This window comes from Pyruvatibacter sp. HU-CL02332 (genome assembly GCF_040362765.1).
In the GTDB taxonomy this organism is placed as follows: Bacteria; Pseudomonadota; Alphaproteobacteria; order CGMCC-115125; family CGMCC-115125; genus Pyruvatibacter.
Window position 1 is genome coordinate 505558 of sequence record NZ_BAABWK010000002.1, and the last position, 230686, is coordinate 736243.

The window sequence follows — 230686 nt, forward strand, 5'->3', positions numbered from 1 at the left end:
CTTGTCACCGACACCTACGCCAAGCGCCTGAGCAAGGCGCGCACCCAGCAGCAACGGGCTTTGGCCATCTGCTTCCAGATTGCGGTAGGTGTCCAGTGAGCCCCCCTCAATGCCTTTGGCGATTATATCGAAGTTCGCCAAATTCTCCGTCGACATTCCACGCACCAAGGCACCGGATGCAGTCTGGCGGGCTGAGGCCATGACCTGCCCCTCAACAAGCGGTGTCACACGCACCACGCCATCCACTTCGCGGATGCGAGCCGCTGCGTCCTCATAGTTGATGAAAGTGCCGGTTGCCGATTGCACCATCATGTGGCCGTTCAGACCAAGAATGCGCCCGATAAGTTCCGTACGGAAACCATTCATGACCGCCATGACGATGATGAGGGTGGCAACACCCAGCATGATGCCAATGAAAGAGATCAGCGCGATAACGGAGATGAAGCCTTCCTTGCGGCGAGCACGCAAGTACCGTCCTGCAAGGAACCACTCAAATGCCGAGAACGGCATTGTCGACCGGCCGGACGCCCTGTCTGCTTTGGTCCAGTCGGTCTGTTCAGCCATCTCGGTCATAGACAAATTACCCGATCAATTTGTTAAGAGCCGCGTCGATCGTCAGTTCTTCTTTTTCACCGGTGGCGCGGCGCTTGAGTTCGACGGTACCATTCTTCAGGCCACGAGGTCCGATAACCAACTGCCAGGGCAGCCCGATCAAATCCATGGTTGCAAACTTGCCACCGGCGCGTTCATCACGGTCGTCATACAGCACATCCAACCCGGCATTGGTGAGTTTCGCGTAAACATCCTCACAGGCGGCATCGGTTGTATCGTCGCCGGTTTTCAGGTTGATCAGCCCTACATGGAACGGCGCCACGGCTTCCGGCCAGATGATGCCGTCATCGTCATGGCTGGCTTCGATGATTGCCCCCATCAAGCGGGACACACCGACACCGTAGGATCCTCCATGCAGCAGGACTTCCGAACCTTCAGGTCCCTGCACTGCTGCCTTCATGGGCTCAGAGTATTTGGTGCCGAAATAGAAAATGTGTCCGACCTCGATGCCTCGTGCGGTCAAACGCTTGTCTTCCGGCACTTCGGCTTCAAAACGTTCTGGCTCATGCATTTCGTCGGTTGCGGCATACAAGTTTGTTCGGCCGGCGACGATATCAGACAGATCGCTGTCGAAATCTGTGTCTTCGCCGGGAATGTCCATGTCCACCAGGTCGCGATGGCAGAAGACTTCACTTTCGCCCGTATCCGCCAGAATGATGAACTCGTGCGACAGGTCACCGCCGATGGGACCTGTATCCGCACGCATGGGCACAGCCTTGAGGCCCATGCGTCCGAAGGTACGCAGATACGCCACAAACTGCTTCTGATACGAAATACGTGCGGCCTCTTCTGTCAGGTCGAACGAGTAGGCATCTTTCATCAAGAACTCGCGACCGCGCATCACACCAAAGCGGGGACGGATCTCGTCGCGGAACTTCCACTGGATATGATAGAGCGTGAAGGGCAGATCCTTGTAGGATTTGATATCGCGCCGCACGATATCCGTAATCATTTCCTCATTCGTCGGACCGTAGAGCATATCGCGCTCATGGCGATCCTGAATGCGAAGCATCTCCTTGCCATAGCCCTCATATCTGCCGGACTCTCGCCACAGATCGGCTGACTGAAGCGTTGGCATCAGCAGTTCCACCGCCCCTGCCCGCGCCTGCTCCTCACGGACGATCTGCTCGATCTTGCGCAGCACCATGTGGCCAAGCGGCAGCCAGGCATACATCCCGGCGCTCATTTGGCGGACCAGCCCCGCCCGCAACATTAGGCGGTGGGATACAATTTCGGCTTCCTTCGGGGTTTCACGAAGGATAGGCAGGAAGAAACGACTGAGGCGCATGGGGGCTTAATTCGCTGTTTTTGGGCAGGACTCGATATGGCGTCCTGCCATGTCTGAATTGTGGCGGGACTATAAGCGATTGAACACAAAAGCGAGAGAGGGAATTGCGAGCCTGAAATAAGAGGTAATTGGGGTGTTCGGCCAGAATGGCCAAATTGGCCTCATGGAACAGATTCTCACCGCGCTTACGCTCATGGCCGAAATGGGCGACTACATACCGGAGCACGTCGCTCCATGGCTCACATGGATGCAGATCGTTCTGATCGCACTTCCCTTTGTATTCATCTATTACCGCGCGGCCCGGATGATGATCCTGGCGCAGCTCGTGAATTTCCTGATCGCGACAGTCGTCTTCATGGCGGAAGGAAATCAGGTCACCCGTCTTTTCGGATTGGGTCATGTCGCATGGGTCTATCCAATGATCCTGTACTACAAGGATATTCACTCCGAGTACTGGAAGCCGTACAGGGTCTATGCCGCCATTGCGGCAGCAACGATTGCCATTTCTCTGGTGATGGATGTTCGTGATGTGGCGTTGTGGGTGGGCGGCGATCGTGAATCCACACTTGTTGGCCTCCCGGAAGGATACCCCGCCCGATGAAGCGCGTTGCCCTATATGTAGCCGGCCTGATTGTCGGCCTACCGCTCACACTTTTGGTGCTTGGCGGTATCTATCAGTTGGCGGCGGCCGCCTTGGATCGCTCGGCCTACCCCATGGCTGGCGAGTTGGTGACTGTGGATGGAGTGGACCTTCATCTTCATTGTTATGGTGAAGCCAATGCCGGGCCGACAATCGTATTGCTGACTGGGATGGGCAGCCTTTCGTCTGCCTGGCAACCCGTTATGGACGGTCTGGCAGCGACGCATCACGTTTGCACATATGATCGCGATGGCACTGGCTGGAGTTCTGACAGCGGCAAACCACGTGATGCCTTGGTCGCGGTATCCCGCCTTCGGGACCTTGCCGCCAACAACGGTTTTCGCGGCCCTTATATTCTGGTCGGACATTCATATGGTGGCGTCGTTGCACGAATTTTTGCTGACACGTATCCGCAACTGACCGGCGGCATTGTGCTTGTTGACTCCGCCCATCAGGACATGGGTCAGCGTTTTCCGGAAGAGGCGCAGGTTGCCTTTGCCGACCTTCTCTCCAGTTTCGGTTTGGTGGAGAAACTCAACTACACGGGCATTCCACGCGCCTTCTCGCTCATGGCGCCCGCGGTTGATGGGCTGGAGGGCGAAGCCCTGGCGGCCAGCATGAGTAGACTCAATACCGTGGAGCACATGCGTGGCTCAGCGGCAGAAGCTGAAGGCTGGGAGCGCAGCGCATCTCGAGCGCGGCAGGTCACGACGTTTGGTGAGATGCCGATGTATGTCCTGGTTGCAAGCGACTGGCCCGAATTCATGGTCCCCAGTTGGCTTGAAATGCAAAGTGAGCTTGCCGCGCTCTCGTCGAACAACAGAATTGATGTTGTTGAAGGTGCCAACCATTCCCAGATTGCGATGGACAAAAGATATGCCCCTCGCGTCGTCGCGGCGATCCGCCATGTTGCAGATCAAGCTGCGAGGACAAACTAGGCCTTTGCACTCTCGCGAGCTGACATCATTTCATGCCATGTCTTGATGTTGGTGTGTTCCGCTTTGTAGGGAACTCCCACAAGAGTAGTGATGAAATCGAGGGTGGGGAGCGCCACGCTTTCGACGATGGAATAACGATCGGAGGCAAGAAATTCTTTGCCCTCCAACGCCTTGTTCAAGATGTCATAGAAATAATACGTCCGTGCACGACCGAACTCAGCGGTGCCAGGGTTCTGCTCGAGCAAATGGGCGGTCAACTCGTTGCCATGAATCCAGACAAGCCCGGCAGGAGACATCAGATACATCTCGATACGCCGTAGCCACATGTCCATTTCAGCAATCTCACTTGGTGTCGCACCAAACAGGTTGGGATGAGGATGGAGGGCTTCAAAATATCGGCAGATAGCTACCGACTCCGAAATGTGAGTTCCATCATCCAGCTCAAGCACCGGAATCCCGCCGAGGGGATTTTTTTCTAGGAATGCCTCTGTTCGACCTTCCCGCTTGCGGATGTCGATTTGCTCGTACTCAGCCTCGATGCCTTTTTCGTGCAGAAAAATGCGCACACGCCTCGGGTTCGGCGCCATGCCGTAATCATAGATTTTCATGGATGTACTTTTCTACAGAGAGGGCTGACTGGCGGGCATCTGAGACGGCGTCACATTGTAAGCTTCAACCTTGGTTTTGAGGTTGCTGGCCAGCAGTGCCGGAATATTCACTTCAGGAGGCGCCTCCACGCCACGGCCTGAGTAGAGCCCTTTGCCCGGCGCTTGCAGGCTTGCGAGATCATGGCCCATATCCACGTCATAGGTCCGATCAATCTGGAAGCGCAGATGTTGCTCCGCCTCATACCATGCTGTTTTCACAGCACCATCTTTGCATGAGGCAAGCTCCTGCGGGTCTGTCGCGCCCCAGCGGCGTTCCACACAGTGATAGGGGTCGAAGGACATATCCCACAGACGATTCATGACGTCCTCTAGGTTGAGGCGAACCTGCTGCGCGTTGCTCTTGCGGTATGTCACTTCACACGCATGGCTTTCTTCATAGAACGCAGCCATCAGGTCAGCAGCCAGATCGGTTCCCTCATAGCTCAGTTTTGGATCACCGGATGCGTGCATATCCAGAAGCTGTTGAACCAAGTCATAAGTCTCTTTGAAGGACGTTTTGAGGCGGGCATCTCTGGAAGGAGTTGAGTAGCTCTCCCAGGTCCCTTCCGTGCCGTATATGTTATCCGGCAACTGGCGCGGCTGGTTGTATCTATGGACGCCTGTCTTGATCGCGATGTCGACAGCATGTTTACGGGCTGAGATGTCCTGACATAGCGACGTCATCATCGCTCGCAATTCACGGACCGGACGATACTTAAGGTCACCGACCGAAAGCGAGGCACGCACCCACTCGTAGTAGTTCAGGTTCTGGCCTTTGACCACAAAGGACGGTTCATACCACTTGGTAAAATTGAGCACTTCGGTTCCGGCATATTGCTCAAGCGAAAAATCTGCCAACTCGATGTTGGCCGCACCCGTTACACGGCCGCCGTAAAGCACGCCATTGGCTGCACGCTTGTAGCCTTCCAGCCGGATTGGTCGCCAGTTCTTGAAGCCTGTGCCGAGTTTCGCCTGGGTGCGCAAAAAGTTGCGACCGAAGTAGCTACGAGAAAGGGACTGGTCAGGGTGCGCTGCAAGGGTGAGCACACGACCATCTTCTGTTACCTTGTAAACCATGGTGACGTGGCCGTTGACGTCATACACCACCGTACCTGGACGAATGGTGTCCCGATTAATGTCCGGTGAATAGTGGTCGGTAAAGTATGGAGCGGCTTCTGCTGCCGCGTGGTGCCGGTACATCCCTGTGGAGACCGCGCCGATGTAGCGAATAAAGTTCACCGCATTTATGCCGGTCTTGGCATTGCGACGTGCCACAACCTGATTGCCATCCAACGAATAGCGGATGTCGCTTCCCGGTCCATCGCCCGACCGCATTGCTGTCTGGTGCGAAAAGGGAAGCCCGTTCTTCCACGCATAATAGGCGCGCAACATGTAGGGCATGTCCGCGCAGTCTGCCCACCACTTCACATAGGGATCAGTCGCACGATAGGGATTGGCTGGGCTCTTCAGACAATCATTCATGGTGAAGCAGTCAGCTTCCCCCAGCGCGGTTATGAACTCACTGAAGCCGCGCTCATCTGATTCACTCCAGTGGTCTTTTGTAATGACCCATTGAGAGGAACGTGCTGCCTGAGCGGCACCCATAAATGATGCCGTCAAGGCAACAGCACCCGCAGCTACTAAGGCAGAGCGCGCCAGTGCCTTGAGCGTGGAGAACGGCGCTGTGTTCAGCGCATGAAAATCTGGCATACGGTTGCCCCCAACAAACACCCGTTAGATCCGTTTTTGGACCCGCGCTGCATCAAGCCTGTTCCCCCGCTTCCAATACCCGGAAACGCCATTCGTGCAGCAGCATGCAAGAACAACAGGCGTTGCTGCACAACAGCCTGTTTACGCTGCGTCGGCAAGTCAAGTGAGACCTCAGCCTTAACGGTCAACTGCGTGATTTCGCGGCACAGTGCGACAAAATTCATCACTGAGTTGCAAAAAGCACGTGACAGGGTGTCGCGCCTCTTGTAATAGTGCTGTCACAATAAAAAGGGGGCTGTCACGGGCGTTTTTCGCTCCAAGATGGCCCAAGTTTAGGGAGGAGAGCTTCCCCCTACCAAGGTCACTAAGGGCAAACCCAAGGCCATTTTCGCGCGGCGATCTAACCGCTTGCTCGCAGCGATAGGGGAAGGAAGCAAACTAGAAAGCAAGGTCCTTACGGGCCTTGCTTTTTTTCTTCCTGCTTCTGTTGTTTGCACCCCGTCGACGGAATTCAGCTGGCCCCTGCGTCAACTTCCAGCTACTTCGGTTCCTCGAAGCGGGGCAGGAACGGCACATCGTCCAAGGCAATCAGCCTGTACTCCAGTACGGCAAATGCAACCGACCAGATGGCTAACGAGATTCCGGTCGTTATGAGAACTTTGCGCAAGAGCTGCGGCTTGGCTGGCGCACTCTCTGCGGCACCTTCGACAAGCGTGTCACCTGCTTCGGCACTTGTGCGCACGCCGAATGGAAGCACTGCAAAAAGCACCAAAAACCAGATCAGCCCAAAAATGGCGATACCGCCTGCCAAAGACATTTGCTCGTCCTCCTGTTGTCTGCCTAGACCCGCGTTACTAGAACGCGCACCGGGGGCTTCTTGTCCCACAAAAAACGGAGGCGCCCGCGTACCGCACGCCGGGCCGCTTCAGCCACAGCATCGTCATCTCGCCTGGCAGACTTTCGCATGCGATTGACCGCGTCTTCAGCCGCCTCCGCACATGTGTCTTCGATACTCAGATCATCTTCAAGGTCTGGAATACCGGTTGCGGCAACATCAGCATCTGCAAGCAACTGACCATCATCATCCACCACAAGTGATATAACGACATTGCCAGCGAACGACATCTGACGACGCTCGCGTAGGGGCGCCTCTCCAGCGCGCACCAGTACGCGGCCATCAAGATGCAGCCGACCTGCCGGCACATCATCAATGACCTCTGCGGGGCCTGGCGCTATGCGGGCCATGAGACCATTACGAAGAACCAGTTGCTCGGGCACCTGAAGTTCTTCTGCGAGCTCCGCGTGCGCCAGCAAATGACGAGGCTCCCCATGCACAGGTATGGAAAGTTCAGGCCGTATCCACTGATACATCATGGTCAGTTCATCACGGCAGGGATGTCCGGAGACATGCACGTCATGATCTTTTTCTGTCAGCACATCTATGCCTCGCTCTGACAAGCGGTTGTGCAATTCGAAAATTGGCAACTCATTGCCGGGAATGATTTTCGAAGAGAAAATCACCGTGTCGCCTTCACTCAAAGAGATATGACGATGACTATCATCGGCAATGCGCGATAGAGCAGCGCGCGCCTCGCCCTGGCTGCCGGTGCATAGGTACAGAACGTTGTCAGGAGGCAGGTAACCGGCGTCATCTTCAGCAACCGGGAGCGGTATTCCCTTCAGGTATCCTGTTTCCCGAGCTGCAGCAGTGATTTTGTGCATGCTTCGGCCAACCAGAACCGTGCTGCGATCATTTGCAGCAGCGGCCTCCATGATAGTTGCAAGACGCGCAAGGTTTGATGCGAAAGTCGTCACAGCCACACGGCCACTCAGCGTTCCGATCAGAGCGGTCAGGTTCTTGCGTACGTCAGCTTCAGAGCCAGAACGCCCCGGAGACAGGACATTCGTACTGTCACACACGATTGCGCGAACACCCTCATCGCCAAATGCCTTGAGCGTCGCAATATCAGTGGTATCACCAATCAGCGGGTTGTCGTCGATCTTCCAGTCACCTGTGTGCATGACGTTGCCGAGCGGCGTTCGGATGGCGATTGCGTTGGGCTCTGGAATGGAATGGGTCAGTGTCACAAACTGCATCTCAAAGGGACCGAGTGTCAGGTCACCTCCGAGGGGAATCTCGTGAAGCGGCACCTCATTGAGCAGTCCATGCTCGGCCAACTTTCCGCGCAGCATGGCGGCGGTAAATGGCGTTGCGTACAGGGGGCACTTCAGCCGTTCCCAAAGATGCGGGACTGCACCGATATGGTCTTCATGGGCATGAGTGAGAACCAGACCCAGCAGGTTCTCCCGTTCGCCTTCTATGAACATCGGGTCTGGTGTGATGACGTCTATACCTGGCTCCGTAGCATCAGGAAACGTAATCCCCAGATCGATGGCCAGCCACTTACGGTCTTTTGCAGGCCCGTACCCATACAGATTGAAGTTCATGCCGATCTCGCCGGTCCCGCCTAGAGGCAGAAACACGAGTTCGTCATTGATACCGGCGGTCCTTTTGGATTTTGCCATCAGGAGTTGCGGCCATAAATCTCAAGCAGGCCAACGCTCGTGACGTCCGGGTCAAACACATCGATCTTGTCGGTAGCCCCATCAAAGAGAGAGGCGACCCCCCCAGTGGCCACAACCTTCATCGGCTTTCCAAATTCAGCCTTCACGCGATCAATCAGTCCTTCGATCAAACAGATGTAGCCCCAGAACACACCGGACTGCATGGCCTCAACCGTATTGCGCCCAATGGTCTGCTCTGGACGCTCAATAGCAACTCGGGGCAGTTTGGCGGCCGCATCATGCAATGCCTGCATTGATAGGTTGATGCCGGGTGAAATGATGCCACCTTGAAAGGCGCCCTTCTCATCAACAACATCAAATGTGGTCGCTGTGCCGCTGTCTACTATCAGAAGTGGGCCACCGTGGGATACGAACGCACCCACAGCGTTGACCAACCGATCAGCCCCGACCTCGCGGGGATTATCCATATCAACCGCGACCCCAAGCTCCACGTTTTCGCCGATGACTTTCGGCTCGATATTCAGATACCGACGGCTCAGGTTGCGCAGGTTGAAAAGCGATTGCGGTACAACGGTTGAAATGATGCAGCCCGTGACATCGCTTATTTCCAATTGCTGCATGCGCATCAACTCAGACAGCCACACAATGTACTCGTCGGCAGTGCGACCAGTCGCTGTGGATGTCCGCCATTGAGCGCGCCATTCCTTGCCATCATGGATGCCAAAGACCGTGTTGGTATTGCCGGTATCAATTGTCAGCAGCATGATCTACCTCAGGCTGAATTGCGGGATGTGGTGTCGGGAAAGAACACATCGCCCGCCGAAATTTTGCGTAGTGTATCACCAGCTCGTATCTCTAGTGCACCATCGGTATCAAGAGATACAAACTCGCCTTCAATCACTTCATCATGAAGGCGGATGGTGATTGGTCCGCCAACGCCGCGTGCACGCGCGAGCCAATCATTGCGAATAGAGTCAAAGCCGGCGCCCTTGTTCCACTGGGCTGCACGGTTCTGAAACGCCGCTGCAAGCTTGGCAAGCAGGTCCAGCGGCGTGATCTCTACGCCATGCCCTATCAGGCAAGTTGCAGGATAGGGCGTGTCATCCGGTGCTGCGGTTATGTTTATGCCAACCCCTATCGCAACGAGAGGGTCTGCACTTGGATGGCCGCTCGGTCCGGGCGCTGATTCAATCAGTATCCCGCTTACTTTTGCATCATTGATCAGAAGGTCATTTGGCCATTTGAGGGCGAGGCCCTGAATACCCAAACCTTCAACCGCATCATGCACTGACAGGGCTGTAACGAATGACAGTTCAGCTGCCCGTGGCAATGGGCATTCGGGGGCATAGAGGTGGGTGCAGAAAAGGTTTCCGGGCTCCGACATCCAGGCCCTACCCCGGCGTCCACGTCCAGCGGACTGTGTATCCGCACATATCCACGCGGGACCACGTGCGCCACTGCTGGCAAGCCGGCGGGCTTCTTCGTTCGTTGAGTCAATTTGAGCGTGATGATGCAGGCCTAAACCGGTTGGCCATCCATCTGGTCGTGATGTGTGCGTGCTCAGAACAGCGAGCCTGCAGCCGCTGCCGCGCTATCGAGTAGCGGCGACGGGTATATGAAGAAGAGCGTCACAAAAGCTGCGGCGATGGTGAGCACAAAACGAATGTCGCCTGGTATCGGCTTCTCAAATGGGACTGCCGGTTCATCGAAGTACATGACCTTGATGACGCGCAGATAATAGTAAGCCCCGACGACGCTTGCGAGGACACCAATGATCGCCAGGACATAAAGACCTGCCTCGATCGCCGCGAGGAACACGAAGTACTTTGCGAAGAAACCGATGAAGGGCGGAATGCCTGCAAGCGAGAACATCAAGATCGCCAGTACCGCCGCCAGGATAGGCTGGTGACGGGACAAACCAGCCAGATCGTCAATGCTCTCTACGGCACCTTCAGGGCGACGCATGGTGAGAATGCAGGCAAACGTGCCGATTGTCATCGCAACATAGGCAGCCAGATAAACCAGAACACCCGTAACGCCCTCCTGAGTGCCTGCAGATAGGCCAATCAGAATGAAACCCACATGACCAATCGAGGAATAGGCCATCAGTCGTTTGATATTGTTCTGACCGATTGCAGCGAAGGCACCTAGAAGCGTTGACGCAACCGCCATGAAGAAAATGATCTGTTGCCACTCTGCCATCAGACCGGGGAAGGCTTCGATCAGCGCGCGAACCAGCATTGCGACAGCAGCAACCTTGGGTGCTGCCGCTAGGAATGCCGTTGCAGGTGTCGGTGCGCCTTCATACACGTCCGGTGTCCACATATGGAATGGAACGGCGGAAATCTTGAATGCCATGCCGGCCATAAAGAAGACCAGCCCAACGACTACACCCATTGATGCGCCGTCTGATAGCGCAGTGCCAAGACCGACGTAGGAGACTGTTCCGGCGAAGCCATAAATCAAAGAAGCGCCATACAGGAGCATGCCGGAAGACAATGCGCCCAGGACAAAGTACTTCAACCCGGCCTCTGATGACCTCAGGCTGTCGCGCTTGAACGCCGCCACCACGTAGAGCGCCAGGCTCTGCAGTTCGATGCCGATGTAAAGAGCGATCAATCCGTTGGCCGAGACCATCATGAACATGCCAAGTGTCGCCAGAACCAGAAGCACCGGGTACTCGAAACGGTTGAGATTGTCGGCCCGCATGGACGAGATGCCCATCAACAGCGTCGCGCCAGCGCCGACGAGAATGAGGATCTTCACAAACCGCGCAAATGGATCTGCGATGAAGCTAAAGCCAAAGGTGGTGGCTGTTTCGCTCGGCGCCATCACAATCGCAGCGCCCGTGATGATAAGCAGCGCGATCGCCCCCATGGCGACGGGACCGGCATCATCGTCTTTGCGGAACACGCCAAACATCAACAACGCCATGGCGCCAATGGCGAGAATGATTTCCGGCAGGGCCGGTGCAAGATCAGGCATGACAGAAGCGGCTTCCATTTGCCCCCTCCCCTCTACTGCAGACCGGCGACGGACGATGCCGCACCGGTTGCGTTGTGGGCCTCAATGGCAGCATTCGCATTCGTCAGCAGATTTTCCACGGACACAGCGGTGACATCGAGAATGGGAGACGGATATACGCCGAAGAAGATCACCAGCAGTACCAGTGGCACCAGGGTGATCAACTCACGGCGATTGAGATCAAGAATATTCTTCAGGCTGTCTTTTTCGAGCTCGCCGAAAATCACGCGCCAATACAAGAACAGCGCGTAAGCGGCGGACAGAATGACACCTGTTGTCGCAAGAATGGCTACCCAACTATTGACCGCGAAGACACCGACAATTGTCAGGAATTCTCCGACGAAGCCACTCGTGCCGGGCAAGGCAACATTTGCCATCGTGAACAGCATGAAGATGGCTGCGTAGACGGGCATGCGGTGAACCAACCCGCCATAGGCTGAGATGTCGCGCGTATGCATGCGGTCGTAAATAACGCCGACACACAGGAACAATGCGCCGGAAATAAACCCATGGCTGATCATCTGGAAGATGCCACCCTGCACGCCCTGCATGTTGATGGCAAAGATACCCATCGTCACAAAGCCCATATGGGCCACCGATGAATAAGCTATGAGCTTCTTGATATCGGTCTGCGCCAGTGCCACCAGCGATGTGTAGATGATCGCAACAATCGAAAGACCAAACACCATTGGCGCAAACAGGTCCGATGCGATCGGGAACATGGGCAGCGAGAAACGCAGGAACCCATATCCACCCATCTTGAGCAGAATACCCGCAAGGATAACGGACCCAGCTGTTGGCGCCTCAACGTGCGCGTCGGGGAGCCAGGTGTGGACCGGCCACATGGGCATTTTAACTGCAAAGCTGGCAAAGAATGCGAGCCACAGCCATGTCTGGATGTCCGCTGCGAACTCATGATTCAGCAGGGTTGGAATGTCCGTGGTTCCAGCTGTCCAGTACATCGCCATCATGGCCAGCAACATGAGTACTGAGCCAAGGAGAGTGTAGAGGAAGAATTTGTAACTCGCGTAGACGCGGTTGGCACCGCCCCACACACCGATGATCAGGAACATCGGAATGAGCGCTGCTTCAAAGAACAGATAGAAAAGTACGAGATCCAGCGCACTGAACACGCCGATCATCAGCGTTTCCAAAACAAGAAACGCAATCATGTATTCCTTCACGCGTTTCTTGATGCTGGTCCAGCTTGCAAGGATACAGGCAGGCATCAGCAGCGTGGTCAGGACGATAAACAGCACCGAAATGCCATCAACACCCATGTGATAGGACGCAATACCGCCCAGCCATGCGTGCTTCTCAACAAACTGGAAATCAGCTGTTGTGTAGTCGAAATCGATCCAAAGGATAAGCGAAATGGCGAACGTGATGAGCGTTGTCCACAGCGCCACAAACCTTGCATTGCGAGCAGCTACATCCTCTTCCCCGTTGGGGATGAACATGATGAACAGCGCGCCCAGCAACGGCAGAAAAGTGACAAGAGACAGGATTGGCCAGTCAGACATGGCTTAGTTGGCCCCCATCAGCGAGTAGTAGGTAATAAACGCAGCGACGCCGTTCAGCATCGCGAAGGCGTAGTGATAGACGTAGCCGGTCTGAAGCTTCACGACGTTGCGCGTGATGTCCATCACGCGGGCGGCGATGCCGTTGGGTCCAAACCCGTCGATGACAAATCCATCGCCCCGCTTCCACAGGAAGTTGCCCAGCCACATGGCAGGTCGCACAAAGATCAGATTGTAGAGCTCGTCGAAGTACCACTTGTTGAGCAGGAACTGATACAGCGGCTGCTGCTCTCGGGCGAGGTTCTTTGGAATGTCAGGACGAGCTATGTAGAACAGCCATGCCGTAGCGAAGCCTAGGGACATCATCACAAATGGCGACCACACAACCCATGCAGGTGCGTTGTGGAAGGTTTCCATAATGTCAGTCTGATTGAGGACAACCCCATTCCAGAACTCGTCCTGGTGATGACCAATAAAGAATTCAGTGAACGGGAACCCAGCCAGCACCGTGCCGATTGAGAGTACGATCAATGGAATGAGCATCACCCACGGGCTTTCATGCACATGGCTGATGACATCATTCGACGCTCGGCTTTCCCCATGGAATGTCATGAAGATCAGGCGCCATGAGTAGAAGCTGGTCATGAGAGCAGCAATGACCGTCATGGCAAATGCGTACCCCGCCAATTCGGTGTTTGCCATGTAGGCTGCTTCAATGATCGCGTCCTTGGAGAAGTACCCAGCCAGATACGGGAACCCGGTCAGCCCCAGTGTGCCGATAATCATCATGATCCAAGTACCCGGGATCATTTTGTAGAGGCCACCCATTTTTCGCATGTCCTGTTCGTCAGACATGGCGTGAATGACGGAACCCGACCCAAGGAACAGAAGTGCCTTGAAGAACGCATGGGTGAACAGATGGAAGATGGCGATCTGGTAGGCACCTAGCCCAAGCGCAACGAACATGTAGCCAAGCTGTGAGCAGGTTGAGTATGCGATCACACGCTTGATGTCATTTTGAACAAGACCAACGGTCGCCGCAAAGAACGCAGTGGTCGCGCCAACAAGTGTCACAACCCAAAGCGCATCCGGGGCAAACTCGAACATCGGAGATGTACGTGCCACCAGGAAAACACCTGCTGTCACCATGGTAGCTGCATGAATGAGAGCAGAAACTGGCGTCGGCCCTTCCATCGCATCCGGCAGCCAGGTGTGCAACAGGAATTGCGCTGACTTACCCATGGCGCCCATGAACAACAGCAGGCAGATGGTCGTCATGATGTCCAGCTGCATACCGGCGAAATGGAAAGTCTGGCCGGCGACTGTCGGCACCAACTCAAACACTGTGTCGAAGTCGAGCGATCCGAAGACCATGAAGATGCCGGCCAGTCCAAGGATCAGGCCAAAGTCACCCACTCGGTTGACGACAAACGCCTTCATGGCGGCAGCATTGGCGGACGGCTTTTTGTACCAGAATCCAATGAGCAGGTATGACGCGAGGCCCACGCCTTCCCAGCCAAAGAACAGCTGTACGAAATTGTTGGCCGTCACCAGCATCAACATGGCGAAGGTAAAGAGTGACAGATAGGCAAAGAACCGCGCCCGGTGCGGGTCATGGCTCATGTAGCCAATCGAATACACATGCACCAGCGAAGAGACAGACGTCACAACAACAAGCATGACGGCAGTGAGAAAATCGACCCGGATCATCCAGTCGACTTCAAGTGCGCCGGAATCAATCCAGCGTAATACGTGCACCTGGTCAGTGTGACCACCGATGGCAACGTCAAAGAAAGCAATCCATGACAGAAGCGCAGTCAGGAGCAACAGCGCCGTGGTCACGATTTCAGCACCACGGTGGCCGATCACCCGGCCAAAAAGGCCGGCGACAAGGGCACCGATCAGGGGCAGAAAGAGAATGGCTGAATACATGGGGAGCGCGCCTCTAACCCTTCATGAGGTTGACGTCCTCAACCGCGATCGATCCGCGATTTCGGAAGTACACAACCAGGATGGCAAGGCCGATGGCTGCTTCAGCAGCGGCAACGGTCAAAACGATCATCGCAAATATCTGCCCGACGAGATCTCCAAGCTGTGTGGAAAACGCGACGAGGTTGATGTTTACGGCAAGCAGCATCAACTCGACGGACATCAAAATGATGATGATGTTCTTCCGGTTGAGAAAGATACCGAAGATGCCGAGCGTAAACAGCAGTGCTGCGACAGTAAGATAATGGCCAAGGCCGATAGCGATCATGTCCTTGTCCCCCTAAATGCCCTGGCCCGGTTTTACATCTTTGAGCTCGACGGCCTGCTCACGTGTGCGGGCAACCTGCTGCGCAATAGATTGACGTTTGACGCCTTCCTTGTGGCGCAAGGTCAGCACGATGGCACCGATCATTGCGACCAGCAGGATCATGCCTGATGCCTGGAAGTAGTAGACGTAGTCTGTGTACAGCACACGCCCAATGGCTTCGGTATTGGTGACATCGGTCAAAATGGGTGTTGGTGATGCAGCAAGTGCCGCTGCCTCAGGCGCAATAGTCCAAGCCCCAACAACCAGCAGCAATTCAAGCAGAAGAATGAAGCCGATGAGGGCGCCAAACGGCATGTACTGTAGGAAGCCTTCGCGCAATTCCGCAAAGTCCACATCCAGCATCATCACCACAAACAGGAACAGCACCGCGACCGCGCCCACATAGACGATGACCAAAATCATCGCCACAAACTCAGCGCCCATGAGCACAAAGAGGCCCGCAGCGTTGAAGAAGGTCAGGATCAGGAACAGAACCGAATGCACAGGGTTGCGTGCTGCGATCACCATCACAGCAGACGCCACCGCGATAAACGCGAAGACGTAGAACGCAATCGTTGCAACGATCATCTTATTTGAGCCCCCCGGCCCGGTTCAAAAATGGTGCAAGCAAACGGCCTGCATATCAGTCAAATCTCTAGACGTGCACACCGCGGTTAACGGTACGGCGCATCCAATTCCATGTTCTTCGAAATCTCACGTTCCCAGCGGTCACCGTTACTCAGCAAACGGGCCTTGTCATACATCAGCTCTTCACGTGTCTCGGTCGCAAACTCGAAGTTTGGCCCTTCCACGATTGCATCCACCGGACAGGCTTCCTGGCAGAAGCCGCAATAAATACACTTCACCATGTCAATGTCGTAGCGCGTGGTGCGACGAGTACCGTCATTCCCGCGCGGTGCGGCTTCAATGGTGATGGCCTGGGCCGGGCAAATGGCCTCACACAGTTTGCAGGCAATACATCGCTCTTCGCCGTTCGGGTAGCGACGCAACGCATGTTCTCCCCGAAAACGTGGAGAGATAGGCCCCTTCTCGAACGGGTAGTTCAGTGTCGGCTTCGGCTTGCCCATATAGCGCAGCGCCAGGAAGAAACTCGACACAAACTCGGTCAGGAAGAGTGACCGGGCGGACTGATCTAGCCATGCCATTTTCGTGTGTCTCCTTACGCCGGCAACAGGTCGAACGCGACAAGCACGCCGGCCGTGGCCACGAGATAAAACAGCGACAGGGGCAGAAATACTTTCCAGCCTAGACGCATCAACTGGTCATAGCGGTACCTTGGCACCATCGCCTTCACCATCGCGAAGATGAAGAAAATGAAGATGACCTTGAACCAGAACCAGAAGAATCCGGGAATCCAATTGAACGGCGCAATGTCGACCGGCGGCAGCCAGCCACCCAGGAAGAAGACGGTGATCATCGCGCACATCAGGAGGATCGCCACGTACTCCGCGAGGAACAGCAGCATGTAGGGCGTAGACGAGTACTCTGTCGCAAAGCCCGCAACGAGCTCTGCTTCTGCCTCCGGCAGATCAAACGGAGGCCGGTTGGTTTCAGCCAATGCCGAGATAAAGAAAATCACGAACATCGGGAAAAGCGGAATGAAGAACCAGTTCAACAGTCCGTAGTTACCATCCTGCGCGCGCACGATGTCTGAGAGGTTCAGTGACCCTGCGACAAGGAGCACCGTGACGATTACGAAACCCATCGACACTTCGTAGGACACCATCTGAGCTGCAGAACGAAGTGCACCCATGAACGGGTACTTAGAGTTGGATGCCCACCCGGCCATGATGATGCCGTACACACCAAGCGACGAGATCGCAAAGATGAAGAGCACGCCCACATTGATGTCTGCCAATGCCCAGCCATCTGCCATCGGAATAACCGACCATGCAGTCAGGGCCAGAACAGCGGCAACAATAGGTGCAAGAATGAACACACCCTTGTTCGCACCCGACGGAATAACAAATTCCTTGAAGACGAATTTCAGAAAGTCGGCGAAGGTCTGAAGCAGACCGAATGGACCCACAACATTGGGGCCCCGGCGCAGAGCGACAGCTGCCCAGACCTTGCGGTCCGCATAAAGAAGAAATGCGATCAGCAGGAGCAAACCAACGATGGTGAGCAGTGTCTGCCCAACAATGATGGCTCCGGTCAGACCGTATGTGCTCAGGAAATCAGCCATTGGTGCCGGTCGCCTCTTTTGAAGTCGTGTCCTGTGCAACGCGATGAGTTGCCGCCAATGACAGGTCAGCCATTGTCTTACTGGCTCTCGCAATCGGGTTGCTCAGGAAAAAGTCAGAAATCGCCAATTCAAATGCCGCAGAGTCCATGTCCCCTGTTGCCAGTGTCGGCATGTCACCGGCTTCAACCTGACCGATGCGCATCATGTGAGGCGCATCCTCATACATGGCTGCGCGCAACTGAGCGAGGTTGTCGTAGGGCAATGTCTTGCCAATGGCATCAGAGAGTGCCCGGATGATTGACCAGTCTTCACGCGCATCGCCGGGTGGGAACGTCGCGCGTCGCCCTTGTTGAGCGCGCCCTTCGGTGTTGACCCATGTGGCCGATTTTTCCGTGTAGGCAGCGCCGGGCAAAATCACATCCGCACGATGCGCGCCTCGATCGCCATGACTACCCTGATAGATGACAAAAGCATCGCCAAAATGGGTGCCATCGATTTCGTCGGCGCCAAGTAGATAGACAACTTCGACATCGCCCGAACGCGCTGCGTCCAGAATGGCTGCTGTGTCCTTGCCGCCTTCGCCGGGGACGAAGCCAAGATCAAGGCCCGCAACACGGGCTGCTGCAGTATGAAGTACGTTGAAGCCATTCCACTCGCCAGAGATCGCACCGACGCTGTGGGCCAGTGTCATGGCGCTTGCCAAAACAGCGGCACCGTCAGCCCGCGTCAGGGCGCCTTGGCCGATGATGATCATTGGCTTCTTGGCGTCTTTCAAAACCTGCGCAAAGGAATGCGTGCCCGCTGCGACTTCTTTCAACGTGTCGGGACCTGCTCCCAATTCCGTCACTGGGTAGGTCAGATCGCGTGCTGGACCAATGTTACCCACCTGCATGCCCGTTTCACGCCACCGGCGGCGCAGGCGCGCATTCAGTACCGGTGCTTCGACGCGCGGATTTGAGCCGATGAGCAGGACAGCGTCGGCTTCATCAATGCCCTCAATACCGGAATTGAAAAGATACCCACCTCGGGCTCCGGCTTCGAGTTTGGTGCCATCCTGACGGCAATCAATATTGCTACTACCGATTGCCGCCGAGAGATCTTTGAGTGCCTTCATGCTCTCGGAGCAGGCAATATCCCCGGCAAGGGCCGCAAACTTTGTGCCGTCCAATCCATCAAGCCGCTCGGCTATTGCCGCAAACGCTTCGTTCCATGAAGCCGGCTTCAGCTTGCCGTCCTTGCGCACATAGGGTTGGTCCAAGCGCTGGCGGCCCAGGCCATCCCACACAAAACGCGTCTTGTCAGAAATCCACTCTTCATTGATGTCGTCTGCATTGCGCGGAATGATCCGCATGACGGCTTTGCCCCGCGCATCAACACGGATGTTGCTGCCAAGGGCATCCATCACATCAATGGTTTCGGTCTTCTTCAGTTCCCAAGGTCGGGCCTGATAGGCGTAAGGACGAGAGGTCAATGCACCAACCGGGCAAAGATCAATGACGTTACCCTGAAGCTCGGACGACATAGCTTCTTCAAGGTAGGTGGTGATTTCCATGTCTTCGCCGCGGCCAATGGCGCCCAGCTCGGCCACACCTGCCACTTCCGTCGCAAACCGAATGCAGCGGGTGCAATGGATGCAACGGGTCATGATTGTCTTGACCAGCGGACCAATATGCTTGTCTTCGACCGCGCGCTTGTTTTCCGCATAGCGCGAGCCATCGGTGCCATAGGCCATGGCCTGATCCTGCAGGTCACACTCTCCGCCCTGATCGCAGATCGGGCAATCCAAAGGATGATTGATCAGCAGGAATTCCATCACGCCCTCGCGGGCGTCTTTCACCATCTTGGTATTGGTGAACAGCTCTGGTGGCTGACCTTCAGGGCCAGGACGCAGGTCTTTGACGTTTTGAGCACATGAGGCAACAGGCTTGGGCGGGCCGCCCTTTACCTCAATGAGGCACATGCGGCAGTTACCAGCGACCGACAAGCGCTCGTGATAGCAAAAGCGAGGAATTTCCTTGCCTGCTTCTTCACACGCCTGCAGCAGCGTGAGATCGCTATCGACCTCAACCTCTTCGCCGTCAACCTTGATGGTGCGCAGTTCGCCCATGCTCGTGATCCGTATCCTGACTATTCCGCTGCGACCGCTGAACCACCGCTGGATGCGGTAGCCTTGCGGGCAGCAATTCGTGCTTCAAATTCCGGCCGGAAGTGGCGAATAACGCCCTGCACTGGCCATGCGGCGGCATCGCCAAGCGCACAGATGGTGTGGCCTTCGACCTGCTTTGTGACTTTGAGGAGCGTATCGATCTCCTCTATCTCAGCTTCACCCTTTGCCATGCGTTCCATGACACGCCACATCCAACCTGTGCCTTCGCGGCATGGGGTGCACTGACCACAGCTTTCATGCTTGTAGAAATAGGACAGACGGGCGATCGCTTTGATGATGTCCGTCGACTTGTCCATGACGATCACAGCCGCTGTACCCAGCCCAGACTGCACGTCCTTGAGCGCGTCAAAGTCCATCAGAACCGTGTCGCAGATGTCTTTGGGAAGTAGCGGAACAGAAGACCCACCAGGAATGACCGCCAACAGATTGTCCCAGCCACCACGCACGCCGCCTGCGTGTCGCTCAATCAGCTCCTTGAGCGGGATCGACATTTCTTCTTCCACATTGCACGGATTGTTCACGTGCCCGGAGATCGAGAAAACCTTGGTGCCGGTGTTGCCGGGGCGACCAAAGCCGGCGAACCAATCACCACCACGACGCAGGATCGTGGGCGCCACAGCAATGCTCTCGACGTTGTTGACGGTCGTCGGGTTGCCATAGAGGCCCACATTGGCAGGAAATGGCGGTTTCAACCGCGGCATGCCCTTCTTGCCTTCCAGGCTCTCAAGCAACGCTGTTTCTTCACCGCAGATATATGCGCCTGCTCCATGGTGAACGATTACATCAAACGGATAACCAGAGCCGCATGCGTCTGGTCCGATGAGGCCTGCCTCATAGGCTTCGTCAACCGCGTCCTGTAACCGGTCGCGCTCGAAAATGTACTCACCGCGCAGATAGATATATGCGTGGTTCGCGCCCATGGCGAAGCCGGCTACCAGGCACCCTTCGATCAGCTTGTGCGGGTCATGCCGCATCATTTCCCGGTCTTTGCAGGTGCCGGGTTCGGACTCATCGGCATTGACCACAAGGTAGTGAGGACGACCGTCACTTTCCTTTGGCATGAAAGACCATTTCAGGCCGGTCGGAAAACCCGCACCGCCGCGTCCGCGCAGACCAGATTTCTTGACTTCCTCAATGATCCAATCGCGGCCCTTGGCCAGCAGTTCCTTGGTGCCGTCCCAATCGCCGCGCTTGCGAGCGGCTTCCAGGTTCCAGCTTTCAAAGCCATACAGGTTCGTGAAGATGCGGTCCTTATCTTCAAGCATGACTAAGCTCCCTCACCTTCTGCAGACATGTGCGGAACATCCTGAAGCGTCGTCGCGCCGCCTGCTGGTTCAGATGACTTGCGGCCGGTCTGGGAGCCAATGCTGACATCACGTCCAGCAGCGAGATCGTCCAGCAGTTTTTCAAAATTCTCTGCACTCAGATCTTCGTAGTAGTCATCGTTGATCTGAACCATTGGCGCGTTGGCGCAGGCGCCGAGGCATTCAACCTCAAGCCACGAGAAGTTCCCATCGGTGGAAACCGTGCTTTGCTCGCCGATCCGCTTGCGACAGACTTCTTTTAGATCGTCAGCCCCACGCAGCCAGCAGGGTGTCGTGCCGCAAAGCTGGATGAAGTGCTTACCCACGGGCGACAGATTAAACATCGTGTAGAAGGTCGCTACCTCAAGCACGCGGATGTAGGACATGTCCAACATCTCCGCGATAACTCGAATAGCTGGTTCTGGCAGCCAGTAGTCGTGCTGCTTTTGCGCCTGCCAAAGAAGTGGAATGACTGCGGACGCCTGACGGCCGTCAGGGTACTTCGCAATCGTCTTTTTCGCCCACTCCAGGTTTTCAGGAGTGAATGCAAAACTTTCAGGCTGGTTGGGATCCAGACGCCGGACGCTCATCGGTCCACCTCGCCAAACACAATATCAAGGGAGCCAAGAATGGCAGACACGTCCGCCAGCATGTGGCCTTTACACAAATGATCCATCGCATGCAGGTGCGAAAAGCCCGGTGCGCGCAACTTGCACCGGTAAGGCTTATTGGACCCATCAGAAACCAGGAACACGCCGAATTCACCCTTAGGCGCTTCCACCGCTGCATACACCTCACCGGCAGGCACGTGATAGCCCTCGGTATAGAGTTTGAAGTGATGGATCAGCGCTTCCATGGAGCGTTTCATCTCACCGCGTTTGGGCGGCACAATCTTGCCATCAGTAGAAGAGACCGGTCCCTCACCCTCAGGACTCCGCAACTTTTCGAGGCACTGCTTCATGATGCGGATGGACTGGTGGCACTCCTCAACGCGGCACAGATAACGGTCATAGCAATCACCATTCTTGCCAACCGGAATATCGAACTCCAGCTCTGAGTAGCACTCGTAGGGCTGCGACCTGCGCAGGTCCCACGCCATGCCGGACCCGCGAACCATCACGCCGGAGAACCCCCAGGCAAGTGCATCCTCTTTGGTAACAACCCCAATATCGACATTGCGCTGCTTGAAAATACGGTTGCCCGTCAGCAATGCCTCAATGTCATTCATGACCTGCGGAAACTCGTCGCAGAAGACCATGATGTCATCCAGCAACTCGTTGGGCAGGTCCTGATGCACGCCACCTGGACGGAAATAGGCTGCGTGCATGCGGCTGCCTGATGCACGCTCGTAAAACACCATCAAGCGCTCGCGCTCTTCGAAGCCCCAAACGATCGGTGTCATAGCACCCACGTCCAGCGCCTGCGCCGTGATGTTGAGGATGTGAGACAGCAAGCGGCCAATCTCGCTGTACAGTACCCGAATGAGCTGGCCACGCTTGGGAACGGTAATACCATGCAGACGTTCGACGGCCATCGCAAAGGCGTGTTCCTGGTTCATTGGGGCCACGTAATCGAGGCGGTCCAGGTACGGCACGGCTTGCAGGTAGGTCTTCTGCTCCATCAACTTTTCAGTGCCGCGATGGAGAAGGCCGATATGCGGATCGACACGCTCGACCACTTCGCCATCCATCTCGAGCACGAGGCGCAGCACGCCATGAGCAGCTGGATGCTGAGGACCGAAATTGATTGTTATGTTATCGGTCTTGTCGGTGTCGTCGCCGGGGGAGACATTTGTCGGGGCAATGTTCATTTGGGCTGCTCCGCCTTCTCATCCCCTGGAAGGACGTATTCAGCACCTTCCCACGGGCTCATGTAATCAAAGCTGCGGAATTCCTGCATGAGCTTTACAGGCTCATAGACCACTTTCTTCTGTTCGTCGTCATAGCGAACTTCGTAGTAGCCGGTGAGTGGGAAGTCCTTGCGCAACGGATGCCCCTCAAAACCGTAATCGGTGAGAAGACGACGAAGGTCCGGGTGGCCGGCAAACTGAACGCCGTACATGTCCCAGATTTCACGCTCTTGCCAGTTGGCTACTGGATAAACAGAAACGCAACTTGGAACCAGCGTATCCTCGTCAGCTTCAATCTTGATGCGGATACGTTGGTTCAGGGTCATTGAAAGCAGGTGATAAACCACGTCGAACCGACGCTGCCTCGCTGGATAGTCGACACCTGTGATGTCGATGAGAGTTGTAAACTCACAACCGCTTCCATCGCGCAGAAACTTCAAGACCCGGACGATCTCGCCAGCAGGTACGGTAATCGCCAACTCGCCAAAAGCGACCTCGTGGCTTTCCACAAGATCGCCAAGGCCCCCGGACACCTGCTCTGCAAGGTCCGTGAGTGTTTCTTCGCTGGGCGTCACGTCAACAACCGACATGGCTTGCTTTCGCTGTTCTCGTTACAGGCTGCGCATCAGCAACCTTTGGGCGGGATGCACTGTGCCTAACGGCACGTGCGGGTTAGGTCAGCGCACGATCGTGCTTGTGCGCCGGATTTTCTTTTGAAGCTGCAAAATGCCGTAGAGCAACGCTTCAGCCGAAGGCGGGCAGCCAGGAACATACACATCAACCGGGACGATCCGGTCACAGCCGCGCACGACAGAGTATGAATAGTGGTAGTAGCCGCCCCCGTTAGCGCAGGAGCCCATGGAAATCACATAGCGGGGCTCGGGCATCTGGTCGTACACCTTGCGCAATGCCGGAGCCATCTTGTTGGTCAGTGTGCCTGCCACGATCATCACGTCTGAGTGGCGGGGGCTACCGCGCGGCGCGAAACCAAATCGCTCAACATCATAACGCGGCATCGATGACTGCATCATTTCAACAGCGCAGCACGCTAGGCCGAAGGTCATCCACATCAATGAGCCGGTACGACCCCACGCGATAAGATCTTCCAGGCTGGTGACGACAAAACCCTTGTCGTCCATTTCTTCAGTGATCTGCCGGACCAGTGGGTCATTGTCCGCATCGGAAGGTTGCGGCGCTCGCATCAGATAGCCGGTCTTGGGATCAATCAGACCGCCAGTGCCTTCAGGAACCAGGACACCGTCTTTGGTTTCTATTCCCATTCCAGCGCACCTTTTTTCCACTCGTACACAAACCCAATGGTCAGGATGCCGAGGAACACCATCATCGACCAAAATCCGAACATGCCGATCTCGCCTAGGGAGATTGCCCAGGGAAAGAGGAATGCCACTTCAAGATCAAAGATGATGAAGAGGATGGCGACCAGATAAAACCTCACATCAAACTTCATGCGCGCATCGTCAAAGGCATTGAACCCGCACTCATAGGCTGAGAGTTTTTCCGGGTCAGGGTTTGACGGCGCAATAATCATCGGCGCGACCAAAAATGCGGTCACCAGCACGATGGAAATGCCGAGGAAGAAGATGATCGGCAGATAATTGGCAAGAAGCTCAGGCATGGGCCCTGTCTTAAACGTGTTTGCGGGGACATGAGAAGCCATATCCCGCGACCCGGCTGTTTCGCCGCGCCTTCCGCCCTTCCCTCCGTTTCACGTCCAAAAAGTATGGCGATTCACTTGTAGTCAGGATTGGGCGCCACTATATCCCCGCGCCGCAGCATTTCAACGTGCTGAACGAGTGGTTTTCGCTGCTTTTTCGCATGTCGAGACTGCGCTAGACGCATGTGAGGGCCAATGTTGCGAGGCGTTATTAAAAACCGGCCGTTTCAGCCGGCAGAGTCAGTTCGGGGCCTCGCGCAGGCGCAATGGCTGACCCTATTGGCTGGACAAAGTTTGGTCTGAAGTTGGGTTGCCCCATGTGGCCCAATCTGCCTCAAGCGGATGGATTAGAGTTTCTGATTTTGCAGGGCCAAATCCAGCTGATCCGAGGGAAGACAAATGAGTTTTAGAAATCTATCAGCACATCTTGGTGAGCTGCTTCCTGATACGCAAACCGCCATTCTCAGACTTGCTGAAAATGGCGGGAGTGACGGGACTCGAACCCGCGACCTCCGGCGTGACAGGCCGGCACTCTAACCAACTGAGCTACACCCCCGCGTAAGGGTTCCGCAGGCACAGTTTTGCGCTGCGGAGCGGCGTGTCTAGGGCACCCTATAGGTAGGTGTCAAGCACCTGCGGACCCTAAAGCTGTGGATTTCTCTTCCGCACCGTCTTTTGGCTTGCTGCCGCAGAGTTTGTGGAGGCTTACAGCCAGTGCCTTGACCGAAATAGGCTTGGGCACAAAGTCGGTCATTCCGGCAGCCAGGTAGTCCTGTTTGGTACCCCGCATTGCGTGCGCCGTAATCGCAATAATGGGTAGATAGCGATCGGTATCACGTTCTTCTTCACGGATCAGGCGGGTTGCCATAACACCATCGATATTTGGCATTTGGACATCCATCAGCACCGCGTCATATGCAGTGCCACGCACAGCTTCGATGGCCTGAGCTCCGTCTTCGACAAGGTCGTAGGTGTATCCAAGCCTGGAGACCATCGCCGTGATAACCCTTTGGTTTACAGCATTGTCTTCAGCAATCAGCAAATGAGGCTTTGAAGGATCGTTGACGGCATGTTGCGCAGAAAAGGCTTCGAGTTTAGACGGAGATCGGTTGACCGCCTCATCTAGTGTTGGCATCGGCTCCGTGGAAGCATCAACATTTGCGGCCCTGACCTTCATCGGCACTGCTGTGGGTGCAGGTTCAAGATGATCATCGCCAAAAGCATCGTTAGGTTCGGCAAAATCAATTGTGAACCAGAACGTGCTGCCCATCCCAGGCTGACTTTCCACGCCTATTTTACCGCCCATGCGTTCAGCAAGCTGCTTACATATCGCGAGCCCCAAACCGGTACCGCCAAATTCCTCGAAGGTTTTGCCGGAGGCCTGAACGTAGGGTTCAAACAGTCGCGCCTGCGCATCACCGTCGATTCCGATACCGGTGTCTTGAATTGAACATCTCAGCTTGGCCCGATTGTCCGTCCCTTCCGTCATTGACAGGTAGACATTGATCGTACCCGCGTCTGTAAACTTCAGCGCATTGCCTATGAGGTTGGACAGGATCTGACGCAATCGTACCTTGTCAGCAACAATCGCTTCGGGAACCTGGGGATCCACATCCAGGAAAATTCCCATATCACGCTGTGCGGCACCGGGGGCAAACAGGTGGATGACCCCCTGCACCAAGTCGTACGGTCGAAACTCTACCGGGTTCAGCTCAAGTCGATTGGCGCCAAGTTTCGACAGGTCAAGCAAGTCATCAAGGATGGCAAGCAAACCGCGCGCGCTGTCGACGGCGATATCGGCAAGAGGCTGCTGGTCTGAGTTCAAGTTGGCACTTGTCAGGAGATCAAGCATCCCGATGATGCCGTTTAGAGGCGTTCGAAGCTCATGGCTTACCGTTGCCACGAATTTGGATTTGGCTTCGCTTGCTTCCAGTGCATCCACACGCGCCTGGCGCAACTCCTCCTCGGCCTGGCGGCGCTCGGTGATGTCGCCAACGGCACATACCACGCGACCAGGTTTGCCATCACTGTTGAAAGACGCAACTGCTTTGACCTGCACCCACCCGTCCGTGCCATCAGCTCGCACGAAGCGCACTTCGCCGTCACAGCGATTACCTGTCTTAAATGAGCGGTCGATAAGGCTGTAGAAAGATTTGCGGTGTTCGGGGTGAATGAATGCTCTGACAACATCGGCGTCAAACGCATTTCCTGTTTCAGTTACGCCGAGGATTTCCTTCAGCCGCTCAGACATGAAAATGACATCGGAGCCGAAGTCCCAATCCCATAAACCGTCACGGGAAGCCTCCACCACCATGCGCAGGCGCTCTTGTGTCACCTGCTTTGCGAGGTCTTCTTCACGCTCCGATGTTACGTCGTGGAAGACGCCAAACAGTCTGGCAGCGCCGGGCACATCGGCGTTTTCGACCTCGCCTCGTGAGACAACATATCGAACGCTCCCATCGGGGCGCAAAATACGTAGGTCAAATTCGAACGCTTCACCGGTCTCCAAACTATGGCTGATGCAGTCGCGCACGCGCTGCCGATCATCAGGATGGTACGCCGCAATGGCTGTATCGATATTCACACCTGATGGATCTGGTTCAAGACCATGGATTTCAAATACGCGGTCGGACCACAGAACACTTCCGGTCGAGACGTCATACCGCCAGTAGCCTGTGTTGCTTATGGTCTGGATGCGATCCAGCAATGTCTTGTAGTGACCTGTTGCCCACAGAGCTTGGCGTTCCGACGTGGTTTCCGACACACAAACGAACAGGAGGCCTTTTGTGTTGAGTGCGGGTTTGAACTCAAGCTGGAATGACCGACCAAGTTGTGTGTTTGCGGCAAGATCCATCGACAATGAGCCGCCCTTGAGGCCTGCCATGGATGCAATCCAGCGGATGTTCTCATCGGCACCGCGGAACGTGTTGATCCAGCCGTCCCCAAGAAGTGCTTTGCAGTCTAAGGAAAGCAGTTCGCAGGCACTGTCTGACGCAGCAAGGCAATCTCCCTGCGCATCTATGAGAAGCGTTGGGCTTGGCAGCCAATCGATTGGTGGCACACTTTCAGCAGCATCAGTGCTGGGTGCCTCCGGACCTGTGTCCCTCATAAATCTCTGCCTTGAACTACGTCCCGGCTAGCAACCCGAGATTTTCGGCGCACGACTTCAAAATCGCTCCGATGTGCAACTCAACGCAATCTAGATAACAAAGGTAAATGCCCAGCTAAGCCTAAGGTGCCTGGTAGCCACGTCTGGGAGTCAAAGGCACATGGTGGGCGGTGACGGGCTCGAACCGCCGACCCTCTCGGTGTAAACGAGATGCTCTTCCAGCTGAGCTAACCGCCCATGTGATGCCATATGGCTGACGCGCTCATTTTGTGAGGCGCGGAGGCAGGTCATACGCCACCTCGCGTCATTCGCCAAGAGGGATTTGGCTGCTTCTGGACACTTTTGGCTCATTTAGAGGCCATACAACGCAAAACGGCCCGGCAGCCCCTGTTGGGGCGCTCAGGCCGTCCTGGTACCAATCAAAAGGGCTGTACTCAGTGGTGCCCAATAGACGTCGGCTGAAATCAGCTATTCACAGCGTCCTTCAGGCCCTTGCCAGCCTTAAACTTAGGCTGCTTCGACGCAGGTATCTGAATCTTCTCGCCAGTGCGTGGATTACGCCCTTCACTGGCAGCGCGTTGCGACACACTGAAAGTCCCAAATCCGACGATCCGGACTTCGTCACCACCCTGTAGGGTCTTGGTGACCTGGTCGAAGACGCTTTCAACTGCTGTTGTCGCATCGGTTTTAGACAGGCCGGTCTGTTCGGCCACTTCTGCAATCAGATCGTTCTTATTCACTTTGAATGCCCCATCGCTTGGAATGTGGTGCGGTTTAGGACTTTGAGGTTAGACCCGCGCAGAAGCGCCGACCAAGGCTTTTTCCGCAGAAATCCGGCAAAAAAGATGGTGCGGCGCACCATAGACGAAGCCGCGCACCATGTGGCTCAGAACCCTTAAACCCTTGAATTCAATCACTTTTTTGAATTGAGCATCGCAAAATACGCTAAGCCATTGATAGACAAGCAGCTTTTGCGGCGCGGCACCATAAATCCAAAAAAAAGCGGCGGGGCCAAGAAACCCCGCCGCTTAGATGGTTTTTCGAATCAGCCGCTACGGCTCGACAACGCCTTAATGGGCGCGAATTGCACCTTCTCCGGTGGCTCCTGCCCCCTGGGCCAGATTAGAAAGAGCCTGCTCTTCAAGCTCCGTCGTTTCTGGGTCAAGCGGTGTTACCGCCTCGACAAGGGCATGTTTTACAACTTCGTCCATGCTGGAGACAGGCACGATCTCGATTTCGTTTTTCACGTTGTCGGGAATCTCCGGCAAATCCTTGGCATTCTCTTCCGGGATCAGCACCTTTTTGATGCCGCCACGAAGAGCTGCCAAGAGCTTCTCCTTAAGGCCACCGATCGGTAGGACGCGACCTCGAAGCGTGACTTCGCCAGTCATGGCTATGTCTTTGCGCACGGGAATGCCAGTCATCAACGAGATGATGGTGGTTGCCATGCCAATGCCGGCCGAAGGGCCATCCTTGGGCGTTGCACCTTCCGGAACGTGGACGTGGATGTCCTTGCGCTGGAAGTATGTCGGGCGAATGCCGAGCTCAACGGATCGAGACTTCACATAGGAAGACGCTGCTCCGATTGACTCCTTCATCACATCGCCAAGCTTGCCGGTGGTCGTCATCTTACCATTGCCGGGCACCATGACGCCTTCAATGGTCAGCAGTTCACCGCCCACTTCTGTCCAAGCCAGACCGGTCACCGCACCAACCTGATCCTCTTCTTCACTGACCCCGAAACGGAACTTCGGAACGCCAGCGTACTCCTCGATGTTGTCATTGGTGACGAGCACCTTCTCAACATCACTGGTGAGGATCTGCTTCACGGCCTTGCGGGCCAAGCCTGCAAGCTCACGTTCAAGGTTTCGCACACCGGCTTCACGTGTGTAGCGACGGATCAAAGTGCGCAGGCCATCATCGTTGATTTCCCACTCGCCCTTCTTGAGACCATGAGCCTTGAACTGGCGGTCGATCAGATGACGTCGGGCAATTTCGACCTTCTCGTCTTCCGTGTAACCGGCAATGCGGATGATCTCCATGCGATCCATCAGTGGCTGCGGCATGTTGAGCGTGTTGGCCGTTGTAACAAACATCACATTGGAGAGGTCGTAGTCGACTTCCATGTAGTGATCAGCAAACGACGCATTCTGTTCAGGATCCAGGACCTCAAGCAGAGCAGAAGCCGGATCGCCCCGGAAGTCCTGCCCCATCTTGTCGATTTCATCGAGCAGGAAGAGCGGGTTCACCGACTTCGCCTTCTTCATCGACTGGATGATCTTGCCTGGCATGGAGCCGATATATGTCCGGCGATGGCCACGGATTTCAGCTTCGTCACGAACACCACCAAGCGACATGCGCACGAAGTCACGGCCCGTTGCCTTCGCAATCGATTTGCCAAGCGACGTCTTACCAACACCGGGAGGCCCGACGAGGCACAGGATTGGTCCGCGCAGCTTGTTTGTCCGCTGCTGGACTGCAAGATACTCAAGGATGCGCTCCTTGACCTTCTCAAGACCGAAGTGGTCGTCGTTGAGAACTTTTTCTGCGGCGTTCAGGTCCTTTTTGACACGACCCTTTTTGCCCCAGGGGATAGACAGCATCCAATCCAGATAGTTGCGCACTACCGTGGACTCAGCTGACATCGGGCTCATCTGCTTGAGCTTCTTGAGCTCCGCATTGGCCTTTTCCTTGGCTTCTTTGGAGAACTTGGTCTTCTCAATACGCTCTTCGAGTTCAGCAATATCGTCCTTGCCGTCTTCGCCTTCGCCCAGTTCCTTCTGGATCGCCTTCATCTGTTCGTTGAGATAGTACTCGCGCTGCGTCTTCTCCATCTGAGTTTTGACGCGCTTGCGGATCTCCTTCTCAACCTGAAGGACGCTGATCTCGCCTTCCATGAAGCCATAGATGCGCTCCAGCCGTTCGCGCACGGCGATCAGCTCAAGCAGCTCCTGCTTTTCAGAGATGCGGATATTGAGGTGTGACGATACCGTATCCGCCAGCTTGGAGGCTTCGGTGATCTGGCCAACTGAAACCACAACTTCAGGCGGAACCTTCTTGTTGAGCTTCACATATTCTTCGAAATGACCGGTCACAGAACGCTTGAGTGCGTTGATCTCAGCCTCTCCGCTTTCGTCGTCTTCCAAAACATCCATCTTGGCCTGGAAGAATTCATCATTGGCGACCCATTCGGTCACCTTGGCGCGGCGAACGCCTTCGACGAGAACTTTGACAGTCCCGTCAGGCAATTTGAGAAGCTGCAGAACGGTCGCGACCGCGCCGATGTCATACATATCATCAGTAGACGGATCATCGTCTGATGCGTCTTTCTGAGTGAGCAGCAAAATCTGCTTGTCTTCCGCCATCACGTCTTCAAGGGCGCGAACGGATTTCGGGCGGCCCACAAAAAGCGGCACCACCATGTGCGGGAACACAACAATGTCACGCAGCGGCAAGACCGGGAGGCCTTCTGGCCGCGGGGTCACAATGCCCGTGCTTCCACTGCTTTTGGGTGTATCGGTGCTCTCAGTCATACAAAGTCACCTTTTATCTGACGGACCCTAGCTTGAGGCGTCCTGGCGGGCTTTATGCAGACACACGACATGAGAGTGGTCGGTGCCAAAAACCCAGATTTCAACCATTTTGGGGAGCAGCGGCCGTACAGGACGCACCGCGCTTCACCTCAATATCTGGTGCGCAAGAGCCGTGCTTCAAGGCCATATGTTGTTGTCGACATATGGCCTCAGGGCTTTGCGCACTTATGCGCTGGCGTCAGCTTCTTCAGCTTTGCGCTCGGCATAGATGTAGAGCGGCTGGGCGCGGCCTTCGACCACATCGCCGGAAATCACCACTTCTTCCACACCATCAAGACCAGGCAGCTCAAACATGGTTTCCAGCAGGATTGATTCCAGAATGGAGCGCAATCCGCGGGCACCCGTCTTACGTTCGATCGCCTTGAGGGAAATAGCCTTCAGCGCTTCTTCGGTGAAGGTGAGCTGGGTGTCTTCCATCTCGAACAGACGCTGGTACTGCTTCACGAGAGCATTCTTAGGCTCGGTAAGGATTTTAATCAGCGCATCGGAATCAAGATCTTCCAGCGTTGCGAGAACCGGCACACGACCAACAAATTCCGGAATGAGACCGAACTTCAGCAGATCTTCCGGTTCGATGGATTTCAGAAGCTCGCCAGTCTTGCGATCATCTTCAGCTTCCACCTGTGCAGCGAAGCCGATTGACGTGGACTTGCCACGACTGCCGATGATCTTTTCCAGACCGGCAAATGCACCACCGCAAATGAAGAGGATATTGGTTGTATCTACCTGCAGGAATTCCTGCTGTGGATGCTTGCGGCCACCCTGGGGAGGCACACTTGCAACTGTGCCTTCCATGATTTTGAGCAGCGCCTGCTGAACGCCTTCACCAGACACATCGCGCGTGATGGACGGGTTGTCAGACTTACGGGAAATCTTGTCCACTTCGTCGATATAGACGATGCCGCGCTGGGCGCGTTCCACATTGTAGTCGGCGGACTGCAGCAGCTTGAGAATGATGTTCTCAACGTCTTCGCCCACATACCCCGCTTCGGTAAGTGTGGTGGCATCAGCCATCGTGAACGGCACATCAAGAATACGTGCCAGGGTCTGCGCGAGGAGCGTCTTACCGCAGCCGGTTGGACCGATCAGAAGAATGTTTGATTTTGCCAGTTCCACTTCAGAGTTCTTGGAAGCGTGGCCAAGGCGCTTGTAATGGTTGTGCACGGCAACCGCCAGGACGCGCTTGGCGTGGGCCTGGCCGATTACGTACTCATCGAGCACTTCATTGATGTCGAGTGGCGTAGGGACGCCATCGCGGGATTTCACCAATGAGGATTTGTTCTCTTCACGGATGATGTCCATGCACAGCTCAACGCATTCATCGCAGATGAATACCGTCGGACCAGCAATCAGCTTGCGCACCTCATGCTGGCTCTTGCCACAGAAAGAGCAGTAGAGAGTGTTTTTGGAATCGCCACTGCCGCCGCTGACTTTGCTCATAAAAACCTACCCAAAAGGGTTCCTCGATATCGGCCTGGCAGCGGAAAACTCCGCGCCATGCGCTTGTTGGTGCCTGAACCACCGTCCCTATCTGCCCCTCGAACTGCAAACGCTACGCCAGCCAAGATGAATGGAAGGCAACAAGGAGGGGGGATTCAGGCGAATCCCGTCTTTTTCATTCGACCACGATAGCCGAAGGGCAATCAACACCCGGTTAAGACCAACGTGGAGCCGCATTTACCTTAGTCAAGGTGCCCCAAAATCAGGCAACCTGACATTTCGGACAAAAATTGGCCGAAATTGGGGTTAGGCAGCCTGTGCTTCATCAGCGGGATCACCCGGACGGCTGTCCATGACAGCGTCTATGAGCCCGAAATCCTTAGCAGATTCAGGTGTCATGAAGTTATCGCGCTCCAAAGCTTCCTGAACCTTGTCAATTTCCTGGCCGGTGTGCTTCACGTAAATCTGATTGAGCCGCTCACGCAGAGCGAGCACTTCGCGGGCATGAATTTCAATATCAGACGCCTGACCCTGAAAGCCGCCAGATGGCTGGTGAACCATGATCCGTGCATTTGGAAGTGCGAATCGCATGTCCTTTTGGCCTGCGGCCAGCAGCAAAGAGCCCATGGATGCGGCCTGTCCGATGCACAGCGTGGAAATCTGAGGACGGATAAACTGCATGGTGTCGTAGATCGCCATGCCGGAGGTCACAATGCCGCCAGGAGAGTTGATGTACATGGCAATCTCCTTTTTGGGGTTCTCTGACTCCAAAAAGAGCAGCTGCGCTGTAATCAGGCTGGCCATGCCATCTTCGACAGGTCCAGTCACAAAAATGATCCGCTCCTTCAGGAGACGGGAAAAGATGTCGTAGGACCGTTCGCCCCGGCTGGTCTGTTCGACCACCATGGGCACGAGGTTCATGTAAGTCTCGACGGGATCATGCATCTTCAGTGTCGTCCTTGGTGCGAATTGGCGGGTTCAACAGACTGGGTTTCTTCGCATTCCCAGCATGCCAAACGAAAATGTGGGGTGCCGTGAATCACGGCTACCCCACATTAGATAGGTCTTGCTGGCCAAACCGTAAAGACGGACCAGACTTATCCACAGAAAGAGACGGATTGGCGAACCAATTGAGGCCTATTTGTCGTCCTTGCTCTTTTTGTCGTCTTTCTTCTTGGAAGTGGCCTTTTTCTTAGTGGCAGCCTTCTTTTTGGCAGCAGCCTTCTTCTTCGGCTTGTCTTCCTTCGCATCAACAGCTTCTTCAGCCGGCGCATCCGGATCTTCCAGAAGCGCTTCGCGGGTCACTGTTTCGTCGGTGACTTTGGCTAGCTCGAGGATGTAGTCGACCACCTTGTCTTCAAACAGAGGCGCCCGGATCTGTGCCTGAGCCTGCTGGTTCTGCGTGTAGAACTGGAACACCTGCTGTTCCTGTCCCGGGAAATTACGGGCCTGTTCAGCAATGGCGCGGTTCACTTCGTCCTGAGTGACCTGAACCTCATTGCGCGTTCCCACTTCGGACAGAAGCAGACCAAGGCGCACGCGGCGTGCGGCGATTGTCTTGAACTCTTCTTTTTCCTCATCGGAAATTTCGACGTCTGAATGGTCGTGGTCATGATCCTGCTCAGGATCATAATCTTCAGCGCTATGCGCTTTCTCAGACTGGGCCTGCTGGATGATCTGCTCGATCTCCTGCTCAAGCATGGTCGGTGGCAATTCGAAATCCAAAAGGCCATCAAGTTCATCAAGCAATGAACGTTTTACCCGGTTTCGAGAGATACGACCGTAGTCCTCACCGATGCGGCCTTTGAGAGCTTCCTTAAGGGCATCCAGGCTTTCAAGGCCCATCTGCGTGGCGAACTCATCATCAATCTTTGTTTCGGCGGGGCCAGCGACTTCCTGGACCTTCACGTCGAAAACAGCATCCTTGCCCGCGAGATGCTCAGCACCATACTCGGCTGGGAACGTCACATTGACGGTCACGTCGTCGCCAGCCTTGGCGCCAACGAGCTGTTCTTCAAAACCAGGAATGAACTGCCCAGACCCAATCACCAGCGACGCGCCTTCTGCAGTGCCGCCTTCAAAGGCCACATCATCGACCTTGCCGAGGAAGTCAATTGTGAGGCGGTCGCCGTCTTCTGCTTTTGCCTTCTCGTCCTTTGGCTCAAAGTTCTGCTGCTGTGCAGCCATCTGAGTGATGGACTCGTCTACTTCTTCATCGCTGACTTCCACCACAGGGCGGGAGAGCTTGAGAGCTGAGAAGTCAGGCAAATCGAAATCGGGCATGATTTCGAATGTGAGCTTGTAGGTGAGGTCAGACTTGCCCTCAATAACCGGCTCTACATCGCCTTCAAGCTCAATGTTGGGCTGCAGCGCCGGTTTCAGTTCGCGCTCTTCGATTGCCTTCTGGGACGTTTCACCAACGGTCTCCTGAATGACATCGCCCATTACGGACTTGCCGTAGGTCTTCATGAGGTGCGACTTGGGCACTTTGCCCGGGCGGAAGCCCTTGAGCTGAACCTGGCCTTTGATTTCATCTAGCTTGGCATCCAGGCGGCCAGCGAGGTCCGCAGCTTCGATGACAACCATAAATTCGCGTTTCAGCCCTTCAGAGAGGGTTTCGGTGACCTGCATCGCCGTCTCAATTCCGTTTCATGTTGCGCATCTCAGACTCATGGAGATCCATGGACTTGAAATGCCAATACACCGCACTTTTCAAGGGGCCGGCGCCTCATGCGCGCCCCCAAAAGGCAGCAAATCTGTTGTGTCAGGATGTGGTGCGGGCGAAGGGACTTGAACCCCCACGCCTTGCGGCACAAGAACCTAAATCTTGCGTGTCTACCAATTCCACCACGCCCGCATACCTGCCTGACAGGCGGAGCGCTTTCTACACCATGAATCACAAAGCGCAAACAGGCAGATACTCGGGATTTATGCCCGGTTGGCTCCGTTCATGCCGGATGGGCTCATCAGAGCGTCAAAACCTCATCTTTTCGCAAGGTCAATGCGGCCGGCGGTGCGTTGCTTGTGAAATCATATGTCTGCAATCGCCCGGTCCGTTTTGCCCACTGATAGGCTGATTTTCCGCAGGCATTCTGGTGGTGCCATATGAAATTCGTAAGGCGGCTCAACCGCTGAATCCAGAAGCGCTCAGGAATGGTCTCCCGTGGCGGAGTCCCACCGAGTTCAATGTCGGCAGTGATGACACCTGCGCCTTCTGAGTAGTGCATAGAAGCAACCAACTCGCCTTCCCCATTTATGATTTGCGTGTCACCCATCAATTGAGTGCGGGTCCCAACGTTAAAACGGGAGCCCGGCACCATGAGGTAGCCGCCCTCGAGGGTGCCTGTGTGACCTGCATGCAGGATCGGTGCCCCAATCATTGCCGCCAGTCGGCCCGGCGTGCGGTGCATCATGCGACCATTGCCTTCATGAAACGACTTTGCGATGGGCTTGAAGACCCACCAGCCCGGGTCTGACCACCAGTGTGATCCGGTCATCAGCAGGTCAACTTTACCGATGAGCCGCTTGGGCGTCTGTGTGCGGACCATTTCCCAACACACAGCTGCACCGATACGACCCTGGGATGTTTCGATGCAGCCGTCGTCGCTGCCTCCGACATAGAAAGCGTTCTCCACCATTGTGGGTAGATCTTTGTCGTGGCGGTGGACCGTCCCGTCAGGTTCAACGAGCACATAGGTGTTGTACACATCGCCGTCGCGCATCTCGAGGTAGGAGCCGCCAATCATCACCTGATTGCGGGTTGCCTTCGATACGAGCATGTCGAGCGCAGGGTTCTCCGGCGGCAAGGAACACGCAAACAACCGCTCGTCATAAACGATGCGTGTTGTGAAGAATTCAGGGATCGCGATGACCTTCGCGCCCCTTGCAATCGCTTGATCGATAAGCCGCGACGCCTGTTCGATGTTGTACGGGACATCAGCAACCCGCGCCTCCATCTGCACCGCCGCAACTCGTGTCGTTTCAAATGTCTCCTGAGACATGGGGCAGACCTCCTTTTGCGCTTATCGGGTAAGCCACGCACCAACGAGCCACAGATAGGCGGTCGTCATGATGATGAAGGATATGATCGAGAACACCCGCATACCGCGCTGCTCAGGCAGCGGCTTGGTGGAACAGGCCATGTAGAGGAAGGGCATCGGGTTGGTCCAGGAGCCCACAAGCAATAGCCACCCCGCAACCACGGGCATCTCAGGGAACACTGTTGCAATCACCATCTGCAAAATGCCCATGAACACATTGTCGAGGTGATATTGCAGCACCCTCTTTGTGTGACGAAGCGGTCCGACCTGCTTCCAGCCAGAGTGCATCAGGGCCAAAGGCCACCCCAGCAACACAGCTACTGTGACCTGTATCAGGCCAGATGTGATCAGAATTTCGCTCATGAGCCGTTTATTCCTGTCGAATTACTTGGACACTTTTTTGTGTCTGGATTACTTATTTTCAATATATTTGGAGATTATATCGGGTCGCAATGTCTAAATTTTCCGACAGTATTGAAGGCAGTCTGGCCTCTCTTGGCCTTAGCGGCAAGCTGGGGCGTTTCTATGTGGCCGCTCTGAAACTGGGCAGCGCGCCGGTGCAGCAAGTGGCTCGGGAGGCGGGGATCGGACGCACCACGGCCTACTCGCTCCTTGAAAAACTCAAGGACGAGAAGCTCGTCACCCTCGTCCAGAAGGGTGGCAAGACACACATGGTGGCCGAAAACCCGGACGTGCTGGCTCGCAACCTGGACGACAAGCAACGCGCGCTATCAGCGATGCTGCCAGATTTGCGATCCCTATATGACAAGGGCGAAAGCACGCCGCGTTTTCAGGTCTACGATGGCGTCGACGGCATCTCGACGGTGCTGAACACAGTGCTCACTTCGGATGCGGACACTGTCCGTGGAATCTTGTCCATGCAGGAACTGCTTGCTTCGCCGGGACGCGATGTCATTGATCGGTTTGTGGCCCAGCGTGTTGCGGCAGGAAAATGGCTCCATGTCCTGCGATCCAAGGCGGAAGAGACTGACGACATTTGGCAGGACAGTGATGAAGAGAAGCGTCGTGTCCGCTACACCTCTGCTACGGAACCATTTGTGATGACCCTGTTCCTGTTCGACAACAAGGTGGGCCTCATCTCATCCCGAAAGGAGAACTATGGCCTCATTATCGAAAGCAGCGAGTTCGCCAAGGTGCAGAAAGCGTTGTTTGATGTGATGTGGCAGGCGAGCGTGTAGCCCACTTGCGCTACAGCACGCGGTCGTACCATTGCACATCCCAGTACTTGTCGAATTTGAAACCGACCTCGTGAAACAGGCCACACGGCTCGAATCCATGTTTTGCATGCAACGCGTCTGATGCCTGATTGGGCACTGTCATACCTGCCAGCAATCGGTGGACCGGCGCACCTTCAAGGGCCGCAAATAGGGCCTCGTAGAGCTTACTTCCCAACCCCTGCCCGCCTGCATCGCCCCTCAGATATACCGTTGTCTCAACCGATTGGGCATATGCCGCTTTTGGCCGAAACGGCATTGTTCCGGCGTATCCCACTATGTCGCCGTCAGCCTCAGCTACCAGAAGCTGATGTGGCCCGGCATCACCAAACTGGTCAAACCAGCCGCGACGCGTTTCAACCGTATACGGATCTATGTCAAACGTGATCGCAGTGTTGATCACATAGTGGTTGTAGATCTCCACGATCTGCCCGAGGTCTGACAATCGAGCGCGGCGGATATCGGCAGCCATCAGACGCGCGCCTTTTCCAGCATGTCGTTGACGCAGCGCTGGAAAGCGACAGGGTCAACGAGTTCATCGGCATATTCCAGAAGAGTGGTCAGCACATAGTTGTTGGACAGGTTCGTATCACCTGCGAAGCGGCGCAAAGTGGCGTAGGCCTCGTCTGTCACAGCAACATTGAACCGCTTGGGAAGTGGTTTTCTGAACTTCGGTTTCTCAGCCAATGTAACCCTCCAGTTCTTCCAGAACATCAGGCAGCATCTCGGGCAAATCCTCGGCTATCAACCCCGGACCAAAATGCGTGGCGGCTTCACCGTGCAGCCAGACACCGATGCAGGCCGCCTGGAATGCCGGTACACCTTGCGCCAATTGGGCAAGTACAAACCCAGCCAGCACATCGCCGGAGCCGGCGGTAGCAAGTGTTGGCGGTGCGTTTGCATTGATAGCAATGTGACCCTGAGGATCAGCAATCACCGTATCTGGTCCCTTGAGCACCACAACGGCCCCGGATCTTTTCGCGGCTTCGCGCACACGACCGGGCTTTCCATCCGGATGGTCTTCAAGGTCAGGGAAAAGACGCTTGAACTCCCCTTCATGGGGAGTGAGGACGACCTGTCGGTCCGGCAAATTGAGGATCGCCGACCAACACACGTCAGGAAACTCCTGGAAGGACGTCAGAGCATCTGCATCCAACACCACGTCAGTGTTGCTCTTCAAAACCGCAAGCGTGCGGGCCCGTGTGAAGGAGCTGACGCCTGATCCCGGTCCAATCAACACAGCATTCTTGCGCTTGTCCGCCAGTATGGCCGTGATACCCGGTGCACCATCAAATTCTTCAAGCATAACTGCTGTCAGGTGCGCAGCATTTGCAGCAAGTGACTCTTCAGGACTTGCGACTGTCACCAACCCCGCACCTGCGCGCAACGCGCCTCGTGCAGCCAACCTCGCCGCACCGGTAGAAGTCGCGCCACCGCTCACAACCACCGCATGCCCGCGACTGTATTTATGTCCATCGTTGCGCAGGAACGGAAAATGAGGCGCCCAAAAGTCAGGACTGTTGTGAAATGCTGCGGGGCTTACGTGAGCAATTGAGGCGTCGGGAATACCAATTGGTGAAACCACAAGCTCACCGCATCTAACGCGTCCCGGCATCAACAGGTGGCCCGGTTTGGCACGATGGAATGTGACGGTCAGATCTGCCGCAAATGCCTGACCGCGGTCTGCACCGGTGTTGCCATCAATGCCGCTTGGTACATCCACAGACACATGGGGCACATCGCTTACATGACTTGCGGCTGCAAGTTTGGCTGGCACGCCTTCCAATGGTCGGGTCAGTCCTGCGCCGAAGAGCGCATCGACAACCAATGCAGCTCCTTCGGTACAGTTCTCCGTCAGGGGATGCGTCTGTCCCTTCCAGTCCGATGCGGCAAGTGCCGCATCGCCAGTCAACTTGTCCAGACCACCAAGCAGGTACAAAGTCACCGGCCAACCGCGCTCGCCGAGCAGGCGGGCAATGACGAACCCATCACCACCATTGTTTCCCGGACCGCACAGAACTGCAGTAGCGCGGACATCCCACCGATCACAAATGGCGTCGGCAACGGCAGCGCCTGCCGTTTCCATCAGGTCCCTGCCAGGAGTACCCGCAGCTATCGCAAATGCATCAGCACGATACATTTCGTCTGTCGTCAGGAGCTCGGGCCCGGGCAGGTCAGAATTCATGAGGTGCTCCGCAAACAGGGTTCAGCGGACGACAGTATCCGCCTCACGGCCCAGCGACACCACCTTCAATCCTGCATCGGTCACATCGAACTCCGTTACGGAGCAGTTGTCGGGCCGAAAGCAGACAACCCGGTCATCACCTGTGGCGCCGCCGACAGCCGCATTGATGGCAATGAAGTGGCTAAAGATCACCGTATCCTCAGAGATAGACTGCAACCGAGCAACCAAAGCGTCACGCCAGCCTGTGAAGTCGACATCACCGGAGACTTCATCTTTGGCGATGTCCGTCCACGTTCCTGGCATCACCCGACGCAGCCATGCGGCACGTTCGTCCAAGTCTTCGGTCGGTGAAGGTATCTCACTTACCGCCACCTCAACTTGAGGTACAGCCGACCATATACGTGCAAGTGGCATGCTTGTTTCACGGCATCGTTTTAGAGGGCTAGTCACCAGCGGTAGACGCGCGGCGTCCCCAACTTTTTCGATTATTTCTTTCGCGACAGCCTCAGACTGAGCTTGGCCTTCCGCATCAAGACCGGGATCTGCGTCAGCGCCCCACCCTGCTGCAGCCTTGCCATGGCGGATCATGTAAATGCGCGGCATTGGGATACTCCCGTTACTCTATTGTTGTGAGATCGCGGCGGATCGCTTCGCCGGCCCACTGCGTGGGCTCATGTCCAAAGACAAGGGCAACACCTGGCATTGCATCCGCCAAGGCGGTGAGCTTTGAAATACTGTCTGAGGCTACCTCAAGGTCTGCACCAAGACCGCCGGGAGCATTGTATCGATAGGTTGCTTCCAGGTGTGCTGCATCAAAGGTCATCAGGATTGGACCTGACGAAGCATTGAGGAAAACCGACATGTGCCCGGGCGTATGGCCAGGCGTTGCTAGCAACCAGACAGACCCATCTGCGAACAAGTCTGCAGCTTTGCCGATATAGGGCATTTCGAGGAAACCGTTGTCCGCTGCTTCAACCCGCATGTCAGCTGCGAACTGTTCATAGCGATAGCCTTGCGTTTCGCGCAGTGGACTCTTCAGAGCTTCGATCTCATTTGAGGAAGCTAGGACAACGGGATCATAGCGCTCAATGACCGGGCCTAGTCCACTGGCGTGATCGCCATGAAAATGAGTTGCGACCAGATAGTCGATCGTACCGATGCCATCACGGGACAACTGGGAGACGACATCCTGTCCCGGCTTATTGCGACAGGGGAAATCCAAGACGATCAAAATCTGATAGCCGCACTCGCCCGCCCGTACACCTGAATCCAGAAGTACGTTTTTGCCGGATGGGTGCTGCACCAGATAGGAAAGTGAGGGGACCCATCGATCCTCTCCCAGACCTTCAGGCACACCGTCGACACCAGGGTCAATCAGGACACCACCGCCGGCAAAAACTTCTCCGGTGACATATGCGGTCACCTTGATGTCGGTGGGGTTGGCAATAACTTCGGACCACCCTTCGGGCGCATCCGCCTCTGCCCGCCAACCTGCCTCTGTGACATCCGTAATTTCACCTATGTCACAGGCAGCAAGCGCAACCGATGCAGCAACTACAAAGGCTAGTCCTGCCACATGCCGAAAACCGCCGAGCTTCACCATGGTTAGACAGCCGGAGTGAAGGTGTTGGTCCCAAGCTTTCCATCCGCACCAGCTTGCGCAGGTTTTACGTTGCCGGACGCGCCGAGCATCTCTTGTGTCTTCATGGTCTCAAGCAGTGCCTTGTCGGCAGGTACATGTGCCACAAAGCGATGGCCTGTATCATTCATCCGACCCAGCACCATGCCAAACTGTGCGCCCTCGCGGCCATGAACGACCGTGTAGGTTTCAATCTTGGCATCACCGTTAGGCATCTCGTCCACAACAGGGTGATCCATCGCATCAAGCTCAGCCTGGTAAGTGGCCGGATTTTCGCGCTCCCACAGCCCTTCCTTTGGCGTTGTCGAATAGATACCGATCGAGTGTTTGGTGACAAACCACCCATTGGCGGTGCACAGGCCTTTTGATCCAGGCTTTGCACGTACCTTGTCGAGCATGGTGGCAATGGAATGCATGACGTAGTTGTTCCCTGCCCCACCAAAATACGGAAGGCCACCTGTCACGGTGAAGTCGCGCGGGTCATCGAGGCTTATGCCCAACTCCTGCGCCCCAATCTGGACGGCGGAGGGGAAGCATGAGTAGAGATCCAGATAGTCCATCTCATCAATGGACATCCCTGCCATGCCGAGGGCTTTCTGGCCCATGGTGCGGATGGCAGGTGACGAGTGATAGTTCACTCGCTCGGTCACATACCAAAGGTCGTTGGCATCCGCACAGCCGTGCAGATAGACCCAGCGGTCTTCCGGGATACCAAGCTCACGTGCTTTTTCCACGCTCATCATGACCACTGCCGCGGCCTGATCTACTCGGATGATGGAGTTGAGATACTTCGTGTACGGAAAACCCACATAGCGGTTGACCTCGGTCTCCGTCGCAATCTCTTCCGGCGACCGATATGTCGGGAACCATGCATGTGGGTTTTCGGACGCAACTTTTGTGAACTTCGAAAACAGCTTTCCAAGTTCCAGCTGATGATCTTTCACCGTGCGTCCCAGCTGACCTCGGATCGCATTTTCAAACATGGGGTAGGTGTTAACCGGGAAGAACATGGCATGGCGCCGTTCCATCTCATTCACACCGGGTTTTTCAACGCCAATATGGGTCGGCTCACCACCGGGCTCATCACCCCAATCAAGTTCCTGCCCCTGATTGAGTGCGGACAGGATCGAATGCAGCCCTTCTGAACCTGCAAGCAGAACGCAATCTGCTTCACCATTGGCGATTTCTTCAGCTGTTCTGTTCACAAGCCACTGGGGCGTATTGCCACCTGTTGCCGTGTACAGCTCGCGGTCCGGTCGAGCGCCCACCGCGTTAGCAAGCGTGCGTGGCGCGTTGGTGTATTGACCAAAGGAGAGACGACCCGCTTCGGGACTATCCGCTGTGAAACGCACGACAGCCACTGTATCGAGTTGCTGTGCCAAAGCGTCACCGCCCTTTGCATCCGCCAGCGCGCGCTTTGCGGCTTCTGCCATGAGGGCCATCGGTGACAACGCGTCTGCAACAGCAACTCCGCGCTGGGTGATCTGACCACCGCCAACAAGGATGGGTGTGTTTGCTTCGGGCATGGTTTCTCCTGAACAGACTTTTGTGTTTAGCGAATATCAGTCCAAGTCAGCGCAGATAATGCGAGAGGCGATTGCATGCTTCTTCCAGCACCGCAGGCTGCTTGCAAAAACAAAAACGAATGAAATGGTGTGACTTGTGATTTGAGTTGGGCGCATAAAACGCGCTGATGGGCACCGCTGCAACCTTTGCTTCAGTTGTGATGCGTTTGCAGAAGGCAATATCCTGTTCATTGCCCGCAACAGGCCGGATATCAGCCGTCAAAAAGTAAGTGCCTTGGCAAGGGCTGATTTCAAAGCCTATGGCTTCCAGTCCTGCACGCAGAACATCGCGTTTTGACGCAAGGTCAACGGACTGTTCTGTGAAGAACTCGTCGTCTTTTCCAAGCCCGTAAGCTACGCCAATCTGCAGCCCGGGTGGTGTCGTAAAAACAAGATTTTGATGCGCCTTGGAAATCAGACTTACCAGCTCTGGCGAGCCTGAAATAAATCCAACTTTCCAACCGGTGAGAGAGAAAATCTTGCCTGCAGATTGAATTCGAACCGTCCGATCAGACATGCCAGGGAGAGTCATAAGCGGTGCGTGCCGCATCCCATCGAACACCATGTGCTCATAAACCTCGTCGCACACGGCGACGACATCGTGCCGGATGCACGCGTCTGCGATTGCTGCCAGATCGTCCTGGCTGAAAACACGCCCGAGCGGATTGTGTGGTGTGTTCAATAGTATCAGTTTGGTCTTTGCGGAAAATGCTGCCTCCAGTTCATCGAGATCCAAACTCCAGGCCGGCGGATGGAGCGCCACACATTTGGCCGTTGCTCCGGCTGCTTCAATCACCGGCAGATAGGTATCGAAGAAAGGCTCTATCAGGATTGCCTCATCACCTGGCTTCAGCAATGCACCAAGACTTGCGGCCAACGCTTCCGTCGCGCCGGAGGTGATGAGCACCTGGCTTTGCCAATCAAGGCCCAAGCCGTAAAAGCGATCGGCATGCGACGCCACCGCCTGACGTAATTCCGGGACACCCATCATTGGCGGGTACTGATTGGGACCGTTTACAATGGCCTGAGCCGCGGCGGCCCTGATATCATCGGGTCCTTCGTCATCAGGAAACCCTTGTCCAAGGTTGATGGCCCCTGCGTCAGCGGCGAGTCCGGACATGACGGCAAAGATCGTTGTCCCTTGGGATCCGTATACGGGATTGGGGGCCTTCATCTGTATCGCGCACTCTCAGACAGAAGCAGTTTCGGTTCTCCCCTCACATGCCAGCAACTACGGAAGCTTGGCAAGCATCACACAAGATGTGGACCAGGCACTTGGGGCCGGACGAAGGTGATGAAGAAACAGGCGCTTTTTCTGCACATAATTTGGGCTTATTGATCTATTTTTGTGCAATAACAGGCATGTCGTGAGGTTCGGCGGCCATAGAGATTAACGAAATCTTTGATTCCATTGGGCTTTTGGACGCCCGCCTCTCTGGCATGAGGCGTGCTATGTGCCCCGTGTATTTCAGTGAAGACATATATCTGGTTCGGCGCTATCCCCACAGTATCAGCCGCCAGCCGGGTAAACAGTATGGGAGGCCTCGTGCACAGCACGGGCAAAAGGCATGAAAAAGATCGAGGCAATCATAAAGCCTTTCAAGCTCGACGAAGTGAAAGAGGCCCTCAACGACGTGGGTCTTCAGGGCATTACCGTGACTGAAGCCAAGGGCTTTGGCCGCCAGAAGGGCCACACTGAGCTCTATCGCGGCGCCGAGTACGTGGTGGACTTTCTCCCGAAGGTAAAAATCGAGATCGTGTTGGGTGAAGAACAGGTAGACCCCGCTCTTGAGGCCATCCAGAACGCCGCGCGGACGGGCCGCATCGGCGATGGCAAGATCTTCATTACCAATGTCGAAGAAGTCGTCCGCATCCGTACGGGTGAAACCGGCGAAGCCGCAGTTTAACGCGGCAAGACTTTAAATCGCGGCCGGACGCAGATGTCCGGCGGCAGACTGACCAGGCAACATGGCCCCGCAAATCACGGGTCCAAAGCGTTAAGACCACAAGGAAAGGAATGACGCCTATGTCCGATGCAGCTTCAATCTTGGCGATGATCAAGGAGAAAGACATCAAGTATGTCGATCTTCGCTTCACCGATCCGCGCGGCAAGATGCAGCACGTAACCTTCGACCCGGACCTCGTGGACGAAGATCTGTTCGCAGACGGAACCATGTTCGATGGTTCTTCTATTGCCGGCTGGAAAGCCATCAACGACTCCGACATGGTTCTGATGCCGGATCCGGACACAGCGGTTATTGATCCGTTCTATGCGCAGACCACGCTCGCAATCATGTGCGATATCGTGGATACGTCCGGTCAGGCTTATGAGCGTGATCCACGCACCACCGCCAAAAAGGCACTTGCCTATTTGCAGCAGTCAGGCGTTGGCGACACAGCTTACTTCGGCCCGGAAGCCGAATTCTTTGTATTCGACGACGTTCAGTTCTCATCGGACCCATACAACACCGGCTTCCGTGTAGACTCTGTCGAACTGCCCACCAACACCGGTACCGAATATGAAATCGGCAACCTTGGTCACCGTCCGCGCACCAAGGGTGGCTACTTCCCGGTAAATCCGATCGACAGTGCGCAGGACCTGCGCTCTGAAATGCTGACGGTCATGAAGGAAATGGGCGTCGATACTGAAAAGCATCACCACGAAGTGGCTGCTGCTCAGCACGAGCTTGGCATGAAATTCGACACGCTCGTTCGTGTTGCCGACAAGCTGCAGATCTACAAGTACGTTGTGCACAACGTGGCGCATGCATATGGCAAGTCCGCCACATTCATGCCCAAGCCTGTTTTCGGCGACAACGGCACCGGCATGCACTGTCACCAGTCAATCTGGAAAGATGGTCAGCCGCTCTTCGCGGGTTCAGCATACGCTGATCTGTCAGAAACCTGCCTTTACTACATCGGTGGTATTCTGAAGCACGCCAAAGCGATCAACGCTTTCACAAACCCATCAACCAACTCCTACAAGCGTCTGGTTCCTGGCTACGAAGCGCCAGTGCTGCTTGCTTACTCAGCCCGCAACCGTTCAGCTTCTTGCCGCATTCCGCACGGCTCTGGCCCCAAGGCGAAGCGCATTGAGATCCGCTTCCCGGATCCAACCGCAAACCCATATCTTGCATTCACTGCAATGCTGATGGCGGGTCTTGATGGTATCGAGAATAAGATCCATCCAGGCGAGCCAATGGACAAGGACCTTTACTCGCTGCCGCCGGAAGAACTGGCAGAGGTGCCAACGGTTGCTGGCTCACTGCGTGAAGCCCTTGATTCACTTGATGCGGACCGCGACTTCCTCAAGAAGGGTGGCGTGTTCACTGATGACCAGATCGACGGCTATATGGAACTCAAGTGGGAAGAAGTCATGAACTACGAAATGACTCCGCACCCAATTGAGTATGACATGTACTACTCGGTCTAAGATTCACTCTTAGAATCAATATTGTTGCCTTAAGGCCGGAGCGAAAGCTCCGGCCTTAATTTTTGGTAAATTTATTTGTATACGGACAATGGCGGAAAGACTCATGTTTTGGCCGAACGGTCAGCATGGCTGACTCGATATCCCTTGATGCTGCACTGCAAAGAGATTCAGACTTTAAGCACAACAACAAGGGAGGTTTGAACGATGACGCCACCCACGTATTGGGCACCTTTGTAGGACCAACAGGTTCTTCCGCAGACACTCTGGAATGGCGCGATACCACGCGCGCTCACGCGATTTTCGCTTAACCCATGCACAAGCCAGCGCTCATTTGTGGTTGGCACGCCGGGCCAGGCTGACTGCAAGACCCAGAAGGGGTCCTACTCACGAGCAGTATCTGTACCAAGCGTTTGGAGGTTCGACGTCTCATACATTGGCGCATCCACATGATGCGCACTGACTGAACTGTCCGGCAGCCAGGTGGATTTAAAGGCGCTTTTCATCGCGCAGTCCCTACCTCTGGCCCCCAAAGTTGCCCTCGCGGCAACAGGAGAGTTCAGCAGTTCCCGGCTTTCCTCGATCCGGGCGAGGTTTGACACGCGGCCTTGATTTTAGCCCGGCCCTAAGGTTGCGGGCGGGAGACATCTCCCAAAGAAAGACGGCCCCGCGAGATGCGCTGCATCCACCAAGGCGGGGCCGTCGCTTTTTTGCAATCATGTTAATCTGGGTACGGATCAAATGATCCGCCAACACAATCTACCAGCCTACGCAGCCCGTGCAGCGTTCATTGCCTTAGCAGCCTTCTGCTCATTTCCCATGTACCGCCTGAGTGCTTTGAACGTGCTCATGCCGGTATCAGGATCCTGACCGTCCCCCATGCGAATAAGCTGGAGGCAATACCAACCTTGCGCACCCCAGGCATTGAGACCACGAAAGAGATCAATCGGACTATTGGGACCAAGAATCCGGGTTGGTCCGAGGCGGAAGGTCTTTTCCCATTTTTTGGCCTCGGTCATCTTGCCATCCATCATTTGCTGCGGGAGATCAGCCTCCACACACAACGGGCGCGCGATGCCGATAACGTCTGCATCTTCTGATGCCAAGGCTTCATTCATGCCTTCAACGGTTCTGAACCCGCCGGTGACCATGAGTGGCGTATTCTTCACTGCCTTGGCCATGTCAGCGGCATATTCAAGAAAATAGGCTTCGCGCTTGCGCGTTGAAGATCGGACTTTTTCTTCATAGACAGGCTCAAAACCTTCCGTATCCATCATGACCGGCTGTTCGTAATTGCCGCCGGAGACTTCCAACAGATCGAGCCCGGCTTCATCCAACCAGCTTGCGACTGTGATCGAGTCAGCATGACTAAATCCGCCTTTCTGGAAATCAGACGAATTGAGTTTCACGGAAATCGGGAACTCGGCACCCACCCTGGCGCGAACCGCCTTGACGGTTTCCATCAAGAGGCGCGCCCGATTTTCAAGAGACCCGCCCCACTCGTCTGTTCGCTGATTTACAAGTGGGTTCAAAAATTCCGAAATCAGATAACCATGGGCTGCATGCACCTGAACACCTGTGAACCCCGTGTCTTTGGCTACGCCAGCTGCAAAAGCAAAGCGTTCAATGATGTCTTTGATTTCTTCAACTGTAAGCGCCCGTGGTTTGCCGAACTGGCCACCTGGCATCTTCACTTCGATGGCAGATGGCGCGACCGGTTCGCTCGTGACAGCAGCTGGTGTCTGACGACCAGCGTGGGAAAGCTGCATCCACAGATGAGTGTTGTTGCGTGTTCCCGCTTTTGCAAAAGCGGCTAACGCAGAAAGCTGTTCGTTGGACTGAGGGCCTTCGATCACTACATTTCCCGGGCGCTCAAGGTACCGACCGTCTACCTGCACATTGCCGGTCAGCAACATGCCGCTGCCCCCGTCTGCCCACCGACCATACAGCCGAGCATGCCGCTCCGTTGCTTGATTGCGCGCGTCAGCCAGACCTTCTGTCATCGCGCCTTTTGCAAATCTGTTTTTCAACACAGCGCCGCATGGCAGCGTCAGTGGTGACGAAATATTTGTCCCGGACATCAAAATTCCCCCAAATTGGTCTCATGGTTGTGTTCGCAAATGGCGATTTTGCCCGACATTACCAGAAAAAAAGCGGTCGTCGCAGGGATTGGGCAAACCCTCGCCTTGAAGGCGCGGTAAACTCGAAGCGAATCAAGTACCTCATGCCCAGCCCCACCCCACAACACTGCGGCCTAGCGCTCGTGAGCGCTTTGGCAGGCCGAGATTGAGACCACTGGAGCCCCATGGCCCGCGCGACCAAGAAAACCACCGACACTAACTCTCTCGACCTTTTCGGCGGGGATGCAACCAAACCTGCCCGCAAGACATCGGCCAAAAAGCCCGCTGCCCGAAGCAAAGGTGGATATTCTGCCAGTGATATTGAGGTGCTTGAGGGGCTCGAACCGGTTCGTCGTCGCCCTGGCATGTATATCGGCGGCACCGATGAACGAGCACTCCATCACCTGTTTGCCGAGGTGCTGGACAATTCAATGGACGAAGCGGTGGCCGGCCACGCCACGCGTATCGAGGTTGAGTTGCTGGCTGATGGCTCTTTGTCTGTTTCAGACAATGGCCGTGGCATCCCCGTGGATCCACACCCGAAGTTCAAAGACAAGTCGGCCCTTGAAGTCATTCTCACAACGCTTCACGCGGGCGGCAAATTCTCTGACAAAGTCTATGAGACATCCGGCGGGCTACATGGTGTAGGCGTGTCTGTCGTAAATGCGCTGTCTGATCGGCTGGATGTTGAGGTGGCTCGCGATAAAGAGATTTATCACCAGCGGTTTGAACGCGGGCATCCGGTTACCAAGCTGAAGAAGGTGGGCAAGACAACCAACAAACGCGGCACGACAATTTCGTTTCATGCCGACCCTGAGATATTCGGTGCGAGTGCGCACTTCAAACCGGCGCGGCTTTATCGCATGGCGCGGTCCAAGGCATATCTCTTCGGCGGCGTGCAAATCCGATGGAAATGTGCACCTGAACTCCTGGGTGACAATGCCACGGTCCCGGCCGAAGACACGCTGCATTTCCCGGGAGGCCTTGCCGACTATCTGGCGACGACCATCGAGGGTAAGGAAACCGTTGTTGCAGAGACGTTTTCCGGCAAGCTGAAAGCCAAAGGCAGCGCGGGCACGGTTGAGTGGGCCATTGCCTGGTTGGGCAATGATGATGGATTCTGCAATTCATACTGCAACACCATTCCGACCACCGAGGGCGGCACACACGAAGCAGGCCTGCGCGCGGCGCTATCGAAAGCACTCAAGGCGTACGGCGAGCTTACCAACCAAAAGAAGGCGTCATCGATTACTGCAGACGATGTGATGGGGACCGCCTGCATCATGCTGTCGGTCTTCATCAGAGAACCAGAGTTCGTCGGCCAAACGAAAGAGAAGCTGTCTTCTCCCTCGGCGCAGCGGCTGGTTGAGACGACCCTCCGTGATCATTTCGACACCTGGCTCGCCTCGAAACCTCAGCAGGCATCACGTCTACTGGACTGGGTCATCGACAGAGCCGATGAACGTCTTCGGCGGCGGCAAGAAAAAGAAATCAACCGCAAGACCGCCACACGTAAGCTTCGACTGCCGGGGAAACTGGCAGACTGCAGCAATTCGTCTTCGGCAGGTTCAGAGCTTTTCATCGTCGAAGGAGATTCAGCTGGCGGTTCTGCCAAGCAGGCACGTGACCGCAAGACGCAGGCAGTGCTGCCGTTGCGAGGCAAAATCCTCAATGTTGCCAGCGCCACGAGCGCCAAACAGGCGCAAAACCAGCAGATATCTGATCTGATCCTGGCGCTTGGGGTACAGACCCGATCGAGATATCGGGATGATGACCTTCGCTATGAAAAGATCATCATCATGACCGATGCTGATGTGGACGGCGCACATATCGCGACGCTCCTGATTACGTTTTTCTATCAGGAGATGCCCGAACTGATCCGCGATGGTCATTTATACCTCGCTGTGCCACCGCTCTATCGCATCGCTCAAGGTGGCAAGACCATGTATGCAGTCGATGACGCGCACAAAGACCAGCTCATGGAAAAGGAATTCAACTCGAACCGGAAGGTTGAGATCAGCCGGTTTAAGGGGCTGGGTGAAATGCTGCCGGCCCAGCTCAAGGAAACGACCATGCGCCCGGGCCACCGCACTTTGCTGCAGGTCATGGTTCCGGACGATGATCAGGATCTCACCCAGACTCGCGTCGGGGAGTTGATGGGTACCAAGCCGGAATTGCGGTTCCGGTTTATCCAGGACAATGCCGAGTTTGCCACGGATCTCGACATTTAGTTGGCCGTCAAAGATGTGACTTCCCAGCCATAGTTGCCGAAAACGTGCGGATCTTCACCTTGGATTGGCAGTTTCCCCTGCTGCTTAGTGGTTGAGTTCATTGACTTTCCAGACTTTTTTCTTATGTTGCACTGCAAATAGACGTACCTGACCCGTGCGGTCTCGTTGTTGCCCAACTACAACTAGGGTGTGCATCGGGGTACCGCCGGACACGGTTGGTGAGAGATTTCATCTTGCGTGCGACAGCGTCTGTTTTGTGGATACCGGACCGAACCGGCCCACTATTCGCGCGCCGCAATGACAAGCGCGGCGCTTTCTTTGACCGTCTGTCGATGCTCCCGGGAATACGCCCAAGCATCACCAAAACAGACTCTCGATTGACGCCAGCCGCTTCGCGTTAGCGAACCAGCCCCGTCCCTATTGAAACGAGACTACATGACATTTGACGAATTCGGCCTCAATGCCGACCTGCTAAAAGCCATCAACGAGTCTGGCTATACCGAGCCCACGCCCATTCAGGCACAGGCTATTCCAAAGGCGCTTGCTGACCGTGACGTTCTGGGCATTGCCCAAACGGGAACAGGCAAGACTGCTTCCTTCACGCTCCCCATGATCGAGCGTTTGTCGAAGGGACGCGCCAAGGCACGCATGCCTCGCTCCCTCATTCTTGAACCGACGCGCGAACTCGCAGCACAGGTCGCTGAGAATTTTGAAAAGTACGGCAAGTATCACAAGCTTTCCATGGCGCTGCTGATCGGCGGCGTATCCTTCGGTGATCAGGACAAGAAAATCGACCGTGGCGTCGATGTTCTCATTGCGACGCCCGGCCGCCTGCTTGACCATGTCGAGCGCGGCAAGCTGATGCTAACCGGCGTACAGACACTGGTTATTGACGAAGCCGACCGCATGCTGGACATGGGCTTCATCCCTGACATTGAGCGGATCTGCAAACTCATTCCGTTCACACGTCAGACCATGCTCTTCTCGGCAACCATGCCGCCTGAGATTGAGAACCTGGCAAACAACTTCATGCAGGCACCTGCCCGTATTGAAGTTGCCCGTGCTTCAACAACCAACAAGAACATTACCCAGCGTGTCATCGCGTGCGGGTCGCGTGACAAGCGCAAGACCCTGACCGATATGATCAACTCTGAAACGATTCAGAATGCGATCATCTTCTGCAACCGTAAGCGTGACGTGGATGTTGTTGCGCGCGCACTGAAAAAGGCCGGCCTGGACGCCTCGCCCATTCATGGTGACCTGGATCAATCGGTCCGCACACAGACACTTGGCAAATTTCGCGACGGACAGCTGAAGCTACTTGTGGCCAGCGATGTTGCAGCGCGCGGCCTGGACATTCCCGAAGTCAGCCACGTGTTCAACTACGACGTGCCCACACATCCAGAAGACTACGTCCACCGTATCGGTCGTACAGGCCGCGCGGGACGTGATGGTGCCGCCTTTACGCTTGTGACGCCCGAGGACAAGAAGTATCTGGATGCCGTTGAAAAGCTGACAGAACAGAAGATTGAGCACTGGACAGGCGAAGAGGCACCAGCCGCGTCGCCCGCCGAGGACACGGAACCTTCAACTGAAGCTGAAGTCGCTCCTGCGCAAGAGACTGCAACTACGGAGGCTGATCCAGCACCGGAGGCAGCGGACACCAATACTGCAGAAGCAGCAGACCTGCCGGAAACGACCGATGTGGTTGATGCAAAAGCGGACGAAGCGGAAACGCAATCATCTGAAGATGATGCCGCACGTGCCCCTCGCCGTGGTCGCCGTCGCGGTGGCAGAGGGCGTGGACGCAACCGTCGCAATAAGGACGCCGATGCATCCGAAACCGGTGAAACGGACCTGGAAACATCTGGTGAAAACACAGAAGCAACCGAGTCCGGCGCCGATACTCAACCGGATGCAGAAACTCCTTCACCGCGTGGGCGTGGTCGCCGTCGTAACAACAATGACGGCGGGAATGGTCGCGGCAATGGTGGTGGCCGTCAGGAACGCATCATCGGCATGGGTGATCACGTTCCGGCATTTATCCTCCGTCCAGTGCGCCCTGCAAAAGCAGCGGCTGAAGCTGCAGCAGCGGAGCAGGCGGTCGAACAGTCTGATCCATCGACAAGCTCTGATTCCGAAACACCGGAAAGCGACGCGGCCTAAAGCCTGCCTTGCGGTTTCCTAACCAAGAATTCACTGGATTTGCTGAGCAGACCCAGTGCATCTTGCTGTTCAAATTGTATTGGCATTCTTAGTGACATTTGTTGGTGCTCTTACCAATTGTTCACTGGACTAAAATAGTAAGTTGGCCTTACTATTTTCGTAATGTTGGCCTCTGAAAGATGGACTCATCGTAGGGAGACGCGTTCCATGGCTCTATTTTCATCGCGTATGCTGGCAGCAATCGCTGCATTACCGGCACTCGCACTATCAACAACTGCTTTTGCAGCGGTCCCAGCCGAGATGGCAAAGCGGCTTGATCAGGACCTCACGCCGCTTGGCTCTGAGCGCGCAGGCAATGCAGATGGAAGCATCCCGGCTTGGACGGGCGGGATCAAGGCTCCCCCCGCTGGCTTCCAGAAGGGTACCCATCACATCAACCCGTATGCGGGTGAGCAGCCTCTGTTCACAATCACACGGGAGAACATGGGCCAATACGCGGACCGGATTGCCGGACCGCAAAAGGCATTGCTGGAAAAGTACGGTGATACATTCAAGATGAATGTCTACAAGTCGTACCGTAGCTGTGCCCAACCTGAGTTTGTCTATGAGGCCAATCGCAAGAATGCTTTGACTGGCACAATCGCTGACGCTGGCAATGGCGTTGACAATGCATTCATGGGCAAGCCATTCCCAATTCCAAACTCAGGCTATGAAGTGCTTTGGAACCATTTCCTTGGTTTTGCGAACCACAAGATTCAACGCCAGTTTGCCGCCGTGATCCCGACAGCGTCAGGTTCATATACAAAATACTCGGCTCAGGACGACGCCATCGTCCGCTGGAACGATCCAAAGTTTAAAACGGCCTCTGATCTCGATAATATCTTTGCGCTCTACATTCTCCACACGCTGGAGCCAACGCGCGTTGCAGGCAATGTGATCCTTGTTCACGAGACCCTCAACCGGCTCTCCGATCCTCGTAAGGCGTGGCAGTACTCACCAGGCACGCGACGCGTGCGGCGCGCTCCGAATATTGCTTATGACAATCCGGGCACAAATTCTGATGGTGCCACAACTTCGGATTCATTTGGCGGATACAATGGCGCCCCTGACCGCTACACGTGGACCGTCAAAGGTCGGCAGGAAGCCTACATTCCCTACAACAACTATGACCTCTACTCGAACAATCTGAAATACGAAGAGATTATCAATCCGCGCCACATCAATACGGATCATGTACGCTACGAACAGCACCGGGTCTGGCAGCTTGAAGCTAATCTCAAGCCATCCACGCGCCACGTCTACTCACGTCGCGTCTTCTATCAGGATGAGGACACCTGGGGCATCGTGTCATCAGAACTGTATGATGCGCGCGGCGAACTCTGGCGCGTCCAGGAGCAGTATCCCATCGTCTTCTATGACGTCCCGGTGTGCGGCGCGAGCATGGGTGGTGCCTATGACTTCACCAATGGTCGTTACGTGCTGGTTGGCATGATCAATGAAGAAGAACCCATCAACTTCTACGCCAGCGAGTTGAACGAAGATCGCTACACACCTCAGACCATTCGGACGATCGGGCGCTAGAAGGCGCGACTCGGAGAAACAGGAGCCCCGCAGTTTGCTGCGGGGCTCTTTTTGTTGGGCCCTTTATGCTGGCACAAACTCGTCACGCGACATTGCATAGATCGGTAGATCATTGCCCTTGCTGAGGAACTTTCCATCAATCCTCTCTCCAAGCTTTTCAGCAACTCGAATAGATGCCGCATTTTGCGGATCAATCATGCTGATGATGCGGGGCATTCCCAGATCTTCAAACATCCACTGCGCACAGGCACGAGCTGCTTCAGGGGCATAGCCCTGTCCCCAACTTGGCCGGGCGATCTGCCAGCCGAGCTCCGCTTGTGGCCAATCGATTGGGTGGTAAGGGCCACATAGTCCCACAAATCGGCCCGTGAACTTTTCCTCGATTGCAAACTCACCATAGCCGCGCAATACCCACTGCCCTGCCCATTTGGCCATGCGCCGCCACGCATCCGCTTTGTCTCCCACACCACCAACGAAGCGCATGGCGTCGTCATCAGCAACCATCTCGGCATAGGCATCAATATCATCTGCCCGGAACTGCCTGAGCAGCAAACCCTCAGTTTCTATTTCCATCTTTGACTCTCCAAATGAAAAGGGCGGCCCCAAGCGGGCCGCCCTTTTATCTTGGAAGTATGGCAGTAGCTACTTTTTGATCATCGACAGAACGCGTTTACGCTTCTTGTCGTCGTATGGCGGACGGAACATTTCCGCGACCATTTTTGCCTTGGACTGGTGATAGACAGCCTTGGCGTGGCTGAAGGTGCGGAAGCCATCGACGCCGTGATAGGAGCCCATGCCTGAGGGGCCGACGCCGCCGAAGGGCAGGTCTTCCATGGACACATGCATAATCACGTCATTAACAGTCACGCCACCCGAAGTGGTGTTGTCCAGAACCCGGCGCTCTTCTTCGGAATCCTGACCGAAGTAGTAAAGACCAAGAGGCCGATCCTTGGAGTTCACGTATTCCAGAGTTTCCGATACGTCCTTGTAGGTCTTCATCGGCAGAACCGGGCCGAAGATCTCATCCTGAAGAACCTTCATGTCCTCTGTCGGGTTCTTGATGATGGTCGGCGGAATCTTGTTGTATGGCTGCTGAGAGAAATCCTCATTCGCAGGGTTGATCTCAATGACTTCCCCACCCTTGGCCTTTGCATCTTCGATATAGCCCGTGATGCGATCATAGTGGCGATCATTGATGATCGATGTGTAGTCAGGATTGTCCTTCATGGTTGGGAACATCTTTGTCACAACCTTCTGGGCGCCCGCCACAAACTCGTCCGCCTTCTCTTCAGGTACCATGACATAGTCAGGAGCCAGGCAGATCTGACCAGCGTTGAGGGTCTTGCCAGTCATCACACGTGCAGCCACGTCTTCCATGTCGCTGTCACGGGAAACAATGACGGGAGACTTGCCGCCCAGTTCCAAGGTTACCGGAACCAGGTTTTCCGACGCAGCACGCATCACGTGCTTGGCAATCGAGCCCGCACCTGTGAACAGCAGATGATCAAAGGGCTGTTTGGAGAATGCTTCGCCCACAGCAGGGCCACCGGTAATAACGGCGACTTCGGTCTCGTCATAGGCTTCGCGGAACATCTTTGCCATCAGTTCAGAACACGCAGGCGTGAACTCTGACGGCTTGATCATTGCCCGATTGCCCGCCGCAAACACACCAGCAAGCGGTGCAAACGTCAGATTAAACGGGAAGTTCCAGGGGCTGATGATGCCGATGGTGCCCAGCGCCTGATATTCCACATGCGCTTTTGCGCCGAGTAGGCCGAGCGGAAACTGCAGCTTACGCTTTTCAGGGCGCATCCACTTTTCCATGTGCTTCTTGGCATGGTCCAACGGCCCAACGGAGCCCATGACGTCAGTCATCAATGAAGCAACCGGTGCGCGGTTGCCAAAATCTGACGTCAGCGCATCTACGATTTCGTCCTTGTTATCCACCAAAAGCGCGATGGAACGATCGATCCAGTCCTTTCGGCGCTTTACGCTTGCGGGGCCCTCTTCGATATGGGCCTTTTTCTGGCGATCCAGAATGGCGCGAATGCCGTCTGAAATAGCGTCCGCGCTTGATGTATCGGGCGTCGATTCCATAACGCTCATGTTTGTTTCCTCACCTTGGTCCGGAGCGCCGATGCCTGGCACCCCAATAATTTACGCATTCAATCGAGACTGCCGATGCTCGCACTTTAATGCCCGGCAGGATTACAGGGTGGGCCAACCTGTACATCCGGCGAAAAACCCTTTCGCCACAAGCACATGCTAGCTTCATGACGCGGACTATAGCGCGACAAACAGCAACTGGCGAGAACCAGCCGTTTTCAAGCATTTCTGCAACCTTTATCTCTCAATACGGGATTTTAGAACAGTCGGGCATTTAACGCGGCTTTAAGCCGTCTTGCCGGACAATGCGCTCATTCAAGGGTGCGTGGACGAGCCGACAATAAGCTCAAGGTTTAGACCGCACCCGATTTCTAGGATTCGCCGTGCAACGTCGCGCGGCACAGAGTTTTTTCGGGGGTTTCCACGTGACCGACGCGAGCACCATGACAAATCCTAAAGCTCTGGCTGAAAAGGCCATTTCTGAGATGGATTCGCGCTCGATTGATCCCACACCGGAGAACTACGAGCTTTGGTACACCCACGCGACGGGTGCAAATCCGGGCCTCAATCGCGAGATTGAAAAACTCGAGGACGCCGGCAATAGCCTTGATGCTGAGCACCTGGAGAAAATCCGTACAAAGCACATGACGCCTGCAAACAATGACACTGCCATTCTGGAGATGGGTGGCAAGTTGGAAGACGAATTGTCCGGCGTTATGGCGATGTTGGAATCCGCCACCAAGGATACTGGTGCGTACGGAGACTCGCTTAGTGATGTGAGTGCGGCACTCGACACCGAGCGCTCTCCTGCAGAAGTCCGTGTACTGATGGAAACATTGGTGACAGCGACCCGTACGATGGAAACTCGCAGCAAGCAGCTGGAGGAACGTCTGCACGAGAGCAAGGCAGAAGTCTCGCAACTGCGCACGAACATGGAAGAAATCCGCACAGAGGCCCTAACCGACCAGCTGACCGGTCTTCCCAATCGTCGCAATTTCGACGACAGTGTTGCTGCTTCCATGGAGAAAGCTGCAGAAGAAGGCACGCCCTTCACACTTATTCTTGGCGATATCGATCACTTCAAGAAGTTTAATGACACCTATGGTCACCAAACCGGAGACCAGGTGCTCAAGCTGGTAGCGCAGTGCATGCGCCACCATGTCAAAGACCCTCTCAAGCCAGCCCGGTATGGTGGTGAGGAATTTGCGCTCATCTTGCCCGACATTGAACTGACCGCTGGCGTCAAGCTTGCTGATGAAGTTCGACGCACCATTGAGAGCAAAGAACTGGTCAAGAAGTCGACTGGTGAAAATCTGGGTGCTGTAACCATGTCATTTGGCGCAGCTTTGTTCGAACCTGGAGAGAGCATCTCAGACCTTATCAAGCGGGCTGATGCATGCCTTTATTCTGCAAAACATGCAGGTCGCAACCAGGTGAAGTGGGAAGTTGACGCTGACCTTGAAGCGATTGCCAGCTAGGCATCCGATCAACAGTCTTCAGAAAACCTAGCCAACCCCTACGTAACATCGTCCAGCGCACATGGCGTGATGCTTTCAGGCATTGTGTCTGTTGATATTGCCGTAATCCGCCGTTTGACGGCGAACGCTGGGCCGGTATTGTCGCTCGCAAATCAACACTGCGAGGCGGCCTGCGATGGACATGATTACCTTCGAGAAGCACGATACCGGTGTGGCGGTTGTCACACTAAATCGTCCTGACGTGCTCAACAGCATGAACCCACAATTGCTGGACGAAGTGCGCACTGCCATCCGACAGACGCGCGATGATGCAGATATTGGCGCATTGGTTATTACCGGTGCGGGTCGCGGGTTTTGTGCGGGTGCGGATCTGACGGCGGGTTTCAAACCTCCTGCGTCAGCCACCATCGGTGACGGTGTTGCGCATAGCATGGAAATCGGGTTCAACCCGATGATCCGCGAACTCGCGGAACTGCCAAAGCCAGTTGTCTGCGCCGTAAATGGCATGACAGCCGGCGGCGGCGTTGGTCTCGCGCTGGCTGGGGATATTGTATTCGCGGCTCGTTCTGCCAGCTTTGTGCAGGTGTTTGGCCCCAAGCTCGCCCTCGTCCCAGACTGCGGCGTGACATACTTCATGCCCCGCCTCATCGGTCAGGCGCGCACCCGAGCCCTTGCCATGAGCGGTGATAAACTTTCAGCCGAGCAAGCAGCAGACTGGGGCCTTATCTGGGCCTGCGTTGATGACGACAAACTGATGGATGAAGCAATGGCCTATGCTGAGAAGCTGGCGGCAGGTCCTACAGAAGCCTTTGGTGACATCAAGCAGGTACTGGACGTGACGTTTGACAATGATCTCAATGCCCAGCTCGACCTTGAAAAAGAAACCCAGCGCAAGCGCGGCAATCACCCAAACTTTACTGAGGGCGTGTCGGCTTTCATGGAGAAACGCGCTCCGAATTTCTCGCGCTAACAGCGCCAACAAAACTCGACAACCGGGAGAGACTTCATGGAATTCAATAAAGTCAAAGTTGATATGGATGGCGACGTTGCCATCCTCACCCTTAATGATCCAAAGGCCCTCAATGCCGTGTCACCCGACATGCTTGAAGGTCTCGCAGACGCACTAGAATGGATTGATACACCTGACAATGGTGTGCGCTGTGTGGTCATGACTGGCGAAGGTCGTGGATTTTGTGCAGGTGCCAACCTGGCGGGAGGCCGTCCTGGTGAACGCCCCGGCGAACAGCGGTCAAATGCACAGCCAGACGCCGGGCAGGCACTTGAGCAAAAGTACCACCCAATTCTCCGCAAAATTCGCAAGCTGAAGATGCCTTTTATCACGGCCGTAAATGGACCGGCTGCTGGTGTCGGCATGAGCTTTGCGCTTATGGGCGACATGGTTCTTGCAGCCAAGTCTTCATACTTCCTGCAAGCTTTTCGCCGCATTGGCCTGGTCCCGGATGGTGGGTCTACATATCTCCTGCCCCGACTGATTGGCGTTGCGCGCGCCAAGGAACTTTCACTCCTCGGTGAAAAACTACCTGCTGATACAGCTCTTAGCTGGGGCCTCATCAACCGGGTGTATGAAGACGATGCGCTGATAAGTGAAGCAAAGGCGATGGCAAAAGAGTTGGCTTCAGGTCCGACCCGCACCCTTGGCCTCATCCGAGAAGCCTATGCCGACAGCTTCGATAACACCTATGAAGAGCAGCTCGATAAGGAACGCTGGCTGCAGCGTGAAGCTGGCCGTACAGAAGACTTCAAGGAAGGCGTGAAAGCGTTTCTTGAAAAGCGCCCGGCTGCTTTCAAAGGCAATTGAGCTTTTTAAGCTCGGACGACAAAGGCGGCAGGTCCTAGGACTCTGCCGCCTTTTTCTTTGATGCTTTTTTCAAAGCTGATCTCTTCGTACGCGGTTTCTTTGGCTTTGGCGGTGCACCCGGGCCCTTGCGCTGGGACGGTGGCTTGGCTGCATCCGCACGTAGCGCTACGCTAACTGCATCGCGGGCCCATGAAACAAATTCGTCCGGCTCATCAAACAGCCTTTCCGGTGCCTGCCAGTACGACATCACGCCGCGTTTGCCGGCCTTCGTCTCATAGGTGAATGGTTCCATGCCTTCCGCCTCGAAGGCTGGTTGGTTCTGATCATCAACCTTCAGATACAAAACCTCATTCGCGATAAGCCCGAACATCAGCCCATCCGCAAAAAGACCCGACCCGCCAAACATCCGGCGTGACTTTACCGGTCCCAGCGGAACAAGCATCTCAATGAGAAATTGTGTGTATTCGTTGGATACGGCCATGGCAGTTAAACTGCCGCAATGTGCGCCTTAGGTCGAGGGGCGTTCTTCGGCAACGGGCGCTTTGGCCGGAGTTAGCGTTACGCTTTCACCGCAGCCACATGCATCCGTCTGGTTGGGATTGTTGAACACAAAACCTGACCGTAGCTTGGTTTCCTCATAGTCCATTTCCATGCCCAGCAGGAACAGGATGGACTTGGCATCAATCAAAATCTTGACGCCTTTGTCCTCCACCACTTCGTCCAGTGGTGCAGTTTCAGTGGCATAGTCCAGCTTGTAAGCCATACCTGCACAGCCGGCATTCTCGAGACCAAGACGCACGCCCACAATTGGCTCCTCGGATCGGTCGATAATCGCCTTAATCCGTTCAGCGGCTGTGTCGGTCAGCGTTATTACTTGTCCTGCCATCTCTCTACTCTCTTAGGTACACCCTAACATGTGCTTACGGAGGGGCATCACTTCAAGACGCCCTCCGACAAGGTCAAAACATGTTGAGCGCAACTCTTGCTTCATCGGACATCCGCTCAGGGGTCCAGGGTGGGTCGAAAACAAGGTTTACCTTCACATCGCCCACGCCATCGACAGAACTGATTGCGTCGCTCACCCACTGGGGCATTTCACCTGCGACGGGGCAGCCTGGGGCTGTAAGTGTCATGTCCACCTCGATATCCCGATCGTCTGAGACATCAATTTTGTAAATCAGTCCAAGCTCATAGATGTCTACCGGGATTTCCGGATCGTAAACCGTCTTGATTGCACCGATGAGATCGTCGGTCAGCATGTCCAGTTCACCCTGTGGGATGGCTGAACCATTGACCTGCGCTTCATTGCTGGCAGGTTCCGCAGCTTCTGTCTGTGTTTCAGTCATGAGTTTATCCATTACCCAAGAAACTCCCGCGCCTTTTCAAGCGCTACAACAAACGCGTCAACATCTGCGCGCGTATTGTACATCGCGAATGAGGCACGCGCAGTGCCAGGCACACCGAGGTGAGCCATCAATGGTTCAGCGCAGTGCTGACCAGCCCTAATGGCAATACCGGACCGGTCAATGATCGTTGCCACATCATGCGGATGGGCGCCTTCCATTGAGAACGACATGATTGCACCCTTGCCCGGCATAGTGCCGTGAATAGTAATCCAGTTAAGGTCCTGAACCTGCGCTGTTGCATAGGCAATCAAATCTGCTTCGTGAGCACGGGCCGCTGCACGGCCAACACTGTTCACATAGTCAATTGCTGCACCAAGTCCAATCGCCTGCACAATCGGAGGTGTTCCCGCCTCAAACTTGTGGGGCGCATCTCCATAGGTGATTTCGTCCATGTGGACTTCACGGATCATTTCTCCGCCGCCTTGATAGGGCTGCATCTCTGCCAGCAATTCTGCCTTGCCAAAAAGCGCACCAATGCCGGTCGGACCGTAGAGTTTGTGTCCGGTCATCACGTAAAAATCGCAGCCGATCTCCTGGACATCCACATCCATGTGAACGGCGCCTTGGCAACCGTCAATAAGAACGGCTGCCCCATGAGCGTGCGCCATGTCCGTGATCTTCTTGGCATCCACGACACTGCCCAACACATTTGACATGTGCGTCATAGACACGAACTTCGTTTTGGGACCAAGGGCTGCTTCAAAAGCAGCCATATCCAGCGACCCATCATCCAGCACAGGAACCCATTTCAGGACCGCGCCCTGACGCTCGCGCAGGAAATGCCAAGGCACGATGTTGGAGTGGTGCTCCATCATCGACACAATAATCTCATCACCGGGCTGAATGATCGGCTGCAGGTAGCCCTGCGCCACGAGGTTCATGGCCTCGGTTCCACCTTTAGTGAAAATAACTTCGTCAGTTGTCGGCGCATTCAGCAGTGCCCGCACTTTTTCTCGCGCGTCTTCAAAGGCCTGCGTAGACGCATTTGCCAGATAGTGCAGACCGCGATGTACGTTTGCGTAGTCATTCGCATACGCGTCGCGGATCGCGTCCAAGACCTGCACGGGTTTTTGCGCCGAGGCGGCATTGTCCAAATAGACGAGTGGTTTCCCGTAAATTTCCCGGGAGAGAATCGGGAAATCTGCGCGAACACGCTCTACGTCAAACTGCTGCTCATCGTTCGGTGCCGGACTGGATATGGTTGCGGCTTCGCTCATAGGGATGCCTCTTGTGCCGTATCCTTTGGCGCGCCAAGACGCTCTGCCAGAAGCGTCTTTAGAGCCACAGCGATCTCACCGTCGTCGAAGCCATCCACCACATCATCGAGGAACCCGGCAACAAGCAATGCACGGGCGGTGTTCTCGTCGATACCGCGGCTCATCAGGTAGAAAATGGCGTTTTGATCCGGTTCACCGATCGCAGAACCGTGGGCGCAAATCACATCATCGGCGTAAATTTCCAGCATCGGCTTTGCATCCATTTCAGCCTTGCGGGAAAGGAGCAACGCTCGAGCTTGCATCTGCGAGTCAATTTTCTGCGCATCCTTACGCACCAGGATAGATCCCTGGAAAACTCCGCGTGACGCGTCATCCAGCACTGAGCGGAAGGTCTCTTCGCTTTCGCAATTGGGAACCGCATGATCAACAAACAAGGTGTTGTCCATCACCGCTGCATCACGCAACAAGGATAGCCCGCTGATGCTGGCCTTTGTGTTTTCGCCAGCAAAGTGCAAGTGCTCATCGGTGCGGGCTTTACCCGCACCGACTGCGAGACCGAGTGTTTCGTAGTTTGACGCCTTGCCAAGGGTCACCGACTTTTTTCCAACGCGGACGACGTCTTCGCCATCCGCACATACGGTGGCGTGACGCAGCGATGCATCATCACCAACCACAAGTCGCAACGCTCCTGTTGAAAAGACCGGCGCCTGCTCATCGTCGCCCCGGGTTTCAAGCAAAGTGAGCTGCGCACCCTCCTCGAGGACGACAAGGCTGCGCGTGTGGAAGTGGGTACTGACGTCGCCAATTGCACGCCATTGGACTTCAATGGGCTTATCGACTTTCACGCCTGCTGACACACGAATTACAACGCCATCAATCGCGTATGCCGCATTCAGAGTGGCAACGGCATCCTGAGGTGCGATGGAAGACTCCAGCGCTTCCGATACCCAGGCAGCTTCACTGTTCAATGCCTCTGCATAGCTCAATAGCTCAACACCATCAGGCAGGCCATTCAGGGACGAGCCGGCCGTATCAAATCGCCCGTTGATGAAAACCGCGATGTGCCGGTCTATTTCAGCAAAGATGTCCGTGGCAGGGTCGGTTGTGTCAGCGCTGGACGCTGCGGGCGTGACGGCAAGTGGACCTGCCTTGGCCAACATCTGGCGCAGATCAAAGTAGCGATATTCTTCGAGCCGCCTGTTCGGCAACCCTTCGACCGCAAACGCCTCAATCGCTTTGGAGCGCGCACTTGATTGATACGCGGCACCGGGCAGCACTTTTGCTGCCGCTGCGTGGTCATCCACGAGGCCGGTTTCAATGTCTAGAGGTTGAACTGCTACTCTCGCCATGACTAAGCCGCGTCGCTCTTGATATCTGCGTAACCGGACTCTTCGACTTCACGGGCCAGTTCCTTAGGACCTGACTTCACAATCTTGCCGCCAGCCAGAATGTGCACATGGTCTGGGACGATGTGATCGAGCAACCGTTGATAATGGGTAATCACCAGCATGGAGCGCTCAGGTGAGCGCAGTGCATTCACACCTTCAGCAACAACACGCATTGCATCCACGTCGAGACCTGAGTCTGTTTCATCAAGCACCGCAAATGTCGGCTCCAGCAGGGCCATTTGGAGTGTTTCGGCGCGCTTCTTCTCGCCGCCGGAAAAGCCAACATTAAGCGGACGCTTCAGCATGTCATCGGTGATGTTCAAGGACTTGGCTTTTTCACGTACCAGCTTGAGGAACCTGACCGCATCCAACTCATCTTCACCGCGCGCAACCCGAACAGCATTGAGAGCTGTTTTCAGGAACGTCATTGTGGTGACGCCGGGCACTTCTGTTGGATACTGAAAGGCGAGGAACACACCCGCAGCGGCACGTTCATTGGGCTCGAGTTCAGTGAGGTCCTTCCCATTGAAGAGAATTGACCCGCCGGTCACGTCATATCCCGAACGCCCTGCAAGCGTGTAAGACAGCGTTGACTTGCCAGAGCCGTTGGGCCCCATGACTGCGTGCACCTCACCGGGGTTGAGGGTGAGATTGATCCCTTTCAGGATTTCCTTGCCGCCGACTTCTACGTGCAGGTCTTTGATTTCAAGCATTCTAATTGTCCGTATTCCGCGAGAATGTGGTGGCGCCGAGCGCAATGCCAAGACCAGCCCCTACAGCTATCCAGGTGCTGAGTTCATCGGCCGCAACGCCTATAGCGACGCCGATTCCAGTGCCGATCGCAATCCAGGTGCCCATGTTCATTAGCCGACGCTCCCTTCAAGGGAGATACCCACCAGCTTCTGGGCCTCAACCGCAAATTCCATCGGTAGCTGCTGAAGCACCTCGCGGCAGAAGCCATTTACCAGCAACGCCACCGCTTCTTCCTCCGGCAAACCACGGGCCTGACAATAGAAGAGCTGATCTTCCGACAGCTTCGACGTGGTTGCTTCGTGTTCCAGAACAGCCGTCGGGTTGCGGCTTTCGATATACGGCACTGTATGAGCCGAGCATCTGTCGCCAATCAGCAGGCTATCGCACTGGGTGAAATTGCGCGCGTCTTCGGCAGACGGATAAATGCTCACAAGGCCGCGATAGGCGTTGGAGGATTTACCCGCTGAGATACCTTTTGAAATGATCCGGCTCTTTGTGTTCTTGCCCAGATGGATCATCTTGGTGCCGGAGTCGACCTGCTGTGCCCCGTTTGAAATGGCGATGGAATAAAATTCACCCGACGAGTTGTCTCCTCGCAGCACGCAGCTGGGGTACTTCCAGGTTACTGCCGAGCCGGTTTCAACCTGCGTCCAGGAGATCTTTGAGTTGTCTCCGCGGCAGTCTCCGCGCTTGGTCACGAAGTTGAAGATACCGCCCTTGCCGTCTTCATCGCCCGGGTACCAATTCTGAACCGTCGAATATTTGATTTCAGCATCATGGTGGGTAACAAGTTCCACCACCGCAGCATGGAGCTGGTGCTCGTCCCGCATGGGGGCCGTGCAACCTTCCAGGTAGCTCACATATGACCCTTCATCTGCGATGATGAGGGTGCGCTCAAACTGTCCGGTGTCACGTTCGTTGATGCGGAAATATGTCGACAGCTCCATTGGGCAGCGAACACCCTTGGGGATGTACACAAACGATCCATCAGAGAAAACGGCAGCGTTCAAGGCTGCAAAATAGTTGTCTGTCGCAGGCACAACACTGCCGAGATACTCTTTTACCAGTTCGGGATGAGAGTGTACGGCTTCCGAGATCGGGCAGAAAACAACGCCGGCCTCGGAGAGCTTCTCCTTGAACGTTGTGACAACGGACACACTGTCGAACACGGCATCAACGGCAACGCCGGCGAGCATCTTTTGTTCGTTCAATGGAATCCCGAGCTTCTCATAGGTGCGCAGGAGTTCGGGATCGACTTCATCGAGGCTCTTTGGTCCATCACCCTGACTCTTGGGGGCTGAGTAATAGTAGTAGTCCTGATAGTCGATTTTTGGATAGTTGACCTTGGCCCAGTCGGGCTCTTCCATTTCCAGCCAACGGCGGAAGGCTTCAAGGCGGTACTCGAGCATCCACTCGGGCTCACCCTTTTTGGCCGAGATGAACCGGACGGTGTCCTCATTCAAACCCTTGGGAGCTTTGTCGCTCTCAATGTCCGTATAGAAACCATATTTGTACTTGTCGCCCTGGCCGAGGCCTTCGACGTCGCGCACTGTTTCTTGAACCGCTGCCATACTCTTACCTATTCACCTGCAGTTCGGGCCGCGTGGCCGTCACTGGAAACATGGCCCGCGTCAGCGGGGCGAATTCTCTTCAAAGCCTGCTCGAGGGCAGAGCAAAACCGTTCAACGTCCTGATCGGTCGTATTCCACCCCATGGACACGCGAATCGCGCCGCCCGCACGACTTTCGTTGATACCCATAGCTTCAAGCACATGGCTGCGCGCTACTTTACCGGACGAGCACGCAGAGCCCGAACTGACACAGACCCCACCAAGATCAAGCGCCATCAAAAGCGTCTCTGCCTTCACTCCATCAAATGCAATGCAGCTGGTGTTTGGCAACCGCTCTACCGCAGGGCAGATCACCGCACCAACATGACCCACGGCCTCAGCGATTTGGAGAGCGCGGACCTCCAGCTCATCCCGAAGTGGCGCCAGAGCCTGAAGCTGAGCCTGATTTTCTGCTGCTTTGTCTGCAGCAGCACCAAAGCCTGCAATTCCAACGACATTCTCAGTGCCAGCGCGGCGGCGCAACTCTTGCCCTCCGCCGCGAAGCATCGGCTCAACACGCCCTTTACCACGCACAACCAACGCACCAACGCCCTGCGGACCACCTATCTTGTGTGCGGAAAGGGCCATCGTATGAGCACCGCTCAAAGGAGACAGCGGCAATTTGCCCACGTGCTGAACGGCGTCCACATGCACGCGACCGCCGGCTTCTATAACGCATTGCATGATTTGCAGAACCGGTTGGATGGCGCCCGTTTCATTGTTGGATGCCATCACACATACAAGAGCTGGCCGCGCATCCGCCTGCAGATCGTCAACAAGTGCACCAATATTGGCCACACCATTTGAATCGACGCCAAGTTGCTTGACATCAACGCCGCTTGCCGCTGCCGTATCGATGACGCTTGCGTGTTCCGTTGCCACGACGATCAAACGCTCAATGGCTCCCGACGCCAAAGTCCCCATGATTGCAAGGCTGTTGGCTTCGGTCCCACCAGAGGTAAACACAATTTCATCCGGCACGGCCGACACCAAGGATGCAACACTTGCGCGCGCGTCTTCCACAAGGCGCCTGGCCACCCTGCCCGCCCGATGGACGGATGATGGGTTGCCACCACCGGCGAGCGCATCCATGGCAGCTACCATGGCTTCGCGCGCTTCGGGACGCAGTGGCGCCGTCGCATTGTGATCAAGATATGTGGTTGCTTGTGCCACGTTTGGTGGATGGTCCTGCTGGTTTGGGTTTGAAATACCGCTCGTTGGCGGCCTATTCGCCGGCCACGACTGCACCAGAATAGCTGGTCGCTTGTGCAGCCGATTGCGATGAGCCGGACGTTGGAGATGCTTGGGACCCGATCTGCGATCCTTCGCCACTTTCAGCATCCTCATAAATGCCGCTGCGTCCAAGCACCCGACGATTGATTACGTCGTCCAGCGAGACTTCGCTGAGGAACAGGTGTATCTGACGGCTCAATTCGTCCCAGAGGTCATGGGTAATGCAGCGTGCGCCATTGCCAAGGCACCCTTCACCGGAACTCTCCTTGCAGCGGGTAGCTTTGATTGGCTCATCGACGGACAGGATGATGTCGGACACCTGAATGTCTTCTGGATGACGCGCGAGATGGTAGCCGCCGCCTGGGCCGCGGACACTCTTCACGATGCCTGCCCTGCGAAGCTTTGCGAACAACTGCTCGAGATAGGACAGTGAAATTTCCTGACGGCCCGCAATCTCGCCGAGAGAAACCGGCTTCTTGCCGCCAAAACGGGCAAGATCCGCCATTGCCATGACCGCATACCGGCCTTTGGTACTAAGTTTCATAAGGTCTTCTCCGTCGGCATAGCCGCTGTATGGCTATCACCGTGATGAGGTATCCCAAACTGACCACATCTGTGCCCAACAGAATGCGGCAGCTAAGCTACCAATGACCCCCATTTTTAAGTGCCAAGTGATAACCCCACATGGCCCTATGCAAGTGCCGCTGCGCTGACCTCGCGCGGAATGCTTGCAATCGCCATATCCGCTTATGCTAAGAGAAGCATCAGCCTGGCGCTACAAGAGCCAGAAATAATAAACCCGAGTGTTTTAGTCAAGAAAAGGATGCGGGAAAAAGCCCACTAAAATGGGCCTTTTTTGTGTGTGGGTATTCTAAACCAACCTTCTAAGGTTGGTTTAATCAGCCACCCCGCGGTGTAAAACATCCATGCCCGACGTGATTTTCAACGGCCCTGCGGGCCGTATCGAAGGCCGCTACCACCATCAAGGCAAGCCAAACTCCCCAATTGCTCTGATTCTTCATCCGCATCCGCAGTTCGGCGGCACCATGAACAATCAGACGGTCTACGAACTTTTCTATATGTTCGCCAATCGGGGTTTCTCTGTGCTGCGCTTCAATTTCCGCGGTGTCGGGCGCAGCCAGGGAGGCTTCGACGGTGGGATTGGCGAGCTGTCCGATGCAGCCGCAGCCCTTGACTGGCTCCAGACCTACAATGTCGATAGCCGCACCTGCTGGGTAGCCGGTTTCTCATTCGGCGCTTGGATTGGCATGCAGCTGTTGATGCGTCGCCCAGAGATAGACGGCTTCATCTCTGTTGCACCGCCTGCCAACTCTTATGATTTCAGCTTCCTTGCCCCCTGCCCGTCATCAGGCATTTTTGTGTCTGGTGATCAGGACCAGGTGGCACCAGTCGACGATGTGGAAAAACTCGTTGAGCGACTGCGCGCACAAAAGGGCATCACCATCGATCAGGAAGTCATCAAAGGAGCAAACCACTTCTTTGAAACCGGCTCCAAACCGATGCTTGATACGGTTGCCGCCTATCTCGACCGACGCCTTATTGAAGATCAGCAGGCCAAGGATGCCAAGAAAGACGGCAAGTAGTATCCGCTGCCTGCACCCAAGATGACCCTAGGCGGCGCGCGTGCTGGTTTTGTGTAGCGTGCCGCCAGTCATCGGTTCTGACACACCTGTTGTTGTTGGCACTGATAACGGCAATCCCTTTAGATTGCGCACGGCCAGGTAGGCAAACGCCTCAGCCTCCAGCGTATCGCCACGCCAACCTGCTTCTTCAGCTGCGATCACCCGCACTCCAAGCCGCCGCGCAAGTTCACCCATCAAGACCGGGTTACGCCGCCCTCCACCGACCACAATCCACTGCTTTGGCGGCTCTGGAAGGTGCTCCAGTGCGCGGGCAACGCTTTCAACTGTGAAAGCCACCAATGTCGCAGCCCCGTCTGCATTTGATAGATCCGCTGCTGCCTCAGCTGAAAAATCCAGTCGATCAAGCGATTTGGGCGGCTTGCGGTCGAAATATGCGTTGGTCAGCATGGTGTTCAGCACTGACTCATTGACCGTGCCTGCCTTGGCGAGGGCGCCATTATGATCAAATGGCTCGCCTATTTTCTCTAGCGCCCACTCATCGATCAATGCATTGGCAGGGCCCGTATCAAAGGCAACCGGGTCTGGACCGTCAGCCGAGCCAATCCAGGTGACATTGCCAATCCCGCCAAGATTCAGCACCGCCAATGGATGGCCGCTCATTTCATTGGCAAGGGCAAGATGATACAGCGGCGCCAAGGGCGCACCCTCGCCTCCTGCGATCATGTCTGCGGACCGAAAGTCGTTCACCACGTCAATGCCGGTTTCAGCGGCCATCAGCGAACCATCGCCAAGTTGCAGCGTCCATCCTTGGTCCGGCCTGTGCGCCACGGTCTGACCATGAAAGCCAATCACATCAATCTCGGAGGCCGACATATTGGCCTCACTCAGCAGCTGGTTCACAACATTTGCCTGCATGAGGGTAATGTCACGTTCCAGCGCGAGTAGGTTTTGAGGTAGCGGGCGTGGGGCAGACAGTGCCATTGCGCCAGCCAACTCGCCGGCCACCCGGTCTCGCAATGCCCTTGGATAAGGTATTGCCAGAGACGGCCCGGCCTCTACATGAGTGTGTCCGTCGGTTGTCAGAATGGCAGCATCAACCGCATCCATAGACGTACCACTCATGAGCCCGATGGCTTTATAGACTTCCTTGGCATCAGACATTGTCGGGCTCCAATCATATGGCATGTCTGCCGCTCACTACGCGACGCTTTGCGTTGGCAGGCCGACATGCTAATCCCCCGCCTTCACGGAACCAACATCGATCACCTGCCGTTTCCTTTAGGCCTACACGCCTTCAGCACCCAATCAAAGCGACCAGATCATGCCGAGCTACAAATCAGACTTTCTGAACCACCTCGAAGAGCGGGGTTTCATTGCACAATGCTCTGATGCCGAAGCGCTTGAAGAAAACCTCTCAAAGGGTGTGGTGACGGGCTATATCGGCTTTGATTGCACGGCTCCAAGCCTACACGCAGGCTCGCTTGTCCAAATCATGATGCTGCGGGCGCTCCAAAAAGCAGGCCATCGCCCCATCGTGGTGATTGGCGGCGGAACCACGCGTATTGGCGATCCCTCTTTCCGGGACTCAGCGCGGCCCCTGCTGGACGATGAAGCGATCGCAAAAAACAAAGAAGGCATCCGGAAGGTTTTTTCCAAGTTTCTCAGCTTCGATGATGGACCCACCGGCGCCCTGATGGTGGACAATCGTGAATGGCTGGACGGACTTGATTACGTCGATTTCCTTCGAGATGTGGGCCGCCACTTCTCGGTCAATCGGATGTTGTCTTTTGAAAGCGTGAAGGCTCGGCTGGAGCGTGAACAGAACCTTTCGTTCCTGGAATTCAACTACATGATCATCCAGGCCTACGACTTCGCGGAGCTCTACCGCCGGTACGACTGCACCTTGCAAATGGGTGGGTCTGATCAATGGGGCAATATCGTCAATGGCATCGACCTTGGACGGCGCATGGACGACTCATCGCTCATCGGACTGACATCACCACTTCTCACAACATCGTCGGGCACAAAGATGGGCAAGACGGCCGATGGCGCGGTCTGGCTCAATGAAGACATGTTGCCTGCCTATGACTACTGGCAGTACTGGCGCAATTGTGAGGATGCAGACGTCGGCAAGCTTTTGCGGCTCTTCACGGATCTGTCTCTTGATGAAATAGGTCGGCTCGAGAAGCTCGAGGGAGCAGAGCTCAATGATGCCAAGAAGGTTCTGGCCACCGAAGCAACGGCTATGGCGCACGGGCGCGCTGCCGCTGAAGCAGCCGAGGAGACAGCGCGCAAAACCTTTGAAGAAGGTTCCGTCGCATCCGACCTGCCAACGGTCGAACTAGCTGCTGATATGTGGGCTGATGGACTTGGTATGCTGACAGCTCTTGTTGAAGCAAAGCTGAGCTCTTCTACCAGCGAGGCCCGTCGTCTCGTGCAGGGCGGCGGCGTGCGCATCAATGATGATCAGGTCAGCGACTGGCGCCGCTCTCTGGGTGAAGATGACATGCGCGATGGCGCCATCAAACTTTCTGCCGGCAAAAAGCGCCACGTATTGATCAAGAAGGCTTAGTCACCTAGCCGTCATCATCTGCACCCCGCGCACTGCTTTCCGGCGCGGCCTCTGCTGTGGCGTCTATGTTGGTCGGCGGACTGTTCTCAGGCGAGGCATTGGATTCATTTGGCGCGGTCGTTTGAGCCTCGTCACTGGCACTGCCGCCGATCTCAAAAATGCGGCGCAGGATGCCCGGCAAAAGCGCAGCTGCAGGATTTACGATCACTTCCGGATCGTCGGATTTACCCGAAATTCCGTAGGTGATGCCGAAAACGCCCTCGCCTTCGCGGCCAACGAAAAGTTCGCCGATGACCGGGATGTTCCCGAGAAAGCTATTGACGGTGTAGGCCGGAATGATCGTGCCACCCAGGTCAATCTCATCGGTCTCACGGTCAACATGTCCCTTGATGGTTGCACCGATCGCTGGTCCGGACAGGATCGCATCTTTCAGGTCAATGGCTCGCGCGTTGACCCGCACCGGTGCGTCCAACCGCGTGAACAAGATGCCTTCACCCTGAAGCGTGTCGCTGATGCCCGTCAGTGAGCCAAGTGTCAAAACATCTGCCACGATAGGTGCATTGCGTATGCGCAATGTGTTGCCGGTCAGGCGTCCCTCCAGGGGACTGCCGTCCAGTCGGTCATCAATCTCCGCTGAAAAGTCCACATTGCCGCCATCCATATTGTTGTAGAGATCCAGCCCCCGAAGCACGGCACCTGCATTGCGAGATGTTGCCTCGACCTTTCGGGTCCCATAGGTTGTCGGCTTCATCTCAATGTCGAGTTCGCCACCGGTCTCAAATACACCGTCCACGGATAATTCCTGCATACGCGAGCCAACCATCTTCAAGGATGCTGTCACGTCGGTAAGCACTTCCCCGACATGGGCTGTGACCCGATCGACGTTGGCATTTGCCAGAATAACCTCATCAGACACTTCGTCCCCTTCAGAGGGTGTTGCGTCTGCGAACAGGTCATCCAGAAAATCCCGGGCATCAAATGCGGGGCCATTCACGTCAATCCGAACTATTCCGTCTTCAGGGGACCGCACGGCAACGCCAGACAGGTCGGTGCCATTTGCCAAGAGCAAACGTGAGACGGACGCGTGCTGCATTGTTCCGTTTGGATCAAAAAACGCGCTGCCCTGCAGCTGAACGCCCTGACCTGACATGCTCATTCCCGACAGAGTTATGCTGCCATCATCAGCTTGCGTGTAATTGCCAGCGAGAGTTGCCGGAATGCCAGGGTCTTTGCGCCAAGCAATCAAAGGCTCCACAACTGTCACAGGGCCGAGGTCAGCTTCAAACTCTGCTGTCGCGATATCGGGGCCCCGTCCCTTCAAAACTGCCTGCACAGGCAATGAACCCTGAATGTTTCGGACTATGCCCACGCCAAGCTGAGTGCGGGTGGCATCATCAAAAACGCCTGTGACATCAAATGTGCTGCCTGGTCGTTTGCCTGCGTTGAAATCCTCCACCCATTTCAGTGCGATTGGCGTTCCAGCCAGCACCATAGTGCCGTTGGCTCTGAGATGCGTGTTCGACACGGTGAAAGCCATGTCACCGCCGTTGAGAGTTACACCCTCGCTGATATCCGGCATATCAAGCTGCGTTGCGCGGCCGGAAGCTCCAAACCCGACGTCCTCGAACAACAGCAAACTACGCATTGGGAGCGTTACTTTGATCTGAGTTGTTCCTGTCCCTGAGACCTCATTTGGGTCGAGGCCAAAGCGGCTTATGTAGCCGAGGGGTTCCTGATCAATTAGCGACAGAATAGCGGTCATGGATCCAGCCGCCTTCACATCAATGAATGCGTCATTGCCTCGAATGTGGAAGTCCTCTGTCTTGAAGCTTCCGTCAGTTACCTGAATGAGGCCACCTGACGGCGGGGCAATTTCACCTCCGACCATCTTGGCCTCAAACGCATTGCCTTTCAGATTCAAGGACCCGCGCGCATAGCGAATGGGAGAGAGATCGCCCAGGTAGCGCACCTGCATGTCTGCAAATTTCACATTGAGCGAAACGGCCTCGTCCGGCAGAGGCGTCGCATCGAGTGCGCCATCAGGGGCATCGATTTTGAGAACCCCTTGATCCAGGTATCCTCCTGTAATGTTTGAGACAACCCAATCGCGCGCACCGGTGCCTACTCTCGGTGGCCAAATCTGCATCAAGTCACTTACGAGGAGTTGCTCGATCTCACCATCAAGCACAACCGAGAGAGGGTCTTCACTCAAACCGGAGATCTGCCCAGCGACCGATACATATCCTTCGCCAAGTGCCATCGATGCATTCTCGATGTCCAGACGGCCATCATTGAGAGCATATTTCAATGTTGCTTCCAGCCCATCGACCCGCGCGATACCTACGGTCACATTGGGAACATTGATGGCAACCGGTTGCGTCTCGACGGACAAATACACTTCTTCAATGGCGCCGGTATCATTAACGGTGATCTCGCCGCGACCAGCTACAGACAGGTCTATGGCCTCACCTTTAACGGCAAACTCATCCAATTCGACAACACCGTCCGGCCAGGTCACTCGGCCTTTGATGTGCGCGCTATCAATCTCATAACTCCAGGGGCGAGGGGTGTATGGCGGCGGGATGTCCTCAGGTTGCGGCTTGCCATCATATCCGAGCGGTTTTGGCGGGTAGAAAGGCTCAGGCTCATTGATCGGCAGTACCAGTTCTCCAGCGCCCGCATTCAAATCAACTTCGAGGTCCGCAATGGAGAGGCCGTTTCGATTGAGCTTCGCTATTACCCGGCCTGAAACAGCGCTGTTGATCATTGCGAGTGGTTCAAGAGCAACCATTGTCCGGGCGAAATCCGGAAGCATGATGTTGTTGAGGTTCGCTACGATGACCACAGGTTCATCAGCACCAGACGCACGAACTGTTCCTATGAAATCCCACTCCCCACCAGGAGATAGGACATGAGCATTTATGACGCCGGCCATCCCGATTGGTGTGTTCCGAAACTCAAGCCCCACATCGGACGCCAGCCAAAGACCACCGGACCGTTGATCAAACACGGTAATTGCAGCGTTGCGGATGCTCAGCCCTTCAAGATGTCGACCTGCATCTGCATCGTCTCCAGGAGATGCCACAGCCTCAATCAACGTGGCCAACAGAGCATCGCCTTCCTCTGACACCGCTGGCTCTGGAGCGGGAAGAGCAGCGCCATTTCTGGTAAGGCCGAAGCTGATTGTGCCTTCTGCACTTCGCACCAGCGTTAATGATGCGCCTTCGAACACAAGCTTTTTTGGTACAAGTCGGCCCGCGAGTGCGGCACGCAGGTTGAAGTCGATTGCCAGTTTTGGCACCGACACAACCTCCTGATCTTCTTCACCCAGGATGACGACATTGACCGCCTGCAGCTCCAGGGCCCCTTGCCCGTCCGCCCAGGCAATGACCATGTCTTCGATATCGATGCGATTGTCAGGCAATTGATCGTTGGCGGCCTGTTCGACAAACGGCGTCAAAAAGCTGACCGGCAGTGGCCCCTGCGACAAACGCCATGCAGCGGCTGCGGCAAGCAGCAAGGCAACGGCGGAAAGCCCCGCAACAACTTCGAGCGCGATTTTGGTAGCCGGACGGATCAAAAGGTCTGTATCTCGTTTCCTGTGTGCTGCCCTGCACATATGCGCGACAACAGCTGGCTTTCAGCTAATTCGGTGAAAGCCCTATCGAATCAACGCCCATAATGGCAAAAACCGTCGCCAAAAGAGTGTACAGAGGTGCCCAAAACCTCTCCGCGCACCATATTGCTCAATTATGGCCTTTGCGCGTCATAGGCGTCGACACAAGCCGCCCGACCAGCAACTTTACAGGAGACTTTAAAATGGCGAGCGAACTGGCAGAAGGCACGAAAGCCCCGGCATTTTCCATGCCGACAGATGGCGACGGTAAGACTGCCCTCAAGGACTACAAAGGCCAGCCGCTGGTTTTGTACTTCTATCCAAAGGACGACACGTCAGGTTGCACAAAGCAGGCAATTGGTTTCACGGAGCACTTGAAGGCATTCGAGAAAGCCGGAGCGGCCATTCTCGGGGTATCACGCGACCCTGTGAAGAAGCATGACAAATTCAAAGATAAGCATGACCTCAAAATCACGCTTGGGTCCGATGAAGAGGGCAAGGTGACAGAAGCATATGGCGTCTGGGTAGAAAAGAGCATGTACGGCCGCAAATACATGGGCATTGAGCGCTCTACCTTTCTGATTGACGGCAAGGGAAAAATTGCCCGGGTCTGGCGCAAGGTTAAAGTTCCAGGGCACGTGGAAGAAGTCCTTGAAGCTGTCAAAGCGCTTTGAGCTCAACATCACCCACTCTTGGCCTCGCCGCCCAAGCAGTCGCTGTGCTGATGACTGCCAATGCGTCTCAAAAGGCGCTGGCGGTCCGCCAGATGGCTGCCGACTGGCGCAGCGGCAAATTGCAGTGGCCTGGCATAGAGGTCGATGTGCCAGACCGTCCGGCTCGCCCAAGCAAACCTGAGCTGCTCGCGCCCCGCGCCATGAAACGTCGTGGACCAGGCAGTTTGGCCGGGCGCACCGCCCTTCTTCATGCCCTTGCCCATATAGAACTCAATGCGATTGATCTGGCCTGCGATCTGCTTGCCCGGTTCACTAGTGATGGCGATACCCCCCTGCCGGCAGCGTTTGCAGATGACTGGGTGAAAGTGGCCGACGAAGAAGGCAAACATTTCTTGATGCTGGAAGCGCGGCTCCGCGAACTGGGTGCCGCCTATGGCGACCTTCCAGCTCACGACGGGCTTTGGCAGGCTGCCGAAGCCACATCTCATGACTTTGCGGCCCGTCTGGCTATTGTTCCGCTCGTTCACGAGGCTCGCGGGCTTGATGTCACCCCGCAAACGGTTTCTGCATTGGAACGCGCCGGCGACCAGATAAGCGCCAGGGTCCTGCAGACCATCTATGACGACGAGATTGGCCATGTGTCCGCCGGGGTTACCTGGTTCTCCGACGCAGCCAAGCGTCGCAACAAGGACCCAAGAGAGCTTTTTGACGCATCGGTTGATGCCTACCACACGGGTAAGCTTAAAGGCCCCTTCAATGAGGATGCGCGACGTGAAGCAGGGTTGGCCGCATTGCTTTGTGGCACATGACCTGCATCGCTTTTGACATCTCCTTGTTCGGGTTGGTGAAAGCTATTTTTCCTCCGAATTCTGCGGGAAAATTTCGTATGGCCAGGGCTGACCGCAGTTACCTGTCCGCTTTTGAAACGCTTCTGGGTTGATTTCGATTAACCAGGTTAGGGAATCTTAACCTCAACCGGTTGAAATCGCTCAAGCAATACGGTTCTATGCCTCTTCTTGGGGGCTCAGACGCTTAGAGGGGTAGAGTGTCAAATAACTCCGATTTTTCGGGTTCGGTGGTACGGGGGTTCCGCCGGATATTCACCGAACGCCAGTTCTATCTGCGCAGCCATGGACAGGTCCAGTTCATGGCCCTTTCCGCATGGACACAGGCCGTATTGGCGCTGGGCGCCGTCTTTTTCCTAGGTTGGGTCGGCTTCACATCGGTGAACGTGGTTTTCCAAGACCAGATCATCGCAGCCAAAGACCGCAAGTTCATTCGGATGCAGTCTGCCTATGAGCAGCGCATTGCAGAGATGCAGTCTTCATATGACGAAGTGTCCACTGAAATGGTTCTGGCCCAGTCGCGCTTCCTGTCGCAGACGAGCGATCTGGAAGCGAAGCATGGTCTTCTGGCGGACCTTTTGAACCATAGTCGTGAAGTGCGCAGTCAGCTTGATGACATGCGCAAGAAAGTTGCCGGCCTGCCTGGTACAAACAGGCGCAAGGCTGACGGTGAAACCCGCATCATGCTGCGTCCTGCACCCGTCGAAGGTGCGTTTCGCGAGAGCCGGGTTCAGGTTTCGCCACCACATCTCAACATGAACAGTGCCAGCGGCCAGGGTGGTGCATACACCGATCTTGCTCAGGCTGCCGACGGCCTTCGCCATGAAGAAAAAGTGGCGTTCATGGATCACCGTCTCGAAAATCTGGACCTTGTGCAGCAGCATCTGGTCAACCGGATCGAAGAAGAGACTGATCTTGAGATCAAAGAGATTGAATCGATCATCCGCATGACCGGTTTTGACCCGGATGCGATGGCCGAAGACATGACTCTTGAGGCCGTGGCTGAAGGCGGTCCGTTCATCAACTTCGCGGACACTGTCCTGCCAGATGGCGAGACCAGCGAAGGCTTTGATCGACAGATTTTCCGGGTTGCTACCAATCTGGACCGAATTTCCGTTCTCAATCAGGCACTTCGGCAGCTGCCGCTTGCAAAGCCTATTTATGGCATTGAGACGACAAGTAACTTCGGCGCGCGCGTTGACCCCTTCAACCGCAAGCTTGCTTTCCACTCCGGCATTGATTTTGCCGGACCCTATGGCACCAAAGTGCACGCTCCCATGGCCGGTAAGGTCGTATATGCGGGGTGGCGTGGGGCCTATGGGCGGTTCGTCGAAGTTGACCATGGAAATGGCATAAAGACGCGCTACGCTCACCTAGCCAGCATTAAAGTCAAAGTTGGCGACGTTGTTGAGTTTCGCGAAACTCTTGGCAAGGTAGGATCATCCGGTCGCTCCACAGGCCCGCACCTCCACTATGAGGTCTGGGTTGATGGAAAAGTCCAGAATCCAGCCAAATTTTTGAAGGCAGGTCAGTATGTTCTCGAAGAAGGATAGCGGTAGCGTGGCAAAAGCCGCCCCCGCACCCGCACCACGTCGCGGACGTTCCGCACCGTCGATTATCTCAGACGACCTTGTCGTCCACGGCAACCTCATTGCAACCGGTGACATTCAGATTGATGGCACGGTGGAAGGTGATGTCCGCAGCCAGTCATTGACTGTCGGCGAACACGCAACCATTACCGGCGCCGTGATGGCTGACGACATTGTTGTTCGTGGCCGTATTGTTGGCTCCATTCGCGCTCGCCGTGTACAGCTCGCAACCACTTGCCACGTTGAGGGCGACATCCTCCACGAAGCTCTGGCTGTTGAAACAGGCGCCTTCTTTGAAGGCAATTGCCGACATTCAGATGACCCCCTGGGTGATGAAATGCCATCATCAGCCCCGAACACTGAGGCACCTGCGTCTCTCAAGATTGCAGATGCACAACGCCCGACGTCTGAAAAACAGGCTCCGTCGGCGCCCGCTGCCAAGTCTGGCAACACAGCTTCTGGTTCAAAGTCAGATGACGGTAAGGGTGGCGTGGTCGTAAAGGACGGCGCGGTTGTGGTTCGCCGCCCAGCTGCCCAGTAGGCAATCCAGGTATTAGACGAAAAGGCCCGCGGAATGCTCCGCGGGCCTTTTTGTTTTCAGCATTCAGTGACAGGACTTCGACGTCAGCTATTCCGCGACCTCGGCTGTAGCCTGTTCTTTGTCTTCTACCTTGTTAGCGAGCGCTGCCGCCAGGAACGGGTCAATTCCACCATCAAGCACGGCGGAGGGATTACCGATCTCCACGCCAGTACGCAGATCCTTCACCAACTGATATGGCTGCAATACATAAGACCGGATCTGGTGCCCCCAACCGATGTCGGTTTTGCTGGCTGCCTGCTCCTGGGCCTCTTCTTCACGCCGCTGTAGCTCAGCTTCATAAATGCGCGCCCTTAGCATCGTCCAGGCTGTTGCCTTGTTCTTGTGTTGCGAGCGCTCATTTTGGCACTGAACCACAATTCCCGTCGGATTATGAGTGATGCGAACCGCACTGTCCGTCGTGTTGACATGCTGCCCACCGGCGCCAGATGCGCGGTAGGTATCGATACGAACGTCGGACTCAGGGATATCGATCTCAATCGAGTCATCGACAATGGGATAGACCCAAACGCTGGCAAAACTTGTATGACGGCGCGCCTGACTGTCGTAAGGCGAAATGCGTACCAGACGATGGACACCGGATTCCGTCCGCAGCCAACCATAGGCGTTATGGCCTTTTATCTGCAGCGTTGCGGATTTGATGCCGGCTTCTTCACCCTGGGTTTCTGCAACAAGATCTACCTTGTAGCCCTTGGCTTCGCCCCAGCGCATGTACATGCGCAGCAACATCTGAGCCCAATCATTGGACTCGGTGCCACCAGCACCGGCGTGGACTTCCAAGTAGGTATCATTGGAGTCTGCTTCTCCAGACAGCAATGTCTCAAGCTCACGTTCCGCAGCGAGGTCACGCGCAGCCCTCAAGCTGGCCTCTGCTTCAGCGACCACTTCTTCGTCGCCCTCTGCTTCGCCCATCTCAATGAGCTCCACGTTGTCAGACAGTGCGCTTTCAAGGTCGCGGTAGTTTTTCAGTGCGGTTTCGAGCCGAGTGCGATCACGCATTACAGCTTGTGCCTTTTCGGGATCGTCCCAGAGGCTTGAATCTTCTGCCCGCTCGTTGAGCTTCTCTAGTTCCCGTTCCGTCTCGACCGGGTCAAAGATGCCTCCTCAGCAGCGCAAGCGACTGCTGGAGTTCGTCAACGAGATCACGGATCTCGGCACGCATGGATACTCTCCTGAAATCCGTCTTCCGGCGGCGGCTTTCCCCGTTCTGCCTACACAGTGAGTAGGAAGATGCCGCCTGCTGGTCAGACGTAAATGTGAAGCGCGGAACCTAGGCCCGGAAGGCCGGTCAGTAAAGCCCGCCAGTGCCTGTTCCCAATGTAGGGACAGGTGGAGGTGGTGTGCTGTCGCCTGACACATATGTGTCCGTTGTAGTGCCCCGCAAAACTTGCGACGGCGCGCGAGGTTCTGTTCCAGCCTTGAAGGCTTCCAGAATGGCTCCATCACTACCGGGTCGCGCGATCAGGCCAGATTTCCCATTGACGCGCACAAGCGTGACGCCCGGTGGAATACGGAATGGAAGTGCCGGCTTGTCGGCAAGAGCTTCGCGCATCACATCGCGGAACACAGGTGCCGCAAGACCACCGCCCGTTTCGCCGCGCCCCATTGGTTTGGGCTCATCAAAACCAACGAATACACCAAGTGCCAGGTCTGGCGAGAACCCGACAAACCAAGCATCCTGCTCACGGTTTGTGGTTCCCGTCTTGCCTGCCAGGGGTTTGCCAATGGAGGCAATAGTACGCCCGGTGCCGCGTTGCACGACGCCGCGAAGCATCGACACGACCTGGTAGGCTGTACGCGGATCAATAACCCGTTCTCGTGTGTCCGAGATGTTAGGCGATGCCTGACCTGCCCATTCGTTGGCAGCACAGCCAAGACACTCACGGACATCGTGGCGATAAATGGTGCGACCGTAACGGTCCTGAATTCGGTCAATCAGAACGGGCTCGATTTTCTTACCGCCATTCACCAACATCCCGTAGGCGTTTGTCAGCTTGAGCAAAGTCGTTTCACCGGCGCCCAATGACATGGACAGGACGGGCATCATGTCATCCATGATGCCAAAGCGACGCGCGTACTCGCTGACCTTTTCCATGCCGACAGCCTGCGCCAGCCGCACCGTCATTACGTTGCGTGATTTTTCCAGTCCGAGGCGAAGTGTCGATGGTCCGTAGAATGTACGTGAGTAGTTTTCCGGTTTCCAAAGCGCAAGGCCTGGTCCCTGCTCGATAACGAAGGGCGCATCCAGAACAAGACTGGATGGCGTGTAGCCATTATCGAGGGCAGCTGCATACACAAATGGCTTGAACGATGACCCGGGCTGACGAATGGCCTGTGTCGCGCGATTGAATTCAGAAAGCTGGTAGCTGAAGCCACCGACCAGAGCGAGGACGCGACCAGTGTGCGGATCAATTGCGACGACTGCCCCGTTTACTTCTGGAATCTGTCGCAGCGCATAACGTGCCTGGCCAGAGGACCCATCTTCGGCAACGGCGGGAGCGACCCAAATGACGTCACCGCCACTAAGTACCTGTGTCGCGTCAGTGATCTCAGGTCCCGTTTTCCTGTTGTTGGTGGACGCCCGCGCCCATGTGACTTCAGATAGCGGGATGAACCCCGTCTCACCTGGATCAACCATACGGCCGGCTTCGTCTACGTCGGGGCGCAGACCAATCTCAGCGCCTTCCGCAGTGACGTCCAGGACAACGGCCAGACGCCATGGTGCAAGATCGCGCGCTGTGTCCATGCCGACAAGTGCTTTTGGCCAATCCGCAGTCCAGTCGGTCGCCTGATCCATGCTGGCAAATGCACCGCGCCACCCATGGCGCTGATCATAGGCCACCAGCGTTTCGCGAAGGGCTGATCGAATGATGGCCTGAAGGTTTGTGTCCAGGGTCGTGCGGACCGAAAGACCACCATCGTAGATCTTCTCCTCGTCATACATGCTGATGGCACGACGACGCACTTCCTCGACAAAGAACTGAGTTTCAACGATCTGTGCGCCTGATGGACGAGGTGTGATGTTGAATGGTTCAGCGCGGGCAACAGACGCCTCAAATGGGGTGATCCACTCATTCTCCGTCATCCGGGAAAGCACCCAGTTGCGCCGGGCAACAGCCCGCTCGCGCTGACGGAATGGATGATAGTTGTTAGGTGCCTTAGGCAAGGCTGCGAGATAAGCCATCTCGCCAAGGGTCAATTCATCAAGCGACTTTCCGAAGTAGTTGAGTGCTGCGGCAGCGACACCATAGGAGCCCAGACCGAGATAAATTTCATTGAGATAGAGCTCAAGGATACGCTCCTTGGAGTACGCAGTCTCAATCCGGCGGGCCAGAAGAGCTTCTTTGATTTTACGCTCGAACGACACTTCGTTGGTCAGAAGAAAATTCTTGGCGACCTGTTGAGTGATCGTGGAAGCACCTTCCAAACGGCGGTTGTTCACATAGTTGGCAACATTGGAGACAGTTGCACGCAGAACACCGAAAATGTCGACGCCCTCGTGGTCAAAGAAGTTTTTGTCTTCCGCGGACAGGAAGGCGTTGATCAGGTCTTTGGGAATGGCTGTGATCGGAACATACAAACGCCGCTCACGCGCAAATTCAGCAATCAGGGAGCCATCGCCTGCATGGGCACGCGTCATTACCGGCGGCTCATAGTGGGCCAGTTGGTCATGAGGAGGCAGATCCTGCGAGAAACTCCACAGCAAGAAAGCCACGCCCAATGCCACGCCCGCTACGAGCACAACACCTGCAACCCCGAGGTAAGCAAGAATTCTCATCATCTGGTCAGATACGTCCCCGGTCGTATGAAGTCGCTCGAAGCCTTAAGGCCCGCGCGCGCAAATGTGCTCTTGAAGCTGAACAAATGTGGAGCCTGCACATGTCTATCGCCGAGCGAGCGTGCATCTTCAAGAGTAATCCCATGTAGTGGTGAATTATGGCACGCCCGTGGCCTGCTTTTCCAATCACGACAGGCATTTAGCGGCAGGGTTGAACCACATATTTTTCGCAAATCGGCTATTGGCTGGCCTCCGCCAATCGCTCGGCAAAGTAGGCGTCAACGCCGCGTGCGATTGCCTGCGAGGTCTTCTTTCGCCAGCTTGAAGACGTGAGGCTTAGCTCGTCATCTGAATTGGTTAAGAAGCCCAGTTCGATCAGGACAGACGGAACATCCGGCGCCTTCAACACTCTGAAACCGGCAAACCGGTGCGTGTTGCGCAGGATTTTGGTGACTTCAGACATTTTGGGGATCACGGTCTGCGCAAAGCGGACCGACAGGTTCTTCGTTTCGCGCTGCGCGAGGTCAATGAGGATATCACGCACCTCGTCGCTATCCCCGCCAAGATTCACACCTGCAATAACGTCAGCGTCGTTTTCCTTGCGAGCCAGGCGCGCTGCTTCAGCATCAGACGCTTTTTCCGACAAGGTGTAGACTGAGGCGCCGCGGACATCCCGCCGTTCAATCGAGTCCGCATGAACGGAGATGAAGAGGTCGGCATTGTGGCGGCGAGCGATCGCTACCCGCTCTCTGAGCTCAATGAAGATATCGGTGTCGCGCGTCAGGTGGACCTCGTACCTGCCAGTAGACTTCAGGGCTTCGCCCAGGGACTTGGCAAACGCCAGTGTCACGTTTTTCTCGCGCGTTCCGCGGCCGCCCAGTGCGCCGGGGTCGACGCCCCCATGGCCGGCATCAATGACAACAATCTTTCGAGCATTGGTGACGGGTTTGGCACTTGGCACGTCTGGCGTGGGTTTGGTGGCCACAGGTGTTGCGGGCGCTGCATCCGGCCAGCCGGCAGCTGCTCTGAATGAGGCATCTGGTGTGCTGACAAGATCGAACACAATGCGCCAGTTCTTATTGTTGGTCGGATCTGGCGGCAGCACGAAAGAACGCGAGATTTTTGCTGGCCCGGAGAGATCAATCACGACACGAGCGTTGCCGGGACGGAAGAGACCGTAACGGAATGAGCTAACCAGTCCGCGGCCGGCAGGGACGAAGTCCGAGGCCAGTTCCCAATCGAGTGCCGGAAGGTCAATAATAAGGCGGTGAGGGTCGGCCAAAGTAAAAGCCTTGGCTTCCACTTTTCCGCTCAACTCCAGCACAAAACGGGTCGTCTCACCGCTCTTACCTAGTCGCACATCAATTACAGACGGAGCGACATCCTGCGCATATGCAGGGACCACCAGATTCGCACCGAGTGCGCCGCAAATGATTGCGGCGGCACCCAGCAAGCGCTTCAACACTTGAACAGGTTTCCTGGAAAAGAGATGTGAGATCGGCATTACGGCAGATTTCCGGGCATTTGAAACCGGTGCTGGACAATCCACCAACAACGGGAGCGAGTACTAAACGGCTAGAATCCGCCAAAATCAGGGCTCAGCCGCACATTGACCACGAATAATAAGTGGCAAAGGATTAACCGCTCATAAACCATCTCGCCCGCAGGCTCACTCTCGAGCCGTTTTTCGGCAGGATTGGCACATGTGTATCGTGCCGCTTGCATGTCACGGGACGGCCCGGCTACAACTTAAGCCGTGCAAATGACGGACACGCGCGCAATCAGGGGCAAGAAATCCCTGAAATCCGCGAAATCTCTCATAAAAGCACGTCTTTTTCAGGTGACTCGTTGGGGACCGGCTCGTTGGCCGGATAGACGATCATCAGAACGTATGAATTTTGACCGTATCAGGCACGCCACCCTCAAATCGTTGGCGACGTCTGAGATCGAGACAACCGCTTGGGCCCAATCGGCAAGACTGCCGGTCTACGCCCACCTTGAAAACTGAACCAATGACCGTTTCTCGACCCAGCACAGCACGCAAATTCGCCTTCAGGCGAACCGCGGCTTTGCGGGCGCTATTCGGACATGCGCCATCGAGCGCGTGGACGCGAAACGGCATTCCCTTATCCCTTATTGCGCGCCGCGCGGCAGAGATGCCCGCCCGGACACCTCACCGCTTGTTTGCAGGTGAAGTAAGCCCGGCCAGCGCCGGCGCGCCTGGAGAACATGCCCATGGGCAAGAAAATGCTGATAGACGCGGCCCACCGGGAAGAAACCCGCGTGGCCATCGTCTCGGGAAATCGTGTCGAGAACTTCGACTTTGAATCCGAGGCCAAACGTCCCTTAAGGGGCAATATCTATCTCGCGAAAGTCACACGCGTTGAACCGTCACTTCAGGCTGCCTTCATTGAGTATGGCGGCAACAGGCACGGCTTTCTTGCGTTCAGCGAAATTCATCCTGACTACTATCAAATTCCTGTCGCGGACCGCGAAAAGTTGTTGGCTGAAGAAGCCGCAGAGGAATTCGATGAGGATGACGACAATTACGATGAAGATGACGATGGCGACACAGACGCTGCCTCAGACGAGAGCGATGATGCCTATGACATAGGCGCTCATGCTTTTGAAGCAGACGATGAGAGCGAAAACGGTGAAGGCGAAACCTCCGTCGATGAGGCAGATGCACCTGCGATAGCAGCTGAGGCTGCGTCGACAGAGACCGTCAGCGAAGATGTCTCCGACGATGAAGATGCTGTCGACGATGATGGCGATCTGCCAGAGACCAACATCGAAGAGATCAACGACGAAGACAGTGCCGAAGAAGTTACATCCTCAGACGAGGATGACGACATCGACACAAGCGAGGATGATGACGAAAGCGACGACCAGAGTGACGAAAACTCTGAGGCGTCCAGCGATGAAGATGAGACAGTCGCAGCCACCGACGGTGAAGACGAAAAGAAGTCTGACAATCGCGGTCGTGGACGCGGGCGCGGCCGCAACGGAAACCGGAATGGTGGACGTGGTTCCTCGCGCGGTCGCAATGGCCGAAGCGGCGATCGTCGCCCGAGCCGCCGCAGCCGCTCGCGTCACTACAAGATTCAGGAAGTCATAAAGCGCCGCCAGATCATGCTGGTACAGGTCGTAAAAGAAGAGCGCGGCAACAAGGGCGCAGCACTCACGACCTATCTGTCACTTGCTGGCCGCTATTGCGTCCTGATGCCCAACACCGCACGCGGTGGCGGCATCTCACGGAAAATTACCAACACGTCTGACCGTCGCCGCCTCAAAGAAGCGATGAATGAGATGGACGTGGCAACCGGCATGGGCCTTATCGTCCGCACCGCCGGCGCAAATCGCACGAAGGTCGAAATCAAGCGTGATTTCGATTACCTGCTGCGACTTTGGGAGAACATTCGCGACCTGACGCTCAAGTCTTCTGCTCCGTGCCTGATTTACGAAGAAGGCGATCTGATCAAGCGGTCCATCCGTGACCAGTATTCCAAGGACATCGACGAGATCATTGTTGATGGTGACAAGGCGTACAAGGAAGCCAAGGACTTCATGCGCATGCTCATGCCGAGCCATGCGAAAAACGTGAAACGCTACAAGGATCGCGAGCCGCTGTTGCAGCGCCATGGTGTGCAAAGCGAGCTTGATGCTCTGCTTGAGCCAACTGTTACGCTTAAGTCAGGCGGTTACATCGTCATCAATCCGACGGAAGCGCTTGTTTCCATTGACGTTAACTCCGGCAAATCCACCAAAGAACACAATATCGAGGCGACTGCCGTTTCCACGAACCTGGAAGCTGCCGAAGAGATCGCGCGCCAGCTACGGCTTCGCGACATGGCCGGTCTTGTCGTCATCGACTTCATCGATATGGATGAGCCGCGCAACAATCGCGCCGTTGAACGCAAACTCAAAGATAGCCTGAAGCAGGATCGAGCCCGCATCCAGGTTGGGCGAATTTCTTCATTCGGCCTTCTTGAAATGTCACGTCAGCGCATGCGCTCCGGCGTACTGGAGGGGTCAACTGACACCTGCCCACACTGTCAGGGAACAGGCATGATCCGGTCGACGGAATCTGCTGCACTTCAGGTGTTGCGTGCCGTTGAGGCTGAAGCCCTCAAGGGTCGGGCAAAGGCGTTGGATGTTAACGTCCCAATGGACATTGCGGTGTTTATTCTCAATCAGAAACGCACCACTCTGCTGGATATAGAACGTCGTGGTCGTGTCTCGATCTACATGGTTGCTGATGCTTCACTGATCTCTCCTGACTATTCCATCAAGCGCACGGATGAACGCACACCAGATGTGTCTGTTGATACGGACGCGTTGAGCATGGAAAGCGCATTCGACGAAGAAGAAGATGCAGCACTCGACGCGCAGGCTGAAGCTGCGGCGCGTAGCGAAGAAGAAGCAGACGCGTCAGCTAATGCCGGAAGCAATGACGGTGTTGAGGCCGATGGTGACGCAGAGGACAAGCCCAAGCGTCGGCGTCGTAGGCGTCGCGGTCGCAAGTCAGACTCTGATTCTGCGGAAAATGGTGCAGCCGAGGATGGCGACGCCTCTGAGGCCTCAGCAACCGATGCATCTACCTCTGAAGATGGTGACGACGAGACGCCGGAGCTTGATGAAGATGGCAAGCCGCGCAAGCGCCGCCGCCGTGGCCGCCGAGGTGGCAGGCGTCATCGTAGGACGGCTGATGCGGATGATAACGGTACTTCAACAGACACAAATGGTGAGGTCGAAACGACAGCTGACGCATCTGGTCCCGGCGTAGAGATCGATCCATCCACGTCCCATGAGGAGGAAGAAGCGCCGGTATTGGTAGCCTATTCTTCAGGTGCATCAGAGCCGATGGTCGTGGACCAATCGCAGACACCCGCTGAGTCCACCACCATTACTCCTACCAGCGAAACTGAGGACGAAGCAGAGAATGCTGTGGCGGATACAGCGCCAGCATATGTTGCTCAGACTGAAGCTCCGGTGGAAGTGGAAAAGGCAGAAAAACCTGCTGAACCAACCAAGCGCGGATGGTGGCAGCGTCGACTGTCCAGCTAGTGCAAAGTTGCCAAGCGTTTAGTCTACTTGGCTCAGTTTCATGGCTTTCAGACGCTTTACAGCTTCAACCATATGGCTTGTCGGCCCTGCGAATGAAAAACGCAGGGTCGTCTTGCCGGCTTCTGGATCAAAGTCTGTACCCGGGGTGACGGCAATGTTCGCCTCCTCAAGAATGAGGCGACACAGTGCTTCGCTATCCCGTGTCAGATCACTCACATCAGCATAGATGTAAAATGCACCATCTGATGGCGCGAGTTTTGTAAATCCTACACTGGGCAAGCCATCCATTAGGACGTCCCGGTTGGCACGGTAGACGGCAAAATTGGATTCCAATTCAGGTGTTGCGTCAAACGCCTCGACAGCCGCGATCTGGCTAAGAGTTGGCACTGAAATGAAAAGGTTTTGAGCCAGTCTCTCTATTGGTCGCACCATCTCGTACGGCGCGATCATCCAGCCGATGCGCCACCCGGTCATGGAATAGTATTTTGAGAAACTGTTGATGACGATGGCATCAGGGTTGGACGCAAGTGCCGTTGCTTCAGGCACGGTCCCGTAGGTCAGCCGATGATAGATTTCATCACTGATAAGCGCGAGGCCATGCTGTTGCGCCACTTTTCCTATGTCTGCAAGTTCGCCTGGCTCGATCATCGCTCCCGTTGGGTTGGCGGGGCTCGCTATCAAGACACCGTCTAGCTTTGTTCTACGTGCAGCCTCATCGAGGGCCTCGGCTGTCATCTGGTAGCCAGAACTTGCGCCCGTTCGGACCGGAACCATTTCCAAATCCAGAGCCTTGATGATGTTGCGATAGGCAGGATAGGCAGGCATTGCCAGAGCAATTCTGGCACCGGCATCAAAGGCTGCGAGAAATGCCAGCTGGAACCCGCCAGAACTTCCAGAGGTAACGATCACCTGATCAGCAGAAACGGCTGTGCCGTAAGCTTCGTCATAGTGACGCGCAATGCGTGCGCGCAACTCCGGCAGGCCCAGCGCTTCTGCATAGCCCAACCTGTCAGCCTGCAGTGCCTGAGATGCAGCGCTCAACGCCAGCTGTGGCGCAGGCGTGCCGGGCTGCCCCACTTCCATATGGATCACATCATGGCCGTCGGCCTCACGCTGATTTGCAGCACGCATGACGTCCATCACAATGAACGGGTCGACCTGACCGCGATTGGAAAGCGTCATGTGATGCGACTAAAGCGGTGGGAAGCCAAGAACACCAAGGCCTGCACCCTTTGGGTCTGCGCCAAACACGCAACTTGCGCCTTCTCGGGGCGCGCCACCGGGACACGCAACCACGTTCAGCAGACTTTGCGCGTTGCTCACTGATGAGCGGTGCACAGCTTCCAATGTAGTCGACGTGCCGACCAGAGCATTTGCCGCCTCTAGAACAGATGCAGACGCCTGTGGACCCCCAGCTGCTGCGCCAGCAAAGAAGAAGGTGCCATTGAAGTCATTGGCAACAATTGCCGGTGCCAGAAAGGCTCCAGCAAGACCGAAGCCAGGGGCATCAGGCGCACGTGCCGGAACAATCCCCGTGCCGGGTACCATGCGTCCTGTTCCAAATGGTCCATTCATCGTCACGGCACATGCAGCTGCATCGCCACCAGCTGTCGCAACAACGAAACCGGTCGATCCAAATGAACCAGGCAGGTTGGTCTCAGCCCCTGCCCGCGCCAACTCAGCTTGAGCGGCACGCATCAGTTCGCCGCCATTCAAGCTCTGCGCGGCGGGCCAGATTGATGCCATGTAGGCGCCTGCGCCTGTGTCTGCAGGCGGAACGGAAAGGGTTTGGTCTCCGATTTTGAAGGTCTGCGCGGGCTGTGTTGATGGACGGTAGGCGCGCAATTCATCAAGCGTAATGGCACTGCCAAGGCGTGCTGCTTCCTGCGCAAAGGCCGTCGCAATTTCACCGCTGTAGATGCCGCTTGGGCCACCAGCGCGTGCGCGCCCCAGTGCTGCGGCAAGACCTTTTTGCACCAGCAAGTCGCCTTGCTGAAGTCCACGTCCATTAGGACCCAGATACACTTCGGCCAGTTGTGGAAGCGAACGAATGGCGGGTGCGAGCGGACCAATCTCACTGGCGAGCGCACGGGAGACTTCATGTCCTTTGGCTGCCAATACCTCTGCTGGGGCCACAAGACTGGACCAGGGTGATGTCCCATGAACAGCATGCATCAAGGCAAAGCCGCGGACATTGCCTGGAACCGCTACCGGACCGCCCGCGCGAGAGCGACGTGCGAGGAAATTGTAACTGGTGACTTCGCGCGCTTCAGGGTCATGAACAAGACAGATCCCACCGCCGCCAAGCCCTGCTTCATGAGGCATCGTAACTGCGAGATTGAAATAGAGCGCTGTAATGGCATCAACTGCTGTGCCGCCGTTTTCAAGCACGGTGCGGGCCGCAAGCGACGCGCGGGGCTCGTCGGAGGCAATTGCGCCGACAAAAACGGAGTTGTCGGGGCCATCAATGAGCTGCAATCCGGTGTTGTTCTGGGCACTCCCCTTGAACTCAGCCGTTGCCAGGCCGCCTTCTTCACCACTAGATGAACAGGCTGCCAGAATCCCACCAGCCATGATGACTTTGGTCAGAATGACTGCTGAACGCCTGAATTGGGCACCGACTGCCTTTTTACGGCCATGCCAACGGATTATTTCTGGAATCACGTTCAACTCCACGCGAGGTTCGCTTTCGTTAGATTGACGGGCAATTTCGCCCTGCCTACCGTGAGATGCAAGCAGGCAACCGGCCCTGCCGCGACTTAACCAAGGGCGAGTTTAAGCTTTGCTCTTGTTCACAGTGGTGTTCTCAACTGCGAATAAGAGCTTTGTAGCGGATTTGTTCACGCTGAACAGAGGGGCCAAGCGGAAATATATGTCAACAGCAACACGCTCACAGAACCTGACACCCAAGCGCGCACTGACAGGAAAGCTCTTCCTTCAGTCAATTTGCGTGATGTTGGCTCTTATCCTGCCGACTCAACAGGCATTTGCGATATCTCTGATTCGCGATGCTGAGACGGAGCGGTTCATCCGAGTCATTTCAGAACCCATTTTCATTTCAGCGGGCCTCAACCCGCGAGCCGTGAACACCTATCTGATCAACGCTTCATCGATCAACGCGTTTGTGACAGGCGGTCAAAACGTCTTCATGCACACAGGTACGCTTCAGCAGGCAGAAACGCCGAACGAAGTGCTGGGCGTTATGGCCCATGAAACGGGTCACATAACCGGCGGGCATCTCAGTGGTCGGCGCGAAGCTTTCGAGAATGCTGCGGCGCCGGCGATCGTCGGATATCTACTCGGCATCGGCGCAATTGTTGCCGGTGCCGGCGATGTAGGACTTGCGCTTATCACAGGTGGCCAGACTGTGGCCCAGCGTGGCCTTCTTGCCTACACACGAACTCAGGAGGCTTCTGCTGACCAGGCTGCCCTCGATTTTCTGGAACGGACCGGTCAAAGCGGCGAAGGGCTCGTGAGCTTCTTCGACAAGCTTGCAGATCAAGAAGCGCTTTCCGAGCGGTCGCAGGACCCCTATGTCCGCACACACCCCCTGTCGCGCGAACGTATTGCAGCGCTGCAAAACCGTGTCGACAAATCTCCATTCCGGGATGTCAAAGACCCCGAAGAATGGCAACGCATGCTGGATATGGTGAAGGCCAAACTGCACGGCTTCATTGACCGTCCACAGGTCACATTCCGTCGCTATCCTGAAAGTGACCAAAGTGCGCCCGCACGGTACGCCCGCGCCATTGCTCTTTACAAAATACCGAACACTGATCGCGCAATTGCCGAGATAGATGCGCTGATTGCCGACTATCCAGAGAACGCCTACTTCCAGGAGTTCAAAGGCCAGGCTCTTTTTGAGTCCGGGCGCTCGGCGGAAGCTGCCGAAGCATATGCGGCTGCAGATCGCCTGCTCCCCAATCAACCTCTCTTGATGGTTGGGCTGGGTCAGTCACTGGTGGGAACCGGAGACAAGGCAAACATCACGAAGGCGCGTGAAATACTCGAACGGGCTACGCAGATAGAACGGGACTACCCCACCGCTTTTCGCATTCTTGCTCAGGCATATGCTGATGAAGGTAATCAGCCGATGGCAGCTCTTGCCACAGCTGAGCAAAATGTAGCCTCGGGTAGACTGCCTGATGCAAAGCAATGGGCCTCGCGTGCAAAGCGGGGACTGCCTGTGGGAAGTCCCGCTTGGCAGCGAGCCGATGACATTTCCCGGATCGAAAACCCCGATATCTAGCAAGCTGCTCCAACCCAAAATTTTCCCGTTTCAGGAACTTTAGATGACCACGACATGGATGAAGACCTCTGGGCAACGCCTGCGCAAATTGTGTGCTGCCTTTGTGATGGTGTTTGCAGTGGGGACAACTTCAACATCTGCGCAAGAGGCTGCAAAAGACATCTTTAGTGATGTCCAGAAAGAAGCAATTGGCGAGGTCATTCGTGATTACCTGATTGCCAATCCGCAGTTGATGCTGGAGGTCATGGAAGCGCTTGATGCGTATGAGAGCCAAGCTGAAGCTGTTCAACAACGCGTTGCCATAGAAACCAATCGGGAAGCACTTGAGCGTGATGGTTATTCATTTGTCGCGGGCAATCCAGACGGCGCCATAACCGTCGTGGAGTTTTTCGACTACCGGTGCCCCTATTGCAAACAGACCGGCGACGACATGGCTGAACTTGTCAAACGCAATGATGATGTGCGCTTGGTTCTGAAAGAGTTTCCGATCCTGGGACCTAACTCCACGATTGCGTCTCGTGCAGCCATTGCTGCCATTCCACAAGGCAACTATCTCGACTTTCATTTTGCGCTTCTTGGGGTCGAAGGCACCCTTGACCGTGACAAGGTAATGGAAGTTGCAGAGGCTCAGGGGCTTGATGTGGACAAGCTCTCAAGTGCCATGGAGAGCGAACGGGTCGATACGATCATTGATGACAATCGGGCACTTGCGCGCGAGATCGGCGTTCGGGGTACACCCGCCATCGTCATCGGCGACGAATTGGTGCCGGGTGCTGCTCCACTCGATGTGATTGAGGCCCGCATACAGGCCATTCGTGATGCGGCGGCTGAAGCAGGCTAGATCAAACCCGCAAGCGGCGAGCTTGGATCTGCATACCGCTTTTTCGGCATTCTGCCAGCTAGGTATGCGTCGCGGCCTGCCTCGACGGCATGCTTCATCGCCCGGGCCATCCGGATGGGATCGCGCGCTTCGGCAATGGCGGTATTCATCAGCACCCCATCGCATCCCAATTCCATTGCAACTGCAGCATCCGATGCAGTTCCAACACCCGCATCAACAAGCACCGGCACGTTTGCCTGCTCCTTGATCAAGCGGATGTTAACCGGGTTTTGAATGCCAAGCCCCGACCCAATAGGTGCGCCCAAAGGCATGATGGCGCAGCACCCCATCTGTTCGAGCTCGCGAGCCATAATCGGGTCATCACTGCAATAGACCATCACATCAAAGCCCTCGGAAATCAGTAGCTCTGCTGACCGCAAGGTTTCGCGCATGTCCGGATAAAGCGTTTTCTGGTCGCCGAGCACTTCCAGCTTCACCAGTTTCCAGCCGCCTGCCTCACGTGCCAGACGCAATGTGCGCACTGCATCTTCGCCGGTAAAGCACCCGGCCGTATTGGGGAGATATGTGTAACGCGCTGGATCAACAAAATCCGCAAGCCGGGGCTGCGTGGGATCTGTCAGGTTCACGCGCCGAATAGCGACGGTGACAATTTCGGCACCCGAAGCTTCTGCTGCATCGGCATTTTGCTGATACGACGCGTACTTGCCCGTCCCGATAATCAGGCGCGACGAATATTCCTTGCCCGCGATCACCAGCGGGGTGTCCTGAACGGATGGCGTTTCTGTTTCCGCAGATTCTGGCGATGCCGTAGCGTTGGACATAATCGGCTGGGTCTCTCAGTTGACGTTGGTATCTGACAAAGGCTTAGCCGCCACCGACGAACTGCACAATCTCAATACGATCGCCGTCGGACAAAATAGTGACCTCGTATTGCGACTTCGGCACAATCTCGAGGTTTCTTTCCACCGCGATTTTTGTTGGTTCAAGACCAAGCAGCACCAGCAATCCCTGAACGTTTGTGCCTGGCGCAACATCCCGCACTTCTCCGTTCACGGTCACACTTTCGGTGTCCATTTTTCTGGAGACGGTATTGGCTGCTATGGACTGTGTAGAATCTGACGTCATGGCCGGATAATGGTGCGCGCACGGCTGCTTTTCAACGGCTTCGCAAGCTCTTGCAGACAAGATAGAGCCCCAATTCGATGCAATTGACTGCTTCAAAGGCAGAGCTTTGCGGTGGGCCGCCTCTCAAGTATAAGAAGTAACGTTCTAACTGCCTGAAATTGCCCGCATTTCGTAGGTTTTCTGGCCCACCAGTCGCTCACCCGCCCCTGCGGTCTGCTGCGATCCAACAAGTAAAGAGGTTGCCTGAGCGATGACGGCGACGATTTTTGTCCTCAATGGCCCCAATCTCAACATGTTGGGGCAGCGTGAGCCTGAGATTTACGGCGCTGACACGCTGGCGGACGTCAAAAAACGCTGCGTGACAAAGGCCGCTGCTCTTGGGCTTGAGATAGATTTTCGCCAGTCCAACCATGAGGGCGAACTTGTGAGCTGGCTGCAAGAGGCACGTGACGCTGCGTCAGGCATTGTTCTCAATGCTGCCGGGTATACCCATACCTCGGTTGCCATAAGAGACGCCGTGCTTGCGTGCGAAAAACCTGTTATCGAAGTCCATCTTTCGAATCCCTATTCCCGCGAAGAGTTCCGCCAGCATTCCTTTATCTCAGACGTCGCTGCAGGCGTAATCTGTGGCCTTGCTGGCAAAGGATATGAATTGGCACTCGACGCACTTGCCGACATCTGCGGCGTGTCCGACAACTAGGACACCTGCACCACACTTTTCAAAGCTGCGTGGCAACACGCACCTCGCCGATACGGAGATCTTGATGAGCGATTCAAATTCGGGCAGCGGCCCGGTCAACAAAGAAATGATCCGTGAACTCGCGGACCTTCTCAAAGAGACCGAGCTGAACGAAATCGAAGTTGAAACCGAAGAGTTCAAGATCCGAGTGGCCCGTGGTGCCGGAGGTGGGACGGTCTCTTATGCCCCTCCACCTGTTGCTGCAGCGCCGGCTCCAGCGCCCAGCGCGGCCGCGGCAGAAGCTGCTCCTGCTGCAGCTGACCTTTCCAATCATCCAGGTGCCGTTGCGTCCCCGATGGTAGGTACGGTGTACGTATCCCCGGAACCAGGTGCTGCTGCATTCGTCAAGGAAGGCGCAACGGTTTCGCAGGGCGACACGCTTCTTATTGTTGAAGCTATGAAGACCATGAACCCGATACCCGCCCCCAAGAGCGGCACGGTGAAACAGATTCTCGTTCAGGATGCCCAGCCGGTTGAATTCGGTGAAGTTCTGATTGTTATCGAATAAGAAGCCTGCAAAGGCACAGGCGGGAACGGGAACGCTGACATGTTTAAGAAAGTTCTGATTGCCAATCGCGGTGAGATTGCCCTGCGCATTCAACGCGCGTGCACCGAGTTGGGCATTGCAACAGTTGCGGTACATTCCACCGCTGACGCTGATGCCATGCATGTGCGCCTGGCAGACGAGAGTGTGTGCATTGGCCCAGCGCCCGCGTCGGAAAGCTATTTGAACATTCCAGCGATCATCTCAGCCGCTGAGATTACCGGCGCTGATGCAATCCATCCCGGCTATGGCTTTTTGTCTGAGAACGCCAACTTCGTATCGATCGTCGAAGAGCATGGCATCACCTTCATTGGACCGACGGCGGAGCACATCCGAGTGATGGGCGACAAGATTGCCGCCAAACAGACAGTGAAGAAGCTCGGCATTCCCGTTGTGCCTGGATCAGACGGTGCCCTTACAGATGCTGCGGCGGCAGCAAAAGTTGCTGAGGACATCGGCTACCCCGTCCTCATCAAGGCGGCAGCGGGTGGTGGCGGGCGCGGCATGAAGGTCGCCCTCAATCGCGGCGAGCTTGATAACGCTGTTTCCACAGCCAGAGCGGAATCCAAAGCAGCCTTTGGTGATGATGCGCTCTACATGGAGCGTTATCTGGGCAAACCGCGCCACATCGAAATTCAGGTCTTTGGCGACAAGCACGGAAATGCGGTTCACCTAGGTGAGCGCGACTGCTCATTGCAGCGCCGTCACCAAAAAGTACTTGAGGAGTCTCCTTCTCCAGCCATCACGCAGGAAGAGCGAGACAAGATCGGCAAAGTCGTTGCCGATGCAGTTCGCGGATTGGGATATATCGGTGCGGGAACTATTGAGTTCCTCTACGAGAATGGCGAGTTCTTTTTCATCGAAATGAACACGCGTCTTCAGGTCGAACATCCGGTTACTGAAATGGTCACAGGCTTTGACCTGCTGCGTGAACAAATTCGTGTTGCTGCCGGCATGCCGCTCAGCTTTACGCAGGAAGACGTGGTCATGAAAGGCCACGCCATAGAATGCCGTATCAATGCGGAGCATCCTGAAACCTTCACGCCATCGCCAGGCACCATTACGGATTTTCATCCGCCTGGAGGGCTCGGGGTACGCATCGATTCTGCGGTTTACTCTGGCTACAAAATTCCGCCGTACTACGACAGCATGATTGGTAAGCTGATTGTGTATGGATCTGATCGCGAGGAATGTCTGGCGCGCTTGCGGCGCTCCCTGCGTGAATTCGTGGTCGGTGGAGTCAACACCACCATTCCGCTTTTCGGTCGTCTTCTCGAAGAAGAAGACATCCAGACCGGCAATTATGACATCCATTGGCTGGAACGGTTCCTGGGCCTGAAATAGCGCTCTGAACACTTATGATCGACGACGATACGGATACTGACGGCGAGATAACCGCAGACATATTGCTGCGCGCCTACGCCTATGGGGTGTTTCCCATGGGTGAATCCCGCGATGACCCGTCGCTCTATTGGGTTGATCCGCAGGAGCGTGGGATCATTCCACTCGACGATTTCAAGCTGCCTCGCAAGCTGCGATCTACTGTTCGCAAATGCCCATTCAAAGTCACCATCGACACTGAATTCAGGGCAGTGATGGAGGCATGCGCGTTGCCGGCACCAGGCCGCTCCGGCACCTGGATAAATGACCGCATTGTCGATTTGTACTGTGAGCTACATGAACGCGGCTATGCCCATTCCGTGGAGTGCTGGAAGGACCAGCAACTCGTCGGCGGCCTCTACGGCGTATCACTCGGCGCGGCATACTTTGGTGAGAGCATGTTTTCGCGCGAAACCGATGCCAGCAAGATTGCACTCACCTACCTCGTCGCACGTCTGAGGCGAGGTGGTTTCAAGTTGCTGGATACTCAGTTTGTAACCGACCACCTGGCTCAGTTTGGTGCGGTGGAGATTCCCCGCGACGAATATCGCCGACGACTAGCGGAAGCGATTACTCTGCCGTCAGATTTCTATTCGCTTGATGCAGGTGCTGCCGCGGAAGAAATCGTGCAGTCCGTCAACCAAACATCATAAACAGGGTGCTCAAGGGCATTCAGTCCGGGAGATGATGCCAGCATCCAGCCACTAAAAATGGGCTCTGGCTCGGTCGTGATCTCTTCGTTGACCGGGTACTCACGCACTTCCAGAAAAGCGATCGTTTTAGGTGGGTCTTCTGGACGGGCCTTCTCGCATGCACGCACCACGATGCCCAATGTCCCAAACCGGAGTGGCGTATCCAGCTTCACACGCATTGGATGGGTGCGAGCTGTGATCTTGTTGAGACCCATCAAGTTCGCTGTGTCAGGTGCAAGTTCGACTTCAACCACAGCTTCTTCAGTGACAATCTCGCCTTCAGCCTCCTGAGCAACAGCGTGGGCCGCAAATCCGGCAATGAGTAGAGCAATACTCATGACACGAAAAACAGTCTTCATGCCCATATGCCCAACGCTTCCAAACAAACTCACTCGCTGTCGCCCCCACCAGCACTGAAGACCGCCTGGCTTACGAGACCAATCAGATCAACCGAGCCTTGGGCAAATTGGATTTCGTCACCAGCCTCGAGCATGTCCTCGCTGCCTCCCGGTGTAAGGGAAATGTAAGAGCCACCCAGCAAACCTTCTGACGTGATCTTTGCGCTTGTGTCTTCTGGAAGCGCCACTTTGGGATCAACTGTGATCGTCACCCTTGCCACATAGGTAGAGACATCCAACTCCTGTTCCGTCACGGACCCGACCTTGATGCCAGACAGACGAACATCAGCACCTCGCGCCAAGCCGTCCACCCGATCAAAATCTATGGTTAGGTCGTATCCGGACGTCGCGCCGGCATCTGTGGAGCTGTAGGCAAAAAACAGAAAAACTGCCGCTATGGCGATGACAGCAGCTCCGGTCAGGGTCTCAATAATTGAAGACTGCATCGTGGGATCCTTCGTTGCCTCTTTAAATCAGCCCTCTACCCGCTGGTGACGGCTGAACGCACGGAATGTCGGGTTACGCTTTATTCGGGTTTCCAGGCCTCATAGTCACCAGCTGTTTTTGCTCTTGGAGCGCCGGTAATGAGTGAACCTGCAGGGCGGTACGCCTGTTGGGAGCCCGTGAGATTGGGCTGGTGTGGTTTTTCCCATTCCCGCGGCGTGTAACCGGTATCAGCAGGCGCGACATCAACTGTTTGATGAAGCCATCCATGCCACTCCGGCGGCACCCGGGATGCCTCAGCAAGACCGTTGTAAATCACCCAGCGGCGCTTGGAGTTCTTACGATCGGAATAGTATTTATTGCCCTGGCTGTCTTCTCCGACCAACTGGCCACGCTTGAACGTCCAAAACCGGGTGCCGATCGTCTGACCGTTCCACCAGCTGAAAATTTGTCTGAACCACATCATGAATTTGCTGCTCGCACCAAGCCTAGGGATGTCTATTTCGACCCGCCAAGATTGCCCGCGAGTCCCAAAGGATTTTGCGCAATATGCCACTCTGGCCGGTATAGCGTCCACCCTTTGGAAAGGTGCTGTTTCGCCACACAGATAGATCCTGGTTTGGTCTAGATTTCCCAGACTTCCTCTGCATCTACATCTTCAACGACAGCTGCCGCGACTGGCGCAGGAGCAGGCCTTTTAGGTGCGGGTGTTGAGGGTATCTTGGCCGGGCGCCCCGTCGCGCCGCCGCTGGGCGTTATGTCGCCAGGGTCACGCAATACATAGTGATCACCATCGAGCAGGAAAATCCGCTTGTCGGCCCTCACCCACTGGATACGTTTGAGGAGATTTGCCGGCACAATCGGTTTTGCAACAAAGTGATTGGCGCCTGCATCCATTGACGCTTTCACAACTTCTGGCTTGGTGTGAGCTGTGAGCATGATCGCGGGCGTGCGAGCCGCAGCACCACTGTCTTTGTGGCGCAGGTGACGCAGGAAGGCGATCCCGTCCATGGGCTCCATATGCCAGTCGCACAGGATCAGGTCCGGCGTTTTGGCATTGATCATCTCCAATGCAGTCGCGCCGTCGCCGGCAAACCGCAGGTCACGCGTTCCAAAAGCAAGAAGCAGTTCCTTCAGCAGCCGTCGGGTGTTTGCATTGTCGTCAACCGCAACAATCCCCACGCCTGCCAGAACCCCAAGCCCTGGTTTTTGGTCTTTCCCCGGCATTCTTGCCTGCCTCGCCCCAACGATGTCTTGGACTGCTATGGCGAAAAACCGCCTACGCTCCAAAACAGACTTCACTCCACCCGGCCATTTCTTTCCGGGATGCTGTGCAGTGTGACCCGAATCGCCTTAAGACTGCTTAACGCCTCGGATTTTTCTCATCCTTTTGCGAATGGCTGAAATTCTTGTGTCGACATAGATGTCTTGACCCAGAGGCCAGATATGCACCATATTTTGTTAACCATGTATGCGTAACCACAAAATATTGTGGCTACATGGGATTTGAGATCACCTTGGTCGTTGGGGGCGAACCATGCAGATCGGACGCCACTACACCGATAAAGTAACTGGTCCCTATGCGGGTCAAAGCTTCAGGCGGGTTCGTGTCGAGGACGCGGATGGCAATATGACCTGGGTCTTTGCACCTACTACGTGGCCGGTCAGTGTAGCCACCGCGTTCAGCGGGCATGCCCTGTTGGCTGAAGCGGTGCCTAGCGCCCGCCGCCAGCTCCACGAGCCCAAAGTCCCGTCTGCCTTACGCCGGTATGTCGCGCTGGAAAGTGACAGCCAATCAGCCAATCCTGCTTTTGCATATGAAGTAGATGTCCGAAGTGCGCTTGATCGCGTAGCAGGAGCTCTGGCACGACAAGGTCTGATCGCCGGGTACTTTGATGGCGCAGTAGATGCCCTTGCCTTCCATGATGAGCTTCGTGCTGCGCTCGTTTCGCGAAAGATCACCCTGGCCTCTGAAACCTGGCAGCGGGTTGGTCGAGATTGGGCTTATGGATATGGTCAACGCACAACGACAAATCCGGACAACAAACCTTCGCCCGTTTCATTTGCCCTGAGCGAGAGCATCAGCAGCGACGGGTTCTTGACGCGCATTGCGTCAGATGCCCGGCGTGAGCAAGACGCTGCGGCGCTGGCTCTTGGTCGCAACTCTCTTTCAGACCTCACACAATTGATTAAGCGCGCATTGGCAGATGGCGGCCCAAATGTGGGAAAGAACCCGGCCCTGGAAACTGCACTAGCGGATGCCAGGAAACGAGGCTTGCCTGCCGCTGTTGCCCGCCGTTTGCTTGATGAATGGATTGTCGGCAACGACAGTTGGCCTGACGCTGACACACATCTGGATGACGACTCTGACATCTGGGACCTTCTTGGCACCCAGACGCCATATGCTGTCCGCAAATCGAACACCTGTGATGAAACATGGACCGAACCCCTGGCCCTCTCAGCGTTACGAGGTGGTGCTCCAGGTGTGTGCTTTGAAAAGTCATTGCAAGACAGCTGCCTTACTCCAGTTGAACAGCTTGTCCTGACACCCAGCGGCGTGGCCGCCCCAGCAGGATTTACGCCGTCAGGCGCTGTGGATTTGCTGGCTTTCACGATGCCAGACCTTGAAACAAATGGGGCTTCCGGACGCATAGACATCGACGGATTGGTGCATTCCGTCCGGCTGCTGACTATTGCACTGGACATTGCGCATGATGATGCTGGCGTGCCGTCTGAGCTGCGGCCGATTGCAGTTGCGCCCATGAATGTTGCAGCAATGCTCATGAGCCAAGGCGCGGCCTACGGTTCTGACGAGGGGCGGGCCCTTGCAGCATCAGTTTGCGGTCTGGTCACAGCAACTGCAGCGGCAACAAGCGCTGGGTTGGCAGCAGCACTCGAGCCAGCCTCAATAAAGAACTCGGGGAAAGACTCCGCCGCGCGTCTTCGCAAGATGCAAAACACTCTGCTTGGCAATGCAGGCGCATTCAGCGCACATCCATCGCCACCACTCTATCCGCACACCCCCCAGCAAGCTGGCATACTGCAGGCGGCACGCGATATTTTGGACCGTGCCATTGATAAAGCGGAAGAAACGGGGCTTCGCAATACCGCTCTAACGACTGTGTCGGATGACACTGTTTTAATGGATCTATTGGGCGCCGAGTCGGCAGCCCTTTCACCTGTCCGAACACTTGTTAAGTACCGACGGCTGACACCAGAGCTGGATGCTGAAGCGATTTACAAGGTCGTGTCGCCAGCAGTTCCCTCAGGTTTACGCGCGCTTCGTCATGACGACGCTTCGATCGATTCCATTCTGGGTCATTTGGTCGGGCGCGGTTCTCTGCATGGCGCACCGGGCGTCAATTATGACATTCTGCGCTCAAGGGGCTTCACTGACGAAGATATCGAAGTCACAGAAAGTGCCTTAGCGACCGCGAGTAACATTCGGGCGGTGTTTACGCCGTATGTGCTGGGCTGGGATGGAGATTTTTACGCACAGAATGATGAAGACATTTTGGCGGGACTGGGTTTCTCGACCTGGGATATCGAACACGCCAACTTCCATTGCTGCGGTGCCCTGACCCTTGAAGGATCAAGAGACTTACCAATCGAGCATCTGCCTGTGTTTGACTGTGATGAGCCGCTCGGCGAAATCGGAACACGCCACGTCGGCACGTCAGATCGTCTCTTGATGGCGCAGGCTGTTCAGCCGTTTGTGACGGATGGTTTGGCCCTTGACCTGCAGCTGCCCCGCGAGACAACTGTTGACGGTATCCGCGCGCTCTATCAACAAGCAGAAGACATGGGTCTAGCGTCGATCCGCCTCAACCGGAGGGGTGCGGCCCTCAGTGACGCTCTGGACTATGATGATCTGTTAGACGACTTTCCTCGCGACGAGCTGGATGAGGTACGTACGGATGTTACCGACAACATCTATGTACGCTCAGTTGAATCAGATGATCTACCGCAGCCCGCTCCACTGCCTGCTGACAACGCGGCGCTCAATGCCGCCATTTCTTTAGGCTTGAAGCATGGCGTGCCAGTAGAAGCATTTCTGGAGGCGTTTTCAGCTCTGCCGACATCTGATGGAAAAGACGTGCTGAGTGGCACCCTTTCAGCACTGGCCACATCATATTTGGACCAACCGGTCCTGCAAGACGCGGACTCAGATTGTTCGGATTTCTACGGAGATGAAGCGGATCTTGCGGCGACAGATCTTCGCGATCCATTCGTGCGCAGCACCCGCGCACGATCAGGCCAAGTTCAAAATTCAGAAGAAATTGGGACCAGCACCGACACATCGGTGCCGGACCCCTCACGAGCTTTCGGTGATCCGGCCCTTTCGCCCCCCAGCGTTTCAGGCCGCCCCCGAGAGGAATAGCCCACCTTAAGAAGGCGCGAGCAACCAAGCCCCCCAAGCGCGGTTTTTCGCATAAACAAAGATACCCCAAGACGACTAAAGGGCTCCTCGTTGCGAGGAGCCCTTTTCTCTGCCTGCCAATCATTATAGTGCAGGCGTTTATTCTTTAGGTGCCGTGGAACGAATGCTCAGCTCGCGCATCTGATGCGCGCTGGCTTCAGCTGGTGCTCCCATCATCAGGTCCTGGGCCTGCTGGTTCATGGGGAACATTGTCACTTCACGCAGATTTTCTTCACCTGCCAGCAACATGACGATGCGGTCGATCCCTGGTGCGATGCCACCATGCGGCGGCGCGCCATAGCGGAACGCATTCAGCATGCCGCCGAACTTTTCCTCCACAACTTCGGGACCGTATCCGGCGATCTCAAAGGCCTTCATCATGATTTCTGGCCGATGGTTACGAATGGCACCTGACGACAACTCAATGCCGTTGCACACGATGTCGTACTGGTAGCCGTTGATCTCCAAGGGGTCTTTCGTCTCAAGAGCTTCAAGGCCGCCCTGGGGCATGGAGAACGGGTTGTGAGAGAAATCGATCTTCTGTTCGGTTTCATCAAACTCGTACATCGGGAAATCGACGATCCAGCAGAACTCAAACTTGTTCTCGTCGATGAGCTCGAGTTCACGGCCAAGCTGCTGGCGCGCCTGCCCGGCGAAATCCACAAACTTGCCTGGAATACCACAGGTAAAGAACACCGCATCGCCCGCGTTGAGGCCAAGTTCTGTACGCAGAGCTTCTGTCCGCTCAGGCCCGATGTTCTTGGCAAGCGGACCGGCACCAACGACGCTGCCCTCTTCTTCGCGGAAGAAGATGTAGCCTAGACCCGGCTGACCTTCCTTCTGCGCCCAGGAATTCATCCGGTCACAGAATGCACGACTTCCGCCGCCCGGTGCGGGGATTGCCCAGACACGCACCTTGTCATCTGCAGCAATCTGTCCGGCAAACACCTTGAAGCCAGAATCGCGGAACGTTTCCGTTGCATCAGACATTTCAATCGGGTTGCGGAGGTCTGGTTTGTCAGACCCGTATTTACGCATTGATTCTGCGTATGGGATGCGCGCGAATTTTTCTGACACCGACTTGCCGTTGCCGAACTCGATGAACACGTCGCGCAGGATGGGTTCAACTTCCTGGAAGATGTCTTCCTGCTCTACGAAACTCATTTCGATGTCGAGCTGATAGAATTCACCCGGCGACCGGTCTGCTCGCGCATCCTCATCACGGAAGCACGGTGCGATCTGGAAATACTTGTCAAAGCCCGCAACCATGATGAGCTGTTTGAACTGCTGGGGTGCCTGGGGAAGTGCATAGAACTGGCCAGGGTGCATCCGGCTTGGCACCAGAAAGTCACGTGCGCCTTCCGGCGAAGATGCCGTGAGGATTGGCGTTTGGTATTCGCCAAATCCAGCCTCAGTCATACGGCGGCGCAAATCCGCAATGATGCGTGACCGCAGAACAATGTTCTGATGGATGCGTTCGCGGCGCAGATCAAGGAACCGATAGCGAAGACGGGTGTCTTCTGGATAGTCCGTGTCCCCGAATACGGGCAGCGGCAGCTCCTGCGCTTCCGACTGGACTTCCACCGACGTGATGCGGATTTCCACAGCACCGGTTGGCAGCTTGTCATTTACGGTCTCATCCGAACGGGCGACGACTTCACCCTCAATGGTTACAACCCATTCCGACCGCATTTCCTCAACGCTTGGAAAAGCCGGGCTATCTGGATCTGCCACGCACTGCGTCAGACCATAGTGGTCGCGCAGATCAACGAACAGCAGGCCTCCATGGTCGCGCACACGATTGACCCAGCCAGACAGTTTTACAGTCTTGCCAACGTCTTCGGCACGCAGCTGGCCGCAGGTATGAGAGCGGTAACGGGTCATGGCGGTAAAAGCCTTGTCAGTCATGGGTTCCGGAGGGCTCGCCAGCCTGAGCAAATCAGGTTTGAGCGGTTGCGGCGGAGAAGCGCATAGGGGCGCGGGTCTTGTCAAGATTCCAGCCGCCAATCAGCCTTATCAACAGGGACTAGCGACAATTTGCGCGGGTTCAGTTATAGCATTGAGATATGGACATTATTTCTACCACAGAGGCCCTCAACGCGGCCTGCGCCACCCTTTCAAGCGAAACCTATGTGACTGTCGATACGGAGTTCCTGCGGGATTCCACCTATTGGCCGGTCCTCTGCCTTATTCAGGTTGCCGCTCCAAAAGGTGAGGCATTGATCATTGATCCGCTGGCGGATGGCCTGGATATGGCCGCGTTTTACGCCCTTATGGCTAATAAATCGGTCATCAAGGTGTTTCATGCCGCCCGTCAGGACATCGAAATCTTCTGGCACGAAGCCAAAACACTGCCCGATCCGCTGTTTGATACGCAGGTTGCAGCCATGGTCTGTGGATTTGGCGACTCTGTCGGCTACGAGAACATCGTAAAGCGGGTTACCGGCGAGCAAGTGGACAAGTCTTCCCGGTTCACGGATTGGAGCAGACGTCCGCTGACCGACAAGCAATTGCGGTATGCAGCTGCCGACGTGACCCATCTACGCCAGGTGTATGAGCATCTTGGGCGGCGGATTACGAAATCGGGCCGCGCTGAGTGGGTCGCTGAAGAGATGGCAATTCTTCAGGATCCGGACACTTATGAAGTGAAACCCGAGAATGCCTGGAAGCGTCTCAAACTGCGCAATCGGAGCCGCAAGGCTGTGGCAGTGCTGATGGAAACTGCAGCATGGCGTGAACGGGAAGCCCAGGGGCGCAACGTTCCACGTGGCCGTATTCTCAAGGACGATGCGATTCAGGAGCTGGCAACACAGGCGCCGACCTCCACGGAGGCCTTGGCCAATCTACGGGCCGTGCCTCGTGGTTTTTCCCAGAGCCGCCACGCCAAAAGTCTATTGGATGCAGTTCAAGTTGGCCTCAACAAACCCTCGGGTGACGTTCTGATGCCAGAGGCGCCTGAACAACTTCCGCAGGGGTTGGGACCGACAGTCGAACTTCTGAAGGTATTGCTCAAATACAAATGCGAAGCGCATGACGTCGCACAAAAGCTCATCTGCAACGTTGCTGACCTCGAACGGATTGCAGCAGATGACAATGCCAATGTGTCCGCGTTACGGGGATGGCGGCGCGAAATATTCGGCAATGACGCTCTGGATCTGAAGCATGGGCGCCTGTGTCTGGCGATCGAAGATCAAGTAATCAAGCCGGTCCGCCTTGAGCAGAAGGCCGCAGAGTAGCTTTTGGATCGCTAAACGTCAGACACCTGTATGTCAGCTTCAACGCCCATTGCGCGTGCCAGTGCGGAGAGGCGTTTGGCCACCACCTCGCCTAACAGATCCCGCTTGGCGGATGGTACCAGCAGCGTGAGCATGCCCGGCTCCGGCTTGAGCCTGAAACCCGTTACAAGTTTTGGCGCCCCAGCTGAAATTGTATGCCCAAGCCTCAAGGCAAGCCCGACAGCAGAGGCACGACGCGTCCGGTCCTCGTTCAGTAACGCCAACACATGGTCATGATCGCCAGTGCCAAGACCGCTGCGGTATCGATTGGCGACCGCAAGGCTGAGGTAAACGCGACCCGGATGATCAATACCAGACATCGGTGCGCGCAAGATTTCTGTGAGAACGTGCTGAGAGCGATAGTCCGGGTGAATCCGCCAGGCCATGTCGCTCAGGTGGCAGGCGGCCTGATGGAGCCGTCGCTCATCCTTGTCAGCTGTCATCAAAGGCCCCGCCTTGAAGAGCGGCGCGGTAAAGCGCTCAAGCTCCTCCCCATGTTCCGGGAAGCGTCCAAGTCGGCGCCCGACGCCTCGCGACCAACTCAAAAGTGGATCGACCTTGCGTTCGTCTGCAGTAAGGCGGGCATAGAGCAAGCCTTCACGGACACCATAGGCCGAGATGACCATCTTGGAGGCGCCTATGGTCTCGAGCGTTTTTTCAAGCACCAGCGCCGCATAAGGAAGCGTCTCCAGACGTTTGCGAGAAATATCGGGCACACGCTCCAATGATTTGGCGCTCTGACCGGAAACAACTCGTGCGATCTCTATGGCTTCACTCTTGCGAACTGAATAGGCCTGCAGAATACGCAGCGGGTAGTCTTCGCCATGCATGTGCATCCGCGCCAAATTCCGCCAGTTGCCGCCCACTGCATAGAAGTTTTTGACTGATTTCTGGGGCTTCCAGTCCATTTTGCTGAAGGCTTCGGTCACCAGTTTGCGGGCCTTGCTGATGTCGTTGCCCGACAGGTCCATCAATCGCAGAGGCCCCACCGGCAGAGTTACACCTTCGCCATATCGGCCATTGGCAATATCCACCAGTTCGAGACTGCCACCACCCAGATCACCGACAATGCCATCTGCTTCGGGGAAGCCGGCCAGTACGCCTTCTGCTGCATATCGTGCTTCATCCTGACCGGAGAGGATGGAAATTCTCGCACCACATAAATGTTCGGCGCGTTCGATGAAGTAGTCCCCATTGGAGGCTTCACGCACCGCAGCGGTTGCTACCGCATCGACATTGGCAATACCCAGTGCGCGCGTCAGCCCGCGAAAACGCGCAAGAGCTGCCAGCGCACGGTCAATTCCCGCAGGGTCCAACTGGCCGGTCGTGCCGACTGTACGGCCAAGCCCGCACAATACTTTTTCGTTGAAGATGGGAATAGGTGTACGGCGATGGTCCGCATACACCACAAGGCGCACCGAATTTGACCCGATGTCGATGATGCCTACCCCTTCACTCAGGTCAGGCACCTCGCGCAATCTCAGCGCGGTTGGCATTTATGTCCCCCACACAGCACAGGCTGCTTGGTTATCTGTCGCCAGCAAAGGCCGGAACCAGACTCATACACCAATTCAGTCGGCAGATGTGCGGAAACGAAACTGCTTGGGCAGGCTTTCTTCAAGCGCTTTGCCACGCCCTGAAAGGCTGGGGTTTGTCATGAAGTATTCGTGGGCATTGAAGGGTTTTTTATCGTCACTCAATACTTCACGCACATAGGAGCCATCCGGCATCAAATCCCAGCTTTGGAGATTGTCCTCCAGATTAGCAACCATGATCTGGTCAAGAATCTGCTCATGCACCGTGGCGTTTTCCACTGGCACAAGGGTTTCAACGCGGCGGTAGAGATTGCGCGGCATCCAGTCAGCGGATGAGATGTAAATCTTCGCCTTGGCATTGGGTAGAGTGTCGCCGTTACCGAAACACACCACTCGAGAGTGCTCCAGAAAACGGCCAACGATACTTTTGACGGCAATGTTTTCTGAAAGGCCCGGCACCCCTGGACGCAGGCAGCAGATGCCCCGCACCACCAGTTCGACTTTCACACCGGCCTGACTTGCAAGATACAGCGCATCGATTACTGAGGAATCGACAAGAGAATTCATCTTGGCCCACACAGCGCCCGGGCGACCTGCTTTCACGTGCTCGATTTCTTTTTCGATGTGCTCGATGAGTAAATTGCGCAGTCGCAGCGGCGACAAAGCGAGTTTTTCCAGATCAACAGGCTCGGCATAGCCTGTGATGTAATTGAATGCGCGCGCGGCGTCCCGTGCCAATACAGGGTCTGACGTGAAGAGCGATAGATCGGTGTAAATCTTGGCTGTGATCGGGTGGTAGTTGCCGGTGCCAAAATGGCAGTAGGTGCGCAGCTCGCCACCTTCCCGACGAACAACCATGGACATCTTGGCGTGGGTTTTAAATTCAATGAAGCCATAGACAACCTGCACCCCGGATCGTTCCAGATCTCGGGCCAGCTTGATATTGGCGGCCTCATCAAATCGCGCCTTCAATTCCACAAGCGCCGTCACTGACTTGCCGGCCTCGGCGGCCTCGACCAGTGCGCGCACAATGGGGCTGTCAGCCGATGTCCGATACAGGGTCTGCTTGATGGCCACGACGTCCGGATCATTGGCTGCCTGCCGGACAAACTGAACCACCACATCAAAACTCTCATAAGGGTGATGAACCAGAATGTCTTTTTCGCGAATCGCAGCAAAGCAGTCGCCGCCGTGATCTCGAATGCGCTCAGGGAAGCGGGCGTTGTATGGAACGAATTTTAAGTCCGGTCGATCATCAACGATCAGTTGTGACGTTGACGCGAGCCCTACAAGACCATCCACGAGGATGACGTCTCGCGGGCTTACTTCCAGTTCGGAAATCACCAGCTTGCGCAAACGCGCGGGCATGTCGCTGGCGATCTTGAGGCGGACCACACTGCCGCGGCGGCGGCGTTTCAACGCACTTTCGAAGAGCCGCACCAGGTCTTCTGCTTCTTCTTCAATTTCAAGGTCGCTATCGCGGATGATGCGAAAGACACCGGATCCTTTCACCTCATAACCAGGAAAGAGACGGCTTGAGAACAGGCGAATAACTGCTTCAAGGGTGATGAAGCGGATGACTTCCTTTCCATCTTCAGACGAATTGGGGAGCCTTACGAAACGTTTGATCTGGCCGGGAATAGGTAACAGCGCTGACAACTGCTGACCGTCGCTCTCCCGTCGCAAATCAAGCGCCATGGAGATTCCCAGATTTGGAATGAACGGGAACGGGTGAGCCGGATCTACGGCAAGGGGCGTCAGAACCGGGAAGACTTCCTCCAGGAAGAAACCTTCCAACCAGTCTTTCTCAACGACGGTTAATGCCTGTTCATCGACGACGTTGATACCCGTCGCGCTCAACAGCGCATGTAGATTGCGCCACATGTCCTGTTGAGACCGCATGAGTATTCCGGCTGCCGCGTTCACCTGCTCAAGCTGTTGGGCAGGTGTGAGACCCTCCTGGCTAAGCGTGTCGACGCCGGCCTGAACCTGACCGTGCAATCCGGCGACACGAACCATATAAAATTCGTCGAGGTTGGACGCTGAAATCGACAGGAACCTCAACCGCTCGAGCAATGGATGGGTCTCATTGCCGCTTTCTTCCAGGACGCGCCCGTTAAAGGCCAGCCAGGAAAGCTCACGGTTTATGAAGCGCTCATTGGAGTCAGCTGCAATGTGCGCAAATTCAGCTCCCTTGCCCTCGCTGGATGGCTGGGTGGCGGCAAAGGGCGTTACATTTGTTTCAGCGGTCATGTCTGTTTCCATATCGTGTCGGGCCGCATCCCAGCCGGTGCGGCGAACACAAAATCATCCAATCTGAATGCAGCCATCGCACTTGGGTGTGACGGATAGATGACAGTATCAGTTTTGGGGGCTAGAGCCCAAACTACGCTTTGTCGGCGGAGGCCTTCAACACGTCTCGAATGACCTTCATGTTGAGGCGCCTGCCATGGCTCAGAGCATGAAAATCGATTTTCTCAACGATTGAGCGGGCTGCGTGAGCTGACCGGTCGATCCTGTGCGCAATGTATTCCAGCATGTCCGGGCTCGCATGTACGCCACGCTCCGCAAAGAGTTTGGCGATCAGCTGAATGAGCAACATGTCGTCGGGCTCAAGCAGTTGCACATGAGGGGCTGCCTTCAGCCGAGACATCAGGTCTGCCAAGGGAAAATGTAGTGTGCCCGGAGCCGTTGTGCAGGTGAGCATCAGGCTTGCCCCCTTCTCACGCGCGAAATTCAGCAAGTGAAAGAGTGCCGCAGGGTCACGCAATAGCTCTATATCTTCGACAACAAGTCCACCGCCTGTCAGAAGCTCAGGAACATTTTCTCGTGTCAGGTCCATGGCATTGCAGGACGCAGCATTCGCCCCGGCTCTCCATACATCCGCGAGATGCGTCTTGCCGCTTCCCTCTGGACCGCTGAGCACCACGATGGGCTGAGGCCAATCAGGCCATTTGTCGACCCACGCAACCGCAACGGCATTGCTCTGCGACACCAAAAAATCATCGCGGCCCTGCGCAGGTCGGTGATCAAGCGGCAGAGGTATCTGAGGTCCAGTTGCTGTGGACCCCGCCTTACTCACGATGATTGCCCTTGTAGAGATCGCTCTTGAGGTACTCGCCAATGCCAAATCGCGTCAGGACTCCGATGAGAGCTGCCAGCGGCAAGGCGAGAAGTACACCGACGAAACCAAAGAGCGTTCCGAATGCAAAGAGTGCGAAAATTACCCAAACCGGGTGCAACTTGACGCGGGAGCCCACAAGCCAAGGGGTGAGGATGTTTCCTTCAATAGCCTGTCCCACGAAGAACACCGCCGCGACGGCTCCTATCATCAGGGGGTCAGGCCAGAACTGAATGAGAGCCAAGCCAACTGAAAGGAACATACCCACCAGTGCCCCGACAAACGGAATGAAGCTGACCAGACCGGCAATGAGCCCGACCACCAGTCCGAAATCCAATCCAATGATGGAAAGCGCTGTTGCGTAGAATGTGCCCAGCACAAAACACACAGTCACCTGCCCACGCACAAAGCCCGAGAGCATTCCATCCATCTCGCCAATCAGGCGGCGCACAGTGGTTGCATGGTCGCGGGGTAGCCAGCTGTCCATCTGCTCAACCATCCGGTCCCAGTCAAGCAACAGATAAAACGCGACCACGGGCGTCACAAAGACCAATGACATGAAGCTTACGAATGCCAGGCCACCGCTAATCGCGCGCTGGAACACCTGCCCTGCCCAGCCGAACGCAGATTTGGCGATGTCGGTGAAGGCCGCGCGCGCATCCGTATCAAAGCCTGCAATGAATTCTGCAATGCGGCCATCCATGATTCTGTCAAAGAGCTGGCGCAGTTGGTCGACATAGCCGGGAGCGCGCTCAATGAACTTGATGATCTGGTCCTGCAGCACAGGCAGTACGAGCACCAAAACCAGAATGAAAATCAGCAGGCCGACAACTGAAATCACGCTGGTAGCCGCCATACGGCTAAGGCCCAAGTCCTCAAGACGGTCTGCAGCGGGGTCCAGAAAATAGGCAATGGCCATGCCGGCCACGAACGGCAACATGATGCTGCTCAACAGGTGCAGCACCAGCCCAAATACAATTGCCACGACCGCCCAGATGAGCGCCTGCCTACCGATGGTCACTTGGGTGTTTCCTTTTGGTCCTGAGGTTCGGTTGTTGTGTCGGTCTCCCACGCGCTGACATCGCGCACCCAGTCAACAAGGTAGCTTGCACCTGAAACAACTGTCGTCAGTCCTGTGAAGTATGCAGCCAGGACGAGCGTGGCGCCGAAGGTTGATTCAAACTGGAACCCCAGGACAGCCAGCACAGCGGCCGCGTATGCAATTTGGGCCGTTGTGTTGATTTTACTCACCATCAACGGTCGCATTGTGACCACAAATCCAATGAGCCAGGAGATCAAAACTGCCCCGACGATCAGGACATCACGACTGACCACAAGAATGACGAGCCAGTTGGGAATGAGGTCCTGCAGACCCAATGAGACAAAGATTGACACCAGCAGTGCTTTGTCAGCCACTGGGTCCAGATAGGCTCCAAGGGCGGTGGTGTAGCCAAAACGCTTGGCAATGAAGCCGTCCACACCATCAGAGATGCCGGCCGCCACAAAAACCCAGAAGGCTGCTTCAAACGCCTGATTGCCAATCAGGTAGATAATCACGGGGACTAGAATTAGTCGTCCCAGCGTTATCAAATTTGGGATAAAGCTCACCGGTTTGGGGAACTTGCGTTCTGGCGGGTCAAGCGGTCGGCAATGGCCTCATCATCCGGCAAACCACGGGAGGGTGCGGGTGATGCACTGCCGGGTGCGGTTCTGGTTGGGTTGGCAACTGGCGATGGTTCGGTGGCCTCAAAAGAGTCGTTCAAGATAGGAGCCGGGGCCGCTGCGGCTGATGAAAATGCCAGTGTCCAGACACCCCCTTCGTCCAGAAGGCGTAACTGACGTTGGGCAAGGTTGGAGCCCAGGGCTGGCATTGGGCCCGATACCCGCAAATTGACCTGCGCGCCCCGAGGTGAAATCGCTACAACGTTGACACTCTGAACGATGGATGCCGAATTCAGACGCTGGCGAATTGCAGCCCATTCAGCGAGCGACGCAAATTCAACCGATACGGCCACCGTTTGCTCAAGGCCAAAAGCAACCGCATTTTGCGTTTTCCAACTTGCAATGAGTGAGTTGCGTATGCCTTCGGCACCGGCAAGTGACGCAGCTTCAATAGTATCACCCTGAAAGTTCCGGCGTGTCTCATCCACACCGCGCGGTGTGACCCGATAAAGAGTGACCTCAAGCTGGTTGCCGTCTCCACCGCGTGCATGAGCCACAAGCACCTGCTCAACACCATACCGGCCTGCAATTTGTTCAAGCGCTGCCCAGTCCGCCCCGATGGCTCCACCAGCATCAATGGCAGAAAAGTCCTGCAAGTCACCAAGAGCCAGGCGGATGGGAACGAGAGAGTTGGACAGCCCGATGGATTCCCAGGCGGCACGCCATGGATTGGGTTCATCAAACAGAACGCGAACGCCGGGCGTGTCCAATACAGGAAGAAGCAGGCTTGGCGCTGCCTGGTTCTCCGTAAACCGGACACCGGATTGGCGCAGGAAGCGGCGCACCTGCTGCGGGTTCAACCGCGCGGTCACATCACCAAGATATCGCGTGCCGGAGGCTCTCTCATTGGCAATGCCAATGCCCGTCACGAGCAATTCGCCATCTGCTGCAGTTAGCTCGGGAAGGCGTGGCCAATCGGAGTAAAGCGTAAACCTGCGCAGCACTTCATCAGCGGCTTTGATACGCCCTTGCGTCAATGCTTTCTCACGTGCCTGGCCCGCGTCAGCGCCTGTCGCGTCAACCGAAACGCCGGTCACCGTATAGATGTCAGAAGATGCCTGCGCCCATGCGGCACTAGAAAACATGCCTGCCAGCCCGATGAGGACCGCTGCAAATACCAATTGCGAGAGGCCAAATGGGCGTACCGCCTCATCCAACGCGCGCGTCGCAGCTTGTGCCAAACTCATCTCTCCTACCTTACAGGACCGCATCTTGAACTCTTTTCACCCCATAAGGGCGCAGCAACTATATCATTTCTGCCCATCAAATGGCCCACATTCATCATTCCGGCCGGGCTTGCATTCTTGAGGGCTTTGGGCTCGTTTAGGCGCTCGCTGGCCTGGGAGCAAGACTCAGGGCATACAGCCAGCGGAATGCGGCCAAAAACTGACTTTTATCGCACGAGGACGAGATGGCGGATCCAGCGCAGGGCGCGAAACGCAATGGCATTACCTATGCCGATGCTGGCGTGGATATCGATGCAGGCAATGCACTGGTGCGGCTGATTGCCCCAATGGCCAAGGCGACCCGGCGTCCGGGCGCGGATAGCGATCTGGGCGGGTTTGGTGGCCTTTTTGATCTGAAAGCCGCGGGCTTCACAGATCCAATTCTGGTGGCAGCGAATGACGGCGTCGGCACCAAGCTACGTCTTGCGATTGATACCGGCATTCTGGACACAGTCGGCATCGACCTTGTGGCGATGTGTGTCAATGATTTGATCGTTCAGGGCGCCGAGCCACTTTTCTTTCTCGACTATTTTGCAACCGGACATCTGGACGTTGAGTCCGCCGCCAAAGTTGTGTCGGGCATAGCTGAAGGTTGCCGCCTTTCAGGCTGTGCCCTTATCGGCGGCGAAACCGCTGAGATGCCTGGCATGTATCAAGGCGACGACTTTGATCTGGCCGGGTTTTCGGTTGGTGCCGCTGAACGTGGCTCGCTCTTGCCCCGCAACGACATGGCGCCCGGAGATATCATCTTGGGCATGAGCTCCAGCGGCCTTCATTCCAATGGCTTCTCGCTCGTACGTCGGCTCATCGCTGACGCCGGTGCCAAGCTCGAGGCTCCAGCGCCTTTCGAGACCGATGCCGCGACGCTTGGGGAAGCACTGCTTACGCCGACCCGGTTGTACGTCACCCAGCTGCTGCCCAGCATCAAGGCAGGGCATATCAAGGCACTGGCGCATATTACCGGTGGCGGTTTCAGCGAAAACATTCCTCGGGTGCTGCCTGAGAACCTTGCTGCGGACATTGGCTACACAGCCTGGGACATGCCGCCGGTCTTTGACTGGCTTCAAAAACTGGGTGGTATGGCGGACGCTGAAATGCGGCGAACCTTCAACTGCGGCATCGGCATGATTGCTGTCGCGTCTCCTGGAGATGATGCCGAAGCTGTCACGGCCAGTCTGAATGAGCTGGGCGTTCCGACCCGCCAGATCGGGGTGATCACGTCCGCATGAAGATCGCTATCCTGATTTCCGGCCGCGGAAGCAATATGGAACGGCTGATAGAAGCCGCCTCCGCCCCGGACTACCCGGCTGAGATCGTTAAGGTCATCTCTAATCGACCGGATGCGTCCGGTCTGCAGACGGCCGCAGATGCGGGTATCGCTACCCAGTCGATTGATCACAAGAGCTACGCCACCCGTGCTGACTTTGATGCCGCACTGGAAGCTGCCTTGAATGAGGCTGACGTGGATCTCGTATGCCATGCGGGCTTCATGCGTATTCTGACCGACGAGTTTGCCGCACGGTGGGAAGGTCGCATGGTCAACATCCATCCGTCTTTGCTGCCTTCTTTCAAGGGCATTCGCGTCCAGCAACAAGCCATTGATGCCGGTGCTACGATTTCAGGATGCACGGTCCACTACATCATTCCTGCGCTCGACAGTGGCCCCATCATTGCTCAAGCGGCTGTGCCAGTCCTGACAGATGACACGGCAGAAGCGCTCTCGGCACGCATCCTTTCAGCCGAGCATGTGCTGTATCCCGCTGCGGTCAAATTGATTGCTTCAGGCAGCGTGAAGCTTATTGATGGCAAGGTGGTGCGCAGCCTGGATGCAAAAAGGGCGGACACTGAGTGCCCGCCCCTCTTTTCGCCGCAGCCGTAAGGCCTTTGCGAGTCAGCAATTAGCCAACAATTTCGTCGTCTGAGAAGAAGTACTTGATTTCTTCAGCAGCTGTTTCCGGTGCATCTGAACCGTGTACGGAATTAGCTTCAATGCTTTCAGCAAAATCCGCGCGGATTGTGCCTGGTGCTGCTTCAGCTGGGTTGGTTGCACCCATGACTTCACGGTTCTTTGCGATGGCGTTTTCACCTTCAAGCACCTGAACAACAACAGGACCTGATGTCATGAATGCCACAAGATCGTTGAAGAATGGGCGCTCGCTGTGGACGGAGTAGAAGCCTTCTGCTTTTTCCTTGGTCAGCTGCAGGCGCTTGGACGCGATGACGCGCAGGCCTGCGGTTTCCAGCCGGTCGATGACCTTGCCGGTGATGTTACGCTTGGTTGCATCGGGCTTAACGATAGAAAAAGTGCGCTCAAGAGCCATGAGAATGTGCCTTTCAGGTTGGCATGTCGCGGTAGCATTCCTGCTGTCACTGGCAAAGATCCCGGCCACCGCATTGCATCAATGCAAAACGGGCGGTGGACATCTGCTGGGGGACGCTTAGAAGTACCGTCTTTCTGGGAAATATGATCTCGGGGATTGCCGCCTTAAGAGCCGCAAATTCGGGCGGGTTATAGCCGCCGCTGTTGCACTCCTGCAAGCACCCAAAAGTCACACTGCAAGGGCCCCGCCGGGGCAAATGTCGTCGCCATGCTGCAAATCAACGAACTGACCTACCGCATTGGCGATCGGGTATTGATGGAAAACACCACCGCAGGCGTGCCGGAAGGCAAGCATGTGGGCGTTGTTGGCCGTAACGGCGCGGGAAAATCCACGCTTTTTGGCCTCATAAATGGTGATCTTCCGCCGGATGCCGGCTCAATTTCAGTTCCCAAGAACTGGCGCATCGGCGGCGTCGAACAAGAAGCGCCAGCGACCGACAAGAGCCTTCTGGAAACTGTTCTGGAAGCCGATACGGAACGGTTGGACCTGCTGGCTGAGGCGGAAACAGTCACCGATCCCAATCGCATTGCCGAAGTCCACACGCGATTAGCCGACATTGATGCCCATAGCGCTCCTGCTCGTGCGGCATCGATTCTGGCGGGACTTGGCTTCAATGAGGTGGACCAGGCCCGGCCGACACGCGACTTTTCAGGTGGCTGGCGCATGCGCGTGGCGCTTGCGGCGTTGCTTTTCACCACGCCGGACCTGCTGCTGCTTGATGAACCCACCAACTATTTGGACCTTGAGGGCACCATCTGGCTTGTGGACTACCTGCGGAAGTATCCCCGGACCCTCCTGATCGTGAGCCATGACCGCGACCTGCTGGACCAGGTTGCCAGTGGCATTCTGCATCTGGAGCACCGTCGGCTGTCTTACTATCCGGGCAACTTTGAGCGCTTTCAGAGGCTTAAGTCCGAGCAGGCGGCGCATGATCTTGCTCTCCGCAAGAAGCTCGACGACAAGCGCAAGCATATGACGGCGTTTGTTGAGCGGTTCCGCGCCAAGGCTTCAAAGGCACGACAGGCGCAAAGTCGCCTCAAGGCTCTGTCAAAACTGGACCTGCCGACCATCCTTGCAGACGAACACTCGGCACGCATCAGCTTGCAGGGTCCTGAAGACCTGCTGCCGCCGCCCATTATCACCATGGAAAATGCGGCTGTTGGCTATGGCGACAACCCGCCGGTGCTCAGCAACATGACGCTGCGCATTGACCAGGACGACCGCATCGCCCTGTTGGGTGCCAACGGCAATGGCAAGTCGACATTCGCCAAGCTGGTAACTGCCCGACTGAAACAGGCAAGCGGCACCCTGCGGCGCTCACCGCGTCTACGCATTGGGTACTTTGCCCAGCACCAGGTGGACGAACTGGCGGACGGCCTTACGCCTTATCAGAACATGCGTCAGCGCATGGAGAAGTTTGGCGAGGTCACGGATGCGCAGGTCCGCGCCCGCGTCGGCGCCATCGGTTTTTCAGGCCAGCGGGCCGACGTAAAAGTTGCAGACCTGTCTGGCGGCGAGAAAGCACGGCTCCTGCTTGCAATCGCGACTTTCGATAAACCGCACATGCTGGTGCTCGACGAACCCACAAACCATCTGGACATGGAAGGCCGCGACCAGTTGGTCAACGCCATCAACGAATACTCAGGTGCGGTCATTCTTATCAGTCATGACCAGCATCTGATCGACTCCTGTGCGGACCGCTTGTGGCTGGTTCATGACGGGAAAGTACAATCCTTTGATGGCGACATGGATGACTATCGGCGCCTGCTGCTCAGTCAGCGCGGGCGGCCGGGCTCGAACAAGACCTCATCGCTTTCAGATGATGCGGCGGCGCGTGCTCCCGAAGCCCCGCGCGCTAAGGATGTGCGCAAGGCCACTGCCCAGCAGCGGGCGGGCATTGCTCCCTTGAAAAAGAGCGCTGATGACGCTGAATTCAAGATCATCGAACTGGAAGAGAAAATCGCCAAGATGGATGCCGTCCTCGCAGATGGCAGCCTGTTCGAACGCGACCCAAAAAAGGCAGATCTCATTTCACGGGCACGCGGCGAACTTGGCACCAGGTTGGAAAAAGCTGAAGACAATTGGATGAAGCTGACGCAGAAGTACGAAGCGGCGTTGGCCAAGCTTGAGAACGCCGACGCTTAGGCTTTCTTTTCCCACCGGCCGGCTTCGCTTTGCTGCCAGTAGGTAGCGTCATGCCCGGCGTCCTTCACCGCTTTCCAATGGACACGGGCCGCTGCGACGGCCTCCGGGTCGCCGCCGTCAAACATCAAGACGCAGCGTTGATAGGTATCCACGCCATCGATACCAGCACCATCAACTGCAAACAGCACATTGGCTCCGGCCGGATTTTCGTTTCCGGTTGTGAGCAGTACTTTCTGCGCTTCCTCATGCCCCTCGCCCTGCGACCCATGCGGCAGAAATGCATCGTCACGATAGGTCCATAGATGGGCATCCAGCGAGCTGACACGTTCCGCTGAACTGGCACGCACGACGGCCTTCCACCCACGCTCAAGCGTCTTCTCCAGGAGCTGTGGCAATACAGCTTCCAGAGTGGATCGCTCGAGGTGGTAGAAGAGCAGTTCAGACATGGGCCGGACTATTTCTCAAAATTGTCCGACACCAGACGATCAAGCAGTCGCACACCCCAGCCGGTTCCCCAGGATGGGGACGTCGGCTTGCTGCCGGACTGCCACGCTGTGCCTGCGATATCCAGATGCGCCCACGGCACACCATTGGTGTAGTGACCTAGGAACTGGGCCGCTGTGATTGATCCCGCAAACCGGCCGCCAATGTTTCGCATGTCAGCAAATTTGGATTTGATGAGCTTGTCGTAGCCTGGCCCCATGGGTAGCCGCCAAAGCGTCTCGCCTGATGCTTTGCCCGCATCAAGGATCTGATCCGCCAGCTTGTCATTGTCTGAGAAAAGTCCGGCATGTTCTTCACCAAGAGCCACAAGGATGGCACCCGTTAGTGTTGCCAGATCAATCATGAAGCGTGGCTTGAACCGGTCCTGCGTGTACCAAAGCGCATCCGCAAGGACGAGACGTCCTTCGGCGTCCGTATTCTGGATTTCGATGGTCTGCCCGGACATTGAGGTGACGATGTCACCGGGACGCTGAGCGCCAGCGTCCGGCATGTTTTCGACCAGACCGATGACACCCACCGCGTTGACCTTGGCCTTGCGTGCTGCGAGCGCCAGCATTGTGCCTGTGACAGCTGCCGCGCCGCCCATGTCGCCCTTCATATCTTCCATACCGGCGCCGGGTTTGAGGGAAATGCCGCCTGTGTCGAACGTCACGCCCTTGCCGACGAAAGCAACTGGCTTGGATTTGGCCGCACCGCCATCCCACCGCATGACGACCAGCTGACTTTCGCGCACAGAGCCCTGCCCCACACCCAGCAGCGACCCCATGCCCAGTTTTTCCATCTGCTTTTCACCAAGAACCTCAACCTTGAGGCCCTTTGATGTTAGCGCTTTGCACTTCTTGGCAAAACTCTCCGGATACAGAACATTTGGCGGTTCGTTGACCAGGTCGCGGGCGAGATAGACGCCCTGCCCGACCGCAGACAGCGCAGCCCATGCCTTTTTAGCTCGCGCCTGCGCCTTCGTCATCACGCCAATCTTGGTCAGGCTTGGTTTTTGGTCGGGCTTCTGCTTGGTGCGATATCCATCAAAGCGGTATGCAGCAAGCTGCGCGCCAAGGGCGAGATGAGCAGCGACGTCGCCATCCGCAATCTCACTGCCTTCAATTTCATCGCCAGCGAATGACCCTTGTTTGATGCGCGCGCTGTTAAGCCGTCCAACCATACGCCCCGCCGCAGTCTCCAGACCTGCGGGTTTAAGTGACTTGGCAGCGCCAAGGCCCACGACGAACAGACGATTGACACTGAGGCCCTGCGGCGCGGCAATGTCCAACACCTGACCTGCTTTGCCTTTGAATTCCGCGGCCTTGATGGCCCGTGCAAGGCCGCCATCCATTGCCTCGTCTACGGCTTGAGCGGTCGGCAATAGCTTGTTGCCTTCTACAGCAATCAGAACAAGAGCTCCTGTCTTGGGCAGGGTGCTGCTGGAGATCGTCACATTCATCGGGATTGTCCTTCATGGCCCGGGATGCAGGGCCGGTTTTTGGTCTGGAACGAGGCTGGTGGGGACCCTTGCAGGCCCCTGATTTGTTAACTTTACCGAAATCGTGATCCAAAGGCGCGGAAAAGTCGCGCTTTTGGGCGATTAGCACGCCATTAAGGGGTTCGCCAAACCCACAAAGTGCTGTATTTCCAAAGGGCTGCGGGGATTGATTACGTGATTTGGCGTCCGGCTGTTAACCAAAAACAGCATCCGGTCGCCTAATATGAAACACGACACTGCCCGTTTGCTGAGATGCTTACGGGCACCCTGCAGGACCGGACAGACCAAGCCCAGATGGCAAGCGACACCCAATCCCGAGTTTTCAAGATCGATGCCTATGTGGCCCGTCTCGTGACAGGGCCCTTTTTGGTCTTCATGCTCATCCTGACCGGCGTCGTCTGGCTGACGCAGTCACTTGAGTTGCTCAATGACGTGATCGAGCAAGGTCAAAACATCGGCGTGTTCCTTTACCTCTCCGTGCTGGTGGTCCCATCCATTCTGGTTATCGTCCTGCCAATCGGTCTCTTCTTTGCGGTTGTCTATTGCCTTTACCGGCTGCGCTCAGACAGCGAACTGGTTGTCATGTATGCGGCGGGCATGAGCCGATGGCAGGTGGCACGCCCCATCTTTGGCTGTGCACTAACGGTCATGCTGCTGGCCTATCTGGTCAACATGTTGCTGCTGCCGATGGCCATGCGCGACATGCGGTCTGTTCTGCTGGAGATGCGCACCGAGTTTGCTTCCTCGCTTCTTCAGGCCGGTGAATTCACTACGCCTGCTGCCGGCCTTACCGTGTTTGTTGAGAACCGTCTTCCAGGTGGCGAAATCGAGGGGCTTCTGGTCCACGACAACCGCGACAAAGACAAACCCGTCAGCTACATCGCCGACCGCGGACAATTGATTGATACGCGCGAAGGTCCACGCCTGATCATGCTGAACGGCAACATTCAGCGTCGCGATGCAAAGAAAAAGACGGACTTCCTCTATTTCGACAAATATGCGTTTGACCTGAGCCAGTTCGAAAATCCTGCTGAAGAACGGTATTTCAAGGCCTATGAGCGGTATCTGCCGGAATTGCTGTGGCCGGATACGACGCAAGCCTATGACAATCAGTACGAAAACGAATTGATTGCCGAAGGTCACGCGCGCATCACGTCGCCACTCTATGCGCTGGTGTTTGCAGCTTTTGCCATGGCAGGTCTGTTGCCTAACGAGTTCAATCGGCGGGGCTATGGACGGCGAATTGTGCTTACCGTCGCGCTCGGACTAGCAGTACGTTTGCTCGACCTGGCATCGGTTGGCTGGGCAACCCGATATCCAATGCTCATCGGCATTCAGTACCTCATCCCCATTGCCGCATTTGCCGGCGCGTGCGCCATGATTGGTGGCTGGAAGCCGATGGCAAGTCTGGCTGCGCTGCGACGCGGATCACAGACGATCGAATCCGCGGAGGCATCACGCTCATGAAGATGCCGTGGACCATGTATCTTTATTTTGGCCGCCGTGCGCTGATGGCTATCGCGGCGTCATTCATCATCTGTATGGCGCTTGCTTTCGTAATCGATTTTGTCGAGCTGCTGCGCCGCACCGGCTCGCGCGAAGTTCCGTTCACGACGGTTCTTTCCATGGGACTGCTGCGACTGCCAAGCATCTCTGAGAAAATGATGCCGTTTGCTGTACTCTTCGGGTCCATGTGGGCATTCCTGCAATTGTCCCGCACCAACGAGTTTGTGGTGGCGCGTGCATCCGGTGTCTCCGCCTGGCAGTTCCTTGCGCCTGCAGTAGCGCTTGCCTTGATTATCGGCACCGGCGCTGTTGCGGTTTACAACCCGTTGGCGGCTGCCATGGTGTCGCGGTTCGAAGCACTTGAATCAAAATATGTCCGTGGACGGACCAGCCTGCTCGCAGTATCTGACTCGGGCCTTTGGCTGCGCCAGGCTGATGAGAATGGACAATCCGTTATCCATGCTCTTGGCGTGACCAATCAGGGTGTCGAACTGCGGGACGTCATTATCTTCCTCTACAACAATGATGACGAGTTCATCGCCCGTATTGATGCTGACAATGCAGAACTTGGTGACGGGCAGTGGAAAATTGGCAATGCTCAGGTTGCAACGCCGGGCGAACGGCGCACGCTGCACGAGACCTACTCGCTTCCCACAAGCCTGACGCTTGAACGCGTCCAGGAGAGCTTCGCTTCACCGGACACCTTGTCGTTTTGGGAACTGCCGGAGTTCATTGAGACTGCCCAGGAAGCAGGGTTTTCCGCGCTGAGATACGAGCTTCACTGGCATCAACTTGCGTCGCGGCCGTTCCTTATGGCGGCCATGGTACTTATTGCCGCCTGCTTCAGCCTGAGGCTGACCCGGCTGGGCGGCATTGGCCAGTTGATTGTTGCCGGCATCATAAGCGGCTTCTTTTTGTACTTTTTCACCGATGTGACCCTTGCGCTGGGCGCACGAGGGGTTATGCCTGTTGTTCTGGCCGCATGGTCACCAGCTTTTATCAGTGCAATGCTCGGCGGAGCACTGATTTTTCATCAAGAGGACGGTTAGGGGCGTATGGGGGAAGAAGGGGTCATTTCTCTTCAACGTCGGGGAAAAGACACAACGACCCAGCGTCTGGGGATGCTGGCTGCCTGCACCTGCGCGCTACTGGCAGCCTTGACGGCCGCGCCACAGGAGGCCAACGCGCAGTCAGCCCGCCCCGCTGATAGAATTGTCCTTATTGATCCCAGCGAAACCGTAGCTGACCGCACGCCCGACAAGACTCTTGTGGGCGGCCCCGAAAATGCTGAACTGGATCCGTACCGAACCACTCAGACATTCGAGCAACCCGAAGATACGGTCCTCATCGAAGCCGATGAGATGGTGCATGATCGCGAGGTCGATGTTGTTACTGCCAGTGGCAACGTGGAAGTTACATCGGATTCTCGCGTGCTGTTGGCAGATTCAATTGTCTATGACCGCGGCACAAAAACGGTAACGGCCAATGGGAACGTAAGCCTTCTTCAGCCAGATGGTCAGGTTCTGTTTGCAGATTCAATGGTGCTGTCGGATGACTTCGCTGACGCAGTCGGTGAAACCGTTCGCCTCTTGCTTGAAGAGAATGCGCGCATCGCGGCAAATTCAGGCACGAGAAGCGCTGGCAACCGAACTGAGCTCAAGAAGGCCGTCTACACTGTCTGCGACGTGTGTGAAGAAGATCCAAACTCTTCCCCGCTGTGGCAAATTCGATCCTTCAACGTCGTACACGACAAAGAAAAGAAGCGCGTCGAATATGAAGACGCCTTCATTGAGTTCTTTGGTGTGCCGATCATGTACACCCCTTATTTCAGCCACCCTGACCCGACAGTGAAACGGCAGACAGGCCTGCTCACACCGACAATTGCGGTCTCGCCGGAATTTGGAACGACGGTCCGCACACCGTTCTTCTGGAATATTGCGCCGAACATGGACTTTACGTTCCGTCCGCGCTGGCAAACCCAGGTTGGCGATGTCTATGCCGGTGAGTTCCGCCATCATATCGGGTTTGGCCAATACAAGATTGATGCAAGTGCGACCTGGCCGGATGAAGAGACCGTTCGAGGCACTGATATTGAGCCATTTCGCGGGCATGTGTTCGCAGATGGTCAGTTTGATATCACTGAAAAAACCCAAGCCGGCTTTGACCTAAAACTGACATCAGATGAGACCTATCTGCGCCGATATGACATCTTCAACGAGAATGATCTGATTTCGACTGCATATGTTCGGACGATCGACGACCGAAACTTTGCGCGCGCGGAAGCCTTCTACTTCCAAGGCCTTCAGGCCAACGATGACCAAGCCAGCATCCCATTTGTTACGCCGCTGGTTGACGCGGAGTACTACCTTGAACCGCTTGTAGCGGGCGGCCAGGTCAAGGGCAGATTCAATGCCCTCAACCTGCAACGGACTGAAGGCACAAGCTTCCAGAGGTTCTCCGGGGATATTGGCTGGGACATTTCCCGCACAGCCAAGTCAGGTGAGCAGTTCGGCGCGTTCGCCGACGTGCGGGGTGATGTTTATGTGGTCGACGAAGATGTGATCAATGGTGTTGGTCAGAACAAATCTTCGGTGCAAACGCGAGTTATGCCGACATTGGGCGTTGAGTATCGCTGGCCCTGGATCAGCACTGGTGAAAAATCGTCACAAATCATTGAGCCAATCGTTCAAGCCATTTACTCGCCCAGCAACTCCAATCCGCGTGACATTCCCAACGATGACAGCCTGAGCGTCGACTTTGATACGACGCACCTGTTTGATCGCAATCGCTATCCGGGTCTTGATCGTTTCGAAGATGGCGCACGGGTCAACTACGGACTGCAGTACTCATTGCTTGGTGACAATGGTGGCCAGGCAAACATCCTGCTTGGCCAGTCTTACCGACTGGAAGAAAGCGCAACATTCCCTGCAGGCAGCGGACTTCAAGACAGCGATTCTGATGTGGTGGGCAGGGTCCAGATCAACCCGGGCCCCTATCTCGACGTTGTCAGCCGGTTCCGAGCTGACCCAAAGGACGGGAAACTTCTTCGCAACGAAGTCTCTTTGACTTCCAGTTTCAATCTTTTCGAAGACCGTGGTGTCGGCATTTCCGCCAACTACGTTTTCCTCGATGCGGACCTAGATACGGTCAACAATCGTGAGGGCGAAGAAGTTACGGGCAGCTTCTCATTCAACTTCGCGGAAAACTGGTGGATGAATGGTCATGCTCGCCGTGACCTGCGACGCGCTGAAATGGTGTCTGATGGCGTTGGCCTCACATATCAGGACGAGTGTTTCCTGTTCTCTTTGAACTTCAATCAGAGCTTTATTCGTGACCGCGATATCGAACCGACCAACTCTGTCACGTTCCGTATCCAACTCGTGAGTCTTGGCGAATTTGGCGCCTCAACAACGGTATCCAGCGCGCAGACAAACTAGCTGCAACTTCACGGATGGGGGCGCTTGATTGAAGCGCATCTTTCGCTATGCTCCGCATGGGCGTGGGGAACATTTAAACCGTTGGAAGCATGAAGCTTTTAAGCTTTCATCCCCGGCATTCTTCGTTCACAGGCTGAAATGCCTGCCAAGCAGACATGATATCGGTTCACATGCACACAAAACTGCTCAAAAATCTGCGCCAAGGCGCGCTTTCTGCACGCGCCAACGCGTTTCGCGGACTGACTCTTGCTATTGCATCTGTGGGCCTGGCCGCCCTGCTCTCTGGCCCATCATCGGCCCAGATGGTGCAAAAAATTGCAGCTATTGTGAATGATAGCGTCATCTCCGGTTATGATCTGGAGCAGCGACTTGGGCTCGTGTTCGCAACGGCTGGTGTCCCTCGCACGCCGGAAAATGTAGAGCGAATTCGACCTCAGATTTTGCGAGCTCTCGTCGACGAGCGTCTGCAAATTCAAGAAGCTCTGGATAAAAACATTGATGTTGATGATGCTGATATTGACCAGTCCATCGAGCGTCTGGGCGGGCGGAGCAACATGTCCCTGGAGCAGATCCAGGAGTTTCTGCAATCCGTCAATGTGAATGTGGACACACTGCGCAATCAGGTCTTTGCTGAACTTGCGTGGAACGAACTGGTGGAAAGCCGTTTTGGACCACGAGTCACCGTAACTGATACGGAAATCGACACGGTACTTGAGCGGATCATCAATCAGTCTGAGCTGGCATCCTACCTCGTGTCGGAGGTTCTGGTATCTGTGGAAACACCGGAAGACGAAACGCGCGCTCGAGCGGCAGCTGCGCAATTGGTTGATCAGTTGAGGCAGGGCGGTGATATCCGCGCTATTGCGGGGCAGTTCAGCCAAGCACCGACAGCTGCCAATGGCGGCGATGCCGGGTGGATCATCGACGGACAGCTCTCAAGCGCGCTGAATTCATCGTTGCGTGTTTTGAAAATCGGAGAGACATCGGATCCAATCCGGACTGTTGCGGGCTATCACATTCTCCAATTGCGGGATCGTCGGCTGAGCGGAGACCAAATGGATCCCATGGATGCCACCATCACCATTGAAGCCATCAACATACCCTTCACCGAGGGCATGCCCCGCGCAAAGCTGGAACGCACAGGCAATGCAATTGGTGAGGCTCTCAAAACCCCGATGGCATGTGGTGAACTGGAGTCGTTCGCCAAAAAGCTCGATCCAAACTCGCGCTTCAGCCGGATCGAAGATCGGGCAATGCGCGCATTTCCTGCACCTGCTCGCCCCGCACTCATGGAACTTGAGGTGAACAAGTGGGGCGCGCCTCAACGAACCCCGGATGGCATCGAACTTGTTGTGCTGTGCAATCGCAATATGGTCGAACGTCAATTGCCCAGCAGGAATGATATCGAAAACCAGCTGTTCAATCAGGAACTGGCCATGATGTCTCGCCGCTATCTACGTGATCTGCGACGCAATGCTGTTGTCGAAATGCGGTGAGCAAGACAATTGACCCTGTTTCCCTGCCGTTGGCTGTCACCATGGGTGAACCGGCTGGTATTGGTGGGGAGATAGTTCTCAAGGCTTGGGCTGATCGGGATGCATCCGGTTTGCCCCCCTTCGTGGCCATTGATGACCCGGCCAGACTTGAGAAAATTGCCAAACAACTTGGTCTTATTGTCCCTCTGACCTTGGTTGGCAGTGGCTCTGAAGCCGTGAGTGCGTTTTCGGCTGCATTGCCGGTGGCGGAACTTGATGAACCGCTGACCCCACCGGCAGTGCCGGGAACTACCAACGTGGCGCATGGCGAAACCGTTATCAGCTCGATTGAAGTAGCCACTCAATGGGTGTTTGAGGGCCAGGCCAGTGCAGTGGTCACCAATCCCATTCAAAAGCAAAGCCTCTATGAGGCTGGCTTCAGATATCCGGGCCACACGGAGTATCTTGCGGCACTGACCGGCGCTGAGGGTGCGCCTGTCATGATGTTGGTGTCGCCACAGATGCGCGTGGTGCCCGTGACCATCCACATCCCGCTGGCTGAAGTTGCACAGCAACTGACGACACAGGCCATCATCCACGCGGGGCGCGTGACTGCCCAAAGCCTGCGTAACGACTTTCAGATCCGCTCGCCACGCCTGGCTGTGGCGGGGCTCAACCCGCATGCCGGTGAGGGCGGCACCATTGGCGCCGAGGAAGACACCATCATTGCGCCGGCTATTGAAGCATTGAAGTCCGAAGGCATTCGCGTGTCAGGCCCCTACCCGGCAGACACGCTTTTCCATGCCCGGGCTCGAGAGAATGCTGACGCGTTCTTGTGCATGTATCACGATCAAGCCCTCATTCCGCTCAAGACGCTTGATTTCGATCGTGGGGTCAACATGACGCTTGGCTTGCCGCTTGTTCGAACATCGCCTGACCATGGCACGGCACTTGATATTGCAGGATCAGGTAGCGCAAACCCGGAAAGTTTCATTGAAGCCCTCAAGCTGGCGGCGTTGTGCGCGGCCAACAGAAGGCTTCAGATACAATGAGCGATGATGGTTTGCCGCCCCTGCGCGATGTAATCGCAGAACATGGTCTCGATGCGCGCAAGTCGTTGGGACAGCACTTTCTTCTTGATCTCAACCTCACCCGCCGCATCGCTCGCGTTGCGGGCGACCTTGGCGAGCACGACACAATTGAAGTGGGGCCTGGCCCCGGTGGGCTTACACGCGCATTGCTGATGGAAGGCGCCAAGCGTGTGGTTGCTGTTGAACGGGACGAGCGCGCATCAGCAGCTCTTGCTGAAGTGGGGCGGACCTATGCCGGGCGCTTCTCACTTGTTGAAGCGGATGCAATGGCGGTTGATGAGGCTGATCACATAACCGGCCCAGCCCGGATCGTGGCCAACCTGCCCTACAACATTTCGACAGCTTTATTGTTGAAATGGCTCAGCCTGGACCCTTGGCCGTCCTGGCTCGTGTCGATGACGCTCATGTTTCAGAAAGAAGTCGCTGAGCGGGTTGTAGCCGCGCCCGGCAGCAAAGCCTACGGACGATTGTCGGTCATTTCGCAATGGCGAACAGATGCCTATATCGCCTTTGACGTGGACCCCCGTGCTTTCACCCCGCCACCGAAGGTGATGTCCAGCATCGTGCATATGACCCCAAAGGCAATGGGGCCGGACGACCCGCCCCTGCACGCTGTGGAGAAAGTGACTGCGGCAGCATTCGGGCAACGCCGGAAAATGCTGCGGGCATCTTTGAAACAGGTTTTTCAAGACCCGGAGGCAATATGCGAGCAGGTGGGCATCAAGCCAACTGAGCGGGCCGAACGCCTCACGGTGGACAATTTTCTGGATCTTGCACGCCTACTCTAGCAGCGGAACTCCGCTAGAAATGACGCGGATCAATAAGGCAGCATTTTGCGTCCATGCCATGTTGTGGGCAGGCGCAGCCGGTGGCAAAGTACCGGCCAACAAATGACTGACAATATGTCGGCACGTGCATCACCACATGCACCCACAGAGGATGGATCCAACACATGGCAACGCTCAATTACCTCAATACGACACACATTGATTTCGGCTCGCGTTCAATGGTGGCTGACACCATGAAGCAGCTCGGCATCAAGCGCCCGATGATTGTGACCGACAAAGGCATTGTCGCCGCCGGCATCCTCGACAAGGTGCGCGAGGCAATGGGCAATGAATTTTCGCCCGAAATTTTTGACGGCACACCTGAAAATCCAACCGAAGAGGCGACCCTTGAAGCCCTTGCTCAATACAAAGACGCAGGGTGCGATGGGGTGATTAGTCTTGGCGGCGGATCGTCGATGGATCTGGCAAAGGGGCTTGTTCTTCTGGCTACGCATGAGGGTGATCTAACCCAGTTCGCAGCGATTGAGGGCGGCGGCGGGCTCATTGGCGAGACAGCACCGCACATCGCAATGCCAACTACTGCCGGCACTGGCTCGGAAGTTTCTGTGGGTTCGGTGATCATCACCAAAGATGGCCGCAAGCTAATTTTTGCCAGCCAGCACCTGATCCCAAAGGTTGCACTGTGTGATCCCGATCTGACGATGGGCCTGCCTGCCCGCCTTACGGCAGCGACCGGCATGGATGCTATCACGCACTGCATTGAGGCCGTGATTTCACCGATGGATAATCCCCCAGCAGAAGCCGTTGGTCTTGATGGCCTGCGCCGGGCGTTCAAGATGGGATATCTGGAAAAGGCTGTTGCTGACGGGCAGGACAAAGACGCGCGCTACAACATGATGATGGCTGCGAGCGAAGGCGCCATGGCCTTTATCAAGGGTCTTGGTGCTGTTCATTCCATGAGCCATGCATGCGGTCGCATCAAGGAACTGAAACTGCACCACGGCACTCTGAATGCCGTCATCCTTCCGGCAGTCCTGCGCTACAACGCTGATTTTGTTGGCGACAAATATGACCGCATTCGCGAAGCGATGGGTCTGGCTGCCAATGCTGACCTGGCTGATGAAATCGAAGCCCTGAATGCACGCATCGGCATTCCCAAAAATCTTGGTGAGATGGGTGTATCCATGGACACGCCGGGCATTGTTGAGAATGCTGTGACGGATGTCAGCACCTTCACCAATCCGCGCCCGCTGGAAGCCAGCGACTACGAAAAACTGTTTGAGCAGGCAATCGGCTAATCCGCCCACCGCCCCTGCTCCAATACCCACACCGATACAAGGAAGCACCTCGATGAAGAGCCAATCCATTGTCGCCTATGGCGAAGCCCTGGAAGAAACCACATCAGATACCCCCGAGCCCAAAGGCCGCGAAGTTCTGGTGAAAGTTTCCCACTGTGGCGTATGCCACTCAGATGTTCATCTGCACGACGGACATTTCGACATGGGTGGTGGCAACCAGTTGGACGTGAAAGGTGGTCGCAAGCTGCCATTCACGCTCGGCCATGAGATTGAAGGTGTCGTGGAAGCGGTTGGCCCAGATGTCGAAGGTATCAAGCCGGGCGATGACTATGTGGTCTATCCCTGGATCGGCTGTGGTGAATGCGCCGTATGCGAACGTGGTGACGAGCACTATTGCGGTAAGCCGCGCCAGCTTGGCATCAACATTGCCGGCGGATTTGCGACCCATGTTCTTGTACCGGACCAGAAATATCTTCTGGACCGCACAGGCGTGACCCCGGGCCTTGCTGCTACTTACATGTGTTCGGGTCTTACGGCCTACTCCGCCCTCAAGCGGATTGGCGAACCGGGACCGGACGACAAGGTCGTCATTGTTGGCTGTGGTGGTGTTGGCATGATGGGCATTCAGTTCGCCCGTGCCCTGCTCTCTTCAGCGCCGCTTGCTGCTGATGTTGACCCCGGCAAGTTGCAGGCAGCACAGGGTGCCGGTGCTGCGGCCGTCTATAACCCCAAAGATGAAGATGCAATCAAGCAGGTCATCGCCGACACAAATGGTGGTGCGTATGCGGCAATTGATTTTGTGGGCTCTGAATCATCGCTCGCCTTTGCATCGTCTGTTGTCCGCAAGGGTGGTCAGGTTGTTGTGGTTGGATTGTTTGGTGGCGGATTTGCCATGCCGATCCCGATGTTCCCAATGCGGGCGCTCACCATAGGCGGCTCATTTGTGGGTTCACCGCAGGAAGCGTCCGACATGATGGAACTGGTACGCGCGGGGAAGGTTGATCCAATCCCCGTTGAGCAACGCGGCATGGATAAAGCAACACAGTCACTTGAGGATCTTCGTCAGGGATCTGTTCTGGGCCGCGTGGTGCTTGTTCCGTAGAGACCGCTAAAGGCCTTCGCGGAGGCCTTTCACGAACCCATCAAGGCCAGTCTGACGCGGGCGCTTCAAGCGTTCCGCGTCCAGAATGGCCCTTATTTGCGCGCTGCTTTGCGCGATGTCCTGATTGACGATGATGTAGTCATATTCAGCCCAGTGGCTCATCTCGTCAGCGGCCTTGGACATGCGACTGGCCACGACTTCGGCGCTGTCCTGAGCACGGGAATGCAGACGCCTTTCAAGCTCCTGCGTGGAGGGCGGCAATATGAAAATGCTCACCACATCAGCTCCGGCATTCTGCTTGAGCTGTTGTGTCCCCTGCCAGTCAATGTCGAACAGGACATCCTGACCACTCGCCAGTGCTTCTTCCACCGGCGCTTTGGGCGTGCCGTAGTAGTTGTCAAAAACTTTGGCGTGTTCGAGGAATTCGCGGCGGTTCACCATCAGCCCGAATTCTTCCACCGACGCAAAGTAGTAATCCTTGCCATCCACTTCCCCAGGGCGCGGCGCGCGCGTGGTGGCAGAAACTGACATGACGATTTCGTCGTCTGTTTCCAGCAGACCGCGAGACAGTGTCGTTTTGCCAGCGCCTGATGGCGACGACATGACGAACATCAATCCGCGTCGGTTGATTGAAATCTCACTCAACGTTTTGCACCTGTTCGCGTAGCTGTTCGATGGCGGCCTTGAGATCAAGACCTATGCGCGTGAGCTCCGTGTCCGATGACTTTGAGCACAGCGTGTTGGCTTCCCGGTTGAATTCCTGCGCCAGAAAATCAAGCTTCCGGCCAACTGAAACGCCTTCCGCCAAGAGCGTTCTGGCTTGCGCAATGTGGGCGCGCAGCCGGTCCAGTTCTTCGCGGATGTCCGCCTTGCCGGCCAGCATGGCAACTTCCTGAATGATCCGCTCTTCGGGCATGTCTGCGCGGTCTGCCAGAAGCTCCGCCACCTGCACCTCCAGCTTGCTGCGAATGGCCTCAGGTGCCGTCACTGCAAGTGCATCTGCCTGCGCAACAAGCTGGTCAATTTCACTTAACACGCTCTCAAGGATTGTCTGGAGTTTGCTGCCTTCATCCGTCCTGGCGGATACGAGGCTCTCCACCGCATCATCAAACGTCGCGGCCACGGCCTTAAGCCGGGCAGCTGTTTCGTCTTCGTCTGTGTCCGGCTCGGCGACTTCAATGACACCACGAATGCCCAACACGGCATCCAGTGTTGGTGGCTCCGTCCCCAGTCCTGTGGCCAATTCTTTGAGATCAGCCATGAGCTTGGTGGCGAGTGCTGCATTGACCCGCACATCGGTGCCGGCATTTTCCCGTTCAATGTTGATGAAGACCTGAACTGCGCCGCGCTTGAGCTTGGCCTGAAGCGCTTTTTTTAAACCTGGTTCAAGTGCCTCTAGCCCATTGGGCATCCGCATTCGGATATCAAGACCGCGTGCGTTGACGGTCTTGAGCTCCCAATGCCAGCGCCAGTCAGCGCGAGATCCGTCGGCGCGACCGAATCCCGTCATGCTTTGTATTTTCATGGACGCACCTTAGCGCAGTCCGCGCTCACGCTGTATCCGTCTCCACACACGTACATTCTGCTCGTGCTGGCGATTGGTCTTTGCAAAAGCGTGGCCGCCTGTGCCATCCGCAACAAAAAACAGGTAATCCGTCTCTGCCGGGTTCAATACTGCAGCAATCGCAGCTTCCCCGGGATTAGCAATTGGCGTCGGGGGAAGTCCATCAATCTGATAGGTGTTGTATGGGGTGGCAGCATTTATTTCCGAACGGCGTATGCGGCGGCCAAGAGGCCCCTCGCCGTTGGTAATTCCATAAATAATGGTTGGGTCGGACTGGAGCCGCATGCCCTTTCGCAAGCGATTGATAAAGACGCTTGCAGCCTTGTCACGCTCATCGCCCTTGCCGGTCTCCTTCTCCACAATCGAGGCGAGCACCAGGGCTTCTTCAATGGTGTTGAACGGCAGATCTTCCTGACGGTCATCCCACAGGTCATTGATGACCTTTCGCTGGGCCTTACGCATACGGTCCACGACGTCCTGACGCGATGTACCGCGGGTTACCAGATAGGTTTCGGGCAGGAGAGACCCTTCAGCAGGAACAATGGGAACGCTCCCGGTCAATACGGGCTGAAGCTTGAGATGCTCTACGACTTCCCATGAGGTCATGCCCTCGAAGACAGTGATGGAATGAAGGATGGGTTTTCCTTCAACCAGAATGCGCATGATTTCGCGCATGCTGGCGTGGCGTGGAATTTCGTACTCACCGGCTTTCAGAGCTGAAGCTTTGCGGTGCACTTCTACGCCAACCCGGAACATCAGCGCATCTGCCACAAGGCCTTCACGCTCGAGCTGATTGGCAATGCGTGCAAGCCCGGACCCTTCTTCAATCAGGACTGTAGTTCGGGCAGGAATGTCACTTGGGCCGACGAAGCCGCGCCACGCGATCCACATCGGTGCGCCCACGACGAGGAGCGCCACCAGAAATGAAATGGTGAAGAAAGTAATCGCTCGCAGGAAACGCCGCTTGGGCTTTTCTGGTTTGGTCGGTGGAGTAGACGTCTCAGTCATGGCGGCGATTTCTACCTTGATCGGGCCTGCAAGAGCCAGCTCGGGTGGGAAGCGTCAGCCCTGTTTATGCCTCAACTGCCTTAAAGACGAGTGAAGCATTTGTGCCGCCAAAACCGAAGGAATTGGACAGTGCGATATTCACATTCCGCTCCCGCTTGGTGTTAGCCACAAGATCAAGGGACGTCTCTACAGACGGATTGTCCAGATTGATGGTGGGCGGCACGACATTGTCGCGAATGGCGAGCATGGAGAAGATGCCCTCAATCGCACCAGCAGCACCCAGGAGGTGCCCGACTGCAGACTTGGTGGATGACATTGAGACGTCCACCTTCTCAGAACCAAACAGGCGCTCTACTGCCCGCAGTTCAATCTCATCACCCAGTGGTGTGGATGTGCCGTGTGCATTCACATAGTCGATGTCTTCAGGCGATATGCCTGCACGCTCAATAGCCATCTTCATTGAGCGGTAAGCGCCGTCGCCATCTTCTGCGGGGGCTGTAATGTGATAGGCGTCACCGGACATGCCGTAGCCAACAACCTCGGCGTAGATCTTCGCGCCGCGTGCTTTGGCGTGTTCGTATTCCTCGACCACAACCACACCAGCGCCCTCGCCCATGACAAAACCGTCGCGGTCTTTGTCATAGGGACGTGAGCCTTTTTCCGGCGTGTCATTGAACCCGGTTGAAAGGGCGCGGCATGCGCAGAAGCCGCCGATGCCCAGCGGCGAGATGGCGCCTTCAGCACCACCGGCAACCATGACATCTGCGTCGCCGAACATGACCATGCGTGCCGCGTCACCAATGGCATGCGCGCCGGTGGAACAGGCCGTTACCACTGAGTGGTTCGGGCCTTTGAGGCCCCAGCGAATTGAGGCGTAGCCGGATGTCAGATTGATTAGGCGGCCGGGAATAAAGAACGGCGACAGACGACGCAGGCCCTTGTTGTGAAGGGTCAGTGCCCCTTCTTCGATACCGGGAAGCCCACCGATGCCAGAACCAATAATCACGCCGGACCGGATCTGATCTTCGTACTCTTCTGGATGCCAGTCAGCATCATCCAGTGCCTGCTTGGCGGCCGCCTGCGAATAGATGATGAAATCATCCATGCGTTTGGCTTCCTTAGGCTCAACCCATTCGTCCTGATTGAACGTGCCGTCCGTGCCATCACCGCGCTTCACTTCGCAGGCGATGGTGCAGGGATATCCGGAGGCATCAAACTTGGTGATCTGTCCGGCACCGGACTGGCCATCAAGGAGCCGTGACCATGTTGTTTCAACGCCGGTCCCAAGGGGCGTTACAAGGCCCATGCCCGTAACCACTGCGCGTCTCAGCTCAACCATGGATGTCTCCTAGATGGGTATAGAGGGACGGATGTAAGGATCACCCGTCAGATAGCAATACGGACGGGCATGCTGATGCACACCCGTCCGCCAAAAAGTCTAGTTCTCAAGCCGCATCAGCTTAGCTGCTGGCGTTTTCCTTGATGAACTTGATTGCATCGCCAACCGTCAGGATGGTTTCAGCAGCATCATCAGGGATTTCGACTTCGAATTCTTCTTCGAAAGCCATAACCAGCTCGACGGTATCCAGGCTGTCTGCGCCCAGATCGTCAATGAAGCTGGCATTTTCGGTGACCTTGTCGGCTTCAACGCCAAGGTGCTCAACAACGATCTTTTTGACGTTCTCTGCGATGTCACTCATGTTTCTTCTCTCAGCTCATAGTATGCGATCAGGCGGCAAAACCGGCATGATCTGGGGCTTAAACTAGGCTCGCACACCCGTCGAAATGTCTCAATTCCAATCAGGCATACGGCAAACGCGATATTGGACAAACTGCAGCGCTACCTTTGTACAGCGCCCGCTTCTGTCCCGAAAAGCGGTCGCTTGGTAACACAATCATATTCCTTTGACCAGATTGTCAGCGTGAGGGCAATAGGCCTTAAAAACCAAGTGATTCCGGGCCTCTAGCCTTGGATTCATCCGGGGCACCCTAGCTGACAGTTAGGCTAAATCATGGCCATGCCGCCATTCACATGGATGGTCTGTCCTGTGACGTAGGCTGCTTCTTCACTGGCCAGATACAAAGTGGCCGCCGCAATTTCGTCAGATGTACCAAGGCGACCGGCGGGAATGCGGGTGGAAATGGCTTCTTTCTGGCCATCATCCAGCACATCGGTCATCGCCGTCTGGATGAATCCCGGAGCCACACAATTGGCGGTGATTCCCCGACTTGCAACTTCCTGAGCGATAGATTTGGTCATTCCGATCATGCCGGCCTTTGCGGCGGCATAGTTCGCCTGCCCTGGGTTCCCGGTGACGCCCACCACAGACGTAATGCCGACAATACGGCCCCACCGGCGTTTCATCATTCCGCGCATCAAGCCACGCGAGAGGCGGAAGCTGGCCGTCAGGTTCACGGCCAGGACCTGATCCCACTCTTCGTCTTTCATCCGCATAAAGATGTTGTCTCGGGTGATGCCAGCATTATTCACGAGGATATCGACCTGGCCCAGCGCGCCTTCCGCCTGCTTTGGAAGAGCATCCACAGCGTCCGCATCGCCCAGATTGCACGGCAGCACATGGACACGGTCGCCAAGTTCTGCTGCGACTTCATTGAGTACATTCTCGCGCGTACCGGATATGCCGACTATTGCCCCTTGTGCATGGAGCGACTTTGCAATTGCGCCGCCGATACCGCCGGTCGCGCCGGTTACCAGGGCCGTTTTGCCAGTGAGGTCAAACATCCAACATCTCCGTTTCTATTCAAGCTCTGCACCGTCGACGAGGCCAATCTCGTGTTCCGGTGGAATGATAGCATTGTCGAGGCAACCAAAATTCACGCTTATCTGGGTCGGGTCTGATCGCCGTTTGTGGTGTGTGTAGACGCCGCATAGGGAGCAGAAAAAGTGCTCTGCGATCTGTTTGTTCCACTTGTAGGTCGATAGCGCCGCCTCGCCGCCCGTAAGTTGAAAGTCTTCCCGGCGGACCGGCTTCATGATGATTGCTTTTTTGATGCACAAACTACAATTGCAGCGATAGAGGTCACTCTCCGCCTCATCTGTATCAATCGCAAACGTTATGGCACCGCAGTGGCATGACCCGGAAAAGGTCGGCATCGCACATCACTCGCTAAGAGGGGTCTAAAGCCCGGCTTCAACCAAAGCACGTACAGCATCAGCGGAGTTGATTGTCTGGCCCTTGATCGACTTGTCGATCCACTTGGTGAGGCCGGTCAGGACTTTTCCTGATCCACATTCAACAAGCTCTTCGACGCCCTGATCGCGCATGTAAACGACGCTCTCGAGCCACCGCACTTTGCCCGTTACCTGCTCCACCAACAGTGTACGGATTAATTCCGGATCGCTTACTGCTTCTGCGCGGACGTTCGCGACAACAGGAACTGCGGGCGCGGCAATGGCAACATCTTTGAGTGCTTCTGCCATTTCATCAGCTGCAGGCTGCATCAATGCGGAGTGGAACGGAGCTGACACTGCCAATGGCATAGCGCGTTTGGCACCGGCTTCTTTTGCAAGCTCACAGGCACGGTCAACACCGGCCTTGGAGCCGGAAATCACAACCTGACCATTGGCGTTGTCATTTGCCACGCCGACCGGCTCGCCGGTTTCCTTTGCCGCTGCTTCGGCCGCTTCAGCAACCTTGTCATTCGCAAGCCCAAGCGTGGCTGCCATGGCTCCTTTACCTGCAGGGACTGCACGCTGCATGGCCTCGCCACGCAATCGCAGGAGCTTGGCTGTTGTCGTGATGTCTAACGAACCTGCTGCACACATGGCTGAGTATTCACCAAGGGAGTGTCCGGCGACGAATTTTGCATGCTGTGTCAGGTCAAGACCTGCTTCAGCCTGCAGCACGCGGAACACAGCCAGCGATACAGCCATCAAAGCCGGCTGAGTGTTCATGGTGAGGGTCAGATCTTCCTCAGGCCCTTCCCACATGATGGACGTCAGCTTTTCGCCGAGTGCGTCATCGACCTCATCAAAGACGGCCTTGGCTTGGGGAAATGTGTCCGCCAGGTCCTTGCCCATCCCTATGGTCTGGGCACCCTGGCCTGGAAATGTGAATGCGCGGATCAAAGTATCGCTCACGGGGTTTCCTTTGCGTTGCCGATTGTCGAGTCGCCGCTTGCGGGCGTTAACTCGGAGAGACACCGGGCACATGGTCTGAGTCAAGTTATCCAGCGGCATTGCCTCTTGCATTCAAGGCCACAGATTGCGACTTAAAGCACAGTGATTTTGGAGATTTTATGTTCAGTGAGAATGTGCCTGCCTAACGGGGCCTGAGCACTTGCCGACCCCGTTCAAGGAAACCCGCACCGGTACGCCTATTGCGTGCTGATGGCGATTTGCGTCCGCATGCCAATCCGCCGGTGCCGTATCTTCTTTTGACGGCTTCATCACAATGAACATCTCCAAAGACGAACAGCGGGTGCTTCACGCCCTCGCGCAGGGCGGATTCATCCGCCATTTCCGCAAAATTTCACCTTCAGGCCGGCGCCAGCGCGTGGTTCACGTTGAATGTGTGACCAGGGACGGCTGGCTGCTTTCCATCTGCAGCCTGGAAATCTTCGGAAAACTGCGAAAAAGACGGCTTATTGCGTCAACAAACGGCAATCCGTATGTGATCACGAGAAAAGGCTTGGCATCCGTCAGGGCCCGACCGGACAACCGATGATGCCAATCCGGGCGCAAAGGCTTGCATCGGGGAGGTATTTCGCGTATCTCCCCGCATCGCTCAAGGTCCGGAGCCGGGAGCTGAAGGGACGGCGCTTTAGCGCTTGCGTGTTTCGCACAACGGTTTCCAGTGTTCCCGCCCGGTTCGTCCTCACGGAGATCTCCCTCTCCAAGACGAAGAATGGGGCTTCGCGCCCGGACCAGCGGATTGTCAAGGGAGCCCATTTGATATGGCGCTTTACGAACACGTATTTATTGCCCGACAGGATGTGTCGGCGCAGCAGGTCGAGACTCTGACCGAAGAGTTCAAGACCGTGCTGGAAAGCAATGGCGGCTCTGTCGCAAAGAACGAGTACTGGGGCATCAAAACCCTCGCTTACAAAATCCGGAAAAACCGCAAGGGTCACTATACCCTGCTGAACATCGACGCGCCGCATGCAGCGGTTGCTGAAATGGAACGCCAGATGCGTCTGCATGACGACATTTTGCGTTTCATCACGCTTCGCGTGGATGAGCATGAAGAAGGGCCATCGGCCATGATGCAGTCACGCGGACGCGATGATCGCCGTGGCGGTCGTGGCGGCGACCGTGGTGGCCGTGGTGGCGATCGCGGCGGCGACCGTGGTGGTGACAGAGGCGGAGATCGGGGCGAACGTCGTCCGGCACCAGCTGCTGAAGTGGCTGCACCGGCGGCAGACGCACCTGCTAGTGAAGGAGCAGACGCATGAAGATTATCCAGACAGACGCATCACGTCGGCCTTTCTTCCGCCGTCGCAAGACCTGCCCGTTCTCCGGCGCCAACGCACCGAAGATCGACTACAAGGACACACGTCTTCTGCAGCGCTACGTTTCCGAGCGCGGCAAGATCGTCCCAAGCCGTATTACGGCTGTGTCCGCCAAAAAGCAGCGTGAACTGGCCCGTGCCATCAAGCGCGCCCGCTTCATGGCGATCCTGCCCTACGTGGTAGACTAAGAACGCAAAGAATGGCCCGCTGTCTCAAGGACAGCGGGCCTTTTTCATTTGGGGCCTGCAACCACCGCTTGCGTCTGCTCCAAGTTTTACCCCCCTACGCTGTGTGATTGACCGCTTGAATGGGTAATCTTCCCCCTTGGCTGATCGGCGTTCTGGCAGGCCTTGCCAGCGCGATCCTGTACGCGGCTGCGTCTGGCGGCGCGACCCCGGCCATCATTCTGGCCTATATCGCTCCGCTTCCCATTTTCATTGCCGGCCTCGGCTGGGGCACTGTGATGGCCCTGATCGCAGGCGCGACGGGCCTTGTCGTCATGTCTGTAATCGCCGGGCTCTCAAGCGGCGTCGTCTATTTCGCTGTGGTTGCGCTTGCGCCAGTCTGGCTCGTACGGCTGGCGCTGCTCTCGCGCGCCGTTGGCGGACGCGGCGCCTCTGCCGCCGCACGCGCTGCGAAAGCACGTGAAGCGCATCATCGAGCGGTCGCAGATGGCACGCGGGATGGGCCTCCCGAAGAAGCCCCTCCACCTGACGTCGAATGGTATCCCCCGGGCATGCTTGTTGCGTGGACGACAGCCATTGCAGCGACACTCCTTGTGGTCTCGATCCTGTCGATGGCTGCCACAGATGGCGGTTTGCGTGGGGCGGTCGTGCAGATGCTCAACACCGGCATTGTGGATACCGGTGAGCTCCGCCGCATGCTGGATGGACAAGGGCTTGCCGTTTCGCCGAGTGAATTCCTGGAAATGGTGGCAACGTTCCTGCCCGCCATGGCCGGCAGCATGTGGCTGCTCATGACGTTGGCGAATATGGCAATTGCGCAGTTGATTGTGGACCGCTCCGGCAACAGCCTGCGCCCCACGCCGGTATTCTCGCAGATCACTTACCCCCAAGCCTTTTTGATGGCCTTCCCGGTATCGCTCATTCTGGGCTTTCTGCCGGGCGAGTTGGGGTTTGCAGGGCTGTCGCTGGCAGCGCTCCTGTTTGTCCCGTATTTTTTGTTGGGATTGGCAACAATCCATGCTATTTCGCGCCGCTGGCAGGCAAGAACTGCCATTCTCATAGGCTTCTATCTGATCCTTATTGTCGTTGGCTCCCCTGTGATGCTGGTCGGAATACTGGGTTTGGTTGAAGCATGGATGGGACTTCGGGACCGCTATGCGGGCCCACCCCCGGATGCCGATTGAGGCATCCAAGTCGACCGCTAACCGCACATTTGGGCGGGACAGGCGCTTTTGATCTTTCTGCACTGGGCAGACAGGCCGCGCTTGCTGGAACGAGGACTAAAACCAATGGACGTAATTCTGCTTGAGCGGGTCGAGAAACTTGGCCAGATGGGTGATGTCGTAGACGTCAAGCCCGGCTATGCCCGCAACTTCCTGCTGCCCCGCGGCAAGGCGCTTCGCGCCAACAAGGCAAACCGGCAGCGCTTTGAGAATGAACGCGCACAGCTGGAAGCCCGTAACCTTGAGCTTCGTACAGAAGCTGAAGCTGTTCAGGTGAAGCTGGACGGCGAAAGCGTCACAGTGATCCGTCAGGCATCTGAATCCGGTCAGCTTTATGGCTCCGTTGCCACACGCGACATCGCAGAAGGCCTCACCGAAGGTGGATTCAGTGTCGAGCGTCAGCAGGTTGTCCTGCAGCGCCCGATCAAGGTTCTTGGCCTGCATGACGTGACCGTTCGCCTGCACCCGGAAGTAACGGCGACTGTTACAGTCAATGTTGCCCGGACACAGGACGAAGCCGAGCGTCAGGCACGCGGTGAAGACGTCACCGTAGACCGCACGGACGAAGAAGAAGAAGCAGCGCTTCTGGCTGAAGAAGTCTTTGAAGATGCAGAACAGGCTGCAGCTCTTGAAGGCGACGATGAAGCAGACGGCGAGGAAGCTTCCTCTGACGAGGACGAGACGCAGTCCTAAGGGCTGTTCCGTCACCATCGACGACAAGAACAACGCCGCTGCCTGACTTCAGGCGGCGGCGTTTTTCGTGGCGTGTCAGATACCACTGGCAAAGGTCACCTAGGTCAGAGGGTCCAAGGCATGATTTGTGAGTCAAATGAATCGGTTGCGATGAATCGCGGAGACTATCCACAGGCCACTTTGATGTTGAATGGTTGAATAGCTGATGACGGACCAGGCTCCTCACCCGGTCACCTGAGGCATACTGCCAGGTATCGGCAGCATCTGGATTCATGAGTCAAAAGAATCACTTGGAGTGAGTCGTGCACATCATCCACAGGCTGTGGATATCATTTCAGTGCAAAAAGCATTGGATTGTCGGGAGATGGCTGAAAGTCGATTGGCGATGGTTTACAAGTTAGCCGATGGAACCTGCAGCGACCGCCTTCCCCCCGTCCGGCCCAATGCCGGATGATGCACCCGATCCGGATTTCGACGGCATCAAGTACCGCGAGATGCCGCACTCTATTGAGGCCGAGCAGGCGCTCCTGGGTGCGGTCCTCGTTAACAACGAAGCCTATGACAAGGTCTCCGAGTTCCTTTCGCCGGACCATTTCTATGAGCCGTTGCACGCCCGCATTTTTGAAGCTGTGGCGCAACTTGTTGTTGGTGGTCATCTTGCAACCCCGGTGACTCTCAAAGCCTATTTCGACCATGACAGCGCGCTTGCAGATGTGGGCGGCCCTGCCTACCTCGCCCGGCTGGCTGCTGCCGCGGTTGCGACGCCCCATGCCAAAGACTACGGCCGCGCCATCTATGATCTGGCGGTTCGGCGCGAGTTGATCCGCCTTGGCGAAGATATTCAGGTAACTGCGGAGGACAGCCCGATTGACCTGCCGCCATCGCAGCAGATCGAGAATGCCGAGTCCTCGCTCTATAACCTTGCCGAAAAGGGCCGCTATGAAGGTGGCTTCATGCCCTTCAAATCGTCGCTCACGACGGCATTGGACATGGCGGCAGCGGCTTACCAGAGAGAAGGCAAGCTTTCTGGGCTTTCCACAGGCCTGCGCGATCTGGACGGTAAGCTGGGCGGATTGCAGAATTCTGACCTGATCATCCTCGCCGGACGTCCCTCCATGGGCAAAACCGCGCTGGCAACCAATATCGCCTTCAATGCGGCCAAGGCCTATCAGAAGCAGATCGACGATAATGGGCGGGAAGTTGTCAGTGACGGCGGCGTCGTGGCCTTCTTCTCACTTGAAATGTCCGCTGAGCAGCTGGCGACCCGTCTTCTGGCGGAACATTCGGGCATTTCTTCTGAAAAGATTCGCCGTGGTGAGATTACGGCGGATGAGTTTGGTCAGCTGCGCGAAGCGACCGAGATGCTTCAGTCTATCCCGCTGTTTATTGATCATACCGGCGGCATCGGCATCGCCACCCTTGCGGCCCGGGCACGACGGCTCAAGCGCCAGCAGGGCCTACAGCTGATTGTGGTGGATTATCTGCAGCTGGTGACGTCGTCGGGCAAGAACCAGGACAACCGAGTACAGGAAGTGACGGCCATTACCACCGGCCTCAAGGCCCTGGCCAAGGAGCTGAATGTTCCCATTCTCGCCCTGTCCCAGCTCTCTCGACAGGTTGAGCAGCGTGAGGACAAGCGCCCGCAGCTCTCTGACCTGCGTGAATCAGGCTCGATTGAGCAGGATGCTGACGTGGTGATGTTTGTGTATCGCGAGGAGTATTATCTGCTTCGTGCGGAGCCAAGCGCGGACTCGCCGGAACATCTGGCCTGGCAGGACAAGTGCAATCAGGTCTTTGGCAAGGCTGAAGTCATCGTCGGCAAACAGCGCCACGGTCCCACAGGCCGGGTTGAGCTGCAGTTCCAGGCGGAACTGACCCGCTTTGGCGACCTTGACCATTTCCACCAGTCCTATGAAGGTCCGTAATCTCTCCCCTTTTGGATACGGCCCGCTCGCTTGACTGATACCCCTCCCATCCCCGGTCACCTGACGATTGACCTCGGCGCTCTTGCCCGCAACTGGCAGGCTACGAACGATGCCAGTGGCACCGCGACCACGTCTGCGGTTGTAAAGGCGGACGGATATGGTCTTGGTGTGGTTCGGGTTGTGGAAGCCCTCTACCGGGCAGGCTGCAGGACGTTCTTTGTCGCTCTGGCAAGCGAAGGACTGGCCGTTCGCAAAGCACTGCCTGACGCTGACATCTACATTCTGAACGGGATCATGAACGGCACTGCCTCAGCGATGGTGGAAGCTGATCTTGTTCCGGTCCTCAATGACCTGACGCAGATTTCACTGTGGAAGGGATGTTGTGATGCTGCGGATCGCCCTCTGCCCGCCGCACTGATGCTGGACACCGGCATGTCACGACTTGGATTGGACGCCGATCAGGTGAGCACTTTAGGCAGCAGCCCCGAGGTGTTGGGCAATTTGGACCTGAAGCTGGTCATGAGTCATCTGGCATGTGCGGACGATGCATCGTCAAACATGAATGCCAGACAAAGGACATCCTTTGACGCACTGAGAGCCAAGCTGCCTGACGCACCGGCAAGCCTTGCCAATTCGGCGGGCATTTTTCTGGGCGAGGACTACCATTACGACCTGACCCGGCCGGGCATTTGCCTGTATGGCGCATCTCCGTTTGCGGCTGGGTCAGCCCCATTTGACCCGGTGGTCCGTGCGATGGCGGAAATCATTCAGGTTCGGGATGTTAAGGCCGGGGATACAATTGGTTACGGTGCCACTTACACGGCCTCGGCGGCGATGCGGACTGCGACCATTGCCGCCGGCTACGCGGACGGCATTTTCCGGACGGCGGGAAACTCAGCCATGGCGGCCATCAACGGCACATTGGTGCCCTATGTGGGCCGGGTATCGATGGACCTGATCGCGCTTGATGTTTCAGCCCTGGATAGCGCATCTGTGAAGGCCGGAGACGTTGTCGAATTGCTTGGGTCCACGGTAAGTGTGGACGATCTGGCACACGCAACTGGCACCATTGGATATGAGGTGCTAACCAGCTTGGGATCGCGCTACGAGCGGCGCTATATTACCGGGTGATTTGTCTCCCGATTCACTTCCTTTGGAGCACTTGGAACCGGTGAACGTATTTGCCCTGGTCGGACGCGCAGTCCTTACTTTCCTCGCTGAGGTAGGTGCCCTCTCCCGTTTTACGCTTCAGGCGGTGCGGGCGTGCTTTACACCCCCATTCTATCTGCGCCTTATCGGCCAGCAGATGCTGCGCATCGGCTATTTTTCGCTGCCGGTTGTCGGCCTGACCGCTTTCTTCACAGGTGGCGTGCTGGCGCTTCAGATTTTCATCGGCGGCTCGCGCTTCAACGCGGAAGGCTTTGTGGCCAATATTGTGGCCATCGGCATTACCCGTGAACTAGGGCCTGTGATCGCCGGCCTTATGGTCGCCGGGCGCGTATCCGCGGCCATCGCCGCTGAGATTGGCACCATGCGCGTGACCGAGCAGATTGATGCCCTAGTGACGCTTTCAACCAATCCCTTCAAATATCTGATGGCCCCCCGCATCATCGCGGCAGTGATCTCCATGCCGATCCTGGTGCTGATTGCAGACATCATTGGCATTTTTGGCGGCTTCGTTGTGGGCACCCAAAGCCTCGGTTTCAATCCGCTGGTCTACATTGGAAATACGGTTGATTTCATCGAAGTCAGCGATGTGACGTCGGGCCTCATCAAGTCTGCGGTGTTCGGATTTATCATTGCCCTGATGGGTTGCTACTCCGGCTATCGCAGCATGGGCGGCGCACAGGGCGTGGGCAGCGCTACCACCAATGCTGTGGTGACATCGTCCATTCTCATCCTGGCAGCCAACTACCTGATGACGTCGATCTTCTTCACGTCGTGATTTTCTGACCGCTTAGAGGCATCTCTTCAATGGCCGACACGCCAAAAATCCAGCTTCGAAACGTCCAAAAGAAATTTGGCCCCAAAGTTGTGCTGGATGACATCGACCTGACGGTCGAAAAGGGCCACTCAATGGTTGTCATTGGGGGATCGGGTACCGGCAAGTCGGTGATGCTCAAGTGCATCCTTGGCCTGCTCCACCCTACGAGAGGGTCGATCAAGATTGATGGGGAAGAAGTCACCAAGATTTCAGAGCGTGACCGCGAAGAGGTGCTGAAAAAATTCGGGATGCTGTTTCAAAGCGCGGCCCTCTTTGACAGCCTGAAGGTCTGGGAGAATGTCGCCTTTGCATTGATCCAGGGCGAGGGTGTGCCGCGAAACAAAGCCCGTGACATCGCAATGGAGAAGCTTGCCAAAGTCGGTCTTGCCGAAGCGGTTGGCGACTTGAACCCGTCTGAACTGTCAGGCGGCATGCAAAAGCGCGTGGGTCTTGCCCGTGCGATTGCCCACGATCCTGAGATCGTGTTCTTCGACGAGCCCACAACCGGGCTGGATCCGATCATGGCGGACGTGATCAATCAGTTGATCGTGGACACCGTGCAGGACATGGGCGCGACTGCGCTTTCAATCACCCATGACATGGCCTCCGCCCGCAAAATCGCTGACCACATGTCGATGATCTACAAGGGCAAGATTATCTGGACGGGCACTGCCGCCGAAGTCGACACCTGTGGCAATCCTTATGTGGATCAGTTCATCAACGGCCGTGCCGACGGGCCGATCCAGATGGAGGTGCTGAAGGCTTAAGCCCGAAGCGCAAAGATGGCCAAGATTGCCACTCGATTTGTCTGTCAGAACTGTGGCGCTGTCACCTCGAAATGGGCTGGCAAATGCGATAGCTGCAACGAGTGGAACACACTTGTTGAAGAGACCGCAGGCACAGGCCCCGCATCATCACCCGCAACGGCCAAGCTGACGCGCGGTTCGCGCAAGCTCATTGACCTTGTTCCGCTGGAAGGCGAAACGGCTGAAGCACCGCGGCATATCACAGGCATTGCTGAGTTTGACCGTGTGTGTGGCGGCGGGCTGGTTCCCGGGTCTGCGTTGCTCGTGGGCGGCGACCCAGGCATCGGCAAGTCAACCATTCTCCTGCAAGCCATGGCTGCCGTTGCGCGGGCAGGCAAGCGCGCGCTGTACATTTCAGGCGAGGAAGCCATCGCGCAGGTGCGCATGCGGGCAAAGCGGCTGGGGCTTGAAAAGGCACCGGTTGAACTGGCGGCAGCCACAAGCCTTGCTGACATCGTTGCGACTCTTGAGCAAGCACCGGCCGCGGATGCGGTTGTGATCGACTCGATCCAGACCATGTGGTCTGACGCGCTGGATTCTGCGCCGGGAACTGTGTCTCAGGTGCGCGCGTGTGCGCAGGCACTGGTGCAGGTGGCAAAGGCCAAAGGCATGGCGATCATTCTTGTGGGTCACGTCACCAAGGAAGGACAGATTGCCGGACCGCGCGTGGTGGAGCACATGGTGGACACGGTGCTCTATTTTGAAGGCGAGCGCGGGCATCAGTTTCGGATCCTCCGCGCGGTCAAGAACCGGTTTGGCCCAACCGACGAAATAGGCGTGTTTGAAATGCGCGATACCGGGCTCTCCGAAGTGGCGAACCCGTCAGCGCTGTTCCTCAATGATCGGTCTGAAAGTGCGTCGGGTTCGGTTGTCTTTGCCGGCATTGAAGGTACGCGTCCGGTCCTTGTCGAAATTCAGGCACTGGTTGTCAGGTCTACTCTGGGCACGCCCAGGCGCGCTGTGGTGGGCTGGGACGGCGGTCGCCTGTCCATGGTGCTCGCCGTGCTTGAAGCACGATGTGGGACCAGTTTTGGCGGCTTTGACGTCTATCTCAATGTCGCCGGTGGCCTTCGGGTCAATGAGCCCGCCGCTGATCTGGCGGTGGCTGCGGCCCTGCTCTCCTCACTGGACGACAGTGCGATTGATCCGCAGACGGTGGTTTTTGGCGAGATCAGCCTGTCTGGCGACATTCGCTCCGTGGCGCAGGCTGAAAACCGCGCCAAGGAGGCCGCCAAACTCGGCTTCAAGTCGGCAATCGGACCTGCCGGGCTCAAAGCCCTGTCCGGTGGACTAAAGGTGCAGGAAATCGGGACAATCGGTGGCCTTGTTAACGCCGTTTGTCATTCAGATGTGCCCGGTGGTGATGCTTGATGCTAGATAATCGCCTGAGACGGGACATCTGACGGGGGAATGATGTGACAGGGTTTGACGCCATTGTCATTGCGATCACGCTGATATCTGGCCTTCTGGCCATGATCCGCGGCTTTGTGCGCGAAATGCTGTCCATTCTAGCCTGGGTTACTGCCGCTGCGGCGGCCATTCTGACACTCCCTTACCTTGCCCCCAGAGTCCGCGAATACATCGATCCAACATGGCTGGCGGACGGAATCGCCGCATTTCTCGTCTTCGCGATTGTGTTGGTCGTTGTGTCCTACATCAGCTTCCATCTGGGCGAACGGGTGCCGGACGGTCAGGTGGGGGCACTGGACCGCACCGGTGGGTTCCTGTTTGGACTGGCGAGGGGTTTTTTGCTCGCCACCATCGCCTATATGTTCATCGCCTGGCTCGTGGCGCGGGAGGACTTTCCACCCTGGCTGGACGACGCCCGACTGCTGCCCATGGTCTCAGCAACGGCTGAAACCTTGACGAATCTGGTCGCACCCAATGCTGATGTGACCGCTGGCTCTCAAAGTGCCAAACCACGTGCTGCTGATAAACCCGGGACCACATGGGGGAGCAAACCTGACCCGCAAAAAGGCGACGCTGACAGCGAGCCCGACGACGGGTATAACGCTGAGGAACGCCGTCGGCTTGATCAATTGTTCGAGTCGGTTGACGGGAACGGACAGGAATAACCGTCCGCCTGATCGCTTTTCAGTAAGCGCTGGCCAATGCGCAAGAGGTCACCTTGAACTCGCACACCCCCAACGAGGCCACCCCCCCTGCTTCTTCTGACAAAGAAGCGCCTGTTGACTACCAAACGTGGCGCGAGGAGCTGGAAGGCGACACGCTGCGAGAGGAATGCGGCGTATTCGGCGTATTCGGTAATCCTGATGCAGCCGCGCTCACAGCGCTGGGGCTCCACGCCCTTCAGCACCGTGGGCAGGAAGCTGCGGGCATCGTTTCTTATGACGGTCAGCGGTTTAACGCGGAACGCCGCATGGGCCTGGTCGGCGACCATTTTTCATCAGAAAAGATGATCAACCGTCTGGTTGGCTCGGCGGCCATTGGCCATAACAGATATTCCACCACCGGCGAGACGGTTCTGCGGAATGTGCAACCGCTGTTTGCTGATCTATGGGGTGGCGGGTTTGCCATTGGGCACAATGGCAATCTGACGAATGCCCTGACCCTCCGGGACCGGCTGGTGCGCGAAGGCGCTATTTTTCAGTCCACGTCAGACACAGAAACAATTCTTCAGCTGGTGGCCCGCTCTACAAAGCCGCGCATCATTGAACGGCTGGTTGATGCCCTCTCGCAGGTTGAAGGGGCTTATGGCCTTGTGTGCCTGACGCCCAAGAAAATGATTGGCGCACGCGATCCACGCGGCATCCGGCCGCTCGTGATGGGTGATCTGAACGGCTCGCCTGTTCTGGCGTCCGAAACATGCGCGCTGGACATCATCGGCGCCCACTTCGTGCGCGAGATCGAGCCGGGTGAAATTGTGGTGTGCACGGAAGATGGCATTGAGAGCCACAAGCCATTTCCGCCAGAACCTGCCCGGCCTTGCGTCTTCGAGCACATCTATTTTGCGCGTCCGGATTCAATTGTTGACGGCAAGAGCGTTTATGAGGTGCGCAAGAAATTCGGCGCGCAGTTGGCCGCTGAATCTCATGAAGAAGCTGATGTGGTTATTCCGGTGCCAGATTCCGGCGTTCCGTCTGCCATCGGTTACGCTAATGAATGCGGCCTGCCTTTTGAGCTCGGCCTGATCCGTAACCACTATGTGGGCCGGACATTCATTGAGCCTACCCAGCAAATTCGCCAGCTGGGCGTGAAGCTCAAGCACAACCCCAATCGCTCTATCGTCGAAGGCAAGCGGATTGTCCTTGTGGATGACAGCGTCGTGCGTGGGACAACATCCATCAAGATTGTTCAGATGATGCGGGATGCGGGTGCCCGGGAAGTGCACCTGCGGATCGCAAGTCCGCCCATCACGCATTCCGACTTTTACGGCATTGATACTCCCGATCAATCGAAGCTTCTGGCTCATCGGTTTGATCTGGAAGGGATGCGGTCTTACATCGGCGTCGACAGCCTTGCCTTCCTAACGGTGGACGGGCTCTACAAGGCACTTGGGTATGACGCCCGCAATGATGAAGAGCCGCAGCTGACGGACCATTGCTTTACCGGGGACTACCCCACGAAGCTGACGGATCGCGATGGCGACAGATCCGGTGGCCAGTTGTCACTTCTGGCTGAGATCGCCTGACAATGACCGGACAATTTGAAAACAAGACAGTCCTCATCACCGGGGCATCACGGGGTATTGGCTATTCAGTCGCCCTCGCCTTTGCCCGCGAAGGCGCGCATGTGATTGCGGTTGCCCGGACCGAAGGTGCGCTTGAGGAACTTGATGATGCCATCAAATCCGAAGGCGGATCAGCCACGCTTGTGCCGCTGGACCTGACGGATTACGAGGGCGTTGACCGCCTGGGCGCGGCAATCTTTGAGCGCTGGGGCAAGCTGGATGTTCTGATTGGCAATGCCGGTGACCTGGGTGTGATTTCACCGATTGGTCATGTGCAACCGAAGGACTGGCACAAGGCCATCGACATCAATGTGAATGCCAACTGGCGGTTGCTCCGGTCCATGGACCCGCTGCTGCAGGCAGCTGATGCCGGGCGGGCAGTATTTGTGACGTCCGGTGCCGCACAAAAGTGCAATCCGTTCTGGGGTCCCTATGCGGTGTCTAAGGCAGCGCTGGAGGCACTGGTCAAAACCTACGCAGCAGAATCTGCAAACACCAATGTGCGCGCAAACCTTTTGAGCCCGGGGCCGGTGCGAACCGCCATGCGCGCCAAGGCCATGCCTGGCGAAGACCCGGACACACTTCCGCATCCCAACGACGTTGCAGGTCTGTTTGTGGAAATGTCACGGCCTGACTTCACCGAAAATGGTGTCACGCGCCGCTTCACACCCTAGTCGGCTTTGGGTTTTTTGACCGGCTTGTTGGACGAGCGCTTTTTCATCTTGGCCTTTTGCGACGTACCACGCCGCTTGCGCTGTTCCGCATAGGGATTATCCCCCTTGCGCATGAGCAGCCGAATGGGGGCGCCATCCAGCTTGAACCGCTCGCGCAGGCTGTTGACCAGATACCGCGTATAGCTGTCAGGCAGCTTTTCTGCTCGCTGTGAAAACACCACAAAGGTCGGCGGACGGGCCTTGGCCTGCGTCATGTAACGAAGGCGGATGCGGCGTCCCTGGACGGCGGGTGGCGGATGCCGCCCCACAGCCATTTCAAGCCAGCGGTTCATTGCAGAGGTCGGAATGCGCGTGGTCCAGCGCTTGTAGGCCCGCAGAGCGGCAGGCACCAATTTATCAAGCCCCTGCCCCGTCAGTGACGAAATGGGAACGACCTCTACACCTTTGATCTGCGGCAATAGTTCATCAATGCGCTGATCGATCTCACGCAGCGCTGCGCCGCGGTCCTCAACCAGGTCCCATTTGCTTACCGCCAATACCAACGCGCGACCTTCTTCAACCACAGTATCGGCGATGTGGAGATCCTGCTTCTCGAATGGCTGCGTGGCGTCGATCAGAAGTACGACGACCTCAGCAAAATCAACCGCACGAAGGGTGTCAGCAACTGAGAGCTTTTCGAGTTTTTCAGTGACGCGGGACCGGCGGCGAAGGCCGGCGGTATCCCACAACTTGATGGCCCTGCCTTCTGCCGTCCAGTCAACCGAGATGGCATCACGTGTAATGCCCGCCTCAGGTCCCGTCAGCATGCGATCTTCGCCGATCAGCTCATTGATGAGCGTGGACTTGCCCGCATTGGGGCGTCCAACAACGGCGAGACGCAACGGCTTGGTTGGATCGTCCTCTACAGGGTTAGCATCGTCTATGTCGTCCTCTTCGGCATCAAACTCGTCTTCGGGCACGTCCTGGGATGCGGCATCGAAGGGAAGGAGTGCCTGATACAGATCAGATGTGCCCTCCCCGTGCTCAGCTGAAATGCCCATTGGTTCGCCCATGCCAAGGCGGAAGGCTTCCATGCGTCCCGCCTCAGCGGCTTTGCCTTCGCATTTGTTGGCAGCCAGAATGACCGGCGTTTCACCCTTGCGCAGAATGCGGCCGATTTCCTCGTCCAGGGGGGTCAATCCGGCGCGCGCATCAACAAGGAAAAGGCAGACATCCGCTCCTTCAATGGCAGCCTCGGTCTGTCGCCGCATGCGTGCTGGCAACACATCGCCACCCGCGTCCTCGAAACCAGCGGTATCGATGACGGTAAACGTCATATCGCCAAGTTCTGCGGTCCCTTCGCGGCGGTCACGCGTGACGCCGGGCGTGTCATCGACCAAGGCCAGGCGTTTGCCAACCAGGCGGTTGAACAGGGTCGATTTGCCGACATTGGGTCGGCCAACAATGGCCAGTGTAAAACTCATCAGTTGCGGCTCCTGCCGCGATTGCCCTCAGGGGCGCTTTCTTGCCGTCTAGCGGAACGCCAGAAGCTCGGCGGCATCGGTCAGTATGTAGACCGTCTTGTTCGCCACGATTGGGGAAATGAATGTGCCACGGGGAATTTCAACCTCACCCAGCACATCGCCATTGTAAGGCGAGACAGCAAATGCCTCGCCGGTTGAGGAGGCCAGCAGCAGTCGGTCGCCTGCCAGAACAGGTCCTGCCCAGGTGATTGGGCCATCGCGATCTTCTGGATCCGTGAAGCGCGGCAGCTGGGTTACCCACCGGATACGACCATCACGCCGTGAAAGCGCGATCACTTCCGCGCTGGTCGTCACGAGGAAAATGAAATCACCGGCTACCCATGGCGTTTGAACGCCGGACAGGGAACGCGTCCACACGCGCTCACCGGTACGGATATCAATCGCCACCATGCGGCCCGCGTGGCTGACAGCAAACACACGGTCCCGATCGATCACTGGACGACCGGCAATGTCGCTGATGTTTGCCAATGCGGTGTTTGACAGTGTGCGTGTCAGAGTGTCGTTCCAGACCTCCTGACCGTTTTCAACGCGCAGCGCGAAAACCTCGCCAGATGAGTATGGGACCACGAGCGTGTCGCCGGACACGGCAGGGCTCGGTGACCCGAGAATGCCTGCTGTTTCCTGAATGCCCTGATGGGTCCACAGCACTTCACCTGTAGCCTGAGCCAATGCGGATGTCTGATTGTCAAACGAGATGACGAAGATACGCCCACCGACCGCTGAGGGCGCTGCACGAAACGGCGTGCGGCCTTCATAGGTCCAAAATTCTTCACCGGTCGCAGCATCCATCGCAACCACGGTGCCGAACCCGGTGGCGACATAGATCGCGCCATCGTCATATGCGATACCGCCGCCAAAGCCTTCTTCTGAGTCCGCGTCTTCTGGCGTCAGATCGACAGCCCAGATACGTGTTCCAGTATCAGCCTCAAATGCACGCACACCACCTTCGGCGTCCAGCACAAAGGCGCGCCCGTCCGCAATGATGGGGGGAGCTGTGAGACGACCATTACTGCTTGACCCCTGTCCGGCATCTGCGTCCCAGACTTCTGATATTGCTTCCGGCGCATCGAGGTGGTGCAGCACGTTGTCGGGAAATCCACCCGGCTGCGCCCAATCCGTATTTACATAGGGGGCGGGCAGCACAACCTGCAGACCGGCGATACGCGGATCAGCTTCGAGCTGCTGCTCCAAGGACATGACGGAGATGCGCTCACCGGGAAGGGGTGGATCATCAGACGGGCTGATCAGATCGTTGACCGTGTCGCAGGCAACCAGTGTGAAAGCCAGCGCACTCAGGGCTGCAACACGCGATGTGGTGCGTGAAAAAATATGAAACTGAGATGTCATTGTGCGGCTTCGCTCTCTTCTGCAACGTCGTCGGCAGTTTGTTCTTGCGATGGTGCTTCTGCAGCAGGCAGTTGCCGTGCAATGGGTGCTTCCAGTTGAAGACCGCGCAGCATGTCTCGCGCGCGTTCGCGTGCCAATGGAGGCGCACCGGCGGCATCTGCAAGTTGCTGGTAATACTCACCGGCTGCTGTCGTGTCGTTCTCGCGAAGTGACACATAGCCAAGCAGCTCAAGCGCAGAGAAGCGCCAAGGGCTGCCGTCACCTGCAAGTGGCGTGAGCCGGATCTTCAACTCATCGGGGCTTGCGGTATCCGCCATCAACAAGGCTGCCTTCAAAGACGCCAGACCTTTGAGAATATCGTCAGCGCCGCCAGCCGAAATGGCATCGTAGGTGGCGATTGCACCTTCGGTGTCTCCGGATTCTGCCTGGAGACCTGCTGCACGCATGCTGGCAACAGCTTCGTATCCGCCGCTGGCAGATTGTGCGATGGCGGCGAAAGCGTCAGCGGCCGCGGCTGTTTCGCCGTCTTCCACCAGTTGGCTGGCGGCCACGAACTTGCTGGCCGCGTCCTCAGCGGCAGATTGCTGGGATGCATTCCACCAGCTGATACCGGCAACAATGGCAACGACACCCACGGCGGCAGCGATCATGTAAACGCCATAGGACTTCCAAAGGTCCTCGGCACGGTCGCGGCGCAGGTCCTCTTCAACTTCACGGAAAATGTCTGACAAGGAAGACGGCTCTCTGGCTAGATATCGAAACAATTGGATGGATCGGGCGGCAAAGCCCTGCCTGTGACAGCACAGACACACATGTACCGGAAACTAGCCGGGCTTGCGCAGTGATACCACCCATAAAGTAGTTGAAAGCAAAGGCAATTAACGCCTTTGTCATCGCCCGGCGCCAAGGCCTCAACGCAGCTACTTCTTCATGGAGTAGGTGTGTTCCTTGGCAGGAAAATGGCGCGAGCGGACTTCTTTTGCGTATGCCTCTGCTGCGCCCTCGATGGCAGCCCCCAGAGTGGCAAATTCCTTCACGAATTTGGGCGGGCTGGGGTTGAGGCCCAGCATGTCTTCCAGCACCAGAATCTGGCCGTCACAGGCCGGGGACGCACCGATGCCGATTGTCGGTACGTCAATCTGGCCCGTAATGCGCGCAGCCAGGGGCTCTGCTATGCCCTCAAGAACGACTGAGAATGCGCCAGCTTCTGCCACTGCACGGGCGTCTTCTTCCAAAGCGGCCCACTCATCAGTGGTGCGGCCCTGGGTCTTGTACCCACCCATGGTCTGGACGCTTTGGGGTGTCAGGCCAATATGGGCCATGACCGGAATTCCGCGCTCAGACAGGAAATGGATGGTTTCCGCCATGCGGGCCCCACCTTCGAGCTTGATGGCCGTGCAACCCGTTTCATGGATAACCCGCGACGCGTTGCGGAATGCGATCTGAGGGCTCTCCTCATAGGTGCCAAAGGGCATGTCCACGACGACCACCGCCTGATCAGCACCGCGCATCACAGCCTTGCCGTGCAGGATCATAAGCTCGAGCGACACGCCGAGCGTGTTTTCCATCCCGTGCATGACCATGCCAAGGCTATCGCCCACCAGCAGCAGATCCACATACGGGTCCACCAGGCGTGCCGTATGGGCGTGATACGCCGTCAGGCACACCACCGGGGTGTTGTTCTTTGAGTTCCGTATCTGCGGAACGGTCTTACGGCGAACTGTGTTTTGAACGGACATGGGGATGCACCTCCTGACACTCAGGCCTCAAGCCTGCTTTTGTGCGGTGCAGCACACTAGTTGTCAGAGGCCTGAATGGCAAATCACCCGCCATTGCCTGTCCAACCGCTATCAACGCTGGAAGCCGGGGTTTGAGGCTCGGGGCGGTTGGACGCCAGGGCCAGATAGGAAAGGCCGAACCAGGACAGGATGCATACCAGCAGGTAAATCATCAGCAGGATATTTAGCAGCATTGAAAAAATCGCAACTGCCGGTGCCAATGGCCCGGAGAAGACGGTCAGGAATGCACCTAGAAACCCGATAACAAAAGAGCCGACAAAAGTGACTCCCATGCTCAGGATCAGGTAGCCGAAGAGAACCCGCCATGTGTTTCCCTCGGTTCGTCCCCAGGCTCGTGCGAAGTCGATTGGCTCGTCGTCCACGATTGCCGGGAACACAAATCCTAGCCGCATCACAATCGGCAAAATGATCAGTGTGATGACAATGACCGTCACCGCCAGGTTTGGCCGTGCAAAACCAAACGTGCCGTCGGGCGCGACTTGCGGGCCTGAAAACATGTAAAGGCCCATCACCGGCAGATAGACAGCCAGCATAATCAGATAGGCCAGCAAGAACTTCTTGGTCCGATCGCCGAACCCGTGCCGTTGCGCTTCATTGGTAATGACGTATCTCAGCGCGCCAACGATAGCCGGACTTGCGAGCACCATCGCGGCCACCCCGGCAATCATCGAGATCACAAACGCCCATGTCGGCTGCGTTGCGCCGGCCATAGCAGCGAAGCTTATCGCGATCGCCGCGAGATACACCACACCGGCGGCGAGCATCCACGGCCACATGATCTTGAAAAACGTGCCTCGGTGTTGCCAGGGCATCTTGAGGGCAGCCAGCCAGGTAGCGCGCAGTGGAAGTTTTTGCATGGTTCTGGTCCTTACGGCTGAGAGGTCAGGTTAATCGGCAGCGTCGGCTTTGATTTGTGGCGATGATTTTCCGTTCGGCAGGAGGGCGATCAGCGAGTAGGTCAAGAATGCGGCGCCAACCACTGTGAGGAAGTAGTTCGAAAGAACATTTGCGATGAGCCAACCCGCACTCATTGCCCCTACAAATCCACCACCGGCGCCGTCACCTGCCCCACCGGCCTGCTCCGGGTTCTGCATCAGGGCCTCAGAGCCGCCTACAACAAACCCAATGACCAGACTGATGACGATCACCAGAAAAAAGTACAGGAGCCAGGCAAACAGCAACCGCAGGGTGCTGCCCTTGGAGACCTCCCACGCCAGGAAAATCGAATCCGGTCGTTGGAGCGCTGCTGCAGGCAGGGCCAGGAACAACCGCGAACCAATCACGATGCCCACCAAGGCGAAGACAGCAACTGCGACGCCCGTTCCAAGGTCCAGGCTGGTCGCGTCCATCTCGAAGCCTTTATCAAACCCGACAAAGGCCCAGACAAAAAAGTAGCAAAGCAGCATATAGGCGAGACCGATCAGGAGAAGCCCGATCACAATCAGGAAATATCTGACAACCGGCCACGCCAACCGCCATTTGTGATCGACGTCGGCCACGACGCGGTGTGTGAGCACGGCTGTCGATGTGAAGATGAGATAGACAAGGACCAGCACGCCAAACAGGGTATACCCGCTGGTTCCTTCGACTGGCACCATCTCTTCGGTGCCCAAAAATGCGCCCGGCGGTGCAACCAGTGAAAAGAGGCTGAGGCCTATGGCTGCCGATACGATGTAGAAAGGCAGCAAAGGCCACGCGAATTTGAACGGCGCAGCGAACGCCTGTCCCAGCACATCAAAAACCGGAAGCTTGACCATAATTCCCCCCATTGGCCGCCCAACCCTAGATTGAGGTTGGTTTAGTCAGCTTGGCTGACCCGGGGGAGAGGTTCAAGGGATAATGGTGCTGGCGTCAGTTCTGGTTGCTGCCGTAGGCCCAGGCTTTTTCTTCGATGTCCTTGTTGTCGGGTGCAAGTTCATAGGCACGGACGAAATCGTCTCTTGCGAAACTCTTTTGGCCGAGCGCCTCAAAAATCCGTCCACGGACGTAATAGGCGGCGGCATAGTCAGGGTTGAAAGCCAAAGCCTTGTTGGCGTCGTTTATGGCAGCATCCAACTGTGCCATCTCAAGGAAGGCATTGGCGCGGGTGGTGTAGATGTCACCGCTCTCAGGAGACAGCTCCAGCGCCTTGGTGTAGTCTTCAATGGCTTCGTCCAACTGGCCCGTAAGCTTGTACGCCACGCCGCGATTGACGTGGGCTGTCACCATGTCGGCTTCGGGCAGGTCGCCCGCTTCAAGAGCGCGGGTGCAGTGGATGATGGCCTGTTCAGGGGTGCCATCGCCAAAGAACTGCGCGTGGCACAGTTCATTTTCAACGATCGCATCAATGTCATCACCGACCGCAGTCTCTTCTACTGGGGCGGCCTGCGTTGTAGTTGCCTCAACCGCTGTTCCCTCTTCCGCCACGTCAAGCGGCGGCGGTGTCATCTCAACGTCTTCCTGGCTCAAAACCTCCACCGCGGGAGATGCTGTCTGAGCCAAGACTGCAGAAGCGGTAAAGGTCATCGCTAAAGCTAAAATGCCCGTGATGAGCGTCTTCAGGGTTTTGATACGCACTGATTTACTTCCTGATCCTTCGTGGCCTCACAAGGCCAACCCAACTTGCTTTATCGCACAGCCCATGGGCGCGTGGGTAGTACAACACCACTACCACGCCCCCAATGGCTGGCAGTCTTCCACCAGCAAGGCATCTTCGCTATTGGGGATATAAACCTGAACAGCTGCATTGGTGCCGTATTGCTGGGTCTCACATTGGGCGCTTTGAGTTGTTCCTACGGCAAAGTAAGTGCCCGGCTTGATCCGACACATAACCACCGCGTCAAGCTTACTCCACTCGGGACAGATCGCATTTGCTTCACGGTAGCTGGCTTTTTCGCCTGCCGGCTTCTCAAAGCTCCACCACCGTCCAAACTTGGAGTGACGTGATGCTGTGTCGTAGGCGCGGTACACTTCGATAGTGCTGTCTGGATAGAAGACCTTGCTGTTGCACATTCCTCCGGCCCCCGGCTCACCCTCCGCCATGTTACGGACTGTATTTGCCCGATGGCCTTTAGGAATCTCCACGGCACCATCCAACACAACCGGTGCATCTGCCGCACAAGCCGTGACTGCAAGGCTGACTTCGCGAAGAGGCGCTTGATTTGCACATCCGGCAATGAACAGCAGAGCCAATAAGGTCAGAGATTTCTTGTGCATGATCTGATCCTCAAAGGCCAAAACTTGTCCCTTCCGGCAGCCGCCAAACTTCCGTGGGATCATTCCCACTCAATCGTGCCCGGAGGCTTTGAAGTGATATCGTACACCACCCGGTTGATGCCGCGAACCTCATTGATAATGCGCGTTGCGGTGCGGCCCAGGAACTCATGACTGAAGTCATAGTAATCAGCCGTCATGCCGTCTGTTGAGGTCACCGCACGCAGGGCGCAGACGAACTCGTAAGAGCGTTCATCGCCCATGACGCCGACGGTCTTGACCGGGAGCAGCACAGCGAAAGCCTGCCAGATGTCATCATAGAGGCCCGCATTGCGGATTTCTTCGAGGTAGATCTTGTCTGCCTTGCGCAGGATGTCGAGACGGTCCCCCGTGATCTCACCGGGGATGCGGATAGCAAGGCCTGGTCCAGGAAACGGGTGCCGCCCAACAAAAGGTTCTGGCAGGCCCAGCTCACGGCCCAGCACGCGAACTTCATCCTTGAAGAGTTCACGTAGCGGCTCAACAAGCTTCATGTTCATGCGCTCGGGCAGGCCACCCACATTGTGGTGTGACTTAATGGTGACGGACGGTCCGCCTGCGAACGACACGCTTTCGATCACATCGGGGTAGAGCGTGCCTTGGGCGAGGAAATCAGCGCCGCCGACTTTCTTGGCTTCATCGTCAAAGACGTCAATGAAGGTGGCGCCAATGATCTTGCGCTTGCGCTCGGGGTCTGTGACGCCTTCCAGCTTATCGAGGAAGAGCTTTTGCGCATCCACATGCACGAGCTTGATGTTGTAGTGATCGCGGAAGAGCGTCACGACTTCTTCCGCTTCGCCCATGCGCATCATGCCGGTATCAACGAAAACACAGGTGAGTTGCTCGCCGATGGCTTCGTGCAGCAATACGGCGACCACGGATGAATCGACACCGCCAGACAAGCCGCAGATGACCCTGCCCTCGCCCACCTGCTCACGCACGCGCTGGATTTCCGTCTCGCGGAACGCAGCCATGGACCAGTTGCCACCGCAGCCGGCGATCTTGTGGGTGAAGTTTTCAAGAAGCTTTGCCCCACGCAGTGTGTGCACCACCTCGGGGTGGAACTGGACGCCGTAGAAGTGGCGGCTTTCGTCGGCGATGGCAGCGAAGGGCGCGTTGTCGCTTGTCCCAATGACCTTGAAGCCATCTGGAATTTCAATCACGCGGTCGCCGTGGCTCATCCAGACCTGGTCGCTTTCGCCGGTGTCCCAGACGCCGTCAAAGAGCGGGGACGTTTCGGAAGCCGTGAGTTCTGCCCTGCCGAACTCGCGCTCGTCTGCGGTCTCAACGCGGCCGCCGAGCTGCGCCACCATGGTCTGCTGCCCGTAGCAGATGCCAAGAACCGGAATACCAAGATCAAAGACGCGTTCTGGCGCGCGGGGTGTTCCCATGCCGGTGACGCTGGCTGGGCCGCCCGACAGGATGATCGCCTTGGGCGCCAGCCGGTCGATCGCTTCGTCCGCCTTGTTGTAGGGCACAATCTCCGAGTAAACGCCGGCCTCACGCACGCGCCGGGCGATCAGCTGAGTGACCTGACTGCCGAAGTCGATGATCAGGACCCGGTCGTCTGCGCCTGCGGGAATGTCTAAATCGGATGGTTGCGTCATATCAGGCTCGTCAGGTTATGGCGTTGATGCGCGTTCAAGGCGGCAGACGAAAAATCCATCTGTGCCATGTGAATGAGGGGCAAGGCGAAGTCCGAATTCGCCTGCTGGTGCAGGATCAGTTTCGGCGGAAACAGCTTTGAAGTTTGTATGGGATGACAGGAACGTTTTGATCCGCTCTTCATTCTCTAAAGGTAAAACCGAGCAGGTCACATAAACCAGTCGACCGCCGGGTTTCACGAGCGTGGACGCCGTGCGCAGGAGTGCATCCTGTGTCTTGGTCAGCTTTTCTATTTCCTCAGCTGTCACACGCCACTTTTGTTCGGGGTGACGGCGCCATGCGCCGGATCCAGAGCACGGCACATCGATCAGCACACGGTCACATTTGCCGGTCAGCTCCCCAAAGTTGCTGTCCTGTGGCCATTTCATGGGCTGGATGTTGCGGGCGTCAGCACGCTTCATGCGCGGGGCGAGATTGCCAAGACGGCGTGCGTCGGTGTCGGTGGCGTAGATCTGTCCCTTGTTCTGCATTGCCGCTGCAATGGCCAGAGTTTTGCCGCCACCGCCAGCGCACAGATCCATCACCTGCATGCCGGGTTTCGCATCGACCAAGGCTGCAGCCAGCTGCGAGCCTTCGTCCATTGGTTCAATCAGGCCTTCCTTGAAGGCAATGGTGCCAGCAATCATGTGATTGCCTGATACCCGCAGGCCTGTGGAAGCATGAGGCGTTGGTGAGGTCTCAATGTTGACTGCTGCAAGAGCGGCGGCTGCGTCTTCACGGCTTGTCTTGAGAGTATTGACGCGCAGATCAAGGGACGCTGGGCGGTCAAGGGCCGTGAGCGCCTCATCCAGATCATCACCGAACGCTGCTTCCAGCTGTGGCAGCAGGAACGCCGGCACGTCGTAAGACGGCAACCCGGCCTGGTCTGCACTGGTCAGGGTCCGGATCAGGGTGTGCTCGTCATCGCTGAGCGGTGGTGGTGCGTGGCCTTCGCCGGAAAACAACGCGGCAATCTCCTGGGGAGCCTTGCCTTCGCCCAGCACCAGATCAGCAATGAGCAGGGCCCGGGGCTGTTCGCCGACCTCATTGGCATAATAGCCGCGCCTGCGGAGAACAGAATAAACCTGTGTGGAAATTGCACGCCGGTCTTTTGATCCGGCAAAGCGATGGCTGCGGCCCCACTGGCGCACCACATCGTCGGCGGGCCGCAGAGCCTGCTCGATTTCTTCTACAATCTCGATTGCTGCCGCAACGCGGGCTGCTGGCGTCAACGGCTCGGGCTCGGATAGTTGGGTGTTTCACGGGTGATGGTTACGTCGTGCACGTGGCTCTCCAGAAGGCCCGCATTGGTGATGCGGTGGAATTTGGCTGTCTCGTGCATGGTCGGAATGTCCTTGCAGCCGGTGTAGCCCATGGAGGCACGCAGCCCGCCGACAAGCTGATGAAGGACGGCTGAGAGCGGGCCTTTGTAAGGCACTTGCCCCTCAATCCCTTCGGGAACCAGCTTGAGCTGATCCTTCACGTCGGATTGGAAGTAGCGGTCTGCAGAACCGCGTGCCATGGCACCAATGGAACCCATGCCGCGATAGGCTTTGTAGCTTCGCCCCTGATACAGGAAGACTTCGCCGGGGCTTTCGTCGGTGCCTGCGAAGAGCGAACCGAGCATGGCAACGTCTGCGCCTGCGGCAACGGCCTTGGCCATGTCACCTGAATATTTGATCCCACCGTCGCCAATCACCGGACGGCCCGAGCCTTTGGCTTCGGCCGCGCATTCCATGATGGCTGACAGCTGAGGAACACCGACGCCTGCCACGATGCGTGTGGTGCAGATGGAGCCAGGACCAATGCCGACCTTGATGGCGTCTGCGCCTGCTTCGATCAGGGCTCGAGTGGCTTCTGCCGTTGCGACGTTACCTGCGATGACCTGCGTGTAGTTGCTGAACTGCTTGATGCGTCGCACGGAGTCCAGCACGCCGGACGAGTGACCATGGGCCGTATCAACCACAACGACGTCAGCGCCTGCAGCGATCAGTGCTTCTGTGCGTTCGAAGCCGCCATCGCCAACGGAGGTGGCAGCGCCGACTCGTAGGCGACCCTGCTCGTCCTTGCAGGAATTGGGATGGAGCTTCGCCTTCTCCATATCCTTGACGGTAATCAGACCGGTGCAGCAATAGGCGTCGTCCACGACGACCAGTTTCTCGATGCGATGCTGGTGCAGCAGCCGCTTGGCTTCGTCCTGGCCAACATTCTCTCGCACTGTGATGACTTCTTTTGTCATCAGCTCATAGACCGGCTGTTTTGGATTGCTGGCAAATCGCACGTCGCGGTTGGTGACGATGCCGACGAGTTTCTGGCTTGCCTCAACCACCGGAATGCCGGAGATGCGGTGCTGTTCCATCAGGTTCAGCGCGTCTTCCAGAGTGGCGTCCGGTGCGATTGTCACCGGGTTCACCACCATGCCGCTTTCGAACTTCTTCACCTGACGAACCTGCTCGGCCTGTTCTTCCGGTGTCATGTTGCGGTGGAGAATGCCCAGGCCGCCTGCCTGTGCCATGGCAATGGCAAGAGGAGCCTCGGTCACGGTGTCCATGGCTGAGGAAATGATGGGAATACCAAGCTCGATATCGGCGGTGAGTTTGGTTTTTGTGTCGACGTCGCCGGGTAGGACGTCAGACGCAGCCGGGCGTAGCAGCACATCGTCGAATGTGAGCGCCTCGGGGATATTTCCGTTCTGGATTTGCAAGCCAACCTCCGCTTCTGCGCATCAAGGCTGCCGGGTGGCAGGTAGTACGCAGGGTCTCGTTGTTGGCGGGGGTAATTACCATGATGCTGGCCAACAGCAAACCGTTTTGCGCTGCACAAACGCAAACAAGCCATGCGCGAGCCATCAAAGTGGCGTGAAAGGCGCGATTGGGCCGGAAAATCAGGCGTCGTCCGCATCCTTGGAGGTCGCGGTGCCCCTGAAGCCGGTGGCAAGGACGTACATTTCTGCCGAATCGGAGCGGCTTGCCTTGGGTTTGACGTGGCGAACGACCTTGAAATTGGTCTTGAGCGTCATCATCAGGTCCCGCTCTGCGCCCCCCTGCAGCACTTTGGCCAGGAAACTGCCGCCGGGTTTCAGCACTTCCATCGCGAAATCCAGCGCCAGCTCACACAGGCTCATGATGCGCAGATGGTCCGTCGGCTTATGGCCGGTGGCGGACGCTGCCATATCGGACAGCACAACGTCAGCAGGACCGCCCATCTGGCGCTTGAGTTCATCCGGCGCCTCGTCGGCCATGAAATCCATTTCAAGCAGCGTTGACCCGGCGATGGGTTCAATCGGCAAAAGATCGATCCCGACGACCTCCCCGCCGCGTCCGTTGGCAGCACCTGTGCGTTTCACGGCAATCTGCGTCCAGCCGCCCGGCGCTGCACCAAGATCAAGAACCCGGTATCCAGGTTTGAGCAGATGGTACTTGTCGTCGATTTCGATGAGCTTGTAGGTCGCACGGCTGCGGAAACCGTCCCGACGGGCAGCGGCCACGTATGGATCATTGAGCTGGCGCTGCAGCCACAATGTGGACGAGTTCTTGCGACCGCGTGCGGTTTTCACGCGCTGCTTGAGTTCGCGCGAGCTGGCCATGCTGCCAGAGTTGCCGCCGCTTTTGTTTTTCCGGGCCATTCGATCAACTACTGCTTACTTGTTTGCGGGCTTGGCACCCGGTGGACGGCGGTTACGGCCGCCTCTGCGACGACGGCGTTTGCGCTTCTGATTGCGGCGTTCCTCGCGCATCAGCGTAATGAGGATGCCCTCACGCAACCCCCGATCCGCCACGCGCAGGCGCTCACATGGCCACGAGGTCTGTATGGCTTCAAGGATGGCACACCCGGCCAAAACCAGATCTGCGCGCTCCTTGCCTATGCATGGCACGCTGGCCCGCTCATCAAAGTTCATGATGCTCAGGCCGTCTGTTACAGCGGCAACATCAGCAAAGTCCACCCAGATGCCATCCACTTTCGAGCGGTCATACCGCTTGAGCCCCAAATGAATGCCGGCGATGGTCGTAACTGTCCCGGACGTTCCAAGCAGATGAATGTCGCCATTGGCCACAGCCTGTGACAGCTCGGTATCCAGCTCATCGGACCATGGCCGGTCATCCAGCAGGGCTTTGACCTCACTGACCATAGCCTCGTAGCCGGACCGATTGACGGTGCGGCCATCATATCTGTCTGCAAGGGTCACCACCCCGACCGGGAGGGAGGCCCAGGCCAGCAATTCAGGCTCACCGTTTGCGTTCTTGTCCGACAGATCAAGCCATACGAGTTCGGTCGATCCGCCGCCAATATCGAAGACCAAAGCCCGCTTTGCCTTGCGGTCCAGCAATGGCGCGCAGCCCAGGACGGCCAGACGGGCTTCGTCCTCAGGGCTCAGCACTTCCAGCTCAAGCCCTGTTTCGCGGGCCACGCGCTCCATGAAGACATCCGCGTTGTCCGCATGGCGGCACGCCTGGGTGGTCACCACACGGGCACTGACCACATTGCGGCGGCGCATTTTGGACGCACAGATGCGCAGAGCTGAGATGGCGCGGTCCATGGCACCCTCAGTGAGCATGTTGTGGGTGCCCAGCCCCTCCCCCAGTCGCACGATGCGCGAAAACGCATCGACCACCTCAAACCCTGAGCTTGAGGGCTTGGCAATCAGGAGACGGCAATTGTTGGTACCAAGATCAATGGCCGCGTGACATCGCTGCTGCGCGCCGCGGTTTTTGCCGCGACGGGGCCGGTTCTTGTTGCGTGGTTTGTCTGACTTATCTGAGTGGGCTGAAGACACGTTGCCGCTACCGTCGGGCTGGCGCACCCTCGGTGTCACTTCGCCGTCCGGCAAAGAGTGCTGCTTTTCCACACGTGTGGCGCCAGGCACTCCGGCGTCAGTCCGGGCGCGTTGCCCGGTGTCGCCAGGGGAAGCCGGGGCCACCCGCACGGTCTCGTGCGAGTCGTCCACCCGTCCCACTCCTCGCACTGCTACGCCCTAAACAAGCTGGATGCAGCGCGGATTTATGTTGAACTTGGCAAAAGCCTAGCACCCCTCATGGCTGCAAGCCAGAGGGCCGTACAACCGATGAGACATCAACATGACGGATGTGGTTCGACGGGTGCGGATTGGCCTAGTCGGCCATCATTGAATCGATTTCGTTCTGGGTCAGCGGACCTGCACCACGCCTGTCGCCACCATCGAAGGACGATTTGCGGTGACGGCGGTCCGGGCCAACGAAGCCTTCTGCCACCACAAAATTGCGAGGGGCATAAATCGATGCTTCGATCTTCTTGCGCAGTTCCGTGGCTGAGAACGGCTTGGTCACATACACGTTTGACCCATTGTCGCGTGCAAGCTCCACGGATTCACGAGATGGCAGAGACGCCATGCAGACCACGCCGGTCTCAGGAGACTGGCAGCCTGTATCGCGGCGGATGTATTTGAGCAGCTTGGGGCCTATGCCCTCTTCAGGACGCCAGTCGATCAGGACGCAGTCCGTGGGTGCAAACGCCATGCGGGCGATTGCTTTTTCCTCATCGGGGAACATATCGAAGGTGCGCGGCTCAAACGACTTGACGAGCTGGGTGAGGATCGAGCGCAAATAGGACGATTCCTCAACCATCACTATGTGACACTTGGACAAGTCACGCTTGGCGTGCGCTGACATATCTGACATTTGACCATCTCCCGCCCGACCGTGATGCCCTGCTCTCACCATTCGTGACAGCGGACAATCGTTAAGGAGTATCGCTTTCGACGGGTAAATGTGGCCTTAACCAGCAGGTGTTAATCCATAAGACGAGAAAGAGGTTTGACAGGCGACAAGCCTTCAAGGTAAACCGCCGCTTCCTCGTTGGGGGATCGTCTAATGGTAGGACAGCGGACTCTGACTCCGCCAGTCTAGGTTCGAATCCTAGTCCCCCAGCCAGCCACTCCCGTTGATCGAGCTTGTCTCTTGGCGCCAGTGTGGTGGCCACCGAAGACTGGGTTTCTGGACCTTATGCAGAAGATGCGGCTCTCGACATTCGTGAGCAGACGCACGGTTTGATGACTTTTCGGAGAGACGAGCACTGTCTTTGATCGCGCGGGCAGACTTTGTTGCCTTATGTGCAAGCCCCACGTCGGAGTTGAGCTGCAGGCCATACCTCGTAAGGCATTTGGCGCGGACGGTCGGATTTGGAAAGGGCGGATCGTGATTGAGACACAACCTTGAACCAACGTATCGCTGATGCTCTCGGCGTTTTTGGATGAGAGTCGAGTAGGCGCCTATCTGCGTCTTGCACCAGAAGCTGGGCTCTTACCCTGGCTGGGGGAAAGCAAGGGGTTACATCACGAGCGCTGATTTCTGGATTGAGAGCGCGCTAGGAACTGCTGACACTGTTCATGACATCGGGAAGCTCACGGTGCAGAAAAGCAGCAAGGGCATCGACCTGTGGTGGGTTACCCCTGCGCTCGTGCATCAGAAGGCTGATTTCTGGCAGCCCCGCGGTCCAGTCCGGCATTAGGCGGCTCAGTCGCCCTTCAGCGACATCCTCGGCGCAAACATATGACGGCAAAGCCACCACACCGAGCCCTGCAGCGGCCGCCTGTTTCAAGGCGACCATGTCATCGCTGCGCATGCGAGCTGCAAAAGGAACTGATGCGGTGCTTCCATCAGGCCCTTGCAAGGACCAGGCGCTGCTCCCGGGGCGCCACCCAAGCGCAAGACCGGGCTGGCCATCGAGGTCGGTCGGTGACGCCGCGGCGCCTATATGTTGTGCGAGGCCGGGTGAGCCGAACAGGTGCCATGGGACGTTGGTAATGCGCCTTTGGATCAGCCCGGAGTCAGGCAATAGATTGGCATGCCCCCGAATGGCCAGGTCGATGCCGTCAGCGATCAGGTCAGCGTAGTCATTCGAGGCCTGGAGGCGCAGGACGACACGCGAGTGCTCGGACAGGAAACGCGGCAGGATCCGGCTGAGCCCGAACTGCGCGACGCCGACAGAACAGGACAGGGTGATGGTGCCCTCCAGTGAGTCCTTGTCTTTGCGTACCGCCGCTTCGGCGGCCGCCATGCATTCCAGGGCGATCTTGGCATGCCGGTAGTAAGCCTCACCCGCCTCGGTCAGAGACATATGTCTTGAATCCCGGTTCAGGAGGCGCGTGCCGAGGGTGTCCTCGAGGTTTTTCACCTGCCGGCTGATGCGCGATTTGGGAATGCCCAGCGTCCGTGCCGCGGCAGAGAACCCCCGTTTTTCAACGACATTCACCAGGTAGTAGGCGTGATTGAGGTCCATGGCTGCGGAGATCTCCATTGCATCTACCGTTCTATATACAGAACGGTGAGTTCCAATATCAATGTATTCTCCGGATTTCGTCCCATCTATAGGTTCATATTTAGCACAGGAGGCGAATATGACCACACAACACAGATCTCAATCCCAGGCTCCCCGGGCCGCGATAACTGCGGTCCAACACGGAGAAAAAATGACCCGTGGCACGGGCTTCGAAGCGCTCAGCTTCATCCATCGTCAGCTTGATGGACTGATGGACCCGCTGATCATGGTCGATCATTTCACCATGACGGAGCCGACTTTCGGACCCCATGCCCATGCCGGGATATCGGCGGTGACTGTGCTCTTCGAGGACAGCACCGGCAGCTTCCGCAACAGGGACTCGCTCGGCAACGACATAGAGCTCGCCCGGGGCGATCTTTACTGGCTGAAGGCGGGGCGCGGCGCCGTGCATGACGAAGCGCCGACCCCCGGGTCGCGCACCCATGCCCTGCAGATATTCGTCAACCTGCCAGCAGCACAAAAGCTGGAGGCACCCAGTGCGCGCCATGTCGCCGCCACAGAGATGCCGGTAATCGAAGGTCTAGGCCATCGGGTGCGGGTGATGACCGGAAAAAGCAACGGCGTCACCGGCGCCACCCCGCCTGCTTTGCCCTTCACCATTCTTGATATCGCCCTGCAGGCGAACGGTCGCTTCACCCATCGTGCCGATCCCGGAGATGCCTCTTGGCTGCATGTCATCCGCGGTGAGATTGACGTCGAGATCAACGGAACTTGTCACCGGCTGAGCAGCGACACCGCGCTGGCCACCCACGGTGCCGAGGAGATCCGTGTGCTGAGTGCTGAGGGCGGCCAGGCCGTGTTGCTTGGCGGCATGCCTCTGCGCGAACCGTTCGTACAGAAGGGCCCGTTCGCGATGCGTGACGCCAGTCAATTGGCCGCGGTGATCGCGGCCCATGCAGCCGGCGAACTCGGCAGCATCGACTGATGCGGCTGCCCTTTCATTTGCGCCGAAACGCAAACCAACTGACTTCAGACAAAGAGGAAAAACCAAATGAGCTACGTCAATCCCGAACCCATGACCCAGGACAACACCGCGTTAATTCTTGTCGACCACCAGGTCGGCCTGATGACCGGTGTCCGCGACTATCCGATTGCCGAACTCAAGCACAATGTCGTCGGGCTGGCCAAGGCCGCCAAGGCCCTGGCTCTGCCGATCATCGCCACCACCACCTCGGCCGAGACGCTCTGGGGGCCTGCCTTTCCCGAGTTGGTGGAAGCCCTTCCCGACAACGAGCTAATCGACCGCACTTCGGTCAATGCCTGGGATGACCCGCGCGTGGCCGCAGCAATCAAGGTGACCGGGCGGCAGAACCTGATCTTCGCCGGTGTCTCGCTGGAAGTCTGCGCCGCCCTCCCGGCGATGACGGCGCAGCGCAAGGGCTACAACGCCTATGTGGCAATGGATGCATCGGGTACGTTCAACCAGACCAAGCGGGAGACCGGGCTTCTGCGCCTGTCGCAGGCCGGCGTGGTCGTTGCCGACGGGGCAAGCCTGATGGTCGAGATCCTCGCCGACAACGCCCGCCCGATAGCCGGTGAGGTCTACGGCGCGCTCGACATGGACTGGGCGATGCTGGTCGGACAAGTACGGGCCAGTGCCGCGATAGCCGACTGAGCTGTATCCATAGAAGGCTGATCCGGCTGGCCCTCCACATCGTGGACGTCGGATTGGGCAGTGAGATGGTTCAGGTGCCAGCGGCGTGTCGCCAAGAGACGTAAAGGACAAAGGTGTGGTCGGGGCACCGCCGGCACTCTATGAGGATCCTGACTTCCCGAAGATTGTTGAACAGCGCCACCTGCAGGCACTCGTCCCATAGTTTCCCGTTGAAGCTTTCATTGTGTCCATCTGCTCACGGCGAACCGGGCTCAATGAAAAAGGTCTTTACCCCGACCTTTGGCAATCTGTCTGGCACCGGCATGGCGCCAAACTCAGGGCCATTATCTGGTCGGTACATGAATTCGCTGACAAGCCACGATTTGGATCAAACCGTCTAGCACAGGCCCGGCTAAAGACTTACAATCCACTATGCCAAGCGTGACATTTGGATTTGGACGTGCCGTGGCTGAAGCGGCCGGGATGAAGCTGTCTGAGGACGGTGCGCTTCTCTGCAACGGGGAGGTCTTGCTTCGCGTTGCCCAAACGACCGATGGCCGGCTCAAAGATACGGACTATTTTGATCTTATTGATCTCGTACGCAGCAGAGTACCAGACGACTTCGTATTGGTAGAAGCCTTTGCAACGGCGATTGGCGTAGATCACATCGGAGCACTCGGCTTGGCAATGAAGACGGCGCCGACGCTGCGTGACTCACTTGGACGGATTGAACGTTATTTCAGGCTCGTCACGGACACAGCCACCTACCGGTTGGACGAGTCCGGTAATCCAGTTCTCCTGAGGTTTGAAGCTCGTACCGGCGAGCATCCGGCGCTTGACTTGCGGACCGAGTGCGCTCTTGCGAGCCTGGTTCGCAACATGGGCGCTTTCGTGGAAGGTGACCTAGTCCTTGAGCACGTGTCATTCCGCCATTCCCCGCGCACCAACCCTGATCGCTATGTCGCGACGTTCGGCTGTCCAGTCCGGTTCGATGCGGACAAGGATGCAATAGCAATGCAGCCGGCAACACTGTCTCTCCCAAACCGCTTAGGCGATGTGTCCATCTCAGAATTCTTAACGAACCACCTTGAGACTGAGATTGGGCCTCTGCGGGAAGACACGCCCATCAGGACGACGCTTATGCACCGTCTCAAGAGAGCCCTCAGCAGTGGTATTCCGCAAGCCGCAGATGTGGCACGTGACATGGGATTGAGTGAACGCACGCTTTATCGGCGTCTGTCAGACGAAGGAATTACCTTCCGCGAGGTCCTTGTGGAAGCGCAATCAACGCTGGCACAAGAGCTCCTGAGGGACAGCAACAGTTCGATTGCAGAGATTGCTTTTTTGACGGGGTTCTCAGAGCAAAGCTCTTTCACGAGGGCATTCAAGCGCTGGGCCGGACAGGCCCCGGCGCAGTTCAGACAACAGCCTCGCCCTGTCCCCGGCCCGCCGGGCCCATAGAAGCCTAAAAAACACCTGCGAAGATCTTGCGCTGGAAAGACCGCGCCGTTTGTGTGTGTTGCACTTGCGTGCCTGCGGAATGGCACGTTCTGTCAAAAGGCTGACACGAACTGTCAATACCCCACGACCCTCCGCATACAGAATAGGCCTGCGTCAAGACAACAGACCTGGCAATTCTCATTGTTTCAATCCCGCCAGACCTGCTTGCCGCATATGTCCAATACCTGCTGCGGGAGATACCCATGCGCCAAACAACCTTATCGACCAAAACACTTGTGAGTCTTCTTCTCCTCACAGCCTCCTCAATCGCCATTTGCACCATACCAGGGGCCGCACAGGGAGAAGATTTCAGCCGTGCTGCAACTGCCATCGAACCGCCGGTGAATGATGGACTGCCGATGCCGGGTTTCGATATTTCCAAGGGTGAGACCGCAATCGTCATTACGGATCCGCAGAACGACTTCCTTTCACCTGAAGGAGTAACCTGGGGCGTTGTGGGCGAGAGCATCACCGCAAACGGCACGGTCGAGAACCTCGAAGCTCTTTTTGCAGTGGCGGAAGAGACAGACATGCCAGTCTTCGTATCGCCCCATTACTACTTCGCACACGATCACAAATGGCACTTCGAGGGAACGCTTGAGACGCTCATGCACGGCATCGGTATGTTTGACCGGCCTCACGCCCTGACCCTTGAAGGTTTTGAAGGCTCCGGGGCCGATTGGCTCGATCGGTACAAGCGCTATATCAACAACGGCAAGACCGTCGTCACCAGCCCTCACAAAGTCTACGGTCCCGACAGCAATGACCTGGTGCTTCAACTTCGAAAAGCCGGCATCAACAAAGTCATCCTCGCCGGAATGTCATCCAACCTCTGCACTGAGTCCCACATGCGAAGTCTCATTGAGGCCGGGTTTGAGGTGATGGTGGTCACCGATGCGACCGCCGGTGCCATTACCGAGCACTACAACGGCTATGACGCATCACTGGTGAATTTCCGGATGATCGCCAGCGCGGTCGACAACACCGAAAACACAGTTGCGAGAATTCGGGCAGCCGACCGCGACTAAGCGAGACGCATGACCGAAATGGCCGTCCGCATCTCTCCTCCAATAGCTGCCTGCATATCCCCTAAGTGCAGTAGTTGTTCGATGCGGACGGCAGTTGGCGCCTGGCCGGAGCCCCCCCCAACCTCAGCCGCCCCGGCCAGGCGCTCTCTTACCGATAGGAAGCTGTTTATCAGCACTCCTGTTGGGTCAATACGAACCCAAATCAGGTCTCAGAAAGGACTTACAGATGAACATCAAACTGCACCTCGTCGCCGCGTCGGCTGCAATCGCACTAGCTATTCCCTCGGCCGCATACTCGGCTGACGAGTACAATGTCTCCACTGGTATCACCACCAGCGGCGTGCCGCTTGCCGTACACGGTATGGATACGGTTGTGCTTTCCAACCTGAACGCAGTTGCGCACGGCGATGCCGCGCATACCGTCGTAAATGACGGCGTGGCTTACTACTTTGCTTCGAAGAAATCCGCTGAACTCTTCGAAGCCACACCTGAGAAATACATGCCACAATATGGTGGGTTCTGTGCCTATGCGGTGGCGCTTGGCAAGAAGTTCGATGGTGACCCACGTTTTGCAGACATCGTGGATGGCAAGCTATTCCTTTTCGTCAACGCCGCCGTCTTCGAGAAATACAGTCAGGACAAGGCCCGCATCCTGAAGAATGCCGAAGAAACCTGGCCAGATATCCAACACACGCCAGTTGCGGACCTCTAACCCGGGACCCTGTTGAGTTTCCACCTTCCGCAGAACACCACAGCAGCCGGGCACTAGCCCGGCTGCCTTTTTGATACCTAGGAGCCAGCGATGGCGACTGCAACGGCACCTTTTTCGCTCGGGGCCTATCGATCAGACACCATTTCACGTCGCCCGTGATGTCCTTTGTCGCTAGCGATCTGTATGCGGAAAGAGTCAATCAACACTCAGCCGAAAGCTAGTGGATCAGGATCCCTTGGACAGCGCTCCTTGGCAGACATGATCCGTTCCCGGACGATGACCCGCGGGCAATCATAAACGATTTATTAATATTAGTTACTTACTCTTTTTTGATGCTCCGTGAGATCGGCAGCATGTCTTCACGGTCAATAGAGTCGGGCGATATACGGACATGACGCACGAACAAGAACAGGAAGTCCGGCGCCTCGAAGTGCTGCGGGACTTGGACATTCTTGATACCGAACCGGAACTCACATTCGACAGGATTACACGCTTCTGCGCGCGGAACTACCGGGCGCCGATCTCACTTGTTTCGCTCGTCGACGAAAAACGGCAATGGTTCAAATCCGCGGTTGGCCTTGATGCGAAAGAGACGCCGCGCGAGCAAGCTTTCTGCGCACACGCCATTCATCAGGACGATATCTTTTTCATTCCGGACGCAACTCAAGACCCACGGTTTGCCGACAATCCGCTGGTGACTGGTGCACCGCATATTCGGACCTATGTTGGTGCCCCCCTCATCGCGCGCGGCGATGTTAAGCTGGGGACGCTTTGCCTCATTTACGATGAAGTAACACCCATCTCTAATGAAACGATGGACGACCTGCGGGATCTTGCCTGCATCGTCGTGGATGAACTCGAACTCAGGCAGGCACTTACGATCGCGGAGCATGCCCGCCGGCATGCAGAACTTGCGGACAAGGCCAAGTCAGACTTTCTGGCGGTCATGAGCCACGAGATACGAACACCGCTCAACGGCGTCCTGGGCATGGCCGAAATGTTGAAATCCAGCAATTTGGCGCCGGATCAAGCTGAAATGGTCGAAACCATAGCAAGCGCTGGAGATGCCCTCTTGGACACGCTCAGCAAGTCGCTTGACCTTGCAAAGCTCGACAGCGGAACCATGAAAGTGATGTCACGTCCGTTCAAACCGGCTGGCCTGACAGCTGAGTGCATTGCCCTGTTCCAAGGGCGGGCGCAGCAAAAAGGCATCTCCCTTTCGATGCATTCGGATTTTGCAGACGGCACAATGGTTATAGGCGACGAGAAAAAGATCTCGCAGATACTTAACAACCTCATTTCGAACGCGATCAAATTCACCCACCTTGGCGGTGTGCGTGTTCACATTCGCCTTGCTGCAAAGTCCGAGCGCGAGGCGCAGCTCTTCCTGTCGGTCGAAGATACGGGAGTTGGTATGTCACGCTCTTTCCAGGAGAAGGTGTTCGAACCTTATACGCAGGAAGACGCAACAGGCGGCAGCGGCGCGCGAGGCACCGGGCTGGGCATGAGCATCTGCAATGACCTGTGCACCCTGATGGGCGGCACCATCGGCGTAGAAAGTGACAGCGGAAAGGGTTCGACGTTCTTGGTTGGGCTGCCCGTCGAGATAGCGACAGAGGTACAGGCCCCTTCTATGGTTCCTGACAATCAGCCCGGTGTGCTGCGCGAGGCAACCACAGCGCGGGTACTCGTCGTCGATGACAATGAAATCAACCGCCTGGTGATTGCCCGCATGCTAACCCATTTGGGGATCCAGTCGCATATCGTCTGCAATGGCCTGGAGGCTGTAGAAGCATGGCAGGCCAACCCATTTGATACCGTCTTGATGGATGTCCATATGCCCGTCATGGACGGGCCTACTGCGGCGAAGGAGATTCGCACATTGGCGGCATCACTCAGCACTGTGCCGCAGTTGCGGATCATCGCCGTCACGGCCGACGCGATGCCGGATCAGGTAACTGCGCTTTTGGCGCATGGGTTTGATGGACATCTCGAAAAACCCATACAGGTCAACAAACTGGCCGAAGTCTTTTAGAACTCAGGCGCGGCTTCAACACAGCGTTCTTATTCCCAGAGCCACGTCCGGCTCCGTCTCGCTGTGTTTCCTTGCCACCTGATAGATCCCTGCAGCCCTTAACCCGTCGACGCGACGGCTCATACGGCACCACGGTTCCCCACAGCAGCAAAAGATAAGCCGCCGGCCGATCCACGTGACAGGATCGACCGGCGGCTTTTTTGCGGCTGAACATTGATGGGCATCGGAAGCGTTACCGCTGACAGGAGGTTGACGCTCCCTAGTTCCACCCACTGTCCGACCGCAGAACCGTGTGTTGCCCCTGCTTCACTTGCATGAAGCAGGGGCTGGTTGTCCGTTGAGCTACGCTGCGCGCACTTCCACAAGGAACTCATCAACAGCCTTCTTCAGTACTTCAGACTGTTCCGAGAGACTTGAGGCTGCCTCGCTGAGCGATTGCGCGGCCGTGCCGTTCTCTTCGCTCACCTGCTTGACCTCGACGATGTTCTTGGAAATCTCGGCCGACCCGGCAGCGGCTTGCTGCACACTGCTCGAAATCTCGTTGGTGGCGGCGTTCTGCTCTTCCACCGCGGAGGCAATTGCCGTCGAGACTTCGCTCAGGCGACCATTGATTTCCTGAACACCGGTGATGCTGCGGACAGCGTCTCCGGTTATCTCCTGGAGTTGCTCAATATGTCCACGGATGTCATCCGTGGCTTTCGAGGTCTGCTCAGCAAGCGCCTTGACCTCATTTGCCACAACCGCAAAACCCTTACCCGCTTCACCGGCACGAGCAGACTCGATCGTGGCGTTTAGAGCGAGGAGATTGGTCTGAGACGCGATGTCAGTAATCAGACCGATGATTTCACCAATCTGCTCACTGGCCGCAGAAAGCGACTTAAGTGACTCCACCGACGTGTTGGTCTCTGTCACCGCAGAGTCGGCAACCTTCGACACTTCCACCACACGCTCCGAGATTTCACGGATAGAAGCTGTGAGCTCTTCTGTGGCGGTTGCAACAGTCTGTACATTGGTTGAGCTTTCTTCAGCCGCAGCGGCGGTTGCAGAAATGCGGTCAGCTGATGATTCCACACTGTTCAACAGCTGACTAGCGGTTGCCTCGGCCTCAGTCGACCCGGCAGCCACATTCTGGGCGATAGAGCCGACACTTGCTTCGAAGGATTCGGCCAGGCGAACCATGCCCGTTACGATGCTCCAAGAGAGCATGGGGCCGATATACTTGCCGTTGCGGTCCCTAATGGCAGAGACGCGCAGATCAAGCACTTCGTTGCCTAGCGAAATCTTCGCACGGTGCGGCAGGTTGTCGGGGTTTGAAAGAACCCGACGCTGCATTTCCGGCTGCTTGTGGAAGATATCGATTGACTGGCCGACGATGTCTTTGGGATCAATCGGCAGAAGCGCAGCTAGTGGTTTCAGGCTCTCAAAGGTTTGCTTGTTTGCGTAGGTAACCTTGAAGTCATCTTCGGGATCCGCTGTCATGATCGCAATTGGCGTTTCATCTACAACGTTCTTCAGGAAAAACGCTTCAGCAACCGGCTTCTGCAAGGCAACGACCGTTCGCATCATCGCGCCGATCTCATCTTTGCGATCAGTTCCAACGACAGCGAAGTCCGTTTCGCCATCCGCAAGCTTGCCCAAGTAGGTCACGGCATTAGTGACTGGCTTGGTAACCAACCGGGCGACGAAGAACGCCGCGACTGCACCAGTGGCCAATGCCAGGACGAGGACAAAAATTGTGGAAATTTCCGTGCTGACCACATGTTCTTCGGCCAGAGCGGATGCCTTGCTCTGATACTCCGAAATGGCACTGCGCTGCTCAGCAACAATTGCGCTGATTTCAGGTCCAACCACATCGAGGGTGGAAGAGTAGATTTCATTGCGTGTGGAAACAAAGGTCGCGGCTTCGGCAAATACCTTTCCGGCGTCAGCAACCTGGCCTGCGAGGACGGAGACCGGGCGTGCGGCACTGCTGCCGCGCACTTCGCGGCCCAGCTTCGAGAGCCCTTCTGAAGCCTTGCCGAATTCCGAGGAGGCCGTCTTGGCATCAGCGCTTTCACCCGTCCGCCGGAACCGCTCCTTGGCGGCAATGGCGCGGCTGAAATGCGACTGGGCGACAGAGGCTGTGATCAGGGCCTGGCTCTGGCCAGAGGCGCCCAGCTGCGTTTCGACCTCTTCGAAACCGGTCCATCCAGCGGCCACGTGGCCCGCAAGGTCAACCGTCATCAGCCTTGAGATGGTACCCTGTGATGTCACCACATTCTGAAAGCCAGCCTTGTAGGTTTCCGTCAGGCTAATGATTTGGTCGAGGCGCTTGAGATCGTCTGCTGCCGTGAAAGCTGCCTTGGCCTGGCCCTCAACTGCGACAAGCTCCTCTAGGCTTGCGATGGCCGTCTGGGCCTTTGCCACATCTGCGGTGTTTCGGAACTGATAGGCCGCCATGCGCGCCTTCAGAATATCTTCCTGGATAACCGAGATCAGGTCACTTTCATGAGCCGTATGGCGGAACTCATTGAAGTCATTTCCGATGCTCTGTGCGCCGAAGAACGCAAATCCGCCCATAAAGGCTGCCAGCAGTAAAACGGCGCCAAACCCGCCGTAAATTTTTGCAGAGAGGCCCAGCGTAAAACCGCCGTCCGCCGCTGTGCCAATGCTCTTAAATTTACCCAACATGGTATCCCCCATTAATCGGCATTCAAAAATAGAATGTGATTAAATATGAAGCGACTTACATAAAATTCGGTTAACGGGTTTTGGGCCGTTTGGGCAGCTGTCGCGGGCACAGAGCCGGTGACACGTTGAAACCAAAAAACCATGGTTTTGCCTAGCGTAAAGGATACAGACAGGCGGAAAGACCGCCAAACAGGCGACGCTCACCCAAAAAGACACCGGGCAACACACGTTCAATTAACGCGCTGTTAAGAACGCCGATCCTACAAATGTTATTGTCTAATATAATTAGCCGCAGCGGGCGCGAAAGCGCTTGGCGTCTTTGACACTTGAGGGGAACTGTCATGATAGATCAGGCCACCATTCAGACTCTGTTGGAAGAAGCGGATCGCGTTGCCGAAAAGGCGATTGCATTCGGACCCTGCGATGACATCAGGCCAGTGGATGTCCGCCATGCCCTTGACGACATCGTCAAGACCCTGCCCAACAAGTCGGAGCAGTTGGCGCTTCTCTCGCATATCTCGGAACTTGTCGCGTTCAGGCGGGCACTCAATAGGGCCACAGCCTGAGTGCTGTTGCACAGCGGTCACGCAAACGACCCGCGCTTTCTACCTGTTCGAGGAAAACTCTGTCATGTCTAACGTGGTACGTCTCAACCGGACGCATTCACCCGCCGTCCGCCCCACTGGTACCGATGCGGTGACTGATGCCGTCGTGCCGATGGAGCTTCTTCAACAGCTAAAGGTCCTGTCGAAGAGACTGGTCAACGAAATGGAAGCTCTGAGCGACGTCCTTGTCGAGGAACGCGATGCCGCGTCCAAAGACGACGCGTGCTAGTCAAACATTTCAGAGTCGGTCACGATGAGGGCTGTGAGCCCGGCTACCAAGCCATCAAACTGGTCCCGGTCAAGCGTCAACAGCAGTTCGGCCACTGATGCTGCGGGATCTGACTTGAGCAGTTTACGCCCAGCATCGGTGACAACAACCTCACAGCGGCGCCGATCTTCCGGGGGGCGTTCATAGGCCACCAGGTCCCGTTGCCGCAGGCGAGAGATAGTTTGCGATGCGCTTGAGGGAGACACTCGAAAAAACTCGGCGAATTCCCCAATCGTATTGCGGGCAGAAGCATCTGCAAAGAACCGCAGCGCCAACCATTGAGTACTGGTCAAGTCGGTGCCGTCACTCTTCTGAGCCAACAGCCGCGCTGCCACTTCCATAAGATCGACGGCCGCAAGCGCGGCACGGCGATCACGCACGGCCCGCGTTGATGCTTTGGTGTGCACACCGTTGCGGATCGTTCGTTCCGTACGGGCAACGTCCATATGAAGCACCCTCCAAATTCAGGTGAGCCGGAGTACCGACGACTGGCGCAGTTCCGGGTGGTCACACAAACCGGTATGCCCAAATTGGAAACAGAGCATGACCAAGTAACTTAACAAAGTGAACAATCTACTAACACATACTGTGCGGAGCTAGCGCCTAAATGACCGGGCCATTCTTTTTGCCCGGAGACACATCGCGTCTCCTGTAAATCCGTCCTCTGGAACACAGGTTAAGCGCGATTCTATATAATTGATACAACTTTTGATTGTATCGACGTGTAAGCGCTTCCCAAGACATAGGTCAACCCTTGCCACGAGCGTCAGACCAGCTACTCTGACTCAGAGTCATATTTTGGAACACCAGAAAACAGCCTAGGTGGAAGACACTAATTTGATGTCGTTTTGTTAATTCAATAATGTAATATTTTACATTAGAATCACTTCGTCGAGGGTCAATTGCTGGCTAGTAAGCCGGTAGCGCTAGGGACTTGAAGATGCCTACAGAAGCTACCCAGAGCATTGATGCCCTGTCTGATGCCCTGTCTGGACTCGGTTTCGACTTACGGACGCTGCTCAGTGAGCTGACCGTGGTGCTGAATAAAACCTATGTGGACGACACGATCAGCGCTCCTCCGCCAGACATCCGGCACAGGGTCGAAACTCTCTCAACCGAACTGGAACTGAAGGTCTGCGACCTGCTCGACCTGAGCACCATCGCGGCAAACAGCTTTGAACCGGAATGGGACGACCTATCATTGCAGGATCTGTCTGACCTGATCCTAGGCTCCATGCCAAGCACCATCCACGTTGATGCAGATCCAGTCTTGCTTAAGAACGGGAGCACCCGCGTTAGTATTGATGGACGACGCGTCAGCCGTGCTGTCGCCATGCTGACGGAGGACTTGTCCAGGCAGCATATGCCAGGCACGAGATACACACTTTCCTGGGCCGTCGACACTGTCCCGGACATGCTGCTGATGACCGTCACGCCAAATGAAGCGCCGGATGCGGTAGTGCCCGCCGAACCGAAAATTGATACTTCAGGGGCACTCCGCGGACTGGCCAACCTGCTTCTGGAAGGTATTGGCGGGAAGCACCATGATGGCCACGAGACCAGCGGCTCCTCGGGAGTTACCATTGAGATCCCGGTCAAGTCTTTAACGCGCTCACATGGCGAAGCACCGACGCACGATGCGAGTGATGCAGACGCGATACTGCATATCCTTATTGTCGACGACAACTCAGCCAACCGTCTGCTGCTTGAGCGCATGGTGACGGCGCTGGGGCATCAATCGGAAACTGCCAACGATGGCAATGCGGGTCTCAGCGCGTTCGGCAGGTCCAATTTTGACGTTGTCCTCATGGACATCATGATGCCGGTCATGGACGGTGTGGAATGCATGAAGCTTATGCGCCGACTGAACCGCGACACACCTGTGGTGGCGTGTACGGCCCACGCCATGCCTGGCGACAGTGATCGCTTTCTCGCTGAGGGGTTCGATGACTACCTCAGCAAGCCGATCGCCATGCCTCATCTGTCCAAGATTCTTGCCCGCTATGCGTCGAGCATGGATCGGGTGGCTCCTGATGGCCATGCCGGCCGCGAGTCCGACAACTAGTGCAACAGGCCGCCGCGAGGCCTACGGCTAATAATATTAGCGAATTATATAGATGTTCTGAATAGCCTTGTACCCGTCATAGACTAGGGGACTAAGGCAAATGGCAGGCGAAATTACCAGATCCAGCGTGCTGATTGTTGATGACAATCTTCACATGCTCCGCATTCATGAAGCGATACTCAGAGCCGCGCGGTGCAGAAGCGTTGTCGCTGTTCGTGACCCCGTTATGGGGCTAGAGCGGATGCGCCAGAATCCCTTCGATGCGATTATCGTTGATTTAAACATGGAACCCATCGATGGCATCGAGTTCATTGAGATGGTTCGCAAGGCTACCGACATCCAAACCACACAAATCCCGATCGTCGTCTGCTCGGGCCACTCAGAAATCTGGCGCATCAAGGCAGCGAGGGATGCCGGGTGCAATGAATTCGTTGCCAAGCCAGTTAGTGCTGAGAACCTGCTCAACAAACTGAATACGGCACTCTCCAAACCGCGGCATTTCGTGAGCGAGGCCAAGTACAAGGGACCGGACCGACGCCGGACCGGCCATACTGACCGCGAGGTCGACGAGCGTCGTGCCCAAGAGCACTGAGCAGGCTCCTTCAGCTACACACACAGTTGGTCATTGCGGAAACACCAAGCCACAGCTGGGGGAGCTGTAACGATGACGATGACCTTGTCCGGACCGGTACGGCGTCTTGTTTACACTTCCAAAGCCATGCCCGGTCTCGCAGAAGATGATCTGGCGGCCATCCTGGAGACATCCGATTTGCACAACACGGCAGCGGGTATCACCGGTGCGCTGGTATTCCACATGGGTTGTTTTGTGCAGGTGATAGAGGGTGCACCCTTGTCTATCGAAGCACTTATGGAATCCATCACCCATGATCGCCGTCACCGTGACATCGTGATCCAATGTGATGTGGCCGCGGACCGAAAACACTTTGACCGCTGGGTGATGTCGTTTGTCGGGATGACACAACGTAACAGCTCATCTGCTATCCTGGTGCGAGACGCAAATGCAACCCGATGCCTCGTGGAAGGCGAAAACATAGAATCGCTGGCTGGCCAGCTGGACGACCTGTTCCTCGCAACATACAGGGCAAGCCCTGCCGCCATTTCCTGAACTATTCAAACACCAACCCGACCGGCCTGATCCTTCTCTTAAAATTGCATCGTCATGGGTGCTCGTGCATTCGTCATTCACGCGATTGCATGTAACATATGCGTTAATGTGGAAGTAACTTAAAGACTCCACAGTTGGATATGCCTGGGCAGGGCGATCAATTAGGGGACGAAGGCCATGCAGCTTGATGCTGTAATCAGCAGCCTACCGTGGCACATGCGCGATGCGGTAATCATCGCCACCACAGAATCAATCGATCATCCTGGCCCTAGGGTCGTGTGGTGCAACGATGCCTTCACCGAAATGACCGGCTACAGCCGCGAGGAGATCGTCGGCAACTCGCCCCGAATTCTGCAGGGCGCGGATACCGACCTGGAAACAAAACATCGCATCCGCGATGCGCTTACCAATTGGTCCAGCATCCGCGAAGAAATCCGAAACTACAGGAAAGATGGGACAGAGTTCTGGGCCGAGCTCGACATTCGTCCGGTTGCGGATGAATCCGGCTGGTTCCACTACTGGGTGGCCATCCAGCGTGACGTCACCGTGCGTAAACGGCAGGAGCAGGAAATCACCCGCAGGATGGATCTGCTGGCAAAGGAAAAAGCCGAACTTGCCAAGCGAGAAGGTGATCTTCAGCTGCAGAGCCTTGTCGCGCGACACACCTCAGAAGCGGTTGTCATTACGGATGCTGATGGCAAGACTGTCTGGGTCAATGACAGCTTCACTGCGCTGTCAGGGTATGACATGTCCGACATGATAGGCCGTTCCCCCGGCGACGTATTGCAGGGGCCCAATACAGCCAGCTCCGACATCGAACAAATCCAGCATGGCCTTAACTCGAAGGAAAGCTTCTCTTTTCGAGCTCTGAACAACCGCAAAGACGGCAAGGAATATTGGGTTTCGGGTCGTATCTCCCCCGTGTTCAGTCGCTGCGGCACGCTCATCAACTATATTGGTGTGCAACGTGACATCTCTGAATTCGTGACCGTCAGCGAAGAGCGCCGCAGGTTGCTGCATCGCCTCAAGATCACCACGGAAGTAGCTGGCATCGGGATTTTCGAGCTCAATACCACAACTGGATCGCTTGACTGGGACGAAAACCAGATGACGATCTACGGGATGGACCCCAGCGAGTTCAGAGGGGTGGTGAACGACTGGCTCGACCATGTTCATCCAGATTCAGTTGAACTGGCAACTCACGTACTGGAGCAAACGATCGCGACTTGCCAACCCTTCGACCACGAGTTTCAGATTGTCCGGGGCGACGGAGAAGTGCGTTACATCCGCGCGTTTGGAACGGCCGAAAAACTGGAGAATGGCGACACCATAATGGTGGGGGCCAATCTGGACGTCACAGAACAAGCTCGAATGTTGCAGCGCGAATCCGAGGCGAACCGCCTCAAGAGCGAATTCATCGCGAATATGAGCCACGAAATCAGAACGCCGCTTAACGGCATGCTGGGCATGGCACAACTGCTCGAGCTTTCAGACTTAACCTCGGACCAGACTGAGATGCTGCGTATACTTGCGTCGTCAGGCCAATCTTTGTTGGCAATCATCAACGACGTTCTGGACCTTTCAAAGATCGAAGCAGGGATCGAGGAATGTATCCTTGAAACCTTCGCGCCTGAGGAGGCCATGGCAACTGCCGTAGCGTCCATCGAGTCAGCTGCAAAATTGAAGGGTCTGCGGATCATACATGAGGCCAAAGGCTGCATGGGACGAAGGATGGTGGCGGACCGAAAGAGGATAACCCAGGTCCTTACAAATTTGGTCGGCAATGCGGCCAAATTCACCAACCAAGGCGAGATCCGCATCACAGCAGATTTCGTTGCCGGCGCTGAAATCGAATTCAGGGTCACAGACAGCGGACCTGGGATTCCCAAGGGTCAACTAAACGAAATTTTCGAGCGTTTTTCACAGGTCGATGGGTCGGCCACACGTAGTCATGGCGGCACCGGTCTTGGCTTGGCCATCTCGAGAGAATTTGTGCAAAAGATGGGTGGCAAAATCGGCGTCGACAGCGTTGAAGGCAATGGCGCTACTTTCTGGTTTCGGGTCCCTGTTGAGGTCCGGACTGAGACAGCTCAGCGCAACCACTTATCAGAAACAGCACACGTGCCAGACGCCACAAATGCCACCCAGAAATATCGGGTGCTTCTTGTTGATGATGATGATGTCAGCGCCGACGTCATCGCGCGTGCGTTTGCACATCGGTCTGACCTTGCAGTGACCCGACTGAATCGCGGAGGGGACGTCATTCCTGAGCTTGAAAAGAGCTACTTTGACATCTTGCTGCTGGACATAAACATGCCAGGACTGTTGGGCACGGAAGTGATCGCTCAGGTGCGTGCAAGTAACGCTTGGTATGCGCACATACCAGCGGTTGCCTTGACTGCAAATGCGCTGACAGATCATACCCGACAATATCTGGCCGCCGGTTTTGATGAACACATTAGTAAACCGGTAGATCTACAGAACCTTCTGGTTGCAATCGAACGACTAACTTCTGAGACGTCGGTTGCCAAGATTGGCGCTCGTTGACGCGCCTACACTGCCAAAACCAGTCCTGCAGCTACATCTAAACGTTCAACCGCGCTGCTTGTGATGGACAAAACAACGGCAGTATCCGACCAATCGGTTGGCACGCCGCCATCACAAGTTGGTGGTGCGAGCAAAGTACCGTCTGCCCCGGACATGTCATGGCCATGAGCCGCTGGCGCCTTTGGCTGTCTCACGGCAGACTCGGCGTCCACGATTTGGAGTATCCCGCCTTATCAACCTCCCCTGCAGGTGATTCAAATGACCACCGAGGAGGTGGTCGCGTCGCCTGGGGCCAGTCAATGGGTCGAGTGGGAGGAGCAACAATCAAACGGCGATCAAACCGATAGCGCCTGTTCGGCTGGCGCAACACTTTCGTACTGACTTACGCATTTCAACAGGCGGGCCGGATTGATCGGTTTGGATACGTAGTCGGTCATACCAGCCTGAAGATATCGCTCGCTGTCACCAGCCATTGCATTTGCAGTCACTGCAATAATTGGAATATCGATCCCAAGAGCCCGAATTTCCCGCGTCGCGGAGATGCCATCTTGAACCGGCATATGCACATCCATCAACACTAGGTCGAAGTCACCTGACTTGATTGAGTCAACAGCTTCGCGACCATTTCCTACCAAGGTGATGTTATGGCCCGCTGCCTCCAATACGAGGTGAAGCAGGCGCTGATTGACCTGATTGTCTTCCGCAGCGAGTATTTTCAATGGACTGCGATCTGGATCAGGCACCGATTTTTCGGGCTTGGTCGCTGGCATGTCTTCTTTTTGAGCGGCAGCCACTTCGGTTGGCAAAGAAAACCAGAACTGGCTTCCCTGTCCTTCGACGCTCTCGGCTCCGATCGCACCGCCCATAGCTTCCACCAAATGCTTGCATATGGACAGGCCCAAGCCGGTGCCGCCGAAGCGTCTGGTTGTCGTGCTGTCAGCCTGAACAAACCGGTCAAACAGTTTAGGGACCGCGTCGCTGGAAATCCCGATGCCAGTGTCCGATACCTCAAACCTGATCGTCGGAATTTTATCATCAGATATGTAGTCCACGCGCATGCTGACTGATCCATTCTCGGTGAACTTGACCGCATTCCCGATGAGATTCAGCAATATCTGCCTGACACGAGTAGAATCGATAACAAGACACTCAGGCATGTCAGCGTCGCAGAGGACTTCAAAAGCCACACCCTTATCCATCAGGGGATCGCGAAAAAGTAACTCGACGTCGTGCAGTACATTTCTGACATCAGTCGGCAACAACTCGAGCGAGACCTTCCCTGACTCAAGCTTTGACAGATCAAGAATGTCGTTGAGCAAATCCAAAAGCGCATCGGCCGAGTACAAGGCTGTTTCTGCGTATTCGAGTTGACGTTCAGAAAGCGGCGTCTTGATCAACAAATTGAGCATACCGATTACACCATTCATGGGTGTGCGGATTTCATGGCTCATGTTTGCAAGGAACTGCGTCTTGGCGGCGTCGGCCCTGATTGCGCGTGCACGAGCGTTCTCCATGCTGACAATGGAAGTTCGCAGTGTAATTCCCATTGATAAGACCGAACTGATGCGCTGCAAAAACAGGGTATATGGCGCAAATATGCACTCGTGCGTTTCTGCCTGAATAAGGATCGCGCCAAGAATATGCCCACCATCAAGCACCGGTATGGTTACGGAGTCGGCCTGATTTTCCTGAAGTGACCCGCAGATTCTGTGGCAGTTTTCGGTTCGTTGATGTGGAGCATGTTTCGCGCAAATGTTCTGGTCCGGAGCAGAAACCAGATCGCGACCGACGTAGCTGGGAAAGCTGGGTTGGGAGGCGAATCCGCTAACGGCAGACGCCTGGAGTAGCATTCGATCAGGCTGTTGTTCTGCATCGCTCATATAGAGTCCGACTTTTACCTGACCCTTCAGCCAGGGGATCTTTCGGAGCAGCATGTCCGCGTAAGCAGCAAAATAGTCTTCGATATCGCTCTCCTGAAAAGCGAGCTCCAATAGACTGGTGATACAGGCTTCTTCAATGGCCATACGATCAGAGAGCGCGGTGCTTCTCTGCAACTCCAGTTCCTTCGATTCAAGTTCATGGACCTTGTCGGTGAGTTCCACACCGATCTGTTCAAGGGCTTCGGCTTTCTCTTCAACGGCTGCGCGCGACGCGATCCGATCCGTGACATCAAACCGGATTGAAACAAACTGGGCCGGCTCACCATCGGATGACCTGATGGGGACAATTGTTGTCTGCACCCAGTAGAAGTCACCGTTCTTGGCCCGATTGCAGATATCGCCATTCCAAATACGACCCGCTGCAAGCGATTGCCACATTTCAACGAAGAAAGCCTTGGAATGGGTCTGCGAATTGACCACACGATGATTGGCGCCGATCAATTCTTCCCGTGAGTAGCCCGATATCTGGCAAAAGGCGTCATTCGCATGGATTATCCTGCCTCGACGATCCGTCACAGAAACGATTGCAGCTTTCTCCACACCTTCTACATATTCAGCTAGCCCAGACACAGCCTCATCCCGGTCGACCAGGGCCGACTCAAGCTGCGCACGGATGGAAACAAGCTCAGTCTCGCGATCCTTCAGGGATTGTTGTGCCTTCAGGCTTGCAGTTAGTGCCGACTCTGCTTCGGTAAGACCTGTTTCCACCGTCTGTGTATGCTTACTGAGTTGGTTGGCGAAGGCGTAGGATACCAACAACGCTGCAATCGTCAGGACGATGAGCATTACGGCTTGTGCCAGCCTGACGGTTTCCGGGTCAAAAGGGTTTTGCTGCACCAGCCCGTGTGTTTCAGCGACAAAGAGGAGCAGAATCGACAGTGCGGACAATGCGCCATAAAGCATGGCAGTCCTTGGGCCCAGGAAGAACGCCGCGCAAAGTGGCGCAATCACAAAGACGGGAGCTAGACTACCGTCTGCACCCCCAGTCGCATATGAACCAGCGATACTGAGCACCAGCATGCCCGCCAGAAAGACATGAGCAAGCGGGCCAATGTTCTGGCTTATTCGGGCGCGTACACCTAAACCCACAAACAGCAACCCAACCACTATGGCCATTATGATGCCAAGCCTTGCCGTCCCGTGCAGCGAGTAAGCCACAGCTGCTTGAAATAGTATGAGACCTGCAAAGCCAAAGCATGCGGTCACAAATGCGCGCTGCAACGTCTTTGACTGCTTTGTCTTCTGATCAGACACCATGACCAAATACCCACGTGATTGAGACGCAGATTTGTAATACATATTAGTGAATAAACTATTTGTACGCTGATCTTCGATCAGAGCCGCTGGCGCGCTGGATGACGCAATCGCCTATTGTGTAGCCATGCCAGCAGTGCGGTTGTTAGGCTCATCTGCCTTCAAGACATTTCAACCTTGAGTAGTCAAAATCTGCATTCCGGGGGTTAGTTCACGGGCAAACCTGCTAAACACGAGTAATTCACCTCTCTGAACAGCATTTTTGCCACTGCCTTTGTCGGCCTGTCCCAGGTTTGCCACTGTCTACTTACCTTTTGGCGGGTAATGCACGTTCGTAGGGGCACACGGATTGGCCGGGGGATTGGCCGGAGGATTGGCGTGAGCAAATACGCATACGAGAGCGCTTGAGTGCATAGGTCGCCCTGCTGCTTTTTGATGGTTATCTCAGGCCACTTCCTTCCGACAACACGGCACACCGGCGGACAACTGACTTCGCCGCGCAGTCAATCGCACACAAACCCTTACCGCGTTCCAGTCGGTCGCATGTTCTTCGAGGGAACCACGCACCCTGAAGAACCACTACACTCATTCCAAACCTGAAGAATGGTATCCCTGATTGCCATGTCGCAGAGGATTTGAGCTGGCAGGACGGCGTTTACAGCCAAGACCTTTTTCAATTTCCAGGTTCGCCGAAAATATGCGGGGCATGTCTGCAGCTGCAAAAAGCGGGTCGATCAGGCCGCCTTGGCGTGGACGCTGGCCAGTTCATTCAGCAGGCCATCCCACGCGCTTTGCATGTCTGGCGTCCAGTCGTCACCGATCAGATCCTTGAAGGTGTCCTGGATCGTCTTGAAGAAGCTGATGAACAAGTCGGACTCGACGCCATATTCAGTGTGACGCTGGCATTCAGACGGGATGACACTGCTGCACAGGACGCCTTCTCCGGCAATGTCGAATATGCAGTCAAAGCACTGCTGCAGCATGGAGCCACGCACACCGGCGTCAGCATCCATAAAGAACATCTCTTCAAGGTCAGGCCGTTCCTTGAACAGGCGTTCGTAAACCAGCGGTGCCGGGTCGCCAGCTTTTTCTACAACCAGTTCCAGTGTCTGCGTGATGACGTCACTTTTCGTCATGGTCGATTCCTCGTCGCTCTTAGCCCGCCCCAGCCTACACCACCCTTTGGGTACTACGCCAAGAAACGCTTTGCTGGCGGATGATGTGGAAACCAGCAAGACTGGTCACGGAAAACGGGGAGGACAGATCAGGTGATCGACATACGCATCGTAACCAACGCGGCCAGAACTGCGTTGTTGTCGCTGTTTTTTCTGCATCCAGGCGCACCGGCATTTGGCGCAGAGGACCTGATTGAAATCGTTGTCGTGGGCGACACCGGCTTCAATGGTGCAGGCGCAAAAGTGTCCGCCCAAGGGGGATACAAGCACGGTCGGCGCTTACTCATTGACGACGCGATTGCCGGCATCCGACATGAACTGCCCGCCGATATTTCCCTGGCCAATCTGGAAACGGCCGTGACTGCAAACAATGCCATTGGCGGGACGTCAAAACGGTTTTCATTCCGCACCCACCCGGACGCAATCAAAGGATTTTTGGCGGCCGGACTGAACGCATTTTCCCTCGCCAACAATCATGCACTGGACTACCGGCAGGCTGGTGCAGGTGACACGCTGCGTCACCTGAATGATCTGCGACCCGCGGGCCTGCTTGCCTATCCCGGGCTGGGACGGTCTCGTGCGGACGCAGTTGCACCACATATGGTGGACATTCACGGAACTGCCGTCGCGCTGTCATCAATCGGCATTGGCGGCTGGGGCGTCGTGGCGCCTCCTGGCAAGGCTGGCATGCTTCAGTACCCGGATGATTTTGAATTCGTTCAAGATGCGCTTCGGGAGACACCCGCCGATATCAGAATTCTCTCCGTTCACTACGGCAAGGAGTTTCAGCCGGAGACGCCACGGTCAACGCGTCGGCAGTTTCGGCAGGCCATTGCCAATGAGGGCTTCTCTCTCATTGCCGGACATCACAAGCATGTGGCCAACGGCATTGAGCTGATTGAAACCGCGTCGGGGCAATCCGGGTTGATCTTTTACGGGCTGGGGAATTTTCTGCATCTCGGCATGCAGAACATGGGTCGACACGACCTATGCCACGATTTTGGCCTGCTTGGTCGGATCACGCTCAAGAAGCAGGATGATGGGACGCTCAGTCTTGTATCCGTGCGGGTGGTGCCCCTCACCGACATGCACATTGCGACAAAACCACAGCCGCCTGAGAAAGCGATGACACGTATTCACGTCATCAACCATCTTTCGGGTCAGTTGACCGATGCGGATGCAGGCGCACAGGGCCTGGCATTTACACCACAACCTGACGGCTCAGGATTATGGTGCAATCCTGCCGATACGTCGGGTCACTGCGATGCAGGTGACCCCGCTCCACCGCCCTCAAATGCCCTTGCAAACAAGATCACAAAGGCCTGCAGTCGGGTCCTTCGGAGATAGTCTAGGCTGCGACACCATTCCCGGTTTCGAGATATCGGACATAGGAGGCCAACAGTTCATTGGCTTTGCCGGTTCCAAAAATGATCTTGTCGGGTCGGGCGAGAAGCGCGTCTGCGTCAGCGAGCTGCTCGGCAAGCAGGCCGTCTGGATCATGCAGAGCTCCTTCGCCTTCAAGCCACGCTACATGCAGTCCGGGCACTTTGCTTGCGCCCGCGTCATCTGGAGCGTCTTCCTTTGATCGCACAATCAGGATTGGCTGATAGACCGCTGCTGCATCCAGGCCTGGGTCTTTTGCAAGCGGCAGGCCTGCATTGAGGGTTTCTGCGCCGCCGGACTCTACCGGTGGCAATCCGGGCATGCCGGAAATGCGGTCCTCGCGCGGACCCGCGCACATCTCTGCGTCGCGTGCGCGCGCAATTTCAGGATCATGGGTGCAGACCACCTGCCCCATGCCGATGGCTGTCTCGGTAATGAAACGGATCTGCGGCTCGCGTTCCGGCTGCACCGTGTCGAGCAGTGCGTCCGACGCATGACCTGACAGGATCGCGTCCAGTTTCCAGGCCAGATTGGCGGCATCCCGGACACCAGAACACAGGCCCTGCCCCATGAACGGAGGCATCTGATGAGCTGCATCCCCGGCAATCAGCACCCGGCCGTCGCGCCACCGCTCAGCAAACACACCATGGAATGTGTAGACGGCGCTGCGCTCCACCTCGATATCGGCCATGGTGACGCCATCGGGGAGCTGAGGTGCAATGAGGCTTTCCAGCTTCTCTGGCGCAGTCATGTCCTGGTCGACTTCATCATGGAGCAGCATAAATTCCCAGCGATGCCGCCCATGGCCGATGGGAATGGAAGTGACGGGGCGCTGGGGATCGCAAATCTGACGACTGGCCTTGTGCAGCACGTCCATGCCCTCCTTCAGGAGCACATCGACCACCACCCATGGCTCATTGAAGTCCAGATCGTCCATTCCGATTCCGGCCTGCCGGCGCACGAGCGACCGGCCACCGTCGCACCCGACGAGGTACTTCGTCTCAACGGGATTTTGCGGGTCATCGGAAAATGTGACGCGGACACCATCTGATCCGCTGTCGTCGTAGGACACAAACTCCACCCCAAGACGGACTTCGACATTCGGGTGGCGGGCAACATCGGCACGGATGGCTTTTTCCAACGTTGGCTGATGAAAAATGCTGCTCCATGGGTAGCCCGTCGGGGCCAGTTCCAGCGGCGGCACAAACCCCATCAACAGGTCACCGTCGGCTGTTTCAAAGTCGTAGCTGGCGGTCGGGCGACTGATCGCCATGACCGCCTCATCCGCATTGACCAGGCTGATCAGACGGAAGACCTCATGATCCATGTGCACCGCGCGCGGCAGTGGGTAGATGCTCGTATCGCGCTCAACGACAAGAACCTTTCGGCCCTTTGCGCCAAGCAGTGCTGCGAGCATGGCCCCAACCGGGCCGTACCCGACGATTGTGACGTCGTACATGGCAGCCCCCTACCCGATGAAGGTTTTTGTATCTTCGGCCACCAGGGTGTTGGTGATCGATCCAAGTTTTTCGATTTCTATGGTGACCTTGTCGCCGACCTTCATGAACCGGGGTGGCTTCATGGCAATGCCGACGCCACCGGGTGTACCGGTGAAGATGATGTCGCCGGGCTCCAGGGTCATGACCTGTGTCAGCTGAGCGATCTGGTCGAAGCAGTCATAGATCAGATGCTGGGTGTTGGAGCTTTGCATCTCTTCACCGTTGACGAGACACTTGATGTCGAGGTCGTGGGGATCACCCACTTCATCAGATGTTGTGAGCCATGGGCCGATGGGGCCATGGGTGTCAAAGCTCTTGCCGATGGTGAATTGCGGTGAGTGGAACTGCCAGTCACGCACGGAGATGTCATTGCCACAGCAATACCCAGCAACGATCTCATGGGCACGGTCGCGTGGGACATTGCGCGCGCGCTTGCCGACGACCAGAACGAGTTCAGCTTCCCAGTCGACCATGTCTGACACGGCGGGCTTGAGAACGTCAGCACCCTCGCCGACGCAGCCTGTGGGTGACTTGGTGAACCAGATCTGGTTTTCCGGTGTGTCGAGGCCTGACTCTTTCACATGGTCGCCGTAATTGAGGCCGATGGCCATGACCTTGCCGGGCTTCATGATCGGGGCTTCGAGGGTCACATCACTCAGCGCGATTGCGTCGGCCGAGTCGGCCTTCTGCGCTGCGGCCATGGCCGCGTCACCGGCGGCAAGAAAACTGATCATGTCGGTTGGCAGTGACGGATCGGCCTTGGACAGATCAATGATCTTGTCGTCTACGACTTTGCCGATGCGTGTTGTTCCACCATGGGTGAATGTTGCGAGCTTCATGCTGCGTATCCTTGAATTGAAATTGAAATAGGGGTGTCAGGAGCCAAGCGTGGGCGGCGGCGGCGGCCCCCACTGGACACCAAGCAATGTGTCTATGCCCTGCATGTTGGGTGGCGTGTCACTGGTGAAGAGATCACCGTCGGTCCAGTGCTCCACGGTGTGGCCCCATGGATCGCGCCAGTAATCAAAAATCTGACTGCCGAGGAAATGACGCCCGACACCCCACTCATGGGTGTAGCCCCTGGCTTCCAGATGGCTGTTGCCGGCCATCAGATCATCCACATTGGCCACTTCAAAGGCTGCATGGTTGAAGCCGGCAGTGCCGGTTCCCAGCAAGAACAATGTGTGGTGGTCGACGGGCTTCTCGCCCTGATCGCAGCGCATGAACGCGCCAATGGACATGTCTTTTTCGATTTCGATTTCGTCTGACGTAACCAGACCAAAGCGTTCCTTGTACCAGGCCTCGCTCTGGCGGAAATCGACGACATTGAGCACGCAATGGCCAAGACGCATAACCTGCGCCGGGCCTTCGCCCGAACGCAGCGGCACGTCAACGCGCTGGCTATCGGTCGCTTTGTTGTCCGGCGTGTTGCGCCGTACGGGCAAAGCTGGAACCAGCTCGCGGTCAGCCACGACTTCGACCTTGTGACCATTGGGGTCCACAAATCGGACGCGCTTGCCGCCGCCGGGCTCGGTGATGTCTTCAACCGGGCTGGCACCTTCCATGGCGGCCAGAACCTCAAGGTCCGCCACGCTATCTGTCAGAAATGCTATTCCCGCGAAGCCTGCCTCTCCCTTGTGGGTTACATGCACGAAAGGGTCGCTGCCGGCACCGCGCATATACAGCGCGTCATCCGTTCGAGACGCCCTCACCAACCCGAAATCAGACAGGAAGGTTTCCATCTGATCCAGGTCCGGCGCCTGAAACCGGACGAATGCAACATCAGACACTCGAATACCCATCACGACCTCCAATAAACTTGTTATGTGTCGAACTTAGTGGTATTATTTTTGTTATTCAACAAGTTTATTGGAGTTGATCGCGTGCCAGTATCCGAAATTGTTCCCGCAAAGTCAGATTCACCCCGCCGCCGCGCCCCACAAAAGCGGGCAGAAGAAACGCGCGAACTGCTGCTGGATGCAGGTACCGAGCTCTTCTCGTCCATCGGCTTTGACGGCGTATCCGTGCGAACGATTGAAAGCCATGCGGGGGTTCAGCGTGGGCTGGTCGCCTACCACTTCGACACGAAGGAGGCCTTCTGGAAGCAGGTAGTGGATGGGGTGTTTGCCCAACTCGTCGAACGATTTTCTCAGGTGATCGACCTGATGGAATCACTGCCCCTACGGGAACGGTTGAAGCTGTATGTGACCATGTTTGTGCGCTTCAGCGCCGAAGTACCGCAGCTCAATCGGCTGATGGTTCAGGAAGGCAAAGCACCTTCCTGGCGCATGGACTACATCGCTGAAAAATACATCATCCCAATGCAGGCAGACACGTCAAAAGCGCTGGGTGTCGATATCGACCCGCACGGGTTCTACCTGCTGGTCGGCGCGGGCGCTTTTGTGTTTTCCGTTGAGCACGAATGCAAAAAGGTTTTCGGGATTGATCCGCGCTCAGATGAATTCATCACCGAGCATGCCGCCATCGTGGCCGACGTCATGGCCAGCCGCCTGGAAGCGGTTGCGTCCAAATAGTCCAGACAAAAATGCCCTGGGGAGATGACATATTGAAGAACATTTCACGCAGAACTGCGCTTATAGGTGCCGGTGCGATTGCGGCTGCCTACGGGGCATATCGTATCGCGCGGCCCGGAAACGCAGGACGACCAAGAGTAGCACTTGATACGCCATCCGGGCGCAGGCCGAATATTCTGCTGATCCTCACCGACCAGGAACGCGCCCGACATCTGATCCCGAGTGAAATCTCCCTGCCCCACCATGATCGCCTGATGGCTGGAAGCACCGTCTTCCGCAATGCCAGCACCGTTAGCAATCTGTGTTCAATGGCACGCGGCATCGTGTACTCCGGGCTGCACCCACAGCAAAACGGTCTGTGGGAAAACACTCCCCTTCCCTATTCCGGCGGTTTCCGCAAAGACATCCCTACCTTGGGGACGATGATGCAAGACGCGGGGTATACGACCGGGTATTTCGGCAAGTGGCACCTCAGTCATTTTGGTGTCGATGATGCAGTTGGTCCACGGACAATAGCCTCAACATTCGGCGGCTTTGGTTTTGAGCATACAGACCAGGACCGCGAGCGTGACGGAGCACAGCATGGCTGGAAGTATGACCCACTGAGCGCTGCCAGTGCAGCCAGCTTCATGGCAGAGCAAAAAAGTGGCGACAAACCATGGTTCGCCGCGGTGAATTTCGTCAATCCGCATGACATCATGTTCTTCAAGACGAGCGAGCATCAGCAGCAGAGCCGTCTGAACGAGTTTCCAGACGTTATTCTCCCAGCTCCTGAAGACCCGCTTTATGCGAAGGATTGGGGAATTGATCTGCCGGATACATTTGGTGACGCCACGCTGGAAGGCAAACCGCCCGCACATCGCGAGATGCAGAAAGTCATGGGGTTGGCTTTGGGCGAGATCCCCCTTGATCGAACCGACTACTGGCGCGCCTACAACAACTATTACTTCAACTGTCTCGCCGACATGGATCGCAGCCTTGGCTCTGTTCTCGATGCCCTCGAGGCAACCGACCAGGAGCAGGACACCATTGTAATTTACCTGGCGGATCATGGTGAGATGGCTGGTGTTCACGGGTTGCGTGAAAAAGGCGGCAATGTCTATCGAGAAAACCAGAACATTCCATTCTTCATCCGGCATCCTGAAGTGCAAGGAGGCAGGGAGGTTCAGGCTCTAGCGTCGCAGTTGGACGTCGTGCCAACCCTTCTGTCATTTGCAGGCATTGACGCCACCACCCGCCAGGAGATGTACCCGCTTCTCTCAGGTCATGACCTTTCACCCGCCCTGACAGCGAGCGGCATTGCTGTGGCGGATGGCCCCCGCACAGGGACACTCATGCAGTGGACCAGCCTGGTTCACATGTCGGAAAAAAGCGTCCGCAATTTTGCCGCAGTGCAGAACGCCGCAGGTCCCTTTGCCAAGTTCAACGCCATGGACCTTCGAGAGTTCTTCGGAGGATTCAAAAATCGCGGCCATATGCGGGGGATTGCTGACGGTCGTTACAAGTTCGCGCGATACTTTTCGCCATTTGAACACCATCAGCCCACCACCCTGGCTGATCTGTCCGCCAGCAACGACCTTGAGCTCTATGACACGCTCACCGACCCCGCTGAAGCCGTGAACCTCGCCAATGATCTGCAACGATATGAGGACACCATTCTTGGCCTGAACAGTCAGATGAATGCTCTCATTGCAGATGAGATCGGCATAGATGACGGGTCCTACCTGCCTGGCCCCTCCTCAATCTGGACCGCATAGCGGCTTATCTGGAAACACGCCATGACACCCTTCACCATTAGTCTCTCGGCACTGGCCACATTACTGTTGATATGGTTTCTGATTGAAAAGTCACGCCGCCGCACACACCCGGTCACAGGTGGGCTGCAAGAGAACATAACCCTGCCGCATACGGATGAGTTTGAGCTTTATGCCAATGCCTTTTCGCATTGTTCCCGCAAGACGCGACTTGTCATGGCGGAAGCGGGCGTGCCTTACAATTATCACCAGATCGATCTGATCGAGACCGGCAAGTACGAAACGATTGGGGCGGCGTATCTGAAAGTGAACCCTTCGGGTCTGGTGCCAACGCTCGTGCACAATGGCCACCCGATTTATGAATCGGACGACATTCTGGCCTATGTGGCGGATCATGCAGCGCCCGGTGCGGCTTCACTGGTTCCAACAGATGCGGCGGATCGCGCGGAGATGGATCGCTGGCTTGAGAGTGGTGTCATCTCAAGTGATGACCCGATGGCAAACATGCAGACGCAGGCGGGCAGCTGCATTCCCGGACTGACTTTTCCGGTCTTCGTCACCGCCATCCGCTACGTTCCCTTGCGACGGATTTTGGTCGGTTTCCTGTTTCATCCTGACAAGAAACGGCCAGCTTTCTTCACTGCGTCACGCATTTTCGGCCTGCGGACCATGCTGTCGCAGAAGCCACTTCAGAAGATGATGCATGCCAGCCGCGATCACATGCGCAGGCACCTGGCTCACCTGGCGCAGAAGCTTGAAAGTACAGAGGGCCCGTGGATTCTTGGCGAGCAGTACACGTTGGCGGATGTCACCTGGTCCTGCATTCTGCTGCGCGTTGATGAGACCGGGTGGCTTGACCATTTTTTGCAGGATGCGGACCTGGCTCCGATCCGGACCTATTACAGCGCACTGAAGAACCGGGATAGCTGGAGAGCGGCCATCACCGACAAGGGTCATCCGATTGTCGAGAAGGCTGAAGCCGATCTGAAACAGGCGATCGCCACGGATAGCAAGGTCGCCGAGGCGCTGTACGGCTAGGGCAAAAAGTCAGCGTTGTGCGTTCGTGGCAGCTTCAATGAAGGCATCTACCGGCCCGTAGAAAGGCACGCGCAGTTTTTCAAGATCCGCGTCTGTCCAGTCCCACCATCTGAGACTGAGCAACGCCGCAATCTGCGTGTCGTCGAACCGCTTGCGGATTTCGCGTGCAGGATTGCCGCCGACGATCGCGTAAGGCTCTACATCCTTGGTGACCACCGCACCGGCTGCCACAATGGCACCGTCAGCAATCGTCACACCTGACATGATGATGGCGCGCGCACCTATCCACACGTCATTGCCAATGGTGATGCCACCCTTGGTGACCGCATCCTGATTTGGCTTGTCCGTATCCCAGATCAGGGTCTTGAACGGGTATGTGCTGGGCAGATCAATGGGGTGATCCGCCTTTGAGAAAAACAGCACGTCCGGCCCGATGGAACAAAACGCTCCCACCTTGAGGGGAGCTTCCATGGAGGCTCCGGCGACCATTCGCCGCGCCAGACCATAGGAATGGCGGCCGATGGAGATTTCGGGGCCCAGATCAGGTTCTGATTTGGTCAGCTTACGTATTTTCCGGCGTAGCTGTTTCAAAAAGCTCATTTGCCCGCCCCTTCCAGTGACCGGAGCGCTGATACACCGCGCAGTGCGGCCCATGTGCCCGCACACCTGGCTGCGTCCCGGCGGCCCTGGAAGCCACGAAAGACCACAAAGTTGCCCAGTGCCTTTATGCCGTAGCGCAGTGTGTCTCGCAGGGCCAGGCGCGTGGCAGCCACGGTGCCATGGTATTTGCGTTCAATATGAATCCGCGACCAGGCGATGTGCCAGAACTTTTCCCAATAGTACGCTGCATTGGGTCTCACCGAGCCGGAATTGAGATGTACGACGACACTGTTCGGCACAACGATGAGGCTGTGTCCGGCGCGGCGGATGCGCATGCACATGTCGTCATCCTCGAAATAGAGAAAGACGTCCGGATCGTAGAAACCGATTTCCTTCAGCACGTCCATGCGCACGAGGTTGACCGCGCCTGAGATGAACTCGACGCAGATATCGCCATCGGGCGGCAGTTCGCCATCGCGCTTGCCGAACAGATGCCGCCGCCACAACTCCACATCATGGCTTGGTTCAATATGCCCGTCCCCGGCCTTGTGGACCGGCCCGAACATTGCCGCATCGGGATATTTGTCCGCTGCATCGATGAGTGCCTGAATGGCGTCCTCGCTCAGCACAGAATCCGGATTTGCAAGCAGGGCCAGCTCCGTTTCAACGGCGTCTAGTCCCCTACTAGCGCCGCGACCATAGCCCTGCCCTATCTCGTTGCGCAGGACCGTCGCATCGGGGCGCTTGGCGGACACGATGTCCAGCGTATCGTCGCTCGACGCGTTATCCACCACCACCAGCCGCACGTCACGGGGCAGACTGTCCAGCAATCCACCGATTACCAGCCCGCCATTATGTGTGACGGTTACGACTGTCAGCCTTGTGTGCATACTGGGTCCGAATAGCGAGATTTACAGATTGCTGGGATAGCTTACGGCTGCGCTGCGCACAACCATAGGCCCCAACCCGGCAGGTGACGAGGGAGACGATACATGGGTGACCTGGTTCTGCGTGCGGACGACAAAGGTGTTGCGACACTGACGATCAACCGGCCTGACAAGCTGAATGCGCTGAATGTGCCTGTGTTTCAGGAACTCGAAGCACATGTGGCTGACATTGAAGCATCGCAGGATAGCGTTGGCTGTGTCGTTGTGCGTGGCGCGGGACGTTGTTTTTCTGCCGGTCATGACCTTGGGGACATTGCGACAGGTGAAAAGCTGCCGCGCCCCAACTATCAGCCGCTGGTGATTGAACGTCTGGCGAACCTGCCGCAGCCGGTTATCAGTGCCGTCCACAGTCATTGCTACACGGGTGCCCTGGAATTGGCTTTGGCGGGCGACATTGTGCTGGCGAGCGAGAACGCCAAGTTTGCTGACACCCATGCGAAATGGTCGTTGACGCCTGTGTGGGGCATGAGCCAGAGATTGCCGCGGCGCGTGGGCAAGACCAAGGCTGCTGAAATGATGCTGACCGCCCAGACCTACTCAGGACGCCAGGCGGAAGCCATGGGACTGGCCAATGTGTGTTACGCCGATGACGGCTTCTATGACGATGTGGCTGCGTTCTGCGGCACGATGCTGGAGAACTCCTGGTTCTCGCTGCGGGCTCTCAAGAAGCTGCTGCGGGAGACAGATGGTCTTGATCTGTCGGCCGGGCTGGCGCACGAAATCTACAAGTCCGAGGGCGTTGGCCCGGACATGCAGGAACGGATTGCGGGCTTCGGGAAGAAGTAGGTCAGCCGGCCTTGCTGAGGGTCGGTGCACCGGCCTCGCGGGCGGGCGCATAGTTGGCGTCGCGCTTTTCCAGCTGGGACAGGACGGCTTCGATCTGATTGGCACTGCCGATGAGGGCATCCTGCTCAACGGATTCAAGCACCAGGCCTTCTTCTTCGCCTGCATAGACTGCTGCACTCAAAAGGCGCTTGGAGGCTTCGATGGCCGATGGGCTTTTTGAAGCGATCTCGCGGGCCGTGGCAAGCGCTGCGGCAAGCGGGTCGGCTTCAACGCGGGTGGCAAAGCCGTATTCCAGTGCTTCTTCGCCAGAGAAGACGCGGCCGGTATATGTCAGCTCGCGGACGATATCTTCGCGGGCGAGATGGCGCATGATCTGGGTGCCTGCCATGTCCGGCACAAGGCCCCAGCGGATTTCCATGATGGACAACTTGGTGTCCGGTGCGACGTAGCGCATATCAGCCCCAAGGATGACCTGGAAGCCACCGCCAAAGGCAACACCGTGAACGGCGGCGATTACAGGCACCGGCATTTCGCGCCAGACGCGGACCGCATATTGCGGGCGGTTGGAGATGCCGTGGGTGCGTTGCTCAAGGCGCCCTGCACCGCCTGTCGGGGCTGCTTCTTGCGGTTTGGCATCGGCCATCTTGCCGAAATTGCCCATGTCGAGACCGGCGCAGAAGGCGCGGCCTTCGCCTGAAATGACGATGCAGCGTACATCAGGATTGGCGGCCAGCTCCTGACCGCGGGTGATGAGTGCCTCGAACATGGCATCGTCCAGGGCATTCATCTTGTCAACGCGGGTGAGACGGACGTCGGCCACGCCGTTGTCAATTGATACGGAAATGCGGTCGCTCATCTGTCTGTCCTCCTGCTGACAAAAGAAAACCGGCGGTGGCTGCTGCCACCGCCGGTGAGTGTCGTCCTAGTTCATGCGCTCAACGATGATGGCCGGAGCCATGCCACCTGCAGCACACATGGTCACGAGACCATATTTCTTGTCCTGACGTTCAAGCTCATCAACCATGGTGCCGATGAGGATAGAACCGGTGGCACCGATCGGGTGACCCAGTGCCATGGCACCGCCATTCACATTGACCTTGTCGCGGTCGAGGTTGAGATCGCGAATGAACTTTTCAGCCACAACCGAGAACGCTTCGTTGATTTCGAACAGGTCGATGTCTTCGATCTTGAGACCGGCCTTATCGAGAACCTTCTTGGCGGCAGGCACGGGTGCGTTGAGCATCAGTGTCGGGCTGTCACCCATGTTTGCCATGGCAACGACGCGAGCGCGCGGCTTCAGGCCGTTCTTCTTGGCGTAGTCAGGTGACGCGAGCAGAACAGCTGCTGCCCCATCCACAACGCCCGACGAGTTACCGGCGTGGTGCACGTGGTTGATGTCGAGATCCGGGTAGACCTGCTGCACGAGCTTGCGGAAGGTCGTGCCCTTCTCGTCGAGCTCATAGTCGGCGATGCCGGCAAATGACGCCTTGAGGCCTGCAAGGCCCTCGCGGGTCGTCTGCGGACGGGGGAACTCTTCGTGGTCGAGGGCAACGGTGCCGTCCATGTTGAGGACGGGCACAAGCGCCTTGTCGAAGTGACCGTTCTTGATGGCGTTGTCGGCGCGCTGCTGGCTGACCAGTGCAAGGTCATCAACGGCTTCGCGGGAGATGCCTTCGAGCGTTGCGATGGCATCAGCGCACACACCCTGGTGCGGCTGCGGGTGCATGTCGCGCAGGTGCTCGTTGCCACTGTCGAGGAACGGGCTCATGGACTCATGACCGGGCTGACCGTTGAGGGACATCATTTCTGTGCCACCAGCGATGACCAGATCTTCCATGCCGGACATGATGTTGGCCGCAGCGATGTTCACCGTGGTGATGCCTGAGCCGCAGAAACGGTCAAGGGTCATGCCGGAGGAGCGCACGTCATAGCCTGCGTCGAGAGCGGCCATGCGACCAAGGTCACCGGCCTGCTTGCCGCGCTGGGAGGATGTGCCCCAGATGATGTCGTCAACTTCTTCGGTCTTCAGGCTGTTGCGCTCGGCAACGGCTTTGAGAACTGTTGAACCCAGATGCTGGGGATGCAGTTCCCACAGGGCGCCTTTGCCAGCCTTGCCGATCGCGCGGGGCGTGCGGCAGGCATCGATGATCCATGCTTCGCTCATTTCCTCATCCTCATGTTGGTGATCGTTTTATCGAATTTGTATGTGGTGGTGGTGTACCGGACGCAAAAGAGGGATGCGAGTCACTTCGCATCCCTCTTTCCGTTGACGTCGCGTCATCCGTGGTTTTTCACGGACGAAATTTTACCTAGGCATCCACGTCGAATGTCAGGCCGGCATTTGCCACCAGACGGTCGACCAGTTTCATGCCCATGGCCGGTGCAGATGTGTAGATGCCACCCGCTTCAACCACGTCATCCTTGGCAAGACATACAGCTGCTTCAGCGATGATTTTTGACGTCGAGCCATAGCCCGGATCACGGTCGCCGGTGACGGTGACGTTGATCTTCTTGCCGTCCTTGGCTTCGCCGATGAGAAGCACGTTGTACATGCCCTCTTCGCGTTCCTTCTTGGAAGGACCTTCGCCGGGCTTGGGGGCATCGTCGCTCATCATGGACGTGTCGCCTGCGATCATCTTGGCAACGGCTTCGCCCTGCTCGCCGGGACCTGCCATCATCATTTCGTCATAGACGAAATCTTCGCCATAGGCATGGCCAAGCAGCATGTTGGAGCGGTGCACGTTACGGGTGTTGATCGGTGCCATCACGAATGGTGCGACCCACATGCCCAGATCATCTTCGTGAACCGGCTTGTCACCGGCAGGCTGTGCTGGACCGGTGAAGCCCTCTGCCAATGCAAACGGATTGGTGAGGATCTCGATGACGGAGGGGTCTGACCCCACGCTGGCCATGGTTGCCCGGAAACTGGCAACCGTACCGCCGGAGAATGTGCCCTTCATTTCGCGCACACGTGTCTTCACGCGGGGCACAACGCCGCCGAGTGTCTTCTTGGCGTTTTCCTGAAGGAAGTAGACGCCCAGATCGAAGGGAATGGAATCAAAGCCGCATGACAGGACGATGCGTGCGCCGGACTTCTTGGCCGCTTCACCATGCTCTGCGATCATGGTGTGCATCCAGTTCACTTCGCCACACAGATCCACATAGTCGGTTCCTGCAGCAACGCAGGCAGCAACAACATCGCTGCCATAGAGCTGGTACGGACCAACGGTTGTCAGGACGACGCTGGTGCGCTCCGCCATGGACTTCAGGGATGCAGGGTCTGATGCATCAGCAACGACGAACGGCACATCTGCGGGTACGCCCATTTCGTCACGCACGGATGCGAGCTTTTCTTCGCTGCGACCGGCCATGGCCCATTTCAGGTCCTTGCCAACGCCATATTGCTTGTTGAGGTATTCAGCGACGAGGCGGCCCGTAAAGCCGGTTGCGCCGTACACAACAACGTCGAATTCCCTGTTCTTGCCCATACTCTTGAATGTCCTTTGTGACGTGCGCGTTTGTTTTAAATAGCTACGGCCGGGTCACACGCCCCCAAGCCTGCATTGTCGATAAGGTCTACGTGTTCAAATCACGATTGGTTTGCGGCGAGCTCCGGGACCCGCTTGGCGAACATGCGTTCCAGCGCATGAATTCGCTCATTTTCCGGCAGCTCCATGGCCTGGCCGATGCGCAGCAGCAGGTCAGCTTCAAGTTCATGGAGCTCACCATCGGCGTAGGCGATGTCCCAGAGATGCTCCATGACCTTGGAGCGTTCTTCGAGACCGGCTTTTTCCTTGATGGTCTTGGTGAAGAGCCAGTTCGTATAGGCTTCTTCGTGTTTCTCTTCTGCGGTGTTGAGCAATTCACTTGCCTGCTCGAGAGACATGCCGAATTCGCGCTGCATGATGGAGCAGATGCGGTCTGTTTCACTGCCTGAATAATCCGTGTCCAGACGGGCGACTTCGACCATCAGAACTGCCGCTGCAGCTTGGGTGCGGTCGAGTCCGTCCAGTGCCGACTCAGTTGTTGCACCGGATTTGCGTGCGTCTGCAATTTTTGAAAATAGACCCGCCAGTGATGACTTCTCGCCGTCCTGACCCTTAGGCCGTGCGGCAAAGAGTGACTTGATCATGTAACGCCTCCCCAGCGTTTTGATTTGGTGGGCAGGATAGACCTCCCACCCGGCGCGTAAAGCAGCCTTTTTGAGCTGTTCTTTCAACTATCGTTGCGGATGTGCGCCCCTGCTGCCATCCTAGCGTGCTGAGGGCGTTGCTCCAATGATTAGTGTATGTGATCCCTGCGGGACGCTGCGAAAATTGGCTCAGCGTGAGGGATAAGGAAGACTCAAAGATCGCCAAAGAGTGATCCAGATGTCTTCCACGGGGGATACATGATTCAGGCTATTGAAGACTTCCTGTTCGGATCACGCCGTCTGGTGCTGGTGCTGATGGCACTTTTGACCGTCGTCACAGGCTATTTCGCGGTTGCAGGCTTCAAGATGGAGGCGGGCTTTCTCAAGCAGGTGCCGCTCGAACATCCCTACGTCAAAACCTATTTCGAGTATCAAAAGGACCTGCCCGGCGCGAACCTTGTGGTCATTGGCTTGCGCAGCAAGACCGGCGATATGTGGAATGTGGACTATTTCCGCAAGCTATATCAGATCACCGAAGAAGCCCGTTACATCCCCGGCGTGGACCGGGCCCGGTTGATTTCGCTATGGACGCCTAACACCCAGATTCTGGAGATCCATGAAGAGGGTTTTGATCTGGTAGACGTGGTGCCGGGCAACGTCACTGCCGACACGATGACACAGGCGGATGTGGATTCCATCCGTGATCGCGTTCTGACCAGCGACCTGTATGGCGATCTGGTGGCGCTGGATGAAACAGCGTCGATTATTCTGCTTCAGCTGCAGGAAGCAGGAGCCGGTGACGGCGACATTTCCAGCACGGCCAATCTGGCCCTGGAAGTCGCTGACATCATGGAACAGAAGATCCGTGCGCCGTTCTCTGACGACAAAACAGACGTACTGATCATCGGCTTTCCAAAATTCATTGGTGATATTGCCGAAGGTGCAACCATTGCAGTTGCCTTCTTCGGACTGGCCTTTGTGCTGACCGGCATCGCCGTCTTCATGTATGTCCGCTCCTTCACCCTGGCTGCCCTTGCCATCGGCTCGTCGCTTGTATCGGTGGTCTGGCAATTTGGTGTCCTGGGCATGATCGGGTTTGCGCTTGATCCCCTTGCCATTCTGGTGCCGTTCCTGGTCTATGCGATTGGCGTGAGCCACGGCATGCAGCAGGTCAATTTGATTGCGACACAGATTGCCAAGGGTACGGACGGCATGGGGGCCGCGCGGGCCACCTTCAGACGACTGCTCGTGCCCGGCTCAATGGCCCTGATGACGGACCTTGTGGGCTTTGTGACCCTCTATCTCATCCCGGTGGGTGTTGTGCGGGACATTGCCATTGTCGCGACCATCGGTGTGGCGCTCAAGATCATCACCAACCTCATCATGCTTCCGCTTATCGCATCGTACATTCCGCGAGACGACAAGCAGGTGCGGCTGTTCATACGTGCCCGAGCCCAACGTGAGCGGCTGATGAGCTACATTGCGAAGATCGCCCAGCCGCGACCTGCTGCGATCGTCACGGCCATGATGTTTGTTGCCATCGGGCTGGCCTACATGGTCAGCCGCGAACGGCATGTGGGCGACATTACGCCGGGCGCCTCCGAGCTGCGGGCTCAGTCCAAATACAATCAGGATACGGCCTATATCGCGACTGCACTGAGTGTGCCCACGGATGTTCTGATCATCATCCTCGAGACTCAGCCGGATGGCTGTATCGACCCCGCCGCCATGAACTATGCCGACAGGTTCTCGCTTTATATGGGTGGCGTTCCCGGTGTTGTGTCCGTTGATTCATTGCCCTTTGCAGCACGCTACTTCCAGTCCATCGGCGCGGAAGGGAACCTCAAATGGCGCGAGCTGCCGCCTACGTCGCGTCAGCTCATCGGTGCGACCGCACCTGTGCCGACGACCACAGGTCTGTTGAATGACCGATGCACCATTCTGCCGATCATCGCCTACATGCAGGACCATAAGGCGACCACCATCGAGACAGTGGTTGCTGCGGTTGAGGCCTATGAGGACATCAACCCGAGCGAGATCGTCAATATCCGTCTGGGCATGGGTGGCGTAGGCATTATTGCCGCTACCAACGAGGTCATTGAGGAAAGCGAAGCGCCGCTGATCTTGTATGTGTTTGCGACCATCATTGTTCTGGTGTTCCTGGCCTACTGGGACTGGCGCGCGGTCATCTGCTGTTGCATGCCACTGCTTCTGGCGACGTTCCTGGGCTATGTCTTCATGGTGGTGCTGGGCATCGGGCTTAAAGTCACCACCCTGCCCGTGCTGGTTCTGGGGACGGGCATCGGGGTGGACTACGCCTTCTACCTCTACAGCCAGATCAAATATTACCAGCGTCAGGGGCTTGGCCTTGCGGATGCCTATGAGGGCGCCCTCCTCTCGACCGGCATGGCAGTTGTCTACACCGCCATCATGCTGGCGGTCGGTGTGGCCACCTGGGTGCTTTCGCCGCTCAAGTTCCAGGCTGACATGGGGGCACTGCTGGCCTTCATGTTCCTGATGAACATGGTCGCTGCCATTATTGGGCTTCCGGCCTTTGCTGCGGTGCTGGAAAGACTGGCACCGCCGCGTGGATCACGGCCTGCTCTAGCGTAGGATAACTGCGGCCCGCGGACGCTAAGTTCCCGTATTAGTTGAGCTTTAACCAGTTTGTGCACTTTATAGTGCAGTTATGGCTTTAGCTTGGCTGGCATAGAATCGGGAAATGGCGAATTTAGCGACCATTAGCAGGACTGACCTTGAGGCGATGGGGAGAAAAGAATTCCTCCTTTCGCTGCAAAGCATGTCGCCTGAAGCCATCAAGCGTTTCAAAAGCATGCGCAAGCTCCCGGATGAGCACACACAAACCCTCGAAAGCTATCTCGTTACCGTCACGCGACCGGAAGTACGCTCTGGTGTGGCCAAAAAGCAGGCCCCACGAAAACCCGCCAAGCGCTCTGCTCCGTCGAAACCGCCAAAGAAAGCGAAGACCAAAGCTGCCGCGGATGACAATTATGTACCGTTCCCGGATCGCTTTAAGGCGTGGTGGAACGGCACCGAGTTGCCACAGGACAAAGACGCCGCCATTCACACAAAGCAGCACGCACCCACATCGGCGACCAAGGCAGAAGCGGCTGAAGATGTGCCTGCCACCGCACAGGCGGCTGAAGATGTACCTGCCGCTGCACCGAATGTAGATAGCGAGTGGCTGGAGAAAATTCGTGCCCGCATATGGGGTGAAGATTTTGCACTTCCCGGCGGCGACGGTGTGATCATGAACATGGCCAAAGCCGTTGACCTGAAAGCCGGCGACCATGCGGCAGACATTCTGCCCGGCTGTCTTGGTCCAGGACGTGCGCTGGCAGAAGCCTTTGAAACGCCGATCACGTGCTTCTTCCCGCCAAGCGACATTGAACGCTACGCGGCAGAAGAGAAGCCGGATTTCAACATGTCGGTGCTGGACCCTGAAGATCCTGACTTTGGAATCCGTGTCTTTGACAAGCTGTTTTGCCGCGAGGTCCTGTGCTTCCTCCCGCGCCGTGAGAATTTTCTAGCAAAGGCCGCAGCGGGACTGCGAGGCGGCGGGAATTTCGTGTTCAACGACGTGGTCATGATGAACGATGCCGAAGACTGTGCGGCAGTCAAAACATGGCGCGCGGCTGAACCGGAAAAACCGATCATGAACACCATGGCGGAATACACCCGGCAGCTCACAGCGGCACGGCTGGAAACGAAGTCCACGGCAAATGTCAGCAAGTCATATGTGGCTCTCGTGGAGGCCGACTGGCGCCGCCTGATGGAGAGCCTTGAGACAGACCCGCTTCCTCCTGAAGGCGTCGACGCGCTGATGGAAGAAGGCCGCCGCTGGCAGGCTCGCATTGCGGCCCTCAAGACGGGCCAGATCGCTATTGTGCGGTTTGTGACATCACTGCGGACGATCAGAAGTCTTAGCGGTCCCGCCTAGGGCCCGATTGGAGCGGCCAGACGCTCTTTATTGCGCCGAAATAGCGAAAAAACGCCTCAACCTGCCCAGCCATGCAATCCAAATAGGGGTGTCGTGCGTAAAGCCCCCTTGCAGACCGGTATATATCGAACCTATATACCGATTATTCACGCGCTCCCTTGCGTAAAGCGGGCTTTTGGAAGCAAAGACGCCATGGATGTTCGTACTATGTGCCTTGGATTGCTCGCCTTTGGCGATGCATCGGGCTACGAGATCAAAAAAGAGTTCGAGCAGGGCCCCTCGCGCCACTTCATGGATGCGAGCTTTGGCTCGATTTACCCTGCGCTGACAAAAATGACCGACGAGGGCCTTTTGGCCTGCCGTACGGAGCCGCAGGAAAAACGCCCGGACAAAAAGGTCTATTCGCTCACGGCGGATGGCTGGAATGCCCTTGATGCGGCGATCAAACAGCCTGTGAGCCAGGACAAGATCAAATCCGACTTCTCATTTGTCATGATGTTTGCTGACCGGCTGCCCCGGTCGCGGGTGGCTGACCTGATTGACCGACAGATCGAAGGCTCTCGCGAAGGCATTCGCGAGTTTGAAGAATCAGACGCGCCACTCGACAGTGCCGGTGTTTCCTTTGTCCGCCGATATGGCCTTGCCATGCGCAAGGCGCATATCGATTTTCTCGAGCGCAACAGGCACTTCATTGAAGCTGGTGCCCAGGATGATCCGGTTGAGGAAGAGCCGGTCCCGGAGCCGGTTTCATAAACCCAGACCACAGCATTTCCACTTGATGCGCAAAACCGCGCACCGACCCCTTTATTGACCACGAAGACCGCCAGGACCTAACGCCAGATGACCATCAAGAGAAGCTACGTATTGGCAACCGCTATCGCAATTATTCTTGCGGTCTGGATCCTGTCCGGCCAGTTCGGGACCGTTGAGGGGGAGGCCGGTTCGGAAGAAACCGCGGCAGCCACCGAAGGTGATGTCCTTGCTGAGAGCCAGGATGTGCAGACGGTGCGGGCGCGGGTTTTTGAATCTCAGCCGGTGCGCCGTGACATCGTCATTCGCGGACGGACAGAACCCGTGCGTGCCGTTGAAGTGCGTGCTGAAACGTCCGGATCGGTAACAAAACTACCTGTTGAAAAGGGCGAATATGTTTCCAAGGGCGACCTGCTGTGCGGGCTGTCCATCAACGCCCGCGGCGCCCGTCTTGCGGAAGCAAAAGCCCTGCGTGAGCAGCGCTGGTTGCAGTATGACGCCTCGCAGAAGCTGGCCGCCAAGGGCCACCGCTCGGAGACGCAGGCTGCCGCAGACAAGGCCGGATATGACGCCGCTGTGGCGCAGGTGCGCCAGATGGAAGTGGAGATGAGCTACACGCGCATCAAAGCACCGTTTGATGGCGTGCTGGACAATCGCTTTGTTGAAATCGGCGACTTCCTGTCCGTCAGCCAGCCCTGCGCCACCGTGGTCGATCTTGATCCGATCCTCGTGGTCGGTCAGGTGTCCGAACGCGACGTGGACAAGCTCTCCATGGGCAGTGTCGGCCAGGCGCGGTTGATCTCCGGCCAGATGCTTGAAGGCGTCGTTCGCTTTATTGCAAAGACCGCCGAGCAGGAAACACGCACCTTCCGCGTCGAGCTGGCGGTTCCCAACAAGGACAACACGCTGCCTGCGGGGATCACGGCTGAAATCATCGTGGCGGCGGAAGCCGTGACGGCACATTTGATGTCGCCGGCGTTCCTGGTCCTCAACGACAAGGGTGCCATCGGCGTTCGCATGGTTGGTGCGGATAAGATTGCGCGCTTCCAGGAAGTTTCGGTTCTTGAAGACAGCAATGACGGTGTGTGGGTCGGCGGCCTTCCCGAGAAGGCAACGATCATCACTGTTGGTCAGGAATTCGTGCGCGACGGGCAACCCGTCGAGGTCACGATGGAAAATGATGGGGCACAATCATGAACCCGCTTGTTGCAGCATCGGTAGGGCGAACACGCACCGTTCTGACGACGATGGTGTTGCTGGTCCTTGCCGGGATCACGTCATATCTGTCGATTCCCAAGGAAGCTGACCCGGACATCGCCATTCCGTTTTTCTTTGTGTCTATCCCCTATCCAGGCATTTCACCGGAAGACGGGGAACGTCTGCTTGTGAAGCCAATGGAGACAGAACTTCGGACACTTGAGGGCCTTGAAGAAATCCAGGCGTTTGCCTCGCAGGGGTTTGCCGGCATCATTCTCGAGTTTGATGTCTCCTTCGACAAGGATCAGGCGCTGCAGGAAGTCCGCGAAAAGGTTGACCTGGCGCGGGCGGAGATCCCGACCGAAGCCGAAGAACCGATTATCACGGAGTTCAATGCCAGCCTGTTCCCGGTTCTGGTGGTTGCGCTGTCGGGGGACGTTCCTGAGCGTGCCCTGCTTCAACGCGCGCGCAAACTGCAGGATGCCATTGAGGCTGTTCCGACCGTTCTTGAGGCCAAACTTGTGGGCGACCGCGAAGAGCTTCTTGAGGTGGTTATCGATCCTGTGAAGCTTGAATCCTATGACGTATCGCAGCGCGAACTCATCAATGCGGTGTCACTGAATAACCAGTTGGTCGCCGCCGGTGCGCTTGATACGGGCCAGGGCCGCTTTAACGTCAAAGTGCCGGGACTTTTTGAGAACCGCGAAGACGTGATGGGCCTCGCCGTCAAGTCGTCTGGCGAAGGCGTTGTGACGCTCGATGATATTGCGGACATCCGCCGCACGTTCAAGGATGCGGACAGCTTTGCGCGGTTCAATGGTGGCCCTGCCATCGTCATTGAGGTGACGAAGCGGCTTGGCTCGAACATCATCAACACCAACAATGCGGTGCGGGCGATCGTTGAGGAAGAAACAGCGCGATGGCCTAAAGACATCAAGATTTCCTACACTCAGGATCAGTCGTCGTGGATCTATCGCTCGATCAACTCCCTTGAAGCTTCCATCATCACCGCGATCAGCCTTGTGATGATCGTGGTGGTTGCAGCGCTTGGCATGCGCTCTGCCATCCTCGTCGGCGTGGCCATTCCCACATCCTTCCTGATCGGCTTTTTCCTTCTGGCGTTATCTGGCCTCACCTTGAACATGATGGTGATGTTCGGCCTGCTGCTGGCTGTGGGCATGCTGGTGGACGGCGCCATCGTGATTGTTGAGTTCGCGGATCGAAAAATGGCCGAGGGGGTAGACCGTGTAGAGGCCTATGTCTCGGCCTCATCGCGAATGTTCTGGCCCATTATCTCGTCCACCGCGACAACACTGGCAGCGTTCCTGCCGATGTTGCTGTGGCCGGGCGTGAGCGGGCAGTTCATGTCATACCTTCCCCTTACCCTGATCTTCGTGCTCATTGCCTCTTTGATCACGGCCCTCATTTTCCTGCCGGTTCTTGGCTCCATTTTTGGTAAGGCGGAAGCGGCCAATCAGGCAACTCTGCGCAGTCTGTCCGGTGCGGAAACAGGCGACGTGCTGGCCCTTGAGGGGATCACAGGTACGTATGTGCGCCTGCTCAACACGCTCATCAAACGCCCCTTCCAGGTGATTGGTGGCACTTTGAGTGTGCTGGTGGGCATCTTCTTCCTGTATGGCTCGTTCAACAACGGCGTCGAGTTCTTTGTGAACACTGAGCCTGAACAAGCTGCCATTCTGGTGAGTGCCCGGGGCAATCTCTCGGCGGAAGAAATGCTGCTGCTCGTCAATGAAGTCGAGAGCATTGTGCTCGATGTATCCGGTGTTGCGTCTGCGTTCGCGCAGACGGGTCCCGGACAAGGTGGCCCGGGTCAGGGTGGCGATGCACCTGCTGACATGATTGGCCGCATTTCCATTGAGTTGGCGCCTTATGAAGAACGGCGACCCGGCGCGATCATTCTTGATGAAATCCGCGACCGCACGATGAACCTTCCGGGCATCAATGTGGAAGTGCGCAAGCGTGAAGACGGTCCACCGACGGGCAAGGACGTGCAGATCCAGCTCTCTTCGCGTGACCCGGTTGCCCTGCGTGCCATGACCGAGAAGGTCAGGGATCATTTCGCCAACAATGTTGCGGACCTGATCGACATTGAAGATTCACTGCCTCTGCCGGGCATTGAGTGGGTGCTGAAGATCGACCGCGAACAGGCAGGCCGGTTTGGTGCCGACGTAGCGGCCATCGGTGCCACGGTTCAGATGGTCACCAATGGTATTCTGGTTGGGACCTATCGCCCGGACGATGCGGACGACGAGGTGGACATCCGTGCGCGTTTCCCTGTCTCCGACCGGTCCATTGACCAGTTGGATCAGCTGCGCCTGAGGACGCCTAATGGTCTGGTGCCGCTTTCCAACTTCATTACCCGCGAGCCGGCGCGGCAGGTGAATGAAATCACCCGCATCGACGGCATTCAGGTCATGGACGTGAAAGCCAATACAACCAACGGCGTGCTGGCCGATGACAAGGTAACTGAACTCAAGGCTTGGATTGCCAACGAGGCCAATATTGACCCGCGGGTCAATGTGCGGTTCCGCGGTGCTGACGAGAACCAGGCTGAATCGGCAGCCTTCCTAGGCAATGCGATGATTGCAGCCCTGTTCTTGATGTTCATCATCCTGCTGACGCAGTTCAATTCGTTCTACCACTCGGTGCTGACACTCTCCGCCGTGATCATGTCCACCATGGGCGTGCTGCTTGGCATGGTGATTACCGGACATACGTTCTCGGTCATCATGACGGGCACAGGCATCGTGGCTTTGGCCGGGATTGTGGTGAACAACAACATTGTGCTCATCGATACGTTCCAGGGCCTGCTGGCACGGGGCATGGACCCGGTTGAAGCTGTGCTGCGCACCGCAGGCCAGCGTCTGCGGCCGGTGTTGCTGACCACGATCACGACGATCTGCGGTTTGCTCCCCATGGCCACCCAGATCAATGTGGGCTTCTTTGACCGAAGCGTCACCTATGGCGGCCCTGTTGCTGTGTGGTGGGTTCAGTTGTCCACGGCGATCATCTCAGGCCTGAGCTTTGCGACCCTGCTGACGCTGGTGGTGACACCGGTGATGCTGGCCGCGCCGACGGTAATCCGTCAAAGCTCATTGAACATCCGCGAGACGGTTGAGAACCTGCTGCGCCGCCGCTCACTGCGTGACCGGCGATATGGCGGAGCGGCCGAGTAACCCTCAGGGCCTAGTCGCCGGCCTGCTCATCCAAACTGCGATCCCGGGAAGCGCGCGCAATCTGCGTGCGCTTCTCGAGCACGCGGTGTCGCCAGAACGCGAGTGGCAGAGACACGGCATATAGAGCCGTAATGCCAATAACCGTCATCCACGGATAGCTGACTGCCAAGGCGGCCACCAATGCCACGCCGAGCAAAAAAGGCAGCGCCTTATCGCGGCGGGTGGAAAGCCTTAAGTGCTTGCCGGAGAACGTTGGCAGGCGGCTGACCATCAGGAAGGCGACGACACCGATATGGACCGCCACCAGCGACGGCCAGGTGTTGAACGTCGTGATCTGCGTGAAATCCATATAGAGCGGCAGCATCACCAGTCCGGCGGCGGCTGGCGCCGGTACGCCCACAAAAAACGCGTTCGCCCATGACGGTCGATCAGGATCCTCGGCAGCGACGTTGAAGCGTGCCAGCCGCAGGGCGCAGGCTACCGAATAGCCAAGGACAGCGACCCAGCCCAGGCCGCCCAACGCATCCAGGCTCCATGTGTAGAGGATCAGGACCGGAGCCACGCCGAAATTGAAAAAATCGGCGAGCGAATCCAATTCAGCCCCAAAACTTGATTGCGCCTTGAGCATGCGCGCAAGCCGACCGTCCAAGGCATCAAGCAAGGCGGCAACGAGAATTGCATAGACGGCAAACTCGTATCGGCCTTCCAGCCCAAAACGGATGGCCGTCAAACCCGCACACAAGGCAAGCACGGTCAGCACATTTGGCAGAAGATTGCGTAAAGGGGCCTGCTGACGCTTCTCGCCAGATCGGCGCATGCGGCCACGCAGGGACTTGCCGGTCAGCTTGTCCTCAATCTTCGATGGTGCGGACTCGTGGTCTTTGGTCATGAGCGACGTCCGGGGCGATGATCGTCATGCACGTGATGATCCGCCAGCACGGTTTCGCCACCGACGCTGGTTTGTCCAACGCACACGAGAGGGTCCAGCCCCTTGGGTAGGTAAACGTCCACACGGCTGCCAAAGCGGATAAGGCCGATGCGGTCACCTGCCTCAAGGTGATCATCCTGATTGACGAAGGGAAGAATGCGGCGCGCGACAAGGCCTGCAACCATCACCACGCAATATTCACGACCACCGCCCGTGCGCAGAAGCACGGAGGAGCGTTCGTTTTCCTCTGATGCCTTGTCCAGGGACGCATCAAAGAACTTGCCGGGGCGATAGGCTGTGCGGATGGCAGCGGCTTCAACCGGGGAGCGAATGATATGAACGTTGAACACATTCATGAAGACGCTGATGCGCGTCAGGGGTTCGTCACCCAGTCCCATTTCAGGTGGCGGCACGGCTTCTGCAATCATGTTGATGACACCATCAGCGGGCGCGATGACAAGACCCGGACGATCCGGCGTCACGCGCTCAGGATCACGGAAGAACCACGCACACCAAACCGTGGCGATAACACCTATCCACCCGAACGGCTGCCAGACCCAAAACAGCACAAGCGTGATTGCTGCAAAGATGAGCACAAAACGCCGGCCTTCGGGGTGCATGGGCGGAACAAATGCCAAAAGATCGCGCATGAGAACCACAAGTCCTTCCAAACTAACTGTTACTAAGGCCTGCCCTGGTCAAAGTGTTCCTGAGCCACACTCATATCCACCCAGTCGTGGCAGGATTGTTCCCACACTGACCGTTGTGGTTTCGGGAAAGCCGGGTCGGCAAACGCGCCGACGGCTATGCCGATGAGACCGGGGTTTTTGTCAGACCACCAGTAGAGGGTTGTACCGCATTTCGGGCAAAAGTGCTCGTGGAATTGATTGCCGATGGCTGTCGGCCGGGAGAAGGCCGTTGCCTCCCCGGTGATCTCCACATCGGCCTCCAGATAGTAGGCCCCGACACCAAAGACCGAGCCGGTCCGGCGCTGGCAACCTGAGCAATGACAGGCGACGATGCCTGCGGGGTCAACACGGGCTTTTGCCGAAAGGGCGCCACACTGGCAACTGGCCGTTTTCATGCTCACTCCTGTTTTGTCTGGAGCAGAACATAGCATGTGAGGCGAAGTTTGGCGGGCGCCTACTTGGCGGGAACCAGACCCTCGTCGCCGACTGCGCTGGCCACCAAAGTGCCCTCGGTTTCAGCCACTTCCTGAAGAATCTCCTCAGCACGCTGGGCTTCCTGCTGGCGCTGCCACATGGCGGCATAGGCGCCATCCTTGGCCAGCAGCTCGCGGTGCGTGCCGCGCTCACAGATTTTGCCATGGTCGAGCACGATGATTTCGTCTGCATCCACCACGGTGGAAAGCCGGTGCGCGATAACGAGGCTGGTCCGGTCCCGTGAGACGATGGAGAGCGAGGCCTGAATTTCCTTCTCCGTGTGGGTGTCCAGCGCGGAGGTTGCTTCATCCAGCAGGAGAATTGGCGGGTTCTTGAGGAGAGTACGGGCAATGGCCACGCGCTGCTTTTCACCGCCGGACAGCTTGAGGCCACGCTCGCCGACCTGGCTGTCATAGCCCTCCGGCAGGCTTTGAATGAAATCGTGAATCTGCGCCATGCGGGCGGCTTCTTCGACTTCGGCGTCGGTCGCATCCGGACGGCCATAGCGAATGTTGTAGCGGATCGAGTCATTGAACAGGACCGTGTCCTGGGGAACGATGCCGATGGCGTGGCGCACACTGTCCTGGGTCACGTCACGGATGTCCTGGCCGTCAATCAGAATGCGGCCGGCGGTTGCATCATAGAAGCGGAACAGAAGACGCGAGATGGTGGACTTGCCCGCACCCGACGGGCCGACGATGGCAACCATGCGCCCGGCAGGTACCGTGAAATCCACGCCCTTGAGAATCTTGCGCTCGGGGTCATAGGCAAAGTCGACATTCTCAAAACGGATTTCGCAGCTTGATGCCGCAGCGCTCTTGGCGGCCAGTGGTTTGGCGTCCGGTTTGTCTTCAATTTCAGCGCCAACACCGAGCAGAGCGAACATGGTCTCCATGTCCACCAGCGCCTGTTTGATTTCACGATAGACGAAGCCAAGCAGATTGAGCGGCTGGTAGAGCTGGATCAGCATGGCATTGACCAGCACAAAATCACCAAGGGTCATGGTGCCATTCTTGACGCCCATGGCAGCCATGATCATCAAGGCTGACAGACCAATTGCGAAAATCGCCGCCTGCCCGGCATTGAGCCAGGACAGTGACTTTGTCGAGCGGACGGCGGCGTCTTCATACCGCGCCATGGAGCGGTCAAAACGCTCAGACTCATGGGCTTCGTTGCCGAAATATTTCACGGTTTCAAAGTTGAGCAGGCTGTCGATGGCTTTCGAGTGGGCGCGCTCGTCTGACTGGTTCATGGACCGGATGAAGCCGATGCGCCATTCAGTCACTTTGAAGGTGAAAAGGATGTAGCTGCCGACGGTTGCCAGGGTGACGACCGCAAACCAGATGCCGAAGTTCCACCAGAAGATGCCTGCCACCAGAACAAGCTCCAGCAGCGTCGGGCCGATGTTGAACAGGGTGAAGCGCAGGAGGAACTCGATGGCTTTCACACCGCGCTCGATGACACGGCTGAGGCCACCAGTCCGGCGGCTCAGGTGGAAGCGAAGTGACAGGGCATGGAGGTGCCGGAAGGTCCGAAGGCCGACGGCCCTGACGGCATGCTGACCAACCCGGGCAAACAGGCCATCGCGCAGCTGCGCCAGACCGATCATCAGTATGCGGGCAACCCCGTATGCCCCGATGAGCGCTACCACGGACGCAATGACAATCAGCTCTGTGCCCTGTTTGTCGAGCGCATCAACGGCGGCGCCATACAGGAACGGCATGTAGAGCGTCACGGCCTTGGCCAGCACGAGCGCAATCATGGCAAGGACAACTCGGCCTCTGAGGTCCGGGCGGCCCTTGGGCCACAGAAAGGGCAGCAGGTCGCGGATCGCTTCGCGGTTGCTCCGGCGATCGACGTCAAGCGTCGTTTGCTGGCCTGCGGCTGTGCCGAAGCGTGGTGACATGGGGGCTCCCGGGAATGCATGAGGCGATGGACCGCGAAGTGCGTGCCCTCTTATGCCCCAAAACCACCGGCGCGTGGCGGTTTAAGTACCACCTTACATAGCCATTCCCTCATCCAAGACAAGGTTTTGGTCGGCGGTAGCTACTGGGTGTAGCCCGGTGTTTCAAAGACCTGACCGGGATAGATCAGGTTCGGGTCACGGATATCATCACGATTGGCCTGATAAATGACCGTGTACTGGTAGCCTGATCCATACAGCTTCTGGGCGATGTTCCACAGATTGTTGCCGGGCTGAATGACCACCTTGCCATCCTGAAGCACCATGGCGACTTCTTCAGCCGTCGCGCGTTCAAACGGCGCTTCAAGGCGGGCCAGCACCATGCCCTGGGCATCGATCTGGTCCACGCGCAGCTCATGGACGCCGGGCTCGATCGGGCGTATCGCTGTTACCACCCAGCGACCTTTTGCGTCTGCGGTCGCATCTCCCGCAGCCTTGTTGTCCACATAGATGCGTACATTGCTGCCAACAGGCGCGCGGCCGGAGAAGATGACGTCGCCGCCTTCGCCGTAATCCACCGTATCAAGAGTGAGAGCGCCGCCATTGGCTGCGACGCCTGTTCCCTGCAGGACCTTGCTGGGCTCATCAGGCTTTTGCAGAACCACCAGGGCTTCGGCTTCGGGATCCTCGGGCACCGATATGGAGACTACCTGTTCGGAGTTCAGCAGCGTGCCATCGGGCAGCTCTGCTTCCAGCCGCAACTGACGGTCGCCGGTGGGCAGGGGATCATCGAGAACAATCACCCACTCACCGCGGCTGTCGGCTTCCGCTTCGGCAATCACCGTGCCGTTGTCGATCAATCGAATTTTCGAGCCGGGTTCTGCACGTCCAGCAGCAACCGTCTGGCCATCGCGCTCAACACGGACGATGTCAAAGGAGGGACCTTCGGGCTCATCGGCTTCCGGCTGCGTTGCATCAGTCGACTCGGTCTCGCCTGTTTCAGCGACCGTGCCGTCCGTCAGCGTCGGGTCAGACGCCTCGCCTGCAAACAGGAAAAAATAGGCCAGGCCCAGAACCACAAGTGCGGCTGCCAACCCGCCGATGATGGCAATGCCTCGCGACATGTCGCCGGCTCCCTAATTTTGCGCATCGCAAATTTGCGACCGCACCCCTTGCGCAGAATTTTCGTATCCTGAGAATATGGCATCGACGCGACCGCGTCCGCTTTTAACCGATTTTTGCGTTAATTGCTGCATTGCAGGATATATGCACTCCGTGACGAACATACCGCGTTCTATTACCGTTTTTTGTGGCAGTGCAGCAGGAGATAATCCTGCCTATGCACAAGCAGCCCACGATCTGGGCGTCCTGCTTGCCAATAACGACATCAAACTTGTTTATGGCGGCGGCGGCATTGGCCTGATGGGCATCCTCGCGCGCGCCGTCGATGATCATGGCGGCGAGGTGGACGGCATCATCCCTGAGTTTCTGACGGTGCCTGAAGTCATGAAGGACGCACCGGGCAATCTGGAAATCACCGAAAACCTCCACGACCGGATGCAGAAAATGGCCGCCAAGGCGGACGCCTTTGTCGTTCTGCCCGGCGGCATCGGGACCATCGCAGAGCTCGTCGATATCCTGACCTGGAAACAGCTTGGCCGGCACGACAAACCCATCATTGTTCTGGATATCGATGGCTACTGGTCACCGCTGGCGGCCCTTCTTGAGCACATCGTCGATCGAGGTTTCTCCCACGGCGACCTGTCGGCAATGTTCCGTATCGTGAGCAGTGTGGATGAATTGATTCAGGTCTTCGATATCCCCCAGCCTGTTTAGCGGCTGCGCAACGCATCCCAGGCAAAGACGGCGAGGCCGAGCCAGATGCCTGCGAATGTAAGGGCGTTGGCGAAAGCGAATGGCTCACGGAAGTGCAGGACTGCAATCAGGAACATGATGCTGGGGGCGATGAACTGGAGGATGCCGACGGTGGCAAGGCTCACGCGGCGGGCACCGGCTGCAAACAGTAGCAGCGGGATGGCGGTGAATGGGCCTGTGCCAAGCAGTAAGGCCATTGTCAGAATGTCCACTGCACCAAAGCCCAATAGCGGGCCACCCGATATCACGAGATAGCCCACCATCAAGGGGGCAAGCACCGCCATCTCGACGAACAGGCCATCGATGCTTTCAACATTCACTGTCTTGCGTAGATAGCCATAAGCGGCAAAAGAGCTTGCGAGGAAAAGCGCAATCCACGGCACGTCGCCGAGCAGAATGATTTCGTTGAGAACGCCGAGGGCCGCCAGAGCAATGGCGATCTGCTGAGCCCTGTTCAACCGTTCGCCCAGCAGGACAACACCAAGTGCCACGCTCATGAGCGGGTTGATGAAATATCCAAGGCTTGCGTCCAGCACCAGATCATTGGCCACCGCATAGATGAATCCACCCCAGTTGCTGGCGATCAATACGCCGGTGATTGCCAGAATACCGAGACTGCGTCGATTGGCTACGGCCGCCCATACCAACGACCACCGCCCCAGAACGGTGACGATGAGCGCCACAAAGGCAAGCGCCCACAATCCGCGATGGGCCAGCACGTCAAGCACCGACACGTGGTCCATTTCGCGGTAGTAGAGGGGCAGAAAGCCCCACATGAGGTACGCGCCGCCCGACAGCGCCACACCCAGCCTGGCCGGGTCTGGGGTCGGCTTGCTATTCACCACCCTACCGTTGAGGTTCAGCAGCAGGCGCACCGTCGCGCAGCAGCTTGTAGGTGATCGAATCCATCAGCGCCTGAAAAGAGGCATCCACGATGTTGGGCGATACGCCGACCGTGGACCATCGGGCTCCGTCACCATCAACGCTCTCAATCATTACGCGGGTCACAGCCTCTGTGCCACTTGTCAGGATACGGACCTTGAAATCCGCCAGACGTAAGTCCTCAAGCCATGACGAGTATTTACCAAGGTCCTTGCGAAGCGCCTGATCCAGCGCGTTGACCGGGCCATTGCCCTCCCCTGCACTCATGATGGTGGCGCCATCGACGGCCACTTTCACCGTTGCTTCGGAGACGGTCACCAGTTCGCCCATGGCGTTGAAGCGACGTTCCACGAGAACGCGGAAGCTCTCCACCTCGAAATAATGCGGCACTTCACCCAATGCGCGGCGCGCCAGAAGCTCAAACGAGGCTTCTGCGCCATCATAGGCGTAGCCGAGAAACTCCCGTTCCTTGACCTCGTCCACCAGCCGCTTGATGCGCGGGTCCTGCGCGTCGACCTCGATGCCGGCAGCTTCAAGCTGTGCCAGCACGTTCGAGCGACCTGCCTGATCCGACACCAGAATGCGGCGCTTGTTGCCCACCGCTTCCGGCGGCACGTGTTCATAGGTCGCCGGGTCCTTTTGAACCGCGGAGACATGCAGCCCGCCTTTATGGGCAAAGGCTGATGCCCCCACATAAGGCTGATGACGATTGGGAGACCGGTTGAGAATTTCGTCCAGCAGCCGGCTCACATGGGTGAGCTGGTTCAAATTCTCTACCGGCACGCCGGTTTCAAACCTGTCGGCATAGTCCGGCTTCAGCAGCAGCGTCGGCAGCAGCGACACCATGTTGGCGTTGCCACAACGCTCGCCCAGACCATTGAGAGTGCCCTGTATCTGACGCACACCGCCATTGATGGCGGCAAGCGTGTTGGCGACAGCATTTTCCGTGTCGTTGTGGGTGTGGATACCCAGATTGTCTCCGGGCACATGCTCTGCCACTGCACGAGTGATGGCTTCCACCTCATGGGGGAGCGAGCCGCCATTGGTGTCACACAGCACCACCCAGCGGGCGCCTGCAGCAAGTGCTGTCTTGGCGCAGGCAATGGCATAGTCCGGGTTGGCTTTGTAGCCGTCGAAGAAATGCTCGCAGTCGATCATGGCCTCGCGGTCATGCTTGGTGATCGCGCGCACGCTGTCTTCAATGGCTTCAAGGTTTTCATCAAGCGAGCACCCCAGTGCCAGTTCCACCTGATGGTCCCAAGTCTTGGCGACGAGGCACACAGCATCCGACTCAGCGTCAAACAAGGCCGCAAGTCCCGGATCATTGTCGGCCGACCGCCCCACCCGCTTGGTCATGCCAAATGCGGTCATGGTTGCTTTTTTCAGGCCGCGCTTCTCGCTGAAGAAAGCGCTGTCTGTCGGGTTTGCTCCCGGCCAGCCGCCTTCCACATAATCAATGCCCAGGGCATCCAGGGTTTCCGCAATGCGGATCTTGTCGTCGACGCTGAAGTCCACACCCTGCGTCTGCGCGCCGTCGCGCAGCGTGGTGTCGAACAGGTAGAGACGTTCTTTGGTGCTCATTTTTTCGTCCCCTTACGTCGCGACCGTCCAGGTGGTGCCGTCGGGCCCATCCTTGATCTCGATGCCAAGTGCTGTCAGTTCATCACGGATGCGGTCTGCTTCCGCAAAGTCTTTTTCGTCGCGTGCCTGCTTGCGGGCTGCGATCAGGCCTTCGACCTGTGCATCATCCACGGTAGATGTTGCCGGACGCCAGGCCGCCCACTCTTCAGCAGTGTGGCCAAACAAACCTATCAACTGGCCGGATGCCTTGAGCGCTCGGGCAGCTTCTGCACTGCCCTTCTGGCTTTCGCTGCACAGCTTGTGCAGGGCTGCGAGCACTTGCGGGGTATTGAGATCATCCAGCAAGGCGGAGGTTACACGTTCCGGCACATCATCCGCGGTCACCTCTCCCACGTCAGCGGTTGAGGCATACCATCGATCCAGAATGCCTTTGGCCTCACGGACGCCTTCGACAGTCCAGTTCAACGGCTGACGGTAGTGGGTCATGAAGAGATGCAGGCGCAATGCTTCGCCCGGCCAGTCGCCCAGAAGGTCGTGCACGACAAGGAAATTGCCCAGAGACTTGGACATCTTCTCGCCTTCGACCTGCAAAAAGCCGCCATGCATCCAGTAATTGGCCAGCTTCGCGCCGCCATGAGAGCAGCTGGATTGCGCCAACTCGTTTTCGTGGTGCGGGAAGGAAAGGTCTATTCCGCCACCGTGGATATCAAATGTCTCACCCAGCAGATGCTCACCCATAACGGAGCACTCGATGTGCCACCCGGGGCGGCCCTTGCCCCATGGGCTGTCCCAGCCGGGCATGTCCTCGTCACTGGGCTTCCACAACACAAAATCGGTGGCGTTGCGCTTGTAAGGAGCAACCTCGACGCGGGCACCGGCGATCATGTCGTCGAGCGAACGGCCGGACAGGCTGCCGTAGTTCTTGTCTGACGAGACATCAAACAGCACATGACCTTCGGCCTCATAGGCATGGCCAAGATCAATCAGCTTTGAGATCATCTCGATCATGCCGTCCACATAGTCAGTGGCGCGCGGCTCATGGGTGGGCGGCAGCGAGCCAAGACCCGCCATGTCTTCCTGATAGACCTTCGCCGTGCCGTTGGTCAGCTCACGGATAGTGACGCCGTCGCGTTTGGCGCGGGCCATGATCTTGTCTTCGATGTCGGTGATGTTGCGCACATAGGTCACGTGGTCATCGCCATAGACATAGCGCAGCACACGAAACACCAGGTCGAAGGTCACAGCTGTGCGGCCGTTGCCGATATGGGCAAAGTCATAAACCGTAGGACCGCAGGCATAGAGGCGCACATTGGCCGGATCAATGGGCTCAAACACCCGCTTCGTGCGGCTGGACGTATCGTGCAGGCTGAGGGTCACAGGGCGTGCCATCAAACAAAGTCCTTCGTTAACCCGGGCAAAAATATCCCGATCAAGGCCTGCTGGCCTCGTGGCTTATACGTCTTGTCTGATGTCCAGGAAAATGACGAACGGCCGCGAGCCAGCGTTGTGCGCTAGCTAATAATAATGGTGCAGCAAATGCACCAGATGGTTGCGGCGGTTTTCATGAGCCGGACTTTGGGCGGAATGTCTTAAAAAATCAACCCGCGTTTTGATCTTCGGATCTGACGGCTACCCAGCAAGCCGTGCCAGAACCTTGTCGCGGCCGATCAGGGGCAGCAGTGCCTTGAGTTCCGGGCCATGGTCGAGCCCGGTCAATGCTTTACGCAAAGGCATGAACAGACCTTTGCCCTTGGCCCCGGTCTCAGCCTTCACCGCATCCGTCCAGGTCTTCCACGTTGTCTCATCCCACGGGCTTGCGGGCAGAACGGCCGCAGCCTTGGCTGCAAAGTCCGCGTCTTCGATGATCGGCGTGATTTCGCCATCCGCCACCTGCACCCAGATAGCGGCATCAGACAGTCTTTCCAGATTGCCGCGAATGGCCAGCCACAGGTCTTCGCTGATCGTAAGGCCGAGTCCGTCCAGGCGCGCGGTCACGTCCGCGAGGGAAGCTGTGTGCAGCAGGTCCGTATTCAGCCGGCCCAGATCTGCCACGTCATAATGTGCTGGGGCACGGCCGAACTTTGAAAACTCGAAACCCTCGATCAGATCATCAAGGCTTGCGGCCTTTACGTCATCTGATGTGCCCAGATGCGCCAGATAGCTTGTGAGGGCACCCGGCTCAAGGCCCCGCTCGCGCACGTCCTGCACGCTGGCCCCGCCCTCACGCTTGGAGAGCTTGGCACCGCCAGGTGCAACCATAAGCGGGAAATGGGCAAACGCTGGTAGCTGTGCACCAACAGCCTGCAGCAGTTCGATCTGGGCTGCCGTATTGGTCACATGATCTTCGCCACGCAGCACATGGGTAATGCCCATTTCTGCGTCATCAACGGATGACGGGAGCATATAGGTGTATGTGCCGTCCTCGCGGATCAACACCGGATCGGAAACGGATGCGGTCTCGATGGATTGCGGCCCGCGAATGAGGTCATTCCACATGACTTTGGTGCCGGAGAGCCTGAACCGCCAATGGGGTGTTCTGCCGTCTGCTTCCAGCTTGGCGCGGTCATCGTCGGTCAACTCAAGAGCGGCCCTGTCATAGACGGGAGGTTTGCCCTGCGATAGCTGGCGCTTGCGGCGACGGTCCAGCTCAGCGGGGGTTTCGTAGCAGGGGTAGAGCAGACCGACTGCCTTCAACGTGCCAGCAGCGGCGTCATAGGTGGCAATACGGTCTGACTGACGAGTAATTGCATCAAAGGTCAGTCCGCCCCACGCGAGGTCTGCCTCAATGGCGTCCGCAAAGGCGCGGGTTGAGCGCGCCGTGTCCGTATCGTCAAAGCGCAGCACGATCTCGCCACCCATCTTGCGGGTGTACAGCCAGTTGAGTAAGGCCGCGCGCATATTGCCCACATGCAATGTGCCTGTGGGGCTTGGCGCGAAGCGCGTCTTGACGTTACTGGGCATCGCGGAAGCCGTTCGTTATCGGGTAGCGGCGATCGCGGCCAAAATTCTTAAGGCCGATTTTCACGCCCGGCGCCGACTGGCGACGCTTGTACTCAGCGATGTAGAGCAGGTGCTCAATGCGCTTTACTTCCGCCGCATCATGGCCACGCGCGATTGTTTCTTCAGCGCTGCGCTCGTGCTCCACGAGGCTTTCAAGAATGTCATCAAGCACCGGATAGGGTGGAAGGGAGTCTTCGTCCTTCTGGTCTTCGCGCAGTTCAGCACTTGGCGGCTTGGAGATGATCCGCTGCGGTATCACCCTGCCCTCAGGCCCAAGGGCACCTGCCGGGTGGTTCTGGTTGCGCCACTCGCACAAAGCAAAGACCTGCATCTTGTACACGTCCTTGATGGGATTGAAGCCGCCATTCATGTCGCCATAGAGCGTCGCGTAGCCTACAGACATTTCAGACTTGTTGCCGGTCGTCAGCACCATGTGGCCAAACTTGTTGGACAATGCCATCAGCAACAGGCCGCGGGCACGGGACTGAATGTTTTCTTCGGTGATGTCGGGCTTGCGGCCTTCAAACAGCGGCGCAAGTGCACCTTCAATGGCGTCCACACTTTCGCTGATCGACACAGTGTCGAGCTGCGTGCCAATCAACCGGGCGCACTCCTCCGCATCATCCAGGCTCTCCTGGCTGGTGTATTTGGAGGGCAGCATCACGCAATGCACTTTGTCCGGACCCAGCGCATCAGCTGCCATGGCAGCGCAGATGGCGCTGTCGATACCACCGGACAAGCCAAGCACAACGCCCGGGAAACGGTTCTTCGTAACATAATCGCGCAGACCCAGGACGCAGGCGCCATAAATGGCTTCCAATCCTTCGGGGTCGGGCGCCGTCTCGCCCTGAGCACAGCTCCAGCCATTGTCGCCACGTGTCCACTCGGTCATGACACAGCTTTCAGAGAAAGCCGGCAGGCTGAGTGGCATGCTCAGATCGGCGTTCATCACAAAGGACGCGCCATCAAACACAAGTTCGTCCTGGCCGCCCACCTGATTGACATAGGCCAGCGGCAGTCCGGATTCACTCACCCGGGCGCGCACATGGTTCTGTCGGGCACCGTGCTTGGTGGCTTCAAAGGGAGAGCCATTGGGCACAATCAGAATTTCGGCACCCTGATTGGCCAGATTGGCAACCACGTGGTCGTGCCAGATGTCCTCGCATACAGGGACGCCAAGCGACACGCCTTTGAAAGGAATGGGTTTGGGGTCGGGCCCGGACTCAAAGACCCGCATCTCATCGAACACGCCATAGTTCGGCAGCATCTGCTTGTGGCGGATCTCCGCAACCTTGCCGTCTTCAAGCAGCGCCACAGAATTGTGCAGGAGGCCTGCGTCGCGCAGAGGCACGCCAATGAGCACCGCCGGGCCGCCATCGGCTGTGTCCCGCGCAAAATCATCCAGCACCTCACGCGCGGCATCCTGAAATGCGGGTTTCAGCACCAGGTCTTCGGGTGGATAGCCGGTGATGTAGAGCTCAGTGAAGACGATGAGGTCTGCACCCTGCTTGGCGGCTTCCGCGCGGGCTTCACGGGCACGGGCAATGTTGCCTTCGACGTGGCCAACAATCGGGTTGAGCTGCGCAAGGCAGATTTTGAGCGTATCCGTCATAGAGTCAGACCTAATGTGCTGCGCTGTGCTTGCCAAGCCTTACGCTGCGGGTTCCTCACGGGTGATAGGGCCGATGGCGGCATCAATCGCCAATGCTGTTTCGAGTGCCCGGCGGGCATCCTGACCACTGACACGCGGGCGGGCGCCTGTCGCCACAGCATTTACAAATCCGCCGATTTCTTCGGCCAGAGGGTCCTGAGACACCAGTTCATCAATGACGGGCAGGCCATCCACCTCATTGGGGTCCATGATCCGGCGGTCGCCATTGGCGCCTTTTTCAGTCAGCTCGAACTGCCTGTTGGCAAAATCAATCATGATTTCGCGGTCCTTGCAGATGATCCGGACCGAGCGTTCCAGCTTGTCACCGACGCGGCTGGCAAACACGCGCACGGTCTTGCCGTCTTCCGTCGTCACGACAGCGTCAATCTCATCTGCGAGGTCACCGTGAACAGCACGGGCGGTCGCTTCGACCTTAGATGGCTTGTAGCGCAGAATTTGATGGCTGATGTCGAGGTCGTGGATCATCAGATCGAGGATCGCACTCACATCTACATTGCGCCCGGTAAACGGCCCTGCCCTGCGGCAGATCACTTCGACCGGGTCTGAGACCAAGGACGGCAGATCAAAACGCGAGAATACGTAGCGCTCCTGATGGCCCACCTGGATAACCACCTGCTTGTCGCGGGCGATCTTTATCAGTTCATCCGCGTCTTCCAGCGATGTTGCGATCGGCTTTTCGATGAGGACGTGAATCCCTGCTTCCAGAAATGGCTTTGCCAGCTCGTAGTGGAAGGTTGCCGGCGCTGAAATAGAGACTGCGTCCACCTTGCCAATGAAGTCATCCGGGCTAGCCATGACGGCACAGTCAAACTCATCTGCCACTTCTTTGGCGCGGTCTGGATTCAGATCGAACACGCCGACAAGATCCACACCGGGAATGGAGGCATATTTGCTGACATGCAGTCGGCCGAAATACCCGGTGCCAAGGACACCGGCACGCACACGTGAAAGCTTGGGACGGTTATAGGGCATTGAGGGAAACTGCTGCTCCGGCACGGGTCAGGGATACATGTTGGTTTTCGGCCCGGAAGCTAGGCGATCCGGCGCTTTAGGCCAAGGGGCGGTTATGCCGCTCTGATCTGCAAAACCAGTCCAACTGAGCCTGGTCGGCCACCTGTTGGGCCCTTGCCAGCCCCCTAAACCCCCGTGTTAACTCCAATCCGGCTTCCCTCATGCCAATTATTCCCCGGAGTTTGCCTGATGACCGCGTCCGAATCCCGCCAGATTACCCTTACAGAATCGCCTGCGGGCAAGCTCTTAGCCTCCAATTTCGGCCTTGAGACCGTTGCCGTACCAACGGCTGGAGACGGAGAGCTGCTCATTCGGGTGCTCTATATCTCCATTGATGCGGCCAATCGGGCCTGGATGCAGGGACGCACCTATCGCGATCAGGTGTTGCCGGGAACCAAAATGGCTGGTGGCGCACTTGGCGAAGTTGTTGTTTCCAACGATCCGGCCTTTGCTCCTGGAGACATTGTGGAAGCGGATATGGGCTGGTGTGACTATGTTGCCCTGCCTGCAAGCCAGGTACAAAAACGCAAGCAGCGGGGCCCGCTTACCCATCTGTTGTCCATTCTCGGCATTACCGGCAAAACGGCCTATTTCGGCATGCTGCACATCGGCAAACCACTTGCGGGTGAGACAGTGGTTGTATCTGCTGCCGCCGGCGCTGTCGGTTCCGTTGCCGGTCAGTTGGCCAAGACGCGCGGTGCGCGCGTTGTCGGCATCGCCGGCTCAGACAAGAAGTGCAAATGGCTGACAGACGAGCTCGGCTTCGATGCGGCCATAAACTACAACAACGAACCGGTCATGAAGGCGCTCAAGCGCGATGCGCCTGATGGTGTGGATGTTTTCTTTGACAATGTGGGCGGAGACATCTTTGAAGGTGTCCTGTTCCGTATGAATACGCACGGCCGCATCGTGTGTTGTGGTGCTGTTTCCCAATACGATACCGACACGCCCACGCACGGCCCGCGGGGTGTGCCCGGGCTGATCGTGACCAAGCGCCTGAAGGTCGAAGGATTCATTGTGATGGATTTTGACGGACAGGCTGAGGCAGAAGCCGAGCTTGCCGGATTTGCAGCACAGGGCAGCATCAAAGTTGCCGAAGACATTGTAGACGGCCTCGAAAATGCCCCGCAGGCCCTTGTCGGACTGTTGAGCGGCGAGAATTACGGCAAGCGTCTGGTCCATGTGGCAGATCCGCAGGGCTGACCAACTGCGCCAACCAGAACGCCACCAAGAATTGCTATCGAACTCAAGAACCAACCAACCCAAAACCAACCAATAGGGAGAAGACCCAATGTCAAATGTCGTTTCTAAGGAAGTGCAGCTTGCACGGCGCCCGGAGGGCATGCCGAAGATCGAAGATTTTCAGGTAAAGGAAGTGGACATCGCAGCGCCTGGCGACGGCGAAGTCCTCGTGCGTAACATCTGGATGTCCGTGGACCCTTACATGCGTGGCCGCATGTATGATCGGGAAAGCTATGTTCCGCCATTTCAGATCGGCGCACCGCTTGAAGGCGGTGCCATCGGTCAGGTGATTGCATCCAATTCCGACAAGGCCGCCGTCGGCGACTACGTGCAGTCCATGCTTGGCTGGCGTGAGTATTTTGTCGCCAAAGGCGAGGAAGTTCAGAAGGTCGATACAAGCTCCGGCGTGCCCATTCAGGCTTTTCTTGGCACGCTAGGCATGCCCGGCATGACGGCCTATGCAGGCCTGTTGCGCGTCGGTGAACTCAAGGATGGCGAGACGGTGTTTGTGTCTGCCGCGTCCGGCGCTGTCGGTGCCATTGTGTGCCAGATCGCAAAAGCCAAGGGTTGCTTCGTTGTTGGCACCGCAGGCTCTGATGAAAAGTGCAAGTGGCTGGAAGAAACAGCCGGCATCGACAAGGCCATCAACTACAAGACATGCGGTGATCTCACAGAAGCCGTGCGTGCGGCCGCTCCCAAGGGTGTGGACGTGTATTTTGAAAATGTGGGTGGCGAGCATCTCACGGCTGCCCTTGAGAACATGCGTCCGATGGGGCGCCTCGCCATGTGTGGCATGATCTCCCAGTACAATGACACTGAACCGACACCTGGCCCCAGCAACCTGATCTACATGGTTGGCAAGAGCCTCAAGATGCAGGGCTTCATTGTCTCCAACCATTTTGATCTGCTGCCGGACTTCATCCGCGACATGACCAAGTGGATTGGTGAAGGCAAGATCAAATGGGAAGAAACGGTGGAAGATGGAATTGAGCGCGCACCCAACGCGTTCCTCAACCTCTTCACCGGCGGCAACATGGGCAAGATGCTGGTCAAGGTCGGCCCGGACAAAGCCATCTAGACCCTCCGCACCACACGATTGCAAAAGGCCCCGCCGAACCATCGGCGGGGCCTTCTTGTTGCAGCCCAGAAAACCTGCATGAGCTTCCGCTGATCTAACCGACGGCGGCAAAGAACCCCTGCCACCACAACACGCCCAACACCAGCCCACAGCCAATGGCCAGAACCATCAAGGGTGCGTTGGCCTTTGTGTTGGCGCCGCCCCGGGCCAATGCCAGAAAAAGCATCACGATACCAACCGCAAATGCTGCAAGTGCGGCAAGTGGCAGGAGCAGCAGCCATCCGCTTTCAGCTGGCAAACCCAAGGCCAGGATGGCAGGTGTCAGACCCGCCCCCGCGTCGGCAATCGTCAGTGTGAGGATTGCCGTAAAGGTTAGCAGCAAAACGCCGGACAAACCTGAAGACCCAGCCGATGCCAGCGCAATGGCTGATGGACGCCTACCGTGCTGGCTGCGACTTACAGCTGTCAGCATCCAGATCATGCCGATCACGATCAGAAATCCGCCGATTGCCAGAGAGACAAGCAGAAACGGACTTTGCATCTGCAGCACGCCCGCGGCGAAGGGCAATGCCCCCCGGGACAGCGCAACCTGCGTGACAAAAGGGATCGGCGTTATGTCTCCAACGCATCCATCGCGCACCAGTGCACGGGGATCATCAAGAAAGGCCGCCGTGATTTCTCGTACACAGAGATGGGAGCGGTCTACGCCGTGACCCGTGTGAGGCACATGCACGTACTGGCCAGCCGGGAACCGCCGGAACGTTGCAAGCGTGTTCTCGGGCGGCGTGATCGGGTCATTCGCTCCAGAATAAAAAATGGCCGGTACAGGTGACGACACCGGGGCATTGAAGTCCGGATCGGAGAATTGCGGGGCCCAGTCATCACACAGGACATCTTCTGTATCGAAAATCGTCAGGCTGCGGCGCAGGAACCGTTCAAGCCGGTCCATACCAGTCAGATTGCGCCCCGGGGTCAGCCATCGCTCGCGACATTCGACGGACAGCCGGGCTGTCAGATCAATGCGCTTTGCCAATGGTCCAAGAATTTCCACCAGCCCCGCCAACGCCTCAGCCTCTCCACGGGCGGCAAGGTCAATGACCTTGGGCACGAGTGAAATGGTGGCCTTGCCGTAGAGCATCTGGTGGATGATCGACGTGAAATCCTGAGCATTCATGTAGAACACACCGGACGGCACAAGACTTCGATCAGACACAGGAACGGCCAACGGCTTCCGCTCAAGGGCAATGACCGTCGCAAGATATGAGGTTTCCAGACCGGGATAGGCGCGGCGGCACTCATCATCCCTACGGCAATCCACATAGAGCTGCTCAAGAGCACGCGCGAAGGACCGGGTAGCCGCGTCGCCTCCAGACGCAAAGGACGGCGGATAGACGCTGTCCATGACCAAAGCACGCGTGTGCTGGGGATGCATGCGCACATAGTCCAGTCCTACGGTGGTGCCATAAGAAACGCCCATGACATTCCAGCTTTCCACCCCAAGTGCCGCGCGCAGCACCTCCATGTCGCCGACGGTTTCACGGGTCCCGTACCCGTCAAGGTCGGCTCCTTCGTTGATTATCCGATCGCGGCACGCGCTTTCGACGTTTGCCTGGCGCGCTGTTGATGTCTTGGCATCAAGGTCAGCAGCCAACATTTCCAGATAGGCCGATGATGCTTCGGGACAGTCGATGGGCCGGGACAAGCCTGACCCGCGCTGGTCAAACAGAATGACATCACGGGTCTTGTTCATTGGATGAGAGGCGAACTGGCGCGCGGCATTTACAATGGCGCCACCGGGGCCGCCATGGAGAAAGACCACCGGCTCCTTGCCTTGTGACCCGTCAACTGCGGCGACCACCGCGACGGCAAGGTCGAGATCGCGCCCCTGAGGCGTCTCTTTTACGGCCAGATATCCACAGGTAATTCGAGGGTGATCATAGCCAATCAACTCGTCGCACGTTGTTTGGCTCAATGGGCCCTGCTGCGCAGATGCCTGATTGTCTGGCGCGCTCAAGTCCTGAGCCAGCGATGCCGATGCCACGGACAACATCGCACCGATAAGCGCGGCGGCCCCTAGAAGTCTTTTTGAAACTGGTTTTTTAGGCACGAGTCCCTCCCCACACCACGCTATGGTAGCGGGTGTGGGGCAAGGTAACTACGTCTTTATGCAGCTAGCCGGCAGCAGCGACACTGTCACGCTGCTGGCGTTCTGCCTTGAGGCCTTCTGCAATCATGAAGGCCAGCTCCAGCGCCTGGTTGGCGTTGAGGCGTGGGTCACAATGGGTGTGATAGCGGTCAGAAAGACTGTCCTCAGTCACTTCAATGGCCCCGCCCAGGCATTCGGTCACATCCGAGCCGGTCATCTCAAAGTGGACACCACCGGCATGGGTACCTTCAGAACGGTGTACCGCCATGAAGTCCTGCACTTCCTTCAAAATGCGATCCACGGGACGAGTCTTGTAGCCATTGGACGCTTTGATGGTATTCCCATGCATCGGGTCACATGACCACACAACCTTCTTGCCTTCACGCTCCACCGCACGAATGAGGGGCGGTAGGCCGTCGCCTACGTTCTCGGAGCCAAAGCGCGCAATCAGCGTCAACCGACCCGGCTCGTTGTCCGGGTTCAGCGCATCACACAGGCGTACCAATTCGTCCGGCTCAAGCGACGGACCGCACTTCATGGCGATCGGGTTTTTGATACCCTTCATGAACTCTACATGCGCTTCATCGGGATGACGTGTCCGGTCACCGATCCACAGCATATGTGCAGAGGTGTCGTACCAGTCGCCCGTCGTTGAATCGATGCGCGTCATCGCCTGCTCGTAGCCGAGCAGCAGGGCTTCATGACTTGTGTAGAAGTCAGTTGCCTGCAGTTGCGACGTCGTGTTGGCATCAATACCGCAGGCCTTCATGAAATCCAATGTCTCGGAAATCCGTGTCGCCAGTTCCTCGTAGCGATGGC

At 56.7% G+C, this 230686-nt stretch carries 196 protein-coding genes, 4 tRNA genes and 1 pseudogene (2 of these 201 running past the window's edge); 76 read left to right on the forward strand and 125 right to left on the reverse strand.

The annotated features are described in order from the left end of the window. On the reverse strand, positions 1–573 hold the start of the coding sequence (locus tag ABXH05_RS13140; RefSeq protein WP_502947740.1) for a lipoprotein-releasing ABC transporter permease subunit. The gene continues 753 nt to the left of window position 1, outside the view; 573 of the gene's 1326 nt are visible here — the first part of the coding sequence; the start codon lies at positions 571–573; its stop codon lies beyond the left edge, outside the window. 7 nt (positions 574–580) lie between these two features. Beyond that, a complete protein-coding gene (proS, locus tag ABXH05_RS13145; RefSeq protein WP_353561400.1) occupies positions 581–1900 on the reverse strand; it encodes a proline--tRNA ligase in 1320 nt (439 codons plus the stop codon). Positions 1901–2063: 163 nt separating this feature from the next. Between proS and ABXH05_RS13150 the strand changes: the two genes are divergently transcribed. Then, a complete protein-coding gene (locus ABXH05_RS13150) occupies positions 2064–2501 on the forward strand; it encodes a hypothetical protein (RefSeq protein WP_353561401.1) in 438 nt (145 codons plus the stop codon). Beyond that, positions 2498–3478, forward strand: a complete 981-nt coding sequence (locus ABXH05_RS13155; RefSeq protein ID WP_353561402.1) for an alpha/beta fold hydrolase — start codon at positions 2498–2500, stop codon at positions 3476–3478. Before ABXH05_RS13150 ends, ABXH05_RS13155 begins: the two co-directional genes overlap by 4 nt. Here ABXH05_RS13155 and ABXH05_RS13160 read toward each other — a convergent pair. From ABXH05_RS13160 to ABXH05_RS13310, 31 genes are all read right to left on the reverse strand, one after another. Then, complete coding sequence (locus ABXH05_RS13160) at positions 3475–4086, reverse strand: glutathione S-transferase family protein (RefSeq protein WP_353561403.1); 612 nt, start codon at positions 4084–4086, stop codon at positions 3475–3477. The genes ABXH05_RS13155 and ABXH05_RS13160 overlap by 4 nt on opposite strands. A 12-nt stretch (positions 4087–4098) precedes the next feature. Further along, positions 4099–5835, reverse strand: coding sequence for a hypothetical protein (locus ABXH05_RS13165; protein ID WP_353561404.1), 1737 nt, complete (start codon positions 5833–5835; stop codon positions 4099–4101). A gap of 538 nt (positions 5836–6373) precedes the next feature. After that, positions 6374–6652 (reverse strand): DUF1467 family protein, encoded by a 279-nt coding sequence (locus ABXH05_RS13170; RefSeq protein ID WP_353561405.1) that lies wholly within the window; start codon positions 6650–6652, stop codon positions 6374–6376. Between the two features lie 23 nt (positions 6653–6675). Continuing rightward, positions 6676–8361, reverse strand: a complete 1686-nt coding sequence (locus tag ABXH05_RS13175; protein ID WP_353561406.1) for a ribonuclease J — start codon at positions 8359–8361, stop codon at positions 6676–6678. Further along, positions 8361–9125, reverse strand: a complete 765-nt coding sequence (locus ABXH05_RS13180; RefSeq protein WP_353561407.1) for a type III pantothenate kinase — start codon at positions 9123–9125, stop codon at positions 8361–8363. The genes ABXH05_RS13175 and ABXH05_RS13180 overlap by 1 nt, the downstream gene beginning before the upstream one ends. A gap of 8 nt (positions 9126–9133) precedes the next feature. After that, the gene (locus ABXH05_RS13185; RefSeq protein WP_353562410.1) at positions 9134–9925 is read right to left on the reverse strand and encodes a biotin--[acetyl-CoA-carboxylase] ligase; all 792 of its coding nucleotides are present in this window, start codon (positions 9923–9925) and stop codon (positions 9134–9136) included. Then, positions 9922–11364: an NADH-quinone oxidoreductase subunit NuoN gene (nuoN, locus tag ABXH05_RS13190; protein WP_353561408.1), complete on the reverse strand. Its 1443-nt coding sequence runs from the start codon at positions 11362–11364 to the stop codon at positions 9922–9924. The genes ABXH05_RS13185 and nuoN overlap by 4 nt, the downstream gene beginning before the upstream one ends. 14 nt (positions 11365–11378) lie before the next feature. Continuing rightward, a complete protein-coding gene (locus tag ABXH05_RS13195; protein WP_043948895.1) occupies positions 11379–12908 on the reverse strand; it encodes an NADH-quinone oxidoreductase subunit M in 1530 nt (509 codons plus the stop codon). 3 nt (positions 12909–12911) lie between these two features. Then, the gene (gene nuoL / locus ABXH05_RS13200) at positions 12912–14837 is read right to left on the reverse strand and encodes an NADH-quinone oxidoreductase subunit L (protein ID WP_353561409.1); all 1926 of its coding nucleotides are present in this window, start codon (positions 14835–14837) and stop codon (positions 12912–12914) included. Between the two features lie 13 nt (positions 14838–14850). Then, a complete protein-coding gene (gene nuoK / locus ABXH05_RS13205; RefSeq protein ID WP_043950699.1) occupies positions 14851–15159 on the reverse strand; it encodes an NADH-quinone oxidoreductase subunit NuoK in 309 nt (102 codons plus the stop codon). Between the two features lie 15 nt (positions 15160–15174). Then, positions 15175–15789 (reverse strand): NADH-quinone oxidoreductase subunit J, encoded by a 615-nt coding sequence (locus tag ABXH05_RS13210; RefSeq protein ID WP_348140051.1) that lies wholly within the window; start codon positions 15787–15789, stop codon positions 15175–15177. A gap of 86 nt (positions 15790–15875) precedes the next feature. Continuing rightward, positions 15876–16367, reverse strand: a complete 492-nt coding sequence (gene nuoI, locus ABXH05_RS13215; protein ID WP_043948892.1) for an NADH-quinone oxidoreductase subunit NuoI — start codon at positions 16365–16367, stop codon at positions 15876–15878. A 14-nt stretch (positions 16368–16381) separates the two neighbouring features. Beyond that, positions 16382–17407, reverse strand: a complete 1026-nt coding sequence (gene nuoH, locus ABXH05_RS13220) for an NADH-quinone oxidoreductase subunit NuoH (protein ID WP_348140049.1) — start codon at positions 17405–17407, stop codon at positions 16382–16384. Then, the gene (nuoG, locus tag ABXH05_RS13225; RefSeq protein ID WP_502947741.1) at positions 17400–19514 is read right to left on the reverse strand and encodes an NADH-quinone oxidoreductase subunit NuoG; all 2115 of its coding nucleotides are present in this window, start codon (positions 19512–19514) and stop codon (positions 17400–17402) included. Before nuoG ends, nuoH begins: the two co-directional genes overlap by 8 nt. Before the next feature lie 20 nt (positions 19515–19534). Beyond that, the gene (nuoF, locus tag ABXH05_RS13230; RefSeq protein ID WP_348140047.1) at positions 19535–20839 is read right to left on the reverse strand and encodes an NADH-quinone oxidoreductase subunit NuoF; all 1305 of its coding nucleotides are present in this window, start codon (positions 20837–20839) and stop codon (positions 19535–19537) included. A gap of 2 nt (positions 20840–20841) precedes the next feature. After that, positions 20842–21468, reverse strand: coding sequence for an NADH-quinone oxidoreductase subunit NuoE (nuoE, locus tag ABXH05_RS13235; RefSeq protein ID WP_348140045.1), 627 nt, complete (start codon positions 21466–21468; stop codon positions 20842–20844). Continuing rightward, entirely contained in the window at positions 21465–22688 is a 1224-nt protein-coding gene (locus tag ABXH05_RS13240) for an NADH-quinone oxidoreductase subunit D (RefSeq protein ID WP_353561410.1), read from the reverse strand. The genes nuoE and ABXH05_RS13240 overlap by 4 nt, the downstream gene beginning before the upstream one ends. Beyond that, a complete protein-coding gene (locus tag ABXH05_RS13245) occupies positions 22685–23317 on the reverse strand; it encodes an NADH-quinone oxidoreductase subunit C (RefSeq protein ID WP_353561411.1) in 633 nt (210 codons plus the stop codon). The genes ABXH05_RS13240 and ABXH05_RS13245 overlap by 4 nt, the downstream gene beginning before the upstream one ends. A gap of 87 nt (positions 23318–23404) precedes the next feature. Beyond that, the gene (locus tag ABXH05_RS13250; RefSeq protein ID WP_275450970.1) at positions 23405–23929 is read right to left on the reverse strand and encodes a NuoB/complex I 20 kDa subunit family protein; all 525 of its coding nucleotides are present in this window, start codon (positions 23927–23929) and stop codon (positions 23405–23407) included. Between the two features lie 68 nt (positions 23930–23997). Further along, positions 23998–24363, reverse strand: a complete 366-nt coding sequence (locus ABXH05_RS13255; protein ID WP_348140039.1) for an NADH-quinone oxidoreductase subunit A — start codon at positions 24361–24363, stop codon at positions 23998–24000. Positions 24364–24881: 518 nt separating this feature from the next. Next, positions 24882–24958: transfer RNA gene (locus ABXH05_RS13260), tRNA-Asp, on the reverse strand. Positions 24959–25027: 69 nt separating this feature from the next. Continuing rightward, positions 25028–27286, reverse strand: coding sequence for a PAS domain-containing protein (locus ABXH05_RS13265; RefSeq protein ID WP_353561412.1), 2259 nt, complete (start codon positions 27284–27286; stop codon positions 25028–25030). A gap of 386 nt (positions 27287–27672) precedes the next feature. Further along, positions 27673–27748: transfer RNA gene (locus ABXH05_RS13270), tRNA-Val, on the reverse strand. A gap of 227 nt (positions 27749–27975) precedes the next feature. Then, entirely contained in the window at positions 27976–28251 is a 276-nt protein-coding gene (hbs, locus tag ABXH05_RS13275; protein ID WP_043948883.1) for a non-specific DNA-binding protein Hbs, read from the reverse strand. Positions 28252–28581: 330 nt separating this feature from the next. Further along, positions 28582–31044, reverse strand: a complete 2463-nt coding sequence (gene lon / locus ABXH05_RS13280) for an endopeptidase La (protein ID WP_348140034.1) — start codon at positions 31042–31044, stop codon at positions 28582–28584. A 225-nt stretch (positions 31045–31269) separates the two neighbouring features. Continuing rightward, complete coding sequence (gene clpX / locus ABXH05_RS13285) at positions 31270–32544, reverse strand: ATP-dependent Clp protease ATP-binding subunit ClpX (protein WP_043948882.1); 1275 nt, start codon at positions 32542–32544, stop codon at positions 31270–31272. Between the two features lie 306 nt (positions 32545–32850). Next, positions 32851–33489, reverse strand: coding sequence for an ATP-dependent Clp endopeptidase proteolytic subunit ClpP (gene clpP / locus ABXH05_RS13290; RefSeq protein ID WP_348140031.1), 639 nt, complete (start codon positions 33487–33489; stop codon positions 32851–32853). 192 nt (positions 33490–33681) lie between these two features. Continuing rightward, positions 33682–35175 carry a trigger factor gene (gene tig, locus ABXH05_RS13295; protein ID WP_353561413.1) on the reverse strand — a complete coding sequence of 498 codons (1494 nt, stop codon included), beginning with the start codon at positions 35173–35175 and terminating at the stop codon, positions 33682–33684. Between the two features lie 141 nt (positions 35176–35316). Then, positions 35317–35401: transfer RNA gene (locus ABXH05_RS13300), tRNA-Leu, on the reverse strand. 109 nt (positions 35402–35510) lie between these two features. Continuing rightward, positions 35511–36545: a carbon-nitrogen hydrolase family protein gene (locus tag ABXH05_RS13305; RefSeq protein ID WP_353561414.1), complete on the reverse strand. Its 1035-nt coding sequence runs from the start codon at positions 36543–36545 to the stop codon at positions 35511–35513. Positions 36546–36566: 21 nt separating this feature from the next. Then, positions 36567–36947, reverse strand: a complete 381-nt coding sequence (locus ABXH05_RS13310) for a hypothetical protein (RefSeq protein ID WP_353561415.1) — start codon at positions 36945–36947, stop codon at positions 36567–36569. An 89-nt stretch (positions 36948–37036) separates the two neighbouring features. On the opposite strand from ABXH05_RS13310, the gene ABXH05_RS13315 reads away from it, so the two are divergent. Next, positions 37037–37783, forward strand: coding sequence for a TrmB family transcriptional regulator (locus ABXH05_RS13315; RefSeq protein WP_353561416.1), 747 nt, complete (start codon positions 37037–37039; stop codon positions 37781–37783). A 10-nt stretch (positions 37784–37793) separates the two neighbouring features. Here ABXH05_RS13315 and ABXH05_RS13320 read toward each other — a convergent pair whose 3' ends face one another. Genes ABXH05_RS13320 through ABXH05_RS13350 form a run of 7 tightly spaced genes read right to left on the reverse strand, consistent with a single transcriptional unit; the run spans position 37794 to position 44382 of the window. Next, positions 37794–38291 carry a GNAT family N-acetyltransferase gene (locus tag ABXH05_RS13320; RefSeq protein ID WP_353561417.1) on the reverse strand — a complete coding sequence of 166 codons (498 nt, stop codon included), beginning with the start codon at positions 38289–38291 and terminating at the stop codon, positions 37794–37796. Further along, on the reverse strand, positions 38291–38506 hold the full coding sequence (locus ABXH05_RS13325; protein ID WP_348140019.1) for a hypothetical protein: 216 nt from the start codon (positions 38504–38506) through the stop codon (positions 38291–38293). The genes ABXH05_RS13320 and ABXH05_RS13325 overlap by 1 nt, the downstream gene beginning before the upstream one ends. After that, on the reverse strand, positions 38499–40004 hold the full coding sequence (locus tag ABXH05_RS13330) for an NAD(P)H-hydrate dehydratase (RefSeq protein ID WP_353561418.1): 1506 nt from the start codon (positions 40002–40004) through the stop codon (positions 38499–38501). Before ABXH05_RS13330 ends, ABXH05_RS13325 begins: the two co-directional genes overlap by 8 nt. A 21-nt stretch (positions 40005–40025) precedes the next feature. Then, a complete protein-coding gene (locus tag ABXH05_RS13335) occupies positions 40026–40607 on the reverse strand; it encodes a histidine phosphatase family protein (protein ID WP_353561419.1) in 582 nt (193 codons plus the stop codon). Between the two features lie 13 nt (positions 40608–40620). Next, positions 40621–41607 carry an MBL fold metallo-hydrolase gene (locus ABXH05_RS13340; protein WP_353561420.1) on the reverse strand — a complete coding sequence of 329 codons (987 nt, stop codon included), beginning with the start codon at positions 41605–41607 and terminating at the stop codon, positions 40621–40623. 2 nt (positions 41608–41609) lie between these two features. After that, the gene (locus ABXH05_RS13345) at positions 41610–43169 is read right to left on the reverse strand and encodes an acetyl-CoA acetyltransferase (protein ID WP_353561421.1); all 1560 of its coding nucleotides are present in this window, start codon (positions 43167–43169) and stop codon (positions 41610–41612) included. A gap of 46 nt (positions 43170–43215) precedes the next feature. Then, positions 43216–44382 carry an aminotransferase gene (locus tag ABXH05_RS13350; protein WP_353561422.1) on the reverse strand — a complete coding sequence of 389 codons (1167 nt, stop codon included), beginning with the start codon at positions 44380–44382 and terminating at the stop codon, positions 43216–43218. Positions 44383–44776: 394 nt separating this feature from the next. Between ABXH05_RS13350 and ABXH05_RS13355 the strand changes: the two genes are divergently transcribed. Both ABXH05_RS13355 and glnA read left to right on the forward strand, forming a co-directional pair. Further along, positions 44777–45115: a P-II family nitrogen regulator gene (locus ABXH05_RS13355; RefSeq protein WP_348140007.1), complete on the forward strand. Its 339-nt coding sequence runs from the start codon at positions 44777–44779 to the stop codon at positions 45113–45115. Positions 45116–45234: 119 nt separating this feature from the next. Further along, positions 45235–46641 (forward strand): type I glutamate--ammonia ligase, encoded by a 1407-nt coding sequence (glnA, locus tag ABXH05_RS13360; RefSeq protein ID WP_353561423.1) that lies wholly within the window; start codon positions 45235–45237, stop codon positions 46639–46641. 764 nt (positions 46642–47405) lie between these two features. On the opposite strand, the gene ABXH05_RS13365 is transcribed toward glnA, so the two are convergent. Next, entirely contained in the window at positions 47406–48719 is a 1314-nt protein-coding gene (locus ABXH05_RS13365; RefSeq protein ID WP_353561424.1) for an NADH:flavin oxidoreductase/NADH oxidase family protein, read from the reverse strand. A gap of 224 nt (positions 48720–48943) precedes the next feature. Between ABXH05_RS13365 and parE the strand changes: the two genes are divergently transcribed. From parE to ABXH05_RS13380, 3 genes are all read left to right on the forward strand, one after another. Continuing rightward, a complete protein-coding gene (gene parE, locus ABXH05_RS13370) occupies positions 48944–50989 on the forward strand; it encodes a DNA topoisomerase IV subunit B (protein ID WP_353561425.1) in 2046 nt (681 codons plus the stop codon). 435 nt (positions 50990–51424) lie between these two features. Further along, positions 51425–53155, forward strand: coding sequence for a DEAD/DEAH box helicase (locus ABXH05_RS13375; RefSeq protein WP_353561426.1), 1731 nt, complete (start codon positions 51425–51427; stop codon positions 53153–53155). Between the two features lie 207 nt (positions 53156–53362). Continuing rightward, positions 53363–54736 (forward strand): DUF1329 domain-containing protein, encoded by a 1374-nt coding sequence (locus ABXH05_RS13380; RefSeq protein WP_353561427.1) that lies wholly within the window; start codon positions 53363–53365, stop codon positions 54734–54736. Positions 54737–54799: 63 nt separating this feature from the next. Here the strand turns inward: ABXH05_RS13380 and ABXH05_RS13385 are convergent, their stop codons facing one another. Continuing rightward, complete coding sequence (locus ABXH05_RS13385) at positions 54800–55309, reverse strand: GNAT family N-acetyltransferase (RefSeq protein ID WP_353561428.1); 510 nt, start codon at positions 55307–55309, stop codon at positions 54800–54802. 69 nt (positions 55310–55378) lie between these two features. Further along, a complete protein-coding gene (locus ABXH05_RS13390; protein ID WP_502947748.1) occupies positions 55379–56833 on the reverse strand; it encodes a coniferyl aldehyde dehydrogenase in 1455 nt (484 codons plus the stop codon). A 434-nt stretch (positions 56834–57267) separates the two neighbouring features. On the opposite strand from ABXH05_RS13390, the gene ABXH05_RS13395 reads away from it, so the two are divergent. The 3 genes from ABXH05_RS13395 (at position 57268) to ABXH05_RS13405 (ending at position 60139) form a co-directional block, all read left to right on the forward strand. After that, the gene (locus ABXH05_RS13395; RefSeq protein ID WP_353561430.1) at positions 57268–58320 is read left to right on the forward strand and encodes a GGDEF domain-containing protein; all 1053 of its coding nucleotides are present in this window, start codon (positions 57268–57270) and stop codon (positions 58318–58320) included. Between the two features lie 175 nt (positions 58321–58495). Continuing rightward, on the forward strand, positions 58496–59290 hold the full coding sequence (locus ABXH05_RS13400) for an enoyl-CoA hydratase-related protein (RefSeq protein WP_353561431.1): 795 nt from the start codon (positions 58496–58498) through the stop codon (positions 59288–59290). A 36-nt stretch (positions 59291–59326) separates the two neighbouring features. Then, positions 59327–60139, forward strand: coding sequence for an enoyl-CoA hydratase/isomerase (locus tag ABXH05_RS13405; protein ID WP_353561432.1), 813 nt, complete (start codon positions 59327–59329; stop codon positions 60137–60139). 34 nt (positions 60140–60173) lie between these two features. On the opposite strand, the gene ABXH05_RS13410 is transcribed toward ABXH05_RS13405, so the two are convergent. From ABXH05_RS13410 to ABXH05_RS13455, 10 genes are all read right to left on the reverse strand, one after another. Beyond that, on the reverse strand, positions 60174–60620 hold the full coding sequence (locus ABXH05_RS13410) for a TfoX/Sxy family protein (protein WP_353561433.1): 447 nt from the start codon (positions 60618–60620) through the stop codon (positions 60174–60176). A gap of 27 nt (positions 60621–60647) precedes the next feature. Further along, positions 60648–61025, reverse strand: coding sequence for a HesB/IscA family protein (locus ABXH05_RS13415; RefSeq protein WP_348139978.1), 378 nt, complete (start codon positions 61023–61025; stop codon positions 60648–60650). Between the two features lie 73 nt (positions 61026–61098). After that, the gene (locus ABXH05_RS13420; protein WP_348139976.1) at positions 61099–61485 is read right to left on the reverse strand and encodes an SUF system Fe-S cluster assembly protein; all 387 of its coding nucleotides are present in this window, start codon (positions 61483–61485) and stop codon (positions 61099–61101) included. An 11-nt stretch (positions 61486–61496) separates the two neighbouring features. Next, on the reverse strand, positions 61497–62768 hold the full coding sequence (locus ABXH05_RS13425) for a cysteine desulfurase (protein WP_502947749.1): 1272 nt from the start codon (positions 62766–62768) through the stop codon (positions 61497–61499). After that, positions 62759–64111, reverse strand: coding sequence for a Fe-S cluster assembly protein SufD (gene sufD / locus ABXH05_RS13430; protein ID WP_353561435.1), 1353 nt, complete (start codon positions 64109–64111; stop codon positions 62759–62761). The genes ABXH05_RS13425 and sufD overlap by 10 nt, the downstream gene beginning before the upstream one ends. A 2-nt stretch (positions 64112–64113) precedes the next feature. Then, complete coding sequence (gene sufC, locus ABXH05_RS13435; protein ID WP_353561436.1) at positions 64114–64863, reverse strand: Fe-S cluster assembly ATPase SufC; 750 nt, start codon at positions 64861–64863, stop codon at positions 64114–64116. Position 64864: 1 nt separating this feature from the next. Continuing rightward, positions 64865–65014 carry a glycine zipper domain-containing protein gene (locus ABXH05_RS13440; RefSeq protein WP_353561437.1) on the reverse strand — a complete coding sequence of 50 codons (150 nt, stop codon included), beginning with the start codon at positions 65012–65014 and terminating at the stop codon, positions 64865–64867. Beyond that, entirely contained in the window at positions 65014–66474 is a 1461-nt protein-coding gene (gene sufB / locus ABXH05_RS13445) for a Fe-S cluster assembly protein SufB (protein ID WP_043948856.1), read from the reverse strand. The genes ABXH05_RS13440 and sufB overlap by 1 nt, the downstream gene beginning before the upstream one ends. Positions 66475–66482: 8 nt before the next feature. Continuing rightward, positions 66483–67685 (reverse strand): cysteine desulfurase family protein, encoded by a 1203-nt coding sequence (locus ABXH05_RS13450; RefSeq protein ID WP_353561438.1) that lies wholly within the window; start codon positions 67683–67685, stop codon positions 66483–66485. Between the two features lie 52 nt (positions 67686–67737). Then, positions 67738–68289 carry an Rrf2 family transcriptional regulator gene (locus ABXH05_RS13455; protein WP_353561439.1) on the reverse strand — a complete coding sequence of 184 codons (552 nt, stop codon included), beginning with the start codon at positions 68287–68289 and terminating at the stop codon, positions 67738–67740. Positions 68290–68671: 382 nt separating this feature from the next. On the opposite strand from ABXH05_RS13455, the gene ABXH05_RS13460 reads away from it, so the two are divergent. Continuing rightward, on the forward strand, positions 68672–69349 hold the full coding sequence (locus tag ABXH05_RS13460) for an alpha/beta hydrolase (RefSeq protein WP_353561440.1): 678 nt from the start codon (positions 68672–68674) through the stop codon (positions 69347–69349). 27 nt (positions 69350–69376) lie between these two features. On the opposite strand, the gene ABXH05_RS13465 is transcribed toward ABXH05_RS13460, so the two are convergent. Then, positions 69377–70510 (reverse strand): anhydro-N-acetylmuramic acid kinase, encoded by a 1134-nt coding sequence (locus tag ABXH05_RS13465; RefSeq protein ID WP_353561441.1) that lies wholly within the window; start codon positions 70508–70510, stop codon positions 69377–69379. Positions 70511–70670: 160 nt separating this feature from the next. Between ABXH05_RS13465 and tyrS the strand changes: the two genes are divergently transcribed. Beyond that, a complete protein-coding gene (tyrS, locus tag ABXH05_RS13470; protein ID WP_353561442.1) occupies positions 70671–71921 on the forward strand; it encodes a tyrosine--tRNA ligase in 1251 nt (416 codons plus the stop codon). A 4-nt stretch (positions 71922–71925) separates the two neighbouring features. On the opposite strand, the gene ABXH05_RS13475 is transcribed toward tyrS, so the two are convergent. Further along, the gene (locus ABXH05_RS13475; RefSeq protein WP_353561443.1) at positions 71926–75501 is read right to left on the reverse strand and encodes a YhdP family protein; all 3576 of its coding nucleotides are present in this window, start codon (positions 75499–75501) and stop codon (positions 71926–71928) included. A gap of 239 nt (positions 75502–75740) precedes the next feature. On the opposite strand from ABXH05_RS13475, the gene bcp reads away from it, so the two are divergent. The 4 genes from bcp to ABXH05_RS13495 all read left to right on the forward strand — a co-directional run bounded on the left by bcp (position 75741) and on the right by ABXH05_RS13495 (position 79186). Beyond that, on the forward strand, positions 75741–76211 hold the full coding sequence (bcp, locus tag ABXH05_RS13480) for a thioredoxin-dependent thiol peroxidase (RefSeq protein WP_353561444.1): 471 nt from the start codon (positions 75741–75743) through the stop codon (positions 76209–76211). A gap of 50 nt (positions 76212–76261) precedes the next feature. Next, positions 76262–77020, forward strand: coding sequence for a ferritin-like domain-containing protein (locus ABXH05_RS13485; RefSeq protein WP_502947750.1), 759 nt, complete (start codon positions 76262–76264; stop codon positions 77018–77020). Between the two features lie 236 nt (positions 77021–77256). Next, positions 77257–78609 (forward strand): peptidoglycan DD-metalloendopeptidase family protein, encoded by a 1353-nt coding sequence (locus tag ABXH05_RS13490; protein WP_348139948.1) that lies wholly within the window; start codon positions 77257–77259, stop codon positions 78607–78609. Further along, positions 78590–79186, forward strand: a complete 597-nt coding sequence (locus ABXH05_RS13495; RefSeq protein WP_353561446.1) for a bactofilin family protein — start codon at positions 78590–78592, stop codon at positions 79184–79186. Before ABXH05_RS13490 ends, ABXH05_RS13495 begins: the two co-directional genes overlap by 20 nt. 87 nt (positions 79187–79273) lie before the next feature. Here the strand turns inward: ABXH05_RS13495 and prfB are convergent. The 3 genes from prfB to ABXH05_RS13510 all read right to left on the reverse strand — a co-directional run bounded on the left by prfB (position 79274) and on the right by ABXH05_RS13510 (position 84486). Continuing rightward, positions 79274–80405, reverse strand: a protein-coding gene (prfB, locus tag ABXH05_RS13500; protein ID WP_353561447.1) for a peptide chain release factor 2 whose coding sequence is annotated in 2 segments (ribosomal slippage) — positions 79274–80338 and positions 80340–80405 — 1131 coding nt in all. Because the reading frame shifts where the segments join, the coding sequence is not laid out codon by codon here. Between the two features lie 126 nt (positions 80406–80531). Next, entirely contained in the window at positions 80532–83024 is a 2493-nt protein-coding gene (locus tag ABXH05_RS13505; protein ID WP_353561448.1) for a penicillin-binding protein 1A, read from the reverse strand. A gap of 235 nt (positions 83025–83259) precedes the next feature. Then, positions 83260–84486, reverse strand: coding sequence for an N-acetylmuramoyl-L-alanine amidase (locus ABXH05_RS13510; protein WP_353561449.1), 1227 nt, complete (start codon positions 84484–84486; stop codon positions 83260–83262). 770 nt (positions 84487–85256) lie between these two features. Here ABXH05_RS13510 and ABXH05_RS13515 point away from each other — a divergent pair. Further along, positions 85257–88088, forward strand: coding sequence for an Rne/Rng family ribonuclease (locus ABXH05_RS13515; protein WP_353561450.1), 2832 nt, complete (start codon positions 85257–85259; stop codon positions 88086–88088). A gap of 18 nt (positions 88089–88106) precedes the next feature. Here the strand turns inward: ABXH05_RS13515 and ABXH05_RS13520 are convergent, their stop codons facing one another. Together ABXH05_RS13520 and ABXH05_RS13525 are read right to left on the reverse strand one after the other, a co-directional pair. Beyond that, positions 88107–89270, reverse strand: a complete 1164-nt coding sequence (locus ABXH05_RS13520; protein ID WP_353561451.1) for a pyridoxal phosphate-dependent aminotransferase — start codon at positions 89268–89270, stop codon at positions 88107–88109. Between the two features lie 9 nt (positions 89271–89279). Continuing rightward, positions 89280–90662 carry a gamma-glutamyltransferase gene (locus ABXH05_RS13525; RefSeq protein ID WP_353561452.1) on the reverse strand — a complete coding sequence of 461 codons (1383 nt, stop codon included), beginning with the start codon at positions 90660–90662 and terminating at the stop codon, positions 89280–89282. Positions 90663–90960: 298 nt separating this feature from the next. On the opposite strand from ABXH05_RS13525, the gene ABXH05_RS13530 reads away from it, so the two are divergent. Further along, the gene (locus ABXH05_RS13530; RefSeq protein WP_348139932.1) at positions 90961–92337 is read left to right on the forward strand and encodes a M48 family metalloprotease; all 1377 of its coding nucleotides are present in this window, start codon (positions 90961–90963) and stop codon (positions 92335–92337) included. A gap of 43 nt (positions 92338–92380) precedes the next feature. Beyond that, entirely contained in the window at positions 92381–93178 is a 798-nt protein-coding gene (locus ABXH05_RS13535; RefSeq protein ID WP_353561453.1) for a DsbA family protein, read from the forward strand. Here ABXH05_RS13535 and ABXH05_RS13540 read toward each other — a convergent pair. Further along, positions 93175–93999 (reverse strand): thiazole synthase, encoded by an 825-nt coding sequence (locus ABXH05_RS13540; protein ID WP_353561454.1) that lies wholly within the window; start codon positions 93997–93999, stop codon positions 93175–93177. The genes ABXH05_RS13535 and ABXH05_RS13540 overlap by 4 nt on opposite strands. Positions 94000–94042: 43 nt before the next feature. Beyond that, entirely contained in the window at positions 94043–94237 is a 195-nt protein-coding gene (thiS, locus tag ABXH05_RS13545; protein ID WP_353561455.1) for a sulfur carrier protein ThiS, read from the reverse strand. Between the two features lie 316 nt (positions 94238–94553). Here thiS and aroQ point away from each other — a divergent pair, with 316 nt between their 5' ends. From aroQ to aat, 4 genes are all read left to right on the forward strand, one after another. Then, the gene (aroQ, locus tag ABXH05_RS13550; RefSeq protein ID WP_353561456.1) at positions 94554–95003 is read left to right on the forward strand and encodes a type II 3-dehydroquinate dehydratase; all 450 of its coding nucleotides are present in this window, start codon (positions 94554–94556) and stop codon (positions 95001–95003) included. A 64-nt stretch (positions 95004–95067) separates the two neighbouring features. After that, on the forward strand, positions 95068–95550 hold the full coding sequence (accB, locus tag ABXH05_RS13555) for an acetyl-CoA carboxylase biotin carboxyl carrier protein (RefSeq protein ID WP_353561457.1): 483 nt from the start codon (positions 95068–95070) through the stop codon (positions 95548–95550). Between the two features lie 39 nt (positions 95551–95589). Beyond that, positions 95590–96930, forward strand: coding sequence for an acetyl-CoA carboxylase biotin carboxylase subunit (gene accC, locus ABXH05_RS13560; protein WP_353561458.1), 1341 nt, complete (start codon positions 95590–95592; stop codon positions 96928–96930). 14 nt (positions 96931–96944) lie between these two features. Continuing rightward, the gene (gene aat / locus ABXH05_RS13565; RefSeq protein ID WP_353561459.1) at positions 96945–97619 is read left to right on the forward strand and encodes a leucyl/phenylalanyl-tRNA--protein transferase; all 675 of its coding nucleotides are present in this window, start codon (positions 96945–96947) and stop codon (positions 97617–97619) included. Here the strand turns inward: aat and ABXH05_RS13570 are convergent. From ABXH05_RS13570 to ABXH05_RS13585, 4 genes are all read right to left on the reverse strand, one after another. After that, a complete protein-coding gene (locus ABXH05_RS13570) occupies positions 97556–97996 on the reverse strand; it encodes a DUF2155 domain-containing protein (RefSeq protein WP_353561460.1) in 441 nt (146 codons plus the stop codon). The two genes, aat and ABXH05_RS13570, sit on opposite strands and share 64 nt — an antisense overlap. Before the next feature lie 50 nt (positions 97997–98046). Continuing rightward, positions 98047–98502 carry an outer membrane lipid asymmetry maintenance protein MlaD gene (gene mlaD / locus ABXH05_RS13575; RefSeq protein WP_043948837.1) on the reverse strand — a complete coding sequence of 152 codons (456 nt, stop codon included), beginning with the start codon at positions 98500–98502 and terminating at the stop codon, positions 98047–98049. Between the two features lie 80 nt (positions 98503–98582). Beyond that, positions 98583–98966 carry an NADH:ubiquinone oxidoreductase subunit NDUFA12 gene (locus ABXH05_RS13580; RefSeq protein WP_348139913.1) on the reverse strand — a complete coding sequence of 128 codons (384 nt, stop codon included), beginning with the start codon at positions 98964–98966 and terminating at the stop codon, positions 98583–98585. Between the two features lie 158 nt (positions 98967–99124). After that, on the reverse strand, positions 99125–99727 hold the full coding sequence (locus ABXH05_RS13585) for a response regulator (RefSeq protein ID WP_353561461.1): 603 nt from the start codon (positions 99725–99727) through the stop codon (positions 99125–99127). A 310-nt stretch (positions 99728–100037) separates the two neighbouring features. Between ABXH05_RS13585 and ABXH05_RS13590 the strand changes: the two genes are divergently transcribed. Further along, positions 100038–102881 (forward strand): ribonucleotide reductase barrel domain-containing protein, encoded by a 2844-nt coding sequence (locus ABXH05_RS13590; RefSeq protein WP_353561462.1) that lies wholly within the window; start codon positions 100038–100040, stop codon positions 102879–102881. A 138-nt stretch (positions 102882–103019) separates the two neighbouring features. Here the strand turns inward: ABXH05_RS13590 and aspS are convergent, their stop codons facing one another. Further along, entirely contained in the window at positions 103020–104804 is a 1785-nt protein-coding gene (aspS, locus tag ABXH05_RS13595) for an aspartate--tRNA ligase (RefSeq protein WP_353562414.1), read from the reverse strand. A 182-nt stretch (positions 104805–104986) separates the two neighbouring features. On the opposite strand from aspS, the gene rnd reads away from it, so the two are divergent. Continuing rightward, entirely contained in the window at positions 104987–106156 is a 1170-nt protein-coding gene (gene rnd, locus ABXH05_RS13600; RefSeq protein WP_353561463.1) for a ribonuclease D, read from the forward strand. An 11-nt stretch (positions 106157–106167) separates the two neighbouring features. Here rnd and ABXH05_RS13605 read toward each other — a convergent pair whose 3' ends face one another. From ABXH05_RS13605 to ABXH05_RS13630, 6 genes are all read right to left on the reverse strand, one after another. Next, positions 106168–107691, reverse strand: a complete 1524-nt coding sequence (locus ABXH05_RS13605; RefSeq protein ID WP_353561464.1) for a Ppx/GppA phosphatase family protein — start codon at positions 107689–107691, stop codon at positions 106168–106170. A gap of 75 nt (positions 107692–107766) precedes the next feature. Next, positions 107767–109983, reverse strand: coding sequence for an RNA degradosome polyphosphate kinase (locus ABXH05_RS13610; protein ID WP_353561465.1), 2217 nt, complete (start codon positions 109981–109983; stop codon positions 107767–107769). Between the two features lie 133 nt (positions 109984–110116). Further along, the gene (locus ABXH05_RS13615; protein ID WP_353561466.1) at positions 110117–110812 is read right to left on the reverse strand and encodes a P-loop NTPase family protein; all 696 of its coding nucleotides are present in this window, start codon (positions 110810–110812) and stop codon (positions 110117–110119) included. Next, on the reverse strand, positions 110805–111872 hold the full coding sequence (locus tag ABXH05_RS13620) for an AI-2E family transporter (protein WP_353561467.1): 1068 nt from the start codon (positions 111870–111872) through the stop codon (positions 110805–110807). The genes ABXH05_RS13615 and ABXH05_RS13620 overlap by 8 nt, the downstream gene beginning before the upstream one ends. After that, positions 111869–112459 carry a CDP-alcohol phosphatidyltransferase family protein gene (locus ABXH05_RS13625; protein WP_353561468.1) on the reverse strand — a complete coding sequence of 197 codons (591 nt, stop codon included), beginning with the start codon at positions 112457–112459 and terminating at the stop codon, positions 111869–111871. Before ABXH05_RS13625 ends, ABXH05_RS13620 begins: the two co-directional genes overlap by 4 nt. After that, positions 112456–113760 (reverse strand): DUF2066 domain-containing protein, encoded by a 1305-nt coding sequence (locus tag ABXH05_RS13630; RefSeq protein ID WP_353561469.1) that lies wholly within the window; start codon positions 113758–113760, stop codon positions 112456–112458. Before ABXH05_RS13630 ends, ABXH05_RS13625 begins: the two co-directional genes overlap by 4 nt. A gap of 224 nt (positions 113761–113984) precedes the next feature. Here ABXH05_RS13630 and purM point away from each other — a divergent pair, with 224 nt between their 5' ends. Further along, on the forward strand, positions 113985–115028 hold the full coding sequence (purM, locus tag ABXH05_RS13635) for a phosphoribosylformylglycinamidine cyclo-ligase (protein WP_353561470.1): 1044 nt from the start codon (positions 113985–113987) through the stop codon (positions 115026–115028). Continuing rightward, complete coding sequence (purN, locus tag ABXH05_RS13640; RefSeq protein ID WP_353561471.1) at positions 115025–115678, forward strand: phosphoribosylglycinamide formyltransferase; 654 nt, start codon at positions 115025–115027, stop codon at positions 115676–115678. Before purM ends, purN begins: the two co-directional genes overlap by 4 nt. Positions 115679–115697: 19 nt before the next feature. Here the strand turns inward: purN and ndk are convergent, their stop codons facing one another. Then, entirely contained in the window at positions 115698–116120 is a 423-nt protein-coding gene (gene ndk / locus ABXH05_RS13645; RefSeq protein WP_353561472.1) for a nucleoside-diphosphate kinase, read from the reverse strand. A 267-nt stretch (positions 116121–116387) separates the two neighbouring features. On the opposite strand from ndk, the gene ABXH05_RS13650 reads away from it, so the two are divergent. Next, positions 116388–118325 carry an ABC-F family ATP-binding cassette domain-containing protein gene (locus ABXH05_RS13650; RefSeq protein ID WP_353561473.1) on the forward strand — a complete coding sequence of 646 codons (1938 nt, stop codon included), beginning with the start codon at positions 116388–116390 and terminating at the stop codon, positions 118323–118325. Here ABXH05_RS13650 and ABXH05_RS13655 read toward each other — a convergent pair. Both ABXH05_RS13655 and ABXH05_RS13660 read right to left on the reverse strand, forming a co-directional pair. Next, the gene (locus tag ABXH05_RS13655) at positions 118322–118771 is read right to left on the reverse strand and encodes a DNA polymerase III subunit chi (RefSeq protein ID WP_353561474.1); all 450 of its coding nucleotides are present in this window, start codon (positions 118769–118771) and stop codon (positions 118322–118324) included. The genes ABXH05_RS13650 and ABXH05_RS13655 overlap by 4 nt on opposite strands. Positions 118772–118779: 8 nt before the next feature. Beyond that, entirely contained in the window at positions 118780–120270 is a 1491-nt protein-coding gene (locus ABXH05_RS13660; protein WP_353561475.1) for a leucyl aminopeptidase, read from the reverse strand. Between the two features lie 333 nt (positions 120271–120603). On the opposite strand from ABXH05_RS13660, the gene lptF reads away from it, so the two are divergent. The 8 genes from lptF (at position 120604) to ABXH05_RS13700 (ending at position 131006) form a co-directional block, all read left to right on the forward strand. Beyond that, positions 120604–121776: an LPS export ABC transporter permease LptF gene (gene lptF / locus ABXH05_RS13665; protein ID WP_353561476.1), complete on the forward strand. Its 1173-nt coding sequence runs from the start codon at positions 120604–120606 to the stop codon at positions 121774–121776. Continuing rightward, positions 121773–122864, forward strand: coding sequence for an LPS export ABC transporter permease LptG (lptG, locus tag ABXH05_RS13670; RefSeq protein ID WP_353561477.1), 1092 nt, complete (start codon positions 121773–121775; stop codon positions 122862–122864). The genes lptF and lptG overlap by 4 nt, the downstream gene beginning before the upstream one ends. Before the next feature lie 6 nt (positions 122865–122870). After that, positions 122871–125252, forward strand: coding sequence for an LPS-assembly protein LptD (locus ABXH05_RS13675; protein WP_353561479.1), 2382 nt, complete (start codon positions 122871–122873; stop codon positions 125250–125252). A gap of 170 nt (positions 125253–125422) precedes the next feature. Further along, entirely contained in the window at positions 125423–126748 is a 1326-nt protein-coding gene (locus ABXH05_RS13680) for a peptidylprolyl isomerase (RefSeq protein ID WP_353561481.1), read from the forward strand. Then, positions 126745–127779, forward strand: a complete 1035-nt coding sequence (gene pdxA / locus ABXH05_RS13685; RefSeq protein ID WP_353561482.1) for a 4-hydroxythreonine-4-phosphate dehydrogenase PdxA — start codon at positions 126745–126747, stop codon at positions 127777–127779. The genes ABXH05_RS13680 and pdxA overlap by 4 nt, the downstream gene beginning before the upstream one ends. Beyond that, positions 127776–128606: a 16S rRNA (adenine(1518)-N(6)/adenine(1519)-N(6))-dimethyltransferase RsmA gene (gene rsmA, locus ABXH05_RS13690; RefSeq protein WP_353561484.1), complete on the forward strand. Its 831-nt coding sequence runs from the start codon at positions 127776–127778 to the stop codon at positions 128604–128606. The genes pdxA and rsmA overlap by 4 nt, the downstream gene beginning before the upstream one ends. A 164-nt stretch (positions 128607–128770) precedes the next feature. Beyond that, the gene (locus ABXH05_RS13695; protein WP_353561486.1) at positions 128771–129904 is read left to right on the forward strand and encodes an iron-containing alcohol dehydrogenase; all 1134 of its coding nucleotides are present in this window, start codon (positions 128771–128773) and stop codon (positions 129902–129904) included. 52 nt (positions 129905–129956) lie between these two features. After that, positions 129957–131006, forward strand: coding sequence for an alcohol dehydrogenase (locus ABXH05_RS13700; RefSeq protein WP_348139863.1), 1050 nt, complete (start codon positions 129957–129959; stop codon positions 131004–131006). Positions 131007–131012: 6 nt separating this feature from the next. On the opposite strand, the gene gmk is transcribed toward ABXH05_RS13700, so the two are convergent. The 8 genes from gmk to fabD all read right to left on the reverse strand — a co-directional run bounded on the left by gmk (position 131013) and on the right by fabD (position 137668). Beyond that, positions 131013–131618 carry a guanylate kinase gene (gene gmk, locus ABXH05_RS13705; protein WP_348141108.1) on the reverse strand — a complete coding sequence of 202 codons (606 nt, stop codon included), beginning with the start codon at positions 131616–131618 and terminating at the stop codon, positions 131013–131015. Positions 131619–131643: 25 nt separating this feature from the next. Continuing rightward, the gene (locus tag ABXH05_RS13710; protein ID WP_353561488.1) at positions 131644–132516 is read right to left on the reverse strand and encodes a YicC/YloC family endoribonuclease; all 873 of its coding nucleotides are present in this window, start codon (positions 132514–132516) and stop codon (positions 131644–131646) included. Positions 132517–132540: 24 nt separating this feature from the next. Next, complete coding sequence (gene mltG, locus ABXH05_RS13715) at positions 132541–133578, reverse strand: endolytic transglycosylase MltG (protein WP_353561490.1); 1038 nt, start codon at positions 133576–133578, stop codon at positions 132541–132543. A gap of 64 nt (positions 133579–133642) precedes the next feature. Further along, the gene (fabF, locus tag ABXH05_RS13720; protein ID WP_348141106.1) at positions 133643–134908 is read right to left on the reverse strand and encodes a beta-ketoacyl-ACP synthase II; all 1266 of its coding nucleotides are present in this window, start codon (positions 134906–134908) and stop codon (positions 133643–133645) included. 130 nt (positions 134909–135038) lie between these two features. Next, a complete protein-coding gene (locus ABXH05_RS13725; protein ID WP_043948813.1) occupies positions 135039–135278 on the reverse strand; it encodes an acyl carrier protein in 240 nt (79 codons plus the stop codon). Positions 135279–135583: 305 nt separating this feature from the next. Then, entirely contained in the window at positions 135584–136321 is a 738-nt protein-coding gene (fabG, locus tag ABXH05_RS13730; RefSeq protein ID WP_353561492.1) for a 3-oxoacyl-[acyl-carrier-protein] reductase, read from the reverse strand. 15 nt (positions 136322–136336) lie between these two features. Then, positions 136337–136693 (reverse strand): GFA family protein, encoded by a 357-nt coding sequence (locus tag ABXH05_RS13735; RefSeq protein ID WP_353561494.1) that lies wholly within the window; start codon positions 136691–136693, stop codon positions 136337–136339. 24 nt (positions 136694–136717) lie between these two features. Beyond that, on the reverse strand, positions 136718–137668 hold the full coding sequence (fabD, locus tag ABXH05_RS13740) for an ACP S-malonyltransferase (RefSeq protein ID WP_353562417.1): 951 nt from the start codon (positions 137666–137668) through the stop codon (positions 136718–136720). A 325-nt stretch (positions 137669–137993) separates the two neighbouring features. On the opposite strand from fabD, the gene ABXH05_RS13745 reads away from it, so the two are divergent. The 13 genes from ABXH05_RS13745 to ABXH05_RS13805 all read left to right on the forward strand — a co-directional run bounded on the left by ABXH05_RS13745 (position 137994) and on the right by ABXH05_RS13805 (position 150231). Then, the gene (locus ABXH05_RS13745) at positions 137994–138266 is read left to right on the forward strand and encodes a YjhX family toxin (protein WP_353561496.1); all 273 of its coding nucleotides are present in this window, start codon (positions 137994–137996) and stop codon (positions 138264–138266) included. Between the two features lie 229 nt (positions 138267–138495). Continuing rightward, positions 138496–138993 (forward strand): 30S ribosomal protein S6, encoded by a 498-nt coding sequence (gene rpsF / locus ABXH05_RS13750; protein WP_353561498.1) that lies wholly within the window; start codon positions 138496–138498, stop codon positions 138991–138993. Continuing rightward, positions 138990–139238, forward strand: coding sequence for a 30S ribosomal protein S18 (gene rpsR, locus ABXH05_RS13755; protein WP_043948808.1), 249 nt, complete (start codon positions 138990–138992; stop codon positions 139236–139238). Before rpsF ends, rpsR begins: the two co-directional genes overlap by 4 nt. Before the next feature lie 119 nt (positions 139239–139357). After that, positions 139358–140419, forward strand: coding sequence for a DUF2232 domain-containing protein (locus ABXH05_RS13760; RefSeq protein WP_353561500.1), 1062 nt, complete (start codon positions 139358–139360; stop codon positions 140417–140419). A 105-nt stretch (positions 140420–140524) separates the two neighbouring features. After that, positions 140525–141151, forward strand: a complete 627-nt coding sequence (gene rplI / locus ABXH05_RS13765) for a 50S ribosomal protein L9 (RefSeq protein ID WP_353561502.1) — start codon at positions 140525–140527, stop codon at positions 141149–141151. A 404-nt stretch (positions 141152–141555) separates the two neighbouring features. Continuing rightward, complete coding sequence (locus ABXH05_RS13770; protein WP_461495360.1) at positions 141556–143076, forward strand: replicative DNA helicase; 1521 nt, start codon at positions 141556–141558, stop codon at positions 143074–143076. A gap of 30 nt (positions 143077–143106) precedes the next feature. Continuing rightward, positions 143107–144207, forward strand: coding sequence for an alanine racemase (gene alr, locus ABXH05_RS13775; protein WP_353561504.1), 1101 nt, complete (start codon positions 143107–143109; stop codon positions 144205–144207). A 40-nt stretch (positions 144208–144247) separates the two neighbouring features. Next, positions 144248–145021 carry an MlaE family ABC transporter permease gene (locus ABXH05_RS13780; protein ID WP_353561506.1) on the forward strand — a complete coding sequence of 258 codons (774 nt, stop codon included), beginning with the start codon at positions 144248–144250 and terminating at the stop codon, positions 145019–145021. A gap of 29 nt (positions 145022–145050) precedes the next feature. After that, positions 145051–145827, forward strand: a complete 777-nt coding sequence (locus tag ABXH05_RS13785) for an ABC transporter ATP-binding protein (protein WP_353561508.1) — start codon at positions 145051–145053, stop codon at positions 145825–145827. A gap of 15 nt (positions 145828–145842) precedes the next feature. Next, the gene (radA, locus tag ABXH05_RS13790; RefSeq protein ID WP_353561510.1) at positions 145843–147237 is read left to right on the forward strand and encodes a DNA repair protein RadA; all 1395 of its coding nucleotides are present in this window, start codon (positions 145843–145845) and stop codon (positions 147235–147237) included. Positions 147238–147281: 44 nt separating this feature from the next. Continuing rightward, entirely contained in the window at positions 147282–147941 is a 660-nt protein-coding gene (locus tag ABXH05_RS13795) for a CvpA family protein (protein ID WP_353561512.1), read from the forward strand. A gap of 53 nt (positions 147942–147994) precedes the next feature. After that, positions 147995–149518 (forward strand): amidophosphoribosyltransferase, encoded by a 1524-nt coding sequence (gene purF / locus ABXH05_RS13800; protein WP_461495364.1) that lies wholly within the window; start codon positions 147995–147997, stop codon positions 149516–149518. Positions 149519–149520: 2 nt separating this feature from the next. Then, complete coding sequence (locus tag ABXH05_RS13805) at positions 149521–150231, forward strand: SDR family NAD(P)-dependent oxidoreductase (RefSeq protein ID WP_353561514.1); 711 nt, start codon at positions 149521–149523, stop codon at positions 150229–150231. Here ABXH05_RS13805 and der read toward each other — a convergent pair. The 14 genes from der to ABXH05_RS13875 form a co-directional block, all read right to left on the reverse strand. After that, the gene (gene der / locus ABXH05_RS13810; protein WP_353561516.1) at positions 150228–151694 is read right to left on the reverse strand and encodes a ribosome biogenesis GTPase Der; all 1467 of its coding nucleotides are present in this window, start codon (positions 151692–151694) and stop codon (positions 150228–150230) included. The genes ABXH05_RS13805 and der overlap by 4 nt on opposite strands. Before the next feature lie 48 nt (positions 151695–151742). After that, complete coding sequence (locus ABXH05_RS13815) at positions 151743–153101, reverse strand: PQQ-like beta-propeller repeat protein (protein ID WP_353561518.1); 1359 nt, start codon at positions 153099–153101, stop codon at positions 151743–151745. Continuing rightward, a complete protein-coding gene (locus tag ABXH05_RS13820; RefSeq protein WP_353561520.1) occupies positions 153098–153832 on the reverse strand; it encodes a tetratricopeptide repeat protein in 735 nt (244 codons plus the stop codon). Before ABXH05_RS13820 ends, ABXH05_RS13815 begins: the two co-directional genes overlap by 4 nt. Before the next feature lie 189 nt (positions 153833–154021). After that, a complete protein-coding gene (gene panB / locus ABXH05_RS13825; protein ID WP_353561522.1) occupies positions 154022–154840 on the reverse strand; it encodes a 3-methyl-2-oxobutanoate hydroxymethyltransferase in 819 nt (272 codons plus the stop codon). An 83-nt stretch (positions 154841–154923) separates the two neighbouring features. Next, positions 154924–155757 (reverse strand): hypothetical protein, encoded by an 834-nt coding sequence (locus tag ABXH05_RS13830; RefSeq protein WP_353561524.1) that lies wholly within the window; start codon positions 155755–155757, stop codon positions 154924–154926. Positions 155758–155787: 30 nt separating this feature from the next. Continuing rightward, positions 155788–156657 (reverse strand): hypothetical protein, encoded by an 870-nt coding sequence (locus ABXH05_RS13835; protein WP_353561526.1) that lies wholly within the window; start codon positions 156655–156657, stop codon positions 155788–155790. A 94-nt stretch (positions 156658–156751) separates the two neighbouring features. Further along, complete coding sequence (locus tag ABXH05_RS13840; protein WP_353561528.1) at positions 156752–157456, reverse strand: tetratricopeptide repeat protein; 705 nt, start codon at positions 157454–157456, stop codon at positions 156752–156754. A 90-nt stretch (positions 157457–157546) separates the two neighbouring features. After that, on the reverse strand, positions 157547–158095 hold the full coding sequence (locus ABXH05_RS13845; RefSeq protein WP_353561530.1) for a hypothetical protein: 549 nt from the start codon (positions 158093–158095) through the stop codon (positions 157547–157549). A gap of 59 nt (positions 158096–158154) precedes the next feature. Then, the gene (guaA, locus tag ABXH05_RS13850; protein WP_353561532.1) at positions 158155–159738 is read right to left on the reverse strand and encodes a glutamine-hydrolyzing GMP synthase; all 1584 of its coding nucleotides are present in this window, start codon (positions 159736–159738) and stop codon (positions 158155–158157) included. Positions 159739–159753: 15 nt separating this feature from the next. After that, on the reverse strand, positions 159754–161007 hold the full coding sequence (locus ABXH05_RS13855; protein WP_353561533.1) for an RsmB/NOP family class I SAM-dependent RNA methyltransferase: 1254 nt from the start codon (positions 161005–161007) through the stop codon (positions 159754–159756). Beyond that, positions 161004–162479 (reverse strand): IMP dehydrogenase, encoded by a 1476-nt coding sequence (gene guaB / locus ABXH05_RS13860; protein WP_353561535.1) that lies wholly within the window; start codon positions 162477–162479, stop codon positions 161004–161006. Before guaB ends, ABXH05_RS13855 begins: the two co-directional genes overlap by 4 nt. 180 nt (positions 162480–162659) lie before the next feature. Beyond that, positions 162660–163400 (reverse strand): RlmE family RNA methyltransferase, encoded by a 741-nt coding sequence (locus tag ABXH05_RS13865; RefSeq protein ID WP_353561537.1) that lies wholly within the window; start codon positions 163398–163400, stop codon positions 162660–162662. A 15-nt stretch (positions 163401–163415) separates the two neighbouring features. After that, a complete protein-coding gene (locus tag ABXH05_RS13870; protein ID WP_353561539.1) occupies positions 163416–164720 on the reverse strand; it encodes a Ppx/GppA phosphatase family protein in 1305 nt (434 codons plus the stop codon). Positions 164721–164883: 163 nt separating this feature from the next. Further along, positions 164884–165429: a response regulator gene (locus ABXH05_RS13875; protein ID WP_353561541.1), complete on the reverse strand. Its 546-nt coding sequence runs from the start codon at positions 165427–165429 to the stop codon at positions 164884–164886. A gap of 178 nt (positions 165430–165607) precedes the next feature. Between ABXH05_RS13875 and ABXH05_RS13880 the strand changes: the two genes are divergently transcribed. Next, positions 165608–165681 (forward strand) — tRNA-Gln (locus ABXH05_RS13880). A 433-nt stretch (positions 165682–166114) separates the two neighbouring features. On the opposite strand, the gene ABXH05_RS13885 is transcribed toward ABXH05_RS13880, so the two are convergent. After that, positions 166115–167029 carry a LysR substrate-binding domain-containing protein gene (locus ABXH05_RS13885; protein ID WP_353561543.1) on the reverse strand — a complete coding sequence of 305 codons (915 nt, stop codon included), beginning with the start codon at positions 167027–167029 and terminating at the stop codon, positions 166115–166117. Between the two features lie 190 nt (positions 167030–167219). On the opposite strand from ABXH05_RS13885, the gene ABXH05_RS13890 reads away from it, so the two are divergent. From ABXH05_RS13890 to ABXH05_RS13915, 6 genes are all read left to right on the forward strand, one after another. Further along, positions 167220–168014 carry a pirin family protein gene (locus ABXH05_RS13890; protein WP_353561545.1) on the forward strand — a complete coding sequence of 265 codons (795 nt, stop codon included), beginning with the start codon at positions 167220–167222 and terminating at the stop codon, positions 168012–168014. Positions 168015–168080: 66 nt separating this feature from the next. Continuing rightward, complete coding sequence (locus ABXH05_RS13895) at positions 168081–168704, forward strand: isochorismatase family protein (RefSeq protein ID WP_353561547.1); 624 nt, start codon at positions 168081–168083, stop codon at positions 168702–168704. A gap of 444 nt (positions 168705–169148) precedes the next feature. After that, a complete protein-coding gene (locus tag ABXH05_RS13900; protein ID WP_353561549.1) occupies positions 169149–170144 on the forward strand; it encodes an AraC family transcriptional regulator in 996 nt (331 codons plus the stop codon). Positions 170145–170386: 242 nt separating this feature from the next. Next, positions 170387–171211, forward strand: coding sequence for an isochorismatase family protein (locus ABXH05_RS13905; RefSeq protein WP_353561551.1), 825 nt, complete (start codon positions 170387–170389; stop codon positions 171209–171211). A 226-nt stretch (positions 171212–171437) separates the two neighbouring features. After that, complete coding sequence (locus ABXH05_RS13910) at positions 171438–171923, forward strand: YHS domain-containing (seleno)protein (RefSeq protein ID WP_353561553.1); 486 nt, start codon at positions 171438–171440, stop codon at positions 171921–171923. Between the two features lie 391 nt (positions 171924–172314). Further along, the gene (locus ABXH05_RS13915) at positions 172315–173958 is read left to right on the forward strand and encodes a GAF domain-containing hybrid sensor histidine kinase/response regulator (protein WP_353561555.1); all 1644 of its coding nucleotides are present in this window, start codon (positions 172315–172317) and stop codon (positions 173956–173958) included. Positions 173959–174300: 342 nt separating this feature from the next. On the opposite strand, the gene ABXH05_RS13920 is transcribed toward ABXH05_RS13915, so the two are convergent. Further along, on the reverse strand, positions 174301–176628 hold the full coding sequence (locus ABXH05_RS13920) for a methyl-accepting chemotaxis protein (protein WP_353561557.1): 2328 nt from the start codon (positions 176626–176628) through the stop codon (positions 174301–174303). A 341-nt stretch (positions 176629–176969) separates the two neighbouring features. Here ABXH05_RS13920 and ABXH05_RS13925 point away from each other — a divergent pair, with 341 nt between their 5' ends. Beyond that, positions 176970–177194, forward strand: coding sequence for a hypothetical protein (locus ABXH05_RS13925; RefSeq protein ID WP_353561558.1), 225 nt, complete (start codon positions 176970–176972; stop codon positions 177192–177194). Between the two features lie 64 nt (positions 177195–177258). After that, on the forward strand, positions 177259–177462 hold the full coding sequence (locus ABXH05_RS13930) for a hypothetical protein (RefSeq protein ID WP_353561560.1): 204 nt from the start codon (positions 177259–177261) through the stop codon (positions 177460–177462). Here ABXH05_RS13930 and ABXH05_RS13935 read toward each other — a convergent pair. After that, positions 177459–177947 carry a MarR family winged helix-turn-helix transcriptional regulator gene (locus tag ABXH05_RS13935; RefSeq protein ID WP_353561562.1) on the reverse strand — a complete coding sequence of 163 codons (489 nt, stop codon included), beginning with the start codon at positions 177945–177947 and terminating at the stop codon, positions 177459–177461. The two genes, ABXH05_RS13930 and ABXH05_RS13935, sit on opposite strands and share 4 nt — an antisense overlap. A gap of 494 nt (positions 177948–178441) precedes the next feature. Between ABXH05_RS13935 and ABXH05_RS13940 the strand changes: the two genes are divergently transcribed. The 4 genes from ABXH05_RS13940 to ABXH05_RS13955 all read left to right on the forward strand — a co-directional run bounded on the left by ABXH05_RS13940 (position 178442) and on the right by ABXH05_RS13955 (position 183239). Then, positions 178442–179566: a response regulator gene (locus ABXH05_RS13940; RefSeq protein WP_353561564.1), complete on the forward strand. Its 1125-nt coding sequence runs from the start codon at positions 178442–178444 to the stop codon at positions 179564–179566. 100 nt (positions 179567–179666) lie between these two features. Next, positions 179667–180158 carry a response regulator gene (locus ABXH05_RS13945; RefSeq protein ID WP_353561566.1) on the forward strand — a complete coding sequence of 164 codons (492 nt, stop codon included), beginning with the start codon at positions 179667–179669 and terminating at the stop codon, positions 180156–180158. Positions 180159–180230: 72 nt separating this feature from the next. Next, positions 180231–180692: a BLUF domain-containing protein gene (locus ABXH05_RS13950; RefSeq protein WP_353561568.1), complete on the forward strand. Its 462-nt coding sequence runs from the start codon at positions 180231–180233 to the stop codon at positions 180690–180692. 177 nt (positions 180693–180869) lie between these two features. Continuing rightward, complete coding sequence (locus ABXH05_RS13955; protein WP_353561570.1) at positions 180870–183239, forward strand: PAS domain-containing protein; 2370 nt, start codon at positions 180870–180872, stop codon at positions 183237–183239. A gap of 335 nt (positions 183240–183574) precedes the next feature. Here ABXH05_RS13955 and ABXH05_RS13960 read toward each other — a convergent pair whose 3' ends face one another. Continuing rightward, the gene (locus ABXH05_RS13960) at positions 183575–186436 is read right to left on the reverse strand and encodes an ATP-binding protein (RefSeq protein WP_353561572.1); all 2862 of its coding nucleotides are present in this window, start codon (positions 186434–186436) and stop codon (positions 183575–183577) included. Between the two features lie 731 nt (positions 186437–187167). Further along, positions 187168–187569, reverse strand: a complete 402-nt coding sequence (locus tag ABXH05_RS13965; protein ID WP_348139804.1) for a globin domain-containing protein — start codon at positions 187567–187569, stop codon at positions 187168–187170. 132 nt (positions 187570–187701) lie between these two features. Here ABXH05_RS13965 and ABXH05_RS13970 point away from each other — a divergent pair, with 132 nt between their 5' ends. Then, positions 187702–188955 (forward strand): CapA family protein, encoded by a 1254-nt coding sequence (locus ABXH05_RS13970; protein WP_353561574.1) that lies wholly within the window; start codon positions 187702–187704, stop codon positions 188953–188955. A 1-nt stretch (position 188956) separates the two neighbouring features. On the opposite strand, the gene ABXH05_RS13975 is transcribed toward ABXH05_RS13970, so the two are convergent. From ABXH05_RS13975 to ABXH05_RS13985, 3 genes are read right to left on the reverse strand one after another with little or no spacing between them, the layout of a single operon-like run. Beyond that, entirely contained in the window at positions 188957–190450 is a 1494-nt protein-coding gene (locus ABXH05_RS13975; protein ID WP_353561576.1) for a bifunctional 3-(3-hydroxy-phenyl)propionate/3-hydroxycinnamic acid hydroxylase, read from the reverse strand. A gap of 9 nt (positions 190451–190459) precedes the next feature. Next, positions 190460–191329, reverse strand: coding sequence for a fumarylacetoacetate hydrolase family protein (locus tag ABXH05_RS13980; RefSeq protein ID WP_353561578.1), 870 nt, complete (start codon positions 191327–191329; stop codon positions 190460–190462). Between the two features lie 36 nt (positions 191330–191365). Beyond that, positions 191366–192292, reverse strand: a complete 927-nt coding sequence (locus tag ABXH05_RS13985) for a VOC family protein (protein ID WP_353561580.1) — start codon at positions 192290–192292, stop codon at positions 191366–191368. Between the two features lie 81 nt (positions 192293–192373). On the opposite strand from ABXH05_RS13985, the gene ABXH05_RS13990 reads away from it, so the two are divergent. From ABXH05_RS13990 to ABXH05_RS14000, 3 genes are read left to right on the forward strand one after another with little or no spacing between them, the layout of a single operon-like run. After that, on the forward strand, positions 192374–193024 hold the full coding sequence (locus tag ABXH05_RS13990) for a TetR/AcrR family transcriptional regulator (protein ID WP_353561582.1): 651 nt from the start codon (positions 192374–192376) through the stop codon (positions 193022–193024). Positions 193025–193056: 32 nt separating this feature from the next. Next, positions 193057–194781, forward strand: coding sequence for a sulfatase family protein (locus ABXH05_RS13995; protein WP_353561584.1), 1725 nt, complete (start codon positions 193057–193059; stop codon positions 194779–194781). Between the two features lie 21 nt (positions 194782–194802). Continuing rightward, positions 194803–195816 (forward strand): glutathione S-transferase family protein, encoded by a 1014-nt coding sequence (locus tag ABXH05_RS14000; RefSeq protein WP_353561586.1) that lies wholly within the window; start codon positions 194803–194805, stop codon positions 195814–195816. Positions 195817–195894: 78 nt separating this feature from the next. Here ABXH05_RS14000 and ABXH05_RS14005 read toward each other — a convergent pair. Beyond that, positions 195895–196125 (reverse strand): annotated as a pseudogene (locus tag ABXH05_RS14005) (CatB-related O-acetyltransferase); the annotation flags it as partial. Positions 196126–196412: 287 nt separating this feature from the next. Then, positions 196413–197306 (reverse strand): glycosyltransferase family 2 protein, encoded by an 894-nt coding sequence (locus ABXH05_RS14010; protein ID WP_353561588.1) that lies wholly within the window; start codon positions 197304–197306, stop codon positions 196413–196415. A gap of 102 nt (positions 197307–197408) precedes the next feature. Between ABXH05_RS14010 and ABXH05_RS14015 the strand changes: the two genes are divergently transcribed. Beyond that, on the forward strand, positions 197409–198149 hold the full coding sequence (locus ABXH05_RS14015) for an enoyl-CoA hydratase/isomerase family protein (protein ID WP_353561590.1): 741 nt from the start codon (positions 197409–197411) through the stop codon (positions 198147–198149). Between the two features lies 1 nt (position 198150). On the opposite strand, the gene ABXH05_RS14020 is transcribed toward ABXH05_RS14015, so the two are convergent. The 4 genes from ABXH05_RS14020 to ABXH05_RS14035 all read right to left on the reverse strand — a co-directional run bounded on the left by ABXH05_RS14020 (position 198151) and on the right by ABXH05_RS14035 (position 202281). Further along, positions 198151–199005: a crotonase/enoyl-CoA hydratase family protein gene (locus ABXH05_RS14020; RefSeq protein ID WP_353561592.1), complete on the reverse strand. Its 855-nt coding sequence runs from the start codon at positions 199003–199005 to the stop codon at positions 198151–198153. 66 nt (positions 199006–199071) lie between these two features. After that, on the reverse strand, positions 199072–200313 hold the full coding sequence (locus tag ABXH05_RS14025; RefSeq protein ID WP_353561594.1) for an acetyl-CoA C-acetyltransferase: 1242 nt from the start codon (positions 200311–200313) through the stop codon (positions 199072–199074). Between the two features lie 145 nt (positions 200314–200458). Beyond that, a complete protein-coding gene (locus ABXH05_RS14030) occupies positions 200459–201637 on the reverse strand; it encodes a saccharopine dehydrogenase family protein (protein ID WP_353561596.1) in 1179 nt (392 codons plus the stop codon). Between the two features lie 101 nt (positions 201638–201738). After that, on the reverse strand, positions 201739–202281 hold the full coding sequence (locus ABXH05_RS14035; protein WP_353561598.1) for a tellurite resistance TerB family protein: 543 nt from the start codon (positions 202279–202281) through the stop codon (positions 201739–201741). Between the two features lie 258 nt (positions 202282–202539). On the opposite strand from ABXH05_RS14035, the gene ABXH05_RS14040 reads away from it, so the two are divergent. From ABXH05_RS14040 to ABXH05_RS14060, 5 genes are all read left to right on the forward strand, one after another. Further along, positions 202540–204894, forward strand: coding sequence for an efflux RND transporter permease subunit (locus ABXH05_RS14040; protein WP_353561600.1), 2355 nt, complete (start codon positions 202540–202542; stop codon positions 204892–204894). A gap of 151 nt (positions 204895–205045) precedes the next feature. Continuing rightward, positions 205046–206242 carry a class I SAM-dependent methyltransferase gene (locus ABXH05_RS14045; RefSeq protein WP_353561602.1) on the forward strand — a complete coding sequence of 399 codons (1197 nt, stop codon included), beginning with the start codon at positions 205046–205048 and terminating at the stop codon, positions 206240–206242. Between the two features lie 192 nt (positions 206243–206434). Continuing rightward, positions 206435–206995, forward strand: coding sequence for a PadR family transcriptional regulator (locus ABXH05_RS14050; protein ID WP_353561604.1), 561 nt, complete (start codon positions 206435–206437; stop codon positions 206993–206995). 87 nt (positions 206996–207082) lie between these two features. Continuing rightward, positions 207083–208189 carry an efflux RND transporter periplasmic adaptor subunit gene (locus ABXH05_RS14055; protein ID WP_353561606.1) on the forward strand — a complete coding sequence of 369 codons (1107 nt, stop codon included), beginning with the start codon at positions 207083–207085 and terminating at the stop codon, positions 208187–208189. Further along, positions 208186–211386: an efflux RND transporter permease subunit gene (locus ABXH05_RS14060; protein WP_353561608.1), complete on the forward strand. Its 3201-nt coding sequence runs from the start codon at positions 208186–208188 to the stop codon at positions 211384–211386. Before ABXH05_RS14055 ends, ABXH05_RS14060 begins: the two co-directional genes overlap by 4 nt. 10 nt (positions 211387–211396) lie before the next feature. Here the strand turns inward: ABXH05_RS14060 and ABXH05_RS14065 are convergent, their stop codons facing one another. The 5 genes from ABXH05_RS14065 to ABXH05_RS14085 all read right to left on the reverse strand — a co-directional run bounded on the left by ABXH05_RS14065 (position 211397) and on the right by ABXH05_RS14085 (position 216504). Then, the gene (locus ABXH05_RS14065; RefSeq protein ID WP_353561610.1) at positions 211397–212275 is read right to left on the reverse strand and encodes a CDP-alcohol phosphatidyltransferase family protein; all 879 of its coding nucleotides are present in this window, start codon (positions 212273–212275) and stop codon (positions 211397–211399) included. Next, a complete protein-coding gene (locus ABXH05_RS14070; RefSeq protein ID WP_353561612.1) occupies positions 212272–212973 on the reverse strand; it encodes a phosphatidylserine decarboxylase in 702 nt (233 codons plus the stop codon). The genes ABXH05_RS14065 and ABXH05_RS14070 overlap by 4 nt, the downstream gene beginning before the upstream one ends. Before the next feature lie 23 nt (positions 212974–212996). Then, positions 212997–213398, reverse strand: a complete 402-nt coding sequence (locus tag ABXH05_RS14075; RefSeq protein WP_353561614.1) for a GFA family protein — start codon at positions 213396–213398, stop codon at positions 212997–212999. 59 nt (positions 213399–213457) lie between these two features. Further along, positions 213458–215383, reverse strand: coding sequence for an ABCB family ABC transporter ATP-binding protein/permease (locus ABXH05_RS14080; protein WP_353561616.1), 1926 nt, complete (start codon positions 215381–215383; stop codon positions 213458–213460). Between the two features lie 140 nt (positions 215384–215523). Further along, complete coding sequence (locus ABXH05_RS14085; protein ID WP_353561617.1) at positions 215524–216504, reverse strand: LysM peptidoglycan-binding domain-containing protein; 981 nt, start codon at positions 216502–216504, stop codon at positions 215524–215526. A 151-nt stretch (positions 216505–216655) separates the two neighbouring features. Here ABXH05_RS14085 and ABXH05_RS14090 point away from each other — a divergent pair, with 151 nt between their 5' ends. After that, positions 216656–217216: an LOG family protein gene (locus tag ABXH05_RS14090; RefSeq protein WP_353561619.1), complete on the forward strand. Its 561-nt coding sequence runs from the start codon at positions 216656–216658 to the stop codon at positions 217214–217216. Here ABXH05_RS14090 and rarD read toward each other — a convergent pair. The 6 genes from rarD to ABXH05_RS14120 form a co-directional block, all read right to left on the reverse strand. Next, positions 217213–218097 carry an EamA family transporter RarD gene (gene rarD / locus ABXH05_RS14095; RefSeq protein ID WP_353561621.1) on the reverse strand — a complete coding sequence of 295 codons (885 nt, stop codon included), beginning with the start codon at positions 218095–218097 and terminating at the stop codon, positions 217213–217215. The genes ABXH05_RS14090 and rarD overlap by 4 nt on opposite strands. A 4-nt stretch (positions 218098–218101) precedes the next feature. Next, entirely contained in the window at positions 218102–219718 is a 1617-nt protein-coding gene (gene cimA, locus ABXH05_RS14100; protein WP_353561623.1) for a citramalate synthase, read from the reverse strand. Between the two features lie 12 nt (positions 219719–219730). Further along, a complete protein-coding gene (gene cysS, locus ABXH05_RS14105; protein WP_353562421.1) occupies positions 219731–221095 on the reverse strand; it encodes a cysteine--tRNA ligase in 1365 nt (454 codons plus the stop codon). Between the two features lie 252 nt (positions 221096–221347). Next, entirely contained in the window at positions 221348–222679 is a 1332-nt protein-coding gene (gene gltX / locus ABXH05_RS14110; RefSeq protein ID WP_353561625.1) for a glutamate--tRNA ligase, read from the reverse strand. Continuing rightward, a complete protein-coding gene (locus ABXH05_RS14115; protein ID WP_353561627.1) occupies positions 222669–224330 on the reverse strand; it encodes an NAD+ synthase in 1662 nt (553 codons plus the stop codon). The genes gltX and ABXH05_RS14115 overlap by 11 nt, the downstream gene beginning before the upstream one ends. 39 nt (positions 224331–224369) lie before the next feature. After that, positions 224370–225362 carry a Gfo/Idh/MocA family protein gene (locus ABXH05_RS14120; RefSeq protein WP_353561629.1) on the reverse strand — a complete coding sequence of 331 codons (993 nt, stop codon included), beginning with the start codon at positions 225360–225362 and terminating at the stop codon, positions 224370–224372. Between the two features lie 228 nt (positions 225363–225590). Here ABXH05_RS14120 and ABXH05_RS14125 point away from each other — a divergent pair, with 228 nt between their 5' ends. Continuing rightward, positions 225591–226604: an NADP-dependent oxidoreductase gene (locus ABXH05_RS14125; RefSeq protein WP_353561630.1), complete on the forward strand. Its 1014-nt coding sequence runs from the start codon at positions 225591–225593 to the stop codon at positions 226602–226604. A gap of 88 nt (positions 226605–226692) precedes the next feature. Next, positions 226693–227721: an NADP-dependent oxidoreductase gene (locus ABXH05_RS14130; protein WP_353561632.1), complete on the forward strand. Its 1029-nt coding sequence runs from the start codon at positions 226693–226695 to the stop codon at positions 227719–227721. A 94-nt stretch (positions 227722–227815) separates the two neighbouring features. On the opposite strand, the gene ABXH05_RS14135 is transcribed toward ABXH05_RS14130, so the two are convergent. Next, positions 227816–229828 (reverse strand): alpha/beta fold hydrolase, encoded by a 2013-nt coding sequence (locus tag ABXH05_RS14135; RefSeq protein ID WP_353561634.1) that lies wholly within the window; start codon positions 229826–229828, stop codon positions 227816–227818. Positions 229829–229892: 64 nt separating this feature from the next. After that, on the reverse strand, positions 229893–230686 hold the 3' portion of the coding sequence (locus tag ABXH05_RS14140; RefSeq protein ID WP_348139732.1) for a class II 3-deoxy-7-phosphoheptulonate synthase. It continues 586 nt past the right edge of the window; the window shows 794 of its 1380 coding nt (coding positions 587–1380); the start codon falls outside the window, past its right edge — the gene reads right to left on this strand; it ends in the stop codon at positions 229893–229895.

Coding starts and splice junctions, on each gene's coding strand:
- proS (WP_353561400.1), bottom strand. CDS start 1,900: ATGCGCCTCAGTCGTTTCTTCCTGCCTATCCTTCGTGAAACCCCGAAG.
- ABXH05_RS13150 (WP_353561401.1), top strand. CDS start 2,064: ATGGAACAGATTCTCACCGCGCTTACGCTCATGGCCGAAATGGGCGAC.
- ABXH05_RS13155 (WP_353561402.1), top strand. CDS start 2,498: ATGAAGCGCGTTGCCCTATATGTAGCCGGCCTGATTGTCGGCCTACCG.
- ABXH05_RS13160 (WP_353561403.1), bottom strand. CDS start 4,086: ATGAAAATCTATGATTACGGCATGGCGCCGAACCCGAGGCGTGTGCGC.
- ABXH05_RS13165 (WP_353561404.1), bottom strand. CDS start 5,835: ATGCCAGATTTTCATGCGCTGAACACAGCGCCGTTCTCCACGCTCAAG.
- ABXH05_RS13170 (WP_353561405.1), bottom strand. CDS start 6,652: ATGTCTTTGGCAGGCGGTATCGCCATTTTTGGGCTGATCTGGTTTTTG.
- ABXH05_RS13175 (WP_353561406.1), bottom strand. CDS start 8,361: ATGGCAAAATCCAAAAGGACCGCCGGTATCAATGACGAACTCGTGTTT.
- ABXH05_RS13180 (WP_353561407.1), bottom strand. CDS start 9,125: ATGCTGCTGACAATTGATACCGGCAATACCAACACGGTCTTTGGCATC.
- nuoN (WP_353561408.1), bottom strand. CDS start 11,364: ATGGAAGCCGCTTCTGTCATGCCTGATCTTGCACCGGCCCTGCCGGAA.
- ABXH05_RS13195 (WP_043948895.1), bottom strand. CDS start 12,908: ATGTCTGACTGGCCAATCCTGTCTCTTGTCACTTTTCTGCCGTTGCTG.
- nuoL (WP_353561409.1), bottom strand. CDS start 14,837: ATGTATTCAGCCATTCTCTTTCTGCCCCTGATCGGTGCCCTTGTCGCC.
- ABXH05_RS13210 (WP_348140051.1), bottom strand. CDS start 15,789: ATGATCGTTGCAACGATTGCGTTCTACGTCTTCGCGTTTATCGCGGTG.
- nuoI (WP_043948892.1), bottom strand. CDS start 16,367: ATGGCATGGCTAGATCAGTCCGCCCGGTCACTCTTCCTGACCGAGTTT.
- nuoH (WP_348140049.1), bottom strand. CDS start 17,407: ATGGCTGATTTCCTGAGCACATACGGTCTGACCGGAGCCATCATTGTT.
- nuoG (WP_502947741.1), bottom strand. CDS start 19,514: ATGGGCGAACTGCGCACCATCAAGGTTGACGGCGAAGAGGTTGAGGTC.
- nuoF (WP_348140047.1), bottom strand. CDS start 20,839: ATGCTTGAAGATAAGGACCGCATCTTCACGAACCTGTATGGCTTTGAA.
- nuoE (WP_348140045.1), bottom strand. CDS start 21,468: ATGAGCGTCCGGCGTCTGGATCCCAACCAGCCTGAAAGTTTTGCATTC.
- ABXH05_RS13240 (WP_353561410.1), bottom strand. CDS start 22,688: ATGAACATTGCCCCGACAAATGTCTCCCCCGGCGACGACACCGACAAG.
- ABXH05_RS13245 (WP_353561411.1), bottom strand. CDS start 23,317: ATGTCGGTTGTTGACGTGACGCCCAGCGAAGAAACACTCACGGACCTT.
- ABXH05_RS13250 (WP_275450970.1), bottom strand. CDS start 23,929: ATGCGAGCGCCGCAACCTTCCGATGCGGACAATGACCCACTGGTCCGG.
- ABXH05_RS13255 (WP_348140039.1), bottom strand. CDS start 24,363: ATGCCTGAGCTTCTTGCCAATTATCTGCCGATCATCTTCTTCCTCGGC.
- ABXH05_RS13265 (WP_353561412.1), bottom strand. CDS start 27,286: ATGGCAGGCCTCAAGGGCGGCTCATTGTCGATGGATCTTGCCGCAAAC.
- lon (WP_348140034.1), bottom strand. CDS start 31,044: ATGACTGAGAGCACCGATACACCCAAAAGCAGTGGAAGCACGGGCATT.
- clpX (WP_043948882.1), bottom strand. CDS start 32,544: ATGAGCAAAGTCAGCGGCGGCAGTGGCGATTCCAAAAACACTCTCTAC.
- clpP (WP_348140031.1), bottom strand. CDS start 33,489: ATGCATGATCCCGTCGAGACTTACATGAACCTCGTGCCCATGGTGGTC.
- tig (WP_353561413.1), bottom strand. CDS start 35,175: ATGCAGGTCACCGAAACCCTCTCTGAAGGGCTGAAACGCGAATTTATG.
- ABXH05_RS13305 (WP_353561414.1), bottom strand. CDS start 36,545: ATGTCTCAGGAGACATTTGAAACGACACGAGTTGCGGCGGTGCAGATG.
- ABXH05_RS13310 (WP_353561415.1), bottom strand. CDS start 36,947: ATGAGCGAAATTCTGATCACATCTGGCCTGATACAGGTCACAGTAGCT.
- ABXH05_RS13315 (WP_353561416.1), top strand. CDS start 37,037: ATGTCTAAATTTTCCGACAGTATTGAAGGCAGTCTGGCCTCTCTTGGC.
- ABXH05_RS13320 (WP_353561417.1), bottom strand. CDS start 38,291: ATGGCTGCCGATATCCGCCGCGCTCGATTGTCAGACCTCGGGCAGATC.
- ABXH05_RS13330 (WP_353561418.1), bottom strand. CDS start 40,004: ATGAATTCTGACCTGCCCGGGCCCGAGCTCCTGACGACAGACGAAATG.
- ABXH05_RS13335 (WP_353561419.1), bottom strand. CDS start 40,607: ATGCCGCGCATTTACATGATCCGCCATGGCAAGGCTGCAGCAGGGTGG.
- ABXH05_RS13340 (WP_353561420.1), bottom strand. CDS start 41,607: ATGGTGAAGCTCGGCGGTTTTCGGCATGTGGCAGGACTAGCCTTTGTA.
- ABXH05_RS13345 (WP_353561421.1), bottom strand. CDS start 43,169: ATGCCCGAAGCAAACACACCCATCCTTGTTGGCGGTGGTCAGATCACC.
- ABXH05_RS13350 (WP_353561422.1), bottom strand. CDS start 44,382: ATGAAGGCCCCCAATCCCGTATACGGATCCCAAGGGACAACGATCTTT.
- ABXH05_RS13355 (WP_348140007.1), top strand. CDS start 44,777: ATGAAAAAGATCGAGGCAATCATAAAGCCTTTCAAGCTCGACGAAGTG.
- glnA (WP_353561423.1), top strand. CDS start 45,235: ATGTCCGATGCAGCTTCAATCTTGGCGATGATCAAGGAGAAAGACATC.
- ABXH05_RS13365 (WP_353561424.1), bottom strand. CDS start 48,719: ATGTCCGGGACAAATATTTCGTCACCACTGACGCTGCCATGCGGCGCT.
- parE (WP_353561425.1), top strand. CDS start 48,944: ATGGCCCGCGCGACCAAGAAAACCACCGACACTAACTCTCTCGACCTT.
- ABXH05_RS13375 (WP_353561426.1), top strand. CDS start 51,425: ATGACATTTGACGAATTCGGCCTCAATGCCGACCTGCTAAAAGCCATC.
- ABXH05_RS13380 (WP_353561427.1), top strand. CDS start 53,363: ATGGCTCTATTTTCATCGCGTATGCTGGCAGCAATCGCTGCATTACCG.
- ABXH05_RS13385 (WP_353561428.1), bottom strand. CDS start 55,309: ATGGAAATAGAAACTGAGGGTTTGCTGCTCAGGCAGTTCCGGGCAGAT.
- ABXH05_RS13390 (WP_502947748.1), bottom strand. CDS start 56,833: ATGGAATCGACGCCCGATACATCAAGCGCGGACGCTATTTCAGACGGC.
- ABXH05_RS13400 (WP_353561431.1), top strand. CDS start 58,496: ATGGACATGATTACCTTCGAGAAGCACGATACCGGTGTGGCGGTTGTC.
- ABXH05_RS13405 (WP_353561432.1), top strand. CDS start 59,327: ATGGAATTCAATAAAGTCAAAGTTGATATGGATGGCGACGTTGCCATC.
- ABXH05_RS13410 (WP_353561433.1), bottom strand. CDS start 60,620: ATGGCCGTATCCAACGAATACACACAATTTCTCATTGAGATGCTTGTT.
- ABXH05_RS13415 (WP_348139978.1), bottom strand. CDS start 61,025: ATGGCAGGACAAGTAATAACGCTGACCGACACAGCCGCTGAACGGATT.
- ABXH05_RS13420 (WP_348139976.1), bottom strand. CDS start 61,485: ATGACTGAAACACAGACAGAAGCTGCGGAACCTGCCAGCAATGAAGCG.
- sufD (WP_353561435.1), bottom strand. CDS start 64,111: ATGGCGAGAGTAGCAGTTCAACCTCTAGACATTGAAACCGGCCTCGTG.
- sufC (WP_353561436.1), bottom strand. CDS start 64,863: ATGCTTGAAATCAAAGACCTGCACGTAGAAGTCGGCGGCAAGGAAATC.
- ABXH05_RS13440 (WP_353561437.1), bottom strand. CDS start 65,014: ATGAACATGGGCACCTGGATTGCGATCGGCACTGGAATCGGCGTCGCT.
- sufB (WP_043948856.1), bottom strand. CDS start 66,474: ATGGCAGCGGTTCAAGAAACAGTGCGCGACGTCGAAGGCCTCGGCCAG.
- ABXH05_RS13455 (WP_353561439.1), bottom strand. CDS start 68,289: ATGAAACTTAGTACCAAAGGCCGGTATGCGGTCATGGCAATGGCGGAT.
- ABXH05_RS13460 (WP_353561440.1), top strand. CDS start 68,672: ATGCCCGACGTGATTTTCAACGGCCCTGCGGGCCGTATCGAAGGCCGC.
- ABXH05_RS13465 (WP_353561441.1), bottom strand. CDS start 70,510: ATGTCTGATGCCAAGGAAGTCTATAAAGCCATCGGGCTCATGAGTGGT.
- tyrS (WP_353561442.1), top strand. CDS start 70,671: ATGCCGAGCTACAAATCAGACTTTCTGAACCACCTCGAAGAGCGGGGT.
- bcp (WP_353561444.1), top strand. CDS start 75,741: ATGGCGAGCGAACTGGCAGAAGGCACGAAAGCCCCGGCATTTTCCATG.
- ABXH05_RS13485 (WP_502947750.1), top strand. CDS start 76,262: ATGACTGCCAATGCGTCTCAAAAGGCGCTGGCGGTCCGCCAGATGGCT.
- ABXH05_RS13495 (WP_353561446.1), top strand. CDS start 78,590: ATGTTCTCGAAGAAGGATAGCGGTAGCGTGGCAAAAGCCGCCCCCGCA.
- ABXH05_RS13505 (WP_353561448.1), bottom strand. CDS start 83,024: ATGATGAGAATTCTTGCTTACCTCGGGGTTGCAGGTGTTGTGCTCGTA.
- ABXH05_RS13515 (WP_353561450.1), top strand. CDS start 85,257: ATGGGCAAGAAAATGCTGATAGACGCGGCCCACCGGGAAGAAACCCGC.
- ABXH05_RS13520 (WP_353561451.1), bottom strand. CDS start 89,270: ATGACGCTTTCCAATCGCGGTCAGGTCGACCCGTTCATTGTGATGGAC.
- ABXH05_RS13525 (WP_353561452.1), bottom strand. CDS start 90,662: ATGGCTGGTGGGATTCTGGCAGCCTGTTCATCTAGTGGTGAAGAAGGC.
- ABXH05_RS13530 (WP_348139932.1), top strand. CDS start 90,961: ATGTCAACAGCAACACGCTCACAGAACCTGACACCCAAGCGCGCACTG.
- ABXH05_RS13535 (WP_353561453.1), top strand. CDS start 92,381: ATGACCACGACATGGATGAAGACCTCTGGGCAACGCCTGCGCAAATTG.
- ABXH05_RS13540 (WP_353561454.1), bottom strand. CDS start 93,999: ATGTCCAACGCTACGGCATCGCCAGAATCTGCGGAAACAGAAACGCCA.
- aroQ (WP_353561456.1), top strand. CDS start 94,554: ATGACGGCGACGATTTTTGTCCTCAATGGCCCCAATCTCAACATGTTG.
- accB (WP_353561457.1), top strand. CDS start 95,068: ATGAGCGATTCAAATTCGGGCAGCGGCCCGGTCAACAAAGAAATGATC.
- accC (WP_353561458.1), top strand. CDS start 95,590: ATGTTTAAGAAAGTTCTGATTGCCAATCGCGGTGAGATTGCCCTGCGC.
- aat (WP_353561459.1), top strand. CDS start 96,945: ATGATCGACGACGATACGGATACTGACGGCGAGATAACCGCAGACATA.
- ABXH05_RS13570 (WP_353561460.1), bottom strand. CDS start 97,996: ATGAGTATTGCTCTACTCATTGCCGGATTTGCGGCCCACGCTGTTGCT.
- mlaD (WP_043948837.1), bottom strand. CDS start 98,502: ATGCAGTCTTCAATTATTGAGACCCTGACCGGAGCTGCTGTCATCGCC.
- ABXH05_RS13580 (WP_348139913.1), bottom strand. CDS start 98,966: ATGATGTGGTTCAGACAAATTTTCAGCTGGTGGAACGGTCAGACGATC.
- ABXH05_RS13585 (WP_353561461.1), bottom strand. CDS start 99,727: ATGCCGGGGAAAGACCAAAAACCAGGGCTTGGGGTTCTGGCAGGCGTG.
- ABXH05_RS13590 (WP_353561462.1), top strand. CDS start 100,038: ATGCAGATCGGACGCCACTACACCGATAAAGTAACTGGTCCCTATGCG.
- aspS (WP_353562414.1), bottom strand. CDS start 104,804: ATGACCCGTTACCGCTCTCATACCTGCGGCCAGCTGCGTGCCGAAGAC.
- rnd (WP_353561463.1), top strand. CDS start 104,987: ATGGACATTATTTCTACCACAGAGGCCCTCAACGCGGCCTGCGCCACC.
- ABXH05_RS13605 (WP_353561464.1), bottom strand. CDS start 107,691: ATGCCAACCGCGCTGAGATTGCGCGAGGTGCCTGACCTGAGTGAAGGG.
- ABXH05_RS13610 (WP_353561465.1), bottom strand. CDS start 109,983: ATGACCGCTGAAACAAATGTAACGCCCTTTGCCGCCACCCAGCCATCC.
- ABXH05_RS13630 (WP_353561469.1), bottom strand. CDS start 113,760: ATGAGTTTGGCACAAGCTGCGACGCGCGCGTTGGATGAGGCGGTACGC.
- purM (WP_353561470.1), top strand. CDS start 113,985: ATGGCGGATCCAGCGCAGGGCGCGAAACGCAATGGCATTACCTATGCC.
- purN (WP_353561471.1), top strand. CDS start 115,025: ATGAAGATCGCTATCCTGATTTCCGGCCGCGGAAGCAATATGGAACGG.
- ndk (WP_353561472.1), bottom strand. CDS start 116,120: ATGGCTCTTGAGCGCACTTTTTCTATCGTTAAGCCCGATGCAACCAAG.
- ABXH05_RS13650 (WP_353561473.1), top strand. CDS start 116,388: ATGCTGCAAATCAACGAACTGACCTACCGCATTGGCGATCGGGTATTG.
- ABXH05_RS13655 (WP_353561474.1), bottom strand. CDS start 118,771: ATGTCTGAACTGCTCTTCTACCACCTCGAGCGATCCACTCTGGAAGCT.
- ABXH05_RS13660 (WP_353561475.1), bottom strand. CDS start 120,270: ATGAATGTGACGATCTCCAGCAGCACCCTGCCCAAGACAGGAGCTCTT.
- lptF (WP_353561476.1), top strand. CDS start 120,604: ATGGCAAGCGACACCCAATCCCGAGTTTTCAAGATCGATGCCTATGTG.
- lptG (WP_353561477.1), top strand. CDS start 121,773: ATGAAGATGCCGTGGACCATGTATCTTTATTTTGGCCGCCGTGCGCTG.
- ABXH05_RS13675 (WP_353561479.1), top strand. CDS start 122,871: ATGGGGGAAGAAGGGGTCATTTCTCTTCAACGTCGGGGAAAAGACACA.
- ABXH05_RS13680 (WP_353561481.1), top strand. CDS start 125,423: ATGCACACAAAACTGCTCAAAAATCTGCGCCAAGGCGCGCTTTCTGCA.
- rsmA (WP_353561484.1), top strand. CDS start 127,776: ATGAGCGATGATGGTTTGCCGCCCCTGCGCGATGTAATCGCAGAACAT.
- ABXH05_RS13695 (WP_353561486.1), top strand. CDS start 128,771: ATGGCAACGCTCAATTACCTCAATACGACACACATTGATTTCGGCTCG.
- ABXH05_RS13700 (WP_348139863.1), top strand. CDS start 129,957: ATGAAGAGCCAATCCATTGTCGCCTATGGCGAAGCCCTGGAAGAAACC.
- gmk (WP_348141108.1), bottom strand. CDS start 131,618: ATGTTCGTCATGTCGTCGCCATCAGGCGCTGGCAAAACGACACTGTCT.
- ABXH05_RS13710 (WP_353561488.1), bottom strand. CDS start 132,516: ATGACGGGATTCGGTCGCGCCGACGGATCTCGCGCTGACTGGCGCTGG.
- mltG (WP_353561490.1), bottom strand. CDS start 133,578: ATGACTGAGACGTCTACTCCACCGACCAAACCAGAAAAGCCCAAGCGG.
- ABXH05_RS13725 (WP_043948813.1), bottom strand. CDS start 135,278: ATGAGTGACATCGCAGAGAACGTCAAAAAGATCGTTGTTGAGCACCTT.
- fabG (WP_353561492.1), bottom strand. CDS start 136,321: ATGTTTGACCTCACTGGCAAAACGGCCCTGGTAACCGGCGCGACCGGC.
- ABXH05_RS13735 (WP_353561494.1), bottom strand. CDS start 136,693: ATGCCGACCTTTTCCGGGTCATGCCACTGCGGTGCCATAACGTTTGCG.
- ABXH05_RS13745 (WP_353561496.1), top strand. CDS start 137,994: ATGAACATCTCCAAAGACGAACAGCGGGTGCTTCACGCCCTCGCGCAG.
- rpsF (WP_353561498.1), top strand. CDS start 138,496: ATGGCGCTTTACGAACACGTATTTATTGCCCGACAGGATGTGTCGGCG.
- rpsR (WP_043948808.1), top strand. CDS start 138,990: ATGAAGATTATCCAGACAGACGCATCACGTCGGCCTTTCTTCCGCCGT.
- ABXH05_RS13760 (WP_353561500.1), top strand. CDS start 139,358: ATGGGTAATCTTCCCCCTTGGCTGATCGGCGTTCTGGCAGGCCTTGCC.
- rplI (WP_353561502.1), top strand. CDS start 140,525: ATGGACGTAATTCTGCTTGAGCGGGTCGAGAAACTTGGCCAGATGGGT.
- ABXH05_RS13770 (WP_461495360.1), top strand. CDS start 141,556: ATGGAACCTGCAGCGACCGCCTTCCCCCCGTCCGGCCCAATGCCGGAT.
- ABXH05_RS13785 (WP_353561508.1), top strand. CDS start 145,051: ATGGCCGACACGCCAAAAATCCAGCTTCGAAACGTCCAAAAGAAATTT.
- radA (WP_353561510.1), top strand. CDS start 145,843: ATGGCCAAGATTGCCACTCGATTTGTCTGTCAGAACTGTGGCGCTGTC.
- ABXH05_RS13805 (WP_353561514.1), top strand. CDS start 149,521: ATGACCGGACAATTTGAAAACAAGACAGTCCTCATCACCGGGGCATCA.
- der (WP_353561516.1), bottom strand. CDS start 151,694: ATGAGTTTTACACTGGCCATTGTTGGCCGACCCAATGTCGGCAAATCG.
- ABXH05_RS13815 (WP_353561518.1), bottom strand. CDS start 153,101: ATGACATCTCAGTTTCATATTTTTTCACGCACCACATCGCGTGTTGCA.
- panB (WP_353561522.1), bottom strand. CDS start 154,840: ATGTCCGTTCAAAACACAGTTCGCCGTAAGACCGTTCCGCAGATACGG.
- ABXH05_RS13830 (WP_353561524.1), bottom strand. CDS start 155,757: ATGCAAAAACTTCCACTGCGCGCTACCTGGCTGGCTGCCCTCAAGATG.
- ABXH05_RS13835 (WP_353561526.1), bottom strand. CDS start 156,657: ATGGTCAAGCTTCCGGTTTTTGATGTGCTGGGACAGGCGTTCGCTGCG.
- ABXH05_RS13845 (WP_353561530.1), bottom strand. CDS start 158,095: ATGCACAAGAAATCTCTGACCTTATTGGCTCTGCTGTTCATTGCCGGA.
- guaA (WP_353561532.1), bottom strand. CDS start 159,738: ATGACGCAACCATCCGATTTAGACATTCCCGCAGGCGCAGACGACCGG.
- ABXH05_RS13865 (WP_353561537.1), bottom strand. CDS start 163,400: ATGGCCCGGAAAAACAAAAGCGGCGGCAACTCTGGCAGCATGGCCAGC.
- ABXH05_RS13875 (WP_353561541.1), bottom strand. CDS start 165,429: ATGTCAGATATGTCAGCGCACGCCAAGCGTGACTTGTCCAAGTGTCAC.
- ABXH05_RS13885 (WP_353561543.1), bottom strand. CDS start 167,029: ATGGACCTCAATCACGCCTACTACCTGGTGAATGTCGTTGAAAAACGG.
- ABXH05_RS13890 (WP_353561545.1), top strand. CDS start 167,220: ATGACCCGTGGCACGGGCTTCGAAGCGCTCAGCTTCATCCATCGTCAG.
- ABXH05_RS13895 (WP_353561547.1), top strand. CDS start 168,081: ATGAGCTACGTCAATCCCGAACCCATGACCCAGGACAACACCGCGTTA.
- ABXH05_RS13905 (WP_353561551.1), top strand. CDS start 170,387: ATGCGCCAAACAACCTTATCGACCAAAACACTTGTGAGTCTTCTTCTC.
- ABXH05_RS13910 (WP_353561553.1), top strand. CDS start 171,438: ATGAACATCAAACTGCACCTCGTCGCCGCGTCGGCTGCAATCGCACTA.
- ABXH05_RS13915 (WP_353561555.1), top strand. CDS start 172,315: ATGACGCACGAACAAGAACAGGAAGTCCGGCGCCTCGAAGTGCTGCGG.
- ABXH05_RS13920 (WP_353561557.1), bottom strand. CDS start 176,628: ATGTTGGGTAAATTTAAGAGCATTGGCACAGCGGCGGACGGCGGTTTT.
- ABXH05_RS13925 (WP_353561558.1), top strand. CDS start 176,970: ATGATAGATCAGGCCACCATTCAGACTCTGTTGGAAGAAGCGGATCGC.
- ABXH05_RS13930 (WP_353561560.1), top strand. CDS start 177,259: ATGTCTAACGTGGTACGTCTCAACCGGACGCATTCACCCGCCGTCCGC.
- ABXH05_RS13935 (WP_353561562.1), bottom strand. CDS start 177,947: ATGGACGTTGCCCGTACGGAACGAACGATCCGCAACGGTGTGCACACC.
- ABXH05_RS13940 (WP_353561564.1), top strand. CDS start 178,442: ATGCCTACAGAAGCTACCCAGAGCATTGATGCCCTGTCTGATGCCCTG.
- ABXH05_RS13945 (WP_353561566.1), top strand. CDS start 179,667: ATGGCAGGCGAAATTACCAGATCCAGCGTGCTGATTGTTGATGACAAT.
- ABXH05_RS13950 (WP_353561568.1), top strand. CDS start 180,231: ATGACGATGACCTTGTCCGGACCGGTACGGCGTCTTGTTTACACTTCC.
- ABXH05_RS13955 (WP_353561570.1), top strand. CDS start 180,870: ATGCAGCTTGATGCTGTAATCAGCAGCCTACCGTGGCACATGCGCGAT.
- ABXH05_RS13960 (WP_353561572.1), bottom strand. CDS start 186,436: ATGGTGTCTGATCAGAAGACAAAGCAGTCAAAGACGTTGCAGCGCGCA.
- ABXH05_RS13965 (WP_348139804.1), bottom strand. CDS start 187,569: ATGACGAAAAGTGACGTCATCACGCAGACACTGGAACTGGTTGTAGAA.
- ABXH05_RS13975 (WP_353561576.1), bottom strand. CDS start 190,450: ATGTACGACGTCACAATCGTCGGGTACGGCCCGGTTGGGGCCATGCTC.
- ABXH05_RS13980 (WP_353561578.1), bottom strand. CDS start 191,329: ATGAAGCTCGCAACATTCACCCATGGTGGAACAACACGCATCGGCAAA.
- ABXH05_RS13985 (WP_353561580.1), bottom strand. CDS start 192,292: ATGGGTATTCGAGTGTCTGATGTTGCATTCGTCCGGTTTCAGGCGCCG.
- ABXH05_RS14000 (WP_353561586.1), top strand. CDS start 194,803: ATGACACCCTTCACCATTAGTCTCTCGGCACTGGCCACATTACTGTTG.
- ABXH05_RS14010 (WP_353561588.1), bottom strand. CDS start 197,306: ATGCACACAAGGCTGACAGTCGTAACCGTCACACATAATGGCGGGCTG.
- ABXH05_RS14015 (WP_353561590.1), top strand. CDS start 197,409: ATGGGTGACCTGGTTCTGCGTGCGGACGACAAAGGTGTTGCGACACTG.
- ABXH05_RS14020 (WP_353561592.1), bottom strand. CDS start 199,005: ATGAGCGACCGCATTTCCGTATCAATTGACAACGGCGTGGCCGACGTC.
- ABXH05_RS14025 (WP_353561594.1), bottom strand. CDS start 200,313: ATGAGCGAAGCATGGATCATCGATGCCTGCCGCACGCCCCGCGCGATC.
- ABXH05_RS14030 (WP_353561596.1), bottom strand. CDS start 201,637: ATGGGCAAGAACAGGGAATTCGACGTTGTTGTGTACGGCGCAACCGGC.
- ABXH05_RS14035 (WP_353561598.1), bottom strand. CDS start 202,281: ATGATCAAGTCACTCTTTGCCGCACGGCCTAAGGGTCAGGACGGCGAG.
- ABXH05_RS14040 (WP_353561600.1), top strand. CDS start 202,540: ATGATTCAGGCTATTGAAGACTTCCTGTTCGGATCACGCCGTCTGGTG.
- ABXH05_RS14045 (WP_353561602.1), top strand. CDS start 205,046: ATGGGGAGAAAAGAATTCCTCCTTTCGCTGCAAAGCATGTCGCCTGAA.
- ABXH05_RS14050 (WP_353561604.1), top strand. CDS start 206,435: ATGGATGTTCGTACTATGTGCCTTGGATTGCTCGCCTTTGGCGATGCA.
- ABXH05_RS14055 (WP_353561606.1), top strand. CDS start 207,083: ATGACCATCAAGAGAAGCTACGTATTGGCAACCGCTATCGCAATTATT.
- ABXH05_RS14060 (WP_353561608.1), top strand. CDS start 208,186: ATGAACCCGCTTGTTGCAGCATCGGTAGGGCGAACACGCACCGTTCTG.
- ABXH05_RS14065 (WP_353561610.1), bottom strand. CDS start 212,275: ATGACCAAAGACCACGAGTCCGCACCATCGAAGATTGAGGACAAGCTG.
- ABXH05_RS14075 (WP_353561614.1), bottom strand. CDS start 213,398: ATGAAAACGGCCAGTTGCCAGTGTGGCGCCCTTTCGGCAAAAGCCCGT.
- ABXH05_RS14080 (WP_353561616.1), bottom strand. CDS start 215,383: ATGTCACCACGCTTCGGCACAGCCGCAGGCCAGCAAACGACGCTTGAC.
- ABXH05_RS14085 (WP_353561617.1), bottom strand. CDS start 216,504: ATGTCGCGAGGCATTGCCATCATCGGCGGGTTGGCAGCCGCACTTGTG.
- cimA (WP_353561623.1), bottom strand. CDS start 219,718: ATGAGCACCAAAGAACGTCTCTACCTGTTCGACACCACGCTGCGCGAC.
- gltX (WP_353561625.1), bottom strand. CDS start 222,679: ATGCCCAGTAACGTCAAGACGCGCTTCGCGCCAAGCCCCACAGGCACA.
- ABXH05_RS14115 (WP_353561627.1), bottom strand. CDS start 224,330: ATGACGGATACGCTCAAAATCTGCCTTGCGCAGCTCAACCCGATTGTT.
- ABXH05_RS14120 (WP_353561629.1), bottom strand. CDS start 225,362: ATGCCCTATAACCGTCCCAAGCTTTCACGTGTGCGTGCCGGTGTCCTT.
- ABXH05_RS14125 (WP_353561630.1), top strand. CDS start 225,591: ATGACCGCGTCCGAATCCCGCCAGATTACCCTTACAGAATCGCCTGCG.
- ABXH05_RS14130 (WP_353561632.1), top strand. CDS start 226,693: ATGTCAAATGTCGTTTCTAAGGAAGTGCAGCTTGCACGGCGCCCGGAG.